222 protein-coding genes, 1 pseudogene and 1 riboswitch (1 of these 224 only partly in view) are annotated in these 209,043 nt (G+C 64.1%); of the genes and pseudogenes, 118 read left to right on the forward strand and 105 right to left on the reverse strand.

Features of this window, described 5'->3' with window-relative positions; genetic code table 11:
• Both Q1A71_RS12550 and Q1A71_RS12555 read right to left on the reverse strand, forming a co-directional pair.
• Window positions 1–88, reverse strand: the 5' end (the start) of a protein-coding gene (locus Q1A71_RS12550) for a TIGR01459 family HAD-type hydrolase (RefSeq protein ID WP_299676355.1). 785 nt of this gene lie to the left of the window's left edge; 88 of the gene's 873 nt are visible here — the first part of the coding sequence; it begins with the start codon at window positions 86–88; its stop codon lies beyond the left edge, outside the window.
• Between the two features lie 73 nt (window positions 89–161).
• Window positions 162–1,082 (reverse strand): manganese-dependent inorganic pyrophosphatase, encoded by a 921-nt coding sequence (locus Q1A71_RS12555; protein ID WP_299676358.1) that lies wholly within the window; start codon window positions 1,080–1,082, stop codon window positions 162–164.
• A gap of 137 nt (window positions 1,083–1,219) precedes the next feature.
• Here Q1A71_RS12555 and Q1A71_RS12560 point away from each other — a divergent pair, with 137 nt between their 5' ends.
• The 3 genes from Q1A71_RS12560 (at window position 1,220) to groL (ending at window position 4,110) form a co-directional block, all read left to right on the forward strand.
• Window positions 1,220–1,900, forward strand: a complete 681-nt coding sequence (locus Q1A71_RS12560; protein WP_299676361.1) for a DUF2161 family putative PD-(D/E)XK-type phosphodiesterase — start codon at window positions 1,220–1,222, stop codon at window positions 1,898–1,900.
• 200 nt (window positions 1,901–2,100) lie between these two features.
• A complete protein-coding gene (groES, locus tag Q1A71_RS12565) occupies window positions 2,101–2,412 on the forward strand; it encodes a co-chaperone GroES (RefSeq protein WP_299676364.1) in 312 nt (103 codons plus the stop codon).
• 54 nt (window positions 2,413–2,466) lie between these two features.
• Window positions 2,467–4,110 carry a chaperonin GroEL gene (gene groL / locus Q1A71_RS12570; protein ID WP_299676367.1) on the forward strand — a complete coding sequence of 548 codons (1,644 nt, stop codon included), beginning with the start codon at window positions 2,467–2,469 and terminating at the stop codon, window positions 4,108–4,110.
• 82 nt (window positions 4,111–4,192) lie between these two features.
• On the opposite strand, the gene Q1A71_RS12575 is transcribed toward groL, so the two are convergent.
• Both Q1A71_RS12575 and Q1A71_RS12580 read right to left on the reverse strand, forming a co-directional pair.
• Window positions 4,193–4,663 carry a response regulator gene (locus Q1A71_RS12575; protein ID WP_299676393.1) on the reverse strand — a complete coding sequence of 157 codons (471 nt, stop codon included), beginning with the start codon at window positions 4,661–4,663 and terminating at the stop codon, window positions 4,193–4,195.
• Window positions 4,660–6,636 (reverse strand): ATP-binding protein, encoded by a 1,977-nt coding sequence (locus tag Q1A71_RS12580; protein WP_299676396.1) that lies wholly within the window; start codon window positions 6,634–6,636, stop codon window positions 4,660–4,662. Before Q1A71_RS12580 ends, Q1A71_RS12575 begins: the two co-directional genes overlap by 4 nt.
• A 209-nt stretch (window positions 6,637–6,845) precedes the next feature.
• On the opposite strand from Q1A71_RS12580, the gene Q1A71_RS12585 reads away from it, so the two are divergent.
• Entirely contained in the window at window positions 6,846–7,580 is a 735-nt protein-coding gene (locus tag Q1A71_RS12585) for an ATP-binding protein (protein WP_299676399.1), read from the forward strand.
• A gap of 304 nt (window positions 7,581–7,884) precedes the next feature.
• A complete protein-coding gene (locus Q1A71_RS12590) occupies window positions 7,885–8,733 on the forward strand; it encodes a DMT family transporter (RefSeq protein WP_299676402.1) in 849 nt (282 codons plus the stop codon).
• On the opposite strand, the gene Q1A71_RS12595 is transcribed toward Q1A71_RS12590, so the two are convergent.
• Window positions 8,699–9,154, reverse strand: a complete 456-nt coding sequence (locus Q1A71_RS12595; RefSeq protein WP_299676405.1) for an NUDIX domain-containing protein — start codon at window positions 9,152–9,154, stop codon at window positions 8,699–8,701. The two genes, Q1A71_RS12590 and Q1A71_RS12595, sit on opposite strands and share 35 nt — an antisense overlap.
• A gap of 73 nt (window positions 9,155–9,227) precedes the next feature.
• Between Q1A71_RS12595 and Q1A71_RS12600 the strand changes: the two genes are divergently transcribed.
• Window positions 9,228–10,019, forward strand: a complete 792-nt coding sequence (locus tag Q1A71_RS12600) for an alpha/beta fold hydrolase (protein ID WP_299676407.1) — start codon at window positions 9,228–9,230, stop codon at window positions 10,017–10,019.
• On the forward strand, window positions 10,006–11,151 hold the full coding sequence (locus Q1A71_RS12605) for an alpha-D-ribose 1-methylphosphonate 5-triphosphate diphosphatase (RefSeq protein ID WP_299676410.1): 1,146 nt from the start codon (window positions 10,006–10,008) through the stop codon (window positions 11,149–11,151). The genes Q1A71_RS12600 and Q1A71_RS12605 overlap by 14 nt, the downstream gene beginning before the upstream one ends.
• Here the strand turns inward: Q1A71_RS12605 and Q1A71_RS12610 are convergent.
• The 3 genes from Q1A71_RS12610 to Q1A71_RS12620 all read right to left on the reverse strand — a co-directional run bounded on the left by Q1A71_RS12610 (window position 11,148) and on the right by Q1A71_RS12620 (window position 13,014).
• Window positions 11,148–12,227 (reverse strand): 5-(carboxyamino)imidazole ribonucleotide synthase, encoded by a 1,080-nt coding sequence (locus Q1A71_RS12610; RefSeq protein ID WP_299676413.1) that lies wholly within the window; start codon window positions 12,225–12,227, stop codon window positions 11,148–11,150. The genes Q1A71_RS12605 and Q1A71_RS12610 overlap by 4 nt on opposite strands.
• Window positions 12,220–12,708, reverse strand: coding sequence for a 5-(carboxyamino)imidazole ribonucleotide mutase (gene purE, locus Q1A71_RS12615; protein ID WP_299676416.1), 489 nt, complete (start codon window positions 12,706–12,708; stop codon window positions 12,220–12,222). The genes Q1A71_RS12610 and purE overlap by 8 nt, the downstream gene beginning before the upstream one ends.
• Window positions 12,709–12,789: 81 nt before the next feature.
• Window positions 12,790–13,014 (reverse strand): DUF465 domain-containing protein, encoded by a 225-nt coding sequence (locus tag Q1A71_RS12620; protein ID WP_299676419.1) that lies wholly within the window; start codon window positions 13,012–13,014, stop codon window positions 12,790–12,792.
• Between the two features lie 159 nt (window positions 13,015–13,173).
• On the opposite strand from Q1A71_RS12620, the gene Q1A71_RS12625 reads away from it, so the two are divergent.
• From Q1A71_RS12625 to Q1A71_RS12635, 3 genes are all read left to right on the forward strand, one after another.
• Entirely contained in the window at window positions 13,174–13,587 is a 414-nt protein-coding gene (locus tag Q1A71_RS12625; protein WP_299676422.1) for an Hsp20 family protein, read from the forward strand.
• Window positions 13,588–13,591: 4 nt separating this feature from the next.
• A complete protein-coding gene (locus Q1A71_RS12630; RefSeq protein ID WP_299676425.1) occupies window positions 13,592–13,816 on the forward strand; it encodes a DUF1150 family protein in 225 nt (74 codons plus the stop codon).
• Window positions 13,817–13,891: 75 nt separating this feature from the next.
• Window positions 13,892–14,773, forward strand: coding sequence for a PhzF family phenazine biosynthesis protein (locus tag Q1A71_RS12635; RefSeq protein WP_299676428.1), 882 nt, complete (start codon window positions 13,892–13,894; stop codon window positions 14,771–14,773).
• 57 nt (window positions 14,774–14,830) lie between these two features.
• Here Q1A71_RS12635 and Q1A71_RS12640 read toward each other — a convergent pair whose 3' ends face one another.
• The 3 genes from Q1A71_RS12640 to trxB form a co-directional block, all read right to left on the reverse strand.
• Window positions 14,831–16,549 (reverse strand): bifunctional sulfate adenylyltransferase/adenylylsulfate kinase, encoded by a 1,719-nt coding sequence (locus Q1A71_RS12640; RefSeq protein ID WP_299676431.1) that lies wholly within the window; start codon window positions 16,547–16,549, stop codon window positions 14,831–14,833.
• A gap of 156 nt (window positions 16,550–16,705) precedes the next feature.
• Window positions 16,706–18,025, reverse strand: a complete 1,320-nt coding sequence (locus Q1A71_RS12645) for a cytochrome P450 (RefSeq protein ID WP_299676434.1) — start codon at window positions 18,023–18,025, stop codon at window positions 16,706–16,708.
• A 168-nt stretch (window positions 18,026–18,193) separates the two neighbouring features.
• Entirely contained in the window at window positions 18,194–19,195 is a 1,002-nt protein-coding gene (gene trxB, locus Q1A71_RS12650; protein ID WP_299676437.1) for a thioredoxin-disulfide reductase, read from the reverse strand.
• 198 nt (window positions 19,196–19,393) lie between these two features.
• Between trxB and Q1A71_RS12655 the strand changes: the two genes are divergently transcribed.
• On the forward strand, window positions 19,394–19,894 hold the full coding sequence (locus Q1A71_RS12655) for an Lrp/AsnC family transcriptional regulator (RefSeq protein WP_299676440.1): 501 nt from the start codon (window positions 19,394–19,396) through the stop codon (window positions 19,892–19,894).
• Window positions 19,895–20,030: 136 nt separating this feature from the next.
• On the opposite strand, the gene pgeF is transcribed toward Q1A71_RS12655, so the two are convergent.
• The 3 genes from pgeF to lgt are packed head-to-tail and all read right to left on the reverse strand — an operon-like array spanning window position 20,031 to window position 22,722.
• The gene (gene pgeF, locus Q1A71_RS12660; RefSeq protein ID WP_299676443.1) at window positions 20,031–20,786 is read right to left on the reverse strand and encodes a peptidoglycan editing factor PgeF; all 756 of its coding nucleotides are present in this window, start codon (window positions 20,784–20,786) and stop codon (window positions 20,031–20,033) included.
• Complete coding sequence (locus tag Q1A71_RS12665; RefSeq protein ID WP_299676446.1) at window positions 20,783–21,841, reverse strand: SAM-dependent methyltransferase; 1,059 nt, start codon at window positions 21,839–21,841, stop codon at window positions 20,783–20,785. The genes pgeF and Q1A71_RS12665 overlap by 4 nt, the downstream gene beginning before the upstream one ends.
• Window positions 21,838–22,722 carry a prolipoprotein diacylglyceryl transferase gene (gene lgt / locus Q1A71_RS12670; protein ID WP_299676448.1) on the reverse strand — a complete coding sequence of 295 codons (885 nt, stop codon included), beginning with the start codon at window positions 22,720–22,722 and terminating at the stop codon, window positions 21,838–21,840. Before lgt ends, Q1A71_RS12665 begins: the two co-directional genes overlap by 4 nt.
• 94 nt (window positions 22,723–22,816) lie before the next feature.
• Here lgt and Q1A71_RS12675 point away from each other — a divergent pair, with 94 nt between their 5' ends.
• The 5 genes from Q1A71_RS12675 to Q1A71_RS12695 all read left to right on the forward strand — a co-directional run bounded on the left by Q1A71_RS12675 (window position 22,817) and on the right by Q1A71_RS12695 (window position 25,993).
• Complete coding sequence (locus Q1A71_RS12675) at window positions 22,817–23,059, forward strand: accessory factor UbiK family protein (RefSeq protein ID WP_299676451.1); 243 nt, start codon at window positions 22,817–22,819, stop codon at window positions 23,057–23,059.
• Window positions 23,060–23,354: 295 nt separating this feature from the next.
• Window positions 23,355–23,855, forward strand: coding sequence for a YbjN domain-containing protein (locus Q1A71_RS12680; RefSeq protein ID WP_299676454.1), 501 nt, complete (start codon window positions 23,355–23,357; stop codon window positions 23,853–23,855).
• A 41-nt stretch (window positions 23,856–23,896) separates the two neighbouring features.
• Window positions 23,897–24,712 (forward strand): pyrroline-5-carboxylate reductase, encoded by an 816-nt coding sequence (gene proC, locus Q1A71_RS12685; protein WP_299676457.1) that lies wholly within the window; start codon window positions 23,897–23,899, stop codon window positions 24,710–24,712.
• Window positions 24,705–25,043, forward strand: a complete 339-nt coding sequence (locus Q1A71_RS12690; protein ID WP_299676460.1) for a tRNA-binding protein — start codon at window positions 24,705–24,707, stop codon at window positions 25,041–25,043. Before proC ends, Q1A71_RS12690 begins: the two co-directional genes overlap by 8 nt.
• The gene (locus Q1A71_RS12695; protein WP_299676463.1) at window positions 25,040–25,993 is read left to right on the forward strand and encodes a D-glycerate dehydrogenase; all 954 of its coding nucleotides are present in this window, start codon (window positions 25,040–25,042) and stop codon (window positions 25,991–25,993) included. The genes Q1A71_RS12690 and Q1A71_RS12695 overlap by 4 nt, the downstream gene beginning before the upstream one ends.
• Before the next feature lie 4 nt (window positions 25,994–25,997).
• Here Q1A71_RS12695 and Q1A71_RS12700 read toward each other — a convergent pair whose 3' ends face one another.
• Window positions 25,998–26,579: a thymidine kinase gene (locus Q1A71_RS12700; RefSeq protein ID WP_299676466.1), complete on the reverse strand. Its 582-nt coding sequence runs from the start codon at window positions 26,577–26,579 to the stop codon at window positions 25,998–26,000.
• Between the two features lie 283 nt (window positions 26,580–26,862).
• Between Q1A71_RS12700 and Q1A71_RS12705 the strand changes: the two genes are divergently transcribed.
• Complete coding sequence (locus Q1A71_RS12705; protein ID WP_299676469.1) at window positions 26,863–27,327, forward strand: hypothetical protein; 465 nt, start codon at window positions 26,863–26,865, stop codon at window positions 27,325–27,327.
• A gap of 2 nt (window positions 27,328–27,329) precedes the next feature.
• Here Q1A71_RS12705 and Q1A71_RS12710 read toward each other — a convergent pair whose 3' ends face one another.
• Both Q1A71_RS12710 and Q1A71_RS12715 read right to left on the reverse strand, forming a co-directional pair.
• Window positions 27,330–28,454 carry a beta-ketoacyl-ACP synthase III gene (locus Q1A71_RS12710; RefSeq protein WP_299676472.1) on the reverse strand — a complete coding sequence of 375 codons (1,125 nt, stop codon included), beginning with the start codon at window positions 28,452–28,454 and terminating at the stop codon, window positions 27,330–27,332.
• Window positions 28,455–28,608: 154 nt separating this feature from the next.
• The gene (locus Q1A71_RS12715) at window positions 28,609–28,896 is read right to left on the reverse strand and encodes a hypothetical protein (RefSeq protein ID WP_299676475.1); all 288 of its coding nucleotides are present in this window, start codon (window positions 28,894–28,896) and stop codon (window positions 28,609–28,611) included.
• Window positions 28,897–29,054: 158 nt separating this feature from the next.
• On the opposite strand from Q1A71_RS12715, the gene Q1A71_RS12720 reads away from it, so the two are divergent.
• Both Q1A71_RS12720 and Q1A71_RS12725 read left to right on the forward strand, forming a co-directional pair.
• Entirely contained in the window at window positions 29,055–29,807 is a 753-nt protein-coding gene (locus Q1A71_RS12720) for a hypothetical protein (RefSeq protein ID WP_299676478.1), read from the forward strand.
• Entirely contained in the window at window positions 29,804–30,412 is a 609-nt protein-coding gene (locus tag Q1A71_RS12725) for a hypothetical protein (RefSeq protein ID WP_299676480.1), read from the forward strand. The genes Q1A71_RS12720 and Q1A71_RS12725 overlap by 4 nt, the downstream gene beginning before the upstream one ends.
• 7 nt (window positions 30,413–30,419) lie before the next feature.
• On the opposite strand, the gene Q1A71_RS12730 is transcribed toward Q1A71_RS12725, so the two are convergent.
• A complete protein-coding gene (locus tag Q1A71_RS12730; RefSeq protein WP_299676483.1) occupies window positions 30,420–31,148 on the reverse strand; it encodes a Crp/Fnr family transcriptional regulator in 729 nt (242 codons plus the stop codon).
• Window positions 31,149–31,227: 79 nt separating this feature from the next.
• Here Q1A71_RS12730 and Q1A71_RS12735 point away from each other — a divergent pair, with 79 nt between their 5' ends.
• Window positions 31,228–31,605: a hypothetical protein gene (locus tag Q1A71_RS12735; RefSeq protein ID WP_299676486.1), complete on the forward strand. Its 378-nt coding sequence runs from the start codon at window positions 31,228–31,230 to the stop codon at window positions 31,603–31,605.
• A gap of 137 nt (window positions 31,606–31,742) precedes the next feature.
• Entirely contained in the window at window positions 31,743–32,267 is a 525-nt protein-coding gene (locus Q1A71_RS12740) for an outer membrane beta-barrel protein (RefSeq protein WP_299676489.1), read from the forward strand.
• Window positions 32,268–32,436: 169 nt separating this feature from the next.
• Here Q1A71_RS12740 and carB read toward each other — a convergent pair whose 3' ends face one another.
• Both carB and Q1A71_RS12750 read right to left on the reverse strand, forming a co-directional pair.
• Window positions 32,437–35,769, reverse strand: a complete 3,333-nt coding sequence (gene carB, locus Q1A71_RS12745) for a carbamoyl-phosphate synthase large subunit (protein WP_299676492.1) — start codon at window positions 35,767–35,769, stop codon at window positions 32,437–32,439.
• Between the two features lie 95 nt (window positions 35,770–35,864).
• On the reverse strand, window positions 35,865–36,623 hold the full coding sequence (locus Q1A71_RS12750) for an alpha/beta fold hydrolase (RefSeq protein WP_299676495.1): 759 nt from the start codon (window positions 36,621–36,623) through the stop codon (window positions 35,865–35,867).
• Between the two features lie 79 nt (window positions 36,624–36,702).
• Here Q1A71_RS12750 and Q1A71_RS12755 point away from each other — a divergent pair, with 79 nt between their 5' ends.
• On the forward strand, window positions 36,703–37,068 hold the full coding sequence (locus Q1A71_RS12755) for a hypothetical protein (protein ID WP_299676498.1): 366 nt from the start codon (window positions 36,703–36,705) through the stop codon (window positions 37,066–37,068).
• A 337-nt stretch (window positions 37,069–37,405) separates the two neighbouring features.
• Here the strand turns inward: Q1A71_RS12755 and glyA are convergent, their stop codons facing one another.
• Window positions 37,406–38,701, reverse strand: coding sequence for a serine hydroxymethyltransferase (glyA, locus tag Q1A71_RS12760; RefSeq protein WP_299676501.1), 1,296 nt, complete (start codon window positions 38,699–38,701; stop codon window positions 37,406–37,408).
• A gap of 222 nt (window positions 38,702–38,923) precedes the next feature.
• Here glyA and Q1A71_RS12765 point away from each other — a divergent pair, with 222 nt between their 5' ends.
• Both Q1A71_RS12765 and Q1A71_RS12770 read left to right on the forward strand, forming a co-directional pair.
• Window positions 38,924–39,685, forward strand: coding sequence for an NAD kinase (locus tag Q1A71_RS12765; protein WP_299676505.1), 762 nt, complete (start codon window positions 38,924–38,926; stop codon window positions 39,683–39,685).
• The gene (locus tag Q1A71_RS12770) at window positions 39,685–40,908 is read left to right on the forward strand and encodes a Coenzyme F420 hydrogenase/dehydrogenase, beta subunit C-terminal domain (protein WP_299677031.1); all 1,224 of its coding nucleotides are present in this window, start codon (window positions 39,685–39,687) and stop codon (window positions 40,906–40,908) included. Before Q1A71_RS12765 ends, Q1A71_RS12770 begins: the two co-directional genes overlap by 1 nt.
• On the opposite strand, the gene Q1A71_RS12775 is transcribed toward Q1A71_RS12770, so the two are convergent.
• From Q1A71_RS12775 to Q1A71_RS12785, 3 genes are read right to left on the reverse strand one after another with little or no spacing between them, the layout of a single operon-like run.
• The gene (locus tag Q1A71_RS12775; protein WP_299676508.1) at window positions 40,905–41,465 is read right to left on the reverse strand and encodes an SCO family protein; all 561 of its coding nucleotides are present in this window, start codon (window positions 41,463–41,465) and stop codon (window positions 40,905–40,907) included. The two genes, Q1A71_RS12770 and Q1A71_RS12775, sit on opposite strands and share 4 nt — an antisense overlap.
• Complete coding sequence (locus tag Q1A71_RS12780) at window positions 41,465–42,025, reverse strand: hypothetical protein (protein ID WP_299676511.1); 561 nt, start codon at window positions 42,023–42,025, stop codon at window positions 41,465–41,467. The genes Q1A71_RS12775 and Q1A71_RS12780 overlap by 1 nt, the downstream gene beginning before the upstream one ends.
• Window positions 42,025–42,468, reverse strand: coding sequence for a hypothetical protein (locus tag Q1A71_RS12785; RefSeq protein WP_299676514.1), 444 nt, complete (start codon window positions 42,466–42,468; stop codon window positions 42,025–42,027). The genes Q1A71_RS12780 and Q1A71_RS12785 overlap by 1 nt, the downstream gene beginning before the upstream one ends.
• A 184-nt stretch (window positions 42,469–42,652) precedes the next feature.
• On the opposite strand from Q1A71_RS12785, the gene Q1A71_RS12790 reads away from it, so the two are divergent.
• Window positions 42,653–42,862: a CsbD family protein gene (locus Q1A71_RS12790; protein ID WP_299676517.1), complete on the forward strand. Its 210-nt coding sequence runs from the start codon at window positions 42,653–42,655 to the stop codon at window positions 42,860–42,862.
• A gap of 711 nt (window positions 42,863–43,573) precedes the next feature.
• Here the strand turns inward: Q1A71_RS12790 and Q1A71_RS12795 are convergent.
• The 5 genes from Q1A71_RS12795 to Q1A71_RS12815 all read right to left on the reverse strand — a co-directional run bounded on the left by Q1A71_RS12795 (window position 43,574) and on the right by Q1A71_RS12815 (window position 48,966).
• Entirely contained in the window at window positions 43,574–45,466 is a 1,893-nt protein-coding gene (locus tag Q1A71_RS12795; protein WP_299676519.1) for a propionyl-CoA synthetase, read from the reverse strand.
• A gap of 76 nt (window positions 45,467–45,542) precedes the next feature.
• Complete coding sequence (locus Q1A71_RS12800) at window positions 45,543–45,860, reverse strand: hypothetical protein (RefSeq protein ID WP_299676522.1); 318 nt, start codon at window positions 45,858–45,860, stop codon at window positions 45,543–45,545.
• A 135-nt stretch (window positions 45,861–45,995) separates the two neighbouring features.
• Window positions 45,996–46,265 carry a hypothetical protein gene (locus tag Q1A71_RS12805; RefSeq protein WP_299676525.1) on the reverse strand — a complete coding sequence of 90 codons (270 nt, stop codon included), beginning with the start codon at window positions 46,263–46,265 and terminating at the stop codon, window positions 45,996–45,998.
• Window positions 46,266–46,289: 24 nt separating this feature from the next.
• The gene (locus Q1A71_RS12810) at window positions 46,290–46,625 is read right to left on the reverse strand and encodes a hypothetical protein (RefSeq protein ID WP_299676528.1); all 336 of its coding nucleotides are present in this window, start codon (window positions 46,623–46,625) and stop codon (window positions 46,290–46,292) included.
• A 64-nt stretch (window positions 46,626–46,689) separates the two neighbouring features.
• The gene (locus Q1A71_RS12815; protein WP_299676531.1) at window positions 46,690–48,966 is read right to left on the reverse strand and encodes an NADP-dependent malic enzyme; all 2,277 of its coding nucleotides are present in this window, start codon (window positions 48,964–48,966) and stop codon (window positions 46,690–46,692) included.
• A gap of 140 nt (window positions 48,967–49,106) precedes the next feature.
• Between Q1A71_RS12815 and Q1A71_RS12820 the strand changes: the two genes are divergently transcribed.
• Window positions 49,107–50,198, forward strand: coding sequence for a cupin domain-containing protein (locus tag Q1A71_RS12820; RefSeq protein ID WP_299676534.1), 1,092 nt, complete (start codon window positions 49,107–49,109; stop codon window positions 50,196–50,198).
• Here the strand turns inward: Q1A71_RS12820 and Q1A71_RS12825 are convergent.
• Window positions 50,195–50,407, reverse strand: a complete 213-nt coding sequence (locus tag Q1A71_RS12825; RefSeq protein ID WP_299676537.1) for a DUF3072 domain-containing protein — start codon at window positions 50,405–50,407, stop codon at window positions 50,195–50,197. The two genes, Q1A71_RS12820 and Q1A71_RS12825, sit on opposite strands and share 4 nt — an antisense overlap.
• A gap of 80 nt (window positions 50,408–50,487) precedes the next feature.
• Here Q1A71_RS12825 and Q1A71_RS12830 point away from each other — a divergent pair, with 80 nt between their 5' ends.
• From Q1A71_RS12830 to Q1A71_RS12850, 5 genes are all read left to right on the forward strand, one after another.
• Window positions 50,488–50,883, forward strand: a complete 396-nt coding sequence (locus Q1A71_RS12830; RefSeq protein ID WP_299676539.1) for a cytidine deaminase — start codon at window positions 50,488–50,490, stop codon at window positions 50,881–50,883.
• A 5-nt stretch (window positions 50,884–50,888) separates the two neighbouring features.
• Complete coding sequence (locus Q1A71_RS12835; RefSeq protein WP_299676541.1) at window positions 50,889–52,193, forward strand: thymidine phosphorylase; 1,305 nt, start codon at window positions 50,889–50,891, stop codon at window positions 52,191–52,193.
• Complete coding sequence (locus tag Q1A71_RS12840) at window positions 52,193–53,389, forward strand: phosphopentomutase (RefSeq protein WP_299676544.1); 1,197 nt, start codon at window positions 52,193–52,195, stop codon at window positions 53,387–53,389. Before Q1A71_RS12835 ends, Q1A71_RS12840 begins: the two co-directional genes overlap by 1 nt.
• Before the next feature lie 60 nt (window positions 53,390–53,449).
• Complete coding sequence (upp, locus tag Q1A71_RS12845) at window positions 53,450–54,082, forward strand: uracil phosphoribosyltransferase (protein WP_299676547.1); 633 nt, start codon at window positions 53,450–53,452, stop codon at window positions 54,080–54,082.
• Between the two features lie 78 nt (window positions 54,083–54,160).
• Window positions 54,161–54,787, forward strand: a complete 627-nt coding sequence (locus Q1A71_RS12850) for a hypothetical protein (protein WP_299676550.1) — start codon at window positions 54,161–54,163, stop codon at window positions 54,785–54,787.
• Between the two features lie 77 nt (window positions 54,788–54,864).
• Here Q1A71_RS12850 and Q1A71_RS12855 read toward each other — a convergent pair whose 3' ends face one another.
• Window positions 54,865–55,878, reverse strand: coding sequence for a hypothetical protein (locus tag Q1A71_RS12855; protein ID WP_299676552.1), 1,014 nt, complete (start codon window positions 55,876–55,878; stop codon window positions 54,865–54,867).
• Window positions 55,879–55,980: 102 nt separating this feature from the next.
• Window positions 55,981–57,612 (reverse strand): AMP-binding protein, encoded by a 1,632-nt coding sequence (locus Q1A71_RS12860; protein WP_299676555.1) that lies wholly within the window; start codon window positions 57,610–57,612, stop codon window positions 55,981–55,983.
• Between the two features lie 128 nt (window positions 57,613–57,740).
• On the opposite strand from Q1A71_RS12860, the gene Q1A71_RS12865 reads away from it, so the two are divergent.
• Together Q1A71_RS12865 and Q1A71_RS12870 are read left to right on the forward strand one after the other, a co-directional pair.
• Window positions 57,741–58,418, forward strand: coding sequence for a sulfotransferase family 2 domain-containing protein (locus tag Q1A71_RS12865; protein ID WP_299676558.1), 678 nt, complete (start codon window positions 57,741–57,743; stop codon window positions 58,416–58,418).
• Window positions 58,419–58,561: 143 nt separating this feature from the next.
• Complete coding sequence (locus Q1A71_RS12870) at window positions 58,562–59,269, forward strand: Hint domain-containing protein (RefSeq protein WP_299676561.1); 708 nt, start codon at window positions 58,562–58,564, stop codon at window positions 59,267–59,269.
• 57 nt (window positions 59,270–59,326) lie between these two features.
• Here the strand turns inward: Q1A71_RS12870 and Q1A71_RS12875 are convergent, their stop codons facing one another.
• The 9 genes from Q1A71_RS12875 to Q1A71_RS12915 all read right to left on the reverse strand — a co-directional run bounded on the left by Q1A71_RS12875 (window position 59,327) and on the right by Q1A71_RS12915 (window position 68,904).
• The gene (locus Q1A71_RS12875; protein ID WP_299676564.1) at window positions 59,327–61,528 is read right to left on the reverse strand and encodes a 3-hydroxyacyl-CoA dehydrogenase NAD-binding domain-containing protein; all 2,202 of its coding nucleotides are present in this window, start codon (window positions 61,526–61,528) and stop codon (window positions 59,327–59,329) included.
• Window positions 61,525–62,475, reverse strand: a complete 951-nt coding sequence (locus Q1A71_RS12880; protein WP_299676567.1) for a hypothetical protein — start codon at window positions 62,473–62,475, stop codon at window positions 61,525–61,527. The genes Q1A71_RS12875 and Q1A71_RS12880 overlap by 4 nt, the downstream gene beginning before the upstream one ends.
• 4 nt (window positions 62,476–62,479) lie before the next feature.
• Window positions 62,480–63,691, reverse strand: a complete 1,212-nt coding sequence (locus Q1A71_RS12885) for an acetyl-CoA C-acetyltransferase (RefSeq protein ID WP_299676571.1) — start codon at window positions 63,689–63,691, stop codon at window positions 62,480–62,482.
• Window positions 63,692–63,730: 39 nt separating this feature from the next.
• Complete coding sequence (locus Q1A71_RS12890) at window positions 63,731–64,369, reverse strand: glutathione S-transferase family protein (protein ID WP_299676574.1); 639 nt, start codon at window positions 64,367–64,369, stop codon at window positions 63,731–63,733.
• 277 nt (window positions 64,370–64,646) lie between these two features.
• A complete protein-coding gene (locus Q1A71_RS12895; RefSeq protein WP_299676577.1) occupies window positions 64,647–65,804 on the reverse strand; it encodes an acyl-CoA dehydrogenase family protein in 1,158 nt (385 codons plus the stop codon).
• Between the two features lie 21 nt (window positions 65,805–65,825).
• Window positions 65,826–66,038 (reverse strand): hypothetical protein, encoded by a 213-nt coding sequence (locus tag Q1A71_RS12900; RefSeq protein ID WP_299676580.1) that lies wholly within the window; start codon window positions 66,036–66,038, stop codon window positions 65,826–65,828.
• Between the two features lie 54 nt (window positions 66,039–66,092).
• Window positions 66,093–67,874 carry an acyl-CoA dehydrogenase C-terminal domain-containing protein gene (locus tag Q1A71_RS12905; protein WP_299676583.1) on the reverse strand — a complete coding sequence of 594 codons (1,782 nt, stop codon included), beginning with the start codon at window positions 67,872–67,874 and terminating at the stop codon, window positions 66,093–66,095.
• Window positions 67,875–67,912: 38 nt separating this feature from the next.
• Window positions 67,913–68,314, reverse strand: a complete 402-nt coding sequence (locus Q1A71_RS12910; RefSeq protein ID WP_299676586.1) for a MerR family DNA-binding transcriptional regulator — start codon at window positions 68,312–68,314, stop codon at window positions 67,913–67,915.
• Window positions 68,315–68,529: 215 nt separating this feature from the next.
• A complete protein-coding gene (locus tag Q1A71_RS12915; protein WP_299676588.1) occupies window positions 68,530–68,904 on the reverse strand; it encodes a MerR family DNA-binding transcriptional regulator in 375 nt (124 codons plus the stop codon).
• Window positions 68,905–69,037: 133 nt separating this feature from the next.
• Between Q1A71_RS12915 and Q1A71_RS12920 the strand changes: the two genes are divergently transcribed.
• From Q1A71_RS12920 to Q1A71_RS12930, 3 genes are read left to right on the forward strand one after another with little or no spacing between them, the layout of a single operon-like run.
• The gene (locus tag Q1A71_RS12920) at window positions 69,038–69,460 is read left to right on the forward strand and encodes a PaaI family thioesterase (protein WP_299676591.1); all 423 of its coding nucleotides are present in this window, start codon (window positions 69,038–69,040) and stop codon (window positions 69,458–69,460) included.
• A complete protein-coding gene (locus Q1A71_RS12925) occupies window positions 69,457–69,972 on the forward strand; it encodes a PaaI family thioesterase (protein ID WP_299676593.1) in 516 nt (171 codons plus the stop codon). The genes Q1A71_RS12920 and Q1A71_RS12925 overlap by 4 nt, the downstream gene beginning before the upstream one ends.
• Window positions 69,965–71,299 carry an MATE family efflux transporter gene (locus Q1A71_RS12930; protein WP_299676595.1) on the forward strand — a complete coding sequence of 445 codons (1,335 nt, stop codon included), beginning with the start codon at window positions 69,965–69,967 and terminating at the stop codon, window positions 71,297–71,299. Before Q1A71_RS12925 ends, Q1A71_RS12930 begins: the two co-directional genes overlap by 8 nt.
• Here the strand turns inward: Q1A71_RS12930 and Q1A71_RS12935 are convergent.
• Entirely contained in the window at window positions 71,296–72,336 is a 1,041-nt protein-coding gene (locus Q1A71_RS12935; RefSeq protein ID WP_299677034.1) for a quinone-dependent dihydroorotate dehydrogenase, read from the reverse strand. The genes Q1A71_RS12930 and Q1A71_RS12935 overlap by 4 nt on opposite strands.
• Window positions 72,336–72,686: a DUF952 domain-containing protein gene (locus tag Q1A71_RS12940; RefSeq protein ID WP_299676598.1), complete on the reverse strand. Its 351-nt coding sequence runs from the start codon at window positions 72,684–72,686 to the stop codon at window positions 72,336–72,338. The genes Q1A71_RS12935 and Q1A71_RS12940 overlap by 1 nt, the downstream gene beginning before the upstream one ends.
• 198 nt (window positions 72,687–72,884) lie before the next feature.
• On the opposite strand from Q1A71_RS12940, the gene Q1A71_RS12945 reads away from it, so the two are divergent.
• Window positions 72,885–74,447 (forward strand): bifunctional metallophosphatase/5'-nucleotidase, encoded by a 1,563-nt coding sequence (locus tag Q1A71_RS12945; protein WP_299676601.1) that lies wholly within the window; start codon window positions 72,885–72,887, stop codon window positions 74,445–74,447.
• Window positions 74,448–74,789: 342 nt separating this feature from the next.
• Here the strand turns inward: Q1A71_RS12945 and Q1A71_RS12950 are convergent, their stop codons facing one another.
• Window positions 74,790–75,680 (reverse strand): LysR substrate-binding domain-containing protein, encoded by an 891-nt coding sequence (locus Q1A71_RS12950; protein WP_299676603.1) that lies wholly within the window; start codon window positions 75,678–75,680, stop codon window positions 74,790–74,792.
• A gap of 102 nt (window positions 75,681–75,782) precedes the next feature.
• Here Q1A71_RS12950 and Q1A71_RS12955 point away from each other — a divergent pair, with 102 nt between their 5' ends.
• The gene (locus tag Q1A71_RS12955; RefSeq protein WP_299676605.1) at window positions 75,783–77,006 is read left to right on the forward strand and encodes an acyl-CoA dehydrogenase; all 1,224 of its coding nucleotides are present in this window, start codon (window positions 75,783–75,785) and stop codon (window positions 77,004–77,006) included.
• 99 nt (window positions 77,007–77,105) lie between these two features.
• Complete coding sequence (locus Q1A71_RS12960) at window positions 77,106–79,280, forward strand: alpha-ketoacid dehydrogenase subunit alpha/beta (protein WP_299676607.1); 2,175 nt, start codon at window positions 77,106–77,108, stop codon at window positions 79,278–79,280.
• Here the strand turns inward: Q1A71_RS12960 and Q1A71_RS12965 are convergent.
• On the reverse strand, window positions 79,272–80,258 hold the full coding sequence (locus Q1A71_RS12965) for an ester cyclase (protein ID WP_299676610.1): 987 nt from the start codon (window positions 80,256–80,258) through the stop codon (window positions 79,272–79,274). The two genes, Q1A71_RS12960 and Q1A71_RS12965, sit on opposite strands and share 9 nt — an antisense overlap.
• Window positions 80,259–80,384: 126 nt before the next feature.
• Between Q1A71_RS12965 and Q1A71_RS12970 the strand changes: the two genes are divergently transcribed.
• The 14 genes from Q1A71_RS12970 to Q1A71_RS13035 all read left to right on the forward strand — a co-directional run bounded on the left by Q1A71_RS12970 (window position 80,385) and on the right by Q1A71_RS13035 (window position 94,991).
• Window positions 80,385–81,464: an ABC transporter ATP-binding protein gene (locus Q1A71_RS12970; RefSeq protein WP_299676613.1), complete on the forward strand. Its 1,080-nt coding sequence runs from the start codon at window positions 80,385–80,387 to the stop codon at window positions 81,462–81,464.
• 84 nt (window positions 81,465–81,548) lie between these two features.
• Window positions 81,549–82,766: an extracellular solute-binding protein gene (locus tag Q1A71_RS12975; RefSeq protein WP_299676616.1), complete on the forward strand. Its 1,218-nt coding sequence runs from the start codon at window positions 81,549–81,551 to the stop codon at window positions 82,764–82,766.
• A 125-nt stretch (window positions 82,767–82,891) separates the two neighbouring features.
• Window positions 82,892–83,917 (forward strand): sugar ABC transporter permease, encoded by a 1,026-nt coding sequence (locus Q1A71_RS12980; protein ID WP_299676619.1) that lies wholly within the window; start codon window positions 82,892–82,894, stop codon window positions 83,915–83,917.
• Window positions 83,917–85,074 carry a carbohydrate ABC transporter permease gene (locus Q1A71_RS12985; RefSeq protein ID WP_299676622.1) on the forward strand — a complete coding sequence of 386 codons (1,158 nt, stop codon included), beginning with the start codon at window positions 83,917–83,919 and terminating at the stop codon, window positions 85,072–85,074. Before Q1A71_RS12980 ends, Q1A71_RS12985 begins: the two co-directional genes overlap by 1 nt.
• 125 nt (window positions 85,075–85,199) lie before the next feature.
• The gene (locus tag Q1A71_RS12990) at window positions 85,200–85,730 is read left to right on the forward strand and encodes an ester cyclase (protein ID WP_299676625.1); all 531 of its coding nucleotides are present in this window, start codon (window positions 85,200–85,202) and stop codon (window positions 85,728–85,730) included.
• A gap of 12 nt (window positions 85,731–85,742) precedes the next feature.
• The gene (gene hisD, locus Q1A71_RS12995; RefSeq protein ID WP_299676649.1) at window positions 85,743–87,071 is read left to right on the forward strand and encodes a histidinol dehydrogenase; all 1,329 of its coding nucleotides are present in this window, start codon (window positions 85,743–85,745) and stop codon (window positions 87,069–87,071) included.
• Between the two features lie 87 nt (window positions 87,072–87,158).
• The gene (locus tag Q1A71_RS13000; RefSeq protein ID WP_299676651.1) at window positions 87,159–88,205 is read left to right on the forward strand and encodes an ester cyclase; all 1,047 of its coding nucleotides are present in this window, start codon (window positions 87,159–87,161) and stop codon (window positions 88,203–88,205) included.
• The gene (locus Q1A71_RS13005; RefSeq protein ID WP_299676654.1) at window positions 88,202–88,963 is read left to right on the forward strand and encodes an SDR family oxidoreductase; all 762 of its coding nucleotides are present in this window, start codon (window positions 88,202–88,204) and stop codon (window positions 88,961–88,963) included. Before Q1A71_RS13000 ends, Q1A71_RS13005 begins: the two co-directional genes overlap by 4 nt.
• The gene (locus Q1A71_RS13010; RefSeq protein WP_299676657.1) at window positions 88,963–89,979 is read left to right on the forward strand and encodes a LacI family DNA-binding transcriptional regulator; all 1,017 of its coding nucleotides are present in this window, start codon (window positions 88,963–88,965) and stop codon (window positions 89,977–89,979) included. Before Q1A71_RS13005 ends, Q1A71_RS13010 begins: the two co-directional genes overlap by 1 nt.
• Window positions 89,976–90,950, forward strand: a complete 975-nt coding sequence (locus Q1A71_RS13015) for a nuclear transport factor 2 family protein (protein WP_299676660.1) — start codon at window positions 89,976–89,978, stop codon at window positions 90,948–90,950. Before Q1A71_RS13010 ends, Q1A71_RS13015 begins: the two co-directional genes overlap by 4 nt.
• A gap of 138 nt (window positions 90,951–91,088) precedes the next feature.
• The gene (locus tag Q1A71_RS13020; RefSeq protein ID WP_299676663.1) at window positions 91,089–92,054 is read left to right on the forward strand and encodes a cupin domain-containing protein; all 966 of its coding nucleotides are present in this window, start codon (window positions 91,089–91,091) and stop codon (window positions 92,052–92,054) included.
• Entirely contained in the window at window positions 92,042–93,058 is a 1,017-nt protein-coding gene (locus Q1A71_RS13025; protein WP_299676666.1) for a hypothetical protein, read from the forward strand. Before Q1A71_RS13020 ends, Q1A71_RS13025 begins: the two co-directional genes overlap by 13 nt.
• Before the next feature lie 113 nt (window positions 93,059–93,171).
• Window positions 93,172–94,299: a cobalamin-independent methionine synthase II family protein gene (locus Q1A71_RS13030; protein WP_299676669.1), complete on the forward strand. Its 1,128-nt coding sequence runs from the start codon at window positions 93,172–93,174 to the stop codon at window positions 94,297–94,299.
• Window positions 94,299–94,991 (forward strand): RraA family protein, encoded by a 693-nt coding sequence (locus Q1A71_RS13035; protein WP_299676672.1) that lies wholly within the window; start codon window positions 94,299–94,301, stop codon window positions 94,989–94,991. The genes Q1A71_RS13030 and Q1A71_RS13035 overlap by 1 nt, the downstream gene beginning before the upstream one ends.
• Before the next feature lie 454 nt (window positions 94,992–95,445).
• On the opposite strand, the gene Q1A71_RS13040 is transcribed toward Q1A71_RS13035, so the two are convergent.
• From Q1A71_RS13040 to Q1A71_RS13075, 8 genes are all read right to left on the reverse strand, one after another.
• On the reverse strand, window positions 95,446–96,678 hold the full coding sequence (locus tag Q1A71_RS13040; RefSeq protein ID WP_299676675.1) for a mandelate racemase/muconate lactonizing enzyme family protein: 1,233 nt from the start codon (window positions 96,676–96,678) through the stop codon (window positions 95,446–95,448).
• 43 nt (window positions 96,679–96,721) lie between these two features.
• Window positions 96,722–97,822, reverse strand: a complete 1,101-nt coding sequence (locus Q1A71_RS13045) for a Zn-dependent alcohol dehydrogenase (protein ID WP_299676678.1) — start codon at window positions 97,820–97,822, stop codon at window positions 96,722–96,724.
• A 92-nt stretch (window positions 97,823–97,914) separates the two neighbouring features.
• Entirely contained in the window at window positions 97,915–99,132 is a 1,218-nt protein-coding gene (locus Q1A71_RS13050) for a TCR/Tet family MFS transporter (RefSeq protein WP_299676681.1), read from the reverse strand.
• A gap of 3 nt (window positions 99,133–99,135) precedes the next feature.
• A complete protein-coding gene (locus tag Q1A71_RS13055; protein WP_299676685.1) occupies window positions 99,136–100,455 on the reverse strand; it encodes a lyase family protein in 1,320 nt (439 codons plus the stop codon).
• A 13-nt stretch (window positions 100,456–100,468) separates the two neighbouring features.
• Window positions 100,469–101,257: a 3-oxoadipate enol-lactonase gene (gene pcaD, locus Q1A71_RS13060; RefSeq protein WP_299676688.1), complete on the reverse strand. Its 789-nt coding sequence runs from the start codon at window positions 101,255–101,257 to the stop codon at window positions 100,469–100,471.
• The gene (locus Q1A71_RS13065; protein WP_299676691.1) at window positions 101,254–102,258 is read right to left on the reverse strand and encodes a pyridoxal-phosphate dependent enzyme; all 1,005 of its coding nucleotides are present in this window, start codon (window positions 102,256–102,258) and stop codon (window positions 101,254–101,256) included. The genes pcaD and Q1A71_RS13065 overlap by 4 nt, the downstream gene beginning before the upstream one ends.
• Before the next feature lie 10 nt (window positions 102,259–102,268).
• Window positions 102,269–103,093 (reverse strand): alpha/beta hydrolase, encoded by an 825-nt coding sequence (locus tag Q1A71_RS13070; protein WP_299676694.1) that lies wholly within the window; start codon window positions 103,091–103,093, stop codon window positions 102,269–102,271.
• Window positions 103,090–103,779, reverse strand: coding sequence for a haloacid dehalogenase type II (locus tag Q1A71_RS13075; protein WP_299676697.1), 690 nt, complete (start codon window positions 103,777–103,779; stop codon window positions 103,090–103,092). The genes Q1A71_RS13070 and Q1A71_RS13075 overlap by 4 nt, the downstream gene beginning before the upstream one ends.
• Window positions 103,780–103,962: 183 nt before the next feature.
• Between Q1A71_RS13075 and Q1A71_RS13080 the strand changes: the two genes are divergently transcribed.
• A complete protein-coding gene (locus Q1A71_RS13080) occupies window positions 103,963–104,403 on the forward strand; it encodes a peptidylprolyl isomerase (RefSeq protein WP_299676701.1) in 441 nt (146 codons plus the stop codon).
• Between the two features lie 3 nt (window positions 104,404–104,406).
• Here Q1A71_RS13080 and Q1A71_RS13085 read toward each other — a convergent pair whose 3' ends face one another.
• The 4 genes from Q1A71_RS13085 to fabA are packed head-to-tail and all read right to left on the reverse strand — an operon-like array spanning window position 104,407 to window position 107,376.
• Window positions 104,407–104,739, reverse strand: a complete 333-nt coding sequence (locus tag Q1A71_RS13085; RefSeq protein ID WP_299676704.1) for a hypothetical protein — start codon at window positions 104,737–104,739, stop codon at window positions 104,407–104,409.
• Window positions 104,740–104,797: 58 nt separating this feature from the next.
• Window positions 104,798–105,589 (reverse strand): enoyl-ACP reductase, encoded by a 792-nt coding sequence (locus Q1A71_RS13090; RefSeq protein ID WP_299676707.1) that lies wholly within the window; start codon window positions 105,587–105,589, stop codon window positions 104,798–104,800.
• A gap of 9 nt (window positions 105,590–105,598) precedes the next feature.
• Window positions 105,599–106,828: a beta-ketoacyl-ACP synthase I gene (fabB, locus tag Q1A71_RS13095; protein ID WP_299676710.1), complete on the reverse strand. Its 1,230-nt coding sequence runs from the start codon at window positions 106,826–106,828 to the stop codon at window positions 105,599–105,601.
• A gap of 38 nt (window positions 106,829–106,866) precedes the next feature.
• Window positions 106,867–107,376, reverse strand: a complete 510-nt coding sequence (fabA, locus tag Q1A71_RS13100; RefSeq protein ID WP_299676713.1) for a bifunctional 3-hydroxydecanoyl-ACP dehydratase/trans-2-decenoyl-ACP isomerase — start codon at window positions 107,374–107,376, stop codon at window positions 106,867–106,869.
• A gap of 207 nt (window positions 107,377–107,583) precedes the next feature.
• Between fabA and irr the strand changes: the two genes are divergently transcribed.
• A complete protein-coding gene (gene irr, locus Q1A71_RS13105; protein ID WP_299676716.1) occupies window positions 107,584–108,003 on the forward strand; it encodes a Fur family transcriptional regulator Irr in 420 nt (139 codons plus the stop codon).
• Between the two features lie 26 nt (window positions 108,004–108,029).
• Window positions 108,030–108,821, forward strand: a complete 792-nt coding sequence (locus tag Q1A71_RS13110) for a phytanoyl-CoA dioxygenase family protein (RefSeq protein WP_299676719.1) — start codon at window positions 108,030–108,032, stop codon at window positions 108,819–108,821.
• Between the two features lie 146 nt (window positions 108,822–108,967).
• On the opposite strand, the gene Q1A71_RS13115 is transcribed toward Q1A71_RS13110, so the two are convergent.
• The gene (locus Q1A71_RS13115; protein ID WP_299676722.1) at window positions 108,968–109,837 is read right to left on the reverse strand and encodes a hypothetical protein; all 870 of its coding nucleotides are present in this window, start codon (window positions 109,835–109,837) and stop codon (window positions 108,968–108,970) included.
• 112 nt (window positions 109,838–109,949) lie between these two features.
• Here Q1A71_RS13115 and miaB point away from each other — a divergent pair, with 112 nt between their 5' ends.
• The 8 genes from miaB to metK all read left to right on the forward strand — a co-directional run bounded on the left by miaB (window position 109,950) and on the right by metK (window position 117,764).
• Complete coding sequence (miaB, locus tag Q1A71_RS13120) at window positions 109,950–111,281, forward strand: tRNA (N6-isopentenyl adenosine(37)-C2)-methylthiotransferase MiaB (RefSeq protein WP_299676725.1); 1,332 nt, start codon at window positions 109,950–109,952, stop codon at window positions 111,279–111,281.
• A gap of 183 nt (window positions 111,282–111,464) precedes the next feature.
• The gene (locus tag Q1A71_RS13125) at window positions 111,465–112,034 is read left to right on the forward strand and encodes an OmpA family protein (RefSeq protein ID WP_299677037.1); all 570 of its coding nucleotides are present in this window, start codon (window positions 111,465–111,467) and stop codon (window positions 112,032–112,034) included.
• Between the two features lie 13 nt (window positions 112,035–112,047).
• Window positions 112,048–112,356 carry a hypothetical protein gene (locus Q1A71_RS13130; protein ID WP_299676728.1) on the forward strand — a complete coding sequence of 103 codons (309 nt, stop codon included), beginning with the start codon at window positions 112,048–112,050 and terminating at the stop codon, window positions 112,354–112,356.
• Between the two features lie 185 nt (window positions 112,357–112,541).
• Window positions 112,542–113,525, forward strand: coding sequence for a PhoH family protein (locus Q1A71_RS13135; protein WP_299677040.1), 984 nt, complete (start codon window positions 112,542–112,544; stop codon window positions 113,523–113,525).
• Complete coding sequence (ybeY, locus tag Q1A71_RS13140) at window positions 113,525–114,022, forward strand: rRNA maturation RNase YbeY (RefSeq protein ID WP_299676731.1); 498 nt, start codon at window positions 113,525–113,527, stop codon at window positions 114,020–114,022. The genes Q1A71_RS13135 and ybeY overlap by 1 nt, the downstream gene beginning before the upstream one ends.
• A gap of 36 nt (window positions 114,023–114,058) precedes the next feature.
• Window positions 114,059–114,958, forward strand: coding sequence for a hemolysin family protein (locus Q1A71_RS13145; protein WP_299676735.1), 900 nt, complete (start codon window positions 114,059–114,061; stop codon window positions 114,956–114,958).
• Window positions 114,955–116,490, forward strand: coding sequence for an apolipoprotein N-acyltransferase (lnt, locus tag Q1A71_RS13150; protein WP_299676737.1), 1,536 nt, complete (start codon window positions 114,955–114,957; stop codon window positions 116,488–116,490). Before Q1A71_RS13145 ends, lnt begins: the two co-directional genes overlap by 4 nt.
• A gap of 38 nt (window positions 116,491–116,528) precedes the next feature.
• Window positions 116,529–116,578, forward strand: a riboswitch (SAM-SAH riboswitch).
• Between the two features lie 4 nt (window positions 116,579–116,582).
• Window positions 116,583–117,764 carry a methionine adenosyltransferase gene (gene metK, locus Q1A71_RS13155; protein WP_299676739.1) on the forward strand — a complete coding sequence of 394 codons (1,182 nt, stop codon included), beginning with the start codon at window positions 116,583–116,585 and terminating at the stop codon, window positions 117,762–117,764.
• 32 nt (window positions 117,765–117,796) lie between these two features.
• On the opposite strand, the gene Q1A71_RS13160 is transcribed toward metK, so the two are convergent.
• Window positions 117,797–118,684: a response regulator gene (locus Q1A71_RS13160; protein ID WP_299676742.1), complete on the reverse strand. Its 888-nt coding sequence runs from the start codon at window positions 118,682–118,684 to the stop codon at window positions 117,797–117,799.
• 120 nt (window positions 118,685–118,804) lie between these two features.
• Here Q1A71_RS13160 and Q1A71_RS13165 point away from each other — a divergent pair, with 120 nt between their 5' ends.
• From Q1A71_RS13165 to rpsA, 7 genes are all read left to right on the forward strand, one after another.
• Window positions 118,805–119,497 (forward strand): tRNA (guanine(46)-N(7))-methyltransferase TrmB, encoded by a 693-nt coding sequence (locus Q1A71_RS13165; protein WP_299676745.1) that lies wholly within the window; start codon window positions 118,805–118,807, stop codon window positions 119,495–119,497.
• A gap of 82 nt (window positions 119,498–119,579) precedes the next feature.
• Window positions 119,580–120,932 carry a 3-phosphoshikimate 1-carboxyvinyltransferase gene (gene aroA / locus Q1A71_RS13170; RefSeq protein ID WP_299676748.1) on the forward strand — a complete coding sequence of 451 codons (1,353 nt, stop codon included), beginning with the start codon at window positions 119,580–119,582 and terminating at the stop codon, window positions 120,930–120,932.
• Window positions 120,929–121,543, forward strand: a complete 615-nt coding sequence (locus Q1A71_RS13175) for a (d)CMP kinase (protein WP_299676751.1) — start codon at window positions 120,929–120,931, stop codon at window positions 121,541–121,543. Before aroA ends, Q1A71_RS13175 begins: the two co-directional genes overlap by 4 nt.
• An 89-nt stretch (window positions 121,544–121,632) precedes the next feature.
• A complete protein-coding gene (locus Q1A71_RS13180; protein WP_299676754.1) occupies window positions 121,633–122,178 on the forward strand; it encodes a hypothetical protein in 546 nt (181 codons plus the stop codon).
• 324 nt (window positions 122,179–122,502) lie between these two features.
• Entirely contained in the window at window positions 122,503–123,201 is a 699-nt protein-coding gene (locus tag Q1A71_RS13185) for a VPLPA-CTERM sorting domain-containing protein (protein WP_299676756.1), read from the forward strand.
• The gene (locus Q1A71_RS13190; protein ID WP_299676758.1) at window positions 123,198–123,920 is read left to right on the forward strand and encodes a VPLPA-CTERM sorting domain-containing protein; all 723 of its coding nucleotides are present in this window, start codon (window positions 123,198–123,200) and stop codon (window positions 123,918–123,920) included. Before Q1A71_RS13185 ends, Q1A71_RS13190 begins: the two co-directional genes overlap by 4 nt.
• 198 nt (window positions 123,921–124,118) lie before the next feature.
• On the forward strand, window positions 124,119–125,873 hold the full coding sequence (gene rpsA / locus Q1A71_RS13195; RefSeq protein ID WP_299677043.1) for a 30S ribosomal protein S1: 1,755 nt from the start codon (window positions 124,119–124,121) through the stop codon (window positions 125,871–125,873).
• A 73-nt stretch (window positions 125,874–125,946) separates the two neighbouring features.
• On the opposite strand, the gene Q1A71_RS13200 is transcribed toward rpsA, so the two are convergent.
• Window positions 125,947–127,590 carry an NAD(P)-binding domain-containing protein gene (locus Q1A71_RS13200; RefSeq protein WP_299676760.1) on the reverse strand — a complete coding sequence of 548 codons (1,644 nt, stop codon included), beginning with the start codon at window positions 127,588–127,590 and terminating at the stop codon, window positions 125,947–125,949.
• Between the two features lie 458 nt (window positions 127,591–128,048).
• Here Q1A71_RS13200 and ihfB point away from each other — a divergent pair, with 458 nt between their 5' ends.
• The 6 genes from ihfB to Q1A71_RS13230 are packed head-to-tail and all read left to right on the forward strand — an operon-like array spanning window position 128,049 to window position 131,956.
• Window positions 128,049–128,333 carry an integration host factor subunit beta gene (ihfB, locus tag Q1A71_RS13205; protein ID WP_219506738.1) on the forward strand — a complete coding sequence of 95 codons (285 nt, stop codon included), beginning with the start codon at window positions 128,049–128,051 and terminating at the stop codon, window positions 128,331–128,333.
• Window positions 128,333–128,683, forward strand: a complete 351-nt coding sequence (locus Q1A71_RS13210; RefSeq protein WP_299676766.1) for a LapA family protein — start codon at window positions 128,333–128,335, stop codon at window positions 128,681–128,683. The genes ihfB and Q1A71_RS13210 overlap by 1 nt, the downstream gene beginning before the upstream one ends.
• Window positions 128,684–128,729: 46 nt before the next feature.
• Window positions 128,730–129,374, forward strand: coding sequence for a phosphoribosylanthranilate isomerase (locus Q1A71_RS13215; protein WP_299676768.1), 645 nt, complete (start codon window positions 128,730–128,732; stop codon window positions 129,372–129,374).
• Window positions 129,371–129,820, forward strand: a complete 450-nt coding sequence (locus Q1A71_RS13220; protein ID WP_299676770.1) for a GNAT family N-acetyltransferase — start codon at window positions 129,371–129,373, stop codon at window positions 129,818–129,820. Before Q1A71_RS13215 ends, Q1A71_RS13220 begins: the two co-directional genes overlap by 4 nt.
• 14 nt (window positions 129,821–129,834) lie before the next feature.
• On the forward strand, window positions 129,835–131,067 hold the full coding sequence (trpB, locus tag Q1A71_RS13225; protein WP_299676773.1) for a tryptophan synthase subunit beta: 1,233 nt from the start codon (window positions 129,835–129,837) through the stop codon (window positions 131,065–131,067).
• Window positions 131,068–131,122: 55 nt separating this feature from the next.
• Window positions 131,123–131,956, forward strand: a complete 834-nt coding sequence (locus tag Q1A71_RS13230; protein WP_299676776.1) for a hypothetical protein — start codon at window positions 131,123–131,125, stop codon at window positions 131,954–131,956.
• Here the strand turns inward: Q1A71_RS13230 and Q1A71_RS13235 are convergent.
• The 4 genes from Q1A71_RS13235 to Q1A71_RS13250 all read right to left on the reverse strand — a co-directional run bounded on the left by Q1A71_RS13235 (window position 131,953) and on the right by Q1A71_RS13250 (window position 134,895).
• Window positions 131,953–132,336, reverse strand: coding sequence for a DUF2237 domain-containing protein (locus Q1A71_RS13235; protein ID WP_299676779.1), 384 nt, complete (start codon window positions 132,334–132,336; stop codon window positions 131,953–131,955). The genes Q1A71_RS13230 and Q1A71_RS13235 overlap by 4 nt on opposite strands.
• A 67-nt stretch (window positions 132,337–132,403) precedes the next feature.
• A complete protein-coding gene (locus Q1A71_RS13240) occupies window positions 132,404–133,444 on the reverse strand; it encodes a DUF2332 domain-containing protein (RefSeq protein ID WP_299676782.1) in 1,041 nt (346 codons plus the stop codon).
• Window positions 133,441–134,118: an aminoacyl-tRNA hydrolase gene (pth, locus tag Q1A71_RS13245; protein ID WP_299676785.1), complete on the reverse strand. Its 678-nt coding sequence runs from the start codon at window positions 134,116–134,118 to the stop codon at window positions 133,441–133,443. Before pth ends, Q1A71_RS13240 begins: the two co-directional genes overlap by 4 nt.
• A gap of 105 nt (window positions 134,119–134,223) precedes the next feature.
• Entirely contained in the window at window positions 134,224–134,895 is a 672-nt protein-coding gene (locus tag Q1A71_RS13250) for a 50S ribosomal protein L25/general stress protein Ctc (RefSeq protein WP_299676788.1), read from the reverse strand.
• 149 nt (window positions 134,896–135,044) lie between these two features.
• On the opposite strand from Q1A71_RS13250, the gene Q1A71_RS13255 reads away from it, so the two are divergent.
• Window positions 135,045–136,208: an MFS transporter gene (locus Q1A71_RS13255; RefSeq protein WP_299676791.1), complete on the forward strand. Its 1,164-nt coding sequence runs from the start codon at window positions 135,045–135,047 to the stop codon at window positions 136,206–136,208.
• A 191-nt stretch (window positions 136,209–136,399) separates the two neighbouring features.
• On the opposite strand, the gene Q1A71_RS13260 is transcribed toward Q1A71_RS13255, so the two are convergent.
• Window positions 136,400–137,566, reverse strand: coding sequence for an alpha-hydroxy acid oxidase (locus tag Q1A71_RS13260; RefSeq protein ID WP_299676793.1), 1,167 nt, complete (start codon window positions 137,564–137,566; stop codon window positions 136,400–136,402).
• A gap of 132 nt (window positions 137,567–137,698) precedes the next feature.
• Between Q1A71_RS13260 and Q1A71_RS13265 the strand changes: the two genes are divergently transcribed.
• Both Q1A71_RS13265 and Q1A71_RS13270 read left to right on the forward strand, forming a co-directional pair.
• The gene (locus tag Q1A71_RS13265) at window positions 137,699–138,805 is read left to right on the forward strand and encodes a twin-arginine translocation pathway signal protein (RefSeq protein WP_299676796.1); all 1,107 of its coding nucleotides are present in this window, start codon (window positions 137,699–137,701) and stop codon (window positions 138,803–138,805) included.
• A complete protein-coding gene (locus tag Q1A71_RS13270; protein WP_299676799.1) occupies window positions 138,798–139,256 on the forward strand; it encodes a MarR family transcriptional regulator in 459 nt (152 codons plus the stop codon). Before Q1A71_RS13265 ends, Q1A71_RS13270 begins: the two co-directional genes overlap by 8 nt.
• Before the next feature lie 94 nt (window positions 139,257–139,350).
• Here the strand turns inward: Q1A71_RS13270 and trpA are convergent, their stop codons facing one another.
• Window positions 139,351–140,142 carry a tryptophan synthase subunit alpha gene (gene trpA, locus Q1A71_RS13275; protein WP_299676802.1) on the reverse strand — a complete coding sequence of 264 codons (792 nt, stop codon included), beginning with the start codon at window positions 140,140–140,142 and terminating at the stop codon, window positions 139,351–139,353.
• A gap of 141 nt (window positions 140,143–140,283) precedes the next feature.
• Between trpA and Q1A71_RS13280 the strand changes: the two genes are divergently transcribed.
• Window positions 140,284–140,487 carry a hypothetical protein gene (locus Q1A71_RS13280; RefSeq protein ID WP_299676805.1) on the forward strand — a complete coding sequence of 68 codons (204 nt, stop codon included), beginning with the start codon at window positions 140,284–140,286 and terminating at the stop codon, window positions 140,485–140,487.
• A 47-nt stretch (window positions 140,488–140,534) separates the two neighbouring features.
• Window positions 140,535–141,632, forward strand: a complete 1,098-nt coding sequence (gene ychF, locus Q1A71_RS13285) for a redox-regulated ATPase YchF (protein ID WP_299676808.1) — start codon at window positions 140,535–140,537, stop codon at window positions 141,630–141,632.
• Window positions 141,633–141,690: 58 nt separating this feature from the next.
• Here the strand turns inward: ychF and Q1A71_RS13290 are convergent, their stop codons facing one another.
• Both Q1A71_RS13290 and Q1A71_RS13295 read right to left on the reverse strand, forming a co-directional pair.
• On the reverse strand, window positions 141,691–142,098 hold the full coding sequence (locus Q1A71_RS13290; RefSeq protein ID WP_299676811.1) for a hypothetical protein: 408 nt from the start codon (window positions 142,096–142,098) through the stop codon (window positions 141,691–141,693).
• 3 nt (window positions 142,099–142,101) lie between these two features.
• Window positions 142,102–143,304, reverse strand: a complete 1,203-nt coding sequence (locus Q1A71_RS13295) for a pyridoxal phosphate-dependent aminotransferase (protein ID WP_299676814.1) — start codon at window positions 143,302–143,304, stop codon at window positions 142,102–142,104.
• Window positions 143,305–143,392: 88 nt separating this feature from the next.
• Here Q1A71_RS13295 and Q1A71_RS13300 point away from each other — a divergent pair, with 88 nt between their 5' ends.
• The 3 genes from Q1A71_RS13300 to Q1A71_RS13310 all read left to right on the forward strand — a co-directional run bounded on the left by Q1A71_RS13300 (window position 143,393) and on the right by Q1A71_RS13310 (window position 144,657).
• Complete coding sequence (locus Q1A71_RS13300) at window positions 143,393–143,800, forward strand: helix-turn-helix domain-containing protein (protein WP_299676818.1); 408 nt, start codon at window positions 143,393–143,395, stop codon at window positions 143,798–143,800.
• Entirely contained in the window at window positions 143,784–144,050 is a 267-nt protein-coding gene (locus Q1A71_RS13305) for a succinate dehydrogenase assembly factor 2 (protein WP_299676821.1), read from the forward strand. The genes Q1A71_RS13300 and Q1A71_RS13305 overlap by 17 nt, the downstream gene beginning before the upstream one ends.
• A 94-nt stretch (window positions 144,051–144,144) precedes the next feature.
• Window positions 144,145–144,657 (forward strand): winged helix DNA-binding protein, encoded by a 513-nt coding sequence (locus Q1A71_RS13310; RefSeq protein ID WP_299676824.1) that lies wholly within the window; start codon window positions 144,145–144,147, stop codon window positions 144,655–144,657.
• Here Q1A71_RS13310 and Q1A71_RS13315 read toward each other — a convergent pair.
• From Q1A71_RS13315 to Q1A71_RS13325, 3 genes are read right to left on the reverse strand one after another with little or no spacing between them, the layout of a single operon-like run.
• Window positions 144,651–145,373 carry a DUF1194 domain-containing protein gene (locus Q1A71_RS13315; RefSeq protein WP_299676827.1) on the reverse strand — a complete coding sequence of 241 codons (723 nt, stop codon included), beginning with the start codon at window positions 145,371–145,373 and terminating at the stop codon, window positions 144,651–144,653. The genes Q1A71_RS13310 and Q1A71_RS13315 overlap by 7 nt on opposite strands.
• A complete protein-coding gene (locus Q1A71_RS13320; RefSeq protein ID WP_299677045.1) occupies window positions 145,370–146,050 on the reverse strand; it encodes a DUF1194 domain-containing protein in 681 nt (226 codons plus the stop codon). The genes Q1A71_RS13315 and Q1A71_RS13320 overlap by 4 nt, the downstream gene beginning before the upstream one ends.
• A 26-nt stretch (window positions 146,051–146,076) precedes the next feature.
• Window positions 146,077–146,505 carry a VOC family protein gene (locus Q1A71_RS13325; RefSeq protein ID WP_299676830.1) on the reverse strand — a complete coding sequence of 143 codons (429 nt, stop codon included), beginning with the start codon at window positions 146,503–146,505 and terminating at the stop codon, window positions 146,077–146,079.
• Window positions 146,506–146,687: 182 nt separating this feature from the next.
• On the opposite strand from Q1A71_RS13325, the gene thyX reads away from it, so the two are divergent.
• From thyX to Q1A71_RS13350, 5 genes are all read left to right on the forward strand, one after another.
• The gene (gene thyX / locus Q1A71_RS13330) at window positions 146,688–147,602 is read left to right on the forward strand and encodes an FAD-dependent thymidylate synthase (protein WP_299676832.1); all 915 of its coding nucleotides are present in this window, start codon (window positions 146,688–146,690) and stop codon (window positions 147,600–147,602) included.
• Window positions 147,603–147,635: 33 nt separating this feature from the next.
• Complete coding sequence (locus tag Q1A71_RS13335; RefSeq protein WP_299676834.1) at window positions 147,636–148,328, forward strand: hypothetical protein; 693 nt, start codon at window positions 147,636–147,638, stop codon at window positions 148,326–148,328.
• 691 nt (window positions 148,329–149,019) lie between these two features.
• Window positions 149,020–149,301, forward strand: coding sequence for a PilZ domain-containing protein (locus Q1A71_RS13340; protein WP_299676836.1), 282 nt, complete (start codon window positions 149,020–149,022; stop codon window positions 149,299–149,301).
• Between the two features lie 68 nt (window positions 149,302–149,369).
• Entirely contained in the window at window positions 149,370–149,696 is a 327-nt protein-coding gene (locus Q1A71_RS13345; RefSeq protein ID WP_299676839.1) for a TraR/DksA C4-type zinc finger protein, read from the forward strand.
• A 224-nt stretch (window positions 149,697–149,920) separates the two neighbouring features.
• On the forward strand, window positions 149,921–151,099 hold the full coding sequence (locus Q1A71_RS13350) for a cytochrome P450 (RefSeq protein WP_299676842.1): 1,179 nt from the start codon (window positions 149,921–149,923) through the stop codon (window positions 151,097–151,099).
• Between the two features lie 306 nt (window positions 151,100–151,405).
• On the opposite strand, the gene Q1A71_RS13355 is transcribed toward Q1A71_RS13350, so the two are convergent.
• Together Q1A71_RS13355 and Q1A71_RS13360 are read right to left on the reverse strand one after the other, a co-directional pair.
• Window positions 151,406–151,645 (reverse strand): hypothetical protein, encoded by a 240-nt coding sequence (locus tag Q1A71_RS13355; protein ID WP_299676844.1) that lies wholly within the window; start codon window positions 151,643–151,645, stop codon window positions 151,406–151,408.
• A gap of 115 nt (window positions 151,646–151,760) precedes the next feature.
• The gene (locus Q1A71_RS13360; protein ID WP_263842769.1) at window positions 151,761–151,967 is read right to left on the reverse strand and encodes a cold-shock protein; all 207 of its coding nucleotides are present in this window, start codon (window positions 151,965–151,967) and stop codon (window positions 151,761–151,763) included.
• 188 nt (window positions 151,968–152,155) lie between these two features.
• Between Q1A71_RS13360 and Q1A71_RS13365 the strand changes: the two genes are divergently transcribed.
• A complete protein-coding gene (locus Q1A71_RS13365; protein ID WP_299676857.1) occupies window positions 152,156–152,473 on the forward strand; it encodes an ArsC/Spx/MgsR family protein in 318 nt (105 codons plus the stop codon).
• Window positions 152,474–152,478: 5 nt separating this feature from the next.
• On the opposite strand, the gene Q1A71_RS13370 is transcribed toward Q1A71_RS13365, so the two are convergent.
• The 5 genes from Q1A71_RS13370 to thrS all read right to left on the reverse strand — a co-directional run bounded on the left by Q1A71_RS13370 (window position 152,479) and on the right by thrS (window position 157,198).
• On the reverse strand, window positions 152,479–153,027 hold the full coding sequence (locus Q1A71_RS13370) for a DoxX family protein (protein WP_299676860.1): 549 nt from the start codon (window positions 153,025–153,027) through the stop codon (window positions 152,479–152,481).
• Window positions 153,028–153,783: a DNA-binding domain-containing protein gene (locus Q1A71_RS13375; protein WP_299676863.1), complete on the reverse strand. Its 756-nt coding sequence runs from the start codon at window positions 153,781–153,783 to the stop codon at window positions 153,028–153,030.
• Window positions 153,780–154,634, reverse strand: coding sequence for a DUF692 domain-containing protein (locus tag Q1A71_RS13380; protein ID WP_299676866.1), 855 nt, complete (start codon window positions 154,632–154,634; stop codon window positions 153,780–153,782). The genes Q1A71_RS13375 and Q1A71_RS13380 overlap by 4 nt, the downstream gene beginning before the upstream one ends.
• A 95-nt stretch (window positions 154,635–154,729) precedes the next feature.
• Window positions 154,730–155,032: a DUF2282 domain-containing protein gene (locus Q1A71_RS13385; RefSeq protein WP_299676869.1), complete on the reverse strand. Its 303-nt coding sequence runs from the start codon at window positions 155,030–155,032 to the stop codon at window positions 154,730–154,732.
• A 207-nt stretch (window positions 155,033–155,239) separates the two neighbouring features.
• Window positions 155,240–157,198: a threonine--tRNA ligase gene (thrS, locus tag Q1A71_RS13390; protein ID WP_299676871.1), complete on the reverse strand. Its 1,959-nt coding sequence runs from the start codon at window positions 157,196–157,198 to the stop codon at window positions 155,240–155,242.
• Window positions 157,199–157,392: 194 nt separating this feature from the next.
• Between thrS and Q1A71_RS13395 the strand changes: the two genes are divergently transcribed.
• Window positions 157,393–157,638, forward strand: coding sequence for a hypothetical protein (locus Q1A71_RS13395; protein ID WP_299676874.1), 246 nt, complete (start codon window positions 157,393–157,395; stop codon window positions 157,636–157,638).
• A gap of 22 nt (window positions 157,639–157,660) precedes the next feature.
• Here the strand turns inward: Q1A71_RS13395 and Q1A71_RS13400 are convergent, their stop codons facing one another.
• The gene (locus Q1A71_RS13400; RefSeq protein WP_299676877.1) at window positions 157,661–158,062 is read right to left on the reverse strand and encodes an MAPEG family protein; all 402 of its coding nucleotides are present in this window, start codon (window positions 158,060–158,062) and stop codon (window positions 157,661–157,663) included.
• 18 nt (window positions 158,063–158,080) lie between these two features.
• Entirely contained in the window at window positions 158,081–158,845 is a 765-nt protein-coding gene (locus tag Q1A71_RS13405) for a helix-turn-helix domain-containing protein (RefSeq protein ID WP_299676878.1), read from the reverse strand.
• Between the two features lie 120 nt (window positions 158,846–158,965).
• On the opposite strand from Q1A71_RS13405, the gene Q1A71_RS13410 reads away from it, so the two are divergent.
• The 4 genes from Q1A71_RS13410 (at window position 158,966) to Q1A71_RS13425 (ending at window position 161,620) form a co-directional block, all read left to right on the forward strand.
• Window positions 158,966–159,727, forward strand: coding sequence for an alpha/beta hydrolase (locus Q1A71_RS13410; protein ID WP_299676880.1), 762 nt, complete (start codon window positions 158,966–158,968; stop codon window positions 159,725–159,727).
• A complete protein-coding gene (locus Q1A71_RS13415) occupies window positions 159,727–160,161 on the forward strand; it encodes a VOC family protein (RefSeq protein WP_299676883.1) in 435 nt (144 codons plus the stop codon). Before Q1A71_RS13410 ends, Q1A71_RS13415 begins: the two co-directional genes overlap by 1 nt.
• A complete protein-coding gene (locus Q1A71_RS13420; RefSeq protein ID WP_299676886.1) occupies window positions 160,161–160,793 on the forward strand; it encodes a hypothetical protein in 633 nt (210 codons plus the stop codon). The genes Q1A71_RS13415 and Q1A71_RS13420 overlap by 1 nt, the downstream gene beginning before the upstream one ends.
• Before the next feature lie 116 nt (window positions 160,794–160,909).
• Complete coding sequence (locus tag Q1A71_RS13425; RefSeq protein WP_299676888.1) at window positions 160,910–161,620, forward strand: alpha/beta fold hydrolase; 711 nt, start codon at window positions 160,910–160,912, stop codon at window positions 161,618–161,620.
• 6 nt (window positions 161,621–161,626) lie between these two features.
• Here Q1A71_RS13425 and phaZ read toward each other — a convergent pair whose 3' ends face one another.
• Window positions 161,627–162,907 carry a polyhydroxyalkanoate depolymerase gene (gene phaZ / locus Q1A71_RS13430; RefSeq protein WP_299676890.1) on the reverse strand — a complete coding sequence of 427 codons (1,281 nt, stop codon included), beginning with the start codon at window positions 162,905–162,907 and terminating at the stop codon, window positions 161,627–161,629.
• Between the two features lie 109 nt (window positions 162,908–163,016).
• Here phaZ and phaC point away from each other — a divergent pair, with 109 nt between their 5' ends.
• From phaC to phaR, 3 genes are all read left to right on the forward strand, one after another.
• Window positions 163,017–164,822, forward strand: a complete 1,806-nt coding sequence (gene phaC, locus Q1A71_RS13435; RefSeq protein WP_299676892.1) for a class I poly(R)-hydroxyalkanoic acid synthase — start codon at window positions 163,017–163,019, stop codon at window positions 164,820–164,822.
• Between the two features lie 140 nt (window positions 164,823–164,962).
• On the forward strand, window positions 164,963–165,409 hold the full coding sequence (locus Q1A71_RS13440) for a phasin family protein (RefSeq protein ID WP_299676895.1): 447 nt from the start codon (window positions 164,963–164,965) through the stop codon (window positions 165,407–165,409).
• 133 nt (window positions 165,410–165,542) lie between these two features.
• On the forward strand, window positions 165,543–166,106 hold the full coding sequence (gene phaR / locus Q1A71_RS13445) for a polyhydroxyalkanoate synthesis repressor PhaR (RefSeq protein WP_299676898.1): 564 nt from the start codon (window positions 165,543–165,545) through the stop codon (window positions 166,104–166,106).
• Window positions 166,107–166,110: 4 nt separating this feature from the next.
• Here phaR and Q1A71_RS13450 read toward each other — a convergent pair whose 3' ends face one another.
• The 14 genes from Q1A71_RS13450 to rlmJ all read right to left on the reverse strand — a co-directional run bounded on the left by Q1A71_RS13450 (window position 166,111) and on the right by rlmJ (window position 178,760).
• Window positions 166,111–167,298 (reverse strand): aminotransferase class I/II-fold pyridoxal phosphate-dependent enzyme, encoded by a 1,188-nt coding sequence (locus tag Q1A71_RS13450; RefSeq protein ID WP_299676901.1) that lies wholly within the window; start codon window positions 167,296–167,298, stop codon window positions 166,111–166,113.
• An 87-nt stretch (window positions 167,299–167,385) separates the two neighbouring features.
• Window positions 167,386–168,690 carry an FAD-binding oxidoreductase gene (locus Q1A71_RS13455; protein ID WP_299676906.1) on the reverse strand — a complete coding sequence of 435 codons (1,305 nt, stop codon included), beginning with the start codon at window positions 168,688–168,690 and terminating at the stop codon, window positions 167,386–167,388.
• A gap of 61 nt (window positions 168,691–168,751) precedes the next feature.
• Window positions 168,752–170,110, reverse strand: a complete 1,359-nt coding sequence (locus tag Q1A71_RS13460; protein ID WP_299676909.1) for a glutamine synthetase family protein — start codon at window positions 170,108–170,110, stop codon at window positions 168,752–168,754.
• Entirely contained in the window at window positions 170,110–170,787 is a 678-nt protein-coding gene (locus tag Q1A71_RS13465) for a type 1 glutamine amidotransferase (RefSeq protein WP_299676911.1), read from the reverse strand. The genes Q1A71_RS13460 and Q1A71_RS13465 overlap by 1 nt, the downstream gene beginning before the upstream one ends.
• A gap of 7 nt (window positions 170,788–170,794) precedes the next feature.
• A complete protein-coding gene (locus Q1A71_RS13470; RefSeq protein ID WP_299676913.1) occupies window positions 170,795–172,129 on the reverse strand; it encodes a glutamine synthetase family protein in 1,335 nt (444 codons plus the stop codon).
• An 81-nt stretch (window positions 172,130–172,210) separates the two neighbouring features.
• The gene (locus Q1A71_RS13475; RefSeq protein ID WP_299676915.1) at window positions 172,211–173,017 is read right to left on the reverse strand and encodes an ABC transporter permease subunit; all 807 of its coding nucleotides are present in this window, start codon (window positions 173,015–173,017) and stop codon (window positions 172,211–172,213) included.
• Complete coding sequence (locus tag Q1A71_RS13480) at window positions 173,014–173,901, reverse strand: ABC transporter permease subunit (protein WP_299677048.1); 888 nt, start codon at window positions 173,899–173,901, stop codon at window positions 173,014–173,016. Before Q1A71_RS13480 ends, Q1A71_RS13475 begins: the two co-directional genes overlap by 4 nt.
• A 55-nt stretch (window positions 173,902–173,956) precedes the next feature.
• Entirely contained in the window at window positions 173,957–174,682 is a 726-nt protein-coding gene (locus Q1A71_RS13485; protein WP_299676917.1) for a transporter substrate-binding domain-containing protein, read from the reverse strand.
• 26 nt (window positions 174,683–174,708) lie between these two features.
• Complete coding sequence (locus Q1A71_RS13490) at window positions 174,709–175,494, reverse strand: ATP-binding cassette domain-containing protein (protein ID WP_299676920.1); 786 nt, start codon at window positions 175,492–175,494, stop codon at window positions 174,709–174,711.
• 119 nt (window positions 175,495–175,613) lie between these two features.
• Window positions 175,614–176,354 carry a PhnD/SsuA/transferrin family substrate-binding protein gene (locus tag Q1A71_RS13495; protein WP_299676923.1) on the reverse strand — a complete coding sequence of 247 codons (741 nt, stop codon included), beginning with the start codon at window positions 176,352–176,354 and terminating at the stop codon, window positions 175,614–175,616.
• Window positions 176,351–176,791, reverse strand: coding sequence for a TerB family tellurite resistance protein (locus tag Q1A71_RS13500; protein WP_299677051.1), 441 nt, complete (start codon window positions 176,789–176,791; stop codon window positions 176,351–176,353). Before Q1A71_RS13500 ends, Q1A71_RS13495 begins: the two co-directional genes overlap by 4 nt.
• A 37-nt stretch (window positions 176,792–176,828) precedes the next feature.
• Window positions 176,829–177,266, reverse strand: coding sequence for a TerB family tellurite resistance protein (locus tag Q1A71_RS13505; protein WP_299676925.1), 438 nt, complete (start codon window positions 177,264–177,266; stop codon window positions 176,829–176,831).
• Between the two features lie 6 nt (window positions 177,267–177,272).
• Window positions 177,273–177,926 carry a hypothetical protein gene (locus Q1A71_RS13510; RefSeq protein ID WP_299676927.1) on the reverse strand — a complete coding sequence of 218 codons (654 nt, stop codon included), beginning with the start codon at window positions 177,924–177,926 and terminating at the stop codon, window positions 177,273–177,275.
• A gap of 33 nt (window positions 177,927–177,959) precedes the next feature.
• Window positions 177,960–178,760, reverse strand: coding sequence for a 23S rRNA (adenine(2030)-N(6))-methyltransferase RlmJ (gene rlmJ, locus Q1A71_RS13515; protein WP_299676929.1), 801 nt, complete (start codon window positions 178,758–178,760; stop codon window positions 177,960–177,962).
• 304 nt (window positions 178,761–179,064) lie between these two features.
• Here rlmJ and Q1A71_RS13520 point away from each other — a divergent pair, with 304 nt between their 5' ends.
• Window positions 179,065–179,877 carry a hypothetical protein gene (locus tag Q1A71_RS13520; protein ID WP_299676932.1) on the forward strand — a complete coding sequence of 271 codons (813 nt, stop codon included), beginning with the start codon at window positions 179,065–179,067 and terminating at the stop codon, window positions 179,875–179,877.
• 14 nt (window positions 179,878–179,891) lie between these two features.
• Here Q1A71_RS13520 and Q1A71_RS13525 read toward each other — a convergent pair whose 3' ends face one another.
• Together Q1A71_RS13525 and secG are read right to left on the reverse strand one after the other, a co-directional pair.
• Entirely contained in the window at window positions 179,892–181,538 is a 1,647-nt protein-coding gene (locus tag Q1A71_RS13525; RefSeq protein WP_299676935.1) for a CTP synthase, read from the reverse strand.
• 168 nt (window positions 181,539–181,706) lie between these two features.
• Window positions 181,707–182,072: a preprotein translocase subunit SecG gene (gene secG / locus Q1A71_RS13530; RefSeq protein WP_299676938.1), complete on the reverse strand. Its 366-nt coding sequence runs from the start codon at window positions 182,070–182,072 to the stop codon at window positions 181,707–181,709.
• Window positions 182,073–182,392: 320 nt separating this feature from the next.
• Here secG and nthA point away from each other — a divergent pair, with 320 nt between their 5' ends.
• The 3 genes from nthA to Q1A71_RS13545 are packed head-to-tail and all read left to right on the forward strand — an operon-like array spanning window position 182,393 to window position 184,025.
• On the forward strand, window positions 182,393–183,022 hold the full coding sequence (gene nthA / locus Q1A71_RS13535) for a nitrile hydratase subunit alpha (RefSeq protein ID WP_299677054.1): 630 nt from the start codon (window positions 182,393–182,395) through the stop codon (window positions 183,020–183,022).
• Window positions 183,019–183,690: a nitrile hydratase subunit beta gene (gene nthB, locus Q1A71_RS13540; RefSeq protein ID WP_299676941.1), complete on the forward strand. Its 672-nt coding sequence runs from the start codon at window positions 183,019–183,021 to the stop codon at window positions 183,688–183,690. The genes nthA and nthB overlap by 4 nt, the downstream gene beginning before the upstream one ends.
• Complete coding sequence (locus Q1A71_RS13545; RefSeq protein ID WP_299676944.1) at window positions 183,687–184,025, forward strand: nitrile hydratase accessory protein; 339 nt, start codon at window positions 183,687–183,689, stop codon at window positions 184,023–184,025. The genes nthB and Q1A71_RS13545 overlap by 4 nt, the downstream gene beginning before the upstream one ends.
• Before the next feature lie 230 nt (window positions 184,026–184,255).
• Here Q1A71_RS13545 and Q1A71_RS13550 read toward each other — a convergent pair whose 3' ends face one another.
• A complete protein-coding gene (locus Q1A71_RS13550) occupies window positions 184,256–184,651 on the reverse strand; it encodes a DUF6524 family protein (protein ID WP_299676946.1) in 396 nt (131 codons plus the stop codon).
• 164 nt (window positions 184,652–184,815) lie between these two features.
• On the opposite strand from Q1A71_RS13550, the gene Q1A71_RS13555 reads away from it, so the two are divergent.
• Entirely contained in the window at window positions 184,816–186,111 is a 1,296-nt protein-coding gene (locus Q1A71_RS13555; protein ID WP_299676949.1) for an adenylosuccinate synthase, read from the forward strand.
• Window positions 186,112–186,119: 8 nt separating this feature from the next.
• Window positions 186,120–186,344: a DUF2842 domain-containing protein gene (locus Q1A71_RS13560; protein ID WP_299676951.1), complete on the forward strand. Its 225-nt coding sequence runs from the start codon at window positions 186,120–186,122 to the stop codon at window positions 186,342–186,344.
• 30 nt (window positions 186,345–186,374) lie between these two features.
• Here the strand turns inward: Q1A71_RS13560 and Q1A71_RS13565 are convergent, their stop codons facing one another.
• Window positions 186,375–189,227 carry a hypothetical protein gene (locus Q1A71_RS13565; protein WP_299676953.1) on the reverse strand — a complete coding sequence of 951 codons (2,853 nt, stop codon included), beginning with the start codon at window positions 189,225–189,227 and terminating at the stop codon, window positions 186,375–186,377.
• A 174-nt stretch (window positions 189,228–189,401) separates the two neighbouring features.
• Between Q1A71_RS13565 and Q1A71_RS13570 the strand changes: the two genes are divergently transcribed.
• Entirely contained in the window at window positions 189,402–190,088 is a 687-nt protein-coding gene (locus Q1A71_RS13570; RefSeq protein ID WP_299676955.1) for a thiamine diphosphokinase, read from the forward strand.
• Here the strand turns inward: Q1A71_RS13570 and Q1A71_RS13575 are convergent.
• The 3 genes from Q1A71_RS13575 to Q1A71_RS13585 form a co-directional block, all read right to left on the reverse strand.
• Window positions 189,994–190,923, reverse strand: coding sequence for a DMT family transporter (locus tag Q1A71_RS13575; RefSeq protein ID WP_299676957.1), 930 nt, complete (start codon window positions 190,921–190,923; stop codon window positions 189,994–189,996). The genes Q1A71_RS13570 and Q1A71_RS13575 overlap by 95 nt on opposite strands.
• Window positions 190,924–190,984: 61 nt before the next feature.
• Window positions 190,985–192,358: an L-serine ammonia-lyase gene (locus tag Q1A71_RS13580; RefSeq protein WP_299676959.1), complete on the reverse strand. Its 1,374-nt coding sequence runs from the start codon at window positions 192,356–192,358 to the stop codon at window positions 190,985–190,987.
• Complete coding sequence (locus Q1A71_RS13585) at window positions 192,359–193,051, reverse strand: glutathione S-transferase family protein (protein ID WP_299676962.1); 693 nt, start codon at window positions 193,049–193,051, stop codon at window positions 192,359–192,361.
• Window positions 193,052–193,381: 330 nt separating this feature from the next.
• On the opposite strand from Q1A71_RS13585, the gene rpiA reads away from it, so the two are divergent.
• The 8 genes from rpiA (at window position 193,382) to Q1A71_RS13625 (ending at window position 201,026) form a co-directional block, all read left to right on the forward strand.
• Window positions 193,382–194,170, forward strand: coding sequence for a ribose-5-phosphate isomerase RpiA (gene rpiA, locus Q1A71_RS13590; RefSeq protein ID WP_299676964.1), 789 nt, complete (start codon window positions 193,382–193,384; stop codon window positions 194,168–194,170).
• Between the two features lie 96 nt (window positions 194,171–194,266).
• On the forward strand, window positions 194,267–195,730 hold the full coding sequence (locus Q1A71_RS13595; protein ID WP_299676967.1) for an FAD-dependent oxidoreductase: 1,464 nt from the start codon (window positions 194,267–194,269) through the stop codon (window positions 195,728–195,730).
• A 76-nt stretch (window positions 195,731–195,806) separates the two neighbouring features.
• On the forward strand, window positions 195,807–196,967 hold the full coding sequence (hflK, locus tag Q1A71_RS13600; RefSeq protein ID WP_299676970.1) for an FtsH protease activity modulator HflK: 1,161 nt from the start codon (window positions 195,807–195,809) through the stop codon (window positions 196,965–196,967).
• Window positions 196,967–197,866, forward strand: coding sequence for a protease modulator HflC (locus Q1A71_RS13605; RefSeq protein WP_299676973.1), 900 nt, complete (start codon window positions 196,967–196,969; stop codon window positions 197,864–197,866). The genes hflK and Q1A71_RS13605 overlap by 1 nt, the downstream gene beginning before the upstream one ends.
• Window positions 197,863–198,066: a DUF2065 domain-containing protein gene (locus tag Q1A71_RS13610; RefSeq protein ID WP_299676975.1), complete on the forward strand. Its 204-nt coding sequence runs from the start codon at window positions 197,863–197,865 to the stop codon at window positions 198,064–198,066. Before Q1A71_RS13605 ends, Q1A71_RS13610 begins: the two co-directional genes overlap by 4 nt.
• 189 nt (window positions 198,067–198,255) lie before the next feature.
• Window positions 198,256–199,734 (forward strand): DegQ family serine endoprotease, encoded by a 1,479-nt coding sequence (locus Q1A71_RS13615; protein ID WP_299676978.1) that lies wholly within the window; start codon window positions 198,256–198,258, stop codon window positions 199,732–199,734.
• A 222-nt stretch (window positions 199,735–199,956) separates the two neighbouring features.
• A complete protein-coding gene (locus Q1A71_RS13620; RefSeq protein ID WP_299677058.1) occupies window positions 199,957–200,280 on the forward strand; it encodes a 2Fe-2S iron-sulfur cluster-binding protein in 324 nt (107 codons plus the stop codon).
• Window positions 200,280–201,026, forward strand: a complete 747-nt coding sequence (locus tag Q1A71_RS13625; RefSeq protein WP_299676981.1) for a VCBS repeat-containing protein — start codon at window positions 200,280–200,282, stop codon at window positions 201,024–201,026. The genes Q1A71_RS13620 and Q1A71_RS13625 overlap by 1 nt, the downstream gene beginning before the upstream one ends.
• Window positions 201,027–201,164: 138 nt before the next feature.
• Here Q1A71_RS13625 and purD read toward each other — a convergent pair whose 3' ends face one another.
• A complete protein-coding gene (gene purD / locus Q1A71_RS13630; RefSeq protein ID WP_299676984.1) occupies window positions 201,165–202,436 on the reverse strand; it encodes a phosphoribosylamine--glycine ligase in 1,272 nt (423 codons plus the stop codon).
• An 81-nt stretch (window positions 202,437–202,517) separates the two neighbouring features.
• On the opposite strand from purD, the gene xseA reads away from it, so the two are divergent.
• Window positions 202,518–204,059, forward strand: a complete 1,542-nt coding sequence (gene xseA, locus Q1A71_RS13635; protein WP_299676987.1) for an exodeoxyribonuclease VII large subunit — start codon at window positions 202,518–202,520, stop codon at window positions 204,057–204,059.
• Window positions 204,060–204,292: 233 nt separating this feature from the next.
• Here the strand turns inward: xseA and Q1A71_RS13640 are convergent, their stop codons facing one another.
• Window positions 204,293–204,706 carry a hypothetical protein gene (locus Q1A71_RS13640; RefSeq protein WP_299676990.1) on the reverse strand — a complete coding sequence of 138 codons (414 nt, stop codon included), beginning with the start codon at window positions 204,704–204,706 and terminating at the stop codon, window positions 204,293–204,295.
• 4 nt (window positions 204,707–204,710) lie between these two features.
• Window positions 204,711–205,799, reverse strand: a complete 1,089-nt coding sequence (locus Q1A71_RS13645) for an alkane 1-monooxygenase (RefSeq protein WP_299676993.1) — start codon at window positions 205,797–205,799, stop codon at window positions 204,711–204,713.
• Between the two features lie 218 nt (window positions 205,800–206,017).
• Here Q1A71_RS13645 and Q1A71_RS13650 point away from each other — a divergent pair, with 218 nt between their 5' ends.
• The 3 genes and pseudogenes from Q1A71_RS13650 to Q1A71_RS13660 form a co-directional block, all read left to right on the forward strand.
• A complete protein-coding gene (locus Q1A71_RS13650) occupies window positions 206,018–207,715 on the forward strand; it encodes an NAD(P)H-dependent oxidoreductase subunit E (protein ID WP_299676996.1) in 1,698 nt (565 codons plus the stop codon).
• A gap of 84 nt (window positions 207,716–207,799) precedes the next feature.
• Window positions 207,800–208,609: a hypothetical protein gene (locus Q1A71_RS13655; protein WP_299676999.1), complete on the forward strand. Its 810-nt coding sequence runs from the start codon at window positions 207,800–207,802 to the stop codon at window positions 208,607–208,609.
• Between the two features lie 41 nt (window positions 208,610–208,650).
• Window positions 208,651–209,043 (forward strand): annotated as a pseudogene (locus tag Q1A71_RS13660) (signal recognition particle-docking protein FtsY); the annotation flags it as partial.

Raw genomic sequence — 209,043 nt, forward strand, 5'->3', positions numbered from 1 at the left:
CCCCGTTGTGCACGCAGCCCCAGAGATCGACGAAGAGCGCGTCATATTGCGCGGCGATCTCGGACAGATGGGTGATGATACGGGTCATGAGGGCTCCTTCAGAGACGGTCAGGGCCCACCGGCCCGCGGCGCCCGCTACGCACCGCAGCAGGCGTGGGCGCTCAGACCTTGAGGTTCGGGATGATCTGCTTCTTGCGGCTCATGATACCCGGCAGCACCACGGTGTCGCCGGAGACCGAGGCGTCAAAGCTCTTTTCAGCGACGGATTTCACCAGATCATTCGGGACCAGCAGCGTGGCCTCTTCCTCGAGTATATCCACGACGAAAAGCAGGACCTGATCTGCGCCATCGTCTTCGGCAACACCGGGCATGGCCGCCATCAGCGCGTCCTTGCGGTCGAGCACCTGCCCGGGTGATGTGGTCTCCAGCACGGACACGCGAAACTGCTTGCCGCCGACCTCATATTCCTTGCTGTCCATGCGCAGAAGTTCAGCTTCGGAGAAGGCCGAGACGTCGGATTTCGCGGCGAACATCTCAGCCGCATAGGCGGAGATATCCACGCCCAGATCCTTGGCCAGATCATGCGCGATGGCCGTGTCTTCCTGCGTGGTGGTGGGGCTGCGGAACTCCAGCGTGTCGCTGAGGATACATGACAGCATCGCTCCTTTCACATCCGTGGGCGCCTGCGCCATGTCCTTGCCGATCATCTTCCACATGATGGTGGCGGTGCAGGCCAGCGGCTCGATCCGAATGTCGATGGGGCCTTTGGTCTCCAGCCCGCCGACCAGCTTGTGATGGTCGATGATGCCCTGAATGTCGGCGTCATTGATGCCCGCAGGCAGTTCCGCCGGGTTGTTCGTATCCACGATCACCACGGGTGTATCAGCGGCCACGTCCGAAATGATCTCCGGCTTGTCGAGCGACCAGCGGTCCAGCACGAACAGCGCCTCGGTGTTGGGCTCGCCCAGCAACACGGGCTTGGCTTCGACGCCCTTGATCCGGTTGAGGTACCAAGACCAGATGATCGGCGATCCGGTGCTGTCGGTGTCGGGGGATTTGTGGCCAAAAACAAGCGTGGTCATGAGGGAATCCTGAAATGTGAAGGGTCATTTTGCGCGCCTTATAGGAGCGGGGGCAGGGGTTGTCACGCCCCCTGCAGAACGCGATTAACGCGGCGCGCATCTTGGCGCGCAGTCGGACAGGGTGTTAGGTTCGGCGCATGTCGACCGCGCGCGAAACAGACCTCTATCCACCGATCAAGGCGTTTCTAGAGGATCAGGGCTATGTCGTGAAGTCGGAGATCGGGGCGGCCGACGTCGTCGCCGTGCGCGGGGCCGAACCGCCTGTGATCGTGGAGCTCAAGGTCGGTTTCTCCCTGGCCCTCTTTCACCAATGTGTGGCGCGCCAGTCCATGACCGAAGACGTCTATCTCGCGGTGGCGCGCCAGCCTGGAAAACGCTTTGCCAAAGCCGTCAAGGACAACCTCAAGCTCGCACGCCGCCTGGGGCTTGGGCTTATGACGGTGCGGCTGTCCGATGATTTGGTACAGGTGCATTGTGATCCAGGCCCCTTCCAGCCCCGGATCACAAAGGCACGGCAGGGCGCGCTGCTGCGCGAGTTTGCGCGGCGCCAGGGCGATCCCAACGACGGAGGGCAGATGCGCAGCGGTCTGGTGACAGCCTATCGGCAGGACGCAATGAAACTGGCGCTCTTCCTCTTTGAAGCCGGAGCCAGCAAGGGCGCCGATGTGGCGCGTGAGACCGGCGTCCAGAAAGCCACTCGCATGATGGCAGACGATCACTACGGGTGGTTCGAACGGGTCGAGACGGGCATCTATGGCCTCACCCCCGCCGGCGCAGCGGCGGTCCAGTCCAGTTCCCGGGTCCTCGGTGCCGAGTAAGCGCTCAAGCGTGCTGCGATGCGGCGGAAAAAAATTGCTCGATGCGCCGGATTTTCGCAAAACCATTGGTTGACAGCGCGCTGTCGCTTGCCTAGCTAAGCGCCGTTGGCACTCAGTATGCGCGAGTGCTAATGATCCGGGCCGCAACAAGGATTGTCCGGATCACTGGGAGAAACTTTGAGCCTCAAGGAGCTGCAAAGATGGCATTCAAACCACTTCATGACCGGGTGCTGGTGCGCCGCGTCGAAAGCGAAGAAAAAACCGCTGGCGGGCTGATCATCCCCGATAGCGCCAAGGAGAAGCCCTCCGAAGGTGAAGTCGTTGCCGTTGGCGCGGGTGCGCGCAAGGACAGCGGCGAGCTGATCGAAATGGCCGTTCAGGCCGGTGACAAGATCCTGTTCGGCAAATGGTCCGGCACAGAGGTCACCATCGACGGCGAAGAGCTGCTGATCATGAAAGAGAGCGACATTCTGGGAATCATCGAAGCGTCGGCGGCTGCAAAAGCGGCCTGAACGCCCCGGATCGTCTGATCTTATCTGAACCACTGAAATTACGGAGAGACAAACATGTCTGCAAAAGACGTAAAGTTTGATACCGATGCCCGCAACCGCATGATGAAGGGTGTGAACATCCTGGCAGATGCGGTCAAGGTCACCCTCGGCCCCAAGGGCCGCAACGTCGTGCTCGACAAATCCTTCGGCGCGCCGCGCATCACCAAGGACGGTGTGTCCGTGGCGAAGGAGATCGAACTGGAAGACAAGTTCGAGAACATGGGCGCGCAAATGGTCAAGGAAGTGGCGCAGCGCACCAATGACGAAGCGGGTGACGGCACCACCACAGCGACGGTACTGGCTCAGGCCATCGTGAAAGAAGGCATGAAGTCGGTCGCCGCAGGCATGAACCCGATGGACCTCAAGCGCGGTATCGATCTGGCCACCGCCAAAGTGGTTGAAGCGATCAAATCCGCCTCGCGCGAAGTGAGTGACAGCGCAGAGGTTGCGCAGGTCGGCACCATCTCCGCCAACGGCGAAGCCGAAATCGGCCAGCAAATCGCGGATGCGATGCAGAAGGTCGGCAACGAGGGTGTGATCACCGTCGAGGAGAACAAGGGCCTCGAAACAGAGACCGACGTCGTCGAAGGCATGCAGTTCGACCGCGGCTACCTCAGCCCCTACTTCGTGACGAACTCCGACAAGATGACTGTCGAGCTGGAAGACGCCATCATTCTGTTGCACGAGAAGAAGCTCTCGTCCCTGCAGCCGATGGTGCCGCTGCTCGAGCAAGTCATTCAGTCACAAAAGCCGCTGCTGATCGTCGCGGAAGACGTGGAAGGCGAAGCGCTGGCCACCCTCGTGGTCAACAAGCTGCGCGGTGGTCTGAAAATTGCAGCTGTTAAGGCGCCGGGCTTCGGTGACCGCCGCAAAGCGATGCTGCAGGACCTCGCGATCCTGACCGGCGGCCAGGTGATCTCCGAAGATCTGGGCATGAAGCTCGAGTCCGTGACCATGGACATGCTGGGCTCGGCCAAGAAAGTGCAGATCACGAAGGACGAGACCACCATCGTTGACGGCGCTGGCGAGAAAGCCGAGATCGAAGCGCGTGTCTCGCAGATCCGCACACAGATCGAAGAGACCACCTCCGACTACGACCGTGAGAAGCTGCAAGAGCGCGTGGCCAAACTGGCCGGCGGTGTTGCCGTGATCCGCGTGGGCGGCATGACCGAGGTCGAAGTGAAAGAGCGCAAAGACCGCGTGGACGATGCGCTGAACGCAACCCGGGCCGCGGTGCAGGAAGGCATCGTCGTCGGCGGTGGCGTGGCGCTGGTTCAGGCGGGCAAGTCGCTCGATGATCTCAAAGGTGCCAACAACGACCAGAACGTCGGCATCGGCATTGTTCGCAAGGCACTGGAGTCCCCGCTGCGTCAGATCGCCGAGAACGCGGGCGTTGACGGTTCGGTTGTGGCTGGCAAGATTCGCGAAAGCGACGATCTGAAGTTCGGCTTCAACGCGCAAACCGAAGAGTACGGGGACATGTTCGCCTTCGGCGTGATCGACCCGGCCAAAGTGGTGCGCACTGCATTGCAGGACGCGGCTTCCATTGCGGGCCTGCTGATCACCACCGAAGCCATGGTGGCTGACAAGCCTGCAAAAGAAGGCGCAGCTGCCGGTGGCGGCATGCCCGACATGGGCGGCATGGGCGGCATGATGTAAGCTCAGCCATTTCGGCAAGACGAGAGGGGCGCACCACCCGGGGCGCCCCTTTTTCTTTTTGGCGTCGGCTTGCGCAGGGGCCTCAGGCCGGGAGCTCCACGATACGGGAGTAGCTCTCCAGCATATCCAGCGCCCGGGCGAAGGTCTCCCTCGGGTTGTCCTTCACCAGATAGCCCGCGACGTTTCGGCTGTAGGCTGATTGGATATCGTCTGGCATGTCGGACGTCGTGAAGACAAAGACCACCAGCCGGTGCAGCCGAGGATCGGCGCGGACCGCTTCGAGAAATTCCAGCCCGTTCATGCGCGGCATGTTCAGATCCAGCGTGACGATGAAGGGCGGCAGCCGCCCCTCCGCGGCCTCCGCTGCGTCGTTGAGGATCTCAAGTGCGTCTTGACCGTCTTTTGCGACGCGCACCCGGTTCACGATCTTAAGCTTTTTCAGCGCGCGTTTCATCGCCATGATGCTGATATCGTCATCGTCGACCAGCAGGAAGGTCGCTTCTTTGGTGCTGTTCTGTTCCATCTGGCTCACTGTTTTGTTTCGAAGGATCATGCGGCATCCGCGTGAGGGTGGGTCAGAGCGCCAAGGCTTTGCTCCGTCGGAAAATCAAAGCTGAAGGTGGCGCCCCGCCCAAGATCGGGGTTTGAGTCCAACATCAGATCACATCTGTAGCGGTCCAGGATCTTGCGAATGATCGCCAACCCAAGACCGCTGCCTTCCACCTCATCGCGCGGCTTCAGCGTCTGGAAAAGCTCGTAGATTCGATCTTGGTACGGCACCGGAATGCCAGGGCCGTCGTCGGTCACTTGAATTGCGAGCCGGTCGTTCTCCAACGACGCCGATATCGTGATATGGCCGCGCGCGCGATCATGGTGTTTGATGGCGTTGGAGATCAGGTTGATCAGAATTTGCCGCAACGGCGTTCTGTAGGTGCGCACGGTCAATACTGGCCCCGTAAATTTCACGGCAAAACCGGGCGGCGGCGCCAGCAATTGCGTGACTTGCTCAACCAACTGCTCCAGATCGACGTCCACGAGGCCCTGCTGCTCCTGGCCGGCGCGGGCATAGTCCAGAAGATCAATCAACAGCCGATCAAGCCTTTGGGTTCGATTCTGCATCATTGAAAGATAAGAGCGGCTCTCCTCGCTGAGAACGTTCTCTTCGTCCTCCAGGGTCCATTCGGTCAAGTCCTGCACGGCTCTGAGCGGAGCGCGCAGGTCATGCGCGGCGACATAGGCGAAGCGTTCCAGATCGATATTCGAGCGTCTCAGCTCTTCTGCGTTCTGCTTGAAGACATGCAGCGCGCGGGCGATGTCGCCCAGTTCGTCTGGCCCATCGATGTTGATGGGATGATCGATATTGCCGTCCGCAATGGCTGAAACTGTCTCGTTGAGCCGGCCCATGCGGCGGTTGATCTGCTGTTCAAGAATGATCGTGTTTCCAATCAGAGTGATGCTCGCGGCGAGAAACAGGCAAATTATCAGGCTGATCGACAGGGACCGGGTCGCCGCATCCAGCCCCAACGACCGTTCCGCGACCGCCTCTCTCGCGTTCGACATCAGATCGTCGATGCCGAGAGAGAGCGCAGTAACTATGGCTCGCTGCGTTTGCTGCTCGGCAAGATGCTCGTTCCGCAGCGCAATTTGGGCGTCGGCCATGGCGATCAGGCCGCGGTCTCCGAAGGTCAGGTCGTTCAGTTGTGAAAACAGATCCGTCAATTCGGTGCTTTGCAAACCGGGGTCGAGGGTTGAAAGCGTACCGGCAGCGCGGTTGAACGCCGCGTCCAGGCCGCGGCGGGTCTCGGTGAATTCTTGTGAAGATCCCACGCTTTCCGCAATCCGGACGAGGCCCGCGATTGTGTCAACATCGCCGGCGAGCCTGTCCGGAACACGTGATGCCGCAAAAAGATCAGAGACCGGCCCATATGTGTGCCCTGATCCTATGCTGTCGCTTGGGTGCGCCTTGAGTATACGACTTTCGATTTGTTGTGCCGTCTCTTCGCGGAAGGACAGCAGCACTCCCCGCAATTCGGTACTGACGCGGTTCAGGTCCCGCTGCAGATCAGCGATCCGCTGCTCGGCCAACGACAGCCTCTGTCGCCGATCAAAACTGTTCTCAACAGACGTCCGCAGCCTATCCACTTCGGTTTTCAACTGCGTCGCTGATATGTCACCACCCTGCATTTGCAAGACCGTCGCGAGCTGCGTCCGGAAGGCGTCAATCCGCGTGATCAGATCGCGCTCTATCTCTGCGGCTGTTCCGGGTCGTTCCGTTTGGTCGCTGCGATCCAGCGCCCGAACGATGTCGTTCAACTCCCGCTCTACCGATTGGGCCTGGATCAGCGTTGGCAAGGCGCCGTTCGTCAACGTCAGATGTGCGGAAGAGATCTCTCGCAGTTGTGTGAACCCGGCAAAGCAGGCCGCCACGGTGACCGCGCCAACCGCCAGCAGAAGCAATCGGAGGCGGGCGACGATGCCTGAGAATAGGCCGCGTTTGGCCGGAACAGAGTGCTTTGGTGTGTCCACGCGCCTCATTTAGGCCGTAAGGATTAAGCCGCCCTTAAACGCAACACTTTGACGGAAAAGTTTCATCGTTCTGCGCGCCTGCGCCGTCCAAACCGTTAGTGCGGGTACGTGGGTGTTGCACATCCGGCTCGCGTGGCCACCAATCTTAACGCTGTCTTCAACCGCTGCCGCTAGAATCGCCCAACTGCATACGAACAGGAGCTCTCGGCATGACGGCAAATCCTCTTGCGATCAACGACACTGGGTCCGCCGGTGCGCCCTCTGCTGCGCCGGGCTCAAACGATTTTGAGGATTTCATCTATCTGATCAGCCATGACGTCCGGAACTCGGTCCGCGCGCTGATCGAACTCCCCCAATGGATCGAGGAAGACCTGACCGTTGCCGGGGTTCGGTTGGAGGGATCAGTTGCGGAGAGCATCGATCTGATGAACCGTCACACCGGACGGCTCGATCGCATGTTGGTGGACCTTTTGACCTTTTCCCGCGTCGGGCGCATGCAATCCGTTGTCGATGTGGACGTGCATCAGGCCCTGAAAGACGTGCTGGACGAGATCGGTCTGCCCGCGGGTTTCACTGTCGAACACGAGTTGCCCTGTGACCGGGTTACCCTGGGGGAGCGGGATATTCTGACGTTGCTCACAGCGCTGATTTCGAATGCGATCAAACATCATGATCGCAGTTTTGGAAAGATCATGGTGCGCTGCGCGCGCGAGGCCGATGATATTGTTCTGTCGGTCACGGACAATGGGCCCGGCATTCGCTCAGAGTTCCACGAGCGGATCTTCGGTGCAATGACCACGCTCCGCCCCCGGGACGAAGTAGAGGGCAGCGGCATGGGCCTCGCGATCACACGCAAGATCGCGCAGCTATACGGGGGCAACGTCATGCTTCGTGCCAAAGACGGGGAGCGGGGAAGCACCTTTGAGGTCCGCTGGCCAGCGTAAGAGGCCACTGATTTGCAGCATGAAAGCCAGTGAGGCGGCAAACGCGCGAGGGCTCGAGGCGTCTGTGGTTTAGTGAGGGTGCCCTCAGTTCCCTGCCTGGTGGTGAGGCGCATGGCCGTCGTCAACACTCGAAAACGCCGCGACGGCTCTGACAAACGCAGCCGTGCCCGTATGCAGGTGGGTTGGCCGAGGGGCTGAGGCTGCTGGTCACACACTGTCGAAACTGGCTTAAGGGCCGGAACCGAAGAAAAATTGCCGTTCAACCGCTCTTGGCTGGCCCGACCAGACAAGCTATTGCGCCGCAATGCGCCTCTTTCTGCTGACCAGCTTCACGATGATCGCCTTTGCGGCGAATTCCCTTCTGACCCGGCTGGCAGTGGACGGCGCGTTCATCGACCCCAACAGCTTTGCCATCATCCGGGTCCTGGCCGGCGCGGTGACACTTGGCATCATCATGAGCGCGCGGCGCAGCCAAATGCGTCTCTTTCATCGCAGCCGCGCCATCGGAGCCATCAGCCTTGCCATCTACATGGCCGGGTTTTCGCTGGCTTACCTGACACTGGACGCAGGCCTTGGGGCGCTCATTCTCTTCGGTGTCGTCCAAATGTCGATGTTCGGCCACGCGACGATCACCGGCGCGCGCCCCACTTTGCGACAGATCTTTGGCGCGAGCCTCGCTTTTGTCGGTCTGATGCTCGCGCTTTGGCCTGGGCCGGGCGGTCAGGCCGACCTGCCGGGCGCGGCCTTCATGACCATCGCAGGTCTGGGCTGGGCTGCCTACACAATCTCGGGCCGGGCAGAAGTCGACCCGCTCGCAGCGACCACTGCCAATTTTATCCTGTGCCTACCAATCGTGTCGGTGGTTCTGCTGGCATTCACTGTAAACACAACCCTCACCGGCTGGGCGCTGGCGGTGCTGTGCGGAGGGGTGACCTCGGGGCTGGGCTATGCGTTGTGGTATTCGGTTCTGCCTCGTCTGCCGCAGAACCTCGCACCGATTGTCCAGCTCAGCGTGCCGATCATCGCGCTGGTTGCGGGCGCCGTCCTTCTGGGCGAAACACTGAGCCTGATCGTTGTCCTTGCTGCAGCGCTTGTGGTTTGTGGAATCGCACTTGCGATTACTTCACGATCTCTTCAAACGCGTCGTAGATAGCCGGTGTCTCTGCCGAGAAGGCGACGCGGGCGAGGCTGTCCGGCTTTACCCACAGGTGTGGGATATCCGTCTCACCGGCCCAGACATGCTGTGTGACGATCCGTTCAGGGTCCTGCCAGGTCTCTGAAATCTCCGCCGAGCCGACGATGCTGCAGCGAAAGAAAAGGTCGACCTGGTGAAACCCTGTGCGTGGGTCGTGAAACTCGTTGACCAGACAAGGCGCGCCGACGGTGATCGTCAGCCCTGTTTCCTCATGCACTTCGCGGACAAGATTGTCGGGCAGAGAGGTGCCCGGCATAATGCCTCCACCCGGGGCGCATAGCAACCGGCTTTGGCCATTGGCCCAGGCGTTGACGAGCAGCAGCCGCCCATCGTGCACGATAACGGCCCGTGTGGCCAGACGAACAGCATGCTTGCCCATAAATCCGATGTTTTCCACAATGCGCGTGACGTTAGCCTTTTGTCATCGGGACAATGCCACTATCTCCGTGGATATGACCAGAGCTCTCAGACTATTGCTGGCCACCTTTGCGCTGGCCATCGCCGCGACAGCAGCGGATGCACGCTGTGCCGTGCTTCTGCATGGTCTTGCGCGCACCGAGTTCTCGTTTGCGCTCATGGAGGCCGCTCTGAACGCCGAGGATTATACCGTTGTACGGCCTGGCTATCCCTCTACCGAGGCGCCGGTGGGCGAACTGGCGGCCCAGGTCGTGCCCCGGGCAATCGCCGGGTGTGGGCCGCGCGGACGCGTGGACTTCGTGACCCATTCGATGGGCGGTATCCTGTTGCGGCAATGGGTGGCCGACAACGCGCCGGACCGGATCGGTCGCGTGGTCATGCTCGCGCCACCCAATCAGGGCAGTGAGGTCGTGGATGCCCTCGATGATATCGACGCATTCGACTGGATCAGCGGGCCGGCGGGCGCGCAACTCGGCACAGGTGACGAAGATCTGCCACGCAGCCTGCCGCCGGTGTCGTTTGATCTTGGTGTCATCGCCGGTGATCAGTCCCTGAACCCATATTTCTCGTCTCTGATCCCGGGACGGGACGATGGCAAGGTCTCGGTCGCCTCGACGCGTGTGTCGGGTATGAACGATCATATCGTTCTGCCGGTGACCCATACGTTCATGATGAACAATCCACGGGTTATTGCGCAAACCGTGGCCTTCCTGAATACAGGGCGCTTCGACCGTTCTCTCACATGGTTTGATGCGGTCTTGTCCCAGCTTGGATGCCCGAATGGAAATTGCGTCCCGCGGGTGGGGGAAATGATTGGTCGACCTTAGGTTTCAGGGCGCGCAGGTGCTCGGGCCAGATGGGCTTGCCGAGTGTGATCTCGCGATCAGCGGCGGGCGGATTGTGGACCATCTCGCGTGCAAGACCGTTGCGCTGCCGGGGTATCTGCTGCTGCCCGGCATCGTGGATCTGCATGGCGATGCGTTTGAGCGGCATCTGGCCCCGCGCCGTGGCGCGATGAAGCAGATGGCCGAGGGGCTGGTGGCGGCCGAAGCAGAGCTGGCCGCCAACGGCATTACGACGGCGGTTCTGGCGCAATTCGTCAGCTGGGAGGGGGGGCTGCGCGGGCTGGAGTTCGCAGATCAGGTCTTTCAGGCAATCCGCGACACGGCCCCCGGACTGGTCACTGATCTGCGCGCACAACTCCGGTTTGAGACCCATCAACTCGACCTCTACGACAGCTTGCCGGACCGGATCGCGGCCTGGGGCGTCGACTATGTGGTCTTCAACGACCATCTGCCGCATGCGCGCCTTGCTGAGGGCCGCAAACCTCCGCGTATGGTCGGACAAGCCCTGAAGGCAGGTCGCAGTCCGGAGGATCACTTTGCTCTGATGCAGCGCTTACACGCCGGGCGAGATCAGGTGCCCGACGCGCTCGACGCGCTCTGCTCCCGGCTGGCCGCGCGCGGTGTCCGCATGGGCAGCCACGACGATGCAACCGAAGCGCAGCGCAGTCGCTGGCACGCCCGCGGTGTGGCCATCGCCGAGTTCCCGGAAACGCAGGATGCGGCACAGGCGGCGCGGTCCGCCGGCGACAAGATCGTGCTGGGGGCGCCCAACGTGGTGCGGGGTGGGTCGCACAACGGCAATGTCTCGGCGCTGGATCTGATTGCGATGGGTCTCTGCGACGCGCTGGCCTCGGACTACCACTACCCTAGCCCGCGGCGCGCCGCGTTGATGCTCGCCAGAGGCGGGGTGGCGGATTTTGCCGAAAGCTGGCGTCTGATCTCGGAAGGCCCGGCAGCGGTGCTGGGTTTGACAGATCGGGGCCAGATCAAACCGGGGTACCGCGCCGATCTCGTCATCCTCGACGAGCGGACGCACCGCGTGGCGGCGACACTGGTTGCGGGGCGGTTCAGCTATCTGAGCGGAGACATCGCCGACAGGTTCTTCGCCACCTAGCTGGCAGAGGATCTGCGGATCCGATTGACGTGTCCCATCTTGCGCCCCGGTTTGACCTCTGTCTTTCCGTAGAGATGCAGCGCAGTGTCCGTCTCGCGTGCAAGGGTGTCCGCGCGCTCCACATCGGTCCCGATCAGGTTCTCCATCGTGACATCAGCATAGCGTGTGCCATCTCCCAGCGGCCAGCCGGCTACCGCGCGGATGTGCTGTTCGAACTGATCGACGGCGCAGCCGTTCTGGGTCCAATGTCCGGAGTTGTGTACCCGCGGGGCGATCTCATTTACCACCAAGCCGGCATCTGTGACAAAGAGCTCGACGCCGAGAACGCCGATGTAGTCGAGCGCATTCAGCACTTTTGCTGCAATCAAAACCGCATCCGTCCGCTGCGCCGCTGAGAGACGCGCAGGCACCGTCGTGCTGTGCAGAATACCGTTCTTGTGCAGGTTTTCGCCCGGATCGAAACAGGCGACATCACCCTTTGCGCTGCGCGCGGCGATGACCGAGATCTCTCGTGTGAATCCGACAAACCCTTCAAGAATGGCCGGTTGATCGGACATCGCAGCCCACGCCTGATCAACGTCGTCCAACGATGTCAGCCGCGCCTGCCCCTTGCCATCATAGCCAAAGCGTCGGGTCTTCAAGATGGCAGGGAGGCCAATGTGATCAACAGCGGCCTTCAACGCAGCGGGGTCTGCCACGTCTGCGAAAGGGGCAACGGTGAGCCCGAGGTCTTCCAGATAGGTTTTTTCGGTCAGCCGGTCTTGGCTGACACGCAGAGCCTCCCGGCCGGGCCGTATCGGCACACGCGTTTCGATGACGTCGAGCGCGGCGGTCGGGATGTTCTCGAACTCATAGGTGACCACGTCGACGCTTTTCGCAAACGCGGTGAGCGCAGCGTCATCGTGATAGCCCGCTCTCGTCACCTTGTGTGCCACCTGACCCGCGGGCGGCTCCGCACCCGGCTCGAAGATATGTGTTTTCAGGCCCAACCGGGCCGCAGCAACAGACAGCATGCGCCCCAGCTGGCCACCGCCGAGAATTCCGATGGTCGCGCCCATCGGCAAAGGGTCAGTCATCGCTGGGCTCCTCGGGGATGGAGGCGGAGAGCGCCGCGCGCCATCTGTCCAGACGCGCGGCAAGATCGGCGTCATACAAGGCAAGAATGCCCGCGGCCATCAGGCCGGCATTGGCAGCGCCCGCGGCCCCGATTGCCATGGTTGCGACCGGATAGCCCTTCGGCATCTGCACGATGGAATACAACGAGTCGACGCCGGAGAGCGCCTTGGTCTGCACAGGGACGCCGATCACCGGGACGCGCGTTTTCGATGCCATCATGCCGGGGAGGTGGGCTGCGCCGCCGGCCCCTGCAATGATAACCTGCAGCCCCCGTTCGACAGCCGTTCGGCCGTAGTCCCAAAGCCGGTCAGGCGTGCGATGCGCCGAGACGATCCGCGTCTCATAGGCGACGCCCAACTCGTCCAACAGCCTGGCCGCTTCTGACAGCGTGGGCCAGTCCGACTGGCTGCCCATGATGATCCCGACAATGGGTGTGGTCATATCAGAGGCTCCCCTGGACCCGACGTGTGGAAGCGGCACTATAGTGAAACGCGGCTTGTGGGCAATGCGCTGGCGACGGGCTCAGGCAATAATGTCGGGGGTGAGGCGATCTTCGATCTGTGCGATCAAATCCTTGAGGCGCAGCTTGCGTTTTTTCAATCGCTGCAGCGTGAGCTGATCGCCCATGCCTTTCTCGGCCAGTGCCTGAATGGCTTCATCGAGGTCTCGGTGTTCGCGCTTGAACACCTCAAGCTCAACACGCAAAACTTCGTCGGTTTTCATCGACAGATCGGTCGGGGCGTTCATGTCTCAACGATTCCGTTCATCACTTGCCATCTATAATAAGCATTCACCAACCTGTGGCAAAGCCCTTGCACCCCGGGCCGTTGCTACCCATATTTCTAGGGCAGGCCGCCGCAACGGGACCTGCGATAGACTGTCGCTTGACTGATGAGGACGTGTCGCATGACGAAAATGACTCTGGCTTCCTACCCCCATATGCTGGGGTTTGAGCAGCTTGAACGCTTGCTGGAGCGGACCGCAAAATCCGGCAACGAAGGCTACCCGCCCTTCAACATCGAACAGACCTCGGATTATTCCTACCGCATTACCCTGGCCGTGGCCGGTTTTGCCGAAGACGATCTGTCGATCACCGTGGAAGACCGACAATTGGTGATCCGCGGGCGCCAGACCGAGGACACCGACGGCCGCGTCTTCCTTCACCGCGGCATCGCCGCGCGTCAGTTTCAGCGGAGCTTCGTGCTCGCGGACGGGGTGGATGTCGGCGAAGCGATTATGGAAAACGGCCTGCTGCATGTAGATCTGAGCCGCGCCAAACCGCAGACAGTCGTCCAGACGATCAACATCAAGAAGGGGTGAGCAGATGCACGAACAGTTCGAAATGACACCCGCCGACAGACGGATTGTCTATGTCAAAGCCGTGGATGTGACGGAACTGCCACAGGAAGTGCAGGCACAGGCTGGTGATCTTGATCAGCTATATGCTGTGCATGACAGCGATGGTCAGCAACTGGCTCTTGTCGCGGACCGAAATCTGGCTTTCCGGCTGGCCCGGCAAAATGATTACGCACCCGTCGCGGTGCATTGATTGCATTCGCCTGATATGAAGCATTGACCCAAGGCCGCAGATCGCTGCGGCCTTTTGTGCTGCCAGAGGTTGAACATGACGTTCGAATTCGATTGGGTCGATGCCTTTTCTGAAACGCCTTTCGGCGGCAATGGTTGCGCCGTCGTTCATGGCGGCGCGGTCGTACCGTATGACGTCTGCAGGGCCTACGTGCGCGAGACGTCCCTTGTGGAATGCACCTTCACCGGTCCTTCTGATGTGGCTGATGTTCGGGTTCGGTATTTTCTGGCGAGTCGGGAGATCCCCTTCGCGGGTCATCCGACCGTTGCGACGGTTGTGGCGATGCGGGCGCGCGGGTTGATTTCGGATGGCCGTCTCACGCTTGAGACGGCCGCTGGGATCGTTCCGGTCGAGGTCGCGGGCACGCAGGTAAAAATGACCCAGATCGCACCGGAGTTTGGAGCCGAAGTCCCGGCTGGCCTCATTGCTCGGGTCGGTGGCCTGGCCGACTCGGACATTATCGCGCCGCCGCAGGTGGTCTCTACCGGGTTGCCGTTCGTGATTACCGTTCTGAAGGACCGCGCGGCGCTAGACCGCGTGCAACTCGATCTGCAGGCGCTTGCAGATCTGGGCACGCACCTTGGCCAGCCCGACATCGGCATGCTGGAGCCGTTCTGGGTCACCCGACCGGGTGCTACCGCTGCCGGGGATACCTTTGGCAGGCTCCTTCTTGCCCCGCCCAGCCCGCCGGAGGATGCCTTCACCGGATCGGCCACCGGCGCGATGGCATCCTATCTCTGGCGCCACGGGCTGATTGATCGGCCGGACTTTGTTGCGGAGCAGGGCCATGGTATGGGACGGCCGGGTCAGGCTCAGGTCCATGTGCTGGGCCCTCGAGAGGCGATCACCGGTGTCGAAGTCTCTGGACACGGGGCCGTTGTGATGTCCGGGACCGTGCATTTGCCCGATCGCCTTTGACATAAAGGGGGCCACCGCTCTATGTGAGCGGCGGCCTTAAATTGGCGGGCTTTCGGTTCACGTGCGACCGGTGATCAGCCCCATACTCTCAAGCTTCAGCAGAACCTGATGTGCGCAGTTGTCGACATCGACATTCTCGGTCTCGACACTCAACTCGGGGTTCTGAGGCACGTCGTAGGGGTCCGAAATCCCGGTGAACTCCTTAATTTTACCCTCCCGCGCAAGCTTATAGAGCCCCTTGCGGTCGCGCCGCTCGCATTCCTCGATGGAGGTTGCCACGTGGACTTCGACAAAGGCGCCGAAGGCTTCGACGTCCTCGCGCACGGCGCGGCGCGTGGTGGCATATGGCGCGATGGGCGCGCAGATGGCGATGCCGCCGTTCTTGGTGATCTCACTGGCGACATAGCCGATGCGGCGGATGTTCAGGTCGCGGTGCTCTTTCGAAAAGCCCAGCTCGGAGCTGAGGTTCTTCCGCACGATGTCGCCATCCAGCAGCGTGACCGGACGGCCGCCCATCTCCATCAGCTTGACCATCAGCGCGTTGGCGATAGTGGATTTGCCTGAGCCGGAGAAGCCAGTGAAGAAGACGGTAAAGCCCTGCTGGCTGCGCGGCGGGCGCGTGCGGCGCAGCTCGGCCACAACCTCGGGGAAGGAGAACCACTCGGGGATCTCCAAGCCCTCGGCCAGACGGCGCCGCAACTCTGTGCCCGAGATGTTCAGGATGGTGACCTTATCCTTATCCTTGATCTCATCCGCAGGCTCGTATTGCGCGCGCTCCTGGACCCAAACCATATGTTTGAAGTCCACCATCTCGATACCCATTTCCTCCTGATGCTCGCGGAAGAGGTCCTGCGCATCGTAAGGGCCATAGAAGTCCTCACCGGCGGAGTTCTTGCCAGGGCCCGCGTGGTCGCGGCCCACGATGAAGTGCGTGCAGCCATGGTTCTTCCGGATCAACCCGTGCCAGACCGCTTCGCGCGGGCCGGCCATACGCATCGCCAGGTTCAGCAGCGACATGGAGGTGGTGGCGGCGGGGTATTTGTCCAGCACCGCCTCATAGCAGCGCACGCGAGTGAAGTGATCGACATCGCCCGGCTTGGTCATACCCACAACCGGATGGATGAGCAGGTTGGCCTGCGCTTCACGTGCCGCGCGGAAAGTCAGCTCCTGGTGGGCGCGGTGCAGCGGGTTTCGGGTCTGGAAGGCAACGACGCGCCGCCAGCCCACCTTGCGAAAGAAGGCGCGCAGCTCATTTGGAGTATCGCGGCGCGCGCGGAAGTCATAATGCACCGGTTGTTGGATGCCGGTTACCGGGCCACCGAGATAGATCGCACCGGCCTGATTGTGCAGGTAGTTCACGGCCGGGTGTGCATCGTCATCCGCACCAAAGACTTTTTCAGCCTCCCGTGCTTTATCGGGCGCCCAGCGGTCGGTCACCGTCATGGTGGCGAGGATCACGCCCTCCTGGTCGCGCAGCGCGATGTCCTGGCCGATCTCCAGCTTGTCGGCAAACTCTTCGCCCACATCGAGGGTGATGGGCATGGGCCAAAGAGAGCCATCGGCCAGGCGCATGCTCTCGACAACACCGTTGTAGTCGGTCTCAGACAGGAACCCTTTCAGCGGACTAAAGCCGCCATTCATCAGCAATTCCAGATCGCAGATCTGGCGCGGGGTCAGATCCCAACTGATCAGATTGCCTGCTTCGGCTTTCAGCTTCTGGGCCGAATCGTAGGACACGTAGAGTTCGGGAATCGGAGAGAGGTTGGCAGTGGTCATCAATTTACTCGCTTACAAAATTGCTTCGGCATTCCCCCCAAATGCCTTCCGCTGGGCCTTTAACGCGTAAAGCAAGGCTCTTTCAAGCACAGAGTGTGACCAGCCTGCGCAATTCCTGTGTCGATAAGCTGAATGGCTGCCGAAGGTCGGCAGTACTCAGAGCCGATGGAGTGTAATCGGCAAGCCGCCTTTCGGTTTCGGGATGGGCATCCGCTGCCACTCGGGCGCGGGACCTGCGAGCTCAACGCGATATGACCGCAGCAGCGTGGCGATGAAAAGCTTCACCTGGAGTGTGGAGAAATGCATGCCGATACATTTGTGCGCGCCGCCGCCGAAGGGCGTCCAGGCGAACTTGTGGCTCTTGTCTTCCGTCCGTCCCGGGGCGTAGCGGTCCGGATCGAAGGTGGTAGGGTTGCTGAAGTGCTTGGGCGACAGCATCGTGACACCGGGGTTCAGAGCCAGCGATGTCCCGGCGGGGATGTCATAGCCCTTCCAGGTGAAATCACGCGTCGCTTGGCGTGGTATGAAGGGCACCGGCGGTACAAGGCGCAGAGCTTCGCGGAAAACGTTGTTGGTCTGCGTCATCGTCGCCAGCGCCTCCCCGTCGAGCGGGCCATCGCCCAGGCCGGCAACCTCGTTGATCAGCCGATCCTGCCAGTCGGGGTGGGACGCGAGCGCTTCGATCATGACCGATAGCGCCGTTGCGGTCGTGTCATGCGCGGCCATGATCAGCAGGTTGAATTGGTCGAGAATCTGATCTTCGTCCCAGCCACGGCCCTCTTCATCACGGGCGAGACACATCTGAGAGAAGAAATCATCCCCACCTGTCGCCCGCCGTTCCGGGATCATCTGACGAAAGGTCTCGCGCAGAAAGTCGCGCCCACGTACGCCCCGCCACATCGGCGTTCCGGGAATCGGCCAGCGGATCACGGCTAGAGAGGCGCGAATCTCATCCTGGATCGCGCGGTTGACCTGTTTCGCCAGCGCGCCGTCCAGCGGCAACCCCATGAAGACCGCGCCGCCAAGGCGCAGGGTCAGATCCTTGATCGCTTTATAGAAGTCAAAGGGCGCGTCCGCGGGCCAGCTGTCGAGCAGCTCACCCATCGCATCCGTCATGCGCAGGCGGTAATCGCGAATGGCTGAAGCGCGAAAGGCCGCCTGCATGATCCGACGGTTGGCGCGATGATGATCAAAATCCTGCAGCAGCAACCCGCCGGGATAGATGCGTTTCAGCGCATCCCAACCGCCTTCGGAGGAAAACAGGTTCTCGCGGTCCAGCAGCACGCGCTCCATCGCCTCGGCGCCGCACAGGTTCACGCGCCAAACCCCAAGCATGTTTGTCTTATAGACCGATCCATACCGCGCGATGTAGTCCTGTTGGGTTCCGTAGCTGTCGCGCACGATCTGCAGGGTGTGACCGATCACCGGGAGAGCAGGCGGACCGGGGATATGCGCGAGCGCGGCTTTGGTGGGCATGAGGGACCTCGTGGACAGGAAAAGCAACGCGCCGGTGCGGCGCAAAGCGACTTATCCTGACCTGAGGTTTGAGGTGCCTTAACCCACCGTGCGCACGCAACACCCGGTGGTATTAGGGGGGTGTCGACGGCCAACGGGCGTTCGTTTTCAGCGGATTGCTGCGGGCAACTACTCCGCGGCGCTATTTGCGACCTCGGCGCCATAGCCCAGAGGCAAGGAAATCTCAGCCCCTTCGTTCTCGGCGAGGAACCGCTCCGCTTCCAGCGCGGCCATGCAGCCCATCCCGGCAGAGGTCACCGCCTGCCGGTACTTATGGTCGGTCAGATCGCCCGCTGCGAAAACGCCGAGGATCGAAGTCTCGGTGCTGTCGGGCTTGGTCACCACGTAACCGCCCATATGGGTCTCCAGCACATCCTTGACCAACTCGTTGGCCGGTGCATGGCCGATGGCCACAAAGACACCCTTGGCCCGGATTTCCGTGATCTCACCCGTCTTGCTGTGCCGCACGCGGACCGCCTCGACACCAAGCGGGTTGTCCGTGCCCACGACCTCGTCCAGCTCGTGGAACCACAGCGGCTCGATCTTGGGGTTTTTCATCAGGCGGTCGATGAGGATTTTCTCGGCGCGCAGTTCGTCGCGCCGGTGTATCAGCGTGACCTTCGAGGCGAAGTTGGTCAAAAAAAGCGCTTCTTCAACAGCGGTATTGCCACCGCCGATCACCACGATCTCCTGACCACGATAGAAGAAGCCATCGCAGGTTGCACAGGCCGAGACGCCGAAGCCCTTGAACTTCTCTTCCGACGGCAGGCCGAGCCATTTCGCGCGGGCACCCGTCGCAAGGATCACCGCATCCGCGATGTAGGTGGTGCCGCTGTCGCCCTTCGCCGTAAAAGGGCGCTGCGAGAGGTCCAGATCGGTGATGATGTCACCAATGATTTCGGTGCCCATCGCCTTTGCGTGGGCCTCCATGCGGACCATGAGATCCGGGCCCTGCACCTCTGTATCGCCCGGCCAGTTCTCTACCTCGGTGGTGGTGGTCAGCTGGCCACCGGGCTCGATCCCCTGCACCAGAATAGGGTTCAACATCGCCCGGCTGGCATAAACACCTGCGGTATAGCCCGCGGGACCGGAGCCGATGATCAGCACGCGTGTTTGTCTTGTCTCGGCCATAGGAATCCCCAATCCGTTTCGAAGCGGCTGTTGAGATATATAGCCTTGCTGAGGGCACCGAAACCCCTGTCGTTGCGGCGCTGCGTGCAGGTCTGGGTTGCATTTTGGCAGAGTACTGGAAAGAATCTTGCGCCAAGGTGAAATATTATTGCGCATACTTCGCCTGATGTTATAACAACCGCAAAATTCGGGGGCGAAATGGCTGCAACGCGACTTGATCCAATTGATCGAAAAATTCTGGCAGAGCTTCAGGCTGACGGGCGCATGACCAATGTGGAGTTGGCCAAGCGCGTGGGGATCTCGGCACCTCCGTGCCTGCGGCGCGTTCGCACACTTGAGGAAGCGGGCTACATCAAGGGGTACCACGCTGACGTCGATGCACGTGAGTTGGGATTCGAAGTTCAGGTTTTCGCCATGGTAGGACTTGCCAGCCAGGCCGAAGCCGATCTGACCGCCTTCGAGAACCGCTGCCGGGCATGGCCGCTCGTGCGGGAGTGTCACATGCTGAACGGAGAGGTGGATTTCATCCTGAAATGCGCAGCACCCGATCTGTCCAGCTTCCAGCGCTTTCTGACAGGTGAGTTGCTGACGACCCCGAATGTGGCCAGCGTCAAGACCTCACTGGTCATCCGCGGTGCCAAGGACGAGCCGGGCGTGCCTTTCGACGTGCTTGAAGAACGCCTGAGCACCTCCGCATAGTTTGCTTCGCCTGGTGCTTGCCTCCCGAAATGCCACTTGTCATGGAGTTATCCGATATCAACCGGATCAGCGGTCCGGCTGACATCGTGTCAAACCTGCAATCGCCGCGCCTGCGATCGCCCCGATAAAGGGGCTTTCATAGGGTGATGGCGGCGAGAAGACGGCCATAGTCCGCCTCTTTGGCGTGCGTCGATCGCCGATACGAGTAAAAGCGATCAGGATCGGAGTAGGTGCAGTGCCGCGTCCATTCCGCGTGATCTACACCAGCTGTGCGTAGGCGGTGAAGCCCGAACCCCGGCAGGTTGAACAGCATCCTGTCGCCAGGTCCCGCGGCAAAAAAGCGGGCATTGTCGGGGTCATCCGCGAGGAACATCTCGAAGAAGTCCGGTCCCACCTCATAGGCACGTTGCGAGATCGAGGGCCCGATGGCTACGGTTACCGCCTCTCGCCGCGCGCCGAGTGTGCACATGGCGTCAAGGGTTGCCTCCAGAACACCGTCGAGCGCACCACGCCACCCGGCATGTGCCGCACCGATCACGCCTGCCTCATGATCCGCGAAGAGCACGGGCTGGCAGTCAGCAGTCAGAACCGAGAGGGCAACCCCCGGCTGATCCGTAACAAGCGCATCCGCTTTGGGTTTGTCGGGCAGCGGCCCAGCGACCGTGACAGCCTTGGCGGAATGGACTTGATGAACCCCGACCAGGTGATCGGGGGGTACTCCCATCGCCTGCGCGGCGCGCGCCCGGTTGATCGCGACGATTTCAGATTGATCCGAACTCCCGTGGCCACAGTTCAGCCCGGCAAAAACACCTGAGGAGGCTCCTCCACGGCGCGTGAAAAAGCCGTGGCGGACAGGGGAGAGGATATCCGATGTCAGTATTTCAAGCGTCATGTATCCAACCCCGGCGGTGGGGTGCCACCTTCCGGAAACAGACCCATCACTTTGAACAGGTTTCCCATTTCGTCCGGGTGCGTCAAGCGCCGATGCGCGGCGATATGGCTTTCCAGCGCTGATCCGCGAAGACCTGCTGCAAGGCTTTGCGCGCGCTGCGTGATGCCCAGCCGTTCGAGGAAGATGCCCTGCGGTGTCAACCGGCTGGTTTGGCAGGGCGTGGCCATCGCCAGCGCCTCGAAATCCACATGTGCCGTGAGATCCGCCTCTCCCAGTGTCGCCAGCGGATCGACCGGTTCGTGGTTCCGAACGGCCTGGAATGTATCACCGAGACTGCGCCAATCGCCGTAGTCGATGATCAGACCCGCACCGCCGAAGTCGGATATGCGGCGTCCAATTTCCTGCATGATCGGCACCGCCGACGGGGCAAACTCGATTACGTCGCCTGGGCGGGTTTCAGAATGACGAGCCACCAGAACCGGTTGCGGTAACTCCGGCCCGAGACCACGTGTAAGGGCGCCGGCAACAACGCCAATCTGCGTCTCCCGCCAATGCCGCTCGGTGCGGGTGAACTGCCGGATGGGGAGCGCATCGAAAAATTCATTTGCGATCAGGAAGAGCGGTTGGTCCGGCAACGATTCCACGCTGGCGCAATGTGTCACGCTGTCCGGTGACAGCAATCTGCGCTGCTTGTCTTGCAGGCCCTTCGACGCCTCGACAAGTATGATTCGGGCACCGTCTTGAAATTGAGGCACGTGGCGGGTCGCCCTCAGGACGTCGGCCATCAACGTGCCACGGCCCGGCCCGAGTTCGGCGAGGGTGAAGGGGTGCGGCGACCCCTGATCCATCCAGGCCTGTGCCAGGCATAATCCCAACACCTCGCCGAACATCTGACTGATCTCCGGAGCGGTGGTAAAGTCGCCGTCTTCACCGAAAGGTGCCGCAGTGGTGTAGTAGCCGTAATCGGGATGCAAAAGGCACTCGGCCATATAGTCGGCCAGGGACAGCGGCCCGGTCTGTGCGATCCGCGTCATAAGCAGGGCGCGCAGGCTCATCCGGATCGGCGGGCGCGCGCCATCAGCCAAAGGCCCAGCAGGATCATCGGCAAGGACAGGATCTGTCCCATGGTCAGGCCCCACGCACCGACCTGCCAGGCCAGCCCAAGAGGGTTGCGGTCGCTGATAAACTGCGCATCTGGCTGACGCACGAACTCCACAAGAAACCGCGCAGCGCCGTAGCCTGCAAAGAACATGCCGGCAATGCGGCCCGGTGTCTTCAGTGCGCCCAAGCGCCAGACCATCCAGATCAGAACCGCGCCCAAAAGCAGACCTTCGAGCCCTGCCTCATAGAGTTGAGAGGGGTGTCGACCGCAAATGCCCACGACGCCGGGGCAATCCTGTGCCGCGTCCGTCGGAAAGGCCACCGCCCACGGCACGTCGGTCGGTCGTCCCCAAAGCTCTGCATTGATGAAATTGGCAAGCCGACCCAGCAACAACCCGGGCGGCACGCCAAGCGCCATGATGTCCGCTGCGCTCAATCGCGGGATGTCGTGCCGCCACGTATAGATCAGCCCCGCGAAGACGACACCAAGCAAACCGCCGTGAAACGCCATTCCGCCTTGCCATACCGCCAGAATCTCGCCGGGGTTCTGCAAATAATACACAGGCTGATAGAAGGCGACATAGCCGAGACGCCCACCCAAGATGACGCCGATGATAACCCATGTGAGCAAATCCTCGATCTGCGTTTTGGTCATCACAGCTGTGCTGTTGGGCCAAAGCCGCGGCGTCTGAACCGCCAGCACGACCAACCGCCAGCCCAGCAGAATGCCGACGATATAGGCCAGAGCGTACCAGCGCAGAGCGAACTCAAAACCGAACAGCGAGATCGCGAAGATCTCCGGTGAGATGTCGGGGAAAGGCAGGAGCGCTCGCATGACGCATCCTTTCCTGCGCGTAGCACGGGAAGTCAACCTTGCAGGGTGCAGTGTTTCGCACCATATAACAGGTGTGAACAGCCGGAGGCGACCAATGCAAACGCGTAACAAGATTTTCGATGACATTTCGCAGCTGATGACCAATGCGATGGGGGTCGCTCAGGGCGCGCGCGATGAGGCGGAGACGGCGATGAAGGGCATGATGGATCGCTGGTTGGCCGACCGCGATTTCGTCACGCGGGAAGAGTTCGACGCCGTGCGGGCGATGGCGCAAAAAGCACGCGAAGAGAACGAAGCTTTGAAGGCTCGCCTGGACGCGCTCGAGACCAAGGGCTGACATTCGAACCAGTTACCTCGTGACGGGTGTGCAACGGCGGTTGCGCGCCCGTTTTTCGTTAAGATTCGGTTAATCGCAATCCCCAAAGGTTACCATTGGTAGTATTTTGCGGCGTATTCCGTCTGATCCACAACTTATTGCGGTTACCCACAAGAATAGGGGTTGCCACATGGGACTTCACGCCCCACCATATCTTGTATAAGTACGGGGGCTCGCCCCGGCTTGTAGAGCAGGCACCTAGCTTTGGGGGCCACCTTGGGCCCAAACCGCTAGTGCGATAACAAGAGGTGGTACCATGGCCCTGTCCGAGCAGTTTCTTGAAGACGACATTCACCCCATCGACATCGTGGAGCATCTGGCAAATCATCACGAGTGGGATTTTGACCGTATTTCAGACGAACAGATCGCGATGGCCGTGGAAGGCCAGTGGCGAACCTACTCGCTGACGCTGGCGTGGTCGGCCTTCGACGAAACGCTGCGCATGATCTGTACCTTCGATATGGAGCCACCGGAAGACAAGCACGCAGAGCTCTACGAGCTGCTCAACCATGTAAACGACCAATGCTGGGCGGGGGCATTTACCTATTGGGATGAGCAGAAGCTCATGGTGTACCGCTACGGCCTGGTCTTGGCCGGCGGTCATGTGGCCAGTGCCGATCAGATCGATACGATGATCGGGGCGGCGGTAATGAGTGCAGAACGGTACTATCCGGCCATGCAACTGTTGGTCTGGGGCAATCAGTCCCCAACCGAAGCGCTGCAGGTCGCCATTGCAGAGGCATACGGTCGGGCGTAAACCTTCCCCCCGGAACAGCAGACGTTTCGGGGGAAGGTTTTATGCAGGACAGTCGGATCGCCCGGTTGGGGTTGGTACTGCTCGGCTGCGGCAAGATGGGATCTGCCATGCTGGCCGGTTGGCTGGCGCGGGGCCTGCCGGTGTCCTCGGTTTGGGTTGTCGACCCCAACCCGTCGGAGTGGCTGCAGTCCAGCGGTATTCATCTCAATGAGGTCTTGCCCCCGAAACCGGCGGTCGTGCTGATTGCGGTCAAGCCGCAGATGATGTCCGACGCGCTCCCAATCTTGGCCGCCATGGGCAATGGCGAGACCGTTTTTGTCAGCGTCGCCGCCGGGATCACGCTCTCACGGCTGGAAGCCATCCTCGGAGACCGGACGCCGATTGTGCGCGCGATGCCGAACACACCCGCTGCGATCTCTCAAGGGATCACGGCAATTGTGGGCAACGCCCAGACCGGAGACGCCGCATTGCACGAGGCCGAAGATCTGTTGGCCGCTGTGGGCGCTGTGGTTCGGCTTGACGAGGAGGGCCAGATGGATGCGGTCACTGGTGTCAGCGGGTCCGGACCGGCCTATGTTTTCCACATGATCGAAACTCTCGCCGCCGCTGGTGTGGCGCAGGGCCTACCCGCCGAACTTGCGTTGACCCTCGCCAAAGCCACCGTGGCCGGAGCGGGCGCGCTGGCGCAACAGGCCGATGAAGACCCCGGTCAACTGCGCATCAATGTGACGTCACCGAACGGCACAACCCAGGCCGCGCTGGAGGTGCTGATGGACCCGGAGTCCGGCTTTCCTGCGCTTCTGAACCGCGCCGTGACCGCCGCGACACAGAGATCGAGAGACCTGGACAATGGATGACATCAGCTTTGACGAGTTCCTCAAAGTGGACATCCGCTGCGGTACCGTCCTCAGAGCCGAGCCGTTCCCCGAGGCACGCAAACCAGCGATCAAGATGTGGATTGATTTCGGCGCGGAGATTGGCGAACGCAAGACCTCTGCCCAGATCACCGCGCATTACGAGCCAGAGGCGCTTGTCGGCAAACAGGTTCTCGCCGTGGTGAATTTCCCGCCGCGGCAGATCGGGCCATTCATGTCCGAAGTTCTGGTCCTTGGCTTGCCGGATGAACATGGGGAGATTGTTCTGATCGGCCCCGATCACGACGTACCGCGGGGAGGGCGGATGCATTGACCAAAATTTTTATGACACGGCCTCTGCCCGACACGGTCCAGGCCGCCGCGCGGGAGATGTTCGATCTGACGGTGCGTCCGATGACGTCGCCGCTGACCGTCGAGGAGATGCGCACCGCGCTCAGTGACTATGACGGCGTTATCCCCACCCTTGGAGATCTCTTCTCGGAGGAGATCTTCCTCGCGGAAGACACGTGGCGGTGCCGGATTCTCGCGAATTTTGGGGTTGGCTACAACCACATCGACGTTGCGGCGGCGCAGCGTGCCGGGATGGTTGTGACAAACACCCCAGGGGCGGTCACCGATGCTACAGCGGATGTCGCCTTGACCCTGATACTGATGAGCGCGCGACGTGCAGGCGAGGGCGAGCGGCTGGTGCGGGCCGGGCAATGGGATGGATGGCACCCGACACAGTTGCTGGGCATGCACCTGGGCGGCAAAACAGTCGGGATAGTCGGTATGGGGCGGATCGGGCAGGCCATTGCGCGGCGCTGCCACTTGGGGTTTGGCATGCAGGTCGCCTATCACAGCCGATCCGCCAAGTCTCTCGACTTCCCGGCGGAGCAGAAGACCGGTTTGCTGGAGCTTGCCGCCGCCGTGGATGTCTTGGTGGTTGCCGTGCCCGGAGGAGACGAAACCCATCATTTGATCAACGCGGAGGTGTTGGATGCGATGCCCGCGCATGCCCATCTCATCAATATCGCGCGCGGTAATGTGGTTGAAGAGGCGGCACTTGTCCGTGCCCTCAGTTCCGGTCAGATCGGCGGGGCCGGGCTGGATGTCTATGAATTCGAACCTGCGGTGCCGGACAGCCTGTGCGCGATGGAGAACGTCGTGCTTTTGCCGCATATCGGCACGGCTGCGCTGGAGGTGCGTGAGGACATGGGGCTGATGTCGGTGCGGAACCTGCAGGCGTTCTTTGCCGGAGAGGCACCGCCGAATCTCGTCTGATGTCCTAGCGGTCGCCGACGGCGTCGCGCCAGTGACGACGGCAGAGTGAGACATAGGTCTCGTTGCCGCCGATCTGTACCTGCGCCCCATCCAGAAGGATTTGGCCCTCCTCGTCCTGACGGACGACCATCGTCGCCTTCCTGCCGCAGTGACAGATCGTGCGGACTTCACGCATCTCGTCGGCCAACGCCAGCAGTGTGGCCGAGCCGGGGAAGAGCTTGCCGCGGAAGTCGACCCGTAATCCGAAACACATGATAGGGACGGCAAGGTCGTCGACGGCGCGCGCCAACTGCCACACCTGCGCTTCCGTCAAAAACTGTGCTTCATCGACAAAGATGCACGCCACCGGTCCCTGTTCGAGGCGCGCGGCGATTTTGGCGAAGAGGTCATCGTCGGTTGCGAAGGTCTCTGCCGGTTCGCCGATCCCGATGCGCGATGCGATCCGGCCATCACCGGCCCGGTTGTCCAGCTTGGCGGTCAACAAATACGGTACCATACCGCGTTCGCGGTAGTTGTGCGCGGCCTGTAGGAGGACGGTAGATTTGCCCGCGTTCATCGTGGAATAGTGGAAATAGAGCTTCGCCATGCGCGTGTCATAGGGGGCGCGCAACTGTGCTGCAAGTGAGATGGCGCTGCAGAAAAAAGCCTGTGCGCGACTGTTGACGGGGTCAACCTGCCGGTCCCATCCCGGCAGAGCGCAACAAGGCTCTTACCCAAAACCGGCTTTGGGGCGACCGGCCACTCACTAGACTCCCGAACACTGGGAGTGCTTTTTATAAATGACATTTCCCTGACATCCGATTAATGGGGATCATTGGGTATGTCGGTGTTTCAGGGCGGCGCAAAGCCTTGTTTTGAGAAGGATGACTATGACGGCGATCGGCAGGTATCTGAAAAAGCACACAGAGGCGCTGGTGAAAGACGTCGGGATCGAACAGGCCTGTGAGCTGACCGGCAAGTCGAAAGCCACGCTGGGCCGCTACTATTCCGATCATGACGAGCATGCCGACCGTTTCATGCCGATCGAAGCTGTCGCTTTGCTGGAGCAGGCTGCCGAGTACCCTCATGTCACTGGCGCGCTTGCCGAGCTCTCGGGGACGTCGCTGCAATATGATGAGCGTCGCCCCAACGCTGAGCGCCCAGGGGGTGTCAACGCCGATGTTATCGCGTTAAGTCAACGGTTTGCGATGTTGATGGCCGAGTATCAGCAGTCCATGGAAGACGGGAAGATCACGGTGAATGAGGCCAAGCGGCTGCTGAAGGAAACCGGGCTTTTGCAACAGGTGTTGATCGACATGAAGCTGCATCTTGAGAATGATCACGGGGCTGTCTGAGGTCAGCCTTTGCGTTCGACGAGTACGGATCCGACGGAGTAGCCCGCGCCGAAGGAGCAGATCAGGGCTTTATCTCCGGGTTCCAAGTCACTGGAATACTTTGAAAAAGCGATGATGGAGCCGGCTGAGGACGTATTGGCATAGTCTTGCAGGATGTTGGGCTGCTCGGAGGGATCGGGCGTGCGCCCGAGCACTTTCTTCCCGATGAAGTCATTCATCGTCTTGTTGGCCTGGTGTAGCCAAAGACGTTTGAGATCAGCGGCTTGCACACCATCATCGGCCATGTGCCGGGCAATGTGCTCCGAGACCATGGGCAGCACTTCCTTGAAGACCTTGCGACCGTTCTGCATGAACTGCATGTCCCGCCTGTCGGCCATTCCGGCGGGTCTGGAGCGGCGCAGGAAACCATTGTTGTTGCGGATGTTGTTGGAAAACTCGGTTGCGCAACGGGTTGAAATCACTTCGAAATATGGGCCTGTCGCGGTATCCGCACACGCGATCAGCGTGGCGGTGGCGACGTCTCCGAAAATGAAGTGACAGTCCCGGTCGCGCCACTCCAGATGGGCGGAGCAAATCTCGGGGTTGACCACCAGCGCGCTGCCGATGCTGCCGGAGCGGACCATGTCGGCGGCGGCCTGGATTCCGAAGGTCGCCGAGGAGCAGGCGACATTCATATCAAAGGCGAAGCCATTGATTCCAAGCAGTTTCTGGATCTCGATCGCAACGGCAGGATAGGCGCGCTCCATGTTGGAGGCGGCGCAGATCACCAGATCAACGTCCGATGCAGTTTTGCCTGCTTTATCAAGAGCTTGTAGCGCGGCTTTCACACCGATTTCGGCCATCAGGGAGGGGGCGTCGTCATCGCGCTGAGGCAACAGAGGGTGCATGACTTTCGGATCCAGAACGCCTTTTTTATCAATAACGTAGCGTTGTTCGATCCCGGAGGCCTTCACGATGAACTCTTCGGAGGAGTATTCCTTGGCGGGCAGCGCGCCTGATGCAATTTCTTCTGCGTTTTCAGCGTTGTAGAGATCGACGTAGGCATTGAAAGCGGCGACAAGCTCGGCATTTGTGATGATCTCCGAGGGCGTGAACACACCGGAGCCGGTGATCGCGGGGGTCTTCATTTAGGTCTCTCCAAAGGGTCAAACACCTTGTCCGAATTCCCCCGCGAAGGTCAAGCCGAGCGACGCCACGTCCCCTGTCGGTGGCCTGTCTGTATCGCGTCGGTATAACGTCGGTATCACGTCGGTGCGCGGCGCGCGCGCGCGCAGGACCTCGTTAACGGATGGGCACGGAATACAGCACATAGCCGTCGCGCCGGGCCACCTCCCGAGCGCCGGTGTCGATCACGAAAACGCCCAAGTTTTCCGCGTCTTCCGGGCAGGCCACGAGGTCGGCGGCGTCATCGAGGAACTGGTTGGTAAAGTCGTCCTCGCCCACGCGGCGGCAGATGTCGCCCTTGAAGCGGTAACCGTCCCCGAAGATCGGCAAGGAGCCGGTCACCGGCTCGGGGGCGGGCGCACAGGCGATCAGGGCAAGGACAGGGAGAAAAGCAAAACGGCGCATGGGGAACTCCTTTGAGTTGAACAAATTGATGATACTATGACCATGAGTTTAGCATTTTCAGATGTGTAAAAGTCGATACATAATTTGAGACAGGATTTGAGAGAGAAAGAGAGAAGGGCCGCCGCCATGTTTCGGCTTCGGAGCACAGAGCGCGGGCGGTGCGGGACGGGAATGAGGGCGAGAGCGTGACGGAGCGCGGCGCGCGCAGCCCATTTGCAGCGGCCTGGCATCGGCTGCGCGCAAGCCTGTCCGGCGCTCTCAGGGCGCTGACCGCGGGCAATATCCCCTGGATCGGAAATGTCGCTGGCCTGATCGCCATTCTGACCGCGCTGGGCGGAGCGGTGTTCTATGCCGTGTCCCTGCTGTCGGCCCCCGATGTCGCACAGCCCGACTTGCCCGTGCCGGATGCGCCGAGGGCCTGGGCGGAAGCAGCCGACCTGCTGCTTACCACCCCGGCGGTGCCCGACGAGACCGACCCCCGCCCGGCGCCTATCGACCCGTCGCAGCGCGCCGCGCCGGTGGAGCCGACCGCAGGGCAACCGGAGCTGCCCGCCGACCGGTCGCCCGCGGAGCCGGCCGCTGCCGTCGCACCGCACAGCCGCGCGGAAGCACCCGACGCCGCGACCCCGCCAGCGGTGACGCCGGTGACGCTGACGCAGGGCATTCCCCGTCCGTTTCCGCGCCTGCCTTACACCGTGCCCTCCTGCAGCGGCGGTCCGCGGGTGCAGATCGACCGCTCGGATCTCGACAGCGCATCGCGCGGGGCGCTGAAGGTCTTCGGCACCGTTGCCGAACCCCTGCCCGTGAAAGTCGCCGAGAACTGCTGGATCCGCTCCATCAGCTACACCAACATCAACCGCCACAATTCCGGTGGCACCATCATTTTCAGCCGTGAGGAAACCAACCCGTGAAATCCATGTTCGGCAGCGCGCTCTGCAGCTTTGTTCTTTTGACGTCAAACGCCCTGGCCTGTGACGACCGGGTCGGCGACCGGGTGTCGACCACCTCGGAGGAGTTCACGGCCTCGGCGGAGGTCTTTTATGGCGACGCGATCATGCCGCTGCGGGTGGCCGCCTATGAGACGCTGCTGCGCACCAACGAACCGATTTTCGGGGCGATGGTGGAGGAGGGCAAATCCTCGGATGTGAAGGCGCTCTTCAACACGGCGGTGTTCTGCGAGATGTTCCGGGCCAACGGCTTTTTTGCACGCGTGACCGGCCTCTCGGCGCAGGCGGACACGCTGAGCGACGCGCAGAAGGAGCAGCTGCTGGGCCGGGCTTTTCAGCTGCCGGTCATCGAGCGGCACTATGACGAGGCCTGCATCAGCACCTATTCAAACCGCGAGCCGGGCTGCAATCCGCGGTACTTCATCTCGGCCTCCAACGGGGTGGTCCGGTTTGCCAATGACCGCGAGTCGGGTGAGTTTCGCTGGGTCGAGGGGGAGTATGTGGGGACGCTGAACCTCTGGATCGGCTCGAAATATGTAAAGGTTCCGGCCAGTCTAGAGCTGCAATAGCACCGCCTCAGATCAGCGGACGTTGCCTGACCGGCTCCAGTTCCATATTGGCGACCGTGGCAAGTTCGGCCAGGTCGTGGATTTTCAGCTGTCCGTCGGCCCAGGCCATCAGCTGCCGTTCGCGCAGCCGGGCCAGCGTCTTGTTCGTGTGCACCAGCGACAGACCGAGCGCGTCGGCCACATCCTGTTGCTTGTAGGGGAAGGGCATGGTGCCGTTGCGCACCAGCCCCAGGGTTTCGGCCCGCTGAAAGATGCGGACGAAGGCCCAGGCGATGGCGGAGCGCGCGTCGCGCTGGCCGACGGTTGTCAGCGTGTCGCCCAGAAAATGCTCCTCGGTGGCGGCCAGCCATGTGACGTCGAAGGCGCGCGCGGAGGAGCTTTTGAAGAAGTCGAAGAAGTCGCTGCGGTCGAAGACGCAGAGGATCATATGCGTGGTGGCTTCCACCGAATGGCCCATTTCGCCGAGCATGCCGGCCTGCAGGCCGATGAAGTCGCCGGGGAAGATGAAATTGATCACCTGGCGGCTGCCGTCGGGCAGGGTCTTGTAGCGCAGCCCCATGCCGCGCAGGGCGGTGTAGAGCTGGGGCGCGTTGGAGCCCTCCATCAGGATCGGGGTGCCGGGGTCCACGGAGAGCTCGCCCGACTTGAAGCGCCGGGTCTTGTCGAGTTCGTCTTGTGTCATCTCGTCGAAAAGGGGCTGGCTGCGGAGGGGGCAAGCCTTGCAGTCGGTGGTCATTTATATCTCCTTGCTATGTCATAGTTTAATGCAAAGCATCGTGTGAAGTTCCATTATTGCGGGCAAAACGAGGCTCCCCATGCATGATCACACCGTTTCCATCGCCATTGTCGTTGGCGACCCGCTTGTGTCGCAGGATATCGCGGGCATCTTCGCTTTCTGGCAGAGCGGCTCCATCAGCCGGATCTTTGACAGCATCACCCAGGCGCGGGCGGTGCCGCCGGATGATTTCGACCCGATGATCGTGTTCGTGGCGGCCCGGGACGGGATGCTGGAGCTCGACGGGCAGGATTTCGTCTGGCTGGAGCGGCGGCGTGTGATCACGCTCGACCTGCAGGACACCCGGCGGTTTCCGCATTGGCAGCATCTGGCGCGGCCGTTTACCCAGGCGCAGGTGATCGAGGCCGCGCACCGCCTGATCGAGGGCGACGGGCCGGAGCGGGTGGAGGCGGAGTAGGCGGCAGCGTGTTCGGCCGGTGATCGTGGCAAATATGCGACGGGTTGGCTCAAAGCGGGCAGCGGCGGCTGCGGTTTGCGTTGACACAAATCCGGTCGATTTGCAATAAGATCGCCAGGCAACTCATTGGGGTGATTATGAAAGAGCTACAGTTATTGGGCGCGGCCGCACTTGTCGCGGCGCTGCCTCTCGCCGCACAGGCGGAAGGGTTCTATCTCGGCGTTCAGGCCGCGACCTTTGATGTCAGCACCGGCGCGGTGGACGGGGATGGCAATGGCATTGGCGTTCTGGCGGGGTACCGGTTTCAACTGACGAACGACTATTACGCGGAAGCGGAGATCGGGTATTCGGCGCTGGATGGCGATACCGAGACCGGTCTGAGCGAGTATGACAGCCAGACCTTCATCGACTTCGGTGTGGGGCGGTATCTGAACGAGACCACGTCGATTTCCGCGCACCTCGGCTATATCGAGATCGATTTTGACAACAGCGGCACGGACCTGACCAGCGATGGCGCGGTGATCGGTGTGCAAATTGGCTACGACCTCACACCGGTCGATACCATTGCGATCCGGGCCAGCTATTCGGACACCAACGATAGCACGTTCGACGAAGACAGCGACGGTCGCATCCTGTCGGTCCGCTACGTTCGGCGGTTCTGATCGGGCGCAGGCGGCGTCATTACGACTGACACGGGCAGGCCTGCGGGTCTGCCCTTTTTGCTGGCCGGTGCGGGATCGGTCCCGCGGAGAGGTCTCTGGGTGAGGCTCCGCCCGTTCGGTGCTCAGACTGTCCACCGGACGGTTTGCCGGGCCGGGCCCGGACCGCACCTCACCCCTGCAGCGCCTTGACGCCGACGTCCCCGTCGGCCTGCGCGCGGATTGCGAGGGCGGCGGCGTAGCTGCCCGCAGCGGTGGTGAAATAGGGGATCTTGTCGTAGAGCGCGATGGCGCGGATGGACTTGCTGTCCTCGACCGCCTGGGCGCCCTCGGTGGTGTTCATGACCAGATGGATCGCCTCGTCCTTCATCATGTCGGTCACGTCGGGGCGGCCCTCATAGACCTTGTTGACCGTGCCGCAGGGCAGGTCGTGCGCGTTGAGCCAGGCCGCCGTGCCGCGGGTGGCGACCAGCGAAAAGCCCTGATCCAGAAGGATCCGCGCGGTGTCGAGCATCTCGTCCGTTTTGTCCATGTCCTTGATCGAGATGAAGGCGCAGCCCTTTGCGGGCAGCTTCATGCCCGCCCCCATCTGGGCCTTCAGGAAGGCGCGGGGGAAGTCCCGGTCCCAGCCCATGACCTCGCCGGTTGAGCGCATTTCAGGGCCGAGGATCGTGTCGACGCCGGGGAAGCGCGCAAACGGCAGCACCGCCTCCTTGACCGAGAACCAGGGCATGTTGGGGTCGGCCAGCGTCATCGGATCGCCCAGCGGCAGCGTGGCGTCATAGGCGGCGTCGGCGTCATAGGGCGGGCGTTGCGGGAAATTCGACAGCGGCTCACCGGCCATGATGCGGGCGGCGATGGAGGCGATGGCGCTATCCGTTGCCTTGGCGACGAAGGGCACGGTGCGAGAGGCACGGGGGTTCACCTCGATCAGATAGATTTCGCCGTTCTGCACCGCGAATTGCACGTTCATCAGGCCGACGACGTTGAGCGCTTTGGCGAGCGCGTGGGTCTGGGTTTCGATCTCGGCGATGATCTCGCGCGGGAGCGAATAGGGCGGCAGGGAGCAGGCGCTGTCGCCGGAGTGCACGCCCGCCTCTTCGATGTGCTGCATGATGCCGGCCACATGCACGTCGGTGCCGTCGCAGAGCGCGTCCACGTCCAGCTCCACAGCACCGGAGAGGTAGCTGTCGAGCAACACGGGGCTGTCGCCGGAGACGACCACGGCGTCGGAGATGTAACGCTCGAGGCTCGCCTGGTCGCGCACGATCTCCATGGCGCGGCCCCCCAGCACATAGGACGGGCGGATGACCAGCGGGAAGACGATATCCTGCGCAATCTCAAGGGCTTCGGTGTCGGAATGGGCGATGCCGTTTTTCGGTTGTTTCAGCCCAAGGGATTGCACGAGCTGCTGGAAGCGCTCGCGGTCTTCGGCCAGATCGATGGCGTCGGGCGTGGTGCCGAGGATCGGGATGCCTTCGTTGGCCAGCGCCTGCGCGATCTTCAGGGGCGTCTGGCCGCCGAACTGCACGATCACGCCGTGCAGCGTGCCGTTCTCCTGCTCGACGCGGAGGATTTCCATGACGTGTTCGAAGGTGAGCGGCTCGAAATAGAGGCGATCCGACGTGTCATAGTCCGTGCTGACCGTCTCGGGGTTGCAGTTGACCATGATGGTCTCGAACCCTGCGTCGGTGAGCGCGTAGCAGGCGTGACAGCAGCAATAGTCGAACTCGATCCCTTGCCCGATGCGGTTGGGGCCGCCTCCGAGGATCACGACCTTCTTGCGGCTCGACGGGCGGGCCTCGCATTCCACCTCGTCGAAGACCGGGGTCTCGTAAGTGGAATACATGTAGGGCGTCTGCGCTTCGAACTCGGCGGCGCAGGTGTCGATGCGTTTGAAGACGGCGGTGACGCCTTCCGCGTGGCGCAGGCTGCGCACCTCGGCTTCGGTCTGGCCGGTCAACTCAGCAAGGCGGGCGTCGGTAAAGCCCATCATCTTGAGGCGTCGCAGGGCGGCGGCCTCGCGCGGCAGGCCGTTCATATGCACCTCGGCTTCGGCCTGCACAATCTCGCGGATACGGGCGAGGAACCACGGGTCGAACATGGTGGCGGCATGGATGTCCGCGTCGCTCATGCCGTGGCGCATGGCCTGGGCGATGGTGCGCAGCCGGTCGGGCGTCTGCTGGCTGATCGCCTTGACGATGGCGGCGGTGTCGGGTGCGCCGGGGATGTCGATCTCGTTGAACCCGGTCAGGCCCTCTTCCATCGAGGCGAGGGCTTTTTGCATGCTCTCGTGGATGGTGCGGCCAATGGACATAGCCTCGCCCACGGATTTCATCGCGGTGGTGAGGTCCGGGGTGGAGCCGGGGAATTTCTCGAAGGCGAATTTCGGGATCTTGGTGACCACATAGTCGATGGTCGGCTCGAAGCTCGCGGGCGTGACCTTGGTGATGTCATTGTCGAGCTCATCGAGGGTGAAGCCCACGGCGAGCTTGGCGGCGACCTTGGCGATGGGAAAGCCCGTGGCCTTGGAGGCGAGCGCCGAGGAGCGCGACACACGCGGGTTCATCTCGATCACCACCATGCGGCCGTCGGCGGGGTTCACCGCCCATTGCACGTTGGAGCCGCCCGTCTCCACCCCGATCTCGCGCAGCACCGCGATGGAGTGGTTGCGCATGATCTGGTATTCCTTGTCCGTGAGCGTCAGCGCCGGGGCGACGGTGATGCTGTCGCCAGTGTGCACGCCCATCGGGTCAACGTTTTCGATCGAGCAGACGATGATGGCGTTGTCGGCGACATCCCGCACCACCTCCATCTCGAACTCCTTCCAGCCGAGCAGGGATTCGTCCACGAGGATCTGGCCCACGGGCGAGGCGTCGAGCCCCGAGCGGCAGATCGCCTCATAGTCATCACGGTTGTAGGCCACGCCGCCGCCGGTGCCGCCCATGGTGAAGGCGGGGCGGATAATGGCGGGCAGGCCGACCTCTTCCAGAGCTTCAAGTGCTGCTTTAACTCCGGCGGCCAAGTCTTTCTTTCCATTGGTATCTGTGGGGGCCGTCACGATGGTGGCTTTGGGGTTTTCGATGCCCAACCGGTCCATGGCCTCGCGGAAGAGCTTGCGGTCTTCGGCCATCTCGATGGCGTCGCGCTTGGCGCCGATCATCTCGACGTTGTACTTCTCCAGCACCCCCATCTCTTCCAAGCTGAGCGAGGTGTTGAGGCCGGTCTGCCCGCCCATTGTGGGCAGCAGCGCGTCGGGGCGCTCCTTCTCGATGATCTTGGCGACCATCTCGGGGGTGATGGGCTCAATATAGGTGGCGTCAGCGAGGCCCGGGTCGGTCATGATCGTGGCGGGATTGGAGTTCACGAGGATGACGCGATAGCCTTCCTCCTTCAGCGCCTTGCAGGCCTGCGCGCCGGAGTAGTCGAACTCGCAGGCCTGGCCGATCACGATGGGGCCGGCACCGATGATCATGATCGATTTGATATCGGTTCTCTTCGGCATGACACGACCCCCGGGGCAGACGGGCACGGCAGGTGCCCAAATTGTCCTGCGTTATAGGCAAGCGCGGACCGGGCGCAAGGGCCGATTGGCGGATTTTACTGTGCGGTGAGAAAGGTGCGGACCGTGGCCTCGAATTCGCGCGGCTTGTCGGCGTGCAGCCAGTGCCCCGCGCCGGGCAGCTTGGCGAACCGCGCCCTGGGGAAGAGCGATTTGATCCGCGGACGGTGATCGGCGGTGACATAATCGGAGTCCGCGCCGGAGAGGAACAGCGCGGGGCCGTCGAACTGGCCGTCAAGCTCTGGAAAGCCGAGGATCCTGTCCATTTCGGCGGCAAGCGTGTCGAGGTTCAGCCGCCAGCGCTTTTCGGCAACGTCCAGAGACTGCGTGAAGAAGCTTTGCAGCGCGGGCTCGACACCTTGTGCGCCGAGCTGGGCTTCGGCGTCCGAGCGGCGGGTCACGGTGGTCAGGTCAACGGCGCGCATCGCGTGGATGAACTGTATCTGGCTGTGGCTGTAGGCGACGGGCGCGATGTCGGCGACGATGAGGCGCCCGACCAGTTCCGGGTGGCGGTGGGCCAGCACCATCGCGGCCTTGCCGCCCATGGAGTGGCCGACCACATGCGCGGGCGCGCCGAGGTGGCGAATGAGCGCGGCCAGATCGGCGGCCATGTCGGCATAGCTGTGGCTGTCGTCCCACGGGCTTTGGCCGTGATTGCGCAGATCAGGGGTGATCACCCGCAAATCGTCGCTGAGCCGTTTTGCAATGACCCCCCAATTGCGCCCGGAGCCATAGAGCCCGTGTACGATCAAGGTGATCGGGGCATCCGCCGGCCCGAATTCGGAATACGTCAGCATGACGCAGGAGCTACCGGATTTGACCCGGCCGCGCCAGTGCTATTGCGCTTGGCAGGCGCGCGGGGATAGGGTCCGGGCGATGAGGGAGATCGAGACACAACTGCCCGCCTTGCGCGAGGCGCTTGAGACGCATCTGGGCGTCAAGGGACGGTCACTTGCGCAACAGATCAAGCGCGCCGGACGCCGTTTGCCGCGCAGGCTGCGGGTGCAGGCAGGGATGTTGGCCCAGGCGGAGGCGGCGGCGGGCAATCCACGGCTGCTGCGCCAGTTGGACGAGGCCCGGCTGACCCGGGCGCTGGACGCGCTGAGCGCCTATCTCGCCGGCATCGACCGCGCGGAGGCCCGGCGCACGCGGATGATTTCCATTGCGGCGGTGATCGCGTTCAACCTGATCCTGCTGTTCACCGCGGTGGTGGTTCTGTTGCGGCTGCGTGGGGTGATCTGATCGGGTCGATCTGAGCCGGTGTGCCGTCGGGGGGCGGTGCCGTCCCGGCCTCGGCGAGCTTGGCCGACGCCAGCGCGGCGATGACAACCAGAATCATCAGAACGGTTGGGGGAGCCTGAAAGGGCAAACGCATGAATACCTCTCCTGTCGGTCGCGAACATGTCTTCTACGTGGCAGGAGAACGTTTCCGTCGCGGCTTTATTCCACGGCAGGCGCGCGGCGACCGGCAGAGGTGGCCTGAAGCCCACCTGACCTGTTAGGACAGATCGGTCGCCCAACAGCCAGACCCTTGGGCAGGCAGGTGGGGTGGGCCTTGGGCCACCCCTCGTTCAAGCCGTCAGAGCGTGGGGTAGATCGGGAAGCGCCCGCAAAGCTCTGCGACCTCCGCCTTCACCTTGGCCTCGACCGCGCTGTTGCCGTCTTCGCCGTTGGCTGCGAGCCCGTCGACCACCTCGATGATCCAATCGGCGATCTGGCGGAACTCCGGCTCGCCGAAGCCGCGCGTGGTCGCCGCGGGCGAGCCCAGGCGGATTCCGCTCGTCACCGTGGGCTTCTCTGGATCAAACGGCACGCCGTTCTTGTTGCAGGTGATGTGCGCCCGGCCCAGGGCCTTCTCTGTCGCGTTGCCCTTCACACCCTTGGGGCGCAGATCCACCAGCAGCACATGGGTGTCGGTGCCATGGGTCACCGTGTCGAGCCCGCCTTTTATCAGCTGGTCGGACAGTGCCTGTGCGTTGCTGATGACCTGCTGGATATAGCTCTTGAATTCGGGCCGCAGCGCCTCGCCGAAGGCCACCGCCTTGGCCGCAATCACATGCATGAGCGGACCACCCTGGATGCCGGGGAAGATGGCCGAGTTGAACTTTTTCGCCAGCGCTTCGTCGTTCGTCAGGATCATCCCGCCGCGCGGGCCGCGCAGGGTTTTGTGCGTCGTCGTGGTCGCCACATGCGCATGCGGGAACGGCGAGGGGTGCTCGCCCCCCGCCACGAGGCCTGCGAAATGCGCCATATCCACATGCAGGTAGGCGCCCACGGAATCAGCAATCTCGCGCATCTTGGCAAAGTCGATCTGACGCGGAATGGCCGAGCCGCCGGCGATGATCATCTTCGGTTGATGCTCCTGGGCCAGTGCCGCGACCTGGTCGTAGTCCAGCATGTTGTCCTCGCGCCGCACACCGTATTGCACCGCGTTGAACCACTTGCCCGACTGGTTCGGCTTGGCGCCATGGGTCAGGTGCCCGCCGGCGTCGAGGCTCATGCCGAGGATCGTGTCGCCCGGCTGCAGCAGCGCCTGGAAGACCCCCTGGTTGGCCTGGGACCCGGAGTTCGGCTGCACATTTGCAAAGTCACATGCAAAGAGTTTGCACGCCCGTTCGATCGCCAGCTCCTCGGCGATGTCCACGAACTGGCAGCCGCCATAATAGCGCCGCCCCGGATAGCCTTCGGCGTATTTGTTGGTCATCACCGAGCCCTGCGCCTGCATCACCGCGGCGGAGACGATGTTCTCGGAGGCAATCAGCTCGATCTCATCCCGCTGGCGGCCCAGTTCCTGTGTGACGGCGCGATGGATCTCCGGATCGCTCTCGGCCAGGCTCTGGGTGAAAAATCCGGGCGTGCGGTGCGGGGCGTTCATGGGGCGGTCTCCCTCTCGAGTGAGCAAATGATGCGGTGTCCTATCGGAAACCGGAGCGGCGGAAAAGCCGGGAAAGCGACCTGGTGGCCGATCTCTGCGGCAGACATACGGGCTTGGGCGGGGTCGCGCAATCGGGCAGGGCGCGCCATTTCGGCGCGATACTGGTCAGCGCGTGGGATATGTGCTTGTTTCGGATCGACAAGTGCCGGATCGGAACCCTCGATGCCTGAAAAGATCGCCTTCACCGCCGCCCATGCCGAGGTTGCGCAGACCGCCCGGGCGGCGCTGATCACCCGCTATGGCAATGCGACGCCCGAGGAGGCGGATGTGATCGTGGCCCTTGGGGGAGATGGGTTCATGCTGCAGACGCTGCATGCCGCCCAGCACCTGAGCGCGCCGGTCTACGGGATGAACCGCGGCACCATCGGGTTTCTGATGAACACCTATGCGGAGACGGATCTGCCGGCGCGCCTCGAAGCGGCGGAGGAGGCGGAGTTGAACCCGCTCAGCATGGTGGCCACGGGCGCGGATGGCACGGTGACGCAGGCGCTGGCGATCAATGAGGTGTCGCTGCTGCGCGCCGGACCGCAGGCGGCGAAGCTGAAAATCACCGTGGACGGGCGGCTGCGCCTGGCCGAGCTTGTGTGTGACGGCGCGCTGGTGAGCACGCCTGCGGGCTCGACCGCCTATAACTATTCCGCGCATGGTCCGATCCTGCCCATCGGCTCGGAGGTGCTGGCGCTGACGGCGATGAGCGCCTTCAGGCCCCGGCGCTGGCGCGGTGCGCTGTTGCCCAAGACGGCGGTCGTGGAGATCGAGGTTCTGGAGCCGGAAAAGCGCCCGGTGATGGCCGAAGCGGATGCCAATTCGGTCATGGACGTTCTGCGGGTGAAGATCCAGTCGGACGGGTCCGTGGTGCACCGGATCCTCTTTGATCCGGGCCACGGGCTGGAGGAGCGTCTGATCAACGAGCAGTTCACGTGATCCTCAGCCCCGATCTGCGGGCGCCGGCGCCCCGGGGGCTGTGCACGGATTGCGGCGTGTCGCGGATGGAGAATGCCAAGGCCTGCGGGCACGCCTGCCAGTTCATCGCGCCGGACTATCCCGCGCTGGAGACCCGCGTGCATGGGCGGGCGCGCGGCGACGGGGACGAGCGGTTCTTTGGCCCGTTTCAGGCGATGTATCGCGCCGAGATGGTGGCGCCTCGGGCGGGCGCGCAATGGACGGGCATCACCACATCGCTGGGCGCGCGGCTTCTGGACCAGGGGGCGGTGCAGGCTGTGCTGACGATGATTCCCGACGCCGATGACCGCTGGCGCCCGCAGCCCGCACTGATCACGCAGGCCGAGGAGATGGCGCAGGCACGCGGCATGCGGATGGGCTATGCGCCGCTTCTGGCCCTGCTGGAGGAGGCGCAGGCGCAGGGGTTCACCCGGCTTGCGGTGATCGGCATTCCCTGCCAGATCTACGCGCTGCGCTGTCTTGAGGCGGAGTTGGGCCTTGAGCGGCTCTATGTGATCGGAACGCCCTGTTCGGACAATACATCGACCGAGAATTTCCATCATTTTCTCAATCTCTTGGATGAAGATCCTCATGCGATAGATTATCTTGAGTTCCGGGCGGATTATAAGGTGGAGCTGCGCTTTTCCGACGGGCGGCAGCGGCTCATCCCCTTTCTCAGCCTGCCGATTTCAGACCTGCCGCAGGACTTCTTCCCGCTGACCTGCCGCACCTGCGTGGATTACACCAACGTGCTGGCGGATATCACCGTCGGCTATATGGGGGGTGAAGGGCAGCAGTGGGTGCTGGTGCGCAATGCCCGGGGGGCGGAGATGCTGGAGGCGCTGGGCGAGGATATCCGCCTGAGCGCGTCGGGCAGCGCGGGCAAACGGGCGGGGGCTGTGAAGGGCTTTGTCGCCAATACCGAGCGGGCGGCGGGCGGGCTGCCTCTGCGGCGGATGCCGAATTGGCTGCGGCCCATCGTGAGCTGGATGCAGCCGCGGTTTGGCCCGCGCGGGTTGGAGTTCGCCCGGGCGCGGGTCGAGATGAAGGCGGCGGAGACGATCCTGCACCTGCGCCGGGCGATGCCCGCCAAAATGAAGAATATGGTGCCCCGTCACGTCTGGGACATCGCCGCGCCTTATGGGCTGCGCCCGGACGCGGGTGAGACGCCGCCGCCCGGCCCGCGAGACGCCGACACCCCCTAGCCGCGGGGCGCCAGATAGCCGCGGACGATGTCGGCGCTGCGCTCGGCATCGAGGATCGGCGGCAGCAGTGTCAGCATGTCCCCCGCGCCGTCGAGCAGGTGCACGAAGCTGCCGTGGGCGTAGACCCAGCCGTATTCCGGATCCTGGAAGAGCGGCTCCACCTCTATTGCAAATGCGTCGTAAGCAGTTTGCAAAGTCGCGCGATCACCCGTTAAGCCGATGAAATCCGGATGGATTTCTGCGAGGGGCGCGCCCATGGTCTCGACGGTGTCCTGATCGGGTGCCACGGTGATCATCACCGGGGTCACCGCGATTCCATCCTCTGCCAAGGCATCCACCACGTCCGCCATCAGGGGCAGGGCGGCGGAGCAGATGTTGAGGCAGTTGGCATAGCCGAAGAACAGAAGCTGGGCGTGGCCCTCCGGGTCCGCCTCGGTGCGGGTCTCGCCGAATTGGTTGGTCAGCGCATAAGCCCCGCCGAGATCGAAGGGCAGAGGCGGCTCCGCCGCCGCGCTGCTTGCCGCCAGAAGCGAGACGGCCAGCGCCCGCCGCAGCATCAGAAGTTTTCCTCCGCATAGGTCGCGTCGGCCTCGAGCCCGAGGCCGAGATAGCCTTCGGAGGCGATCACCTCCTTGATGCGCGGATCGCGGCGGAACCACGGCCCCTTGCCCGCCGCTTCGGGGTGCGCCTCGGCCCATTTCTTGGTCCAGGTGTTGGCCTTGATCCAGTCGGCCTCACCTGCCTTGATCCGCTGCACCAGGTAGATGTTGCGGGCGTTCAGATCCTCGTCCTCGATCATCAGGCCGTCCACCTCGATGACCTGGCCACAGAAGGGCGCAAGCTCGGCCACAGCACCCGTAAAGGCGGGTTGGGAATTCTTCATTGGCAGCACCATGACGTCGTCCGCGGTGCGGATCAGCCCCAGCTGCCGGGCCCCGTCGCCGCAGTTGTCGGGGCAGTCGCCGCTGAGCTCGCAAAGCACATCGACGACCTTGGCCTCAAAGCGGGCGGGCACCTCGGCGTAGAGGTTCCAGGACCGCGCCTCGGAGCCTTCGGAGAAATCCTGCGCCGCCAGAGGGCTTGCGATCAGGGCGAGGAGACATGTCAGTTTGCGCATCATTCAGGCTCCGGAAAAGAGAAGGGCGGCACGGTGCCGTAGTCTTCATGGGTGGGGTTCACGATGTCCATGTCGCTGATCACCTCGCTGACGACGATGTAGTTCAGCCCGTCGCGTTCGTAGAACATGCCATCGGCGGTCACCGTATGCGCAGCAAGGCTCAGCTGTGTGTCGCCGCTGGCCGAGGTGGCGTCCTGCGCGATCTTCAACACCATGTAGACGGTGCCGTCTTCGGCCAGCAGACCCACCGGGATGCCCCCGGCCGAGCACCAGAGCGCGCAGGTGTGATGTGCCGAACCCACGACGGCATCCGGGCCGCCCATGACGCCGGAGTAGTAACACCAGGTGTCGATAATCTCTCCGGTGACCTGAATGCGGGTGCCTTCGGCGGCGGTGGCGGGGAGTGCGAGGCTGCTCAGAAGCAGCGGTAGGGCGTATCGCATCGATCATCTCCTTGCTGACGCTGGGGAAAGCCTACGGGGGGCGTGCGCGGCAGGCAATGCGCGAAAACCGGCTTGTCGATCACTTTTTCAATGGAACCATTCACCGCGACGTCGCGTTGGTGGCACAAGAGCATATGATGCGGATGTGCTTGGTTCAACGTGATCAACCGTAAAGGAGAGACCAATGAACTGGGACATTATCAAAGGCAACTGGAAACAGATGAAAGGTCAGGTCCAGTCCAAGTGGGGCGAGCTGACCGACGATGAGATCGATCAGGCCGAAGGCGACCGCGAGCGCCTCGCCGGGCTCATCCAGGAGCGCTATGGCGTGGCCAAGGATGAAGCCGAGCGTCAGATCGACGCCTTCATCGCAGAGAATAAGTCAGCCGCGTAATTACCTCGTCGCGACTGATTTCCTAAAGGGCGGTCCCGATCGGGGCCGTCCTTTTATGTGTGCGGGTCATGGGGGCTCAAGAGCGGTGTGCGGCGTGGGCAAGGGCGGGGATACGGGACAGCCGTGGTGTCTCTAAGACACACGGGCTGCCGCCCGGCGACACCGCGCGCGCCAGATGTGACATCGGTGCCGTTCGGGACAGCTGTGGTCGGGTCGGGAATAGAGTCTGTCGCCTGCCTTGAGCGGCCCCGAGGGCCCGGGACTATCCCCGAACTCACAGAGGTAAGGCTATCGTTCATAGGTGTGGGTCACGTGCGGAGTGGCCATGGACCGTACCATGAGGGCAGCAACTATGCGCCCCGGTTCTGCTGCGGCACGTCGGAAAGCGGAGAGATGAGTACTCCGGACTGACCCGCCCCCCCAAGGTTCTGCGATTTTACCCTGGTTCTGCCGCTGCGGGGCGGTGATCTCGATGCGGTTTTGGCAGATGGCACGGTGGAGTTTCTGGCGGCCATGGGCTGGCAAGGGAGCGCGTTTTGGCGACCCATGCGCGTGCTGTGCGGCTGTCGTTCTGCTGCCCGTGGGTGGATTGCTGCTGACAGGGCTCATTGGCCTCGCGGTGCGGCGCAACGAGCAGGCGGGGCATTGTCTCGGGGGCTTTCAAGCCCTGACGGTCGGATGGGCCGCAGGGCCCACGCGGCGTAGGAGGCCCTAGGCCTTTGCGTAGCCGACGGTTTGCAGGGCCGCCGTGATCTCGTCGAGAATGGCCGGGTCGTCGATGGTGGCGGGCATCTTGAAGTCGTGCCCATCGGCGATCTTGACCACCGTGGCGCGCAGGATCTTGCCCGATCGCGTTTTGGGCAGGCGGTCGACCACCACGGCCGTCTTGAAGGCCGCGACCGGGCCGATCTGTTCGCGCACCAGCTTGACGCATTCGCGGGTGATCTCGTCATGGGGGCGGTTGACGCCCTTGGTCAGACAGAGCAGGCCGAGGGGCGATTGCCCTTTGAGCGTGTCCGACACCCCGACCACCGCGCATTCAGCCACATCGGGGTGGCCGGCGAGCACCTCCTCCATGGCGCCGGTCGAGAGCCGGTGGCCCGCCACGTTGATCACGTCGTCGGTGCGCGCCATGATGTAGAGATAGCCATCCTCGTCCATCATGCCGGCATCGCCGGTTTCGTAGTAGCCGGGGAAGGTGGTGAGGTAGCTTTTCTGGAACCGCTCCGTGGCGTTCCAGAGCGTGGGCAGGGTGCCGGGGGGCAGCGGCAGCTTGATGGCGATGGCGCCCAGTTCGCCCGGTTTTTGCGGATGGCCCGCTTCGTCGAGGATCTGCACGTCATAGCCGGGCATCGCGACGGTGGGCGAGCCGATCTTCACCGGCAGTGCTTCGAGCCCTGCGGGGTTGCCGGCGATGGTGTAGCCGGTTTCCGTCTGCCACCAGTGGTCGTAGACGGGGATCTGCAGCAGGTCCTGCGCCCATTCAATCGTATCCGGGTCCGCCCGTTCGCCCGCGAGGTAGAGCGCGCGCAGGCCGGAGAGGTCGTATTTGGCCTTGTAGGCACCCTTGGGGTCTTCGCGCTTGACCGCGCGGATGGCCGTGGGCGCGGTGAAGAAGCTGCGCACGTTGTGCTCGGAGATCACGCGCCAGAAGGTGCCCGCGTCGGGGGTGCCCACGGGCTTGCCTTCGAAGACCACGGTGGTGTTGCCGTGGATGAGGGGCCCGTAGCAGATATAGCTGTGGCCCACGACCCAGCCCACATCCGAGGCGGCCCAGAACACATCGCCCGGGTCGCATTGGTAGATGTTCTTCATGGTCCAGTTCAGCGCAACCAGATGCCCGCCGGTGGGCCGGACAACGCCCTTGGGCGCGCCGGTGGTCCCGGAGGTGTAGAGGATGTAGGCCGGATGATTGCCTTCGACGGGCACACAATCTGCCGGGGTCACATCTTTCTGGACCTCATGCCAGTCGAGGTCGCGCCCGGGGATCAGCTCTGCCCGTTCCTGCTCTCTTTGCAGAATTATGCAAACATCAGGCGTGTGGTTTGCAAACTCGATGGCGCCATCCAGCAGCGGTTTGTAGTGGATGACGCGCCCCGGCTCGAGCCCGCAGGAGGCAGCAAGGATGGCCTTGGGCGCGCAGTCGTCGATGCGCACGGCCAGTTCGTTGGCCGCAAACCCACCGAAGACCACCGAGTGGATGGCGCCGATGCGCGCGCAGGCCAGCATCGCCTCCAGCGCTTCGGGCACCATCGGCATGTAGATGATCACGCGATCCCCTTTTGTGACCCCCTGGGCCACAAGCGCACCGGCGAGCGCGGCCACGCGGGTCTGCAGCTCGGCGTAGGTCAGCGTCGACTTGGTGCCGGTGATCGGGCTGTCGTGGATGATGGCGGGCTGATCGCCCCGGCCCTGTTCCACATGGCGGTCCACGGCGTTGTAGCAGCCGTTGGTCAGCCCGTCGGCGAACCATTCATACATGTTGTCGCCACGCTCGAACAGCGCCTTGCTGGGGGGCTTTGTCCAGTGGATGGCCTCCGCCGCCTGCATCCAGAACCCTTCGGGATCAGCCATGCTGGCCTCATAGGTGGCGCGGTAGGTCATGGACAAAAACTCCCCCTCATTGGTCCTCGGCGCCATGGTTAAGCGCAAGCGACAGGGGCGCGCAAGACTGTGAGGGCTAACGGCGGCCGATAATCTCGCGGATCGGGCTGGCAGCGACGCCGCCATTGGTGCTGATCGAGTCGGCGTTGAGGACGCGCTGCACCACATCTTCGCAGTCGCCCGCCTCAAGCGGATTGCAGCCCCAGCGGCGGTTGTAGACGCGCACCTCACCGGTCAGCACCGTGCTGCCGCGCTGCTGAAATTCGCGGATGATGGTTTCATAGTCGCGCCCATGCACCGTCACGGTCCCCGATGTGGCAGAGGCAAAAGCCGTGGTGGCGTTGAGGGCGACGGCGGTCGCGAGGATCAGGGCGGGACGCCAAGACTGTGTCATGCAAGCTCTCCTTTATCTGAGCGTTCGGGCGGCAGGGCCCGGTGTGTGTACGCTCCATTTAGGGAGGGGCGCGCAGGCTTGCGGCCAATGTGTCAGGCTCTCCGGCGCATGTGATGGCCCGTGACCGGTGGGTCGCTATTCGCGGTCGAAAGGGAAGTAGTCGCGCCCGAAGCGGACGGCGGCGGCGCAATCTCCGGGGCTGGCGAGCTTGCAGGGATAATAGGAGTTGTACACCCGGGCGCTGGTGGTCTGGTAGGTGCCGTTCGGCCCTTCGATGGTCCGGGTCCGCAGGGTATAGGGCTCGTCATCGACAATGATGGTGCTGAGGCGCGTGTCGATGACGCGGGTGCCGCAGGCCGCGAGCGTCGCAAGGACCAGCACGAGCAAAGAGATGCGCAAAATCACCGGGAACGCCTCCTGTCGGTCGGTTCAGTCATTGTCGCGGACGCCGCTTTCCCGCCCGCGGCGCACGGCGGCGGCGCAATCGCCCGGGCTGTCGATCTTGCAGAGGGCATAGCCGCCGCGCACGCGCACGCTGGTGGTTTCGAACTGCCCGCCGGGCCCGTCGATGGTGCGGGTGCGCAGCTCATACTCGCGGCCATCGACCGTGACGGTGCTCAGCCGGTCAGCGCTTGCGGTGGCGCAGGCCCCGAGGGCCAGCAGGGCAAGGGCTGCGAGAGAGCGAGGTGCTGTGAACACGTGGACGGGGCCCTTTCCTTCAGAGACCACGGCGCGGCGGAACTGCGCGCCACTCTTTCCAGACATGTGTTCTTCGCGCCTGAAATCAACCGCGGGTCGGTGGTTTCGCCGCGCTCCCCCGATGCCGGGATCAGCCGTAGTGATCCACCGGCGTGCCGGCGATGGCGGACATGTTCAGGAGCCCCCGCGCGGTGATCGAGGGCGAAACGATATGGGCGCGGTTGCCCATGCCCATCAGGATCGGGCCAACTTCGAGCCCGCCGCCCTTCATTTTCAGGATGTTGCGCACGCCCGAGGCGGCGTCCGCATGGGCGAAGACCAGCACGTTGGCCGCCCCCTCGGGCATGCGGTTGCCGGGCAGGATGCGCGCGCGCAGCTCCGGATCGAGGGCGGTGTCGATGTTCATCTCGCCTTCGTAGCAGAAGTCGTGGCCCTGCGCGTCGAGCATGCGGATCGCCGCGCGCAGGCGCCCGCCGGTGCCGTCGCCGCGGTTGCCGAACTGCGACTGCGAGCAGAAGGCGATGCGCGGCTCGATCCCGAAGCGGCGCACGTGGCGGGCCGCCCCGATGGCGATCTCGGCGATCTGCTCGGGGTCGGGGTGCAGGTGTACCTGCGTGTCGGCCACGAAGAGCGGCCCGTCTTCGAGGATCATCATCGAGAGCGCGCCGACGGGATGCGGCTCGCCGCGTCCCAGGATCTGGTTCACGTAGTTCAGATGCCAGCTGAATTCGCCGAAGGTGCCGCAGATCAGGCTGTCGGCCTCGCCCCGGTGCACCATCACGGCACCAATGGCGGTGGTGTTGGTGCGCATGATCGCGCGGGCGATGTCGGGTGTGCCGCCGCGCCGGGCCATCAGCTCGTGGTAGGTTTCCCAGTAGTCGCGATAGCGGGCGTCGTTTTCAGGGTTCACCAGGTCGAAGTCCGTCTCGAGCGCGATGGTGAGGCCCGCTCGGGCGATGCGGGTTTCGATGACCTCGGGGCGGCCAATGAGGATCGGACGTTCGGTGGTTTCCTCGAGCATGGCCTGGGCGCAGCGCAGCACGCGCTCGTCCTCGCCTTCGGCAAATACGATGCGGCGGGGGGCCTGCCGCGCGGCCTGGAACACCGGGCGCATGAGCAGGGCGGATTTGAAGACCGAGCCGTCGAGCTTCTGGCGATAGGCGTCGAGGTCCTCGATGGGCCGGGTGGCCACGCCGGTTTCCATCGCCGCCTGTGCCACGGCGGAGGAGACAACACTGACCAATCGGGGGTCGAAGGGTTTCGGGATCAGGTAGTCGGGCCCGAAGGTGAGCTGTTCACCCTGGTAGGCGGCGGCGGCTTCGGCGGAGGTGGTGGCGCGGGCAAGCTCGGCGATGCCGTCGATACAGGCGAGCTGCATCTCGTCGTTGATCACCGTGGCACCCACGTCCAGCGCACCCCGGAAGATGAAGGGGAAGCAGAGCACGTTGTTGACCTGATTGGGAAAATCGCTGCGGCCCGTGGCGATGATCGCCTCGGGGGCGACCTCGCGGGCCAGCTCGGGCAGGATTTCCGGCGTCGGGTTGGCCAGTGCAAAGATGATCGGGCGTTTGGTCATTTTCTTAACCAGCTCGGGGCTGAGCACGCCGGGGCCGGAGAGGCCGAGGAAGAGATCCGCGTCGGGGATCACGTCCTCGAGCGTGCGCAGGTCGGAGGGTTGCGCGAACTCGGCCTTGGAGGGGTTCATGTCGATCTCGCGGCCTTCATAGACCAGCCCGTGGATGTCGCAGAGCCAGACGTTTTCGCGTCTCACGCCCAGCTTCAGCAGCATGTTGAGGCAGGCAATACCGGCGGCACCTCCGCCGGTGGAGACGATCTTGATGTCTTCGAAGGTTTTGCCCGCGACATGCAGGGCGTTTTTCGCAGCGGCCCCCACGACGATGGCGGTGCCGTGCTGATCGTCGTGGAAGACGGGGATGTTCATCCGTTCGCGGCAGATGCGCTCGACGGTGAAACAGTCGGGTGCCTTGATGTCTTCGAGGTTGATCGCGCCAAAGGTGGGCCCGAGGGCGCAGACGATATCGGCGAGCTTCTCGGGGTCGGTCTCGTCCACTTCGATGTCGAAGCAGTCGATGCCTGCGAATTTCTTGAAGAGCACCGCCTTGCCTTCCATCACCGGCTTGGAGGCCAGCGCGCCGATGTTGCCGAGGCCCAGGACCGCCGAGCCGTTGGACACGACCGCGACGAGATTGCCGCGGGCGGTGTAGCGGGCGGCGGCGGCGGGGTCCTCCTTGATCTCCAGGCAGGCTTCGGCCACGCCGGGGGAGTAGGCGCGGGCCAGATCACGCCCGTTGGCGAGCGGCTTGGTGGCGCGAATCTCGAGTTTTCCGGGTTTGGGAAATTCATGATAGTCGAGTGCGGCCTGCCGCAGGTTTGTGGTGTCACTCATGGTCTGGCTGCCTCCTGCCCCGGGATCGTTTAGTGTTAAACCACTTGTCCGCAGGGGCCAAGGTGCTGATTTTTTGCGCGGGCCGCGTCTTGTCAATTGCTCCGGCGGGCCGCAGGATGCGGCGCGACCAGGGAGGGGACATGGGCGAGATCAGGGCCGAGGTGCTGTTGCCGACGCAGGAGCTGCGCGACGATATTCCGTTTTTCACCAAGGTGTTGGGGATGCGGATGGATATGATCTATCCGGCGGACGACCCCTCTGTCGCGGTGTTTTCGGGGCACGGCCTGCGGGTCCGGGTCGAAAAGGACGCCGATACGCCGCCGGGGATGCTGCGGCTGCTGACAGATACGCCGGAGGAGGTGGCCGGGGGGCAGCGCGATCTGGTGGCGCCCAATGGCACGCGGGTGGAGGTGCGCCCGTTGCACGAGCCGCTGGTGATGCCCGAGACGGTGCACAGCTTTGTGGTGCGGCGGCTGGCGGATCAGGCGCCGTGGATCATCGGGCGCGCGGGTATGCACTATCGCGATCTGATCCCGGACCGGCTGGGCGGGTCGATCATCGCCAGCCATATCCGCATCCCCGATGGCGGGCCGGTGCCGGATATGGTGCATTACCACACCGTGGGGTTTCAGCTCATCTTCTGTTATCGCGGCTGGGTCGATCTGGTCTATGAGGACCAGGGGGAGCCCTTTCGGTTACATGCGGGGAACTGCGTGATACAGCCGCCGGAGATCCGCCACCGGGTGCTCTATGCCTCGGACAATATCGAGGTGATCGAGATCGGGGTGCCGGCGGAGCACGTGACGACGATTGATCACGAGATGGACCTGCCGAATGGGCCGGCCAATCCGGACCGGGTATTTCAGGGGCAGAGATTTGTGCATCACACAGCGGACGGTGCCGCCTGGGCGCCGTTCCGGGTGCCGGGGTTCCAGAGCCGGGATACCACGATTGCCGAGCACACCGGAGATGTGGCGGGCGTGCATGTGGTGCGGTCCAATGGGGCCGGGAGCCCCTGGACGCGGCACAACAGCGACATCCTCTTCACCTTCGTGATGGAAGGCGGGATGGTGCTGGAAGGTGAGGGCCGGGAGCCTTTTGCGCTGCAGGCGGGTGATGCCTTCGTGATCCCGCCGGGACTGCCGGTGCGCTATGCCGAGGCGACCGAGGATCTGGAGCTGCTGGAGGTCTCGCTGCCCGGCGCGTTCCGGACAGAGACCGTCGCGCGTTAATCCAGATCGTGCAGCTCACGCAGCGCGGCGATGCGCTTTTGCGCCTGCGCTTCTGTCAGGCTGGCATCGAAAGTTTCGGATGTCGTGTCACAAAGCGCACGCAGGCGGGCGGCGGTTTCTTCGGTCATCTCGCCCGATCCGCTGTCGGGGGTGTCGAGGTCGATGGCCTGCGGGCCGGCGATGATGTCACCGTCTGTCTTGGGGTCCATGATGTCTCTCCATGTCGATTGCTGTGGGCAAAACGCGCCGCGGAGATTAAAAGTTCCTGAGCGGGTTTCGTGAGGGGACGATGTCAGATCAATTGAGACAGGCGGCGGCAGCGGTGCGCGACAACGCGCATGCGCCCTATTCGCAGTTCAAGGTGGGCGCCGCCATTCGGGGCGCCTCCGGGGCGGTCTATGTGGGCTGCAACGTGGAGAATGTGGCCTATCCCGAGGGTACTTGCGCCGAAGCGGGGGCCATCTCGGCGATGGTGGCCGCGGGCGAGACTGAGCTCACCGAAGCCTATGTGATCGCAGGATCGCCGATGCCGGTGACGCCCTGCGGGGGCTGTCGCCAGAAGCTGGCGGAATTTGCTGCGGGCGAGGTGCCGGTGACCATGGCAACCACCGGGGGGGTGGAGCAGGTCACCACCGTGGCCGAGCTTTTGCCCGGCGTGTTCAACGCAGCGCATATGGAGCGCTGACGGGTATGGCGGCGCGCGCAATTCTCGCCCGTTTGCGGCATGCAGAGCCGTTGGACGCCGCGCAGCTGCAGTGGCTGGCGACCGGTTTGGCCGATGGCACGGTGAGCGATGCGCAGGCCGGCGCCTTCGCCATGGGGGTCTGTGCGCGGGGGTTGGGCGAGCAGGGGCGCGTGGCGCTGACGCAGGCGATGCGCGACAGCGGGCGGGTTCTGTCCTGGGATCTCGACGGGCCGGTGCTGGACAAGCACTCCACCGGCGGCGTGGGGGACTGCGTGTCGCTGGTGTTGGCCCCGGCGCTGGCCGCCTGCGGGGCTTATGTGCCGATGATTTCGGGTCGCGGGCTGGGGCACACCGGGGGCACGCTCGACAAGCTGGAGGCGATCCCGGGGCTGGTCACGCAGCTGGAGGAGCCGCGGCTTCGCGACGTCGTGGCGCAGGCGGGCTGTGCCATCGTCGGGGCGACGGCGGATATCGCCCCCGCCGACAAGCGGCTTTACGCGGTGCGCGATGTCACCGCGACGGTGGACAGCCTCGATCTGATCACCGCCTCGATCCTGTCGAAGAAGCTGGCCGCGGGGCTCGACGGGCTGGTGCTGGACGTCAAGACCGGCAGCGGGGCGTTCATGAAGGATATCGCCGCCGCGCGGGCCCTGGCGCAGGCGCTGGTGGAGACGGCCAATGCCGCGGGCTGCACCACCACGGCGGTGATCAGCGACATGAACCAGCCGCTGGCGCCCAGCCTGGGCAATGCGCTGGAAGTGGCGGAGGCCATGCGGGTGCTGTGTGGGGAGCTGCGGGGGCCCCTTGTCGAGATCAGCGCGGCGCTGGGCGGTGTGCTGCTCGCCAACGGCGGGCTGGCGGCGGATGTGCAGGCGGGCGCGAAGGCCATAGAGGAAGCGATCGCGCAGGGGCGCGCAGCCGAGCGGTTCGGGCGCATGATCGCGGCGATGGGCGGACCTGTGCGGTTCGTCGAGAACTGGGCGCGTTTTCTGCCCGAAGCGCCGGTGATCCGCGAGGTCAAGGCGCCGCAGGCCGGATACGTCAGCGCCATCGACGGCGAGGCCCTGGGGCTGGCGGTGGTAGCCCTGGGCGGCGGGCGCGTGGTGGAAAGCGATGCGGTCGATCCCGCCGTGGGGCTGGGGCAGGTGGTGCGTCTGGGCGCGAAGGTGACCGCCGGTCAGCCGCTGGCGCTGGTGCATGCGGCGCGGTCCGATGCCGCCGACCGGGCGGCGGAGGCCGTGCGGGCGGCGATCACCCTGGCGCCCGAGGCGGCTGCCGCGCCCGATCTGATCCGGGAGCATGTGGGCTGATGGCGCGGGCTTTTCTTGTGGTCATGGATTCGGTGGGGATCGGCGGGGCGCCGGATGCCGCGCTCTATCGCAACGGCGAGGTGCCCGATGAAGGCGCCAATACGGTGGCGCATATCGCGCGGGCCTGCGCGCAGGGCTTGGCGCAGGAGGACCGGGTGGGCCCGCTGCGGCTGCCGACGCTCGATTCGCTGGGGCTCGGCCGGGCGGTGCAGCTGGCCAGCGGAGAGATCGCGCTGGGTCTGGGGCGAGAGCCGTCGGGCGCCTGGGGCGTGGCCACCGAGGTCTCTCGCGGGAAGGACACGCCGTCGGGGCATTGGGAGCTTGCAGGCGTGCCGGTGCCCTGGGACTGGCATTACTTCCCCGACGCCGAGCCCGCCTTTCCACCCGAGCTGAGCCAGGCGGTTGCGGATCTGGCCGGGACAGAGGGCATACTGGGCGATTGCCATGCCTCCGGCACGATGATCATCGAAGCGCTCGGCGCGGAGCACATCCGGACCGGCAAGCCGATCTGCTACACGTCGGCGGATTCGGTGTTTCAGATCGCCGCGCATGAGACCACCTTCGGTCTCGACAAGCTGCTGGCGCTCTGCGAGACGATTGCGCCGCGGCTGCATGAGATGAAGGTGGGCCGGGTGATTGCGCGCCCCTTCGTCGGGCGGCCAGAGACCGGGTTCCAGCGCACCGCGAACCGCCGCGACTATGCCATTGCGCCGCCGCGCCCGGTGCTGACCAACTGGGTGCAGGATGCCGGGCGCATGGTCTATGGCGTCGGCAAGATCGGGGATATCTTCTCGATGCAGGGGATCGACCGGGTGCGCAAGGGGTCGGACGCGGTGCTGATGCGGCATCTGGCGAACCTCATCGACACCGCAGCGGAGGGCAGCCTGATCTTTGCGAACTTCGTCGAGTTCGACAGTCTTTACGGCCACAGGCGCGATGTGTCCGGCTATGCGCGCGCGCTGGAGTGGTTCGATGAGGAGATCGGCAAGCTCATCCCGCGGCTGCGCCCGGACGACATTCTGGTGCTGACGGCGGATCATGGCAACGATCCCACCTGGGTGGGCACCGATCACACGCGCGAGCGGGTGCCGGTGCTGATCGCCGGGCTGGGGCCGCGGGTGCTCGGGCACATCGGGTTCCGGGATGTGGCCACCATCGTCGCGCGGCATCTGGATGTGCCTGTCCCCGCCGCCTGACCGCCTTGCAGCCGGGCGGTCTCCGGGGCACAACGGGGGCGGTTTAGAAAGAGGTGCCTCATGTCCGATCACGTGACCGTCGTCGATCATCCGCTGGTCCAGCACAAGCTCACCATCATGCGCGACAAGGAGACCTCCACCGCGGTCTTCCGCCAGCTCTTGCGCGAGATCAGCCAGCTGCTGGCCTATGAGGTGACACGCGGCCTGCCGATGACCACCAAGACCATCGAGACGCCGATGCGCGCGATGCAGGCGCCGACGCTTGATGGCAAGAAGCTGGCGCTGATCTCGATCCTGCGCGCGGGCAACGGGCTGCTGGACGGGGTGCTGGAGCTAGTGCCCTCGGCACGCGTCGGGTTTGTCGGTCTCTACCGCGACGAGGAAACGCTGCAGCCGGTGCAATACTATTTCAAGGTGCCCGAGGGGCTGGACGACCGGCTGGTGATCGCTGTCGATCCAATGCTGGCCACGGGCAATTCCTCGGTGGCGGCGATTGATCTGCTCAAGCAGGCCGGGGCCACGAACATCCGCTTTCTCTGCCTGCTGGCCGCGCCCGAGGGCATCGCGCGCATGCAGGAGGCGCACCCGGATGTGCCCATCGTGACTGCGTCTGTCGATGAGAAGCTGAACGAGATCGGCTACATCGTTCCGGGCCTTGGCGATGCGGGTGACCGGATGTTCGGCACCAAGTAAAGTCTTCGGGAGGCTGCTTTTTCTTGCGTCGAGGACGGTCTTAGGGCATCGTCCGCCGCACCTCTTGCGGAGAAAATGATGCAGATCACACGACTTATCGCGATGCTCGCCGCATCGGCCACCCTGAGCCTCGGCGGTCAGCCGGGTGCGGCTCAGAGCCGTATCGCGCCGCAGGAATTGCCACCGGCGGGTTTCACCGGGCGCCAGTATGTGGACAGCGCCGGATGCGCCTTCATCCGCGCCGGCGTGCCGGGTGCGGTGCAATGGGTGCCGCGGGTGACCCGGGATCGCCGACAGCTCTGCGGGTTCCAGCCCACATTTGCCGCTGGCGCCGGGTCGGCACCGGCACCGGAGGCAGCAGAGGTTCTGGTGTTGCAGCCCGCCCCGCGGGTGTTGCGCCCGGGCGTGCCGGATCGCAGCCAGCCGTCGCGCGGGTCGGACCGCCGGGCGGAGCCCGCTCTGGTCGGCACCGTGGTGACCCCGTCCAATGCCGCCTCCAAGGGGGTGTCGCAGACAACGCGGGTGATGCCCCGGCATGTCTATGAGGCGCGCCGGAACACGTTGAGCGTCACCGTGCCCAAAGGCTATCGCAGCGTCTGGCAGGATGACCGGCTGAACCCGCGCCGGGCGGAGCAGACGCTTGGCGGGCACAGCCGCATGCACAAGATCTGGACCAAGACCGCTCCAAGCCGCCTGGTGGAGTAGGGCGGGTCAACCGCCTGTGCTGTGCTGCGTTCAACCGGGCAGCGGCCTGGCAGGCCTCCGGTGCGGGGTCCGCGGGGTCACGGCCCGCAGATCCCCTGCAGGCGCAGCCAGTCCGCATCGCTGAGCAGTGCTCTGGAAGGTTTGCCGCGCATCGGGTCCGCCTCGATCAGCGCCAGAACCGTCTCACCGGTGATATCGCGCGCGTAGGCGTAGGGCGTGCTGCGCAGGTCGGCTGCCGCGAAGACGGGGAGCAGCGTTTCGGGCGCCGGCGGCACCACCTCGCGGGTCAGCAAATGCTCGGCGTAGCTGTCGAGCCTCTCCGGGTCCAGCTGCCCGGTTGTGAGCAGTTGGAAACTCGCCCAGGTGCCGCTGATCTCCAGCAGGTCGCGCAGCGGATCCCGGGTGCGTGCGCGGCTCTGTTCGACCAGGGCAAAGCCTGCGGCCACGTCCGGCTCTTCGAAATCCTCCACCAGCGCGCGGTTGAGCAGGATGCGCGCGCCCGGCAGGTGCAGGCTGGTCTGGGTGCCGCCGGGCAGGATGCTGATCTGATCCGCGCCCAGCCGCGCCCGCAGGGTGCTGAGCGCGCGCAGGCCGGCGGCCTCGCTGCAGGCGGGGCCTGTCATCCGCTCGATCCGGCGCAGCAGCGCCTCCCCGATCTCGGCGCGTTTGACGGCGGGCACCACGGTGAGGGTGTGCTCGGTCAGCGCCGAGGGCACCCAGAAGACACCGGCTGCGACCACCGTCCCGACGGACAGCGCCATGCCGAGCCAGCGCAGGCGGCCCGGACGCGGGCGGCTGCGCTCCACCGCGCGGCGCAGCGTCTCGATGGCCTCGATCATCTGCGTCTCGCCCTCGGCCAGCTCCAGCGTCTCGCCGGGGTCGCCCTCGGGGAAATAGAGCGCCGGGTGCATGCCCGGATTGGCCCGCTGCAAGGCGGCGAGCGACCAATGGGTCAGCGGCCGGTCGCGGGTGTCGGAGATGATCAGCGTGGCATCGCCGATGGAGACGACAACCTCGCGCCGCTGCTCCTCGGGCGTGGGGCGCCAAAGGCCGCTGGCTTCGAGCCGGGCGTATTTCTTCAGGGCCGTCATGACGGGTATGGGCTGCTCGTTCTGGCTTTGCCGCAACCTATCATTCGCGCGTCCCCGCGGGCAACCGGCAGGTGCGGTGGGCTTTCAGGCCACCGCCCCGGCTCAGGCCATCTCGCGCGCCCGTTTGCGCAGCTCGAACTTCTGGATCTTGCCGGTCGAGGTCTTGGGCAGCTCCTCGAAGACCACGTGCTTCGGTGTCTTGAAGCCCGCGAGCGTCTGCCGCGCAAAGGCGATGAGGGCCGCCGCATCCGCCGCGGCGCCGGGCTTCAACTCGACAAAGGCGCAGGGCACCTCGCCCCATTTCTCATCCGGTTTCGCCACCACGGCGGCCAGCATCACATCGTCATGACCCATCAGCACGCCCTCCACTTCCACGGAAGAAATGTTCTCGCCGCCGGAGATGATGATGTCCTTGGCCCGATCCGCGATCTGCATGTAGCCGTCGGGGTGCTGCACCGCGATGTCGCCGGAGTGAAAGTAGCCGCCCGCAAAGGCCTCTGCCGTGGCCTCGGGGTTCTTGTAGTAACCCTTCATGACCGCATTGCCGCGGATCATGATCTCGCCCTGTTCCGCGCCGTCCTTCGGAACCTGCGCCATCCGGTCGTCCAGTACGGTGATGTCCTCCATCATCGGGAAGGCCACGCCCTGGCGTGCTTTGATCGCCGCACGCTCCGGGCCCTCCAGCGCGTCCCAGTCCGACCCGCGCCACAGGCATTCAGTCACATGCCCATAGGTTTCGGTCAGCCCGTAGACCTGTGTGACGTTGAAGCCCAGCTTCTCGATCTTGGCGAGGGTGGCGGGGGCAGGCGGGGCGCCCGCAGTGAAGACCTGCACCTCGTGGGTGAAACTGCGCCTCTCGTCCTCCGGTGCGTTCACCAGCATGTTGAGCACGATGGGCGCGCCACCCAGATGGGTCACGCCCTCATCCGCAATCGCACCGAAGATCGCGGGCGCCGTGATGTCGCGGCAGCAGACGATCGTGCCGCCGACCAGCGGCATCATCCAGGTGTGGTTCCAGCCGTTGCAGTGAAACAGCGGCACGATGGTGAGGTACACCGGGTGCAGCACCATGCGCCAGCTCACCACCGTGCCCATGGTCATCAGATACGCGCCCCGGTGGTGATAGACCACGCCTTTGGGCCGCCCCGTGGTGCCGGAGGTGTAGTTAAGCGCGAGGCTCTCCCATTCATCCTGCGGCAGGATCCAGTCGAACGCCGGGTTGGCCCCTGCGAGCATCTTCTCATAGGTCTCGTGCCGACCGGAGGCGGGGTGGCCCGCCGCCTCGTCCGGCGCTTCGATGAGCGTGGGCGCAGGCCCGGCCATCTGCGCGCAGGCGGCCTCGGCCAGCTCCAGGAACTGGCTGTCGACCAGCACCAGTTTGGCCTCGCCGTGCTCGAAGATGTAGGCCACCGTGTCCACGTCGAGCCGGGTGTTGATCGTGTTCAGCACCGCCCCGCAGGCGGGGACGCCAAAGCTCGCTTCGACCTGTGCGGGCACATTGGGCAGCAGCGTGGCCACCACATCACCCGGGCGCACACCACGCGCCGCCAGCGCCGAAGCGAGCCGGGTGCAACGCGCGTGATACTGCGCATAGGTGACCCGATGCGCACCGTGGATCACCGCCGCATGGTCGGCAAAGACATGGGCCGCGCGCTGCAGATGCGACAGCGGGGTCAGCGGCACGTAGTTGGCGGCGCATTTGTCCAGCCCGGTTTCATCACTCATCCAGCCCATCTTGTCCTCCCCATTCGCGATTGGCAGTTTAGGCGCAACACCGCTATGACGATATTGTTTTTGCGGCATTTGGAAAGTCAATTGTCTTACATTTGCAGATCGGCTGTCGGACAGGGCGGGCCGGGGCGGTGATCATCTCGCGCGGGCGGTCCTACATCTTCGTGCATATCCCCAAGACCGGGGGCACCGCGCTGGCCGCGGCGCTGGAGGCGCGGGCGATGAAGGATGACATCCTGATCGGCGACACCCCCAAGGCGCAACGCCGCAAGGGGCGGCTGAAAGACCTGCATTCGCGCGGGCGGCTCTGGAAGCATTCCACCCTGGCCGACATCGACGGGGTGGCGCGCCCAGATGACATCGCGCAGATGTTCACCTTCACGCTGGTGCGCAACCCGTGGGACCGGGTGGTGAGCTATTATCACTGGCTGCGAACCCAGAGCTTCGATCACCCGGCGGTGGGCCTGGCACAGTCGCACAGCTTTGCCGCCTTCCTGGCCGCGCCGCTGATCCAGAGCAGCCTGCGCCAGTCGCCCGCGCGCAGCTACATGCAGGATGTCACCGGGGTCGAGCGCTGCGATCTCTACATCCGGCTGGAGCGCTTCGAGCAGGACGCGGCGCCGCTGGTCGCGCATCTGGGCTTTGCGCTCTCTCTGCCGCATGTGAATGCCTCCGACCGGCCCGCGGACTATCGGGCGGTCTACACCGAGGAGACCCGCGCGCTGGTGGCACAGCTCTGCGCCGAGGACATCGCCCGATTTGGATATGAGTTTGAGGCGCCCGCGCAATTCCCGTCAGGGCCGAGCTGACCTGCGCCGCCACAATCTATGCGGCTATATTCCCGATTTTTCTGGCTTTTCTTACGTTTCTGCAGCGCATCGCCGTAGCGCTGACGCGCCCTTTTGTGGAACAGCTATAGGCAAGAGCCGGTGCGCCCGATCGCCGGGGGCGGATGACATCCGAAGGCGATGCGGGGCGTGAGCAACAGGGGACAGCGGCCATGTACGGGTGGAATGTGAACGTGTCGGTCGAGCGTGCGCCGGCGCCGGAGCAGGGCTTCTCTCACGGTGTCATCGCGGGCAGCCGCGTGGCCAGCGTGTCGGGCTGGCGCCGGGTGGAAGAGCTTGCGGTGGGCGATGCGCTATTGACCTTCGACAATGGCCCGCAGCGGATTCAGCGTCTGAGGCGGGCGCAGCTCTGGGGTGATCCTGCGGCGGTGCCGCGCCCGTCCTGGCCCACGGTCATGCCCGCCGGCGCGCTTGGTCATGCGGAGGAGATCGTGCTGTTGCCGGGGCAGGGGGTGCTGTTGCAGACGGAGGCGGCCACAGACCCGATGGGCGATCCCTTTGCGGTGGTGCCTGCCCTGGCCCTGGCGGGTTTCTGTCGCAGTGATCGGGCGCGCCCGGACCGACCTGTCGAGGTCGTCACACTGCAGTTTGCCGGCGACGAGGTGATCTTCACCGAGGCCGGGCTGATGCTCCATTGCCCGCGCTGCCCGGCACCGCCTGCGGACTTTGGTATCGCCGAGCCGCCACTCTACAGGGTGGCGACGCCAGACGAGGCGTTGGAGATCCTGGCCCGGACCGACAGCGTGGGCGCGGCGCTGGTGCGCCGGGCTGCGGATGTGCCGGACGCCGAGGCGGCTGCGGACGTCGCCTGACGCCCCGGGGTGGGGGCGAAGAGGGCCGATCCCGGCCGCCCCTCAACCATCAGCGTGTCAGGCCGCGGCTTTGGCCTGGCCGAAGCGGCCATAGAAGCTCTGGCCTTTGGCCGCCATGTCCCGCAACAGATCTGGGCATTTGAACCGGTCGCCAAACGCCTCGGTGAGCTGGTCGCAGCGGTCGGCGGCATAAGGCGCGCCGATCATGTCGAGCCAGCTGAGCGGGCCACCGGACCAGGGCGCAAAGCCCCAGCCGAGGATCGCACCCACGTCGCCCTCGCGGATGTCCATGAGCACGCCTTCCTCCAGGGCGCGCACAGCTTCGAGCGACTGCGCGAAGAGCAGGCGGTGCTGCACATCTGTGAGCGCGGGCTGCTCCTGTGCCGTGGGGTACTGTGCGCTCAGCCCATCCCAGAGCCCCTGGCGTTTGCCCTTTTCATCATAGCTGTAGAACCCGGCGTTGGACTTGCGGCCCAGACGCCCGAGGTCTTCCATCCAGAAGATCACCTCATCGACGGCGCCGTCCGGGTAGGCATCGCCCATGGCGGATTTGGTCGCCCGCGCGATCTTGGCGCCCAGGTCGATGGAGGTTTCATCGACCAGCTGCAGCGGCCCCAGCGGCATGCCGACGAGGCGCGCGGCGTTCTCGATCAGCGCAGGCTCGACCCCTTCGGCGACCATGCGGATGCCTTCGTTGATGTAAGGGATGATGCAGCGGTTGGCGTAGAAGAAGCGCGCGTCGTTGACCACAATCGGTGTCTTGCGGATCTGGCGCACGTAGTCGAGCGCCTTGGCCACGGCGCGGTCGCCCGTCTCCTTGCCCTTGATGATCTCGACCAGCAGCATCTTTTCCACCGGCGAAAAGAAGTGGATGCCGATGAACTGATCGGCGCGGCGGGACGCCTTGGCCAGCTCGGTGATCGGCAGGGTGGAGGTGTTGGAGGCAAAGATGCAGTCCTCGCCGATCACCGCTTCGACCCGGTCGGTGATGTCGGCCTTGATCTTCGGGTCTTCGAAGACTGCCTCGATGATCAGATCGCAGCCCTTGAGCGCGCCCAGATCGGTGGTGGCGGTGATGAGGCTGAGCAACTGGTCCTTCTTCTCGGGCGTGGTTTTCTTGCGCTGGATGCCCTTGTCCGCGAAACTGGCGGTGTAGGCCTTGCCCTTGTCGGCGGCCTCCTGTGTCTGGTCGATCAAGACGACCTCGATGCCCGCCTGGGCCGAGACCAGTGCGATTCCCGCGCCCATCATGCCCGCGCCCAGCACGCCAAGCTTCTTGACCTTCTGGTCGGGCACGTCCTGCGGGCGCACAGCACCCTTCTCCAGCGCCTCCTTGTTGATGAAGAGCGAGCGGATCATCGCCTCGGAGGAGGGATTCATCAGCACGGAGGTGAACCAGCGCGCCTCGATCTTCAGCGCGGTATCAAAGGGCACGAGCGCGCCTTCATAGACTGCGGAGAGCAGCGCCTTGGCCGCCGGATAGACCCCTTGGGTCTTGCCGTTGACCATCGCCGAGGCCCCCACGAAGGTCATGAAGCCCGCGGGGTGATAGGGCGCGCCGCCGGGCATCTTATAGCCCTTGGCGTCCCAGGGCTTCACCAGATCGGCGTCCTTGGCGCTGAGCACCCAGTCGCGGGCCGCGGCCATCGGATCGTCGCTGACCTCGTCGATGAGACCTGCGCCCTTGGCCTTGACCGGGTCCACCAGCTTGCCTTCCAAGAGGAACGGCGAGGCGGCCATCGCGCCCATCTTCCGCACCAGTCGCGTTGTGCCGCCGGCACCCGGAAAGATGCCCACCATGATCTCGGGTAGGCCGATCTTGGCCTTGGGATTGTTGGCGGCAAAGATGCGGTGGCAGCTGAGCGGCAGCTCCAGCCCGATGCCAAGCGCGGTACCGGGCAGCACGCAGGCGACCGGCTTGCCGCCCTTCTGCGTCTTGGGGTCCATCCCCGCCAGCTCGATCTTGCGCAGCAGGCGGTGCATGTCCATCACGCCGTCAAAGAGCCCTTTGGCGGGGTTGTCGCCCGCATCCACCTTCATCTTGGCGATTAGGTTGAGATCCATGCCTCCGGCGAAGGAGCCCTCCTTGCCAGAGGTCAGGATAATGCCCTTCACACCATCGTCGGCGAGCGCTTCATCCATCAGTGTGTCGATCTGCGCGAGCCCTTCGTAGGACATCACGTTCATGGATTTGCCGGGCACATCCCAGGTGATCGTGGCGATTCCGTCGCTGTCGGTTTTCAGTGTAAACTCGGTCATGTCCGGGTCCTTTCTTGGATCGTTCGGAGGGTCACCAGAGCCTTGCCGGGCCTGGGGACGTTGTAGGGAAACCTGTTGTTGGACAGGGAATTGGTGACGGATTTCAGGTACCAGGTGGTGCCTTGGCGTTTCAGCACCATGCGCGATTTGATCGGGCCAAAGACGCTGACCTCTCCGGCGTATAGGTCGGTGGCATGATAGCCGCAGATGAGATCGCTTGAGATGAACTCGGCCCGTTCCGCCTGCCGTTCCAGCCGGTCCGCGTTCCTGTCGCGCATCTCCCGGCGCAGCATGTCGAAGAACGGGCGCACCTCATCCGGTGTCGAAATGATCGTGTCCAGCGATTCCGTGTGCGAGCTGTAGGGGAACAGCAGACAGCTGCAGTAGGCGTCGAAATCATCCTCGGTATTGGCCTCGGAGAGCTCGTCTATGAAGCTCTGGTAGATGGTCAGCGGGTCGACCGATTGCTTGCGCGCATCGGTTTCGGGGGATGCCAGGGCCTCGGGCCGGGCCCCGTCGCGGTGGACCCGGGGGATGTGGATGGGCCAGTGCGGGTTGTCGAGCATGCTCTCCACCTCCAGCACCTTCCACAGCCCGTCCTCCCGCAGCAGCACCATGCGGTTGGCATAGCTCTCCACCACCGGCACAGCGTTGTTCAGCGTATGGGTCACGTGATGCCCGGCCATGTAGTTCTCGCTCAGGAACTCTGCGTCGGTGGCCAGGCGGACCAGATGCGTGGCCCCGCGCCCCACCAGGGCGTCTCGGAACGCTGTGAGGCCGATGATCAGGTCCTCGACGGTCTCCACCACGATCTCGGAGCTTTGCGTGCGTTGCAGATGCGGCAGCTTGATCCGCGCCTGCGCCACCTCCCAGTCGCCCTCCATCAGGGCGCGGGACAGAATATCCAGCGTCTCCTGATAGACGGTGAGGGCGGTGACGCCGACCACCGGGTTACACCCGCTCGATGATGGTGGCCGCCCCCATACCGGAGGCGATGCAGAGCGTGGCAAGGCCCACTTCCTTGTCCGCGCGCTCCATCTCGTCGAGCAGGGTGCCGATGATCATGGCACCGGTGGCACCCAGGGGGTGCCCCATGGCGATGGAGCCGCCGTTCACGTTGACCTTGCCATGATCCACATCGAAGGCCTGCATGAAACGCAGCACGACGGAGGCGAAGGCTTCGTTGACCTCGAAGAGGTCGATGTCTTTGATATCCATTCCATTATCGGCGAGAATCTTCTCGGTCACGGGCACGGGGCCGGTCAGCATGATGGTCGGATCGGTGCCGATCTTGGCGGTCGCCTTGATGCGGGCGCGGGGTTTGAGCCCGTGCTTCTCGCCAAACTCCTTCGAGCCGATGAGCAGCGCGGCTGCGCCGTCCACGATGCCCGAAGAGTTCCCCGCGTGGTGGATGTGGTTGATCTTCTCCAGATGCGGGTACTTCATCAGCGCGACCTTGTCGAAGCCCGGCATCACCTCGCCCATCGCCTGAAACGCGGGGTTCAGACCGCCCAAGCTCTGCATGTCGGTCTGGGGCCGCATGTATTCGTCATGATCGAGGATCGGCAGGCCGTTCTGATCCTTGATCTCGATGACGGATTTGGCAAAGCGCTTCTCATCCCAGGCGGCCTTGGCGCGGCGCTGGGATTCCACGGCCAGCTGGTCTGCGTCGTCCCGCGTGAAGCCGTATTCGGTGGCGATGATGTCGGCGCTGATGCCCTGCGGCACGAAGTACTGCTCCATCGCGATCGACGGATCGACGGCAATCGCCGCCCCGTCCGAGCCCATGGCCACGCGCCCCATCATCTCGACACCACCGGCGATATAGCCCTCACCCGCGCCGCCTTTGACCTGGTTCGCGGCGAGGTTCACAGCTTCCATACCGCTTGCGCAGAACCGGTTGATCGCCAGACCCGGGATGCGCTCGTCCAGGTCGGAAGCCAGCACGGCGGACCGCGCGAGGCAGCCGCCCTGCTCCATCACCTGGGTGACATTGCCCCAGATCACGTCTTCCACCGCGTGACCTTCGAGGTTGTTGCGCGCCTTCACGGCATTCAGCGTCTGAGCGGAAAGGCGCAGGGCGGTCACCTCGTGCAGGCTGCCGTCCTTGCGGCCCTTGCCGCGCGGGGTGCGCAGGGCGTCATAGATATAGGCGTCGGTCATGTATGTCTCCTTCTCGCGCGTGCTGCGCGGTTCATCGGGTCAGGCGCGGTCAGCAGGGCTGCCGGGCATGAGATCGTAGGGGGCTTTCCAGCCCGAGGTCTTGGACAGGCGCGTGAGCCAGGCATCGATATGCGGCCAGTCGGCACGGTCAAAGCCAAAGGGTTCGGGGTAGTAGAGATATCCGCAGCAGCTGATATCGGCGTTGCTCACCCCATCGCCCACAACCCAGTCGCGTGCGGCCAGATGATCGTCCAGCACGCCGTAGGCGGCCTTGAGGCGTCCCTGGTTGAAGGCGATCACCTCTGCGGGGCGTTTGTCCTCCGGCAGAAAGTTCATCAGGAACCGGGTCATGCCGGCCATGGAACTGAGCTTGTGGTTGTCCCAGAGCACCCAACGCAGGACCTCGCGCCGCTCGGTTGCGTCCCTGCCGCCGAGCGTGCCGGATTTCTCAGCGACATAGTCCTGAATGACCCCCGACTGCGTCAACCGCAGATCGCCGTCGACCATGACCGGAGCCTCGCCCATGGCGTTCACCGTCTCGCGGTATTCGGATGTGCGGGTCTCACCGTTGAAGAAATCCACCTTCACCGGCGCCCAATCAAGGCCGGAAAGCTCCAGCGCGAGCGCTGCCTTGTAGCAATTGCCACTTTCGCCGAAGCAATACAGTCGGATGGTCATATGTGATCGTCTTTCAGTGCTGGGGGAGAGATCGGGATTTGAGTATTTTTGGAAGAATGAAGCGCAGGTTCGCATCGCTTTGAACGATTTGTTAACTCTGATCGGGTCAGCGTGACGATGCGGTACAGGCTGGAGAGCCGATGGCCGTGAAGGATGAAGGCGCTTCGGTCGGGATGGCCAACGCCCAAAGGCCGAAGCGTCTTTACGCCTTCATTCTTCGCCAAATACTCCCGCCGGAGGCGTCCCGCCGTGTCAGGCCAAACCGCTGTCTGCCCTGTCATAACGCCCTCCCGATCAGCTCTTTCATGATCTCGTTGGTGCCGCCGTAGATCCGCTGGACCCGCGCGTCAGCCCACATTTCCGCCACCGCATATTCCTGCATGAAGCCGTATCCGCCGTGCAGTTGCACACAGTCGTCAAGCACCGCGCATTGCGTATCCGTGAGCCAGTATTTGGCCATCGCCGCCTTTTCCACGGTCAGCGCGCCGCGCAAATGCGCGTCGACGCATTGATCGAGAAAGGCGCGCGCAACCGTCGTGCGTGTCTTGCACTCCGCCAGCTTGAAGCGGGTGTTCTGGAACTGCGTGAGCGGCCCGCCAAAGGCTTCGCGCTCCTTGCAGTAGGCGATGGTGCGCTCCACGGCACCTTCCATCGCACCCACGGCGCCACAGGCGATGATCAGCCGCTCCTGCGGCAGCTGCTGCATCATCTGGTAGAAGCCCTGGCCCTCTTCGCCGCCCAGGATGTTCTCGGGCGGGATCGCGAGGTCATCAAAGAAGAGCTCCGAGGTGTCATTCGCGTGCAGCCCGACCTTCTCCAGATTGCGCCCGCGGCTGAAGCCTTGCGCGCCATCGGTCTCCAGCATCACCAGCGAGATGCCCTTCGAGCCTTCGCCGGGGTCCGTCTTCGCCGCCACGATGATCAGGTTCGCGTGCTGGCCGTTGGTGATGAAGGTCTTCTGTCCCGAAAGGCGATAGACGTTCCCGTCCTTCAGCGCGCGGGTTCTGATCGCCTGCACGTCCGACCCGGTCGAGGGCTCCGTCATCGCCAGAGCACCCACCAACTCGCCCGAGATCATCTTGGGCAGCCAGCGTGTTTTCTGATCCTCGGTGCCATAGGCCAGCACGTAATGCGCCACGATCCCGGAGTGGATGCCATGCCCCCAGCTGGCCAGATTGGCCCGCGCCGTCTCGATCAGGATCGCGGCCTCATGGCCGAAATCGCCACCCGGCCCGCCATAGGCCTCCGGTATGGACGGGCAGAGCAGGCCCAACTCACCGGCTTGGCCCCAGGTCTCACGGTCCATCTGCCCCTGCTTGCGCCAGCGCTCGAACTGCGGCGCCCACTCGGTGGTGATGAACTGCGCCGTCATCTCCGCAATCATGCGGTGCTCGTCGGTCATCCAACCGGACATGTCACCTTTTGCATCTGTCATGCCGCGCCCTCCCCAAAGCGCTTACCTCTTGCGGGCATCCAGCTCCGCGTTGAAGAGACCCAACCGGTGGCCGAAGGTCTCTTCATCGATCACACTATCGAAATTCTCGAAGAGAAAAGACAGCGCCTCGCCCTCGTCCAGCCCCGCGTCAGCGGAAAACTGTTTCAGCCTGCGATACGCATCCTCGGTCATGGCGACCGGGACGCGTCGGGTCAGGCGAAACCGTTTCGGCATGCGGATCCTCTCCGTTGGCAGGTGGGGTGGGCTTTCAGGCCACCCCTCCCAAGATCAGAAGTTTGCGGCATCCAGCGCCATGACGGTATCCGCGCCGGTCTCGATCCGGCTCAGATGCAGCGCCGTCGCTGGCAGTTGCCGCGCCATGTAATAGCGCCCGGTGTGCAGCTTGCTCTCATAGAAATCGACATCCGAGGCGCCATTTGCAAGCGCGTCCCTGGCCGCCTTGCCCATCTTCGCCCACATCAGGCCGAGGCAGACATGCCCGAACATATGCATGAAGTCATAAGAGCCCGAGAGCGCGTTGTTGGGGTTCTTCGTCCCGTTCTGCATGAAGTACATCCCCGCGGCCTGCAAATCCTTGCTCGCCGTCTTCAGCGGCTCCAGGAACTGCGCGTCAAACGCCGCATCCTGGCCCGCGTTCTCCTTGATGAAGCTCTTCACCAGCTCGAAAAAGGCCATCACATGCTTGCCGCCGTCCTGAGCAAGTTTGCGGCCCACCAGATCCAGCGCCTGCACGCCGTTGGCGCCTTCGTAGATCATGGCAATTCGGGCGTCGCGCGCGAACTGCGACATGCCCCATTCCTCGATATAGCCGTGCCCGCCATAGACCTGCTGCGCCTTCACGGTCATGTCATAGCCCTGATCCGTCAGGAAACCCTTGATCACCGGGGTCAGCAGCGAGACCAGCCCATCCGCGTCTGCGTCCCCTCCGCGATGCGCGGCGTCGATCATCGTCGCCCCCCAGAGGATGAAGGCGCGCGCGCCTTCGGCAAAGCTCTTCTGATCCATCAGGCTGCGGCGGATATCGGGGTGTACGATCAGCGGGTCGGCGGGGCCTTCGGGGTTTTTCACGCCCGTCACATCGCGGCCTTGCAGACGGTCCTTGGCGTAATCCAGCGCGTTCTGATATGCGGCCTCGGCCTGGCTCACGCCCTGCATGCCCACACCCAGACGCGCCTCGTTCATCATGGTGAACATCGCGCGCATGCCCTTATGCTCCTCGCCGAGCAGGTAGCCTGTTGCGCCGTCGTAGTTCATCACGCAGGTGGAGTTGCCGTGGATGCCCATTTTCTCTTCGATCTTGCCGACGGCCACGCCATTGCGCGCGCCCAGGGTGCCATCGTCGTTGACGCATATTTTTGGAACAATGAAGAGCGACACGCCCTTAATTCCCTCAGGTGCGCCGGTGATCTTGGCCAAAACAAGATGAATGATGTTCTCGGACATGTCGTGCTCACCGGCGGAGATGAAGATCTTCTGCCCGGTGATCTTGTAGCTGCCATCGCCCTGCGGCTCGGCCTTGGTGCGCATGAGGCCCAGATCGGTGCCGCAATGCGGCTCGGTGAGGTTCATGGTGCCGGTCCAGTCGCAGGCGACCATCTTGGGCAAATAGGTCTGCTTCTGCGCCTCCGTCCCATGCGCAAGGATCGCCGAGGCCGCGCCATGGGTCAGGCCCTGGTACATGGTGAAGGCCATGTTCGCGCCCGAGAACATCTCGCCCACGGCGGTGCCGATCACGTAAGGCATGTTCTGTCCGCCGTATTCCTCGGGCATGTCGAGCCCGGGCCAGCCGCCTTCCTTGATCTGCTCGAACGCCTCCTTGAAGCCGGTCGGCGTGCGCACCACCCCGTTCTCGAGGGTGCAGCCTTCGGTGTCGCCCACCACGTTGAGGGGGGCCAGAACGTCGGAGCTCAGCTTGCCCGCCTCTTCGAGGATGGCCGAGGTGAAGTCAGCCTCCAGCTCGTCATAGCCGGGAATGCTCTGCTCGGTCACCTTCAGCACATCGTGCAGAACGAATTGCATGTCTTTGGTCGGGGCGGTGTAGCGGGGCATCGTGTCTCTCTCTCCCTGAACGCGTGATGGCGTGTGTCTTATTCAGCGGCGCTGCGGGGCGCGCGCAGGGAGGTCAGCATCTCTTCCCCCCACTTCAACTGTTCGGTCAGCTCGGCGATGGCCTCGTTCAGCGCGTCACGCTGGCTGACCAGATCGGCCAGCCGCTCGCGGGCCACCTCATAGGTGCGCTCCAGCTGGGTCTGCTGCTGGTCGCCCATGTCGTAGAGATCCAGCAACTGGCGGATTTCCTCCAGGCTGAAGCCGAATTTCTTGCCGCGCAGGATCAGCTTGAGCCGAGCCCGGTCGCGGCGGGTAAAGAGACGTTTCTGCCCTTCGCGGATCGGGAACAGAAGCTCCTTCGATTCGTAGAACCGCAGGGTGCGGGGTGTCACCTCGAAGGCATCGCACATCTCGCGGATGGTCATGATTTCATCGGTCATCGTGTCAACTCTTCTCACATCGGAACGCGGCACAAATATGAACTGGGGGTCCAGCTACAACACGAGGTAACGTTTACGTAACCCGAACGTCACGTCACTTTGGCACCTGTCATTGCGGAAGCCCAGAGGCACGTGGCGTCACATTGCTGACGCGTGGGGCGTCGCGCGCCCGATGTGCGAGAATCCGCCCGTACGAGCGGTTTGGATGCCAGGTTTCAGCTCTTGCCGATCTCTCCGGCCACAGAATCGCGCAGGTCCTGCAGCTCCTGCATGGCCTCGTCGAGCTGGCGGCGCTGCTCGGCCAGCTCCTTCAGCTGCCCATCGGCCAGCTCCACCCAGGCCTCCATCTGTGCCGACGTGCCCTCGTTCTCATAGATCAGCAGCCATTGCCGGATGTCTTCCAGCTGAAAGCCGAACTTGCGTCCCCGCAGGATCAGTTTCATGCGGGCGCGTTCTCGCGGACCGTAAAAGCGCGCGCGCCCCTCCCGGTCCGGCTGGAGCAATTCGATGTATTCGTAATACCGGAGTGTCCGCGGCGTTACGTCGAATTCGGTGCACATTTCTTTGAACGTCAGGCGCTGGTCTGCCATGCGAAGTCTCTCCCTGTGCCCCAAGCTAGGCCGCACCTATCCCGAGTGCAACCACGGGGTCTTGCCCTCGATCGCCGGATGCGTTGATAAAGGGGCAATCAGATCCGGGCCCCGCCCGAGGGAGCAGTCACCCATGGCGACGAAAACCGATATCGCCCGACAATTCATCGAAGCCATTCCCCACAGCAAAGCGCTCGGCATGCGCCTGGCCGAGATGGGCGACGGGGCGGCGGTGATCGAGATGCCCTATGACGAAAAGCTGGTGGGCGACCCCGAGACGGGGGTGATTCACGGCGGCGCCGTCTCGGCCCTGATGGACACCTGCTGCGGCGCTGCGGTGATGAGCCATCCGGCGAACCCTGGCGGCACGGCGACCATTGATCTGCGCATCGATTACATGCGCGCCGCGACCCCGGGCCAGTCGATCACGGCGACGGCGACCTGCTATCACGTGACCCGCACGGTGGCCTTCGTGCGCGCCACGGCCACCGATGACGACACCGAGAACCCGGTGGCCGCCGCAACCGGTGCTTTCACGGTGGAGGGCACGCGATGAGAGCGCCCCGCCGCAAACCCGAACCGGTACAGGTGGTCAAGCAGCGCCGCGACGCGACCCTCCGCGCGCTGGTCGAAGGGGTTCCTTACATCCAGTACCTCGGCATGCAGTTCGAGCGCAAAGGCGATGAGCTGACGGGTGTGCTGCCCTTCGATCAGAAGCTCATCGGCAACCCGATGCTGCCCGCGATCCATGGCGGGGTGACGGCGGCCTTTCTGGAGGTCACCGCGATCATCACGCTCAGCTGGACCTACCTCTGGGAAGACGTGGAATCGGGCGCCATCGACACCGCGGCCCTGGAAGCGGGCGGGTTGCCGCGCCTGCCCAAGACCATCGACATCTCCACCGATTACCTGCGCTCCGGCCTGCCGCGCGATGCCTATGCGCGGGCGCGGATCAACCGCTCGGGCCGCCGCTATGCCTCGGTGCATGTGGAAGCCTGGCAGGACAACCGCAACCGTCTCTTTGCCCAGGCCACCGGACATTTCCTGATGCCGCAACGCCGTGACTGACACCGCCGCGGGCGCGCAGGCAGCTGTCAGCCACCGCCGCGTCCTGAAAATCGCCCTGCCCATCGTGCTGTCGAATGCGACGGTGCCGATCCTGGGCGCGGTCGATGTCGGTGTCGTGGGCCAGATGGGCGAGGCAGCACCCATCGGCGCGGTGGCGCTTGGCGCGATCATCCTCTCGACGGTCTACTGGATCTTCGGCTTTCTGCGCATGGGCACCGTGGGCCTCGTGGGCCAGGCGGCCGGGGCGGGCGACGAGGCCGAGGTGTCCGCCTGGCTGACCCGCGCGCTGATCGTCGCGGGCGTGGGGGGGCTGGCCCTGATCGTGCTGCAGCCGCTGATCTTCTGGGGCGCGCTTGCGCTCGCGGATGCCAGCGACGAGGTCACGACGCTCGCCTGGTCGTACCTGACGATCCGGATCTGGACGGCGCCTGCGGCCATTGCTGTCTACGCGCTCACCGGCTGGCTCGTGGCGATGGAGCGCACGGCTGGGGTCTTCTGGGTGCAGCTGGTGATGAACGGGGTGAACATCCTGCTCGATCTGCTCTTCGTGCTGGTGTTCGAGTGGGGCGTGCCGGGCGTGGCCGTCGCCACCGTCATCGCCGAGCTGACCGGCGCGGCCCTGGGGCTCTGGTTCTGCCGGTCTGCCTTCGGGCGGCCCGACTGGCGCGACTGGCCGCGCATCTTCGACCGGGCCAAGCTCATCCGCATGGCGCTGCTGAACAGCGATATCCTGCTGCGCTCGGCCATGCTGATGATCATCTTTTCCTCCTTCGTCTTCATCGGGGCGCGCTTCGGCGATGTGATCCTCGCCGCCAATGAGGTGCTGATCCAGTTCATGTACATCACGGCCTATGCGATGGACGGGTTCGCCTTCGCCGCCGAGACGCTGATCGCCCGCGCCTATGGCCGAGGCGACCGGGGCTATGTGCGGCGCGCGGCGCTGGTGACCTCGTTCTGGGGGCTGATCATCTGCATCGCCACCGCCGCCGCTTTTGCGCTGGCCGGTGGCTGGATCATCGACCTGATGGCGAAGAACACCGAGGTGCAGCAGACCGCGCGTGTCTTCCTGCCCTATATGGTTGCGGCCCCTCTGCTGGGCTGTGCGGCCTGGATGTTCGACGGCATCTTCATCGGGGCGACCCGCAGCAAGGACATGCGCAACATGATGGCGCTGAGCTTTGCGATCTATTGGGCCGCCATCGCGGTGCTCTTGCCGACCCTTGGCAACCATGGTCTGTGGCTGGCGCTCTTGGTGTCCTTCGTGGCCCGCGGGGTCACGCTGGGTCTGCGCTACCCCGCCCTGGAAGCGGCGGCGGAGAAGGCCTAGAGCCAGTCCGCGCGGCCCGTGCCCACGGCTTCGCGAACGTTCGCAAACCCGTCGCGCGCGAGCAGAGCGTCGAGGCCTGCGGCAATCTCCTGCACCAGCGACAGCCCGCCGTAGACCAGTGCGGTGTAGAGCTGGACGGCGGATGCGCCTGCGCGGATCTTCGCATAGGCCTGCTCGGCGGAGCCGACGCCGCCCACACCGATCAACGGGATGTCCGTCTGCGCCGAGAGCTGCGCCAGCGCGCGCGTCGACCGTCCGAACAGTGGCTGGCCGGAGAGCCCGCCCGTCTCCTGCGCGTTGGCGCTTTGCAACCCGTCGCGCGCTAGGGTGGTGTTGGTGGCGATGATCGCATCGACACCCGCGTCGCGCGCGACCACGGCGATGTCTGCGATGTCGGCGTCGGTCAGATCCGGCGCGATTTTCAGAAAGACGGGGGTGTCGCCGCGCACCTGCATGACCCCGTCGAGCAGGGCGGCCAGTGCGGCGGGGCCTTGCAGGTCGCGCAGCTTTTCGGTGTTGGGGGAGGAGACATTGACCGTTGCGAAGTCCACGTCTTCGCAAAGATGCGCCATGACGGTCCCAAAGTCTGCGGCCCGGTCCGGGCTGGTCTTGTTGGCGCCGAGGTTCAGGCCGACGGGGATCGGCGCCTGCGCCGTCTTGAGCCGCCTGCCGATCACGTCCATCCCGTCGTTGTTGAAGCCAAAGCGGTTGATCGCGGCGGCGTCTTCATGCAGCCGGAAGAGTCGGGGTCTGGGGTTGCCCGGCTGGGCGAGTGGCGTGGCAGCGCCCACCTCCAGAAAGCCGAAGCCTGCGCGCGCCAGGGGCGCGATGGCCTCGGCGTTCTTGTCAAATCCAGCGGCCAGACCAACCGGGTTGGGCAGGCCCAGGCCCGCAAGCGTGGTGTGAAGCCGGTCCGAGGTCATGGGGCCCGGCGCAGGTGTGAGCCCGCGGCGCAGAGCTTTCAGCGCAAGACCATGCGCGGTTTCCGGATCCATCCGGCGCAGGGCCGCGAGCCCCAGCCGCTCCAGCGGTCTGATCACGCGCGGGCCTCGTCGAGCCCGGCGGGGAACTGATGCACGCCGTCTTTCAGCGGTAGGGGTTGTGCCCAGACAACGTCTTCCATCCGGAGCACGCGGTAGAGATGCGGGAAGAGCTGCTCTCCCCGCGAGACCTCCCATCTCAGATCATCGCCGAGAGTATCGGTGTCGACGGCGAGCAGCATCAGGCCGTCTTCGCCTGCGAAATGCTTCGCGGCGGTCTCGGCGGCCTGCGGAGCGGTGGAGAAATGCACGTAGCCGTCGGCCAAGTCGATAGGCGCGCCTGTGGTCTCGCCTTTGGCGCGCAGGTCGGCCCATTCGTCGGCTCGGAAAATCTTGAAGATCAGCATGAGGGGCACATGCCCGCTGTGGTGCGGGGCGTCAAGCGGGGGTGGCCTGAAAGCCCACCCCACCTGCCTGGCCCGTTGTCGCGCGTTTGGGCGCTGTCCCGCGTTGACGCATCGGCAGGCCCGGTCCCGCGCACAGAGGCTTTGACACGCCTTTGGTGCGGCGTCACCATGCCTGCATAAATCTCAAAAAGGGGAGACATGATGAACCGATTCCTCACTGCCACAGCCGTCCTTGCCCTCAGCGCCGGCATGGCCTCGGCGGATTATACGCTGCACATTCTGCACACCAACGACATGCACAGCCGCATCGAATCGATCAACAAATACGATTCGACCTGCGACGCCGAAGGCGAGGCCGAGGGCGCCTGTTTTGGCGGCGTCGCGCGGGTGAAGACCGCCGTCGACCAGAAGCGCGCCGAGCTTGAGGGCCAGAACGTGCTGGTGCTCGATGCCGGTGACCCGTTCCAGGGCTCGCTGTTCTATTCCACCTACAAGGGCGCGGCGGAGGCCGAATTCATGCAGGCCATCGGCTATGATGCCATGGCCGTGGGCAACCACGAGTTCGACGACGGGCCGCAGGGCCTCGCGGACTTCATCGAGACAGTGAGCTTCCCGGTGGTCTCGGGCAACCTCGATCTCTCGGGCGAGGCGTTGCTCGACGGCAAGGTCGAGAACCACGTGGTGCTTGAGGTCGGAGGCCGGAAAATCGGCATCGTCTCCGCCCTGGCCACCGATACGGTGGAGACCTCCAGCCCCGGTGAGGGTGTCGTGTTCCAAGACGAGATCGAAGCGCTGAAGGCGGATGTGGCTGCCCTTGAGGCCGAGGGCGTCGACATCGTCATCGCCCTCAACCACGTGGGCCTGCGCAAGGACCTTGACATCGCGGCCAATGTGCCGGCGATCGACGTGGTGATCGGCGGGCACAGCCACACGCTGATGAGCAACGATGACGAGGGCACCCCCGCCTATCCCGAGATGGTCGAGGGCACACCGGTGGCGCAGGCCTATGCCTATACCAAATACCTCGGCCATCTGACCTTGACCTTTGATGACGCTGGCACTGTGACCGCCGCCTCCGGGGATCCGATGCTGCTCGATGCCTCGGTCACGCCGGATGAGGGCTTTATCGCGCGTATCGCGGAAATGGGCGCGCCCATCGAAGCGTTGAAACAGAAGGTCGTGGCCGAGACCGCCTCCGAGATCATCGGCGCGCGCGAGACGTGCCGCGCGCAGGAATGCGCCATGGGCAACCTCATTGCCGATGCCATGCTCGACCGGGTCAAGGACCAGGGCGTCGAGATCGCGATCCAGAATGGCGGCGGCATCCGGGCCAGCATCGATGCGGGTGAGGTCACCATGGGCGAGGTGCTCACCGTGCTGCCGTTCCAGAACACGCTTTCGACCTTCCAGGTCAGCGGCGCCAGCATCGTCGCGGCGCTGGAAAACGGCGTGAGCCAGATCGAGGACGGTGCGGGGCGCTTTCCGCAGGTGGCGGGCATGAGCTATGCCTTCGACGCCAGCCAGCCCGCAGGCAGCCGGGTCAGCGATGTGATGGTGGGTGGTGCACCGATTGACCCTGAGAAGGTGTACTCGGTGGTGTCCAACGACTACGTCCGCAACGGCGGCGACGGCTATGCGATGTTCAAGGACGCGCAGAACGCCTATGACTTCGGTCCTGACCTCGCGGATGTCACGGCGGACTTCCTGGCCGCCAACGGTCCTTACACGCCCTATACCGACGGGCGCATCACCGCCAAGTAAGCCACCATATGAAAACGGGCGCGCGGGATGGGCTTGCGCGCCTTTTTGTTCCGGCCCGCCCCGACGGGCCTTGCCCCGCATCCGGACGCTGTGGCCCGCACCCGGGCAAGGATCGGTTCGAAGGATACCAGGACAACTCGTTACACCACATCTGCGCAAAACCCGCGCAGCCCCTCGAACCGACCCCATCCAACCGGTGGATGCTTTTAATTTAAATTTGAATTAGGGCCGAAACGGGACGCCTGCGTGTCGCCCAAGCGGCAATGCTCCCGTGGACAGACTGTTTCTCCATGCGCGACAATCCCCAGCGCCAAATCCGGCTGGAGGCGCGGATGCCGCCCCTCAGGAGCTCAGGCTTTGCGCTTCAAGCCAGCCCCGGAAGGAGGTGAGCGCGGGCGGCTCGGTGCGGTCTTCCGGCCAGACCAGGAAATAGCTGCCGATGCTTTGCGAGGTCTGCTCCGAGGCGAGCACAAGCTGCCCGTCCGCGAGGTAGGGCTCGGCAAAAAACGTGGGCAGCAGCGCGATGCCGAGCCCGTGGATCGCCGCCTGCGCCATGGTGGCGAACTGGTCGAACATCATACCGGGCGGCGGCTCCACATCATGCCCCAGCGCCCGCAGCCACCGCGCCCATCCGCGCGGGCGGGTGTCCAGATGCAGCAGATCATATCGCAGGATCTCCGCCGCCTCACCGAGCGGCGCGGGGATCAGCGCGGGCGCACAGACCGGCACCACGGTTTCCGGCAGCAGCGGCAGGTACCGCACGCCGGGCCAGTCTTCGCGCCCGAAATGGATCGCCGCATCAAACGCGCTGTTGCGAAAGTCGAACGGCGCCAGCCGGGTGGAGAGGTTCACGGTGACCTCGGGGTGCCGCCGCGCGAAATCGCGCAGACGCGGCGCCAGCCAGTGCATGCCAAACGCAGGCAGGATCGCGAGATTGAGCGGTCCACCCTCGCTGACCGTCCGCGCCGCGACCCCGGCCTGCGCCAGACGCTGCAGCGTGCCGCGCACCTCGCGCACATACTCTTGCCCCTTGGCGGTCAGGACCAGCCCGCGCCCCTCACGGGCCAGCAGAGCGACACCCAGCTGCGCCTCCAGTGCCTTCAACTGGCGGCTCACGGCGCTTTGGGTCAGCGACAGTTCGGCAGCCGCCTGCGTCGCACTCCCCAGCCGCGCCACCGCCTCGAAGGCCAGCAGTGCGGTGATGGAGGGCAGATAGCGGCGCGGCAGCGACATATGAGTTTTTCTCATGTTTGGCAGGACAAAGCATCGTTAGTCTTTTGCCCGTGCATTTGCAATAATGACGCCCAACAGCACGCAAGATCAGGAGGACTGAGAATGAATGTCGAAAGCCCGATTCTGAAAGCCAAGGACGCGCCCGACCTGGGCGCCTTTGACTGGTCCGATCCCTTCCGTCTCAATGACCAGCTCGCCGAAGACGAGCGCATGATCCGTGACAGCGCCAACTCCTATGCGCAGGAAAAGCTACAGCCGCGCATCATCGAGGCCTTTGAGAAGGAAACCACCGAGCCCGAGATTTTCCGCGAGATGGGCGAGATGGGCCTGCTTGGCGTGACCTGCCCGGAGGACTACGGCGGGCTGGGAGGCTCCTACGTCTCCTACGGCCTCGTCGCACGCGAAATCGAGCGGGTCGACAGCGGCTATCGCTCGATGATGTCGGTGCAGTCGAGCCTGGTGATCTACCCGATCTATGCCTATGGCTCAGAGGCGCAGCGGCAGAAATACCTACCGAAGCTCTGCGCGGGCGAATGGATCGGCTGTTTCGGCTTGACCGAGCCCGACGCGGGCTCTGACCCTGCGGGCATGAAAACGCGGGCCGAGAAAACGGCGACCGGCTACAAGCTCACCGGCTCGAAGATGTGGATTTCCAACGCGCCCATCGCCGATGTCTTCGTGGTCTGGGCGAAGTCCGAGGCGCATGACGGCAAGATCCGTGGGTTTGTCCTCGAGAAAGGCATGCACGGCCTCTCGGCGCCGAAGGTCGGCAATAAGCTGTCCTTGCGCGCGTCGATCACCGGCGAAATTGTCATGGATGGTGTCGAGGTCGGCGAAGACGCGCTGCTGCCGAATGTGCAGGGGCTCAAGGGCCCCTTCGGCTGTCTGAACCGCGCGCGCTATGGCATCAGCTGGGGGACAATGGGGGCGGCCGAGTTCTGCTGGCACGCCGCCCGGCAATACGGGCTCGACCGCAAGCAATTCGGCAAGCCCCTGGCCGCGACACAGCTCTTCCAGAAGAAGCTCGCCGACATGCAGACGGAAATTGCCCTTGGCCTGCAGGCCTCGCTGCAGGTGGGCCGGCTGATGGATGCCGCCGAGGCCGCGCCCGAGATGATCTCCATCGTTAAGCGCAATAACTGCGGCAAGGCGCTGGAGATCGCCCGCCACGCCCGCGACATGCACGGCGGGAATGGGATTTCCGGCGAATTCCAGGTGATCCGCCACATGATGAACCTTGAGACGGTGAACACCTATGAGGGGACCCATGATGTGCATGCTTTGATCCTGGGGCGCGCACAGACGGGCCTGCAGGCGTTTTTCTGAGCGGGCCAGGGGGCTCTCTGCCCCCGCCCTGCGGGCTCCCTCGAGCATGTTTGACGAACAATGAAGCGGGCGGGCGGCTTGCGGAAACAGTGAGGCAGGATGGACCGCGTCCAAATCGTGCATGACAATTTCCTGCGGCGACTGGCGACAGGGGATTTTCCACCCGGCAAACCACCGGCGGGGCCGCTCGAACCCGCCGAGGCGCTCAAGCTCTATCGTGCGCAGGTGACGAGCCGCGCGCTCGATATCCAGAGCCGCGCGATGCAGAAGGCGGGGCAGGGGTTCTACACCATCGGCTCCTCGGGGCATGAGGGGATGGCGGCGGTGGCCCATGCGCTGCGGGTGGATGACATCGCCTTCCTGCATTACCGCGATGCCGCCTTCCAGCTGGCCCGTGCCGATCAGGCGGGCAAGTCCGGCATGATGCGCGACATGCTTCTGAGCTTCGCCTGTTCCTCCGACGACCCGACCAGTGGCGGGCGGCACAAGGTGCTGGGCAGCAAGCCGCTGATGATCCCGCCGCAAACCTCGACCATCGCGAGCCATCTGCCGAAAGCGCTGGGGGCGGCCTACAGCCTCGGTCTCGCCCGCCGCCGTGCGCCGGAGCATCGCGCCTTGCCGGAGGACGGCATCGCGATGGTCAGCTTCGGCGACGCCTCGGTCAATCATTCCACCGCGCAGGGCACGATCAACGCCGCCGGTTGGACCTCCGTGCAAGGTGCGCCGCTGCCGCTGCTGATGGTCTGCGAGGACAATGGCATCGGCATTTCGACCAAGACGCCCGAAGGCTGGATCACCGCGTCGCTGCAGCACCGCCCCGGGCTGCGCTATTTCGCAGCGAACGGGCTCGACCTCTTCGAGAGTTTCGCGGTCGCTTCGGAGGCCGCCGACTATGTGCGCCGCCAGCGCAAACCCGCGATCCTGCACCTCTCCATGGTCCGTCTCTACGGTCACGCGGGCGCGGATGTTGCCACAAGCTACCTGCCGCGCGCGCAGGTCGAGGCGGAGGAAGCGAATGACCCGCTGTTGCACGCCGCCCGGCTTCTGGTGGAGGCCGGTGCCGCCAGTGCTGCGGAGTTGGTGCAAATCTATGAAGAGACGTTGAAGGAGGTCGCGGAGGAAGCCGCGCGAGTCGCCACGCGCCCACATCTGCAAACCGTGCAAGATGTGATGTCCAGCCTGATCCCGCCCGTGCGGGATTGCGCCGCCACGAACGGCCCCGACCCGCAGACCCGCGCCGCCACCTTCGGCAGTGACGTGGCCCAGATGGACAGCCCGCAGCCCATGTCGCGGATCATCAACTGGGCGCTGCACGACCTCATGCTTACGCATCCCGAGACGCTCATCATGGGCGAGGATGTGGGGCGCAAAGGCGGTGTCTATGGTGTCACGCAGAAATTGCAGGCGCGCTTTGGGCCCGACCGGGTGATCGACACGCTGCTCGATGAGCAATCCATCCTCGGTCTCGCCATCGGCACGGCGCACAACGGCTTTCTCCCGATGCCGGAAATCCAGTTCCTCGCCTATCTGCACAACGCCGAGGACCAGTTGCGCGGCGAGGCGGCAACGCTGCCCTTCTTCAGCCGCGGTCAGTGGACGAACCCGATGGTCCTGCGCATCGCGGGGCTGGGTTATCAGAAGGGGTTCGGCGGGCATTTTCACAACGACAACTCGCTCGCCGTGCTGCGTGACATCCCCGGCCTCGTGATCGCCTGCCCCTCGACCGGGGCCGAGGCCGCGTGCATGCTGCGCGAATGCCACCGGCTGGCGCGGGAGGAGCAGCGGGTTTGTGTCTTTGTCGAACCCATCGCCCTCTACCCCATGCGCGACCTGCACGCGCCCGGCGATGGTGCCTGGATGACGCGCTACCCCGCACCTGACCAGCGCGCAGCGCTTGGTGAGATCGGGGTCCACGGGGAGGGCACCGATGTGGCCATCGTGACCTATGGCAACGGCCACTACTTCTCGCGTCAGGCGCAGCAGCGTCTGACGCAGGACGGGATCAAGGCCCGGGTGATCGACCTGCGCTGGCTGGCCCCGCTTCCGGAGGCAGCGCTGCTGGAGGCCATCGCCCCCTGCACCCATGTGCTCATCGTCGACGAATGCCGCCGCACCGGCGGGCAGGCCGAGGCGCTTATGACCTTGCTGGCCGAAAACGGCCGCAGCGCCACACGCTATACGGCCGAGGACAGCTTCATCGCCACCGGCCCCGCCTATGCCGCCACGCTGCCCTCACGCGATGGCATCATCGCCGCCGTCAAGGCGCTACTCTAGCGCATTCGACCGCGCGGTCAGATCCACGCCCATCTGCCTCATCAGATCCATATAGTCGAGCAACACCCAGTTCTCGGCGATCTTGCCGCCCGCACAGCGGTAGAAATCCATCACCCGCAGCGTCAGGTCGCGCCCCGTCGGCGCCACGCCCAGATAGGGCCCCCGATGCGTCATCGTCATCGACGGCCAGCCCGAGACCGCCGCAAAATTCCCATCTCCGATCCGGCAATAGTGATTGCCCCCCTTGCGGTCCGGGAAGGCGGCCAGAAACGGCGCGCGGTGGTCCTTCACGAACCCTTCCCAGCGGTAATTCGACCCGATCCCGCAGGGCCCGTACCACATCATGTCCTCGGCCCAATAGCCGTCCGCACCGGTCTGCCCTTTCGACCCACCCGTCGCCGGGTCATAGACATGCAGATCGCCCAGCATCGCCTCCACCAGATCCAGGCTCGCGCCACCATCACCCGTCTGTGGCAGCACCCCGTCATGGGTTGCCGGTCCGGGAAACAGCCCCTCCAGCCCCAGCTGCCCACCAAACGGGTCACGCCCCGCCTGGCGCATCAGATCCGGAAGATCGAGGATGATTCGCGCCTGGGTTATGCGCCGATCCTCGACCCGGTAGAACTCTCCGGCGCGCAAAAACGCCAGCCGACCCGAGGGCTTTATGCCGAAAAACGCGGCATCGAAGGTGCCAACATAATGCGTCACCGCTGCAATCCACTGACCGCCCTCGGCTCGCCGGTTCATCCCGGTGATGAATATTTCGTCTCGCCGATAGACATGCCGCAGTGCTGCGCGCAACGGCGCATAGAACCCCTCTGCAATCGCGTCGATTCCGTCCAGACGGCCCAAAGGATGTGACATTTCAAAGGCACAGTCCGGGTGCAGAACCTGCGCGCAACGCCGCCGCATCGTGGCGTCATCGCCCCTCAAGAGCGTGTTTAACAAATCGTGAATTTTTTGCTGAAGATCGGGCATGGGCTGGCATCCTGAGAGCGCAATTTCGGGTTTGCACACGTGTGCAAAAAATCCTTGCCAAGCGCCGCGTGTAATGTCTAGCGTGAATGCAACCTGCAAAATGCAGGGCGCGACAGCGGGGGACATATGGCCGAGATTCAACTTCGGAACGTCAACAAGCGGTGGGGCAGCTTTGTCGGTGTCGATAATTTCGACCTCACCATTGCCGATCAGGAATTCCTCGTGCTGCTAGGCCCCTCGGGCTGCGGCAAGACCACGACCATGCGCATGATCGCGGGGCTGGAAGACGCTACCGATGGCGAGATTGTCATTGACGGGCGCGTGGTCAACGACCTCGACCCGAAAGACCGCGACGTGGCCATGGTGTTCCAGTCCTACGGGCTCTACCCGAACATGAACGTCTATGAGAACATCCGCTTTCCGCTGAAAGTGCGTAAAGTGCCTGATGCCGAACATGACGAGCGGGTGCGCCGCGCCTCCGCCATGGTCGAGCTTGACGACTTCCTGCACCGCAAACCCGCCGAGCTCTCCGGCGGCCAGCGCCAACGGGTGGCGCTCGCCCGCGCGATTGTGCGCGAACCCAACGTCTTCCTGATGGACGAACCGCTCTCGAACCTCGATGCCAAGCTGCGGGTCTCGACCCGTGCGCAGATCAAGAACCTCAGCCACGAGCTGAAAGTGACCACCGTCTATGTGACCCACGACCAGATCGAAGCGATGACCCTGGCAGATCGCGTGGTCGTCATGAAGCAGGGCAAGGTCCAGCAGGTGGGCACGCCCACCGACATCTACGACCACCCCGCCAATACCTTCGTGGCGAGCTTCATCGGCAGCCCGGCCATGAACCTGATGGATGGCACGCTGCAGGGTGGCACCTTCACCGGCGACAATGTCTCAATCTCCGGCCTGACCGGCCCGGATGGTCCGGTCACGCTCGGGTTCCGCGCCGAGGATGCGACGCTCGCCGAAGGTGCCAGCGGCCAGATAACGGCGCCGATCTATACGATCGAGCTCCTGGGCGATGCCACCATGCTGACGGTTCGGGCGGGAGGGCAGCTGGTCTCCGTCAAGGCGCACAAGGAGTACCGCGCCGAGATCGGCGACACCGTGTCCTTCGCCGTGCCTGTCGGCATTTGCCATCTTTTCAACACGGACACCGGCATGCGGCTTGATATCGGATCGCAACAGCACGCCGAGAGCGCCTGAGCCTACACGCCCCGGATCCGGGGCCAACCGACGGGTGCAGCCTTGCAAGATGCACCCTGCAAAACTGCAAAAGGGAGTTTGCAAATGTTTCTGAGAAAAATCGCACTGGCGGGCGTCGTCTCGCTCATGGGGAGCGCGGCACTGGCCTGTTCCTATGAGAACGAGGTGCCGATCAAATCGCTGAGCGCTGGTTTTGAAGCCTGGAAGGCCGTGACCGATGCCATGGCCGAATGCGGCAATTTCCAGGCCGAGCTGGACCAGGAGTTCCGCACCAAGCAGCCCGCGGCCTTCGAGGCCAACCCGTCGCTCTATCAGATCGGTGGCGTGTCGAACGGCACCATCACGCCGTTGCTCAACGCGGGCACGATCCGTCCGTTGGATGATCTGGTCGAGAAATACGGCCAGAACCTCAAGCCCAACCAGCTGATCCGGATCAACGGCCAGATCATGGCCGTGGCGATGATGGTGAACACCCAGCACCTGATGTACCGCTCCGACGTGCTGGCGGATCTGGGCATCGAAACGCCGACCACCTGGGATGAGGTCTATGCGGCCGCCGCGCAGATCAAGGAGGCCGGGGTGATGGATTACCCGCTTGGGGCCACCATGAAGTCCGGTTGGAACCTCGCGCAGGAATTCGTGAATATGTATCCCGCGCACGGCGGTAAATTCTTCAATGATGACAATACCGCAGCGATCAATTCTGAGGCGGGTCTGGCCGCATTGGAAACGATGAAGGCGGCCCTGGACTTCACCGACCCGGAAGTTCTGGTGAGCGATTCAACCTACGTGCAGCAGCAGTTCCAGCAGGGCAAGATCGCCATGGCCAACCTCTGGGCCAGCCGGGCAGGCGCCATGAATGATCCCGCCGAAAGCGAGGTGGTCGGCAAGGTGGCGATGGCCGCAGCACCCAAGGCGACAGCCGATGGTGCGCCCGCCACAACGCTCTGGTGGGACGGTATCGTCATCGCTCAGAACATCTCCGACGAGGAGGCCGATGCGGCCTTCCGTCTGGCCATGGAAGGTCTGGACGCCGAGACCGTGCAGGGCGCCAACGATGCGGCGATCTGGCTGGTCGACGGCTATGAGCCGACCGAGATCGCCGCAGGGGCCATCGCCACGGCGACCGCCAATCCGGCGCCGCCAGCCTATCCGTCGACGACCCAGATGGGTTTGCTACACACCGCGTTGGGCAATGAGCTGCCCGCGTTCCTGACCGGTGAGCGCGATGCGGCGGCAACCTTGGTCGCAATCGAGGAGGCTTATACGACCTCCGCCAAGGAAGCAGGCGTCCTCAAGTAACGTCGGGGCTGGCCGGAACCGCCCGGCCAGCCCTCCGCGCCTGGGGCTGTGTCAAACGCATGACGCTGCGTTTTGCAAAGTCCCGGCGATGAATTTGCAAACAGCCCTGCCGCAAGGAGAGCCCCATGAAATTCAAGACATTTGCCGCCTTCGTCGGGCCGTCCGTCTTTATGATGCTCCTCTTCATCGCGGCCCCACTGGTCAGCGTCTTCATCCAGAGTTTTCAGGTCACCCAGCCGATCCTCGAACAGGTCGAGGTCGAGACCTGCACACCCGGGTTCCTGACCCAGACCTGCACCACCGAAATCAAGACCGTCCCGGTGCTGGACGACAATGGCAAGACGCTCACCGAAACCCGCTGGGTGGGCCTGCAAAGCTATCAGAATGTCCTGCAGATGGACAAGTTCTGGGAGGCGGTCGGCAACGGCAGCTGGAACCAGATCATGCAGATCGACTTCTGGAAGGCCCTGCGCTTCACGCTCTCCTTCACGCTGCTGACCTTGCCGCTGGTGATCGGCGTCGGCCTCGCCATCGCGCTTGCGGTCAACAACGCCACGCGCTCCATCCGTGGCCCCATCATCTTCATCTCGCTCCTGCCGTTCATCATCACACCCGTGATCGGCTCGCTCTCGATCTACTGGCTCTTCGTGGGCGACGGTATCCTGACCGCGATGCTCGAACGCTGGACGGGCACCAACATTTCCATGTTCGCGCAGGCCTGGACCATCGAGCTGCTGATGTATTTCTACCGCGTCTGGCACGTGGCGCCCTTCGCCTTCGTGATCTTCTACGCCGGCCTGCAGACCGTGAACATGGACACGCTGGAATCGGCCGTGATCGACGGCGCCAGCCGCTGGGAGCGCCTGCGCCACGTGATCATCCCGCACCTGATGCCGCTCATCATCTTCATCGCGCTCATCCACCTGATGGATTGCTACCGCGTCTTCGAAGAGATCGTTGGTTTCCGCAGCCAGGCGCATGTGATCTCGCTGCAGTGGCTCACCTATGATTTCATGACCCCGGATGATGCGGGCAACCGTGCGATCTCCCGCGCCTCGGCCTCGGCCATGCTGACCATGATCGGGATCGTGTTCCTGCTGATCCTGCCGCTGCGCCGCACCTGGCGCGACCACAAAGGGAGCGCGCACTGATGTCTACCTCCAAGGCCATGCAGCAGTCCTTTGCGCTGCGCTTCTCCTCCGGCGCCTTCCTCGCCTTCTGGTGCCTGCTCGCCGCCTTCCCGATCTTCTGGATAGCGGTGATGAGCTTCAAATCGCCCGTCGACGCCTTCGCCGACAGCCCCTGGGACGTGATCTTCGGCCCGGCGACCCGCGCGAACGGAGACGGACTCTCTGTCATCGACATCGTCGTCGGCCTCATCGTGCTCTTCTTCGCGATCCGCTGGGCCTTCACCAAACTGCCCGATCTGGTGCGCCAATACTGCCCGCCCGGGCTGATCGTGCTGGGCTGGATCGTGGGGGCCTTGGTCTATGCGATCGTCTTCGTGCTGATCTTCTTCGGTCTCTTGCCCCTGATCCTTGGGGCGCTCAACGGCCTCTTTGGCCCGCTGGGCGCGCCGGTTCTGGGCCTGACGACCGAGCACTACGTTGCGGTCTGGGCCGAGAACGAATTCTACCGCAACTTCCTCAACTCCATGCTGGTCACCGCAGGTGTGGTGACGGTCTCGCTGACGGTGGGCACCCTGGCGGGCTACGGGCTCGCCCGCTCCGGCTCAGATCTGGCGTTCTGGCTGCTGATCCTGGCGCTGGTCTTCCGCGCCTTGCCGCACTCCGTGCTGGTCGCGGGCTACCTGCCGGTCTTCATCAACTCCTCCGAAATCCTGCGCCCCATCCTCGGCGAGGGCGCGCCCACACTCTACGGCCAGCCCTGGGCGGTGATCGCGGTGCTCGTCGCGATCAACCAGCCCTTCACCATCTGGATGCTGCGCAGCTTCTTCCAGAACATCCCGGCCGAGCTCGACGAGGCCGCCCGGGTTGATGGCTGCAGCCACTTCCAGGCCTTCCGCCGCGTGATCATGCCGGTGATGTGGCCGGGTGTGATCACCACGGGGCTCTTCAGTTTCCTCTTGGGCTACAACGACTTCCTCGTAACGTCGCTGCTGCTCGACGCGCAGAACCAGACGATGGTCCCGGCCATCGCGGGCTACTTCAACCGCGAAACCACCACCACCGATCAGGTCGAAGCCGTCGCCGCTGCCGTCTCCATCACGGCCCCGCTCTTCCTGCTGGTCATGGTTTTCCAGCGCCAGATCGTCTCGGGCTTGACCGCGGGGGCCGTGAAGGGCTGATGAGCAAGCGGTCGAGATCAGGGTTGGTGCAACGTCATCCGGCGCTCAACCGGCTGCCACGGGATTTCATCAGCGGAGGCGCTTCCTGAGCATACGCTTTTCCACCTTGATGACAGGAGCACCCTATGAAGGGATCCAGACCAGAGCAGGCCGTGCTGAGCAGAGACACGGATATGAGCAAGACAGACCAAACCCGCGCGGTGATCGAAGGCATGGTCGATGGGCTGAACGACCACCGCATCGACGATATCGGGGCGTTCTTCGCGGAAAACTTCCGCTGGATGGGCAACCAGGGCTGCGGCACCAAGACCGGCCTGAAAGAATTTCAGGACAACTGGCAGCGCCCGTTTCAGGCGTCGTTTTCCGACAAGATCTGCGTCGACAAGGCGCGGCTTTACATGGGCGAATGGGCCGCGGCATTCGGGCGGCAGGAGGCCACGCATTCCGGGACCTTCATGGGTGTGGAACCGACCGGCAAGCGCGTGAACATCCGGTATATGGATTTCTGGAAAGTGGAGGACGGCAGGATCACCGGCAATTGGGTGATGGTCGATTTTCCGCATGTATTGGCGCAGCTGGGCGTGGATGTGTTCGGGGGCGAGGGCTGGGAGGCCTTTGACCGGGGAGCGAAGACCCCGCCGCGCCCGGATCAGTGAGGAGAGAGTGAGATGGCAATCGACTATCTGAAACGCGGCAAATCCGACGCGGAGCGCGCGGAGGATGATGCCAAGACGCGGGCCGCGGTTGAGGCGACGCTCGCCGACATCGAGGCGCGTGGCGATGCGGCCGTGCGGGAGCTCAGCGAAAAGTTCGACAACTACTCACCGGCCTCCTTCCGGCTCAGCGAGGAGGAGATCGACGACCTCATCGCCCAGCTTTCTCCGCGCGAACTCGAAGATATCAAATTCGCGCAGGAGCAGGTGCAGAACTTCGCGCAGGCGCAACGGGATTCGATGCTGGATATCGAGGTGGAGACGATGCCCGGCGTGATCCTTGGGCACAAGAACATTCCCGTCCAGTCCGTTGGGTGCTACGTGCCCGGCGGTAAGTTCCCCATGGTGGCCTCGGCGCATATGTCCGTGGCCACGGCGAGCGTCGCAAAGGTGCCGCGCATCATCGCCTGCACCCCGCCGTTTCAGGGCAAGCCGAATGCCGGCGTGATCGCCGCGATGCACTTGGGCGGCGCGCATGAGATCTATGTGATGGGTGGTATTCAGGCCGTGGGTGCGATGGCACTGGGGACGGAGACCATTGATCCGGTGCATATGATCGTGGGTCCGGGCAATGCCTTTGTGGCGGAGGCCAAACGGCAGCTTTTCGGGCGCGTGGGGATTGATCTTTTCGCCGGTCCCACCGAGACGATGGTGATCGCCGACGAGACGGTCGATGCGGAAATGTGCGCGACGGACCTTCTGGGCCAGGCCGAGCACGGGTACAACTCGCCCGCAGTACTGTTGACGAACTCGCGCAAGCTCGCGGAGGAAACGGTCTCCGAGATCGACCGCATCCTGCAAATCCTGCCGACGGCAGAGACCGCGCGCGTGAGTTGGGAGGAGTATGGCGAGGTCATTCTCTGCGACAGCTACGACGAGATGCTGCAGGTCGCCGATGATGTAGCCAGCGAGCATGTGCAGGTGATGACCGACCGCGACGACTGGTTCCTCGAGCATATGACCTGCTACGGCGCGCTGTTCCTTGGGCCCCGCACGAACGTGGCGAATGGCGACAAGGTGATCGGCACCAACCATACGCTGCCGACGAAGAAGGCGGGGCGCTATACGGGCGGGCTCTGGGTCGGCAAGTTCCTGAAAACCCACAGCTATCAGAAGGTGACCACGGATGCGGCGGCGGCGGAAATCGGCGCCTACGGCTCGCGTCTCTGCATGTTGGAGGGATTCGTGGGCCACGCCGAGCAATGCAACCTGCGGGTCCGTCGCTACGGTGGCATCAACGTGCCTTACGGTGAAGGCGCGCCGGCAACAGAGGCTGCGGAATGAGCGGAGAGGCGGGGGCGCCGGGCGGGGCGCAAGCGCCCCGCCCGGCGCCCCCGCCGCCAGCCCTACACGGTTCAACCAGAAGACGCCATGGATTTACACTCTGAACACAAAGACCTCATCGCCCCGCTGCGCGCGGCGATGTATGATCTTGATATCGCACGGGTTCGCGCGGTCTTGCACGACATCTGTACGCCGGATGTCACCTTTCGCCTCGCCTTTCCCTTCGAGACCACCACCGGCGTCGATGCTTATCTAGATGCGGCTTACGTACCGCTTGTCCAGGCTATCCCCGATCTGGAGCGCCGCGATCATATCGTGATGGCGGGGCCCACGCCGGATGGCGCAGATTGGGTCGGTTGCGGCGGTTTCTACACCGGAACCTTCCGCGCCCCCTGGCTCGACATCCCGCCGACCGGGCATCTGCTTCATATGCGGTTTCACGAGTTCTACCGCGTCGAGAACGGCAAGATCGTCGAGATGCAGGCGCTCTGGGACCTGCCGGAGGTCATGATGCAGTCAGGCGCCTGGCCGATGACCCCATCCCTGGGGCGGGAGTGGCACATTCCGGGCCCTGCCACCTGCGACGGTCTTGTGCCGGGCCCTCATGACGCTGCGCAGGGTGCGGCCACCTGCCAGCATATCATCGACATGCTGGCGCATCTCAAGCGCCACCCGGCGCAGGGCGGCCCCGAGGTCATGGAGATGCCCAGGTTCTGGCATCCGCGCATGACGTGGTACGGCCCCTCCGGCATCGGCACCGGGCGCGGCATCGAGGGCTTCCGCAAGTGGCACCAGATCCCCTTCCTCAACGGCATGCCCGACCGCGGGCAGTACCTCGACGAGGTGGAGTATCACTTCTTCGGCGACCGCAACTATGCCGCCGTCACGGGCTGGCCCGACATGGTGCAATCGATCACCGATGGCGGCTGGCTTGGCATCGCGCCCACGGGACAGAAGATCGAGATGCGCAGCCTTGACTTCTGGCGCGTGGAAAACGGCCTGATCCGCGAAAACTGGGTGATGGTGGATCTTTTGCACATGTACGATCAGATCGGCGTCGATGTCTTCGCGCGCATGCGCGAGTTCAACAAAGCGCGGCAGGGCTTCGACCCCGAGACAGGTGTCGCCCTATGAGTGATCTGCCCCGCACGCCGTCCTTCGATCTGACGGGCAAACGCGCGCTCGTCACCGGCGCCTCCTCGGGCATTGGTCTGGGCTGTGCCGTGGCGCTGGCCGAGGCGGGTGCCCATGTGGTCTGTGCCGCCAGGCGGGCCGAGGTGCTGCAGGAGGCGGTCGATGCGATGGCAGCGCAGGGCTGGTCGGTGGAGGCGCTGCCGCTGGATCAGAGCGATGTGACAGCGCTGGCCGGGGCCTTCGAGCACCCCTTCGACATCGTGGTCAACTCCGCCGGTCTCGCGCGCCATGCTCCCGCCACCGAAACCACCCCCGAAGACTATGATGCAGTGATGGATCTCAACCTGCGCGGCGCCTACTTCCTTTCGGCTCATGCGGCCAAGACGTTGATAGAACACGGAAAATCCGGCTCCATCATCCATATCTCCAGCCAGATGGGCCATGTGGGCGGGGTCGACCGCGCTGTCTACTGCGCCTCGAAACACGGGCTCGAAGGGATGGTCAAGGCCATGGCCATCGAATGGGGCAAGGCAAACGTCCGCATCAACACCATCTGCCCCACCTTCATCCGTACGCCGCTGACGACGCAAACCTTCGACACCCCCGACCGTCTCGCCTGGATCATGGAAAAGATCAAGCTGCCCCGCGTCGGCGAGGTGGAGGACATCATGGGCGCCGTGCTGTTCCTCGCCTCCGACGCCTCGGCCATGGTCACCGGCACCTCTATGCTGATCGACGGCGGATGGACGGCAGGCTGATGTCCAAGGTGACCTCTCTCGATGTGGCCGAAAAGGCCGGGGTCAGCCGCTCGGCGGTCAGCCGGGTGTTCACGCCCGGCGCCTCCGTCAGCAAGGGCACGGCGGAGAAGGTGCGCCGCGCCGCCGCCGCGCTTGGCTATCGCCCGAATGTGCTCGCGCGCTCGCTGATCACCGGGCGCAGCCGCATCATCGGCCTCGTCGTCGCCTATCTGGAAAACCAGTTCTACCCCGAAGCCATCGAGCGTCTGTCGAAGGCGCTGCAGGCCGAAGGCTACCACGTGCTGGTCTTCATGGCCTCGAACGACCACGCGGCCACGCAGACGGTCATCGACGAACTGCTCGACTACCAGGTGGACGCGATCATCGCCGCCTCCGTGGGCCTCTCGAATGATCTCACGCAACGCTGCGAGGGCCTGGGCATCCCGATCGTGCTCTTCAACCGGCACCAGTATGACGACCGGCTGACCTCCATCGCCTCGGACAATGAGGCGGGCGGGCGCAAGCTGGCCGAGTTCCTGATCGCAGGCGGGCACGAGCGCATCGCCCATATCGCCGGATGGGAAGGTGCATCGACCCAGATCGACCGCGAACGCGGCTTCCGCGCTGGTCTGGAGGCGGCGGGCATGGCGCTCTATGCAAGGGGCCTTGGCAATTTCGACTTCGAGACCGCGCAAGCCGCCGCGCGTGAGATGTTTGGCACGGACAACCAACCCGATGCCGTCTTTGTCGCCAACGACCACATGGCCTTTGCCGTGATGGACGTGCTGCGCTACGAGCTCGGGCTGCAGGTGCCGCAGGATGTCTCGGTTGTGGGCTATGACGATGTGACCTTGTCGCATTGGCCGAGCTATGATCTGACCACCGTGCGCCAGCCTGCGGGGCGCATGGTCGCCGCTACGGTCGACGCCCTCCTGGCGCGGCTCAGCAACGCCGACACCGCCCCGCGCCGCATCACGCTCGACGGCCCGCTCATCATCCGCGGCTCCGCCCGCACACCCGAAGGACCCACCCCATGAAAGGCTTCGATCCGAAGTTTCGCGATTTCCCCGATTACATCATCGGGATCACCAAGGAGATCTGGGAGGACCGCGGCATCGCGACCCTGCACCAGTATTACTCCGATGACATCGTCGTGCGCTCGCCCGCCTCGGTTGTGCTGGGCAACGCCAATGTGATCGGGGCGACGATGGCGACGCTCGCCGAGTTTCCCGACCGTACGCTCTTTGGTGAGGATGTGATCTGGTCCGGCACGCCGGAGGAGGGGATGCTTTCCTCGCACAGGCTGCTCAGCACCGCCACCCACGCGCATGATGGCGTCTATGGCACCGCGACGGGCAAGAAGCTGACCTACCGGATCCTCGCCGACTGTCACGCGATCAACAACCAGATCAACGACGAATGGCTGATCCGCGATCAGGGCGCCATCGTGCGCCAATTGGGTGTGGAGCCGAAAGCCTATGCCGCTGATCTGATCGCTGCGGAAGGTGGCCCCGAGGCCTGCGTGCCGCCGCTCACGCCTGCTACGGATCAGCCCGGACCGTATAAGGGCCGCGGCAATGACAATGAATGGGGTGCGAAATACGCGGACATCCTCAGCCGCATCATGGGCGCGGATATGGCGGCGATCCCGGCAGAATACGACCGGGCCTGTCACGTCGAGTACCCCGGCGGGATGACCGGTCACAGCCACGGCGACGTGGACCAGTTCTGGATGGGCCTGCGCGCGTCCTTCCCCGATGCCACCTTCCAGATCGACCACCAGATTGGCCGCGACGATCCGCTAATGCCGCCCCGCGCCGCGCTGCGCTGGTCGCTGCATGGGCGACACTCCGGCTGGGGCCGCTTTGGCGCGCCGACGGGGGCGGAGGTCTATTTACTCGGCATTAGCCACGCGGAATTCGGCCCTTGGGGTCTGCGCCGCGAATATGTCATCTTTGACGAAACCACGATCTGGAAACAGATTCTGCTGCAGACCGGAGAGCTCTGATGCCCCTTGCACTGGGCGAACCTCTACGACGGTACCACATCTGGCGGGCGTCCCTGCGCGCGCGCCGTCTGAACCTGCGTCCGCCGGGGCAGGGGTGATCACGCACCTCATGCCCCACGTCAGACAAGGACCAGACCTATGACCCCCCAAGAGATGGAAACCCGCATCGTCCGCTACGGCGACCTGATGCCCTGCAAAACCGCCTTTATCGACGCCCACACGCCGGGATCGGACCAGAAGGAAAACTTCACGATCATCGGCGGCGGCGTCTCGGAAAGCCCCGACCAGCACGTGCATATCTCGATCCCGCACGGCTTCAACATCGGTGCTGCGGGCCAGCCTCCCAAATGCCGCAACTCCCTGCACAGCCACCGCACGGCGGAGGTCTTCTTCGTGCTCAAGGGCCGCTGGCGCTTCTTCTGGGGCCGCTGGGGCGACGCGGGCGAGGTGGTGCTGGAGGAGGGCGACATCTTCAACATCCCCACCGGTATCTTTCGCGGGTTTGAGAACATCGGCCATGACTACGGGATGATCATGGCGATCCTCGGCGGGGACGACGCGGGCGGCGGCGTGATCTGGGCGCCGCAGGTGATCGAGGACGCGGCGGATCACGGGCTGGTGCTCTCCGAGAAGGGCAAGCTCTATGACACCAAGAAAGGTGAGGCCCTGCCCGAGGGCGTGAAGCCCATGCCGCTGCTCACCGAGGAGGAGTTGCGCGCCTTCCCAGAGCCCACCACGGCAGAGGTCATCCCCGGCTATGTGGCGCGCTACTGGGATATGGTGGCGCTGGCCGACCGCACGCCCGCCAAGGTGATCGGCGCGGACGCGATGCTGCGTGACAAACCGGGCTTCGAGGTGGCGCTGCTCACCCGCGGCTCGGCCACCGATGCGATGCACAGCCATGACAAACCCTCGGTCCTGATGCCCGTCACCGGCCACTGGCGCGTCACCTGGGACGGCGGCAGCACCACGCTCGCACCGGGGGACACCATGTCCGTGCCCGAACAGCTGATGCACAGCGCCGTGCCCTCGATGACCGGCGCGGCCGCGCTCTATCACATCGTCGGCACCGACGATCCCGCGGGCCCCACGTGGGTCGCCTGATCGCAGCCCTCCTGATCTGGCTGCTGCCGCTCTCGGCAGCGGCCCAACAGGTCTGGACCCCCGGCAGTTACGACAACGGCGATTTCTTCTTCGGCACCGCCACACTCCCCGACTTCTCCGTCGCCCTTTCCTGTGGCGAGCGCTCCCCCATGCGCCCCGACTGGCGCGGCCCGCAGGATATGCACGCCACTGTGACTGCGCCCGGCGTGATCCAGATGCGCTTCTCCAAACAGGTGCTGGGCCCCCCGCGCGATGAGCTCGGCACCGAGACCCGCGATGTGAAAATCCTGGCCGGCGGTGTGACCTATCAGCTGCCGCCTGTCGGCTTCAACTATTTCGACGATGCCTGGACCGTGCCCCTGTCTGCCGCCGATCCATTCTTCGCGGCCCTCGGGCAAGCCAACGGGTTCCAGGTCGACAGCCTGCTGGGTCGGGTGAACATCCCGACCACCGGGCTGCACAGCGCCTGGATCCAGCTGATCGCCTTCTGCGAAAGCAAATTCCGTGACATCGGTTTGGGCTGGGCGCCAAGCCCGCCGGGGGCTGCGGGGCAAGCCCCGCAGCCCCCGGCGGGCTCCCTGGCTGCACCGCCTGCGCCACAACCTGCAAACGACGCGATGGTGGAGGTCGCCTACACCCATGTCGCCCAGGTCTGTGGGCGCCAGCCCGTCACGCTCGGCCCTGGCCACCTGCTCATCGGCAACATCGACGGCGACGGGCGCAACGACGTGGTGATCTGGTGGGACGCCATCGACTGCGGCCCGCCTCTTTCCCGCCCGGTCTGCGGCGCCTCACAATGCCTCGTCGAGACTTTCCTAACCGCCGCCTGGACCGGCACGCCCGAGCCGTTCTACGCCGCCTCGGCTGCAATCGTCCGCGGCTCCAACGGGCTCGACCTGCTGCAGACCACCGGGCGCCTTGCGGTCTGCAACGATCCCGCCGCCCCGCCTGACTGCACCTTTTACCACGGCTGGTTCAATGGCAGCTTCCAGCGGCTGAACTGACGCATGTCGCATCCGTTCAAAATCATCACACACCGAAGACCGCGGCCGGGCGCAGCGACAGGCCGCAGCCTCTCCGGTCCGTCAAAACCCGGCAGGCTGAAGAAGGACCCCTCATGCCCATTCTGACCACTCACGCAGGCTCCCTGCCGCGCACCCAGACGGTCGTCGATTTCATCTTCGCCCGCGAGCATGGCACGCCGTACGACGCCGCCGAGTTCGATGCCGCGATGACCGAAGCGGTCTCCGCCACCGTTGCCAAACAGGTCGCCGCGGGTGTCGGCGTCGTCTCCGACGGCGAGACCTCCAAGATCTCCTACGCCACCTACGTCAAGGACCGCTACACCGGCTTCTCCGGCGACAGCCCGCGCAACGCGCCCGCCGATCTCAAGAAATTCCCGACCTTCCTCAAGCGCCTCGCCGATGATGGCGGCACCCCGAAATACGCGCGGCCCATGTGCACCGGCGAGGTCAAATCCAAAGGGCAGGGCGAGCTGCAAAAGGACATCGCCAATCTCAAAGCCGCCATGGCCGAGCACGGCGCCACCCGCGGCTTCATGAACGCGGCCTCTCCGGGCGTGATCTCGCTCTTTCTGCAGAACGACTTCTACCCGACCCGCGACGCCTATCTCGCCGCTCTTGCGGACGCCATGCGCGAGGAGTACCGCACCATCGTCGACGCGGGCCTCGATCTGCAGCTTGACTGCCCCGATCTCGCGCTGTCCCGCCACATGCTCTTCAATGACCTCTCGGACGAGGAGTTCCTCAAGATCGCGGGCGCCCATGTGGAGGCGCTGAACCATGCGCTGGACGGTATCCCGCAGGAGAAGGTGCGCGTGCATATCTGCTGGGGCAATTACGAAGGCCCGCATGTCTGCGACATTGGAATGGAGAAGGTCTTCGACACGCTGATGTCGGTCAAGGCCAGCTACTTGCTCTTTGAAACATCGAACCCCCGCCACGCGCATGAATGGGTGGTCTTCCGTGACCGCAAGGCCGACATCCCCGACGACAAGATCCTGGTTCCGGGCGTGGTCGATACGACGACGAATTTTGTCGAACACCCGGAACTCGTGGCCCAACGGCTTGACAGATTCATACAAATTGTCGGTCAGGATCGCGTTGTTGCCGGCTCGGATTGTGGTTTTGGAACATTTGCCGGCTTTGGGGCGATTGACCCCGATATCGCCTATGCCAAGCTCGAAGCGCTGCGCGACGGCGCGCATCTGGCGGAGGCCCGGTGATGGATGAGGCACTCCTGACCCTGCTGCGGCAAGTCGATACCCCGACCGTCTGCAACGCCATCGAGGTGGCGCAGGGCAAACGCGGCTTCAACGCCTTCACCCGTGGCACGATGCTCTGTTCCGCGCCCGGTGAGGCGATGGTCGGCTATGCGCGCACCGCCCGCATCCGCGCCGTCAGCCCGCCGGAGGAGCCGCCAGAGGTCATCAAGACGCGCCGCATGGCCTATTACAAATACATGGCCGAGGGACCGCGCCCCGGTGTCGCCGTGGTGCAGGATATGGACGGAGCCGATGCCATCGGCGCCTATTGGGGTGAGGTGAATACCAACATCCACAAGTCCTTTGGCCTGTCGGGCGCGCTGACCAACGGTGTGATGCGCGACCTCGGCGACCTGCCGGAAGGCTTCCCGGTCGTCGCGGGCTCCATCGGCCCGAGCCACGGCTTTGTGCATGTGCTCGATTTCGATGAGACCGTGGAGATCTTCGGCATGCGCGTGGCCCCCGGCGCGCTGGTCCACGCAGACCGCCACGGCGCGGTGGTGATCCCCGAAGACGCCGTGCCCCGGCTGAGCGAAGCCATCGCCACGCTGATGCGGTCCGAGAAGATCGTCTTCGATGCGGTGAAGGGCAAGAGGCTCGACTTCGAGGAGTTCGAGGCGGTCTGGGCCGCCTTCGAGGCGGCGCGAACTTAGGTCATCTTGCTCTTTCGTGCTCGGGGCCCAAGCCCCTGGGGCATCACCCGACCTGGAGGGCGTTCACACCGAATGGGCTGCACCGTCCATGGCCAACGGGCTTACGCATGCTCAGTTTGCAAAGCTGGCAAAATCGCCCTCCATGGGGCGGGCGATGCCCGGCCTGTCAGCAGGGCGGGACGGCTGAACTGTAAACACCGTCTTGTCCAGCGTCCGGCCCGGTCCAGTTGAAGAGCGGAGACCGCCATAAGAGCGCTGGTCTAGGCAAGCGTTAAGAAAGCCGGCCCTTTCGGCGATATCAGCCCCAAAACCGACACCCGCACCGACCAAATACCGACGTGATACCGACGCAATACCGACGTGGGGTTTCCCAATAAAACAAGGGCGCTTCGCCCCTCGGTGCCTCCCCGGCATTTTGCCGTTGCGCGTACGCTGCGGTCAGGGTTTGGCAAGCTCAGTCCTTCGGCGCCGGTGCGCCCCCCTCAAAGGCGTTGCCCTGAACGTAGTCGCAGGGGGGCTCCTGCATCTCCAGATGCAACCCATCGCCGGTGTAGGGGTGGGCGCGGGCGAGCTCTTCATCCACCTCGATGCCAAGGCCGGGTGTTTCGGGCGGTGTGATGAACCCCTCTTCGACGCGGAGGCTTGAGCGGATCAGCGCGTCGTGGAACGGGGTTTCGATGGTCTCCGCCATCAGCAGGTTCGGGATGCAGGCCGCCAGTTGGATATTGGCGGCCCACTCGATGGGGCCTGCGTAGAGATGCGGCGCCATCTGCGCATTGTAAGCCTCTGCCATCGCTGCAATTTTCCGGCATTCCCAGATCCCGCCGGCGCGGCCCAGAGCGGGTTGCAGGATGGTCGCGGCCCCACTCCGCAGCACCGGCGCGAACTCCGCCCGCGTGGTCAGCCGCTCGCCGGTCGCCACAGGGATACGCACGGCGCGCGCGACCTTGGCCATCTCCTCGACCGCATCGGGGGGGATGGGCTCTTCGAACCAGAGCGGGTCGTAGGGTTCCAACGCGCGGCCCAGCCGGATCGCACCTGCCGTGCTGAATTGCCCGTGTGTGCCAAAGAGCAGATCGGCGCGGTTGCTCACCGCTTCGCGGATCGCCTTACAGAAGGCCACGGATTGCGCGATGTCGCGCATTCCAGGCATGTGGCCGCCGCGCATGGTGTAAGGGCCCGCGGGGTCAAACTTGACCGCCGTATAACCTCTTGAAATACAATCACTTGCGGCTTCAGCGGCCATGACTGGCGCAGTCCAGAAAGCGGTCATGTCGTGATGCGGGAGCGGGTAGAGATAGGTGTAGGCGCGGATGCGGTCGTTCATCTTGCCGCCGAGCAGCGCCCAGACCGGTCGGCCCCGCGCTTTGCCCAGGATATCCCAGCAGGCGATCTCCAACCCCGAGAACGCGCCCATCACCGTGAGGTCCGGGCGCTGGGTGAACCCTGAGGAATAGGCGCGACGAAACATCTTTTCGATGTTCTCCGGGCTTTCACCTTCCATGTGGCGCTGAAACACATCCGCGATCACGGCGCGCATGGCGTCCGGCCCGACGGAGGCGGCATAGCATTCACCCCAACCGGTGATTCCGTCATCGGTGGTGAGCTTCACGAGGATCCAATAGCGCCCGCCCCAGCCGGGTGCGGGCGGGGCGGTGATGATGATGTCCAGGTCCTTGAGTTTCATGGCATTTCTCCGCGAGGCGGTGGCCTAAAGCCCACCGTACCTGTCAGTTGCTCGGCGTCTCGAAGACAATCACATTGCGCCGCGCGGAGCCGGATTTGGTATCCGCGATGGCCTCGTTGATCTGATCCAGCCGCCAGCGGCCCGAGATCAGCTCGTCCAGTTTCAGCCGCCCCTGTGCATAGAGATCGACCATCCAGGGGATGTCGCGCTGGATCACCACATCGCCCATCTTGGAGCCCACCATGCCCTGGCCGACAGCGGCGAAGATCACCGGCTCATAGGTGGAGGTGGCACCGGAATGCGGCATGCCGACCATGACGACCTTGCCGCCGTAGCCGAGATAGCGCGGCGCCTGGTCATAGGCGGGGATGGCGCCAACGGTCACGATGACCGCATCGGCGCCACGCCCGCCGAGCGCTTTGAAGCTGGCTTTCCATGGTGCGGGGTCGGTCGCCAGAACGCCATGGGTCGCGCCGAATTCCTTTGCTATTTCAAGCTTTTCGGCACTCATGTCCACCGCCACGATGCGGCGGGCGCCGGCGATCCGCGCACCCTGAATGGCGTTCAGGCCAACACCACCAGCGCCGATCACGACCACATCCTGCCCGGCACGTAGCCCCGCTGCATTGACCGCCGCGCCAACGCCCGTGATCACGCCACACGCGATGAGGCTGGCGGCGTCCTTCGGGATGGTCGCGTCAATCCGCACCACCTGGCTTTGGGCCACCACCACCTTCTCGGCGAAGGCGCCGCAGGCCATTGCCTGATGCAGCTTGGTGCCCTGCGTGGTCGTAATGGGGCCGCTGTCGCCGTCATATGGCGTCTGGCACAGGGTGGGCTGGCCACCCGCGCAGTTGCCGCAGGTGCCACAGGCCCGGATCAGCGTCACGATCACGCTGTCGCCGACAGCCAGCCCCGCCACACCGGGCCCGACGGCACTCACCACGCCTGCGGCTTCATGCCCGTAAACTGCGGGCAGCGACCCGCCCCAGGCGCCTTCGGCATAGGAGATGTCAGAGTGACAGATGGCGACCGCGCTCAAGGTGACTTCGATCTCGCCCATCTCCGGTGCGCGCAGACGGATGTCTTCGATCCGGAGCGGAGCGCCGAACGCGTGGCATACGGCGGCTTTGATGGTCTGCATGGGGCGGTGTCTTTCTGATCGGCGACGTTCCGGGCAGGGTGCCTGCATTGGCTGATGATGCGCAAGGCACAAACCGACATGAAATGTCGCCGTTAGCGGATGTCGCTTGCCGTTGATCGGCGCGCGGGGGCCCGGAGAAAGACGGCCAGCCCGATGAGGATCAGCCCGGCCGACAGCAGGAAGGGCGCCCCGGGGAAATAGGCCGGAGCGTCGGCATCCGTGAAGGCTGCGAAGGTGCCTGTCATCATCAGCGGCGAGATGATCATGGCCAGCGCCATGATCGACGTGAGCGCGCCCTGAAGCTCGCCCTGCGCATCACGACCGACAGCCTTCGACATGATGCCTTGCAGCGCCGGAGTGATCACGGCGGCCAGGGCAGCGAGCGGTGTCAGGATCAGCGCAATGGTGCCGCTGGTGACCAAGGCGAGCGCAAGAAACGCCGCCGTATCAAAGAGATGGCCGTATATGACCGTGCCGCGCTCTCCCAGAAGGCGCAGCACTGGGCGGATCAACCCGCCCTGCACCACGGCCATCATGATGCCGAACAGCGCCAGGCTCAGGCCAATGGTCGCGGGTTCCCAACCAAAGCGTTCCTTGACGAAATAGGACCAGATGGCGGGGTAGACCATGAAAGCAACCTGGTAGAGGAAGAAGACAACCAGCAGCGGTCCGATGCCCGGCAGACGCCCCAGCTGACGGAAGCTGCCCCAGGGGTTCGCGCGGGCCCATTGGAAGGGGCGGCGGATCTCATCGGTGATGGTTTCCTTCAGGACAATATAGCCAAAAAGGGCATTCAGTGCGGCGAGCCCTGCCGCGGCATAGAACGGCGCACGGGTGCCGAACGCGCCCAGCAAACCGCCCAGCAGCGGACCCAGCACGAAGCCCAGGCCGAACGCGGCGCCCACGAGGCCGAAATTGGCGGCGCGATCTTCGGGCTTCGAGATATCGGCCATATAGGCATTGGCGGTCGACTGAGTTGCGGCGGTCATCCCGCCCACGATCCGACCGATGAGCAGCAACACGATACTGCCTGCGACGGCCATCACGAGATAGTCCAGTGCCATCACGACCAATGAGATGAGCAGGACGGGCCGTCTGCCGAAGCGATCCGAGAGCCCGCCGATCACCGGCCCGCACAGGAACTGCATCACGGCGAAGGCGGTCGACAGCACCCCTCCCCAGAGCGCGGCAGTGCTGAGATCCGCGCCGCGCACCTCCTGGATCAGATCCGGCATGACCGGGATGATCAGCCCGATCCCCATGGAATCGAGCATGACCGTGATCAGGATGAAGAGGACGGCGGGGCGCACCGTTCAGAGCGCCCGCACCCGGGCGGCAAAGGCGCGCGCCTCCTCCGGGGCCTGGCCAAGCTGGGCGCGCGGGTCGAAGAGATCGGACGGCAACTCGGGGTGCTGCGACAGAGCAATCTCGGCAAGCGATGTGCCCGTTTCCGCCGCTTGCCGACACAGCGCCTTCGCCGTCCTCTGCGCCTCCGCCCGCGGCATCTGCGCCGCGAGGGCGAAGCTCAGCGCTTCCGCGTGCGCAAGGCCCTGACCGAGGGTGTCCGCCATGCGGGCGGGTACGGGCTGCAGACCCTCCAGCACTGCGCAGGCTTTCTGCAAAGAGGCCGCGGTCGTGAGCGCTATCTGCGGCATCACCATCCATTCAGTGAACCAGGCCGCCCCGTCGCGCTGGTGCTGGTGTACTGCCGCTGCTTGCAGCCCGCTCATCAGTCCACCCATCTGGTGGGACAGGGCCACCAGCACCGATGGCCCCACCGGGTTCTGCTTGTTGGGCATGGTGGAGGAGGCTCCGGAGGCGCCCAGCGTGACCTCGGCGACCTCCGTTGCGGCCAGCGCGATCAGGCTCTGGCCCATGGCTGCGAGCGCCGCAGTGACCTCTGCCATCCAGGACGAGATGCGCAGCACTGGTCCGCGATCGGTGTGCCAACTGCGGCCCGGATCCCGCAATCCGAGCCCCTCGGCCAACGCCGCGCGGAGGGCGGGAGCCTGATCGCCCAGGGCCGCGCTGGTGCCAGCCGCACCGGAAAGCGACACCCACAGGCTGCGACCGCGCAGATCGTCAAGTGCCGCGAGGGCATCAAGAAGCGGCGCGCCCCAGCTCGCGAGCACGGCGCCCCAGGTTGTTGGCGTCGCCTGCTGAGCATAGGTGCGCCCGGCCATGGGGACGTCGGCATGGGTGCCCGCCTGCTCGGCGAGAGCCGCAAGCACCGCCCTCAGATCGCTCTCCGCCAGCGCCAGACACTGCCGCAGTCGCAGCATCAGGCCCGTGTCGATGATGTCCTGCGAGGTCGCGCCCCAATGCATGTATTGCGCATGTTCGGGTGCGTTCATCTCGGCGCGAAACGCGGCAAGCAAGCCGGGCACGCTGACGCCGTTCTCGCCGGTGGAGGAGGCCAGCGCGCCCGGGTCGATCTGGATCTCCAGCGTCGCGCGATGGATGGCCGCCGCACTGATCTCGGGGATGATCCCGAGCGCACCTTGAGCCTTGGCAAGCGCACCTTCCACCAGCAGCATCGCACGCAGCGCGGCACTGTCCGAGAACAGACGCCCGGCCTCGCCCGTCGGGAAGAGCTGCGCGTGAAGCGGGCTGTCGAAGACGCTGGCGGCCACGGATCAGGGCGCCCTAGACATGGCCGGTGTCGCGCAGAAATCGCGTCAGCAGCGCGGCATACTCCTGCGGCTGCTCGACGCAAGGCAGGTGACCCGCCTTGCGGATCACGTGGCACTGGCTGCCGGGGATCAGATCGGTCGTCTCGCGCACCAGATCGGGCGGCGTGGAGCCATCCTCGGCCCCCGCAATGCCCAGCGTGGGCAGGCGCAAACTGGCGGTAGTGGTGTAAAAGTCGGTGCCCGAAATCGCAGCGGAGCACCCCATGTAGCCCTGATCCTCCTGGCGCGTCAGCATATTGCGCCAGAGCTCGAGGTCGGGCGTCGCGCGGAAGTCGTCCGAGAACCAGCGCTCCATCACCGCATCGGCCAGCGCCTCGATGCCGCCTTGCCGCACCGTCTCGATGCGCTCGCTCCACATCTCGGGCGTGCCGATCTTGGCGGCGGTGTTCGAAAGCACCATCGCGCGGATCAAGTCCAGCCGTTTGACGGCAAGCCCCTGGGCGATCATCCCGCCGATGGACAGGCCAACAAAGACGCAGCCCTGCACGTCAAGGTGATCCAGCAGCGCTTCGGTGTCGGTGATCAGCGCACCCATCGTGTAGGGGGTGGGCGGGCAGGTCGACAGCCCGTGCCCGCGCTTGTCAAACTGGATCAGGCGCAGGCCTTCGGGCAGGAGCGGCAGGATCGGATCCCACAGCCGCATATCTGTGCCGAGCGAGTTGGCGAAAACGACCGGCGGGCCGTCCTCTGGCCCGTCCACCCGGTAGTGCAGCCGCAGATCGCCGAGATCGAGCATCTTCATGCGGCATTTCCTTGTGTGCGGGGCGCTGTGGCGGGCAGGGCGAGGGCCTTGGCAAAGACATCCGCGTCGATATTCCCTCCCGAAATCGTGACGATCACATCGTCGCCCTCAATCTGGGCGCCGTGAAAAACGGCGGCGGCCAGCGCCACAGCGCCGCCCGGTTCGGCCACCAGCTTCAACCGGTTGAAGGCCAGGGCGACGGCCCGCAGCGCCTCTTCTTCGCTGACGGCAAAGCCAGGCCCGGCCAGTCGTTTGAGGATCGGGAAGGTCAGCACGCCCGGCTCCGGTGTCACGATCGCATCGCAGAGGCTGCCCGAAAGCCGCGTGTTGCGTTGGACCGTTCCCGCCTGCAGGGAGCGTGCCACATCATCGAAGTCCTCCGGTTCGGCCGTGCGCACGCGCAGACCAGGTGCCTCCGCCTCCAACGCCAGCGCGATGCCGGAGGAGAACCCACCACCGCCGCAGCACACAATCACATCCGCCTGCGTGACACCGACCGCTGCGGCCTGAGCGGCAATCTCCAGACCGGTGGTGCCTTGCCCGGCGATCACCTGCGGCTCGTCATAGGGCTTGATCAGCGTGAGCCCCCGTGCCGCGACCATCTCTGCGCCGATGGCGTCCCGGTCCTCACCGGCCGCGCGGTCATAGAGTACGACCTCTGCGCCCAAAGCCCGCGTGTTGTCGATTTTCACTGCGGGCGCGTCGCGGGGCATGATGATCACCGCTGCAGCGCCATGCGCCCGCGCGGCCAGTGCCACGCCCTGCGCATGGTTGCCGCTGGAAAAGGCGATGACGCCGCGGCCGCGCTCGGCCTGTGACAGCGCCGAGACCGCCGACCAGGCGCCGCGGAACTTGAAGCTGCCGGTGTGCTGCAGGCATTCTGCCTTGATCCACACCCGGCGCCCGGCGATCTCGTCGAGAAACGGTGAGGAGAGCAGCGGCGTCCGACGCGCATGGCCATCCAGTCGTGCTGCAGCGGCTCTGATCATCTCGATGTTCATAGGCGCCGTCTCACTTCAGGATCTCGATCCAGGTCTGCAGCGCGGCCACCGCCTCGGGCTCGTCGAGAAACGGAATGTGGCCCCGCCCGTGGACTGTGACGGCGATCATATCAGGCCGACGCCGCTGCATCTCCGCCAGCGTATCGCGGCTCAGCAGGTTCGATGCTTCGCCGCGGATGCAGGCCAGCGGGAGGTCTTCCAGCGCGTCGAAATAGGGCCAAAGGTCCGGGGCGGCCTGGGCGCCCACCGCCTCGACCGCATCGCGCAGCCGCGGGTCATAGGTGATCTGCAGACCCTTCGTAGTCTGCTCGAAGTGCTTCTCGGCTTCCTCCATCCAACGCGAAAAGGGGACATCCGTGAAGCCTGTATAGGTTGTCTCCATCGCGCGGGCGGCATCGACCAGCGTCTTGGCGGCGGGCGCGCGCCCCAGATATCCGGAGATGAACGCAAGCCCCTCGGGTTCTATCACCGGACCGATGTCATTCAACGCGACGCCCAGAAGGCGCGCCTTGGCGCCCATCGCAAGACCCATGGCGTTCAGCCCGCCACGCGACGTGCCAATGACGGCGACCTGGTCCAATTCAAGATGGTCCAGCAACTCGATCACATCCCGGCATTCCACCGGCAGTGCATAGTTCTTCCAGTCGGTGTCCCAGTCGGACTTTCCGCGCCCGCGGTAGTCCATCTTGATCAGCCGAACGCCGTTCAGATGTGGTGTGACATAGTCGAAGTCGCGCGTGGTCCGCGTCAGCCCGGCGAGGCACAGCACGGGCAGCCCGCCTCCCTCGTCCGTATAGTAGAGCGACAGCTTGTCGGAGGTGCGAAAAAAGCTCATGTCACGTCCGCCAGACCGGGTATGCCCGTCAGATCCGGCAGCACATTTGCGGGTTGGCCGGGCAGGCGGTCCACTGGATCAGCGCCGCGGTTCACCCAAACGGTGGCAAACCCGTAGCGGGCCGCGCATGCCGCGTCCCAACCGTTGGACGAGACGAAGAGGATCTCGTCGGTGTTACAACCGAACCGTTTGGCCACCAGATCGTAGACCCGCGCGTCGGGCTTGAAGACGCCGACGCTTTCGACTGACAGCGTGTCATCCAGCAGCGCTTCGATACCGGCGGAGCTGACCGCGCCCTCCAGCATGTCGGGGGAGCCGTTGGACAGGATTGCCGTGCTCAGACCACCCTCCTTGAGCGCGCGCAGCATCTCGGGCACCTCCGGATAGCTCTGCAGCTGCCAATAGAGCGCCAGCAGCCGCTCGCGCAGCGCCGGGTCGCCATCAAGCCCGGTCTTCTCCAGCGCCCAATCGAGGCCGTCCTGCGTGACCTGCCAGAAATCGCAGTGATCATCCGTGACTGCGCGCAGCCAGGTGTATTGCAACTGTTTCAGGCGCCAATGCTCCGCCAGGGCCGACCAGGTGCCCTGCAATTGCCTGAAATCGGGCTCGGTCGCAGCCTGCCGCGCCGCCGCGGCCACATCGAACAGCGTGCCATACGCGTCAAAGACACAGGTCGTGATCGGCATGGCGCACCTCTTTGCAGCAGTTCGGTGCCACAGTGTCACGCCACCGGCGAGGCGAAAAGGGCCAATCGCGCGGTTTTTCAGCTTTACTCAAATGGCTGCGCCGGGCAGGGTGCGGCAGTCCTTGGAGAACCTGCGCAGATACGCGGCCTCCCACACGCTTTTCCAAACAAGATCGGAGCTTTCATGACCGAGGTGAAATCGGGCGATACAGTCGGCATCCATTATACCGGCACGCTGCTGAACGGGACAAAATTCGACAGCTCCGAGGGGCGGGACCCGCTGCAGTTTGTGGTCGGCTCCGGTCAGGTGATCCCCGGTCTGGATGCGGCCTTGCCGGGCATGGCGCTTGGCGAGAAGAAGACGGTGAAGGTGCCCTGCGCCGACGCCTATGGGCCGATCAATCCGCAGATGCGGCAGGCGGTGCCGCGCGAAGGCATCCCCGACGACGTGCCCCTCGACATCGGCACGCTGCTGAACGTCGAGACACCCGAAGGTCAGGCGATGCAGGTGATGATCGTGGCCACGGATGAGGCGACGGTAACCATTGATGCCAATCACCCGCTCGCGGGGCAGGACCTTACGTTCGATATCGAGGTGATGTCGATTTCAGAGGCCCAGAGCTGACGCTCAGATGCCGTCGTCGGGTCGATTGATCGGTGTGCGGGATACGGGCAGCCCGGCGATCTTTGCATTGATCTCCGCAGCCTTCTGCAGAGCTGCATCCTGAAGCTCACGCGCTCTGTCGGTGGGGAACTCGCCCTCCATTGCCGCCGTCACAAAGGGCTGCAACTCGTCGAGACCGCCCTGCAGTTTGGGGTGCAATACCGGGTCGGACCACATCGCTGCAGCGAATGTAGCACCTGTCACCGGCATGAGCAGCCAGGCAAACAGGCGCGCCCGGGCGGCCCGGCGGATGTAGCGGGCCTGACGCAGCGTGCGGGAATCGGCATGTGTAAACATGCCACCGGTTTACCGAGGGATTATGGCATCAGTTGGGCGTGGGGCCCGCCGCGTGATCTCAGAGATTCTCGACCTGCGGCATGCCCAGCACGTGATATCCCCCATCGACGCGGATGATCTCGCCGGTGGTGCAGGCGCCCGCGTCGGAGGCCAGATAGACCGCCGTGCCGCCCACGGCTTCCAAGGTCGCGTTTGACCGGAGAGGGGCGTTCTGGTCGGTGAACTTGTAGGTGCGCCGTGCGCCCCCGATGGCTGCACCCGCGAGCGTCTTCATCGGCCCCGGCGAGATGGCGTTCACGCGGATACCTTCCGGCCCGAGATCATTCGCCAGATAGCGCGTGGCACTTTCCAGCGCTGCCTTGGCCACTCCCATCACGTTGTAGTTCGGCACAACCGTGTTGCTGCCCTGGTACGTCAGCGTCAACACCGTGCCGCCGTTCTCCACCATCAGCGGATGCGCGCGGCGGGTCACTTCAACGAGCGAGTAGGCACTGATGTCCATCGTGCGTTTGAAATTCTCGCGCGTGGTGTTGAGGAACCGCCCTGTCAACTCGGTCTTGTCCGAGAAGGCGATGGCGTGCACGAGAAAATCAATCGTCGGCCAGCGCGCGCCCAGCTGCTCGAACGCCGCATCGAGCGAGGCGTCATCGGTCACATCTACGTCGACCATGAAGTCCGATCCGACGGACTCCGCCAGCGGTTTCAAACGGGTGCCAAACGCCTCGCCTTGGTAGGTGAACGCCAGCTCCGCGCCTGCCTCTGCCATCGCCTTTGCGATGCCCCAGGCGATGGAGCGTTCGTTGGCCACGCCCATGATGAGCCCGCGCTTTCCATTCAATAAACCAGACATGAGCGCCCCTTACCCGAGATACTTTGACAGGATCATCGACCCGTTGGTGCCGCCAAAACCGAAGGAATTGGTCATGACGGAATCGAGCCCCGCGTTCTCGACCAGCTCCGTCGCGATTTCCGACGCCTGAAAGGCCGGGTCCAGCGTCTCGACGTTGATCGACGGCGCGATGAAGTCATCCTTCAGCATCAGCAGGCAATAGATCGCCTCTTGTGCGCCCGCCGCCCCCTGGCTGTGGCCGGTCATCGACTTTGTGGAGCTGACGGGCGGTTGGGTTTTGCCCTCGAACGCCCGGCGCACCGCCTCCATCTCTGGCTGATCCCCTGCGGGGGTCGAGGTGCCATGGGCATTGATGTAGCTCACGCTGCGGCCCTCGGGCAGGGTGTCGAGCGCCAGTGCCATCGCCCGCTCGCCGCCCTCGCCGGACGGGGCCACCATATCGTGCCCGTCCGAGGTCGCGGCATAGCCGGTGACTTCCGCATAGATCGTGGCGCCTCGGGCCAGCGCATGCTCCAGCTCTTCCAGAACCACGATGCCGCCCCCACCCGAGATCACGAAGCCATCCCGGTTCTCATCGAACGCGCGCGAGGCCTTGTCGGGTGTGTCGTTATACTTCGAGGACATGGCACCCATGGCGTCAAATAGACACGACAGCGTCCAGTCCAGCTCCTCCCCGCCGCCCGCGAACATCACATCCTGCTTGCCCAGCATGATCTGCTCGGCGGCATTGCCGATGCAGTGCAGCGATGTGGAGCAGGCCGAGGTGATCGAATAATTGATGCCTTTGATCTTGAAGGCGGTCGACAGGTTCGCGCTAACCGTGGACGACATGCACTTGGGCACGGCAAAGGGCCCGATCCGCTTGGTGGCCCCCGTGTTCTTCACCACCTCATGCGCCGTCAGCATTGCACTTGTCGACGGGCCGCCGGAGCCAGCCACCAGCCCGGTGCGCGGATTCGAGATGATATCTTCGCCCAGGCCCGCATCCGCGATGGCCTGCTCCATGGCGATATAGGCATAGGCCGCCCCCGGCCCCATGAAGCGCAGCGTGCGCTTGTCGATATGCTCTGTCACGTCGAGCTTGAGCGTGCCCGCCACCTGGCTGCGAAACCCGTGCTCGGCCATCTCCGGGCTTGCGACGATCCCGCTGGTGCCGGATTTCAGCGAGGCCAGAACCTCTTCGGCGTTGTTCCCGATGGACGAGACGATGCCCAACCCTGTCACGACGACGCGGCGCATGGCGCTCTCCTTCATAGTCTCAAATCGCCTGCCCGGTGTCAGCTTTCCGACAGCGCGACCTTCATATCAGTGACCTGATAGATGGTTTCCCCATCCGCTTCCACCCGGCCATTGGCGACACCCATTGTCAAGCGCCGGGTCTGAACGGCTTTTGTGAAATCTACGTAATAGGTCAGCATCTTGCGGTCGGGCCGCACCATGCCGGTGAGCTTCACTTCGCCCACACCCAGGGCATAGCCGCGCCCCTGCCAACCGCGCCAGCCGAGGTTGAACCCGGTGAGCTGCCAAAGCCCGTCAAGTCCCAGACAGCCGGGCATGATCGGATTGCCGGGGAAGTGACAATCGAAGAACCACAAATCAGGCGTGATATCGAACTCCGCGATCACATGGCCCTTGCCATGTTCGCCGCCATCTTCAGAGATGTCGGTGATCCGGTCCATCATCAGCATGGGCGGCTCGGGCAGCTGCGCATTCCCGACCCCGAAGAGCTCGCCGCGCGCGCATTTCAGCAGGTCATCCTTGTCAAAACTGGTGGGGTATTGGCCCATTCTGGCGCATCTCCTGCTCGGCATTCTTTTACGTCCAATCCCTCTAGCATCGCGTTTGCGGCCTTCGCAAGGGCGTCTGCGGTCGCCATGCGGGCCTGCGCGGCGCGGCTGCATGCGGCAATTGCGACGGATCAAATCGCTTGAATCCAATTGAAAACCCCCCCTCATGCGCCTTATATGACTAAGGAGAGGTAACAAGAGCGTGCCATGACCCCTGCGCAACAAACCATAGGTTCAAGCTGGCTGGCGAAAGCGGGCCTGCGCCCCACGCGCCAGCGTGTCGCCCTCGCGACCCTGCTCATCGGGGATGGCAAGCATCGGCATGTCACCGCGGAGAGCCTGTTCGACGCGGCCAAGAAACAAGGTGAAGCGGTCTCGCTGGCCACCGTCTACAACACGCTGCGCGCCTTCTGCGACGTCGGCCTGATGCAGGAAGTGACGGTCGACGGCTCCAAGAGCTACTTCGACACCAATACGCATGACCACCCTCATTTCTTCTGGGAAGATGAAGACAAGCTCACCGATGCGCCCTCGGATGAGTTGGTCATCGCACAGCTGCCCGAAGCTCCGGAAGGCGCGGAAATCGCATCGGTCGATGTGGTGATCCGCCTGCGCCGCAAGCCCTAGGCGCCGCGGCCACTGCTCACAGCCAAATGCCGCATCCGCTGATCTCTCAAGACGACATCGCGACCTATGCGCGGGACGGCGTCGCGGTCATTCGTGGTCTTTTTGCCCCCCATATCGAGCGGCTCAAGGCCGGGGTCGCCCGCAACATGACGGAGCCGGGGCCCTATGCGGCGGAAAACCTGCACACACACGAGGCGGGGCGCTTCTTCGATGACTATTGCAACTGGCAGCGGATTTCCGAATTCGAGAGCGTGATCCGTGACGGTACCATTGCCGAGGCCGCAGCGGATCTGATGCAGAGCAAGACCGTCCAACTCTTCCACGATCATGTGCTCGTGAAGGAGCCTGGCACGTCAAAGCCGACCCCCTGGCATCAGGACAGTCCCTATTACTTCGTCGATGGGCACCAGATGATCAGCTTCTGGGTGCCGCTGGACGCGGTCTCGGAGGCGACCCTGCGTTGCGTGGCGGGCTCGCACCTTTGGCCGAAGCCGGTGCTGCCGACGCGGTGGCTGGCCGAGACAAGCTTCTACCCGAACAGCGACGACTACATCCCCGTGCCCGACCCGGACGCCGAGCGTATGGACATCCGCGAGTTTCCGATGGAACCGGGCGACGCGGTTGCCTTCCACTACAGGGTGCTGCACGGCGCGCGCGGCAATACCTCGGACGCGCGACGCCGGGCCTTCTCCCTGCGGCTTCTGGGCGATGACGCACGATATGTGCAACGCCCGGGCCCTACCTCGCCTCCCTTTCCCGGCCATGGCATGACACCCGGAGACCGCCTGCGCACCGATTGGTTCCCCATTCTCCGCTGAGATTTCGTCAGGCATCTGAACCGTGATTGCGTGGATGCCAAAGACATCCGGGCAACCGTCGATCATCTGTCAGGCGGGGTAAAGACGACGTACCCAGATCGCGGAGCAGGCAGGTCAGGTGGGCTTTCAGGCCACCTTTGCCAGCGTCAAAACCACTGCCCCGGTTCCATCAGTCCCAGATCCAGCAGCTGCCGTGAATGCCATTCGAATGGCGCTGAATTGTGCCACTTGAAGGTGTCGATCGCATAGGTGCTGCCCGGGTTCGACTTCAGCGCCTTGGCCGTCCGGAACGAGCAAATCGCGGCTGTGATGTTGTGATGCCACGGACAGGCGAAGGTGTTGTATTCCTCATCTGAAAACGTGTGATCGCTGCGCAACGTCAGGCCGGGCTTGGCACGGAACAAGGCGATCCGGTCGATCTTGCGCCGCTCATGCGGCACATGCTCCTCGAACCGCCAGCGCAGTCCGCCGTAGAAATCCAGCTGTCGGCCCTTCTGCGCGGCGTTCGCTGCCGGAGCCGTCCGCGCCAGAGCGTAGTAGCCTGACCGGTCCAGATGCGCCCGGTCGAGCGAGACCGCATCGGGGTAGGCGCTCAGATCATCGGCGTAGAGGTCGACGACATAGGTGAGCATCGCGTCGCGGCGTTCCTCGCTGTGAAATGCCAGCATCTCGCCCACAGTGCGGGTCTCGCAAAAGGGAAAGAACAGGTACTCCGCATTGTAGCAATAGTACATCCAGGTGCCCGCGCCCGCTGCCGCAACCGCCGTCACCGCAGCCTCCACCGCCCCGTCCGCCGTCGTGTCATAGGTGATCCGATGCACGCTTTCCTGCAGATCGTCGGGCAGAGTGAATGCAGCGGGCAGGAAGGCAAGCACCTGTGCGAAGCCCATCTGCTGGTGATGGCGCAGCGTCGTGGCTACCTCCACATCGTCTTCCACGAATATCATTGCAACCGGCCCCCGCCGCAGGACCTCGGGCGCGGTTGTCAGAAAAGCGGTGAGTGTGTCGTACTGCATCGGAGCTCCGATTGGCGGCATGCCGCAGAATCAGTTAAATCCGAGTTCATTGCAAGCCGCAGCCCCCGCTGGTAAGCAGCGCGCCAACACACTCCTGATCCGGATGAGATCGATGACCGCGCCCAAGAAGCTCTTCGTGAAGACCTACGGCTGCCAGATGAATGTCTACGACAGCGAGCGTATGGCCGAAGTTCTGGGCGAGCAGGCGTATGAGCAGACCGATGTGCCCGAAGAGGCGGACATGATTCTGCTCAACACCTGCCACATCCGCGAGAAGGCCGCGGAAAAGGTCTATTCCGAGCTGGGGCGCCTGAAGTCGCTGAAAGCGGCCAATCCCGATCTGAAAATCGGGGTTGCAGGCTGTGTCGCGCAGGCCGAAGGCGAAGAGATCATGCGCCGACAGCCCGCGGTCGATCTGGTGGTGGGGCCCCAATCCTATCACCGCCTGCCGCAGATGGAGGCGCGGGTTCGCGCGGGCAAGACCGCGCTCGACACGGACTTCCCCGAAGAAGACAAATTCGACAAGCTGAAGTCCCGCCCGAAAGCGCGGCGCGCACCCGCGGCCTTTCTCACCGTGCAGGAGGGCTGCGACAAGTTCTGCGCCTTCTGTGTGGTGCCGTACACCCGCGGCGCTGAAACCAGCCGCCCCGTCACCCGTGTGCTCGACGAGGCGCGCGATCTGGTGGACCGGGGGGTGCGCGAGATCACGCTGCTGGGCCAGAACGTGAACGCGTATCACGGGGCAGGGCCCGATGGTGTAGAACAGAGCCTCGCGCAGCTGATCTGGGCGCTCAACGATATCGACGGGCTCGAACGCATCCGCTTCACCACCTCGCACCCAAACGACATGACCGACGACCTGATCGACGCACATGGCACCTGCGAGAAGCTGATGCCGTATCTGCATCTGCCGGTGCAGTCCGGCTCCGACAAGATCCTCAAGCGTATGAACCGCAGCCATACCGCCGAGAGTTACTTGCGGGTGATCGAGAAGATCCGCGCCGCGCGCCCGGATATCCTGATGTCCGGGGATTTCATCGTGGGCTTCCCCGAAGAGACAGAGGAGGATTTCCAGGCCACGCTCGATCTGATCGAGGCGGTGGGCTATGGCTATGCCTATTCCTTCAAATACTCCACACGGCCCGGCACACCCGCGGCGGAGCGCCCGCAGGTCGACCCGGAGGTGGCCGATGCGCGCCTGCAGCGGCTGCAGACCCTGATCACGCGCCAGCAACAGCAGATTCAGGAGGCGATGGTCGGGCGCAGCGCGCGGGTGCTTGTGGAGAAGCCGGGGCGCGAGCCGGGCCAGATGGTCGGCAAATCCGAGTATCTGCACGCGGTCCATATCGACAATTCCGATGCGGACATCGGCGATATCGTCCCGGTCAGAATCACCGCGGCCAAGCGCAATTCCCTCGCGGCGGTGCGAGCGGATCAGGGTTAACTGTGTATGACACCACCAAAATAGGGCTTTTTCGGACACAGTGATGCCGAGAACTGGACAATATCGCCCTGTTCTTGCTTCAAGATCGGTCAGAATTTAGAAAAACTGAGTTGAGTTTTTGATCTCCGCCGGAAAGACGTGTGGAGCGTGTGTGGGCGACCAGTGAAGGAAGAGACCGTGACAGTGAGTTTTTCAAAGACCGGTGGAGGCCTCGCAGCCGCTGTTCTGGGCGCGGCTTTTGCGCTGCAGGCCGGTGCCGTGGCGGCGCAGAGCGACTCGCAGCAGGGTCTCGACCGCGGCCAGTATGTGCCCAGCATCTGGGTCGATCCGGACGGGTGTGAGCACTGGGTGATGGACGACGGTGCGGAAGGGTTCATGACCCCGCACGTGACCCGCCAGGGGATCCCGGTCTGCCGCGAGGCCACGGTCTGCGCTCTGGTGCGCTCCGATCAGTTCTTCGCCACCGACAGCGCCAGCATCAGCGCCGAAGGGCGCGCCAGCCTGCGCGACTTCTTCCAGAGCACCGATGCGCTGGCGTTTATCATCACCGGGCACACCGACAGCGATGCCTCCGACGCCTACAACCAGCGTCTGTCTCTGGCGCGGGCGAACACCGTGGCGGACATCGCGCGCGCGGAAGGGGCTGCGGTCTCCGAAGTGCGAGGGCTGGGCGAGCGCAACCCGATTGCGAGCAATGCGACCGCCGAAGGCAAGGCGCGCAACCGCCGTGTCGAAATCACCTGTATCAAGTAGCGAGGATCGATTTATGACCCGTCTCACACTCGTCGGGCTGACCTGCGGCGCCCTGGTACTCACGGCCTGCGGTGAGCTGAGCTCCGAGAAGGGCGTCGATCGCGGGCCCGACTCCAAGGATCTGCTGGATTTGCAGGCCGGTATCTGGGTCGATCCGAACGGCTGCGACCACTGGATCATCGACGATGGGATCGAGGGCTACCTCTCCGCGCGTCTCGACCGCAACACCGGCAAGCCGGTCTGCTCCGGCATCGCGCCGCCCACCCAGACCGTGGGCAACTTCAAAGGCGGCGGAACCCAGATCATCGGCGACCCGTTCTAGACGCACGGCTCTCGGCTCCAGCGCGCGGTGTGAGCGGCACGATCCCGCCCACGCAGTTTTTGTTTCAAAGTTGTGAAAACCACGCGGTTGCGCTTGCACCTGCGCCATGGAATTGGCACCGTCACTCAAACCCTCATCTCAAGGAACAGCGATTGGCCGCCAGCGACCAAAGTCCGACAGACACCATGACCGCCGCACCCGGTGGCACTGTCGAGTTCCCCGACAATCGGTTGTTGATCGATCTCTGCGGCGCCTATGACGCCAATCTTGCGCAGATCGAAAAGGCATTGGGCGTGCAGATCGTGCGCCGCGGCAATCAGTTGGCTGTCGTTGGCGAACCGGACGCGCAGACCGATGCGATGCGCGTTCTGCACGCGCTCTATGCCCGCATTGAAAGCGGGCGCGCGGTGGAACCCGGCGATGTCGACCGCGAGCTGCGCATGGGCCCCTTCGAGGAGGCCACCGGCGTGCAGGACGGCGACCAGATGGAAATGCCCATCGGCGACCGAATCGAAATCCAGACCCGCAAGAAACGGGTCGAGCCGCGCACCGATGCTCAGAAGGCCTATGTGCAATCCCTTTTCGAGAATGAGCTGGCCTTCGGCATCGGCCCGGCGGGGACCGGCAAGACCTATCTCGCCGTCGCCGTTGGCGTGTCGATGTTCATCTCCGGCCATGTGGACAAGATCATCCTGTCCCGCCCCGCGGTCGAGGCGGGCGAGCGGCTGGGCTTTCTGCCCGGTGACATGAAGGACAAGGTCGATCCTTACATGCAGCCGCTCTATGACGCGCTGGGAGATTTCCTGCCGGGCAAGCAACTGGCCAAGCTGATCGAAGAGAAACAGATCGAAATCGCGCCGCTCGCCTTCATGCGCGGGCGCACGCTGAGCAATGCCTTCGTGGTGCTGGACGAGGCGCAGAACGCTACTTCGATGCAGATGAAGATGTTCCTCACGCGTCTGGGCGAAGGCTCGCGCATGGTGATCACCGGCGACCGCACCCAGATCGACCTGCCGCGCGGCGTGTCTTCGGGCCTCGCGGACGCGGAGCGGCTGCTGAAGACCATCCCCAAGATCAGCTTCAACTACTTCACTTCGAAGGATGTGGTGCGCCACCCGCTGGTGGCCGCGATCATCGAGGCTTACGAAGCGGACACGCCGCCCGCCTGATGCTGGACCTTCTGATTGAAGCGGCCGACTGGAGTCGCATCCCGCTCGAACAGCTGGCCGAGAAGGCGACGCGCGCAACGCTTGAGCACCTCGGCCGTCCCGTCGAACAGTCGAGCATCTCACTCATGGCCTGCGACGATGACCGCATCGGGATCCTGAACGCCACGTTCCGCGAGAAGCCGACCCCGACCAATGTGCTCAGCTGGCCCTCCGATGAGCTGGGCGCGGGCGAAGACGGCAAGACCCCGCGCGACCCGATCCCGGATTTTGACGGCACCTATGAGCTTGGCGACATCGCCATTGCCTATGAAACCTGCGCCCGCGAGGCTGCGGAATTGGGCAAATCGCTTGAGGATCACGTGACACATCTGATCGTTCACGGAATCTTGCATCTTTTGGGCTATGATCATGTCCGCGACCGCGATGCCGCGCTCATGCAGGCGCTCGAGGTTGAAATACTTGGCAAACTGGGTCTTGATGACCCATATAGGATTTGATCGGCCGCGCGCCGAGCCACGCTTGAACAGGACCCAATGGGCGACAACGACGGACAATCTGACGCGGCGCAACGCGCGCATGTCGGACAAGACACCCCCCCAGAACCGGAGGCTTCGAAGCAAGGCGGCTTTTTCAGCCGTGTGATCGAAGCGCTCAGTCCCGCCGATGGTGAGACGGACCCACCTGTCATCGAGGCGGCGCCGGCCCGGCCCCAAACCCATGGCATGATGAACCTGCGCCGCATGCGCGTGGAGGATGTCTCCATGCCGAAGGCGGATATCACCGCGATTCCAGCCACCGCCAGCCTCGAAGAAGTGGTCAGCATATTCAAGGACAGCGGCCTGACCCGTCTGCCTGTCTATGACGGCACCTTGGATACGCCCATCGGGCTTCTGCACCTCAAAGACCTCGCGCTAACCCACGGGTTCAACGGTGACAGCCACGCCTTTGACATGCGCGCGATGCTGCGCCCGCTGCTGTTCGTGCCGCCGTCGATGACCATCGGCGTGCTGCTCACCAAGATGCAGGCCGAGCGCCGGCACATGGCGCTGGTGATCGACGAATATGGCGGTGTCGACGGGTTGGTCACCATCGAGGACCTGATCGAACAGGTGATTGGTGAGATCGAGGACGAACATGATGTCGACGAGGACAAGTTCTGGACGGAAGAGAAACCCGGATGCTACCTCGCCCTCGCCAAGACACCGCTTGAAGATTTCGAGGCCGAGATCGGACAGTCGCTCACCGATCATGACGAGGTCGATGAGGAGGAGATCGACACGCTCGGCGGTCTGGTCTTTATGCTCTCGGGCCGTGTGCCCGCGCGGGGCGAGGTTGTGGTGCACCCGGACGGTCCCGAGTTCGAAGTTCTCGATGCCGACCCACGCCGGATCAAGCGCCTGCGGGTGCGCACGCCAGCGTCCGGGCCGGGATGACCCGGGCCGTCCCCCGGCCCCGCAAGCCGTGGGGGTGGTATGCAGGATTGCCCCGGGCGGGCCGTGTTGCCATCGCCGCCGGTGCGGGGGCCTTGGGCGCGCTTGGGCAGGCGCCCGTCGACCAGCCAATTCTCCTGCTGCTTGGGCTGTCGCTGGTCTTTCTGATGTTCCGCCGCCAGAAACGGACACGCGACGCGGCGCTCGTCGGGTGGTCTTTCGGGGTCGGATATTTTGGCGTGGCGCTGATCTGGATCCTGCAGCCGTTTCAGATCGATCCGGAGCGGCACGCCTGGATGGCACCTTTTGCGCTGCTGCTGTTGAGCATGGGGCTTGCGCTCTTCTGGGGCGCGGCCTTCTGGGTCGCACGGCGCCTCTCGCCGAGGACCTGGCCGCTCATGCTGAGCTGGACCGCCGCCGAACTGCTCCGGGCCTACGTCTTCACCGGCTTCCCCTGGGCCAGCCCGTCCCAAGCGCTGGTCAATGGCGCGGCGGGGCAGGCCTTGGCCTGGGTCGGGCCATACGGGCTCGTGCTCTGGCTGATGTCGCTGGCCTGGATCCTGTCGTTTCCGGCAATCTATCGGCGCAGGCATCTGATGCGCCTCGCGCAGGCAGCGGTGCTTGTCGGGGCCGCGCTGTCGTTCTACCTGCCACCCTCGGCGCCCACCGCACCGCTCTCACCGCATGTGGTGCGGCTGGTGCAGCCCAACGCTGAGCAACATCTCAAATGGCAGCCTGATTTTGCACGCATGTTCTTCGAGCGGCAGCTGGAGTTCACCGCTGCGCCGCCGCAAGCGGGCACGAGCACCCCGGATCTGACCATCTGGCCCGAAACAGCGATCGCTTGGGCCTATGAAGACGCGGGGCCGGCGCTCGACATGATCACCGCGGCGGCCGATGGCGCGCCGGTCGCGCTGGGATTGTTGCGCCGCACGGATGCCGCGCTCTTCAACAGTATGGTTGTGCTGGGTCGTCCGGGGGCGGAGCCGCAAATCTACGACAAGCACCACCTCGTGCCTTTCGGCGAATACATCCCGTTCTCCAGTCTCGCGGACCGTCTTGGCCTCATCGGCCTGGCTCAGGTCTCGCCCGTCGGCTTTGGCGCGGGTCCGGGGCCGCGGACGCTCGACTTCGGCGCTCTGGGGCGCGGGTTGCCGTTGATCTGTTATGAGGCCGTCTTTCCCCATGAAGTGAACGCCGCACCGGAGCGTGCGGATTTCATTGTCCAGATCACCAACGACGCGTGGTTCGGCCGCGATATCGGGCCGCAACAGCATCTCGCACAAGCACGCATGCGCGCCATCGAGCAGGGTCTGCCGCTGATGCGGGCTGCGAACACCGGCATCTCCGCGATGATCGACCCCCACGGACGCATCCTGCACAGCCTGCCGATGGGCGAAGCGGGGTTCGTGGATGCAACGCTGCCCCTGCCGCGCGCGCCGACGCTGTACAGCCGGTCAGGGGATCTGCCGCTTGTCCTGCTGCTCTGCGTCGGGCTGGTCGTGGCGCGTCTTCACCGTACGGTCCTCAAATAGCGATTGACGCTCTGCAACCGGCCACGTATGCAGCGCCGACAGTGTCACAACGGCTTCCTGGCGTGACGCGACGAGATCCAATGGAGCGTTTCATGTCACGAAAGAACTACGTTTTCACCTCCGAGTCCGTGTCGGAGGGGCATCCCGATAAAGTGTGCGATCGCATCTCCGATGCCGTGCTCGATGCCTTCCTGGAGGCCGAGCCCGAAGCGCGCGTCGCCGCAGAGACCTTCGCTACCACCAACCGCGTGGTGATCGGTGGCGAGGTCGGGCTGTCGGACCGGGATGCGCTCAAGGATCACATGGGCCGGATCGAGGAGATCGCCCGCGCCTGCATCAAGGATATTGGCTATGAGCAGGACAAGTTTCACCACGCCACATGTGAAGTGACGAACCTGTTGCACCGGCAATCGGCCCATATCGCTCAAGGCGTGGATGCCCGTGACAACAAGGACGAAGGGGCAGGCGACCAGGGCATCATGTTCGGCTTCGCAACCGATGAGACGCCCGAGCTCATGCCCGCACCGATCCACTACGCCCATGCCGTGCTGCGGCGGCTGGCCGAGGTGCGCAAGGACGGCACAGAGCCCACCCTGCGCCCGGACGCTAAAAGCCAGCTCTCGGTGCGCTACGAAGACGGTAAGCCGGTCGGTGTGACCTCCATCGTGCTGTCGACGCAGCATGCAGATGAACGCCAGACCTCCGAGGATATTCGGGCTATCGTGGAGCCCTACATCCGCGAGGTGTTGCCCGATGGCTGGATCACCGCAGAGACCGAGTGGTGGGTCAACCCCACCGGCACCTTCGTCATCGGCGGGCCAGATGGCGACGCCGGGCTGACCGGACGCAAGATCATCGTGGACACCTACGGTGGCGCCGCGCCGCACGGCGGTGGCGCGTTCTCAGGCAAGGATCCAACGAAAGTTGACCGCTCCGCCGCCTATGCCGCGCGCTATCTGGCGAAGAACGTGGTGGCCTCCGGCATGGCCCGCAAGTGCACGATCCAGCTCAGCTATGCCATCGGGGTCAGCAAGCCGCTGTCGATCTACTGCGACACCTTCGGCACCGGAGAGGTGGATGACGCAGCCATCGAGACCGCAATCGGCCGCGCCATGGATCTCACACCGCGCGGCATCCGCCAGCATCTGCAACTGAACCGTCCCATCTATGCCCGCACCGCCGCCTATGGGCACTTCGGACGCGCACCCGATGCCGATGGCGGCTTCAGCTGGGAAAAGACCGACCTGGTCGCGGCCCTGAAAGCCGGGGTCTGACAGCAACTGGCGCCGAGGCACCAGCGCCCGGCTCAGGTCGACTTGCCAAAGAGGCTGGGGCGGGGTTTCTTGGCCCCAGCGCTCGGGCGGGCCACCGCTCCGGACGTGAGGCGGCGCGGCCCGGCCACGTCGCCGCCGCCGGTTTCGGTCGTCGGCGCTGCCATGTCATTCACGATGACCGGAGCTTTGGAAGACCGGGCCACCGGCGTGCTGAACATGGTCTCGGGCGAGATATCGGTGCCTTCATATTGTTCGAGGTCGTCGAGAAACTCCCAGAGCCGCATGCAGGAATTCTCGATCCGGCCAAACCGCTCCTTGGCCTGCTCGGCGCTGAGATTGCGCGCCTCGCGCAGGTCCCGCAACTGCCGCATCAACCGGCTCAGCACCGGCTTGATCTCATTGGCGCATTCGGTGGAGAACCGCTCCAGCACCGCCTCGATCTGCTGGCGTTTGACGTCCTGCGTCTCCATGCCGATGGAGAGCGAAGACTTCTGCAACGCGTTGATCGTCGCGCGCTTGAACGAGGCAGGCGACAGATCGTCCTTGGTGATATAGTCGCTGCATCCGCGTTTGAGCGCCTCAATGGCGATCTCGCTCTGGCCGTCACCGGCAATCATGATGATGGCCGCCTGCCGGTTTTTCTCATCCAGACGGATCGCATCCAGCGCCATCAGCCCGTTGCCGTCGGGCAGGTTGTAGTCGATCAGGATCAGGTCGAACTTGTCGCGCTGCAGCATCGTGCCCATGGTCTCGAGCCGGTCTGCCTCGACGACGAGGGTTTCGATCTCCAACCCGGCTATGAGCCGCTTGATCCGCGTGCGGTCAAAGCGCTGGTCATCCACCACGAGAACGCTGATCAGCTTGGGCAGGGGTGTGGCCTCTGGCCGGATGCGGGCGTGTATCTTTCCAATCTCGGCCATGGTGATCTCTCCTCTTGAGCCAACGTGTGTCTAGCGCCTCGGCCTTAATTCTTGATGAAACGCAGCAGTTTGCGGTGCGCGGCGTTGCATGCCCGCTGTGTCCAGGCTAAAGCGCGCCGCATGAAACGCCCGCGCAGAAATTTTTACGGCCGCCTCAAGGGCAAGGCGCTGAAGGCGTCGCAGAAGGGGTACCTTGACGAGGACCTCGAGGCGCTCTCGCCCGGCGCCGTGTCGTGGGAGGCCAACCCGGATCGAACCCCGCTCGATCTGACAGCCCTCTTCGACGGCAAACCCGTCTGGCTCGAGATCGGGTTCGGCGGGGGTGAGCATCTGGTGCATCAGGCGGCGCGAAACCCAGACGTGGGTCTCATAGGGGCAGAGCCTTACATCAACGGTGTGGCGATGCTTCTGGGCAAGATCCGCCAGGCCGGGGTGACGAACCTCGCGGTGCATCCGGGCGATGTGCGCGACCTCTTCGATGTGCTGCCCGACGCTTCGATTGACCGTGCCTTTCTGCTCTACCCCGACCCCTGGCCCAAGACGCGCCACCACCGGCGCCGCTTTGTCACGCCCGAGCATCTGGAGCCCTTGTCGCGTGTGCTGAAGCCAGCCGCTGTCTTTCGCGTGGCCACCGATATCGAAGACTACGTGCGCCAGACGCTGGAACAGGTGCCGCGCCACGGGTTCGACTGGCTGGCCGAGCGCCCCGCAGACTGGCAGCAGCCGTGGGACGACTGGCTCTCGACGCGTTACGAGCAGAAGGCGCTGCGCGAGGGCCGCAGGCCGCATTATCTGACGTTCCGCAAGCGCTAACACCCCGTGCCGCTTGGGGCTGGACCCCGCCCGGCGCAGCCGCTAAGCCTGCGCCGACTTTGCACTGACCCCGAGAGCTTCCATGTCCAGCCACGGCACGCCCCTCCCGATGACCTCCCGCCCCTGCGGGCCCCTGACCGGCGCGGCGCGGGTGCCCGGCGACAAGTCGATCTCGCACCGCTCCCTGATCCTCGGCGCGCTCTGCGTCGGCGAGACCCAGATCACCGGGCTGCTCGAAGGGCAGGACGTGCTCGATACCGCCAAGGCCATGCGCGCGTTCGGGGCCGAGGTGACCGATCATGGCGGCGGCAACTGGTCGGTCCATGGCGTGGGTGTCGGTGGTTTTGCCGAGCCTGATCAGGTGATCGACTGCGGCAACTCCGGCACCGGTGTGCGGCTGATCATGGGCGCCATGGCGACCTCGCCGATCACCGCGACCTTCACGGGAGACGCCTCGCTGAACGGGCGCCCCATGGCGCGGGTCACCGACCCGCTGGCGCTCTTCGGCACGCAGGCGGTGGGCCGCGCGGGAGGGCGGCTTCCGATGACATTGGTGGGTGCGGCTGATCCCATCCCGGTCGACTACACCGTACCGGTTCCGTCAGCGCAGGTGAAATCCGCCGTGTTGCTGGCCGGGCTGAACGCACCGGGCAAGACCGTGGTGATCGAAGCGGAAGCCACGCGTGACCACACCGAACGCATGCTCGCAGGTTTCGGCGCCGAGATCACCGTCGAGGAGACCGACGCAGGCCGGGTCATCACCCTGACCGGCCAGCCGGAACTGACCCCGCAAAAGATCGACGTCCCGCGCGATCCGTCCTCCGCGGCTTTCCCGGTCTGCGCTGCGCTGATCGTGCCGGGCTCGGACGTGCTGGTGTCGGGCATCGGCCTTAACCCCACGCGCGCCGGGCTTTATACGACGCTGCGCGAGATGGGCGCGGACCTCACCTATGAGAACGAGCGCACCGAAGGCGGCGAGCCGGTTGCCGACCTGCGCGCGCGCTTCTCGCCCGATCTGAGGGGCATCGAGGTGCCACCGGAGCGTGCCGCCAGCATGATCGACGAATACCCGGTGCTTTCCGTTGTCGCGAGCTTCGCCGAAGGCCAGACCGTGATGCGTGGCGTGAAGGAGCTCCGCGTCAAGGAAAGCGACCGCATCGACGCCATGGCCGTCGGCCTGCGCGCCAACGGCGTGACCGTTGATGAGGGCCCGGACTGGTGGAAAGTCACGGGCCTCGGCCATGGCAACGTGCCGGGCGGGGCGACTTGTGCCAGCCACCTCGACCACCGCATCGCCATGTCCTTCCTGATCCTCGGAATGGCCGCGCAAAAGCCGGTGAGCGTGGACGACGGGGGGCCCATCGCCACATCTTTCCCGATTTTCGAGCTGCTGATGGGAGATCTCGGCGCACATCTGGTGCGCGCCAACGCATGAGCGCGCCCTTCACCATCGCCATCGACGGCCCCGCCGCCGCGGGCAAGGGCACCATCTCGCGGGCCGTGGCGGCACATTACGGATTTGAACATCTCGACACCGGGCTGCTCTACCGCGCGGTTGGCGCCAAACTCTTGCTGGGCATGGACCCCATCGCCGCCGCACAGACGTTGAGCGCAGATGATCTAGAGACTGATGGCCTGCGCAGCCCCGAAGTCGCCCAGGCTGCGAGCAAGGTGGCAGCCATCGCCGCGGTCCGCGCCGCCCTGCTCGACTTCCAGCGCAGCTTTGCCCGCCGGGCCGGGGGCGCTGTGCTCGACGGGCGCGACATCGGCACGGTCATTTGCCCCGAAGCGGAGGCCAAGCTCTTTGTCACCGCCAGCCCCGAGGTGCGCGCCGACCGCCGCTTTGCCGAACTCAGCGCGCAGGGCACGGCGATCAGCCGGGCGCAGGTGCTCGCCGATGTCAAGGAGCGCGATGCCCGCGACCGCAGCCGCGCCGAAGCGCCGCTGCTGCCCGCCAAGAACGCGGTGGAAATCGACACCTCCGAGATGAGCATCGAGGCCGCAATCGCCACTGCCATCGCCGCCATCGAGGCCCGCCGGCGCTGAATGTTGCAACACGCTCACCAAAGGGTGCTTGGCGTTTGAAGTCGTCCAGGGGTAGCCTGCTCCCGGAGTTTCGACGAAAGGGCATTCGCATGGCACGATTTTTTCTGGCGCTGATATTGATCCTGTTTGGCACCCTGAGCGCCGCACAGGAGAGCGAGACCCCAACGCCGGAGAGCCCCACCGAAGCGCCGATGACCCTCGAACGGCTCGCCAGCATCATCCTCGTCATCGACGAAGAGGCGCAGCGGCGCGGGGCCACGATCCAGTTCACCGTCCAGGACATCCCCGTGATGGTCGTGGCGGACCCCCGCGCCGACCGGATGCGCGCCATGGTGCCCATCCGCTCCGCCGACAGCCTCGATGCGGGAGAACTGATGCGGCTGATGCAGGCCAATTTCGATTCCGCTCTGGATGCGCGCTATGCGGTGGCCCAGGGCCGTCTGTGGGGCGTCTTCATCCACCCGCTCTCACCTCTGGAGCAGGACCAGTTCCTCTCCGGCATCGCGCAAACGGTGAATGTGGCGCGCACCTACGGGCAGACCTACTCGGGTGGCGCACAGGTCTTCGGCGGGGGGGATTCCAACGGAATCTACCAGGACCTGCTGGACGAGCTGCGCAAGGGCCAGGCGCTCTGAACGGCAAGCCATAAAAAACTGAATCAATCCGGCTTATACCACGCGATCTGCCTTTTATTGGTAAGGCGCGGTTAACCTTTGCATTGTGAGCGGGCGGCGCAGGGACCTTTGCGCTGTCGCTCACAGATCAGGACTTTTTAGGACCGCATCCCCAACCGGCCCTGAAACTGGACGACCCAACACACCCCGCGTGCGCCTTTTTCCTGTTTTTCGGCGGCACGACTGGGCGTTAGCCAGGCCATTAGCCTGCAGTGGATACTCTGGTGGTGAGGACGCGACAGGCCCCTGCGCTGTGCATCTTTATTGATCAGCACGGGTACCGAAATGAAACATATCATCACCTCCGCCATTGTCTCCGCAGCGCTTTTGACCAGCGCCGCACCGCTGGCTGCCAAGTCCATCATGTTCAGCGGCGAGCTTGAACTTTACAACTATGGCGGTCTCGACCAACCCTTCGGCGCTCTGCCGAACTCCATCAACGTCTCCATCGAACTCGACGAAGATCAGCCGCCCACTGCGGTGGAGGACGGCGGTGTCGCTCAACTGGCCATTTTCCAGACAGCCGTGCAGTCCTTCAGCTACGATGTCTTCGGCGCATTGGGCGGTCTGCTCGGCAGTTGGTCCGCCGACGATGTGCAGATCCAGATGCTCGACTACATCCTCGGCGACGGCATCCAGTTCTTCTCCACGAATATCAGTGGACCGGAGCCGCTGAACCGCATGCAATTGCTCTTCGAAGGGGCGCCCGGCGTGTGGTCGAACCTGATGCTCGATGAGGTGACCGAAGACGTGTTGCGCAACATGACCACCGCGTGGATGGACATCAACGTCATCATCGGCGAGGGAGCCTTCGGCGCGCGCTTTGCCGTCGACACCGACAGCATCACTGTCTCCGACCCGAGCGATCCCGCACCGTCGCCGGTGCCGCTGCCGGCGGGCCTGCCGCTCGTACTGGCCGGGCTCGGTGCCTTTGGGCTGGTCCGGCGCGGGCGGCGGTCTGGCGCTCGGGACGCCGGGGCATGATCAATCGTCTGGCGCGCGGCACTGTCACGGCAGCCCTGCTGTTGGCGCTGGCAACGCCTCTGACCGCCAAAACCATCAGCTTCAGTGCCGCCTTGGAGTCCGCAAACTACGACGGCCAGCCAAACCCGTTTCCCGAACATCCGGTTCGGCTGGATATCGTGCTCGAGCTTGACGAGACGGTGGACCCGATACTGCAGCAAAACCACCCCGAAGGAGGGTCGTCGACGAGCCACGGAAATGCGATCAACGCCCTGACCTACGAGGCCTTTGGAGTGGGTGGCGGCTCGCTGGGTCTTTGGTCCGTCGGCGCGCTCTACTTCGGGATTTCCGATCGGCCAGCAGAGAACACGGATCGAATCGCCATCTATTCCACCGATATCGGTGGACCTGCCCCGCTTGACACCTTTCTGTTGGTCTTTCGGGGGGGCAACAGCGTCTTCTCTGGGAGCGATCTCGGGGTTCTGACGCCAGCCACCTTCGGGGCCATGGCGCTGGGGAATGTGCAGCTTTTGTCCGATGTTACGAACGGGGGAATGAACCTCTTCTATCAGATCGATTTCAACAGCATCGACATCGCTGATGATCTGCCCATCGGGCCCGGTCAACCCGCCGCTGTCCCGCTGCCGGCCGGGATGTCCCTGATGTTGGTGGGGCTGAGCGCCTTGGGTGTGGTCCGGAGCGCGCGTCGCGGCCGGCCCGCCCCGACGGGCCGGACATGATGGCGGGCTTTGAAAAATGGCAGGCGGCGCTTCTGGCGCCGCCGCACGGTCTTCTGCGCTTGCGCCCATGGGTCAACTTGGGTATAGACGCGGCGTTGAAGCAGCGGTGACGGCTGTATGACACAAGGCGAGCGGGGTCGGTTCTCTACCGGCCCTTCGTTTTTTGTCTGGTTGCACCACACATGACCAACCCGCCGCATCAAAGGTGCGCATCATCAAAGACCGGCGGAGACAACCGCGCGGCCAGAAACAGAAACGTTAGGAAACCAACGCCACATGGCAAACACGATGGAAGAGTTTGAAGCACTCCTGAACGAAAGCTTCGAAATGGACACGCCCCAGGAAGGGTCCGTTGTCAAAGGCAAGGTGATCGCGATTGAAGCGGGCCAGGCCATTATCGACGTCGGCTACAAGATGGAAGGCCGGGTCGAGCTCAAAGAATTCGCAGATCCGGGCGAAGCGCCCAAGATCGACGTGGGCGACGAGGTGGAAGTCTTCCTGCGCCAGGTCGAAAGCTCCCGTGGCGAAGCGGTTATCTCCCGGGAGATGGCGCGCCGCGAAGAAGCCTGGGACCGTCTGGAAAAAGCCTATGCCGATGAAGAGCGCGTCGAAGGTGCGATTTTCGGCCGTGTCAAAGGTGGCTTCACCGTCGATCTCGGCGGTGCCGTGGCCTTCCTGCCCGGCTCGCAGGTCGACGTGCGCCCCGTGCGTGACGCGGGCCCTCTGATGGGTCTGAAACAGCCGTTCCAGATCCTGAAGATGGACCGTCGCCGCGGCAACATCGTTGTGTCGCGCCGTGCGATCCTCGAAGAGAGCCGTGCCGAACAGCGCGCCGAAGTGATCGGCAACCTCTCCGAAGGGCAGACCGTCGACGGTGTGGTCAAGAACATCACCGAATACGGTGCGTTTGTGGATCTGGGCGGTGTCGATGGTCTCTTGCACGTCACCGATATGGCGTGGCGCCGGGTCAACCACCCGTCCGAGATCCTCTCCATCGGTGAGACGATCAAGGTGCAGGTCATCAAGATCAACAAGGAAACCCACCGCATTAGCCTCGGCATGAAGCAGCTGCAGGAAGATCCCTGGGATCTGGTGGGCGCCAAGTACCCGCTCGATTCGGTGCACACGGGCCGCGTGACCAACATCACCGACTACGGTGCGTTTGTTGAGCTGGAAGCCGGTGTCGAGGGTCTCGTCCACGTCTCCGAGATGTCCTGGACCAAGAAGAACGTGCACCCCGGCAAGATCGTGTCGACCTCTCAGGAAGTGGAGGTCATGGTGCTGGAGATCGACAGCGCCAAGCGCCGCGTGTCTCTGGGTCTGAAACAGACCATGCGCAACCCCTGGGAAGTCTTTGCCGAGACGCACCCGGAGGGAACAGAGGTTGAAGGCGAGGTCAAGAACATCACCGAATTCGGTCTGTTCGTCGGTCTCGACGGCGACATCGACGGCATGGTCCACCTCTCCGATCTCAGCTGGGACCAGCGCGGCGAGGAAGCCATTCAGGAGTACCGCAAGGGCGACGTGGTTCAGGCGGTCGTCTCCGAAGTGGATGTGGAGAAAGAGCGCATCTCGCTCTCGATCAAGGCCGTCGGTGGCGACAAGTTCGCAGAAGCAGTGGGCGGCGTGAAGCGCGGCTCGATCGTGACCGTGACCGTGACAGCCATCGAAGACGGTGGTGTCGAGGTGGAATACGAAGGCATGAAGTCCTTCATCCGCCGCTCCGACCTGTCACGCGACCGCGCCGAACAGCGCCCCGAGCGCTTCTCGGTGGGCGACAAGGTCGACGTGCGCGTCACCAATGTGGACAACAAGTCCCGCCGCCTGGGCGTCTCGATCAAGGCGCGTGAGATCGCGGAAGAGAAAGAGGCCGTGGAACAGTATGGCTCCTCCGACTCCGGTGCATCGCTGGGCGACATCCTAGGTGCCGCGCTCAACAAGGGCGACGACTAAGGCTCAGGCCTGATATGGAATAGGGAAGGCCCCGCGGAGCGATCCGCGGGGCCTCTTCTATTGGGCAGTCCGGTTACTCCGCGGCTGTTTGCGTCGCGGTGCCGGTCCCGATCCCCTGTTCCCTGAGAAACGCACTGATCTGCCGCCGCGCCACCTCGGAGGGCGCCAGCGTCTCACCCGCATCCTGGAAGCTCATGCGCAGCACGGTCGCGATGTCCTGACCGCGCTCCTCACGCGGGCGCCAATCGGCATCCAGATGGTCGGCCAGATGCACCTCGCCCACCTGCACCCCATCGCGGATATGCCGGATCACCGGATGGATGAAGGCATCGGGCGTGTCGCCGAACACATTGTGCTGCCGCTTCACATGCATCGAATCGCCGCCGAAATCGCCGTATTCGAGCGTGATCCTCAGATGGTCGCGCCCCACGGCATCCGTCTCCTGTACCCAGGCCACCGGCACATCGTGCAGGCTGCGCCCCGGCTGCGCGCCCGCCAGCTCGATTACATCGCAGAGGAACCCGGGCTGCAGGAACACGCCCGAACAGGTGCTGATCCGGTCGATGATCGCCGTGGTCAGCGCGTCGGCCTCCAGTGGCGTCTGCGTGCTGGGGTAGGGCGTGGCCTGCACCCGGCCCGCAACGAACTCGGCCAGGCATTTCACGTTGTGGCGAAACCCATGCACGAAGCCCGACATCGTCTTGCGATAGTCGCGCGACTGCATGATCGTGCCGGCAAAGAACAGCCCTTCGGTGCTCTCGCTCTCCCACTCCGCCGTCATCGCCGGGAACTTGTCGAAGTGCCGCAGGGTGGGGCGGATGTCTTCGGCAAAGATATCCGCATCAAACCGGAACCCGGTGCAGGCAATCACCCGGTCATAGGTCAGCACGATCTCATGCCCGTCCGCCGCGCGCATCTCTGCGGTGACGGTATAGACGCCATTCTCATGCTCGATCTTCGTGGCCTTCGCATCGATCACCGCGTTCTGTGATTTCAGCTGATAGGTGTCGAGGAAGTTGTTGTTCACCGCGCGCAGGTGCCCCACGAAATGGGTCTGCCAGGCAAAGCGCACCGGGTTCGGGCTCATCACATGGATCGAGGCGGCATGTTCCACCAGCGAATCCGCCGTCTCGAAGGCCGAGTTGCCCTTGCCGAGGATCAGCACGCGCTGGTTCTCGAAGGGCTCGGGCGCGGGGTCGAAATCAAAATAGTTGTCGACCAGATCAAACCCCTCGATGCCCGGATCCCACGGCTGCGACACGCCGGTGGCCACGATCACGTTGCGCGCGTGATGCACCGTGCCATCGGCACAGCGCAGCGCGAAGACGTCCTCGGTCTTGGAAACCTCCACCACGTCACTGTTGCACTGAATGTGCTCTTTCATCTGGGCTGCGAAGGTCTCCGCATAGGCCACGAAATCATCCGCCGCCGGGAAGTACTTGCGGCTCCAGTCCTTGAAGAGCAGCCCTTCGTCGTTCAGCAGCGAATTCCAGTCATGCCGCAGCCGCGTCTCGGCGTTGGACAGTCCGGTATGCACCTTGTTGATCGAGATGAACTGCCGATGGCGCGGAAAGGTGCGGAAAAAACTGCACACCTCCGGGCCGCGCTCGAGAATGACGAAGTCGAGCCCCTTCTTCTGAAAATAGTATCCGGCCTGAAGCCCGGCCGGACCGGACCCGATCACGCACACATCGCGTGTCACATCTTGCAGCGTCATGAATGGCATTCCCCTGAGTTGGCACTATTGTCTTGAGGCCCGTTGGTCTTATTGGAATTGATGGGCTCCCCTCGGGTCAGATAACCAGATTTGGGCATTTCACGCAACGCGCGAGCGGCCCCCAAAGCGCTCGCCGTATCGTTTAGTTGGCCGATGCCCAGACGGCGCGCAGCGGCCCGCCCGCGATGGCCGCGGCGCGCGTCTATATGAGGATCTCCGGAGGCCACCGCAGAGGGCTCCGAATCAGCGCCCGTCGCTGCGTTGCGGCATTACCGCGACGGTCCGCAGCAATCACGGGCCGCGCAGGTCCGACGGAAAAAATGTGCCGAAATACAGCGTCTTCCACGGTAAAAAAGCCGATTGCCGCCCACGGGCTCACTTTCCGAAAGGCGGGTTTGTTTCTATAGTTGCGCAAACAGGTGCCTCCAAGGGACCGACACACAACAAGGGATGCTGCCATGATCCGTTCCGAGCTGATCCAGAAGATCGCAGACGAAAACCCCCATCTCTATCAGCGCGACGTCGAGCGGATTGTGAACACCATTTTCGAGGAAGTGACCGGGGCTATGGCACGCGGCGACCGGGTCGAACTTCGCGGCTTCGGCGCCTTCTCCGTCAAGAAGCGTGATGCCCGCGTGGGCCGCAACCCGCGCACCGGCGAAACCGTGCATGTGGAAGAAAAACACGTGCCCTTCTTCAAGACGGGCAAGCTGCTGCGTGACCGGCTGAACGGGAAATCCTGATGCGCTACATCCGCTACGCCTGCATCGCCGTCTTCGGGATCGCGCTGATTGCGGTCGCCATTGCGAACCGCGGCCTGGTGTCGCTGCAGCTGATCCCCTCGGAGGTCGCGGGCTGGTTCTCCGTGAACCCGCAGATTGAGTTGCCGCTCTTCATCGTGATCTTCGGCGGCATCGTCGTGGGCCTCTTGGTGGGCTTCGTCTGGGAATGGGTGCGCGAGCACGGCCAACGCGCCGAAGCCGCCCGCCAGGCGCGCGAGATGCGCCGGCTCGAGCGTGAGATTGCCCGCCTCAAGGACGAGAAAAATGCAGGCAAGGATGAGGTTCTGGCCCTGCTCGACGAGGCGAGCTAAGCACCTGCCGCTTGTGTCTTCGGACCGCCCGTGATCAAACCCGGCCATGGCTGACAAGATTTCCGTCAAGATTTGCGGGCTGCGCACCGCTGATGAGGTCACCGCCGTGGCCAAGGCCGGTGCGACCTATTGCGGCTTCACCTTTTTCGAGAAGTCCCCACGCTGCGTCACACTGGATGACGCGCGCGACCTCGCGCTTGGCGCGCCTGTCGGTTTGGCGAAGGTCGCCCTGACCGTGAACGCTGACGATGCCTTCCTCGACGCGCTGACATCGCAGGTGCCGCTGGACATGCTGCAACTGCATGGCAGCGAGCCGCCCGCGCGCGTCGCTCAGATCAAGGCGCGCTACGGGCTGCCGGTGATGAAGGCGGTGGGCGTGGCCGATGCCTCCGACTTGCCAAAGCTCGAGAGCTACTTCCCCGTGGCCGACCAGATCCTCGTGGATGCGAAACCGCCCAACGGCGGTGCGCTTCCGGGCGGCAATGGCCTCACCTTCGACTGGCGCCTGATCGCGGGCCGCCGCTGGCCGGTGCCGTGGATGCTCGCCGGTGGGCTCACCCCGGATAACGTTGCAGAGGCGATCGCCATCACCGGCACGAAACAGGTGGATGTGGCCTCCGGCGTCGAAAGCGCGCCGGGGGTGAAAGACCTCGACCTCGTACGCGGTTTCGTCACCGCCGCACAGGCATGACCGTCACCTTCCGCCCCGCCACCCGCGACGAGGTGGCCGATGTGCTGGCTCTTCTCCAGGACGACAAGCTCGGTGCCACCCGTGAAGGGCTCGATCTGGCCGACTACCAAACCGCCTTCGACAGCATGACCGATGAGGCGGCCAACCACCTCATCGTGGGTGTGCGCGAGGGCCGGGTGATCGCCACCTACCAGATCACCTTCATCTCGGGGCTCTCTCTGCGCGCCGCGCGCCGTGCCCAGATCGAAAGCGTGCGCGTGGCGTCCGATCTGCGCGGGCAGGGGATCGGTCAGCAGATGATCGCGGACGCCATCGCCCGCGCCAAAACCGCCGGGTGTAGCCTGATCCAGCTCACCATGAACAAAAGTCGCACCGACACCGCCCGGTTCTACGAGAGCCTCGGCTTTACCCCTTCGCACATCGGGTATAAACGCAACCTGATCTGACAGGAGTGCGCGGGATGGCAAACGATCTTTTCAATTCCTTCATGACCGGCCCGGATGAAAACGGCCGGTTTGGCGACTTTGGCGGGCGGTTTGTCTCCGAAACCCTCATGCCGCTGATCCTCGAGCTGGAAGCGCAATACGAGAAGGCCAAGACCGACGACAGCTTCTGGGCCGAGATGAACCACCTCTGGACCCATTATGTGGGCCGCCCCAGCCCGCTCTATCTCGCCGAGCGCCTGACCGACCATCTGGGCGGTGCCAAAGTCTATATGAAGCGCGACGAGCTGAACCATACCGGCGCGCATAAGATCAACAACGTGCTCGGCCAGATCATCCTCGCCCGCCGTATGGGCAAGACCCGGATCATTGCCGAGACCGGCGCAGGCCAGCATGGGGTCGCCACGGCCACTGTCTGCGCCAAGTTCGGGCTGAAATGCGTGGTCTACATGGGCGCGCATGACGTCGAACGCCAGGCCCCCAACGTCTTCCGCATGCGCCTTCTGGGCGCCGAAGTGGTGCCCGTGACCTCCGGGCGCGGTACGCTGAAAGACGCGATGAACGACGCGCTCCGCGACTGGGTCACGAATGTGCGCGACACCTTCTACTGTATCGGCACGGTCGCAGGCCCGCACCCGTACCCGGCGATGGTGCGTGATTTCCAGAGCATCATCGGCAAGGAAGTGCGCGAACAGATGGTGGCCGCCGAAGGCCGGTTCCCTGACACCGTGATTGCCGCGATTGGCGGTGGCTCCAATGCCATGGGCCTCTTCTACCCGTTCCTCGACGACAAGGAGGTCGCCATCATCGGTGTCGAGGCGGGCGGCAAGGGCGTGAACGAGAAGATGGAACACTGCGCCTCGCTGACCGGCGGGCGCCCGGGTGTGCTGCATGGCAACCGCACATACCTGCTCCAAGACGACGACGGCCAGATCCTCGAAGGCTTCTCGATCTCCGCAGGCCTCGACTATCCCGGCATCGGGCCGGAACACGCCTGGCTGCACGACATTGGCCGTGCCGAATATGTGGCGATCACCGACACAGAAGCGCTGGAAGCCTTCCAGCTGTGCTGCGAGCTTGAAGGCATCATCCCCGCACTGGAACCCTCCCACGCGCTGGCCCATGTGATGAAGATCGCGCCCAAGCTGCCGAAGGACCACATACTTTGCATGAACATGTGCGGCCGCGGCGACAAGGACATCTTCACCGTCGCCAGGGCCCTCGGCTTCGAGATGGGCGAATTCGCCTGACCCACGCTTGATTTCACCCCCGACCTTGTTAGCCTTCGCAGCGGGAGGGTTGGGGATGAAACGGTTTCTTGCGGCGGTTCTGCTGCTCATCAGCTCTGCGGTATCGACGGCGGCCCAAAGCCCCGACGAGCTCATCCGCTGGGTGTATACCTCGCTCGCCTCCGCCAACCCGTGGGCGCAGCAAGGGCTCCAGTACCTGTCGGCCCCTGCGCAACGGACGCATTACTTCACCCGTCGCATGGTTGCCTTCTACGAGGCAAACGAAAGCTACGGGGATGATCTGGCGCGGGCCTGCGTCGATTTCGGCTTTGCCGTGCCGGGCAATGATTACGACGCCGCCGAGATCTCCCGCACCCTGCAGGTCAGCGCCCGGACAACGCCCGAGCGCATCACCGTCGAGGCCCGCTTCTCGAGCTTCGGAAGCCCGGCGCAGGTCACCTATGAGTTCGCCCAGGAAGACGGCTTCTGGAAGATCGACGACATCGCGGGCGAGGGGTTTCGTGTCTCGCAGATCCCCTGCAGCCCGAAGACCGCATCGGCAGCAGCCGCCTCGGCCGACGCCTTCTGTTACCGGCGGGGGGACGACACGCTCCGCCTCGATCTGACGCCGGGCGCGCCGCCGCAATTGCAGGTCTCAAGCTGGCAGGCCAATGGTCACAGCTGCTCGGGGCGCATGTCCGGGCAGGAGGTGGCGGGCGGTTGGGACTTCCCACGCGCGGATGGCTGTCGGCTGCAGCTACGGGTGACGCCCGAAGGTGGGCTGCAACTGGCCGATCCGGACTGGCTCTGCAAGCCCGGCATGTGCGGCCAGCGCGCGGTTCTCGACGGGCTGAACTTTCCCCGCAGCAGCCAGATCGACTGTGCCTCCTGGGTGGCCGAGGATTACTAGGCGCCTGATGCGTTCAGCGCATGCGCCTCAAGGACCTCCAGCGGCACGATGTCGAGCGCGCGCTTGTGGGTCGCGGCCAGATGCACTTGCGGCGCGCAGCCTTCGTCATGCGCCTGCAGGAAGCGCCCCGCACAGAGGCACCAGCGGTCGCCTGCCTTGAGACCCTGAAACCCGAACTCCGGCCGCGGTGTGCTGAGGTCGTTGCCCACGTATTTCGAATAGGCGAGGAACTCCGCCGTCATCACCGCGCAGACGGTGTGGCTGCCCTGATCGGCGGCGCAGGTGTTGCATTGGCCATCGCGGAAAAAGCCCGTGACCGGATCGGTCCCGCAGACCGCAAGGGCCTCGCCCAGAACGTTGACGCTCTTGTCTTCCTCCACGTCCGCCTCCGCTATCTCATCTCATTCTAAAACATAGGACGACCGGCGCTCAGGGCCAGATCACGGCCTAGCTTGGCCCCTGCCAGCGGATCCAGCGCCCGTGAAAATCGGCACGCCCCAGTGTCAACGTCACATCACCCGGCCAGAGCCGCAAGGTCAGCGCCGCGCCGACACCGCCGGTCCGGTCGCCGTCGCTCTCCATGGCCAGCCACGCCAGCGGGCGCTCATCGGTCGCCCGCGCCCCCGCCGTCTCGATCAAGTCGGTGCCTCGTGCCTGAACCTCCTGAGGGAAGTACTGCCAGGCCACCGAGTGCTGGACGAGATGCAGATGCCCCTCCGGCGCGCCGGCCAGACGGTCCGCCAGCCACTCCACTGCATCGCCGCGATGGATCGGCGCGTTCATGACCGCCGCCGCCGCCCGGGTCAGCTCCATACGCTCCGGCTGGTCGGGCCAGAGATAGGCGGTCAGGCGCAGCAGATCCTGCGGCTGGCCCGGATCGAGCGGGTTGAGATCGGCGCCCGCGCGCGCGGCCACTCTCGGCAGGCGGCGCGGCGGCATCGGCCCCTCCCATGCCGGCGTCAGCATCAGCACCGGGTCGTCCGCGGCGATGGACCCGCCGGGCAGGGCCAGCGCATAGCGGTCCCACATCAGGTTCAGTCCGCCGCTGGCCCCAAGCTCGGACAGGATAACCGGCAGGTCGACGTGTTCGGCCGCCACCGCCGCTCCGGCCATCAGCGCGGCGGAGCGTCGCACCTCGTTGGTCTGCGGCGGGCTTTCGATCCAGTCGAGCAGAAAGGCTTCATGATCGGCAAACGCCGCTTGCACCCCCGCGAGAAGATCGGGATCGCTTGTCTTCTGAGGCGGATAGAGCGTCTCAAGCTCCGGGGCCCGACCGCTCAGCACCAGGGCATGCAGCCCGCCCGCCACGCGCAGGGGCAGCGAATGGCCCGCGGGGCCCACATCGCCCTCGAACTGCGCAAGCCGCTTGGCCAGAGCGCTCTCCTCCGACCAGTGGTCGGCCAATACCCCCAGCAGCTGCCCCATGAACGGAGAGCCCATGGCGACACAGCTGATCGATTGGTGGCGGAACGCCTCCGCCAAGGTCATCGGAATTTCTCCATCAGCCGTTGCAAGGGCGACCGGGTGTCAGGCTCCGGCTCCGGGGCTGGCGCTGCAGGTGTCTGCGGCGCCTTCTGTCCGGTGCCCGAGCGTGGCGGATTGACCCGCAAGGCCACCGCATTCAGGAACTTCGCCGCATCTCCCCCCGCGAGATGGGGTGCCGCGTCGCTGACCCCGCGCAAGACATCGTCGAGCCACGCCTCCTCCGCCTTCGGGAAATCGCGCAACACATAGCCCGGCACCGCGTCCTTGTGCCCGGGGTGGCCGACGCCCAGCCGCACCCGCGCATACTCCGGTCCGATATGCGCATGCAGCGAGCGCAGCCCGTTGTGGCCCGCATGGCCACCTCCCACCTTATGCTTCACCTTGCCGGGGGCGAGGTCGATCTCGTCATGCAGCACCACCACATCCGCCGGCTCCAGCTTGTAGAAGCGCATGGCCGCCTGCACCGACTGGCCGGAGTTGTTCATGAAGGTCTCGGGCTTCAGAAGCACCGCGCGATCAGAGCCGAAGCGCCCCTCGCTCAGGCTGCCCTGATGCTTGCCCTTCCAGGGCCCGAATCCGTGATCCGCTGCGATCCGGTCCAGCGCCATGAACCCGATGTTATGCCGGTTCTTCGCATATTTCGCGCCGGGATTGCCCAACCCCACGATCAGTTTCATGGCCCCGCTCCTTGATATTGCACCGCAGCATATCAAAGCTCGGTCTCAAACGAAATACGGGGCCGCGATGGGCCCCGTATCCAGCGGTCCGTGACCTCTGTGGTCTCAGCTTTCCTCGCCGTCGGGCGGGCCCATCTCGGTGGTCGGGACCTCGTCGACGTCGACGTCATCGGCGGACTCGTCCTCGTCATCGCTCTGCGAGGCAAGACCCGACGGTGCCGAGATCTGTGCAATCACGAAGTCACGGTCGATTGTCGGCTTCGCGCCCTGCGGCAGGGTGACCGACGAAATCGTCAGGTTGTCGCCGATCTCCATCTCGGAGATGTCGATGGTGATGTGATCGGGGATATCGCCTGCGGTCACGATCAGCTCGACCTCGGGACGGATCAGCGTCAGAACGCCGCCCTTCTTCAGGCCGGGCGAGACGTCCTCGCCTTCCACCTCCACGGCGATGAAGAGGTTGATCTTGGTGGTCCGCTTCAGCCGCATGAAGTCGATATGTGTCGGCAGGTCCTTGACCACATGGCGCTGCACATCACGGCAGATCACGCGCACGTCCTCGTGCCCGTCCACCTTCATGTTGAAGAGGGTCGACTTGAACCGCCCTTCCTTCAGCTTCTTGAACAGCACATTGAACGGAATGTTGATCGGCAGCGGGTCGGTGTCACCGCCAAATACGATCCCAGGAACCATGCCGTCGCGGCGTGCCTGACGAGCGGCGCCCTTGCCTGTCCCCATCCGTTCCTGAGCCACAAGATCCGGAATTTCTCCAGCCATCTTAAGTCTCCAATATGTTTAGGGCGAGGTTCCTCCAAGGCTGTAACCTCGCGTGAAGCCGCGCGTATAGACCGGTTTGGCGGACATGAAAAGAGGTTTTTCGCGGACGCGCTCTTGCACGTCCGAGCGGCCCGTGTCACCGCTGCCACATGTCGCTTCTCGCCGATCTCTGGCTCTCTCGCAAATCGCTGGCAGGCTTCGTCATCGTGGGCGCGGCCTGGTCCAGCTATTTTGCCCAGATGCCGGTGATCAAGGCGGCCATCGGGGCCTCCGACGGGGTCTATGGCGCGGTCATGCTGTTGGCCTCGCTGGGGGCGCTCGCAGCCATGTGGCTGGCTCCGCTGGCGCACCGGCTGGCGGGCCGCTGGGCCTTGCCGCTCGGCGCCATGCTGATGTGCCTGGGCATGTTGGGCGCGGGGCTCTCGGCGGAGATCGTTGCCTTCGGCGTGGCCATGACGCTGGCCTCGGTGGGAGCCGGGGTCACCGATGTGCTGGCCAATGTGCGCGTCTCGGATATCGAGGCGCGCAGCGGGCGGCACCTGATGAACCTCAACCACGCGATGTTTTCCTTCACCTACGCGGGCTGCGCGCTGTCCACGGGGATCATGCGCGAGGCGGGCTGGTCGCCCGCGCAGGTCTTCACCGTACTCGTCGGCCTTGCTGTCGTCTCGGGCTGGATCATGCTGGAGGCCCGCACGCGCGACTTGCCGGAGGAGGACACCAGTCCGGACGCGCCGCTGCCGCATCTGCTGGTCTGGGGCGTGGGGGCGCTTGTCTTGGTCGCCTTCCTGACGGAGGCCGCGTCAGAGGGCTGGTCGGCCCTGCATCTGGAGCGCACGCTGGGCGGCGGCCCGGCCGAAGGCGCGCTGGGGCCTGCGCTTCTCGGTCTGTCGATGGGCATCGGGCGGCTTTCAGGGCATTTCCTGTCCGACCGGTTGCCCACCTTGCCCTTCATCACCGTGGCGTCGGTCGTCGCGGCGGGCGGGTTGCTCCTCGTGGGGGCAGCACCGACGCTGATGATGGCCTATGTCGGTTTTGCGCTCACCGGCCTGGGCATTTCGGTGGTGGCCCCGCTGGCACTGGCGCTCATCGGGCGAATTGTCCCGCCGAAAGCCCGCCTCGCCGCGATCAGCCGCGCCTCTGCCCTCGGGTATGCGGCGTTCTTCATCAGCCCGCCGCTGATGGGCTTCACCTCCGAGCTTTTCGGCCTGCGCGCGGGCTTCTGGGTGGTGGCCGCGCTGCTCATGATCTGTATCGCCGTGCTGGTCCCGGTTTTGGCTGCCCGCATCACGGCGCGTCCCCAAACGTTTTAGAGCCCGACATCTCAAAACCATGCCGCCCAGCTGATAGGCCGGGCATCGCCTGGCTTCCCCCCGGAGGGCGATTTGAGGCGTTTCAAGACGTCTGACGTCTATCGGCTTGGTCACGGTCCACGCCACAGGCGCGTTTCAAACGCCCTCCAGGTCGGGCGATGCCCTCATCGCAGATTCGGCCGCCGGACTGCTCACGCCTGCCACCGCCCCTCAAAGTCTTCCGGAATGAGCAGGTTATGCCGTCCCAGATCGCCCACCTTGGTCTCGCCACAGAGCGCCATGGTCGTGTCCAGCTCCTTGTGGATCACCTCCAGCGCCTGCGTGACCCCCTGCTGGCCCATCGCGCCCAGCCCATAGATGAAGGCGCGCCCGATATAGGTGCCCTTGGCTCCCAACGCCAAGGCCTTCAGCATGTCCTGGCCGGAGCGGATGCCGCCGTCCATATGCACCTCGACCTGGTCTCCCACCGCATCCAGAATGGAAGGCAGCACCCGGATCGAACTCAGCGCCCCATCCAGTTGCCTGCCGCCGTGGTTGCTGACGATGATCGCATCGGCGCCGACCTTCAGCGCCATCTTCGCATCCTCTGCATCGAGGATCCCCTTCAGGATCACCTTGCCACCCCAATGCTCCTTGATCTTGGCGATCTTGTCCCAGTCGAGCGAGGGGTCGAACTGTTCCGCCGTCCAAGTGCTCAAAGATGACGTGTCCGAAATCCCCTGCACATGCCCGACGATATTGCCGAACTCGCGGCGCTTGGCCGTCAGCATCTCGATGCCCCAGGCCCATTTCGTCATCAGGTTGGCGATGCTCTTCGGCGTCAGCTTGGGCGGAGCGGAGAGCCCGTTCTTGATGTCCTTGTGCCGCTGCCCGAGGATCTGCAGGTCCAGCGTGATCACCAGCGCCGAACATTTCGCATCCTTCGCCCGCTGGATCAGCCGGTTCACATAGTCCGTGTCGCGCATCGTGTAGAGTTGGAACCAGAACGGCTTCGACGTGAACCCCGCCACATCCTCGATCGAGTTGATCGACATGGTCGAGAGCGTGAAGGGCACCCCGAATTTCTCTGCCGCCCGCGCCGCCTTCATCTCGCCGTCGGCGTGCTGCATACCGGTGAGGCCCACAGGGGCGAGCGCCACGGGCATGGCCACTTCTTCGCCGATCATCTCGCTTTCGGTGCTGCGCCCTGTCATGTCGACCGCCACACGCTGGCGCAAGCGGATCTTCTCGAAATCGGAGGTGTTCTCGCGGAAGGTCTGCTCGGTCCAGCTGCCCGATTCCGCGTAGTCAAAGAACATCCGGGGCACGCGGCGTTCGTGCAGGCGCTTGAGGTCCTGAATATTGGTGATGGTCGGCATGTGATCCCCCGTATTGGTCAAGTTTAATTACCAATTCGCCTCAGCAAAATCAATCCGCGAATGGCATCTTGATCGGTACGATATCGTACTATATAGAAAGTACGAAATTGCACGATATTGATGGAGACCGCCATGACACTGCCCCGCCGCAAAGCCCTCACCCTGATCGGAGGCGGCACCGTGCTGGCCGCGACGGCCTCGGCCGCTGGCTTCCTGACCACCCGCACCCCGCACAGTGCGCTCGCCCCCTGGGAGGCGGCGGGCGGGTATGACGATCCGCGCCTCAACGCGCTCAGCTTTGCGCTGCTCGCCCCCAACCCGCACAATCTGCAGCCCTGGCAGGTGGGTTTGGACGGCCCCGACACGGTGCTGATCTACCGCGACCCTGCGCGGCGCCTGCCGGAAACCGACCCCCACGACCGGCAGATCACCATCGGCCTCGGCTGCTTCATCGAACAGCTGGTTCTGGCAACGGGGGCAGGGGGCCACGCCGTCGATCTCACACTCTATCCCGACGGTGAGGCTGGCCCCGTCGCACGCGCGGTCTTCACCGAAGGCGGCACGCCCGACCCGCTCAGCGCCCAGATCCTGAACCGCCGCTCCTGCAAGGAGCCCTTCGAGCCCACGCCGCTCACCGCCGCCCACGCCAATGAGCTCGAGCTTTTCGCCGACATCCACACCGCCGCGCCCGTGGTCGAGGCGCTCAAAACCCTCACCTGGGCTGCCTGGGAGGTGGAGGCGATGACGCCACGCACGATGATGGAATCAGTGGACCTGATGCGCTTCGGCAAGGCCGAGATCGAGGCCAACCCCGACGGCATCGACCTCGGCGGCCCGATGCTGGAAACCCTCATGCTCGCGGGCCTGCTCTCCCGCGCCGCGCAATCCGACCCCGAGAGCCAGAGCTTCCAGCAAGGCGTCGAGATCTACCGCGAGATGCTGCACGCCACCCCGGCCTATGCAGCACTCGTGAGCCCCACCAATATGCGCAAAGACCAGATCGAGGCGGGCCGCCGCTGGCTGCGGCTGAACCTCAAATGCACAGCCCTCGGCGTAGCCTTGCACCCGGTCAGCCAGTGCCTGCAGGAATACCCCGAGATGGCGCCGCATTACGCCACCGCCCACAAACGCCTCGCCCGCCCGGGCCAGACCGTTCAAATGCTCGGGCGTTTGGGCTACGGTCCAGAGGTGCCGCGCACGCCGCGCTGGCCGCTGGAGACCAAACTGCTGAATGCCTGACACCACCGCTGCCACCTATTTCGAGGTCTTCAACGAGATCGCAATCATCGAACAGCTCAGCCGCACGCTCCTGGAGGCGCGCCTGCCCGCGGGGCTGATCGCGCCGCATTTCACCGTGCTCAACCACCTGATCCGGGTCGGCGACGGGCGCGCGCTGATCGACATGGCGCGGGCCTTCCAGGTGCCCAAGACCTCGATGACCCACACGGTGAAGGTGCTGGTGACCCATGGCCTTGTCGAGGTGCGCCCCAACCCCGAAGACGGGCGCTCCAAGCTGGTCTGGCTTACCGAGGCGGGCCGGGCGGTGCGCCATCAGGCCATCGCCGATCTGGCACCCGACTTCGCGCGCCTGGCCGAGGGCTTCGACACCGCGCGCCTGCTCGAAGCGCTGCCAGTGTTGCGCGACTTGCGCGTCTATCTCGATGAAGACCGCAATGCGCAGGGGGGCTGACACCGGGCAAAGGTGGCCTGAAGCCCACCTCACCTGTCTGGGCCATCCGGATTGATCTTGCGGGTGGGTAGGCGCCTCCCGGACCGGAGTGGTCCTAGGCGCTATGCGCCCCGTCCGAGAGCGTCTTCACAAAGGCCAGTACATCCGCCACCGGCTCGCCCGCGCCGATTTTGCTCACGATGGCGGAGCCGACCACGACGCCATCCGCCACGTCTGCAATGGCGCGGGATTTTGCGGGGGTATTCACCCCGAAGCCAACCACCAGCGGCAGATCGGTCGCCGATTTGATGCGCGCAACCTCGGGGCCCACGTCACCCGCCTGCGCCTCGGCCGCCCCGGTGATCCCCGTGATCGAGACGTAATAGACGAAGCCCGAGGTGTTCTGCAGCACCCGGGGCAGGCGCTTGTCATCTGTCGTCGGCGTGGCCAGCCGGATGAAGTTCAGCCCCGCCGCCTGCGCCGGGATACAGAGTTCGCTGTCCTCTTCGGGGGGCAGGTCGACGACGATCAGCCCGTCGATGCCCGCTTCTTTGGCCTCCACCAGGAAGCGCTCCACGCCCCGGCTGTAAATGGGGTTGTAATAGCCCATCAGCACAATCGGCGTGGTCTGGTCGTCCTTGCGGAAGGTGCGGGCCAGGTCCAGCGTGCGCGCCAGCGTCATGCCGCTCTCCAGCGCGCGCTGCCCGGCCAGCTGGATCGTCGGGCCATCGGCCATCGGGTCGGTGAAGGGCAGGCCAAGCTCGATCACATCGACGCCTGCGCCGGGCAGCCCGCGCACCACCTCCAGCGAGGTGTCGAAATCAGGGTCGCCCGCCATCACATAAGCCACGAAGGCTTTCTTCCCGGCCTGCGCCAGCTCTGCAAATTTCGCGTCAATGCGGCTCATTCCCGGCCCCTTTTCGTCGTTCGGACCCGCAATGCCGAAAAGAGCGGCGGAAATCAATGCTCCAAAAGCCGCGCCAACAAGGGGGAAAGAAATTTTTGGCTTCCCTCTGAACCCCGGTGCGTGCCACCCTATATGCAGCTTATGAACTATCTTCTCGCCATTCTCCTGCCGCCGCTGTCGATCCTGCTGACAGGCCGCCCGATCATCGCCATCCTGGTGTTTCTCATCTGGATCCCGGCCCTGATCTTCTCGGGCGGGCTGACGCACCCGATGTTCATCCTGCTCGCGTGGTTCCTGATCTTCCACGCGCGCGAAGACCGCCGCCAGCGCGGGGACTTGTCTTGACCCCGGAGAGGCCCTAGGACAGCGCCAATTCAGGAAAGGACGCTGACATGGGTTTCAAGATGGGCATCGTGGGTCTGCCGAATGTGGGCAAATCCACCCTTTTCAACGCGCTGACCCGGACCGCGGCCGCACAGGCGGCGAACTTCCCATTCTGCACCATCGAGCCCAATGTGGGTGAGGTCGCCGTGCCGGACGCGCGGCTCGACACGCTCGCAGGCATTGCGCAGTCCAAGCAGATCATCCCCACCCGCATGACCTTCGTGGACATCGCGGGGCTGGTGAAGGGCGCGTCGAAGGGCGAGGGCCTGGGCAACCAGTTCCTCGCCAATATCCGTGAGGTGGATGCCATCGCCCATGTGCTGCGTTGTTTCGAGGACGGCGATGTGACCCATGTGGAGGGGCGCGTGGACCCGGTCGCGGATGCCGAGACCATCGAGACCGAGTTGATGCTCGCCGACATCGAAAGCATCGAGAAGCGGCTGCAGAATATCGTGCGCAAGGTGCGCGGCGGCGACAAGGAGGCGGTCCAGCAAGAACGGCTGATGAAAGCGGCTCTGGCGGCGCTGGAAGAGGGCAAACCGGCCCGTGTGGTCGAGGTCGATGACGAGGATGCCAAGGCCTGGACCATGCTGCAGCTTCTGACCACGAAGCCCGTGCTCTACGTCTGCAACGTGGGCGAGGCCGAGGCGGCGGAGGGCAATGACCACTCCGCAAAGGTGGCCGAGATGGCCGCGGCGCAGGGCAACGCGCACGTGATCATCTCCGCACAGATCGAGGAGGAGATCAGCCAGCTCGAAGATGATGAAGCGGCGATGTTCCTGGAGGAAATGGGTCTCGCCGAGGCCGGGCTCGACCGGCTCATTCGCGCAGGCTATGACCTGCTGCATCTGGAGACCTATTTCACCGTCGGCCCCAAGGAGGCGCGGGCCTGGACGATCCGCACGGGAACCTCTGCGCCCAAGGCCGCGGGCGTGATCCATGGGGATTTCGAGAAGGGTTTCATCCGCGCCGAGACCATCGCCTACAATGATTTCGTCAGCTTGGGCGGGGAGCAGGCGGCGAAAGAAGCCGGCAAGATGCGCGCCGAAGGCAAGTCCTACGTCGTCAAGGACGGCGACGTGCTGCACTTCCTCTTCAACACCTGAGCGGGCGAACGGGGAGGGCCGGCCCAAGGCCCAGCCCACCGGCGTCCTCACCAGAGGATCAATCGCCCGCTTTTGTCAGCCGGTCGGCCTTCTTGCGCACCAACACCGAGCGCAGGTCGTGCATTGCCAGCAGCAGCGTGTCGGTGATCTCTTCCAGCTGCTCCGGCGTGGCCTTTGACTGTGCCCATTGGGCGGTCAGGTTCATGTGGTCGACCGCGCGGTGGATGTCGTCCATGTCGCGCGCGGCCAGCAGCGCGCGCCGCTCTGCCATCCACTCCTCGATGACCTTCATATCCGCCTCCGACAGCACGCGGTCGCCTTGCGGCTTGATCTCGCCGTTGCGGATGTTCAGCACCGCGATCTGGTCCATCTCGATCCGGCGCTGGCGGTTCTCGGTGTCCACGCGAAAGACCGCCGCGCCGTTTTCACGGACACGAAAATAGTACTCGGGCAGTACGGCGGTCATCGGTTAGGTCAATCCGGCACAGAAGGTCTGGATCCGGGTGCAGGCCTCTGTCAGGGCCTCATCCGAGGTCGCATAGCTGACCCGGAAGTTCGGCGACAGCCCGAAGGCCGCACCGAAGACCACCGCCACCCCGGTCTCTTCGAGCAGCGCCGTGGCAAAGGTCTCGTCATCCTCGATCTTCGTGCCGCCTGCGGAGGTCTTGCCGATGCAGCCCGCAATCGACGGGTAGACATAGAAGGCCCCATCCGGCACCGGACAGCGGATGCCTTCCGCGGCATTCAGCATCTCAACCACCAAGTCGCGGCGGCGCGCAAACATCTCGTTGTTGGGCGCAATGAACGCCTGCGTGCCGGTCAGCGCCTCGACCGCCGCCCACTGGCTGATCGAGCAAGGGTTGGAGGTCGATTGCGACTGCACCTTGCGCATCGCCTTGATCAGCTCTTCCGGTCCTGCGGCATAGCCGATGCGCCAGCCGGTCATCGCGTAGGCCTTGCTCACACCATTCACGGTGAGCGTCCGATCATAAAGCCCGGGCTCCACCTGTGCGGGCGTGCAGAACTTGAAATCATCATAGACCAGATGCTCGTACATATCGTCGGTCATCACCCAGACATGGGGGTGCCGCATCAGCACATCGGTCAGTTCTTTCAGCTCGTCCCAGGTATAGCCCGCACCGGTCGGGTTCGACGGCGAGTTGAAGATCAGCCACTTGGTCTTGTCGGTGATCGCCGCCTCCAGCTGATCCGCCGTCAGCTTGAACCCGGTCTGGAGCGAGGCCTCGGCGATCACGGGCGTGCCCCCGGCCAGCAACACCATATCCGGATAGCTCACCCAGTAGGGCGCCGGAATAACCACCTCATCGCCCTCGTTCAGCGTCGCCATCAGGGCGTTGTAAAGGATTTGTTTACCACCTGTGCCCACACTGACCTGAGATGGCTCATAGCTCAGATCGTTGTCACGCTTCAGTTTATCGCAGATCGCGCGCTTCAGCTCTGGAATTCCGTCCACCGCGGTGTATTTGGTCTTCCCACCGGCGATGGCGGCCACGGCGGCGTCTTTGATGTTCTGAGGCGTGTCGAAATCCGGCTCGCCTGCGCCCAACCCGATCACGTCGCGCCCCGCCGCCTTCAGCTCGGCGGCCTTCGTGGTCACGGCGATTGTGGGGGACGGTTTGACGCGGGCAAGTGTCGTAGACAGGAATTCCATTTCGGCCTCGGTTTGATACAACGTGGGCCGAGTAGTAGGGGGCCGCGTGTCCCCGTTCAAGCGCGATCATCGCAAAGGAGATCACAGCATGCACGATACGACAGACTGGTACGGCCCCGACACCGCAACTTTCGGAGATCGCGTTGCCGCAGCCCGTGAGACCGCCGAGATGACGCAGTCCCAGCTGGCCCGCCGCCTCGGCGTGCGCGTGTCAACCCTGCGCGCCTGGGAAAACGATCTCAGCGAACCGCGTGCCAACCGTCTGTCAATGATGGCGGGGCTGCTGAACGTCTCGATGATGTGGCTCATCAACGGACAGGGCGAAGGGCTCGATGCGCCGATGGAAGAGGCCGCGCTGCCGCCCTCGGCCCATGACATCCTCAACGAAATGCGCGACCTGCGCATCGACATGATGGCGCGGGCGGAACAGATGGCCCGGCTTGAGAAGAAACTGCGCATGGCACTGAAAGAAGACCTGCATGAGCGAGCCGCGTGAGACCTGCATCAAGCGGCTGAAGATGCGCTCCATGCGGCGCGGGATCAAGGAAATGGACGTGATCCTGCAGCCCTTTGCCGAGGCCAATCTCGACGCGATGGAGGCCTCGGAGCTGGCGCTCTATGACGCCTTGCTGAGCGAGAACGATCACGACCTCTATCAATGGGTCAGCGCCCAGGTCGCGCCGCCTGAGCGCTATGCCGGGCTGATCGCCAGGATTATCGGCGGGCTGCCGCGCGTCGGGGCCTGATCGGGCACCGCACGGCGGGTTTGCCTGTTTTTAACGAATTATTGGCGTTTCTTGGGCAAATTCCGACCAAATTGGAACGAGTCGGAGCGCGCAGATGAGCATTCAAGATCAAATCCCGTCGGAGACGCCGTCCATGAGCCGCACACAGGGGTTCATGGTCAGCTACCTTGAGGCGTTGTCACTGGTGGAGCGGCTGCACCGCCTTTTGCTCGATGTCATCAAGGATGAATTCGAGCGGGTCGGGGTGCTGGAGATCAATGCCGTGCAGGCGTTGCTGCTCTTCAACATCGGCGACAATGAGGTAACGGCGGGCGAATTGAAAAGCCGCGGCTATTATCAGGGCAGCAACGTCAGCTACAATCTCAAAAAGCTCGTGGATGCAGGCTACATGCACCACCAGCGCTGCGAGATCGACCGCCGCTCGGTGCGGGTCAAGCTCACGGACAAGGGTCAGAAGATCCGCCATGTGGTGTCCGACCTGTTCTCGCGCCACGCGGATGGTCTGGAAAACAAGGGTGTGCTGGGCCCGGACGGGATCGACGATATCACCCGTTCCCTCAAGCGGATGGAGCGCTACTGGTCCGACCAGATCCGCTATATCTACTGAAGTTCGCTGATCGCCAGCCCGTCGAGCTCCCGTTTGAGCTTGGCGGTCATGGCGGCGGCATAGTCCTCGAAACCAAGGGCCGTTTGCACAAAGGCATCCGGCCCTGTGATCACTTCGGTCCGGAAGTAGGACGACAGCTCTCCGATCTCCACGTGACGCTGGTCTCCGATGGCGGGGGCATCGGCACCGATGACCAGGGCATTGATGGTGATGCCACGCGCGCCAATGGCGTCTTTCACATCGCGGGGACGGGGCCCGAGGTTTGATCGACCATCCCCCGAGATATCCAGCGTGCGTGTCCAGCAGCCCTTTTGCTCATCGAGATAGCGCGCCCCGGTCTCCATCGCGATCCCCAGCGCCGTGCCCGGCGTGGCATCGCGCCGCTCCGTTTCGGCCAGCGCCATACTGATGTCCGCCAGCCGCTCCGGGCCGTCGATCCTGGTCCAGGGCACCAGCACCGCCTGATCCGCCGGGCCGCTCCACTCATAGACCAGCAGAGCCACGGGCGCGCTTGGCGTCGAGAGCAGCAGCCGCGTCACCTCCGGGGCGTTCAAGGCCGTGATCAGCCCGTCGATCTGCAACCGGTATTCCCGCAGATCGACCGACCCGGAGACATCGAGCCCCAACGCCAATGCCTGACGGCAGCCCGCCACGGCCTCGCCGGCGCCCCCGCACAGCAGCGCGCCCAGAAGGCATAGGGCGCGCAGCGGTGTCATCCCTTCGGCTCGGTGTCAGCCGGCGCGGGCAGGGCGCCGATCACCGGCAGCGCAAGCTCGCGTTCCAGCTTGCGGCGCATGGCGCGCTCGTAATCCTCGAACCCCTGCGCCACCTCCAGAAAGGCGCCCGGCCCGTGCAGCACCTGCGCCTGATAAAATGCGATGAGCCCCGTCTCCGCCTCGTAATCCGCCCCGTTCACCACCAGCCCGTTGACCGTGACCCCGTCAAACGGAAACTCCTCATAGGCCAGCATCGGGCCGAAGCCTTCGTTGTTCTGCCCATCCCCGGCCATGTCCAACGTCTGATAGAGACAGCCCGGCGCCCGTTGCAGCAGCCGCGATCCGTATCCGAGCGCATAGCCCATCGCCGTGGGAAAGTCGTTGTGGCTGCGAATGCTGCGCGCCAGCCTCTCGGCGACCAACAGCAAGCGCTCCCGGCTGTCGATCAGCGTCCAATCCAGCAACAGCTCCTGATTGTACCGCCCCGACCACTCATAAACCGCCAGCGCCACCGGATCGTCTCCGGCAAAGAAGGCCGCCTCCACCTCCGGCGCCGTCAGCGCCGCGACCAGCCCGCCCCGCTGCAACGCATCCTCTGCCGCATCGACCGAGCTCGACACATCAAGCGCCAGCACCAGCGCCAGACGGCACTCCGCCAGCGCCGGACCCGCCAGCATCGCGCCCGCGCAAAGGGCCGCGCGGATCACCAGTGCCCTGTGTTGTCCATGCTCGCCCAGGGCTCCGCCGGGGCCAGGCTGTCGCCCTCCTGCAGCAGCTCGATCGAGATGTTGTCGGGCGAGCGCACGAAGGCCATATGCCCATCCCGCGGCGGCCGGTTGATCGTCACGCCATTGTCCATCAGATGCTGGCACACCTCGTAGATGTTGCCCACGCGATACGCCAGATGCCCGAAATGCCGGCTGTCGCTCGGCAGCCCCTCATCCCCGTCCCAGTTGTACGTCAGCTCCACCGGACATTCCTCCTGCCCCGGAGGCGCCATGAAGACCAGCGTGAAGCGCCCGCCCTCGCTGTCCATCCGCCGCGTCTCCTTCAGCCCCAACAGCTCATAAAACGCAATCGACTTTTCCAGATCCTTCACCCGGACCATCGTGTGCAGATACGTCAGGCTCATGCCGCCCCTCCATCATTCCATTGATTTGACGCAACACTAGCACGCCCGCCCCGGGATGCCAGTCACATCGCGCTGATCTCTCCGCGCGAAACCCATCTCCAAAATACACCATATAGCTGTTCCGCGACGCCCCGTGCCCAGATATAGTCATACGCGACTCATGCCCTCGAAAGGATGCCCCCATGCCGCTCACCGCCGAGCACCAAGCCGAAATCGACGCCCAACGCCAAGAGACCGCACCCACCCTGCGCGCCACCGCCCCCGGCATGGAACAGCACCTCTACACCGCCCAGCCCGTGCTGGACCACGGCTTTGTCCGCGTCATCGACTACATGGGCGACGACGCCGCCATCTGCCAGGCCGCCCGCGTCTCCTACGGCCGCGGTACCAAATCCGTGCAGAACGACGAGGGGCTCATCCGCTACCTCATGCGCCACTGGCACTCCACGCCCTTCGAGATGTGCGAGATCAAGCTGCACGTGAAACTGCCCGTCTTCGTCGCCCGCCAGTGGATCCGCCACCGCACCGCCAATGTGAACGAATACTCCGCCCGCTACTCGATCCTCGACCGCGAGTTCTATATCCCCGCGCCCGATGATCTCGCCGCCCAATCGGTCGTCAACAACCAAGGCCGGGGCGACGCGCTCACCGGCGAAGAGGCCCAACGCGTCCTCCTCTACCTGCAACAGGACGCCATGCGCTGCTATGACCACTACGAGGAGATGATCTCACAGGACGGCCAACAGGGTCTCGCGCGCGAACTTGCCCGCATGAACCTGCCCGCCAATGTCTACACTCAATGGTACTGGAAGGTGGACCTGCACAACCTCTTCCACTTCCTGCGCCTGCGCGCTGACGCCCACGCGCAATACGAAATCCGCGTCTACGCCGAGGCCATCTGCGCCATGGTCAAAGACTGGGTCCCCGCCGCCTACGGTGCCTTCGAGGACTACCGCCTGGGCGGAGCGACCCTCTCAGGCCGCGCGCTCGAGTGCATCAAGAAGATGCTCGCCGGAGAGGAAGTGACGCAGGAGACCTCCGGCATGAGCAAGGGCGAGTGGCGGGAGTTTCAGGGGGTTTTGAACGACCCGGCGTAAGCCGGGATGAAACGCTCCGGGGGAGCGTTTCAAATGAAAAACGGGCGCGCCGGGAGCCGTGGCTCATTTGGAGACATGATGAAACTTAACGGGTATGAAGTCTTTTCGCGACAAACGACAGCGTCTTGGCGAATACTGGTCACATTGTCTTCAACGCTGATCGCGATCAAGTACTTTGACTACAATACTGAAGCTTGGCCAGTCCTGAATAGAGACGTAAAAACGGATGATTTTTCAACAATATCTTCTTTAGTAGTTCTGTTCTTACTCGTCTCGTATCTTGTGAATTGGTATGGTGACTACGTTGGCTTCACCAAGTGGTTTAAGATCAATTCAGTAGCGAAAAATTCGCTGGACGACATTGGAAAGGCGAAAAACCACGAAGCGCCAATCGAAGGTGTCTTGAGACGATTGGACGCGCTATCGCGAAGCAATGAGGTCGCGGCTGACAGAGTTCTGGATATTGAAGCAATATCGCTTGAAGACCTTAAGGCAGTCCAAGGTGATAGAAACGTGGCCAAAGATCTTGAGACGCTTAGATCGACGGTCGCAAGCAACAGCCAAACGCTAGGGCTTCTCGCCTCAAGTTGTTCTGACTTAGAAGGTTTGCTCTCGGACTTAGAAGTAAACTTTTCTGCGATTTCGCTGTTATCAAAGCTCCTGCTCTACGGCTGGTACTTGCTTGTTCCTGTCGTTTTTGCATTGTCCGCCTTATTGATAAGTTAGTGAGAGCTTTCACTATGCCCAATCTGCGATTGGACAGCGCCCGAACCGCCCACACGGGGCGGGCGCTTCGCTTGTTTCCCGCCCCTCGGTTCGGGCGCCGCGTCGCACAAACCACTTCACCACTTTCAAAGCGCCTCTCTCCCGGGGCTCCGCCCGTTGTCGCCTCAATTGATCCCCCGGATCAATTGCCGGGCTGCGCCCGGACCGGCGCCAACCCCACCACGGGGCGGGCGCTTCGCTTGTATCCCGCCCCTCGGTTCGGGCGCGGCACTCCGCACACACTGCATCGCCTATTTCAAAAGCGCCAGTCCCGGGGCTCCGCCCGTTGCCACCTCACTTGACCCCCCGGATCAATTGCCGGGCTTTGCCCGGACCGGTGGCAACCCCACCATGGGACGAGCGCTGCGCCTATTTCCGCCCCTCGGTTCGGGTATGGCCCTTTGTGCTCAGGGTATCGCCTCCGCCCAAGACGTATGGCTTGAAACATCGCGTCCGTGGACCGGGCGTCAGCGCTACAGGCCGCTTTTTGACCAGTCAAAGGCAGGCCGGGCTGGCGCCCCGCCTACGCTTTTCTATCTGTGCCTTCGGCACGGCCAGTGGGACCCGCAGCGCCCCCAAGGCAACCTTAGCGGAATGTTAAGCGTCCTTTGCTAGCAACCGATTGATTTTCCGACGTTCTGGACCCTGACACATGCAGCACTGGCGCAAAAATCGCGCGCCGACACGGTATTCGGCCAATCTTCTGGTGGGGGGCGCCTCTCACCGGATCACGGTCGTGAACGTGCACGAAGATGGGGCCGGCATCGAAGGGGGGCCGCCGCTGGCCGTGGGGGCCGCTGTCACCCTGCAAGTGATGCATCACCGGGTCGCCTCGAAAATCGCCTGGGCCCGGGGCGGGGCGGCCGGTCTTAGGTTCCAGACGCCCATCGCCGCGCAACTGCTCAGCACCCTACGCCGTCTCGTGCGCCGCTGATCCCGGTTCATCGAATTCGCTGCCGGAAAAGGTCTTGTCGCGGCGACCGGCTGGTCTAGCCTGACCACATGACCGATCCGCGCATCGCTCTTCTCAACCGACTTGCGGCCCTCGACGTCGAGGATGCCGCCGGGCGCGATGGCCAGAAGACCGTCACGCTCGACCAACAGGCTGTCGGGCGGCTCTCGCGCATGGATGCGCTCCAGAACCAGGCCATGGCGCAGGCGCAGGGCCGGCGGCGCCAGGCGGAGCGTCAGCGCATCCGCGCAGCCCTCCAGCGGCTCGACGAAGGAGACTACGGCCATTGCACCGACTGCGGCGAGGAGATCGCCTCCGCGCGCCTCACCTCTGACCCCGCCACCCCGCGCTGTCTCGACTGCACGCGCGGCGGATGATGCGTTAACCCATTGCACACGAACGGGCGGTTTCACCCCCAAAATCCGTCTGAAACCGATCCGCGCACCGACGCAATACCGACGTAATACCGACGCGATACCGACGTTGGATATCTCTTGTTTTCATGGCCCAACCCTCCCCTTTCGGGAATAGCCTCCGAAGGTGTTGCGCGCGCGATCCGTCAACACATTGACAAGGTGGCCCCACGGGCCAGACTGCGCCCATGCTCAACCTCGCGGCCCCGCCGACCGATTTCGTCGAAAATCCGTTTCCGTATTACGACGCCCTGCTGCGCGACGCGCCCGTTTGCGCCCAGCCCGACGGCTCGTACCTGCTCTCCCGGCACGCCGATCTGAGTATGATCTACCGTGACGTAAGTCTCTATAAATCAGACAAAAAAGCGGTTTTCGCGCCGAAGTTCGGTGCAGGCTCGCCGCTGTTCGAACATCATACGACCTCGCTGGTGTTCAACGACCCGCCGCTGCACACCCGCGTCCGGGGTATCATGACCTCCGCCCTGACCCCAAAGGCGCTGAAACGCATGGAGCCCGGGCTTGTTGCGACGGTCGACGCGCTTCTTCTGGATATGTCGCAATCCCTTGATCTGATTGAAGATTTTGCCGCGTCCATTCCGATTCAGGTGATCGGCAACCTGCTCGATATCCCGATGGACGAGCGCGGGCCACTGCGCGACTGGTCGCTCGCCATCCTCGGGGCATTGGAGCCTGCGCTGACCAATGCGCAGCTCGCCCGCGGGCATCAGGCGGTCACAGAATTTAGAGTGTATTTACAGGACCTTATCGCCCGCCGCCGCGCCGCGCCGGGAGATGTGGAGACCGATGTGCTGACCCGGCTGATCCAGGGCGATGACAGTGGCCAACTTTCCGAAATCGAGCTGATCCAGAACTGCATCTTCATTCTGAACGCGGGCCATGAAACCACGACCAACCTCATCGGCAACGGCCTCGCGCTCTTGCACGACCATCCGCACGAACGCGAGAAATTGCTGTCCGATCCGTCTCTTATCGACCGTGCTGTGGAAGAGATCCTGCGCTCTCGTTCTCCCAACCAGTTTGGAAATCGCGAAACGACCGCAGACGTCGAAATTGGTGGCCAGCCCATTCCCGCCGGCACCAATCTGCACCTCTGCATCGGCGCGGCGAACCGCGATCCCGAGATGTTCGAGCAGCCGCAAGCCTTTGATATCAAGCGGCATCCCAACCGTCACCTTGCCTTTGCGGGCGGTCCCCATGTCTGCGTCGGCCTCACCCTTGCCCGCATGGAAGGTCGCATCGCGATCGCACGGTTTCTGCAGCACGCTCCGACGTATCAGATCACCCAGAGGATCCCGGGAGGCCGCATTCGGTTTCGCGGATATTCAAAGTTGCAGGCCCGCCTGTAGACCAGTCAGGCCCGCCACCACATGCCAGTCCACCTAAGGCGGCCAAACCATCGCAGGCGCCTGATGTAAGCCGGGATCTGTTGCTGGCGTCCCTGCAGACGATGCAGTCTCGCAGAATTGGACCAGGCAAGCGCCAGACTGCCTGACGGAGCATGTACGCGTCGAGACGACGGGGCGAGCAGGGGCGCACCGTCCAAGCATGCGCTGACCGACGCGCGGGGAACTAAGCCATGGTTATCGATTGCCCCGTCCGATGCGTCTTAAGTCGCCAGCGCCCTCAATCGACTTCAGTGCTCGTGATCGCGCTTAGTCGATCACAGTGCGCAGGCCGGCAACAATATCGGGGTGGTCCGCTTCCCACGTCTTGAAAGCAAGATAGCCGCTTTGGGCTGCGGTATGATCCCGAGCGCGCGGAGCCTCAAAGTAGACTTTCACGCTCTCGTAATGTGCCATACAGCGCATCACCTCCGCATGGCTGAGCGCACGGTCGCGAGCCGCCGCATCGCACGCGTAATAAAGCGTCAAAATCGACAAGAACTCAGCCATACGACCTCACTTTCACACCAAAGGTACATCGGCTGAGCGAATAAGGCGTAAACGCTGCGTTTTATGCGGCCAACCTGCTGGTCGCCCGCTTGGTCTCACTGCTTGATCGTTGCGATTAGAGCAGTTTCAGGTCGCTGGCCATCTGACGCCCATCGCGTCCTTCGGCCAATTCAAAGCTCACTTTCTGATCATCGGCCAACCCGGTCAATCCAGATCGTTCGACCGCCGAGATGTGCACGAACACATCCGATCCGCCCCCTTCCGGAGCGATAAAGCCATAGCCTTTTGTGGTGTTGAACCACTTCACGGTGCCATTTGGCATTCCTTCCGTGCCTCCTTTTGTCTTACCGGACCGCCCGAGCGCGTTCGAGGCGGCTTCTGCGTGCAGGAGCAGGGCCAAAAACCCTTTCTTCTGCCCTTTAAGAGATTGCCCTTCCTCTGTAAAAATCAAGCGAAACGGGAAGAAACCTGCTGATTTCAGCCCGAAATTTTCAGATTTGTGAGTAAATGATGCGACTATACGGATTGAAGAACTGCGACACCTGCCGCAAGGCGTTGAAGGCACTGCCTGAGGCGGATTTCGTAGATGTGCGCGCCGATGGCGTGCCCGATGACGTGCTGAAAGAGGCTCTGGAGCGGTTCGGCACAGCGCTAGTGAACACGCGATCAACGACGTGGCGTGGGCTTGACGCGGCAGACCGCGACAAACCGCCGCTGGCCCAGCTCAAGGCGCACCCCAGCCTGATGAAACGGCCCCTGATCGTCGAGGGGACCGAGATGTATCTTGGTTGGACGAAGGCCACGCAGGAGGCGCTTGGCGTCCCCTGACCTGCTCAGTCAGCCGATGTGCGTCGGCGCAGTGCTGCGTCGAGTGAGAGCGGCCCCGCGCCCTTGATCACAAGCACCAGCAGCACGAACACCCAGAACGCGCGCTGATCGAGGATCGCGCTGTCGGGAAAGCGGTCGAACCAGGCGCCGAAGGTCTCCGTGTGCTCCAGCCCGCCATGACCGAACAGGTCGGTCAGCGACTGCACCACCACGAACCCGATCATCCCCAGGGCCGACAGGCGGGTGAGCAGTCCGAGAACGATCAGCGCAGGCAGGATGAATTCCGCCCAGGTGCCCCCGACCACGACGGCCCAGTGGAAGGCTGTCAGCTGCGTGACATCATAGGTGACGGCCTCCATCGCCTTGGGGAAAATCTGAGCGTAGGCGCCGACCGACGGGCTGAAGAGGCCGGCCACCCCCTCGCCCAGCTTGGTGAGCCCTGACACCCAGAAATACATCAGCAGCGTGGCTGCAAAGACGAAGCGCGCCAGCGTGGCAAGCAGCCAGTCCGCCTGTGAGAGGCGGTCCGTGAGCGAAGCGTAGAGAGAGAGCATTTAGTGGTCCTTTGTCTTGTCGTCCGTCAAGGCGCGGGTTTGCAAAGCAAGCGTAAGCGCTTGCGCGAGGTCGAAATCTGCGAAATCCGCAACTGCGGCATCATGTGCCGTACCGAACGTCTGACCTGACGCCAGGCCCTCCAGCCAGGTCGCGGCGCCGCTTGGCAGAAGATGCGGAGCAGGGTCGAACTCCGGCCGTGTGATTAGCACGTCTTGCGCCACGGCACGGGACTTCGGCGCGTCCGCCTCGAAATTGACGCGCCAGATGTCGTGGAGCGGCCAGCGCGAGCGGAGGATGCGCGTCGAAGGGGCCAGTGCGAAGGTCTTTTCGAGAAGGACCTTGGGCGCGCATTGCAGCTCTTCGGCTGCAAGCGCCGGGGCGTCCGCGGCATGATAGGAGGCGCGCAAGGCCAGATCGAGACGGGCGCAGTCCGGCAGATATCCAATGTGTGCAAGCGGTTTGAATTGCTCGAGAAAATCGGGCAGTGCGTCCCCGTAATGCATCATCAGCGGAGCGCTTGGAGGATGCTCCCGAACGTAGACGGCGGCGAGCTTGGCGAAGGTCTGGCCCCCCAGAAGCTTGTAAACAAGCGGAAAAGCGACCTGCAGCGCCTCGGTCAGGGAAACGACAACATTGTTGCGGTAGACCGAAAAGCGGCGCCCGGCGGGGGCATCGGCACCGTCGCGCAGGCCCTCCGGCACTGCCTCGGACGGGTCCAGCAGGGCGCTGCGAAATGTGGTCTGGGAGACAGTCATTGGACCGGGGACAGGGCCCGTGCTGCGCGTTCCGCTTCGCTGCGCAACGTGGGCCAGTCGGGCACATCGGTGTCCCATTCCACCAGCACCGGGCGCGCACCGGATTTCGCAAGCGTGATGTCGAGCAGCGCCCAGACCGGATCGACAACCGGTTTGCCGTGGCTGTCGATCAGCAAAGGCGCACCGTGATCGTCGGTTTCTTCATCATGGCCGCCGACATGGATCTCACCCACCGCATGCAGCGGGAAGGCCTCGATATAGGCCCGCGCGGAAAGGCCCAGATTGGTGGCGGAGATAAACACGTTGTTGACGTCGAGCAGCAGCCCACAACCCGTCCGTTTCACCAGTTCGGTCAAGAATTCGGTCTCGGACCAGGTGCTTTCGGCGAAAGCGAGATAGCTCGAAGGGTTTTCCAGCAGCATCTGACAGCCGAGCGTCGATTGCACCTGATTGATGTGCTCGGCGACGCGGGTCAGCGTGGCGTTGGTGTAGGGCAGGGGCAGCAGATCGTTGAGAAACTCCGCGCCGTGGGTCGACCAGGCGAGGTGTTCGGAAAAGCTTGCGGGCTGCGCCCAACCGACCAATTTCTTCAGACGGGCGAGATGCTCCGCGTCCAGCGCGCCTTCGCCGCCGATGCTCAGGCCAACGCCGTGCACCGAGACGGCAAACTGTTCGGACAGCGCGCGCAGCTGCGCCAGTGGCCGCCCGCCGTCGCCCATGTAGTTCTCGGCATGCACCTCGATCCACTTGACCGGGCCGGGATCGGCGCGCAGTTCCGCAAAATGCTGCGGCTTATAGCCAACACCGGGTGCTGCGGGCAGGTGATCGTAACGGGGAGAATTGTCCAGCATCTTGGCCCTCCGACAAAAGTGCGGTCTCGGGTGTCGTCAGATGAAAGGTGTCCGGCGACCCATCGCCGCCGGACGTAAGCTTCGAATACCGTGCCTTATGCCGGCAGGTCGCGGTCCAGCTCTTCCAGCGAGCCTTGGCGCGGCGTGCCGTCCGCCATATCGGGCAGGTCGATGTCGGCGCATGTGCCCGCGTCGACCAGCGTCCAGGCGTTGCCCTGGTAGTCGACGGTGGATGTGCCGGCGCAGGTTGTGCCGGGGCCGGCTGCACAGTCGTTCGCGCCCGCCAGCGATACGCCATAGCACTTCTCTTTGGCGGCGGCTTCGACGGTGGTGATCTGTGCTGTCATCGCCGCAGCGACGGCACCGGCAATTGCAACTGTTTTCATTGTGTTCGACATGGTTGTTAATCCCTTATTGAGAGCCATCCTGGCCAATGATGCCACAATACCTACGCTCTCAGACCTTGATAATCTACTCACGAGCCTGTGTCTCACGGAGCCGTCAGCAGATGTTGGCTCTCGGCGTGGGAATCTCTGCTAAGATTACGGAATGTTACAAAAATCGCGCCTCGCGGGGGTGTTTTCCCGCCGCGAGACGCGCAATTGTTACAGCAGATCGGGTGGCGTTGCGTCGCGGCCCAGGGTCTCCGTTACATCGGCCAGCGCTTCGACCTTGGTCTGTTTCTCTCCAAGGCGCCGCACGGTCACGGTGCGGTCTTCGACCTCGCGGGCACCAACCGCGAGGATGATCGGCACCTTGGCGACGGAGTGCTCGCGGACCTTGTAGTTGATCTTTTCATTGCGCACGTCGGCTTCGGCGCGGACACAGGCTGCTTGCAGCGCGGCCACGACGTCTTCCACATAGTCGTTGGCGTCGGAGATGATCGAGGCCACCACCACCTGCCTTGGCGCCAGCCAGAACGGCAGTTTGCCTGCAGAATTCTCGATCAGGATGCCGATGAACCGTTCGAACGAGCCCAGACAGGCGCGATGCAGCATATAGGGCCGGTGCTTGGCCCCGTCTTCGCCGATATAGGTCGCGCCCAGACGCTCGGGCAGGTTCGGATCCACCTGGAAGGTGCCGCACTGCCAGACCCGGCCGATGGCGTCAGTCAGGTAGAAATCGAGCTTCGGGCCGTAGAAGGCGCCATCCCCGGGCTCCAGCGTGAACTCGCGCCCGGTGGCCTTGATCGCCGCTTCCAGCGCGCCTTCGACGTGATCCCAGCTCTCGTCGCTGCCCACACGCTTTTCAGGGCGGGTGGCAAATTTGATCTCGAACTTCTCGAACCCCAGATCATCATAGATGTCCGCGAGGAAATTGATGAACTTCGCGCATTCCGCCTCGATCTGATCTTCGGTGCAGAAGATATGCGCATCGTCCTGCGTGAAGCCACGCACACGCATGATGCCGTGAAGCGCGCCGGAGGGCTCATAGCGGGTGCAGGCGCCGAACTCAGCCAGCCGCAAGGGCAAGTCGCGGTAGGATTTGAGACCCTGATTGAACACCTGCACGTGGCAGGGGCAGTTCATCGGCTTCAGCGCGTTCACGGCCTTCTCGGCAGCGTGCTCCTCCTCCACCTCGACGATGAACATATGCTCCTGATACTTCTCCCAGTGGCCCGAGGCCTCCCAGAGCTTGCGATTGACCACTTGCGGTGTGTTGATCTCGCGGTAGCCGCCCGCGCGCTGCTTGCGGCGCATGTAGTCCTGCAGGGTGGTGTAGATGGTCCAGCCGTTGGGGTGCCAGAACACCTGGCCCGGCGCTTCCTCCTGCATGTGGTAGAGGTCCATCTCGCGGCCCAGCTTGCGGTGGTCGCGCTTGGCGGCCTCTTCGAGCATGTTGAGGTGTGCGCGCAGTTTCTCCTTGCCGGTGAAGGCCACGCCATAGATGCGTTGCAGCATCGCGCGGTCACTGTCGCCGCGCCAATAGGCGCCCGCGATGGACATCAGTTTGAACGCATCGCCCGGCACTTGGCCGGTGTGCTGCAGGTGCGGACCACGGCAGAGGTCCTGCCAGTCGCCGTGCCAGTACATGCGCAGCGGCTCATCCCCCGGGATCGCCTCGATCAGCTCGACCTTGTAGGGCTCGCCATTGTCTTCGTAATGCTTGATCGCGCGCGCACGGTCCCAGACCTCGGTACGCACCGGGTCGCGCTTGTTGATGATCTCCTTCATCTTCTTCTCGATCAGGCCGAGATCTTCCGGGGTGAAGGGCTCGGCGCGGTCGAAATCATAGTACCAGCCATTCTCGATCACCGGACCGATTGTGACCTTGGTGTCGGGCCAGATCTCCTGCACCGCGCGCGCCATGATGTGTGCAAGGTCATGGCGCACCAGCTCATTGGCCTGCTCTTCATCCGCCATGGTGTGGATCGCGATGGAGGCATCTTCCTCGATGGGCCACGCCAGATCGTAATGCGCCCCATTCACGGTGGCGGAAATGGCCTTCTTACGCAGCGAGGTGGAGATGCTCGCGGCCACATCGCCAGCGGTCACGCCGGCCTCGAAGCTGCGCGCATTGCCATCTGGAAAAGTGAGAGAGATTGCGGTGTCTTTTGGAGCCATCTGCTGGCACTCCTCGTCGGTTTGGCGCCTACGAGACGCCCGGTTGCGGGTTATGTGCTGCGGCTGATGCGCCGAGTGCGCCGCGAAGTCAAGCGGCACGCTGGAAAAGTATACCGATGAATACGTTGACTGCGACATATCGTGTGTTATTTCCGACGCAATACCAGATAAGCCCGACCGAGGAGGTGAGACCTATGCCGCGTTACAACCGTACCTTCGAGCTGAGCATTCACGATGTCGATCTGATCGAAGAGGCGCTGCGCGCGCGGGGCCGTGAACTTTGCAAAATGCGTCGGGCCTTGGCGGACGACAATCCGGCGGACATGCAGTCCATCTCAGTGATCGAAGCGGATCAGCGCGAGACCGAAGAGCTGCTTGGACGTCTGCACAATCAGAAGGTCTTCTACCGCCCCGGCGCGACCCCCTATGTGAGCGGGTGATCGCCCCGAGGCTTGACGTCTCTTACGCCGTAATCGCGGCATACCCCATCAACAGACAGCACATCCATCCGCCGGTGAAGAGGATCGGTCGGACCGGAAAACGTGCGAGCCCGCTGATCATCCCAACCGCATGCACGATCCGCAGGCCAAGGAAGGCGAGCGCGGTCCAATAGGTCAGCGCGGAATAGGCGCCCATCCTGTCGATCACCAGAACCAGCACGGCGAAGGGCAGCAGCTGTTCCAGCAGGTTCAGATGCGCCCGATGCGCGCGGTGCACCCAATCGGGAAAGCCAGTGAGCGGCGGAGGGCGGGCGAAGTCGTCCACCCCCTCCTGCGGATACATATTCACACCGACGATGTAGGGAATCCACAGCGAGGCCGCGAAGACCGCGAGCCAGATCACCACAATGAGCTCCAATGGCATGGTTGAACTCTCCATCTTCTAGCCCGCCATCGCCTGGTCGTTGAACCGCACGGCCTCGCCGGTCTCCAGCCAGCTTTTCAGCCCGGCGGCGAACCGGGCCCAGCCGTCGTGAATACCCTCGCCGGGCACAACCGGATGGGTCAGCTCGTAGTGTTCGATGACGAGCTTCATGTGCGCGCCTTCCGGCTCCAGCAGAAACACCTGCCGCGAGGCGCCAAGCGTTTCGTCCCAGCCCGGTTCGAACGTGGCCTCGATCCGGGACTTGGGCGTGAGGTCCAGTGTCTTGCACGTCAGCATCGTGCTGCCATCGGCGTTTTCGTAGACGTAAGCGTCGTCTTGCTTGACCACCCGGGCCGCGAGAAAGTGATAGGCGCTCATCTGCTCCGGATCGGTCAGCGCCGCCCACAGTGCGTCGTGGGTACAGCGTATAAAGGTTTGCATCATAAAGTCGGGCTTTGCATCGCGCATCGGCGGGGCTCCTTCCAGTTGAGATTTGAGGTCAAGGGCTGCTCGCGCCGCGGGTTTGACACGGTAGGGGTCGATCCAGCGATCAATGGCATCCTGCAAAGGCAGGGCGTTGAGGTAATGATATTTAAACCGTCCCACTTTCTTGGTGACGATGAGGTTGGCGTCCTCCAGCACGCCGAGGTGCTTCATGACCCCAAACCGCGACATCTCCAGCTGGCTCTGCAGGTCCAGCAGGCTTTGCCCGGGTTTGGCGCGCAGGCTGTCCAGCAGCGCGCGGCGGGTCGGGTCGGCCAGGGCTTTGAAAATCGAATCCATGCATCCACTTATAAGTTACAAAATAGTCACGTGACAATATAGTAACCTAAAAAATCTCAGATGAAGGGATTGCGGGTGCATCCGCTTGGCCACATGATCGGGCTCAAAAGGACCGCCCTGATGACCTCTCCCAGCTTCTTCGATGGCCCGCAGGGTCGACGGCTCGCCTATCATCTGACACCCGGTGCGGGCCCTTGGGTGATATTTCTCGGTGGCCTCAAGTCGGACATGCAAGGGACCAAGGCGCTGCATCTGGAGGCCTGGGCCAAGCACGAAGGTCGGGCCTTTCTGCGATTTGACTACTCGGGTCATGGGGAGTCGTCAGGGGCCTTCGACGAAGGTGCCATCGGCGATTGGGCCGAGGACGCGGCGGCCATCGTGACTGGCCTGACCAGCGGGCCAATTCTTCCGGTCGGCTCTTCGATGGGCGGCTGGCAGGCGCTGCTTCTCGCGCGCAGGATGCCTGAACGGCTGGCGGGTCTGGTCACCATCGCCGCCGCCCCCGACTTCACCGAAGACAGCTATTGGGCGGGGTTCTCCGAAGCGCAGCGAGAGCAGATCATGACGGAGGGCCGCGTCGAGCTGCCGTCCGACTATATGGAACCCTATGTGGTCACGCGCCGGATGATCGAGGACGGGCGCCGCAATCTGGTGCTCCGCAGCCCGTTGGATTTGCCCTGCCCGGTCAGATGTCTGCAGGGCACCGCGGATACCGCCGTCCGCACAGAGGTTGCCTTGCGTCTGCTGGAGCACGCGTCCTGTCCGGATATGCGCCTGACCTTGGTAAAGGATGCGGATCATCGCTTTTCCGACGGCCCCTGTCTCGGCCTGATCGAGGCGGCTCTCGACGATATCTTGGCCCTCGCTGCGGAGGCCGGGTGATGGAGCAACGCGTCAGCCTGATCACGCTCGGCACCCGAGACATGGATGCGCTCTCAACCTTCTATGACGCGCTCGGCTGGACACGCACACCTTCGCCGGATGGCGTCATCGCTTATGACCTGATTGGCCAGACGCTGGGGCTCTATCCGCTCGACAAGCTGGCTGAAGACATCGGCCTCCCGGTGGACGCCCTGGGATGCGGGGCCAGCACATTGGCGCACAACGTAAGCGCGCGAGCCGACGTCACCGAAGTCCTGAGCCGGGCCGAGATCGCCGGTGCACGCATTCTCAAGCCGGCCCAGGAAGTGTTCTGGGGCGGATATCACGGCTATTTCGCGGATCCCGACGGGCACATCTGGGAGATCGCGCATAACCCGTTCTCCCCATTGAGGGAAGATGGCGCGTTCCGCTGGATGGGCTACGGGCAGGCCTGATGCGCAGCCCCAAATCCATGTGGAGCCTCGAGACGCTTGGCCGCGTACGTCTGTCCAAGTACTTCTACATGCGCGATTTTCTCTATTCCGAGATCGGCAACATGCATCAGGTCCGCAACGTGCCACCGGATCCGGACCTGGCGATCGACAACGGTCGACGGCTATGTGTGGAGTTGCTCGACCCGCTGGAAGAGACCTTTGGACGGCTCGCGATCCGCTCCGGTTATCGCTCGCCGGATCTCAACGGCTATGGCAACCGCAACAAGCTGAACTGTGCGGCCAACGACAACCCCATTGAATGCCACATCTGGGACCGGGGCCGTGGCGAGGAGGCGATTGCAGGCACGTCGCTGGCGATCCCGTGGTTCACCGATCAATACGAGAACGGGCGCGACTGGCGCGATCTCGCGTGGTGGATCCACGATCATCTGCCCTATTCTGAAGCGTGGTTTTTCCCGAAGCTGGCCGCGTTCAACCTGGTCTGGCGCCCGACACCGCTCCGGACGATCTCAAGCTACATCGCGCCGAGGGGGATGCTGCTGCGCGCTGGCCAAGAGCCGGACGAATCTCCGGCCGAACGACAGGCCCGCTATGCCGATTTCCCGCCCTTTCGCGGCATCGACTTACCCTGAACCGCTCTGCGCCGGATCGGCCTTGCGGTCGGAGTTCGCAAAGGTAGGGTAACGGCGAGGCGCGGGCAGGCGAGGGCAGGACATGACCAAAGGGTGGGACCAGATCGAGGCGTGGCATGGCTGAACCGCTGGTGTTCCTGCCGGGCCTGATGTGCGACGCGCGGCTCTTCGGCCCGCAGATCGCGGAGCTCTCTGCGGATACCGCTGTCATGGTGGCCCCCATCACCCAAGGGGAGCGGGTCGAGGAAATCGCGTCAGGATTGCTTGACCAGTTGCCCGCGCGGTTCGCCCTTGCAGGGTTGAGCATGGGTGGGATCGTGGCCATGGAAATCCTGCGCCGTGCGCCTGATCGGGTGAGCCGCATCGCGTTGATGGACACCAACCCCTTGGCCGAGACCCCGCAGGTTGCCGCCGCACGCGAGCCCCAGATAGTTGCCGCGCGAACGGGGCGCATGCTGGAGGTGATGCGCGAAGAGATGAAGCCCAATTACCTCGCCCCCGGTCCGCAGCGGCAGGATGTGCTGGATCTGGTCATGGACATGGCAGACGCACTTGGGCCCAAGGTTTTTGTGCGTCAGTCCCGGGCGCTGCAACGCAGGCGGGATCAGCAGAGCACGCTGCGCAAATGCAAGGTGCCCGCTCTGGTCCTCTGCGGCGCGCATGACGCGCTTTGTCCGGTGAAGCGGCACGAATCGATGTCCGAGCTGATCCCCTACGCAACGCTGCGTGTTCTTGAGCATTCGGGGCATTTGCCGACGCTTGAGCAACCCACCGAGACCACACAGGCCCTGCGCGATTGGATGCGGCAACCGCTCGTCCTGCGGTAAGAGGTGTCAGGCGGCAGCGTTTTTGTTCGCCGCCTTGCGGGCCTTCTTGGCGGGTTTGCCGCTGTTGGCATCGATGAAATCGAGCACCAGGGGGCGGATGTTGCGCCGCCAGCTCTTGCCCGCAAAGATCCCGTAGTGGCCTGCGCCTTCTTCCACGTGACTGGCCTTCTTCTCGTCCGGCAAGCCGGTGCAGAGATCGAGCGCGGCGATACACTGGCCCGGCGCCGAGATATCGTCTTTTGACCCTTCGACGGTCTTCACCGCAACAGTGGTGATCTTGCCCATGTCCACTGGCTTGCCTGCGACTGAGAAGCTGTTGCTGGCAATCTCGCCGTTCTTGAAGATACGTTCCACCGTGCTGAGGTAGAACTCCGCGGTCATATCCATCACGGCAAGATACTCGTCATAGAACTTGTTGTGCTTGTCGTGGTCCGCCGCCTCGCCGCGCGCAACCCGCGAGATTTGGTCGGTAAAGGCTTTAGCATGCGTCTCGGCATTCATCGAAATGAAGGAGGTCAGTTGCAGCAGCCCGGGGTAGACCATCCGGCCAACGCCTGGATACTTGAACCCCACACGCTGGATCATCAACTCTTCGAGCTGCCCCATGGTCATGCGATGCCCGAAATCCGTCACATCCGTGGGCGTTGCGTTCGGGTCGATCGGCCCGCCGATCAACGTCAGGCTGCGCGGTTGTGCGGTCGGGTCTTCCTCGGCCAGATAAGCGGTTGCAGCCAAGGTCAGAGGAGCGGGCTGGCACACGGCGATCACATGGGTGTCGGGGCCCAGCTCCTTCATGAAATCGACAAGGTAAAGGGTATAATCCTCCACATCGAACTTGCCTGCACTGACGGGGATGTCGCGCGCATTATGCCAATCGGTGATGTAGAGATCCGCGTCCGGCAGCAGGCTGATCACGGTCGAGCGCAGAAGCGTGGCATAGTGCCCCGACATCGGTGCCACCAGCAGGACCTTGCGCTCCGGTATCTCGCGACCCGGGACCTCGAAATGCAAAAGATCGCCGAAATCGCGTTGTACCACGATCTCCGTGTGGACCAGATGATCCTGTCCGTTGCTCGTCGGTACGGCGGGGATGTTCCAGTCTGGCTTGACCACCATGCGTTGGAACGTGCGTTCGGTCACCTCACCCCACGCCCGCATCCACGCGACACCGGGGTTTGGAACCATCGCAAAAGCGGGATAAGCTGCCATTGCGTGGGCGGTAGCACCGAGCCATTGGTTGGTGTTGCGCAGGGTTTCCATCAGGTCGTATGTCGCCATATAGCGCATGAGGGGTCTCCTTGTTACAATCCGGTCGCACCGGCACCTGCAGTCGCTTCGCCCCCTGAAAGCCTACGACGTGATGCTGCAGGTGCAAACATACGAGGGAATAGTTAACATGACAACATTTTCTGACAGTGACATTGTCCCGGGGGGTGAAAGCCTCGAGAAAATGACTGAAAATCTCAAGAAAGTTGAGGAGCTGTCAGAACGCTTGCAGCGGGTGTTGACCAACCGGCAGACCCACAACCCCGCGCTCGATGGCCCGAATCAAGAGCTTTTTGGCCGCGCAGCACAGGCCTATTGGGCCGAGGCCGTGAACAACCCGGCCAAGATTTTCGAACAGCAGATGACCTATTGGTCGGACACGATGAAGCAGTTTGTCGAGGCGCAGCACGAGCTGAGCAAGGGCAAGCTGGCCGCACCGGAAGATCCGGGACCGTCTGACCGGCGCTTCTCGAACCCCTTGTGGGAGACACATCCGTTCTTCAACTATGTGAAAAAACAGTACCTTATCAATGCGGAGGCGCTGACGACCGCGGTGCAGGAGGTCACACATCTCGATCCGAAGGAAAAGAACCGGCTGCAATACTTCGCGCGGCAGATTGTCGATATGATGTCGCCGACCAACTTCCTCGCCACCAATCCCGACGCACTTGAGAAAGCGCTCGAGACGGAAGGTCAGAGTCTCGTGAAGGGTCTTGAGAATTTGATCAGCGACCTGGAGGCCAACAAGGGCGAGTTGGTTGTCAAACTGGCGGATGAGGGCGCGTTCGAGCTTGGTCGCAACATCGCGACCACGCCGGGCAAGGTCGTCTTCCGCAACCGGATGATGGAGCTGATCCAGTACACGCCGACCACCGAAGAGGTCCACAAGGTCCCGCTGATCATCTTCCCGCCCTGGATCAATAAATATTATATCCTTGATCTGAAAGAGCAGAACAGCCTGGTGAAGTGGCTGGTCGATCAGGGTCATACGGTCTTTATGGTGTCCTGGGTCAACCCGGATCCGACCTACCGGGATGTCGGCATGGAGGATTACATCGAAGACGGATATCTGACCGCGCTCAGCGAGGTGAAGACAATCACCAAGGAGCGTCAGGTCAACGTGATCGGGTATTGCATTGCCGGAACCACGCTGGCTTTGACCTTGTCTCTGCTGAAACAACGCGGTGACACATCGGTGAAATCCGCCACTTTCTTCACCGCGCTGACGGACTTCTCGGACCAAGGGGAGTTCGCGCCTTTCCTGACCGATGATTTTATCGACGGGATTGAGGAAGAAGTGGAGGACAAGGGTGTGCTGCCTTCAGTGATCATGGCACGGACGTTTTCCTTCCTGCGCTCGAACGATCTGATCTATGGCCCCGCGATCAAGAGCTACATGATGGGAGAGACCCCGCCGGCTTTCGATCTGCTCTACTGGAACGGCGATGGTGCCAACCTGCCTGCCAAGATGGCGATGCAGTATCTGCGGGGGCTCTGCCAGCGGGATGAGCTGGCACAGGGCAGTTTTGAGCTGTTGGGTCACAGGCTCACGCTGGATGATGTGGATGTGCCGTTATGCGCCATCGCCTGCGAAACCGACCACATTGCCGCGTGGAAGGACAGCTATCGCGGCGTCCAGCAGATGGGATCGAAGGATAAGACCTTCATCATGACCCAGTCGGGCCACATCGCCGGCATCGTCAACCCGCCCACGCGCAAAAAGTACGGACACTATACCAACCCTGATCTGACGCTCCCGCATGAGGACTGGCAGGCCCAAGCAGATTTCCACGAAGGATCCTGGTGGCCGCGATGGGAAGGCTGGTTGAAGAAGCGGGCGGGCAAGCTGATTCCCGCACGCATTCCGGGAACAAAAACGCATCCGGCGCTCTGCGATGCCCCTGGGACCTATGCTGCCAAGAAGGCAACCCTCTGATTCCAAAATGGCTTTCCGCCGTGTCAAGAAATATGCTGCAGTGCAGAAAAATGACTTGAAATGCTGCGGTGCGGCATGTATATTTTGTGCAGACGCAGAGAAGTGGGGATGATCCCGCAAGCGCAAGAGGAATTGAAGAGATGACCAAGACACCTGACATGACCGCGATGTTCAAAGACGTCATGGGCGCGTTTCCGATCGACACAGCAGCGATGGAAGACGCATTCAAGACAACCGCGTCCCTGAACGAAAAACTGTCCGGCGTGGCCCTGACCGCGGCCGAGAAATCCACCGAGATTTCCAGCAAGTGGACCCAAGACACACTGGCCAAACTGGCTGAGATGTCCAAAGCGAAATCCGAGCCTGTCGACTACGCAAAAGCCATGACAGACTTCGCATCCGCCTACTCGGAAACTGCCGCTGAGCACATGGCTGCTTTCGCCGAAGTCGCGAAGAAAGCGCAGATGGACACCGTCGAGTTGATGATGGCTGCTGGCAAAGACATGAGCGAAGACGCTTCTGCCGCTGTCAAGAAAGCCACCAAAGAAGCAACTGCTGCGGTCAAGAAAGCAGCAACTGCGAAGTAACCAGTTCCTGGTTCGCGCCTGTTTCCTCCCTGAATGGCGCATACGGCAAGGGCGGGCTTTTTCAAGCCCGCCCTTTCTTTTTGTAAAACCCTGTCCTAAGCTGCAATGCAGCGTCGGATGAGGGAGAAGTCTCATGGCTGAAAAAGACAAACCGTTGCTGATCAAGCGTTATGCCAGCCGCCGCCTCTACAACACAGAGACCAGTGACTACGTTACTTTGGAAGATATCGCGACCCTGATCCGGGAAGGGCGCGAGGTTCAAATCGTCGATCTGAAGTCAGGCGACGACCTCACGCGTCAGTACCTTCTGCAGATCATCGCCGAACACGAAAGCCGTGGCGAGAGCGTGCTGCCGGTGGACGTGCTGAACGATCTGGTGCGCAGCTACATGACCCCGGGTGCGAGCATCGTTCCGCAGTTCTTGCAGGCGTCCTTCGAAATGCTGCGTGATGGTCAGAGCCAAATGATGGACAAGATGACCGCCATGAACCCGATGGCGAAGATGCCTGGTTTCGAGTTGATGCAGGCGCAGCAACAGGCCTTCATGAAAGCGATGACAGGCGGGCTGGGCACCACCAGCGGATGGAGCTCTCCGGACAAGGATGACGAAGAGGCGGACGGCGAAAGCGGTGAAGACCTCGATGCGATCAAGAAACAGCTTGCCGATTTGCAAGACAAGCTCTCCAGGCTGAAGTGAGGCGCTAGGCCACCGCGGGATGCGGTGTTGCCGTCACCTGTGCGATCGCACCCAGCAGAACCTCTGACACTGCATCCAACTCGGACATACTCAACCGTACGGGCAACCGCACGTCGCAGGCGCGCATCAGCATGGCGCGGGTCTGCGGCAGCTCGGGCAGGTCTTCTATGAATTGCCAGTTCCAGAACGCGCGGGCATTGTCCGCGCTCTGACCAAAGACCTGAACCTTGACGCCCGCAGTATCCGCCGTGCGCGCGAAGGCTGCGACGGTTGCGTCATCGAGCCCCACCAGATTGAACTGAATGCTGTCCGGCGCGCGCTCTTCGCCGTCCAGCGGTGCGGGGACGTCGATGAAGGGCGATTGGTTCAGCTGTGCTGCCACGTAGTCGTGATTGCGCCGCCCGTCCCGCACCCGCTGGGGCAGGGCATCCAGTTGCGGGCGGATCAGAGCGGCCGAGAGATTGTTCAGCCGCAGATTGTAGAGCGGCAGCTTGTTCTGATGCCGTGAGAAGGTCTCAAGCAGCACCGGGTGTTTCTTCCAGTTATGCTCGTAGGCGCCTGACATGATGATCGCGCGGGCGACGAGATCAGCGTCATCCGTGATCAGTATGCCGCCTTCGCCCGCATTCACCATCTTGTAGGACTGGAAAGAAAAGCAGCCGACCTTGCCGATGGTTCCGATCTTCTGTCCACGCCACAGCGTTCCGAGCGAGTGCGCGGCGTCTTCAATCACGGGTACGCCCTCGGCGCCGCACAGCCCCAAGATCGCGTCCATGTCCGACGTATGGCCTCGCATGTGACTGATGATCACCGCATCCGCCTGCGGTAGCTTGGCAGCAAAATCGTCGAGGTCGATGCGGTAGGTTTCGTCCACCTCGCAAAGCAGCGGCACGCAATCGGCGTGCACAACCGATGATGGCACGGCCGCGAATGTGAACCCGGGGATCAGCACCCGAGCCCCGCGCGGCAGATCCAGCGCCTTGAGCGACAAGAACAGCGCGGCCGAGCAGGACGACACGGCCAACGCATATTTGCTGCCCATCAACTGTGCGAATTCCGCTTCCAGAAGTGCGACCGGCGCGTCGGATGCAGCCGTGTAGCGGAAGAGATCGCCGCTCTGCAGCAACCGGTCGATCTCGGCACGGGCGGCGTCCGGAATTGGCTCGGCTGCGTGCATGTCGGGAAGCGTCATATTTGGATTTCCTTAATATGATTTTCCAAAATAGTAAATCAACGCAGCAGGACCGCCAAGTGAATAGTTTGTGACGTCCATGGAGCCTCAGATCCCCAACCGGTCGCGCAATGCGTACCAGCTCATGGCAAGCACCAGCAGCGGCGTGCGCAAAGCACCGCCGCCGGGAAAGGCGGGTGTCGGAATAGCCGACATCGTGTCAAAGCCATCGGTCTCCCCCGCGATGGCATCTGCCATCAGCTTGCCGGCGTGGGTGGCCGTCCCGACGCCATGGCCGGAATAGCCGGATGCGGACAGCACATTCGGCGCAACCCGCGCGAGGTAAGGAAATCGCTTCAGCGTGATCCCGAGGGTGCCGCCCCACGCATAGTCGATCTTGACGCCCTTGAGGTGCGGAAAGATCTGTTCCATCGGTTTGCGCACGGTCGCGGCAATGTCTCGTGGAAACTTGTACCCGTAACTCTCCCCGCCCCCGAACAGGAGGCGCCCGTCATGGCTCAGGCGGAAATAATTCACAACGAACCGGCTGTCCGCGACGGCGATGTCTTTGGTCAACAGCCGCTTTGTCTCGTCGCCCAAGGGCTCTGTTGCAACGATGAAGTTGTTGATCGGCATCACCCGCGCCGACACCGATGGGGCCAGCGACGACAGATAGCCGTTGCACGCCAGGACCACATGATCTGCGATCACGCGGCCGGCATCCGTGCGAACCGTCGCGGGAGACCCCGCGTCCAGGCGATGCACGCAGGAGCGCTCGTGGATCTGCACTCCGGCCTCCTGCGCTGCGCGTGCCAGACCCAAGGCAAAGGCGAGGGGGTGCAAATGTGCTGCACCCATATCCAGCAGCCCACCTTTGTAGGACGGCGATGGGCAGAGCGCATGACAGGCCTCCGCATCCAGCGGCGCCACATCCATATATCCGTAGCGCTCGGTCAAAAGGGCGGCGTAGTCCTGCAGATCGGCTACATCCGCTGCCTGTGAGGCCGTGTAGGCGATCCCCGGTTTCAAGTGGCAGTCGATCCGGTGTTCCTCGACAAGCGCTTTCACCAGCCCCTTCGCGTCTTCCGCCAGATCCCACAAGGCCCGCGCGCGGCTTTCACCCACCATCCGCTCAAGCTTGTCCTGATCGACCCGCTGCCCGCTGCCCAACTGGCCGCCATTGCGCCCCGATGCGCCAAAGCCAACCCGATGCGCGTCCAGGACCACGACCCGACGTCCAGCTTTGGCCAGGTGCAATGCGGCGGAGAGACCGGTATAGCCCGCGCCAATGACGCAGACATCTGCTCTGAGCTCGCCGCGGAGCGCATCGAATGGCGGCAGGGGAGGGGTGGTTGCGGCGTACCAGCTTGCCGGATACGCACCCACCTCGTCATTCGCGTAGAGCAAGTTCACCGCAGTATCCCTTCACCGCTCCAAGAGACACCCCGCGAAGCCCGCGCCACGGCCCGCCCGCTCACACGTTCAGCAGCAGGTGCTCGCGCTCCCAAGGCGAGATGACCTGAAGGAACTCTTCATACTCCGCCCGCTTCACGATCGAGTAGACCCGCGCAAACTCGGCCCCCAAAACCTCGTGCAATTCGGTGGCCTCTTCGAAGAGATCCAGCGCCGAGCCCAACACACGGGGAATGTCGCCGTCGCCGTCATAGGCATCGCCTTTGAACTCGGCGGCGGGCGGTGTCTTCTGCACCAACCCGAGATACCCGCAGGCCAGGCTCGCCGCGATCCCGAGATAGGGGTTGACGTCCATCCCCGTCAGGCGGTTTTCCACCCGGCGCGCCTCGGGCGTGGACAAGGGGATCCGGATCCCCGTGGTCCGGTTGTCCCGACCCCAGTGCAGATTGATCGGCGCCGCCTGATCCTTCACATAACGGCGGTAGCTGTTCACGTAGGGTGCGATCACCGCCATGGCTGGGGGCAGGTGTGTCTGCAGCCCCGCAATGAAATGCCCAAACGCGTCCGTCTCCTCCGCATCAGGACCCGAGAAGATATTGGCGCGCGTCTCGGTATCGAGGATCGAGTGGTGAATGTGCATGGCACTCCCCGGCTCATCCGCGATGGGCTTGGCCATGAAGGTCGCAAAACAGTCATGCCGCAGGGCCGCTTCCCGGATCAGCCGCTTGAAGTAGAACACCTCATCCGCGAGTTTGACCGGATCGCCATGGCGCAGGTTGATCTCAAGCTGCCCCGCGCCGCCTTCCTGAGTGATCCCGTCGATCTCGAAACCCTGGGCTTCCGCAAAATCATAGATGTCGTCGATCACCGGGCCGAACTCATCCACCGCCGTCATAGAATAGGCCTGCCGTGCCGCAGCGGGCCGACCCGAGCGCCCCATCATCGGCTCGATGTCATGGGCGGGGTCGATATTTCGGGCCACGAGGAAGAACTCCATCTCCGGGGCGACAACGGGCTCCCATCCCTTGTCGCGGTAGAGCTGGCACACGCGCTTCAGAACGTTGCGCGGGCTGAAGGGCACCGGAACATCGGCGCGATCATAGGCGTCGTGGATCACTTGCAGCGTCCAGTCGCCCGTCCAGGGGGCGGCAGTGGCCGTCGTCATGTCGGGCTTGAGAATCATGTCCTTTTCGATGAACCCGTCGTCTCCAGCGGCCTCGCCCCAGTCGCCGGTGATGGTCTGGTAGAAGATACTGTCCGGCAGGTGGAAGTAGGCCTGTCGCGCGAACTTGGAGGCCGGGACCGCCTTGCCGCGCGCAATCCCCGGCAAATCGGAGATGATGCACTCGACCTCATCCAACCGGCGCCCGTCGAGATAAAGTTGCGCCGCCGCGGGCAAATCGTCTGTCCAATCCGGCATCAGGCCCTCTCTTTCTTAAAAAATGCGGCCATCATCTCGGCGATCTCCATCCGGTCAGTTGGCAGTTTCAGCCGGTCGGCAGCCTGCTCCAGCAAGGCGTCTGGTACCACGCCTTTGCCCCGGGTCCGGATCAGCCCGTCGATGAAGTCAGATGCATACTCGGGGTGTGGCTGGATGGTCCAGATCAGATCACCGTAAAGCAGCCCCGCGTTCTCGCAAAACGCATTCCGCGCGAAGATCTCTGCGTTCGGCGGTCTTTCCACGACCTGATCCTGGTGCCAGGCGTTTATCGCCATACGCTTGTTACCGACCTCATATTCCGTTCGACCCACGGCCCAGCCGCCACTGAATTTCTCCACGCGCCCTCCCATGGCCTGCGCGATGATCTGATGGCCAAAACAGACACCGATCACCGGGCGCCCCGCGGCATATGCGGCGCGGATGAAGGCCTCGAGCGGGGGGATCCAGTCATGCGGCTCATAGGCGCCGTGTTTGGAACCGGTGATCAGCCATCCATCTGCCGCCTTGACGCTGCCGGGGATGTCGCCATCGCAGACACTCCAGCCCTGAAACTCAAATCCATGACCCGCGAGCAATCGCGCAAAATATTGATCATAAAGTCCACCGTCCATCATGTTGTCCGGCGGGTGCCCTGTGATCAGAATGCCGATCTTCATAAGTGCCTCACACCGTATCGAGATAGATTGCCACCTGCTCAGCGGGCGAGAGCTCCTGCATGTCGCGCAGCTCCTGCCGTTTGGTCAGCACCAGGTTGCGGACAAGATCGGGGGCGAAGATCCGCGCGATCTGGGAGCTGTTCTCAAACGTATCTATGGCGGTGGGCCAGTCGCCCGGGATCTGCGGCAGATCGAGATCGTAGGCGTTGCCCGTGATCGGTGCGGGCGGTTCAGCCGCATCCTCGATCCCGGCAATGGCGGCGCCCAGAACGGCCGCCAACATGAGATACGGGTTGACGTCGCCACCGGCGACCCGGTGCTCGATGCGCCGGGCCGCCGGCGCCCCCGAGGGGATGCGGATGGCCGAGGTGCGGTTCTCATAGGCCCAGCTGATCCCGGTCGGCGCATGTGCGCCTGGTACCATCCGGTCGAAGCTGTTGGCATGCGGCGCAAAGATCAACGCGGAGCCTGGCATGGCATCAAGACACCCAGCCACCGCATGCCGCAGGATATCCGTCCCGTCCGCTCCGCCGTTGTCGAAGACGTTGTTACCCTCCGCATCGAGCACGGAGAAGTGCACGTGCAGCCCGGAACCTGAGTAATCCTCGTAGGGCTTCGCCATGAAACTTGCGGCAAACCCATGTTTGCGGGCGATCCCTTTCACCAGCATCTTGAACAGCCAGGCGTCATCGGCGGCGCGCAAGGCATCGTCGCAATGCATGAGGTTGATCTCGAATTGTCCGAGGCCCGCTTCGGAAATGGCGGTGTCTGCGGGGATGTCCATCTCCTCGCAGGCATCGTAGAGATCGGTGAAAAAACTGTCGAATTGGTCGAGCGCCCGCAGCGACAGGATCTCTCCCGCGACGCGCCGCTTGCCGGACCGGGGAGAGGGCGGGACCTGGAGGGTCCGCCCCGAGTCGTCGATCAGGAAAAACTCCAGCTCCATCGCACAGACCGGTGTCAGCCCACGCGCTGCAAAGCGGTCGAGCACAGCGTTGAGGGCATGGCGCGGATCGCCGTCATACGGTCGGCCGTCCTCATGAAACATCCAGATCGGAAGCAGCGCAGTCGGCGCGTCAAGCCAGGGCATTGGCATGAACCCCCGCTCGGTCGGCTTCAGAACCCCGTCCCGGTCCCCATGTTCGAACACCAGCGGGCTGTCGTCGATGTCTTCGCCCCAGATATCGAGGTTAAGCACAGACATCGGAAAGCGGGTGCCCCCCTCGATCGCCTTGTCGGCGTATCGGGCCGGAATGCGCTTGCCCCGTGGCTGGCCATTGAGGTCTGATGCGGCCACCCGGATGGTGCGGACCTGTGGATTTTTGCGAAGCCAGTTCTTCATGGGTCACCGGTGCCGCGGAACGGTGACGCGGTGAATCACAGGTTTCCGGGGCGGTTCATAATTTGATCAAATTCAGGGATACTACCGGACCAAGTTGAGGCGCAACCTGATTTTGCGCCGCATGTTCTGCGGCAGATGGCGGTTCAACCGGGCATTCACCAGTCCGAAAAGCGAAATGATCACCAGCGTCAGCAGGATGAAGTAAAACGCCAAGATAGGGTAGGGCACGAAGGGGTTGAACGTCTTGTCCGCGAAGTAGCTCGCGTAATAGAGCGCGTCGCCGCGTTGCTGCCAGGCGGGAAAGCCCGAGAAGAACACAAGTGCCGTCGCCTGAAACAGAAAGATCGCCTCATTGGTATAGGCGGGCCAGGCCAGCCGCAGCATGGTCGGCCAGACAACCCGCCGGAACCGGGCCCACCCGGAGAGACCGTAGGCATCGGCAGCTTCGGTGTCCCCCTTCGGGATGGACTGCAGCGCGCCATAGAAGATCTCGCCCGAATAGGCCGCCGTGTTGAAGAAGAGCACGATCAGAGCCCCCAGCCAGGCCGCGGTGAACGGATCGAAGATCGGCGAAACGGATTTGAGGTTCAGAAACAGGAAATAGGCAAAGAAGAACTGGATGAACAGCGGCGAGCCTCGGAAGAGGAAGATAAACCACTCCGCCGGTTTGCGCAGGATTGTGCGGGACGATGCCTTGCCCAATGCCAGCGCCGTGGCCAGGAAGAAGCCTAGCATCAGGGCAAAGAGGCCAAAGTAGATGTTCCAGATCATACCGGAGCCGATCAACGTGAACTGCTGGCATAGTGTGAAGTCGTCCCGCGGAAGCAAGCGCTCTCCGATCCCGATGGCGCGCAACCCATAGTCCTGGATGGTCTGCCAACAACTCATGCGGTTGCCGCTTTCCGCTGCGCTTCGCCCCCGGCGGTGGCCTGGCCTTTGGTCAGACGCGCCATGATGCGCCCCAGAACGATCTCGGACACGCGGGTAAAGAGCAGGTAGAAGACCAGCAGAGCGAGGAAGTACCACATGCGCCAGTCGCCGTGCGGGTAATCCGTAAAGCGCGGGGTCTTGGTGCCGCCGAGCTCGCGCGCCCAATAGACGATGTCTTCGACGCCGAGCAGAAACAGCAGCGGCGTGGCCTTGATCAGAACCATCCAGAGATTGCTGAGCCCGGGCAGCGCGTAGACCCACATCTGTGGCACAAGCACGCGCCAGAAAGTCTGGCGCTGGGTCATCCCGTAGGCCTCCGCGGTCTCGAGCTGGGCCCGCGGAACCGCGCGCATCGCACCAAACAGCACATTGGCCGCAAATGCGCCGTAAACGATGGCGAAGGTGAGCACCGCGAGCGCAAAGCCGTAGGTCTCATGCAGCCATTGCGGCGCACTGCCCAGGGGCACCTTGGCCGCCTGACAGACCACAAAGTCATTGCCTTGCCGGATCGGTTCCGACCAGTCAGGACAGAGCGCCTTGTGGCGCAGATACTCAATGCCCTGATCCAGCGCGATCACGAAGAATAAGAAGAAGGCGATTTCGGGTACGCCGCGCACGATGGCGATGTAGCCTTGAGCGAACCAGCGCAGCGGGGCGATCCGCGAGCGTGCGGCGGAGGCCCCGACAAATCCGAAGAGCAAGGCGATCGGGGCCGTGACCGCAAGCAGGATCAGGACGGTAAACACCGAATAATAGATGGACATGTGCTTCCCCGTCGTGAGGTAGCAGGCCATCCATTGCCAGTCGGGTAGGGTGCTCGGATCTGTACAAAAACTAAAGATAATCGCCCCGCATCGTCAGTGGGGGCAGCAAATGGCTGCCCCCGCCCCGGTCAGATCAGAACTGACCGGAGATTTCCCATTTGGTCAAAAGCGCGTTCAGCGAACCATCCTCTTTCATGGTGGCGATCGCCGCATTGAGTTTCTCTTTCAGCTCGGTGTCGCTTTCGCGCAGGCCGAGCCCGATGCCACCGCCGATCAGCTCTTCCTGGTCGAGCATCATCAGGTCAGGGTCCGCATCGGCAATGGGGGTCAGAAAGGCCTTGTCCGCCAGAACCGCATCCGCTTCGCCGTTCTTCACGGCTGCGATGGTCTCTTCGGGTGTGGCGAATTCCACCAGCGTGGCGCTGCTCTCCGCAATGAAGGCGGCCTGGATGGTGTTGGTCTGAGCGGCCAGAACCCCGTTTTCCAGATCGGCATCTTCCGAGGCCGCGACATAGGCCGAGGGATCGGGCAGCGTGTAATTCTGCGTGAAATCAATCACCTCGTCCCGCTCGTCGGTGATCGACATACCCGCGATGATCACATCGTAGTTGCCGGAGACGAGGTTCGGGATGATGCTGTCCCATTCGTTGGTGACCCATTCGCAGGTCAGCTCAGCGCGCGCGCAAAGCTCATCGCCCAACTCGCGTTCAAAGCCGGCAACCTCGCCCGCATCGTTCAGAAAGTTGTACGGAGGGTAGGCGCCTTCCGTCCCGAGCCGGATGGTTTTTCCATGGCCGTCCGCAAGGACCATACCGGCCGACAGTGCCAGAGCCGCTGTCGAAAGAATAAGCTGTTTCATGAGAGTACTCCCTTGTTTTTGTTTGGTTACGCTGCGTGAGTTGCGGAAAGAAACCCGCGCAATCGTTCGGATTTGGGCGCGCCGAAGAGCGTCTCGGGCGGCCCTTGTTCTTCGATCAGCCCCTGATGCAGGAACACGACGTGATCCGAAACATCGGCGGCCAGTTTCATGTCATGGGTCACGATGATCATGGTACGGCCTTCGGCGGCCAGATCCTTGATCACCCTGACCACTTCCTGCTCAAGCTCGGGATCGAGCGCGGAGGTCGGTTCGTCAAAGAGCAGCGCTTCGGGCTCCATGCAGAGGCCGCGCGCGATGGCGGCGCGTTGTTGCTGCCCACCGGAGAGCTGTGCGGGATAGACATCGCATTTGTCGCCGATCCCAACCTTGTCGAGATAGGCGCGTGCCGCATTTTCCACCTCGGCGCGGTCGCGTCTCAGGACGGTCAGCGGGGCTTCCATGACGTTCTGCAGGATCGACATATGGGCCCAGAGATTGAACTGCTGAAACACCATGGACAGGTTGGTCCGGATCCGCAGCACCTGTGCCGGGTCCGACGGTCGGCGGTTGTGCCCCTCGCCCTTCCAGCTCACCGGCTCGCCCTTGAACCTGATCTCGCCCTGCTGGCTGTCTTCCAGCAGGTTGCAGCACCGCAGCAGCGTCGACTTGCCCGAGCCCGATGACCCGATGAGCGAGATGACATGACCCTTCGGTGCTGAGATGCTGACACCCTTGAGCACTTCGAGCGTGCCATAGGCTTTGTGCAGGCCGTTGATTTCAATAACCGGTTGCTCAGCAGTCAAGGTGACCATCCCACGCAAGTTTCAGGCCGATATAAGGGGTTAATTTTTGGTATTTTGCAACGCGGAAAGCGGCAAACGCGTGCTTCCGCCGGGTCAGATGTGCAGATTTTCGGAGCAGCGGGCGGATTTCAGGCACGCGGCAACGGCTCGGCAAGATAGGCGGCGGGGGGGATCGGGATCAGGTCTTTCAGCAGGAGCTGCGCCCGATCCGCCGCGCTGAGGTCCTGGAGTGCGGCCTTGACGGCGGCAAAGAGTGGGGCCGCTTCGCGCGCTTTGGCGGTGATCAAGGGCAGCCCGGGTGTGGGACGGGTGGAGAGCAGAATTCTGAGCTCGGACGTCAGCGCCGTGTCACGGGCGAGCAGAGCCCAGGTGACCGCGTCAATCGCTGCGATATCCGCGCGCCCCGCTGCCACGGCCTGCACCGATCCCGCGTGGCTGCCTGTGTCGAGGGTCCAACCCGAAAAGCTGAAATCATATTCGTTTTCAGAGAGATGCCCCTCAATCGCTGCCCAGCCGGATTGAGAGCGCACATCGTTGCGGGCAAGCCGTGCGCGCCTGAAGGCCGCCAGGTCTGGCCGCGGGTCATCTCTTCGCACGACAACATGCGACCTGTAGTAGCCCGGCGGACACCCGTCGACGTCATAATCGGGCGTGCCCACCAGTGTCACACGGTCATGCAACTGGCTGCGGTAGGGCAGACCGCAGGTCTGGGACAGCACAAGGTCGGGCGAGGCCCACATCTGGTGCGGATCCGTCTGCCGATCCAGCGTCGGAGGGCCGGCGCCATAGGCTTGCCGAATCAGGGCCCACAGCCGGTCGTTCGCGGCGCGTGTGCCCTCCGTGTCGTACATCGGCAGGCTGGCGATCATGCGCTGCCGTCGACGGCCTGCCGGGCAAGGGCGGAATCGCGGTCGCTCACGCCCAGGAAGTTGCTCACCATCCGGACCAGCGCGTCTTCTTCCTGCGCCCGCGCGCCGTCTGCCAGAACGACCTCCCACAGCGCCCGGATCACCGCACAGCGCTCCTCATAGGGCACGGCGTCCTTGATGGCACGGGTGAAGCGCACGGTGTCGGGGGCCTCTGCCTCCAGCGCTTCCGCCTCAGTGCGCAGGGCGGATGTCGCACCGGGACCGAGATTGTAGCGCCGCGCCGTGATCTGGTCGATCCGCGCCTTCTCCCTCTCGCTGTAGTCATTGTCGGATCGTGCGATCCGCACCAGCAACGCGGTCAGGGCCAGACGGGCGTCCTCATCGGGGAGCGCCTCGTCGTTCGGTTGGGTCAACCGCTTTATGAAATCTGCAAACATGGTCGCGATATAGTCGGGTTTTGGGCGGGTGCCAATGTCACTCCTGTCGCAACGCGGCATCGCGGGCGGCGGCGATGTCGTCATCGCTCAGCCCGAGCGCCGTCTCGATGGCGAGAAGCTGCAGCTCTTCGGCGGCGTCCCTGGTGCCATCTGCCAGCGCCACCGACCACATCGCATCGGCGAGCGCCTTGCGGTCATCATAGGCCACCTCGTCGCGCAGGATCTGTGCGAATTCGGGTGTCCCGGGCGCGTGCCGTTCCAGCGCCTCGCAGGTGGCGCGCAGCTTGGCCGCCTCCAGCGGCTTCAGACCGAATGTCGCCGCCAGGATGCGGTCGATCTGCCCCACTTCGGAGGCCTGATAATTCTGATCGGCGAGCGCGACCCGCACCAGCAGAGCGCCGAGCGCAAGCTGTGCATTGGGCTGCGGCAGAGGCGTCGGGTCTGGCTTTCGGCGCGGAAAAAGGCGTTCAAACATAGGGTATTAGCTGAGATCAGGGGGTTTTCCAAAGCGGATGTTGTCGAGCGCGAGGCCTTGCGGATCGGTGTTGGTGATCAGCACGCCGGCGATGTCAGCCTCGCCTGTCGCACGCAGGAACCCGAAGGCGTGCTCGCCTGCGGGGGGCAGCTCCAGCGCCATGATTTCCTGACCCGTGCGCTGGTAGAATACGGCAATCGCGGCCCCGTCCTCGCCGCCGCGCAACTCAAAGGACAGCGCGGACTGATCGGTGTCGAAGAGGAAGGCAATCGCACCCTCTCCCTGGGCGTGGCGTTTGGGGTATCCGGCGACGCCATAGCCGTTCAGGATCTTGTTGCCCTTGAGATAGACCACCGACAGGTTTTGCCCCTCGGCGCCCGGCAGCACGGTCAGGGGCGGCAGGACCGTCCCAGTGACGGCGTCATGATCGCCGTTGGCCGACAGCATCTGTCCGGCGAACCGCTCGCCAAAGCGGGCGCCATCGGTGACCAGCACGTCGGGGATCGGGTGCCCGGGGCCGTGGCCGGAGCGGATCTCTTCGAAGGTGATGACGAGCGGCAGATCAAGCCCGTCGGGATCGACCAGACAGATCGGCGTGTCGCACGCGGCCCGCGCCGCGTGACCTGCAATGACCAGACTGAGGATCAGGAGCAGACGCATGACCCGCACCTTGGCATGCAAACCGATGTCTGCCTAGGGCTTGGAGGATCCGCTGCGGTTTAGGGTCTTGAACTTTTCCGTGAGTTGCACGGCCTCCTCGGCGATGCCGAAGGGGGGGCGGATCACGAAGAGGCCGGAGCCGACCATAGTGTGCCCGGCGCGCGCCGGGGGGAAACGGACCTCATGCCGCATCGCGTCGGGATGCGTTTTTTGAAGCTGTGTCAGCATCTTAGCGTGAATTTCTGTGGTCAGGATCGGATACCACAGGCAGATGATCCCCACATTCCAGGCGCGGGTGAGGCGCGCGATGTGGCGCGGAATATCCATGTAGTCGGATTTGATCTCGTAGCTGGGGTCGATCAGCAGCAGCCCGCGCCGCGGTGTGGGCGGGGTGAGCGCATGGGCCAGGGCAAAGCCGTCCTGCTGGGCGCAGCGCGCCGCCCTGGGCGGCAGGCTGGCCAACAGGGCGGCGTATTCCCGGGGGTGCAGCTCGGCGAGGTGCAGGCTGTCGCAGGGCCGCAGCAGGGCATGGGCGATCAGCGGGGAGCCGGGGTAGCAGCGGGGGCCGTGGCGGTCCCGCACGGTCTGCAGCGCCCGGCTGAGGGGGTGGTCCGGGTCGAACCAGCCTGCGACCTTCTCGATGCCCTGCGCGGCCTCGCCGGTCCGGTTCGCCTCGGCGCCGGACAGATCGTAGAGGCCGCGGCCCGCGTGGGTCTCGATGTAGCTCAGCGGTTTGTCCTTGCGGGTGAGATAGGAGAGCATCCACGCCAGCAGCGCGTGTTTGTGCACGTCGGCGAGATTGCCCGCGTGGTAGATGTGCTGGTAGCTGAGCATGGGATTTCGTTTAGCTGAATGCGGCGCGCGCGCAACGGTTAACGGCGCCGATTGTGCCAAACCGCGCGACTCACCCGTTAACGCAGGCTCACATGGCAAAACCCATGTCGGTATCACGTCGGTATCACGTCGGTATTTTGTCGGTGCGCGCGTCGGTGCGGGCGGGGTTAACAGGGCGCGCGCCCCGAAATCCTGCCAAAGCGTGACCGCGGCGCGCGGCGCCCGGATCGCGCAAGACCGTTGATCGGCGGGCGCCCTCGCTCTACAGCTTATGCGGGTATCCCCAACTGCCGAGTCGCCACATATGTCCCGCATCGCCCCCCAGCGCCGACCCGCAGCGCCCGCCAGAGCCCCCGCGCCCGCCTCCTCCCAAAGCCAGTCGCGCGCAGAGACGGCGGCGACGCACTGGCAGGAGACGGCGGACCGCAGCCCGGCGGTCAGCCGGTTGCAGCTGCTGCAACGCAAGGCCGACGCAGGGCAGGCTGTGCCATCCGGGTCGGGCCCGCCGATCCAGCGCAAGGTGGTGATCAACGGCAAGGTCTATGGCAGCCGCCGGGAACTGGCGATGAGCCAGGATGATGCCGCCTTCGGCGCGTTCCAGGACGTCACCGACGATGACAAGGTCGACAAGCTCTCGTCGGACACGCTCTATGAAGTCAGTGGCACTGCGCTGGTCGAGGCCGAAGGCGAGGCGGCGGCGGAGGCGCCGGAGTTGCGCGAATCGCCGGAGGACCGGCGCGCGCGCGAAGAGGAAGCCGCCCGCCAGCAGACCGAGTTGGAGAAGGAGGAGTGGGGCGCGCGGCTCGACGATCTGAAGGTGCAGATTGCGGCAGGCGACTATCGCACTCATGGCCGATCCTTCGCGCATCTGGCCGAAAGTGCCGGGGGCGACGGGCTGACCCGGTTCGACTCCCGGGGGGCGGTCTATGCGTACCTCAAGACCAAGGCCGATGACTTCACCTGCCAGGGCGCGCAGGAGTTTGACCGCCGTCCGGCGGGGATCTTCCGGGCGACCATCGAGTCCGAGCATATGGGCGACACCAGCCGGCGCGGCGGGATCATCCTGCTGCTCTTGTCCACCGGGCGCGTGGTGCTGCACCATTTCGGCAATATCTGACCGGCCTGCCCCGATCAGACCAGGCGCGAGATGTCCTTGGCCGCGCGGATGAAATCGGCAAAAAGCGGATGCGGATCGAAAGGTTTAGACTTCAGTTCGGGGTGGAACTGCACGCCGATGAACCAGGGGTGATCCGGCCATTCCACGATTTCGGGCAGCTTGCCGTCCGGTGACATGCCGGAAAAGCACAGGCCCGCGCCCTCCAGCTTGTCGCGATACTTGATGTCGACCTCGTAGCGGTGGCGGTGGCGTTCGTCGATTGTCGTGGTGCCGTAGACTTCGGCCACTTTCGAACCGGCGGTGAGCACCGCATCATAGGCGCCAAGGCGCATGGTGCCGCCCTTGTCATCGCCCACCTTGCGCGAGACCTTGGCGTTGCCCTGCACCCATTCCTTGAGGTGGTAGACCACCGGCTCGAAGCGCTTCTTGCCCGCCTCGTGGTCGAATTCCTCGGAGCCGGCGGTCTTGATGTCGGCCACGTTGCGCGCGGCTTCGATCACCGCCATCTGCATGCCGAGGCAGATGCCCAGATAGGGGACTTTCCGCGTGCGGGCGAACTCGGCGGCCTTGATCTTGCCTTCGGTGCCACGCTCGCCGAAGCCGCCGGGCACGAGGATCGCGTGGAAGCCTTCCAGATGCGGGGCCACGTCGTCGGCCTGATCGAAGACCTCGGCATCGACCCACTCGACGCGCACCTTGACGCGATTGGCCATGCCGCCGTGGGTGAGCGCCTCGGCGATGGATTTATAGGCGTCCTCCAGCTGGGTGTATTTGCCGACGATGGCGACCTTGACCTCGCCTTCGGGGTTGTGCACCCGGTCCGAGACATCCTGCCAGACGCTGAGATCGGGCCGCGGGGCGGGGGAGATGTCGAAGGCGTCGAGCACCGCCTGGTCGAGCCCCTGTTCGTGATAGGCGAGCGGCGCATCGTAGATCGTTTTCAGATCATAGGCCGCGACCACCGCCTCCTTGCGCACGTTGCAGAAGAGCGCGATCTTCTCGCGTTCCTTTTCGGGGATCGGATGTTCGGAGCGGCAGACAAGGATGTCGGGCGCGATGCCGATGGACTGAAGCTCCTTGACGGAGTGCTGGGTGGGCTTGGTTTTCAACTCGCCCGAGGCCGCCAGATAGGGCAGCAGCGTCAGATGCATGAAGATGCACTGGCCGCGCGGCTTGTCGTGGCTGTACTGGCGGATCGCCTCGAAAAACGGCAGGCCTTCGATGTCGCCGACGGTGCCGCCGATCTCGCAGAGCATGAAGTCGACCTCGTCGCCGCCGATGTCGAGGAAGGCCTTGATCTCATTGGTGACGTGGGGGACGACCTGGATGGTCTTGCCGAGGTAGTCGCCGCGCCGCTCCTTCTCCAGCACGTTGGAATAGATGCGGCCCGAGGAGACGGAATCGGTCATCCGGGCGGGCACGCCGGTGAAGCGTTCGTAATGGCCCAGGTCGAGGTCGGTCTCGGCGCCGTCATCGGTCACGAAGACCTCGCCATGCTCGAAGGGCGACATGGTGCCGGGATCGACGTTGAGGTAGGGATCCAGCTTGCGCAGCCGCACCGAGAAGCCGCGGGCCTGCAACAGCGCGCCGAGAGCGGCGGACGAGAGCCCCTTGCCAAGGGAGGAGACCACGCCGCCGGTGATGAAGATATAACGTGCCATGGTCCGATATGCTCCCGTGCATTTGGCCGTCAAAAGCCGACCTGATCGGCTGTGAACGTCACAGCTCCACGGGACTTAAGCCTATCAGGATTCGGATGGGGAGCGCAAGACGTGACGCAACATCATGTTGCGAAACATCGCGCATCCGCAAGGGGTTGTAGTCAGAGATTAATCCAGCGTGGGCACCAGCGGCGCGTTGTCATCCGGCCCGGGCGGCAGCAACAGGTCGCCTTCCGGCACCTCCGGCGTGCTGCTGTCATTGAGCGCCGGTGGGGTCACGCCGAGGCGATCCACCACCGACGAGCCGGTGGCGTTTTCCGCCGCGAAGATCGTCAGGGTGATGGACGTGCAGATGAACGCAATCGCCAGCAGCCAGGTCACCTTGCCGAGCGCCGTTGCGGCCGCGCGTCCGGTCATGGCGCCGCCTCCGCCGCCGCCCATCCCCAGGCCACCGCCTTCCGACCGCTGCATCAGTACGACGGCGATCAGGCTCAGCGCCAGGATAAGATGAATGATCAGGACGACGTTTTCCATGAGGGTCCACTGTGGTTCGTGCGCGTTCAGGGGTATCTAGGCAAGTTTGCGGTGGCTCGCAAGGGAGGATTGTCGCGTCGCGGCGGCATATCCACGCGGCAAGACCGCCGCCTGAGGGTTCCGTCGGGCGACGGTCTGTTGAAGCTGTTCTCTCATGCGCCCGATTAAGAGGGTTATCCTGGAATTGAGGCGCTGCAGACTCACTTCGTGCTGTCACGGTACCACGTTTTGCCGGAAAAATCGCGCGCAAATGCGGGCCTGTGGATAACTCCGGCGGCATGGCGCTGGACATCCCGCCAAACGCGCAGCAGAGTTCGGCCATGCCTCATGATCATTCCGACCACCCGCACAGCCTTCTGCCGCCGGATCCTGCCTTGCGCATCAAGGCGCTCGAGACGCTGCTGACCCGCAAGGGGTTGGTGGATCCGGCCGCGCTCGACGCGATCATCGACACCTATGAGACCAAGATCGGGCCGCAGAACGGGGCGCATGTGGTGGCCCGGGCCTGGAGCGATCCGGCGTTCAAGGCGGCGCTGCTGGAGGATGCGACGGCGGTGGTGCGCGCGCTTGGCTATTATGGGCGGCAGGGCGAGCATATGGTGGTGGTTGAGAACACCGAAGACGTGCACAACATGGTCGTCTGTACGCTCTGCAGCTGCTATCCGTGGCCGCTGCTTGGCATTCCGCCGGGGTGGTACAAGTCGGACGCCTATCGCGCGCGGGCCGTGCGCGCGCCCCGGGCGGTGCTGGCGGAGTTCGGGGTCACGCTGCCCCGGGAGACGGCGGTGCGGGTCTGGGATTCGACCGCGGAGGTCCGTTATCTGGTGCTTCCGCAGCGACCCGACGGCACCGAGGGCCTGGACGAGACGGCGCTCAAGGGGCTGGTCACGCGCGACAGCATGATCGGGACCGCCCTGGCGCGGCGCCCGGACGGGGCCGCGGCGCCATGACCCGCATGCACGATATGGGCGGGCGCTACGGCGACGGGCCGGTGATCCCCGAGCCGGAGGGCGTCCTCTTCGATGCCGAGTGGCACAAGCGGGCGCTGGCGGTGACGTTGGCTGCGGGCGCGCATGGGGCGTGGAACATCGATGTGTCGCGCCATGCGCGGGAGCGGCTGTCGCCCGCCGACTACGGGCGGTTTTCCTATTACGAGAAGTGGATGGCCGCGCTGGCCGATCTGCTGGTGGAGGCCGATCTGGTCAGCCGCACGGAACTTGCGGAGGGCGCGCAGGCGGATGCAGCCCCAGTGCCCACGACCCTGACGGCCGACCGGGTCGCGGCGGTGCTGGCGGCGGGCGGGCCGGCCACACGGCCCAGCGATGTGCCGCAGCTGTTTCACGCGTGCGATGCGGTCCGAACCCGAAAGATCGCCGCCAATGTGCTGGTGGACGGGGGGCACACCCGCTTGCCCGCCTATGCCGCGGGCGTGACCGGTCGCATCCTGCGCTGTCACGGCACGCATCTCCTGCCCGACAGCTCCGCCCATCGTCTCGGCGATGCGGCAGAGCCGCTCTATGCGGTGGCGGTCCGTGCCGTGGAGCTGTGGAGCCACCCCGAACATCCGGAGGATGAGGTGGTGCTGGATCTGTGGCAGAGCTATCTGGAGCCCGCATGAGCGGCGCGCCGGAGCCGGTCTTTTCAGAGCCCTGGCATGCGCAGGTGTTCGCGCTGACGGTGCATCTGAATGACGCAGGGCACTTTAGCTGGCCGGAGTGGGCGCAGCGCTTCGGCGCCACCCTGAAACGTCACGGGCTTGCCAAGGATCTCGACGGGGGAGACGATTATTTCAGCGCCTGGCTGGAGACGCTCGAAGCGCTGCTGTCGGAGCGTGATCTCGCGCGGGCAGATCAGGTGGCGGAACTGAGGGCGGCCTGGAAGGCGGCCTATCTCGCAACACCCCACGGCGCGCCGGTCCACCTGGCCGAGGAGCGCGGCGGGGGGCAGGGCTGACCGGACCTTCGGGATCGTCCCGCCCGGCGCAAAGCGCCGGGCAGCGCCCGACCCCCCTCGACGGGGGCGAGGGCGCTCCCCTCCCAATCCGGAGCCTCGATCGACCGTTCAGACCATCGCCCGGCGCGCCTCACGCCACCCGACCCGCCGTGATCCGGGGCTCTGTGCTGCATACCTGCCGCTCGTGCGCCGAGAGTGACAAACACCCGTCCCCGAAAGCAGCCGCGCCCTCACTCGTCGATGTCGTCCACATCCGACTGACCGGAGAGCGCCCGGCGCACGTGGCTCCAGCTCAGCCCGATCCCGAGCACCAGCGACAGCGCGACCAGCCCGAGCCAGACGTTCAGGCTGGAATTGTCCAGACGCAGAATCCCGAGGTCGTGGAACACCCAGATCAGGGCCCCTACCAGCGCCAGCACCAGCATCATGCCGCCCGGCCCGATAGAGCGCAGCGTGGCACGCAGGTAGATGATGTAGCCGATGGCGAGCAGCAGCCCCAGCAGCACGGCGATCGACAGGTTCATCCCGCCATAGTCCTGAACCCATTTGATGTAGTTGTACTTCGTGGGGTTGAACGTCAGCGCCAGCAGCGCAAACGCACAGAACCACCGTGTCAGAAACCCCATTCCGTCTGCTCTCCTGCCGTGCCGTTGCGCAGACCTAAGCCCGCAATGGCGCAAAAGTCTATGCGCAATGCGCAGGGTCTGACGCGCCGGCTTTTTCGCTTTCGCCGTCACCGCTGCGCCGCTATACGGGCGCGGGTTCGAGGAACAGCACAAGGGGATCAGCCATGGCCAACGTAGTCGTCGTCGGCGCGCAATGGGGCGATGAGGGAAAGGGCAAGATCGTGGACTGGCTCTCCGAGCGGGCCGATGTGATTGCCCGGTTCCAGGGCGGCCACAACGCCGGTCACACGCTGGTCATCGACGGAAAGGTCTATAAACTCAACGCTCTGCCGTCGGGTGTGGTGCGGGGCGGCAAGCTGTCCGTGATTGGCAACGGCGTGGTGCTCGACCCCTGGCATCTGCTGGAGGAGATCGAGACCATCCGCGGCCAGGGGGTCGACATCACACCGCAGACCCTGATGATCGCCGAGAACACGCCGCTGATCCTGCCCATTCACGGGGAGCTGGACCGGGCCCGGGAAGAGGCAGCCTCCAAAGGCACCAAGATCGGCACGACCGGGCGCGGCATCGGCCCGGCCTATGAGGACAAGGTGGGGCGGCGCTCGGTCCGCGTGGCCGATCTGGCCGATCCCGCGACGCTGGAGGCGCGGGTGGACCGGGCGCTGCAGCACCACGACCCGCTGCGCAAGGGCCTGGGCATCGCGCCGGTTGACCGCGATGGGCTGATCGCCCGCCTGTCTGAGGTGGCTCCCCACATCCTGCGCTATGCCGCGCCGGTCTGGAACGTGCTGGGGGAGAAGCGCAAGGCGGGGCACCGCATTCTCTTCGAAGGCGCGCAGGGCGCGTTGCTCGACATCGATTTCGGCACCTACCCCTTTGTGACCTCGTCGAATGTGATTGCCGGCCAGGCGGCGACGGGGGTCGGTATCGGGCCCGGGGCGATCAACTACGTGCTGGGCATCGTCAAGGCCTATACGACGCGGGTGGGCGAGGGGCCGTTCCCGACCGAGCTCGACGATGCCGATGGCCAGCGTCTGGGCGAGCGCGGGCGGGAATTCGGCACCGTGACCGGGCGCAAGCGGCGCTGTGGCTGGTTCGATGCGGTGCTGGTCCGTCAGACCTGCGCAACGAGCGGCGTGAACGGGATTGCCCTGACCAAGCTCGATGTTCTCGACGGGTTTGAAACGCTGAAGATCTGCGTGGGCTACGATCTGGACGGCACGCGCATGGACTACCTGCCCACTGCGGCCGATCACCAGGCGCGCTGCACGCCGATTTACGAAGAAATGCCGGGCTGGTCCGACTCCACCGAAGGTGCGCGCAGCTGGGCGGATCTGCCCGCCAACGCCATCAAATACGTGCGGCGGGTCGAGGAGTTGATCAACTGTCCGGTCGCACTACTCTCTACCTCGCCCGAGCGCGAGGACACGATCCTTGTGACGGATCCGTTTTCCGACTGAGAGACCTGATGCCCGTCAGTTACAAAACACGCCGCCGATTGTCGCTGCTGATCCTGCTGGTCGGCCTGCCGATCTACATCGTCGTGGCGGTCTCGGTGATCAACTGGCTGGAGCGCCCCTCCTTGCTGGTGGAGCTGCTGGTCTATGTGGTGTTGGGGATCGTCTGGGCGCTGCCGTTCAAGTTCATCTTCAAGGGCGTTGGCCAGGCTGATCCGGACGGGCCCGAACGCTAGAGGCCCGCGGGCCCGGAGATCGGGCCGCGCCTAGCTGGCGGCGCGTTCGGCGGGTTGGAAGCCGATCGCGTCGGAGGCGGCAAACCGTCCGCCCTCGATCTTCTTGATCTTTCCGGCGCGCAGCAGCTGTCCGAAGCACCGCAGCCCGTCTTCGCGGCTGAATGCGCCGCAGTCGGCCTGGCGCACGCGGGTCATCAGCTGCGGGCGGGAGAAATGCGCGTGCTCCTCGACGAAGGAAAGATAGGCTGCTGCCGCCTCCATCACCTCGGGCAGGGTGGTGGCGCCCACCTCTTCGCTGTAGTCGGCAAAGCCGGTATCCTGCATGAAGTCGGCATCGTCCTCCAGGGTGGCCGCGACGCGGCGGGGTGTGACCGGGTCGCTTGGCGGCGGGGCGTCGGTGTCGATCCGCTGCTCGGCGACCAGTTTCAGCGGCCTTGGCTGCGTCTCCGTCGGGCGTTCGGTGCGCGCGCCCGAGGCTGAGGGGCGCCGGGGTTTGACGACCTCGGCGAGATCGCTGCGGTAGGCCTTGGTGGTGTCTTCCTCGGGCGGGTCTGTCTGCATGGTCTTGTCGGCAAAACGCGCGGCCACGGCGGCCCGCAGATGGGCGAAGGCGCTGCGCCGGGTGGCGCCCTCGGGCTCCTTCATCTGCTGGTCTGCCTCGGCCATCAGCCGCGAGACGTCTTCGGCGCTGTGGGTTTCAACGGCGCGGGGACCCTGCTCCTCGGAGGGGGCCGCGCCGGTCTCGTCGTCGGCGCCGGTGGCGACGGCCTCCAGTTCGCGCTGGAGCGCCTCTTCCTCAGCGGCGGAGAGCACGGGGCGGGTGTTGAACTCCTCCAGATCACCGGCTTCGAGTGCGGCCTCGAGGTCTGCGCGGTCGACCTTCAGGACGCGCCCTTTGACGGGTGCGATCTCAGAGGACAGCTCCTCCGGCACTTCGTCGGGCTCGGCGTCCTGTGCCGTCGGGGGGGTGTCGGTCGCCTCGGGTTCGGGGTCGTCGACGATCTGGTCAAAGAGGTTTTCGTCGATATCATCAGCCTCATCAGCCTCATCAGCCTCATCAGCCTCATCAGCCTCATCAGCCTCATCAGCCTCATCAGCCTCATCAGCGGCACGCGGCTTGTCGGTGGCCTGAGGCTCATCCGTCTCCTCGGGTGCAGGGGGGTCGTCAGGCGCGAGGGTTTCGACGAGCGCGTCAAAGGATGTCTCGATCGCCGTCTCGGGGGAGGCGTCCTCCTCGGCAGTCCGCTCATCCAGCCGGCTGAGCAGGGCGGCAATGTCATCCTCGCCGTCAGCGTCGGGGTCCTGTACCGTTGCAACGGTGTCCGTGTCGCCCGGCTCCTCATCGGCCAGGGCGTCGTCGATGTCCTGTGACCAGGCGGTCAGATCAGCGCTGTCGAGGGGCGCGGTCTCCTGGTCTGCGTCGCGCTCCATCTCCGCTGTGGCGTCGGGGACGTCGATGGCGGGCGGCGTCTCTTCGGAGACATCGTCCTCCTCATAGATCTCGTCGTCATGGCGCGAGACGACATCGCGGATGCGCTGCAGTTTTGCGGCGAGGCTCTCCGAAGACGCGCCGCGCGGTTTCTCGTCCTGCGGCACGGGGGCGGCTGTGTCGAAGGCGGAGAAGGGCGCGGGCGCGTCGAGGTCGACGTCCATTTCGGGCTCGAAGGTGTCCGATGGCGGGCTGTCGGCGAAGAAGGCCTGAGCATCCTGCGCTGCCACATCCAAAACGTCCGACGCGCGGATCTGTTGCGGGGCCGGGGGGTCTTCGTCCGAAGTGTCGGACGGTGCGATGGCCTCATCTTCGAGGTGGTCCTCCGCCTCCGGGGCGTTGTCATCCCCCGGTTCTGCGACGGTGTGCTGGTCTTCCGGCGGCGCGGGGGCCTCGCTTGGCGGGATGGCCTCTGCGATGGGCGTGTGTGTGTCTTCTGCGGCCTCGGCGTGCGCTGCGTCCGGTTGGTCCTCCGCTGCGTCCTCCTCGACGGCGCCGTCATGCTCAGCCTCTGCGACGGCGTGTGGGTCTTCCGGCGGCGCGGCGGCGTCGCTCGGCGGGACGGCCTCTGCGACGGGCGCGTGCGCGTCTTCTGCGGCCTCAGCGAGCGCCGCGTCCAGCTGATCCTCCCATGCGTCCTCCTCGGGGGCGTTGTCACCCTCCGCATCCGCGACGGCATGCTGGTCTTCCAGCGGAGGGGCTGCGTCGTTTTGCGCCGTGGTCTCCGCGACGGGGGCGCCCTCTTGCTCTGTGGCCTCGGGACGCGGCGTGTCCGACTCGTCCGGCGGTGCATCGGCGATGTCGTCCTCGGTGGCGGGGGCGTCCGGGTGCTCTGCCTGTGGCTCCACATGCGCCTCGGCGACAGGTGCGGTGCTCTCATCGACGGCTGCTGCATCCGGTGCGGGCGCCTGCTCTGGTGTTGCGGCAGGAGGGCTCTCCGCTTCGTCTGCCGGTGCCTCGGCGACCGCATCGGCCTGTGCCTCCGGGTGGTCCCGAGGTGTATCTTCAGCGGTGATCGGGGCCTGCGCCTCGGTTGCGCTCTCGGGCTGCGCGGCGTCATCGGAGGGCCCATCCGGATCGCCGGTGGCCGCCTGCGCGGGGGGGTCCTCGGCTGTCGCGGCCGGGGGCCGGGGGAGGGGATCGTCATGCGCCTTGAGCAGAATCTGCCCGTCACGCTCCTGGGCTTCGACGCGGCGGGCGACTTCCCGTTCGGCGATCCGGGCCAGCATATCGGCATCGGGCTGCGGCGGTTCCGCGCCGAAATAGCGGTCATCCGCCGCAAGATCACGAAAGTACTCCGCAATGACCTTCATTGTCCCAAAGGAATCGTCAAAGCCTTCCAGGGTGCAGGAAAACGTTCCATAAGAGACTGTCAAAATCTTGTTGTTCGTCATCATCGGATGCTCATCCTCTGCGCGATCTCAATGGGTCGTTTACCATATCGGACCCGTTCAAACCGGCGCGAATCTGTGCTCATTGCGGTATCATTTCGTGGCAACACTATGTTCTGTTTCCAAAAAGGGCATTAAACTTAGGTGAATACTAAAATTGTAGATAAATCAGCTGCCGTGACCTTGGTCGGAGGCGGGGCGCTGCCGGACGGAGATCTGGCGGCTGCACTGGCGCTTGCACCGACCTGTGTCGCGGTGGATGGCGGTGCGGATGCGGTGCTGGCGGCAGGCGTGTCGCCCGCCGCCGTGATCGGAGATATGGACTCCATCTCGGAGGGCGCTCTGGCCCGGATTCCGGCGGATCGGCAGCACCGGATCGCGGAGCAGGACAGCACCGACTTCGACAAGGCCCTGCGCAGCATCGCGGCGCCTCTGATCGTTGCGGTGGGGTTTTGCGGGTTGCGGATTGACCATCAGCTGGCGGCGATGCACACGCTGGTGATGCGCCCGGATGTGACCTGTCTTCTGGTCGGCGCGGAGGACATCATCTTTCTCTGCCCGCGGCAGCTGCGGATCCCGATGGCGCCCGGCACCCGTGTTTCGCTGTTTCCGATGGGGGCGGTCACGGGGCGGTCCGAGGGGCTGACCTGGCCCATTGAGGGGCTGCAGTTTGCACCGGACGGTGTGTCGGGCACGTCCAACCGCGCGACCGGTGATCTGATGCTGGAGATGGATGCGCCGGCGATGCTGTGTCTGTTGCCGCGCAGCTTTATGGCAGCGGTTGCGGAGATTTTGCAGGCGCTACCAGAGCCCGCGCGGTGGCCCGCTCGCGCAGCACCACGTAGAGCCCCGCAAGCATCGTGATCAGGATGCCCACGGCGGCGAGCGAATTGGGCAGATCCCCGAAGATGACGAAGCCGATCACGGTGGCGAAGGGGATCTCCAGGTACTGCATGGGCGCCAGCGTGGCTGACGGCGCATAGCGCAGCGACCAGGTCATGAGCAGGTGGGCGACGGTCCCCAGAAGACCGATGCTCAGCAGCAGGCTCCACTCATAGGAGCTGACGGCGACGAGCTGCAGGTTCCACAGGCCGCTGTTCTGGAAGATCAGCAGGGTTGGCGCCATCACCGCAATGGCCATCACGCCGCTGACCGCCTGCAGGCTGATCGGGTCGGCGTCGCGGGCGATCTGGCGGGTGACGAGCATGAAGAGGGCGAAATTGACGGCCACCGCGATGGGCAGCAATGCGGGCCAGCCGACCTCCTGAAAGCTGGGCTGGACCACGAGCAGCGTGCCGATGAAACCGACGAGGCAGGCCAGCAGCCGGCGGTGGCCGACCTCTTCCTTCAGGGCGTATTTGCCGAGGATGAGCATGATGAAGGGCATCACGAAGGCGATGGCCACCGCATCGGCGAGCGGCAGGTATTTCAGGGCGGTGACCATGGCGCCGATGCCGAGGATGTGCAGCAGCGTGCGCACGAAGGTCAGTGTCAGCAGGCGTCCGCGCATCTGCCAGACGCGCCCGGTGAGCCAGACCAGCGGGATCAGCACAATGGCCTGCACCGCAAAGCGCACCAGCACCAATTGGCCGACGGGCACGGTCTGTCCGAGGATCTTGGCCACGGCATCGCCAACCGGTGCCAGGATGCAAAATCCAAGCATCAGCATGATACCAAGCAGAGGGCGATCAGCGGTCATTGGCGGACCGTAAAGGCGCCCCTCAATCAATGCAAGAATTGCTTACAAGATGACTCAACTTTCAGCAGTTTGGCACATTCACGGCCAGGCCGCCGAGCGAGGTTTCCTTGTATTTCTCCGCCATGTCCTCGCCGGTCTGCCGCATGGTCTCGATGCAGGCGTCAAGCGGGACGAGATGCGTGCCATCGCCGCGCAGGCTGAGCGAGGCGGCGGAGACGGCCTTGATCGCGCCCAGACCGTTGCGTTCGATGCATGGCACCTGCACCAGGCCTTTCACGGGGTCGCAGGTCATGCCCAGGTGGTGCTCCAGCGCGATCTCGGCGGCGTTTTCCACCTGTTCCGGCGTGCCGCCCATCACCGCGCAGAGCCCGGCGGCGGCCATGGCGGCCGCGGAGCCCACTTCGGCCTGGCAGCCGGCTTCGGCGCCGGAGATCGAGGCGTTGTATTTCACCAGCCCTCCGATGGCGGCGGCCGTGAGCAGGAAGTCCTCCACATGGGCCTCCGAGGCGCCGGGCACGTGGTCGAGATAGTAGCGCAGGGTCGCGGGCAGCACGCCCGCGGCCCCGTTGGTGGGGGCGGTGACGACCTGGCCCCCGGCGGCGTTCTCCTCGTTCACGGCCATCGCATAAACGCTCATCCAGTCGTTGATCGTATGCGGCGGGGTGAGGTTCATGCCGCGCTCGGCCATCAGCTTGTCGTGGATGCCCTTGGCGCGGCGCTTGACCATGAGACCGCCGGGCAGGGTGCCTTCGGTGCTGAGTCCGCGGTCGATACAGTCGTTCATCACCTGCCAGAGGCGCTGCGTGCCCGTCTTCAACCCCTCGGCGCCGCCGCGCGAGATTTCGTTGGCGCGTTTCATCGCGGCGATCGAGCGGCCCGAGGCCGCGGCCATCTCCAGCATCTGGGCGGCGGTCTTGAACGGGAACGGAACGGGTGCGCCGTCGTCGGTGTCCTTGCCGGCGGCAAGCTCGGCCTCCGTCATCACGAAGCCGCCGCCGATGGAGTAGTAGGTCTCGCGCAGGATCACGTCGCCCTGGGCGTCCGTGGCCATCAGCATCATGCCATTGGCGTGGCCCTCAAGCGGTGTGTCGAAGTCGAAGATGAGGTCGCTGGCCGGGTCGAAGGCAAGCTCCGGCAGGCCCGCAGGCCGGATGCTCTTGCGCGCCTTGATCTCGTCCAGTGCCGCGTCGGCCTTCTCGCGGTCATAGGTGTCGGGCACGAAGCCCGCAAGCCCGAGAATGGTGGCGCGGTCGGTCGCGTGGCCCACGCCGGTGAAGGCGAGCGAGCCGTGCAGCGAGGCGCGCAGCCCGGCAAAGGCAAAGGGCGAGGCGCGCATCAGGTCGAGAAAGCGGCCCGCGGCCACCATCGGGCCCATCGTGTGCGAGGAGGAGGGGCCGATGCCGACCTTGAACATCTCGAAGACGGAGAGGAACATCTAAAGAGCGCTTCCTTCTGAGGGCGTCGGCGCCTGCGGCGCGGTGAATGGTGTCGGGCCGAGGCCTTCCGCCGCCTGGGCGGCGCGGGTGCTGGCGCGGGTCTCCAACATGAGCGACATGTGGTGCAGCCGGGGGAAAGAGGCAAGGGCAAACCAGCCCGGATCGCTGTCGCGCGGATAGAGCTGCAGCCAGCGCAGCATCGGGCCGAGGTAGAGGTCGAGCACCGAGGGCGCTTCGCCCGGCGTCCAATGGCTGTCGAGGATCTCCAGGCATCGGAGGATGTTGGCGCGGGTCCGATCGCGCAGCCGCGCCTGATCGTCGGCGCCGGGGCCGACGTAGGCCGACGGGTAGAACAGCATCCGCAGCGCGGGGTGCAGCGTGTTGGAGAGGTAGAACAACCATTTCAGGGTCGTGCCGCGCGCGGGACTGTTGGGGGCCGGGGCGAGATGCCCGTGCCGGTCGGCGAGCCAGAGCAGGATGGCGCCGGTTTCGAACAGGGGGCCCTCCGGCGTCTCCAGCGCGGGGATCAGACCCGCGGGGTTGAGCGCCAGATGGGCCGGTGCGCGCTGCGCGGCGGTGCGGCGGTCCACAAGATGCGTGCGGTAGGGCAGCGAGAGCTCCTCGAGGGCCAGGCGCACGACGAGCGAGGCATTGTCGGGCGCGTAATGCAATATGTAACGGGGTGCGGCCATACTGGGCGCATAGCGCGATTCCCCCTTCAGTGGCTTGCGAAAAGCGACGCTTTGCAGCGCGCGGCGGATCTGGCGCGACGGGTGGGTCGTCTGCCGACCGGCTCCGCTGGTCGGCCCGGCTCTTCCGCCGGGCAGCGCCCGACCCCCCTCGATGGGGGAGAGGGCGCTTCTTCTCCTCCGAACACTGCCCTGGGGCCCTGTCGCGGTCGGGTCCGGGATCTGCCGAAGAGGGCGCAGGCCCCGGGCTGACCGACCGTCCGAAATCAGCCCTCGCACTGCCTGCGCGAGTTTCCTATAAGGCGGCAAACGGCTGCCCAAGGAGTCCTGCCCATGCCCTCCGACCTCTCCCCCATCGACAAGGCCAAGTTCGTCGCCGCAAAGCGCGCCGCGCAGATGGTGGAGCGCGGGATGCGCGTGGGGCTCGGCACCGGCTCCACCGCCGTCTGGCTGGTGCGCTGTCTCGGCGAGATGGTCCGCGAGGGCGGCCTCGACTTCAAGGCCGTGCCCACCTCCAGCCAGACCGCGGCCCTGGCCCGCGAAGTCGGCATCGACGTGATCACCCTCGAGGAGGCCAAGTGGCTCGATCTGACGATCGACGGGGCCGACGAATTCGACGGGCAATTCGACCTGATCAAGGGCGGCGGCGGCGCGCATCTGCAGGAGAAGATCGTTGCCACCGCCTCGGACCGCATGGTGGTCATTGCGGACGCAGGCAAGGCGGTCGAAACCCTGGGCGCCTTCCCGCTGCCTGTGGAGGTGATCCCCTTCGGCTGGCAGGCCACGCAGGCGCTGGTGGAGGAAACGCTCACCTCGATGGACGTGCTAGGCCGGGAGACGGTGCTGCGCCTGAAGGGCGATGCCCCGTTCCGCACCGATGAGGGCAACCACATCCTCGATCTGCACCTCAAGCGCATCGGCAATGCGCGGCAGCTGGCGGTGGCGCTCAACCAGATCCCGGGCGTCGTGGAAAACGGCCTCTTCATCGGCATCTGCGATCAGGTCATCGTCGGCTACGGAGACGGCCGGACCGAGGTGCGCGACGTCGACAAGGGTACCATCGAAACCGGACGGCTCGAGTTCGTCGAGAGCGACAACCTCTTCGCCGACCTGTCCGACTGAGGCACCGCCGGCGTGGGGCCCACGGAATGTGGTAAAGCTGCGCCACCTGCTTATATAGAGGTCTCCAAGACCGAAAGACCCTGAAAGGCCACGCCGATGAGCGACTTTGACTATGATCTCTTTGTCATCGGCGGAGGATCGGGCGGCGTGCGGGCGGCGCGTGTGGCCGCAGGCGAGGCCGGCGCCAAGGTGGCGCTTGCCGAAGACGACCGCTATGGCGGGACCTGCGTGATCCGCGGCTGCGTGCCGAAAAAGCTGATGGTCTTTGCCAGCGAATATGCCGGCGTGGTCGAGGATGCGGCCTCCTATGGTTGGGATCTCAAGCAGGGGCCCTTCGACTGGCACTCCTTCCAGTCGCGCCTCAACACCGAGTTGGACCGGCTCGAACAGGTCTATCGCGATCTGCTGAAGGGCTCAGGGGTCGATACGTTCGATGCGCGGGCCACCGTCGCCGGGCCGCATGAGGTCAAGCTGTCGACGGGCGAGACCAAGAGCGCCAAGCACATCCTTGTCGCCACGGGCGGGCACCCGGTGCGGCCGAACCTGCCGAACGCGCATCTGGGGATCGTTTCGGACGACATCTTTCACCTTGAAAGCCTGCCCAAATCGCTGCTGATCGTGGGCGGCGGCTATATCGCCTGCGAGTTCGCCTGCATCATGCACGGGCTGGGCGTCGAGGTGACGCAATATTATCGCGGGGCGCAGATCCTGCGTGGCTTTGACGATGAGGCGCGCGGGCTGGTGGCGGAATCGATGCGCGAGCGTGGGATTGATCTGCGCGTGGGCACCAATATCGTGGAGATGGCGCCCGCCAGTGACGACCACACCGCGAGCTGGACGGGCACCGCTTCGGATGCGGCGATGGGCGCCGATGCCAAGCAGCGCCAGGAGATGCAGCAGGAGGCCGAGGCGGCGCGCGGCCCGATCTGGGTCAAATCGACCAATGGCGGCGAGCGGGTCTTCGATATGGTCCTGTTCGCAACGGGGCGCGACCCGAATACGGCGGACATGGGGCTCGAAGAGGTTGGTGTGAAGCTGGGCCGCCGCGGACAGATCGAAGTGGACAAGTACAGCCAGACCGCCGTACCGTCGATCTATGCCATCGGCGATGTGACCGACCGGGTGAACCTGACGCCCGTCGCGATCCGCGAGGGCATGGCGTTTGTGGAGACGGTGTTCAAGGGCAACCCGACGCCGGTCGATCACGCGTTGATCCCCTCGGCGATTTTCACCCAGCCCGAGATGGGCACGGTGGGGCTCAGCGAGGAAGACGCCCGCGATCAGGAGGCGGTGGAGGTCTATTGCACCTCCTTCCGTCCGATGCAGACCGCCTTTGCGGGGCGGTCCGACCGGGTGCTGATGAAGCTGGTGGTGTCGCAGGCCTCGCGGAAGGTTTTGGGCTGTCACATCGTCGCACCGCATGCGGGCGAGATGATCCAGCTCGCGGGGGTTGCGGTCAAGATGGGTGCGACCAAAGAGGATTTCGACCGCACGGTCGCGGTGCATCCCACGATGTCGGAAGAGATCGTGACGATGCGGACACCCATGCGCACGGCTTGAATTTCGCGCAACCGCGCGTACCTATGGCATGATTTTCAATCGCAGAGATACGCGATTTAGGAGGGAAAGAGACTGAATGGCTGGGAATAATGGCGGCCCCTGGGGGGGCGGCGGTGGAAACTCTGACGATGATGGGCCGCGCCGACCGAACGGCGGCAGAGGCGGCGGCGGTCCCCGGGGACCGGGCGGAGAGGGACCACAGATCCCGGAAATCGACGAGCTGGTCAAGAAGGGCCAGGAGCGTCTGCGTGTCCTGATGGGCGGCAAGGGCGGCGGTGGTGGCACCGGCGGTTCGGGCGGCGGCGGGGGCCCGGCGTTTACCCGGGGGACCGTCGGGCTGGTCGTGGTCGGCGCGGTGGTGGCCTGGGGGCTTGCGAGCTTCTACACGGTGGCGCCGGAAGAACAGTCGGTCGAGCTGTTTCTGGGCGAGTATTACGCGACCGGCAACCCGGGTCTGAACTTTGCGCCCTGGCCGCTGGTCACGGCGGAGGTGCTGCCGGTGACCCGTGAGCAGACCGAGGACATCGGCGCGCGTGTGGACAGCGGGCTGATGCTGACGACCGATGAAAACATCATCGACATCGACTTCCAGGTGGTCTGGAACATCAACGACCCGGCCAAGTTCCTGTTCAACCTCGCGGAAGCGCAGGAGACGATCCGCGCGGTGTCGGAATCGGCGATGCGCGAGGTGATCGCCCGCAACGAGCTGGCACCGATCCTCAACCGCGACCGTCAGGTCATCGCCGATGAGGCGGAGCAGCTCATTCAGGGCACGCTCGACGCCTATGACAGCGGCGTGAACATCGTGCGTCTCAACCTCGACAAGGCCGACCCGCCGCGCGAGGTGATCGACAGCTTCCGCGAAGTGCAGGCCGCCGAGCAGGAACGCGACCGGCTGGAGCGTCAGGCGGATGCCTATGCCAACCGGGTGACCGCGGGTGCGCGCGGTGAGGCCGCCAGTCTGCTGGAGCAGGCCGAAGCCTATCGGGCGCAGCAGGTGAACGAGGCGCAGGGTGAGGCCGCGCGCTTTGTCTCCGTTCTGGAGGAGTATTCCAAAGCGCCGGAGGTGACCCGCAAACGTCTCTATCTGGAGACCATGGAGCGCGTCTTTGGCGATGTGGACAAGATCATTCTGGAGAATGATCTGGGTGGCGGCAACGGCGGGCAGGGCGTTGTGCCCTATCTGCCGCTGAATGAGCTGCGCCGTGGCACGGCTGCTGCAGGAGGGACGAACTGATGCGTGCTGGAAAGTTTTTGCTGCCCATCGTGGTGATTGCCATCGTCGGCCTGCTGAGCTCGGTCTTTATCGTGGATGAACGCGAAAAGGCGCTGGTGCTGCAGTTCGGCCAGATCAAATCGATCAAGGAAGACCCCGGGCTCGCCTTCAAGATCCCATTGATCCAGGATGTGGTCCGCTATGACGACCGGATCCTGTCGCTGGATACCGAAGTCACCGAGGTCACGCCTTCGGATGACCGGCGCCTCGTCGTCGATGCCTTTGCGCGCTATCGGATTTCGGATGTCACGCGGTTCAGGCAGGCTGTGGGTGTCGGTGGCCTGCGCGCCGCTGAAGACCGGTTGGAGGGTATTCTGAACCCGACCATCCGGGCGGTGCTTGGTTCGGACGGGGTGACGTCGAACACCATCCTGTCGGCGGATCGGGCGCAGCTGATGGCGCGGATCACCGAGCAGGCGCGGTTGCGCGCCATGCCGCTGGGCCTCGAGGTTGTCGATGTGCGCTTGAAGCAGACCAACCTGCCGGAGCAGAACCTCGATGCTACTTTCGCGCGGATGCGTGCGGAACGGGAGCGCGAGGCGGCGGACGAGATCGCCCGTGGTGAGGAAGCCGCACAGCGGGTGCGGGCCCTGGCGGACCGGACCGTGGTCGAACTGACCTCGGATGCCTCACGCGAGGCCGAGATCATCCGCGGTCAGGCCGATGCGGAGCGCAACGCGATCTTTGCCGAAGCCTTTGGCGCGGACCCGGAATTCTTCGAATTCTACCGCTCGCTGACGGCCTATGAGCGCGCCCTGCGTGGCACCAACTCCACCATGGTGCTGTCGCCTGATTCGGAGTTCTTCAACTACCTGCGCTCGGATCAGGGTCTGCGGTCGGAAGAAGGTGAGCTGCGGTGAGCACGCTGCTGCTTGCCCTCGGGCTTGTCATGATTGTGGAGGGGCTGGCCTATGCGCTGGCCCCTTCGCTTATCGAGCGGATGCTGGAGGCTTTGCGGGCCTTGCCGGAGAGCGCGGTGCGGCAGCTGGGGCTGCTGATCGTGGTCAGCGGATTTATCCTCGTCTGGTTCGCCGTGCAGCTCGGGGCGGGGCTGGGATAGGCGGCAAAGCGGTGCTTTGTGCCGCCTCTGCGTTCACGCACCGGTCACGGAGTATTGAAACTGTGACACTCTGATACATCTTTGATGTTGCGCGGCGGTCACCCTAAATGCAGGTTAGTGATCATTCACGCAGACAAAGAGCACACCACGACCGGACGGTCGGAGATCGAGATTTTCAGGAGACGACGCATGCAGTCCAAGGCCGTATCCATGTCCAACATCAGCCTCATCCCCCTACAGATGCGCCTGTTGCTCTTGGCGGTTCTGACACTGGCGTTCATGCTGGTTCAACCGCCGAGCGCCTGGGCGCAGCAGCAGAGCCTCGCGCCGCTGGCCGAAAAGATCAGCCCCTCGGTGGTGAATATCACCACCTCGACGGTTGTCGCCGGCCGGACCGGTCCGCAGGGCATTGTCCCCGAGGGATCGCCCTTCGAGGACTTCTTCCGCGAATTCCAGGACCGCAACAACGGCGATGGCAATCGCCCGCGCCGTTCCTCGGCTCTGGGCTCGGGCTTCGTGATCTCGGAGGATGGCTATGTGGTGACGAACAACCATGTGATTGACGGAGCCGACGAGATTCTGGTGGAGTTTTTCAACGGCGACGAGCTGAAGGCGGAGGTGATCGGCACCGACCCCAACACCGATATCGCGCTGCTGAAGGTGGAGGCCGATGGCCCGCTGCCCTTCGTGGCCTTTGCAGACAGCGATCTGGCCCGCGTGGGCGATTGGGTCGTGGCCATGGGCAACCCGCTTGGGCAGGGGTTTTCGGTGAGTGCGGGCATCGTCTCGGCGCGCAACAGGGCGCTGAGCGGCACCTATGACGACTACATCCAGACCGATGCGGCCATCAACCGCGGCAACTCCGGCGGGCCGCTCTTCAACATGGATGGCGAGGTGATCGGCGTGAATACGGCGATCCTGTCGCCCAATGGCGGCTCGATCGGCATCGGCTTTTCGATGGCCTCCAATGTGGTCACACGGGTCGTGGACCAGCTCAAGGAGTTCGGCGAGACCCGCCGCGGCTGGCTTGGTGTGCGGATCCAGGATCTGACCGATGATCTGGCCGAGTCGATGGGTCTGGAGACGACAGCCGGCGCGCTGGTCACCGATGTGCCCGAAGGCCCCGCCCGCGAGGCGGGCATGGAAGCCGGTGACGTGATCATCAGCTTTGCGGGCAAGAATGTCGAGGATACGCGCGGGCTGGTCCGTGAAGTGGGCAACAGCCCGGTGGGCGAGACCGTGCGCGTGACCGTGCTGCGCGAGGGGGCCACGCAGACGCTGCGGGTCACGCTGGGCCGCCGGGAAGAGGCCGAGGGGGCCGTGCCTGCCGTGGCCGCGGGACCTGAAGAGAGCGATGAGCCGACCACCAAGGACGTGCTCGGGCTGAGCCTTGCGACGCTGACCGATGAGCTTCGCGAGCAGCTTGGCGTGGATGACAAGACGCAGGGTCTGGCCGTGACGGCGGTGGATGAGGCCACCGAAGCCTTCGAGAAGGGGCTGCGGGCGGGCGACATCATCACCGAGGCCGGTCAGCAGCGCGTGACCAGCATCTCGGAGCTGGAAGAGCGGATCGAAGCGGCGAAGGAGGCGGGGCGTAAATCCCTGCTGCTGCTGGTGCGCCGTGCGGGCGACCCGCGGTTCGTGGCCCTGTCGCTGTCGGACGGCTAGCCTGGACACATCGACTTTGGAAAAGGAAGAGCGCCTAGCACGGGCGCTCTTTTCTTTTGCGGGGGGGTATGGGCGGCTGTCCGGGCTCCCCGGAGGGGATCCCGGAAGGGGGGTCGGTCTCATGGCCGGTCTGTCGCGCTCTTCGGGCTCGCAAAAGAGGCTGGTGCGTCCTATATCGCCCGGATAGACAGGCTCAAACAGACCAGGAAGGGAATGACGGACGTGGCCAAGATCACCTACATCGAACACGGCGGCAAGGAACATGTGGTGGAGGTCGCCAATGGCCTGACCGTCATGGAAGGTGCGCGGGACAACAATATTCCCGGGATCGAGGCGGATTGCGGCGGGGCCTGCGCCTGTTCGACCTGTCATGTCTATGTGGACCCCGCCTGGACGGACAAGCTGCCGGCGAAGGAGGACATGGAGGAAGATATGCTCGACTTCGCCTATGAGCCCGATCCCGCCCGCTCGCGCCTGACCTGCCAGCTCAAGGTGACCGATGCGCTGGACGGGCTGGTGGTGCAGATGCCGGAGAAACAGATCTGATGGCTGCCGGGGCGCGGCGTCGGGTGGCGCGCCTGTGGCGCCGATGCGCCCGCCGCGCGCTGCTGGCGCTGTGCCTGTGGCACGGGGGCGCTGCGGCGAACGCCGAGATTGCGGAGGCCGCCTATGCCGGGCCGACGGATCGCTATGCCCATGGGGTGCTGGGCGACGCCATCGAGTACACGACGCTGGTTCTGACCGTGGACGCCGGGGAAGAACAGCGGTTCGAGCTGCCGGAGGATCTGGTGTTTGAGGACACGGCGCCGCGGGTCGTGGACCTCGACGGGGACGGCGCGCCGGAGGTCATCGTGGTGGAGAGCAGCCAGAGCGCGGGCGCGCGGCTTGCGATCTACGGCACCGAGGGCCGGATCACCGCAACCCCCTTCATCGGCACGCGGTTTCGCTGGCTGGCGCCTCTTGGCGCGGCGGATCTCGATGGGGACGGGGCCATGGAAGTGGCCTATGTGGACCGACCGCATCTGGCGAAGGCGCTGCGGATCTGGCGGTATGAGGATCGTGCGCTGCGGCCCGTCGCGGTGCTGGACCGGGTGACCAACCACCGCATCGGTGAGACCGATATCGCGGGCGGCATTCGCAGCTGTGGCGGGGTGCCGGAGATGATCCTGGCCCGGGGCAACTGGTCGGAGCTCGTCGCGGTGCGGCTTGGGGCGTCGGGCGTCGAGGTCGAGAGCCTGGGGCCTGACACGAGCCGCGCGGCCTTTGCCCGCGCGATGGCCTGCGAGATCTGAGGCGCGCGCTCGGCGCGTGGGATGTCGCCTGCCCCCGTGACCTTCATTGTGAGGGCCGTGGGAAGGGGCGCGTCACAGTTCCTTCGGTCACGACGCGCGAGACGCAGTGGCGAGGTCTGCATCCCCTGAGCCGGTTCCCTAGCCGGATCCGAGCGCGCGCCAGCCGATGTCGCGGCGATGGAAGCCCTCGGGCCAGTCGATCCTGTCGATCATCCCATAGGCCGCATCGCGGGCGGCCTGCAGGCTGTCGGCGCGGGCGGTCACGGCGAGGACGCGCCCGCCGGTGGCGATGAACTCACCGGCGTGGCGGCCGGTGCCGGCGTGGAAGACCATGTGGCGGCTGTCCTCGGGCACAGCGTCCAGGCCGCGGATGACGGAGCCCTTATCGTAGGCGCCCGGATATCCCTGGCTCGCCAGAACGACGGTGAGGGCGTGGTCCGCGGCCCAGTTGACCTGCGCCTCGGCCAGACGGCCTTCGGCGCAGGCCTGCATGAGGTCCAGCACCTGCGCGCCGAGGCGGAGCATCAGCACCTGGCATTCCGGATCGCCGAAGCGGACGTTGTATTCCACCAGACGCGGCTGGCCCTCCGCGATCATCAGGCCGACGAAGAGCACCCCCTGATAGGGCGTGCCCTGGCGGACCAGTTCGGCCATGGTGGGGCGCACGATCCGGTCGAGCGCGGCACGGGTCACCGCCTCGGTCATGACGGGTGCGGGCGAATAGGCGCCCATGCCGCCGGTGTTCGGCCCCGTGTCGCCCTCGCCGACGCGCTTGTGATCCTGTGCTGTGCCGATGGGCAGCACGGTCTCGCCGTCACAGAGCACGAAGAAGGAGGCTTCCTCGCCCTGCATGAATTCCTCGATGACCACTTCGGCGCCCGCCGCGCCGAAGGCACCGCCGAACATATCGTCAATGGCCGCCAGCGCGTCCGCCTCCGTCTCAGCGATGATCACACCCTTGCCCGCGGCCAGCCCGTCGGCCTTGATCACGATGGGGGCGCCCTGCTCTTGTACATAGGCTTTGGCGGCGGCGGCATCGGTGAAATGCCCGTAGGCGGCGGTGGGGGCGCCTGCCGCATCGCAGATCTGCTTGGTGAAGGCCTTGGAGGCTTCCAGCCGCGCAGCCGCCCCGCTGGGACCGAACACCGGCACGCCCGCGGCGCGGAGCCGGTCGGAGACGCCGGCGGCCAGTGGCGCTTCCGGCCCGACGATCACGAAATCCACCGCCATTTCCTCGGCAAAGGTGACCACGGCGCTGCCGTCTTCGATGTCGAGCGCGGCACAGTCCGCGATCTCGGCGATGCCTGCGTTGCCGGGGGCCACGATCAGGCGATCGCATTTGGGGTTCTGCATCACCGCCCAGGCGAGGCTGTGCTCGCGCCCGCCGCTGCCAAGGATGAGAATGTTCATGGCGCGCGCTCCTGATCTGCTTGGCCTTGGATTGCGCGCGTTCTATGCTGCGCAAACCCGCCTGACAACAGCAGAGGCCCCATGGACCTGATCGACGCGCCAGAGGAGGGGCTCAACAGCCCCGAATTCACCGTGACGGAGATTTCCGGCGCGATCAAACGGGTGATCGAGGGTGAGTTCGGCCATGTGCGGATCAAGGGCGAGGTGGGGCGGGTGTCGCGGCCGCGGTCGGGGCATGTCTACCTCGATCTCAAGGACGACCGCGCGGTGATTTCCGGTGTGATCTGGAAAGGGGTGTCCGCCCGGCTGCAGACGCCGCCCGAGGAGGGGATGGAGGTGGTGGCCACGGGCCGGGTGACCACATTCGGCGGGCAGTCGAAGTATCAGATCGTCATCGACGACATCAAACCGGCGGGCATGGGCGCGTTGATGGCGCTTCTGGAAAAGCGCAAGAAGATGCTGGAGGCGGAGGGGCTGTTTGACCCCGCGCGCAAGCGGCCGCTGCCCTATCTGCCCGAGATCATCGGGGTGGTGACCTCGCCCTCGGGGGCGGTGATCCGCGATATTCTGCACCGCTTGCGGGACCGGTTTCCGCGCAAGGTGCTGATCTGGCCGGTGGCCGTGCAGGGCGAGAAATGCGCGCCCGAGGTGACGCGGGCCATCGACGGGTTCAATGCGTTCACCCCCGGCGGTGCGCTGCCGCGGCCCGATCTGCTGATCGTCGCGCGGGGCGGCGGCTCGGTCGAAGATCTTTGGGGGTTCAACGAGGAATCGGTGGCGCGCGCAGCGGCAGCCTCGGAGATTCCGCTGATCTCGGCGGTGGGGCATGAGACCGATACCACGCTGATCGATTATGTCTCGGACAAGCGTGCGCCAACGCCCACGGCAGCGGCGGAGCTGGCGGTGCCGGTGCGCCACGAGTTGATGGCCTGGCTCGACGGGCAGGACGCGCGCATGCGCCAGGCGCTGAGCCAGGGGCTGGCCCGTCGCGATCAGCGTTTGCGTGACATGGCGCGTGCTCTGCCCCGGGCGGAGAGCCTGTTGGAGGCCCCGCGCCAGCGGTTGGACCTGGTCTCGGCCCGCCTCGGCCCGGCGTTGATCGCCGGGGTGCAGCGGCGCAAGGTGCGGCTGGCCGAACTCAGCGGATCGCTGCGCCCGGCGACCCTGCGCCGCGGGCTCGGGACGGAGGCGCGACGGTTGGCGGAGACGTCGGCGCGTCTGGCACCCGCGTTGCGCCGCGCGATTGCCCGCAACAGGGAGCAACTGACGGCGACGGCGCGGCGGTTTCGTCCTGCCGCCCTGCAGCAGGAGCGCGACCGCAAGGCGCGGGAGCTTGCGCAGATGTCGCAACGGCTGTCGGACGCGGGCCAGCGCAATATCGTGGCCTGGCGCGCGCGGCTGGATGCGGCTGAGCGGTTGCGCTGCACGCTGGGCTATGAGGCGACACTGGAGCGCGGGTTTGCGGTTGTGCGCAGCGCGGGCGCCGTTGTCACCGACAGCGCGACGGCCAAGGCGGCAGGATCGCTGGAGATCCAATTCGCCGACGGGCGGGTGACGGTGGGGGGAAAACCGGCCCCGCGCAAGGCTGCCGGCAAACCGCCCGAGCAAGGCTCGCTCTTCTGACACGAGCGCCCCGGGAGGACTCGTTGACCCGTACGGTTGGAGCGGGCCCCCGGCGGGAACCGCCGGGCAGCGTCCGCCCCCCTTCGATGGGGGGGAAGGGCGCTTTGCCCGCCGTCAAACTCTGCGCGACCGGGTCTGTGGTCTGTCCCGACCCGCGTGCCAAAGCGAGGCGATGCGGCCTTCTGCCCTGACGCGTCTCACCCGATGCTGGACCAACGCAGACCGTGCTGCCATCAGACGCCCACGTCGGGGCCGAGGCAGATCATCTCCTCATTGAGATCTCCTGCTTCATAAAGCTCCGTCGCGCCGGGTGCGTTCTGGAAACGCGCGATCAGGCGCCCCTCTTCCTTGTGAAAGGTCCAGCACTGCGGGTCGGGGTTGTCTTCATAGACAAAGCAGATCTGATCCGCCTGTTCGTACCAGGTGCCCGACTTGCATTCGCCGTCGAGGAAGGACCAGATCACGCGGCGATTGTCGAGATATTCCTCGGCGCCGTAGGCCACGCCATTCTCGCCGTAGAACAGGGTTTTGCCGCGGGTGTAGTCGTCGAATTCCTGAGCGCTCATGGGCGGTTGCGCAAGGGCGGGCAGCGCGATCAGACCCAGGAGGGCAAAGGCGGTGCAAAGGAGTTTGGAAACAGAAACCATGGTTTTACTCTGACAGAACGAAGGGTTGAGAGCCAGTCTGGGGCTCGGATGTCGGCACGATGGTGCCGTGAGACGGCGGGGCGGCGGCATAGGCCCTGGCGCGGGGGTCCATGATGCGGCGCCACAGCGGCGGGATCAGGGCGAGCGCGCCCATCACCGGCACCGAGCGGGGCAGGGTGGGCATGCTGTCGGGATCGAACCGCAGCGTGCAGAAGGGCCGGGCGGGGTGCATGTGGTGGTCGGAATGCAACGGTGCATTCAGCATCAAGGCCGCCGAGACGCTGTGTGGCGCGTTCCAGCTGTGCTGCGGGCCCATGGGCTCCAGGCGGCCCTGCGGATCAACCCGGCGCCGCAACCCGTAGTGCTGCAGATAGTCCGACAGCATCAGTTGCAGATGTGCATGCAGCGCCAGCCCCAGCATCAGGACAAGCCCGCGCCAGCCCCCCAGGGCGAAGGCCACGATCAGAGTGACTGCCCCTGCCGCGAGATAGAGCGCATAGGGATGCCGCCAGAGCGGTCGGGTTTGGTGCCGCCGGGTCTCTGCGCGCCACCCGGCCAGGAACTCACCCACGAAGACCCGACCGAAAAATCGCCAGAACCCCTGTCCAAGCGGTGCCGAATTCGGATCGCGGGCGGTGCCGGCGTGCACGTGGTGCACGAGCAGGTGCGCGGAGACGTGCTGGCCGTTCAGCAGGGAGCAAAAGATCGCGGTGCCGAGGGCGCGCAGCCTGCGATTGCCGCGGTGGATGAGCTCATGCGCGCAGGCGTTGGAGACCTGCCCGAGGTAGAGCCCCAGAGCGACCGCGAGGGCGAGCTTCTGCGGCAGGTCGAGATGGGTTCCCGCGCCGACCGCCCAGAGCCCGGCGGCGAGGAGGATGAAATGCAGGATGCCGATGGTCACCGGCAGCCAGTCGCGCTGGTCCTCTCCGGCGTGCAGGCCCAGGCGGGATGTGTCGAGGAGCAAAGCCAGTGCGGTGATGCCCAGGAGCGCGGCAAAGGGCCAGGCGCCGCCGATCACCGCGCCGAGCAGCAGCAGACCCGCCGGACCAAGGCTTGCAGCGGCAAAAGCGAGAGAAGACGGGCGCAGGGTCATACTAGCGATCTGTTTACCGTGATCGCGCCACGGCTCCAAGCGCTGAGCCGCGTGTCAGTTAATGGCGGAAGTTTCTGATCAGACACAGAGTGTCGTTTCTGGTCGACGCGGCGCTGGCGTTTGGCGGTATCTTGGGCCGGGGCGGGCTGATATGGTCCCCCGAAATTCGACGCATCTTACCACGGCCCGGCCGTGCCCGGGGACGGAGACGACACACAATGGCATTGGACACAGGCAAATCCCGGAGCAAGGGTGTTTGGAAGTCCGGCAAGGGCAAGGGCCGCCGGCATACCAAGGGCCGCCAGCTGCAGGATGATGCCTGGGGTGAGGTGCGCGCGCTGCTCGGCGATGCGCCGCGGCGGGCGGATTTGCTGATCGAGCATCTGCACAAGATCCAGGATGCCTATGGTTATCTCTCGGCTGCGCATCTGCGCGCACTGGCCGAAGAAATGCGGATGTCGATGGCGGAAGTCTATGAGGTTGCGACCTTCTATGCGCATTTCGACGTGGTCAAGGAAGGTGAGACGCCGCCGCCCGCGCTGACCATCCGGGTGTGCGATTCCCTGTCCTGCGAATTGGCGGGGGCGCAGCAGTTGAAAACGGCGCTGGAAGAGGGCCTCGACCCTGCCGAGGTCCGCGTGCTGCGCGCGCCCTGCATGGGCCGCTGTGACACGGCGCCGGTGCTGGAGCTTGGCCACGCCCATATCGACCATGCCACACCCGAGAAGGTTGAGGCCGCGATTGCCGCAGGCAATACCCATGCGCATATCCCCGACTACCAGGATTTTGCCGCCTATGTGGCGGAGGGCGGCTACGCCACGCTGAAAGACCTGCGCGCAAGCGGTGACTGGGAGGCTGTGCAGGACAGTGTGCTTGCCTCCGGTCTGCGGGGTTTGGGTGGCGCGGGCTTCCCGTCGGGCAAGAAATGGGGTTTCGTCCGTGCCAATGAAGGCCCGCGCTATCTCGCCGTGAATGGCGATGAGGGCGAGCCGGGCACCTTCAAGGACCGCTATTACCTCGAACGGGTGCCGCATCTCTTTCTCGAAGGCATGCTGATCGCCGCCTGGGCGGTCGAAGCGGAGACGGCCTTCATCTACATGCGCGATGAATACCCTGCGGTGCTGGAGATCCTGGCGCGAGAGATCGCCGCGCTGGAAGAGGCCGGGATCGTCGAGCCCGGCTATATCGACCTGCGGCGCGGCGCTGGGGCCTACATCTGCGGCGAAGAAAGCGCGATGATCGAGAGCATCGAAGGCAAGCGCGGGATGCCGCGCCACCGCCCTCCCTTTGTCGCGCAGGTCGGCGTCTTCGGGCGCCCAACGCTGGTGCACAACGTGGAAACGCTGCACTGGGTGGCGCGCGTCTGCCGCGAGGGGCCGGAGGTGCTCTCGGGCACCGAGAAGAACGGGCGCAAAGGGCTGCGCAGCTATTCGGTTTCGGGTCGGGTGGCGCAACCGGGTGTCTATCTGCTTCCTGCGGGCTCCACGATCCTGGACATCATCGACGCGGCGGGCGGGATGGCCGAGGGGCACATCTTCAAGGCTTATCAGCCGGGTGGGCCGTCCTCGGGGCTCTTGCCGGCCTCTATCAATGACGTGCCGCTCGACTTCGACACGCTGCAGCCCCTGGGCAGTTTCATCGGCTCGGCGGCTGTGGTTGTGCTGTCGGAGCAGGATTCGGCCAAGGCCGCAGCCCTCAACATGCTGCGGTTCTTCGAGGATGAAAGCTGCGGGCAATGCACGCCCTGCCGTGTGGGCTGTGAAAAGGCGGTGAAGCTGATGCAGGCCGACCGCTGGGATCGGGGGCTTCTGGAGGAACTCAGCACCGCGATGGTCGATGCCTCGATCTGCGGGTTGGGGCAGGCGGCGCCGAACCCCATTCGCCTGACCATGAAGCATTTCCCTGACGAGATCTGACCCTGATATTCCCTGCGCCAGACCTGTTTTCATCATTCGCACGGCCTGATAGAGATCGCGCGGTTTGATGACTCAGAGGTTGCGGTGACGCCGAAGGCAAAGAAGACCGAACTCGCCAGCATGTGGTTCGATGGCCCATTGCGGCTGGTGGACAGGATATGTCTGTCGTCGATGGTGGCCACTGGCATGCCGGTGACGCTGTATACCTATGGAGATGTGCCGAATGTCCCCGCAGGTGTCACGCTCCGCGATGGCGATGAGGTGCTGGACCGGTCCCTGGTTGCGCGGCTTCTGCCCGTCGCAAAGAAGCACCAGGTCTCCTGGCTGCCCACAGTGCAGTTCAGCGATTTCTTTCGTGTCTTCCTGCAGAAGTCCGGCGGCGGTCTTTGGCTGGATACGGATGTCCTGATGTTCAAACCGATCGAGGTTGACCCCGACCACGTCTACTTCGTTCGGGAGGCCAATGGGGGGATCGGCGCCTCTGTTTTTTATCTGCCCCCCGATAGCCCCATTATCGGTGAATACGAGCGGTTGATCACGCAGAATGACCTCACTCCGGACTGGCTGGAGTTCAAGCGCCGCGTTTTGCGGCCGATGGTGTACCATCTGACCCGCACCGCTTTTTCACCGTCGGATCTGGGCATTACGATGTATGGCAACGAGGCGTTCCGCCGGTTGGCGCGCCGCCACAACGTCTTTAACGACGCGCAGCCGCAACATACGTTTTATCACTGGTCGGATGCCCAAAACGAGGATGTTTTCAACGAGGTGCCTTGGGCGTTTTTCTACAGTGATCCCGCGCATCTCGGGCTACATATCCACAAGAAAACCGAGGCTGCGCAGACCCCCGCCCCGGGCAGCCTGTGGCACGATGCGCTGCAAAGATATGCATAGAGCGTTCAAGGGTCGCCGGAAGCACATAGGAATCGGATCAGATGGCGTTTTTTAAGAAGCTCAAAAACCGGTTGTTCAAATCCTCGTCCAAGATCGACGAGGGGCTTGAGGCGATTGTCGAGGATGGCGGCGTGGAAGAGGTGGTCACGCCCGAGCCTCAGGCCGCGCCGCCGCCGCTCGCGGAAGCGCCGCCCCAGCCGGCCGCGCAGATGGTGCAAGAGAGCGCGACACCTCCTGTCGATGAGGTCATGGAGCATCCCGCGGAGGCTGTGGAGGTTGTGCTCGAAACGGTGGAGCCCGAGCAGCGCAGCGAGGTTGACTTACCGCTTGACCCGGAGCCCGGTCCGGAGCTTGTTCAACCCGAACCCGAACCCGAACCCGAACCCGAACCCGAACCCGAACCCGAACCCGAACCCGAACCCGAACCCGAACCC

Source organism: uncultured Roseobacter sp. (assembly GCF_947493125.1).
GTDB lineage: Bacteria > Pseudomonadota > Alphaproteobacteria > Rhodobacterales > Rhodobacteraceae > Roseobacter.

Excerpts from the sequence above, each read along its gene's own strand:
- hisD (WP_299676649.1), top strand. The coding sequence starts at position 85,743 with ATGGCAATCGACTATCTGAAACGCGGCAAATCCGACGCGGAGCGCGCG.
- Q1A71_RS13165 (WP_299676745.1), top strand. The coding sequence starts at position 118,805 with ATGAAACGCCCGCGCAGAAATTTTTACGGCCGCCTCAAGGGCAAGGCG.
- Q1A71_RS13415 (WP_299676883.1), top strand. The coding sequence starts at position 159,727 with ATGGAGCAACGCGTCAGCCTGATCACGCTCGGCACCCGAGACATGGAT.
- Q1A71_RS12875 (WP_299676564.1), bottom strand. The coding sequence starts at position 61,528 with ATGACCGAGTTTACACTGAAAACCGACAGCGACGGAATCGCCACGATC.
- Q1A71_RS12595 (WP_299676405.1), bottom strand. The coding sequence starts at position 9,154 with ATGGGCAAGCATGCTGTTCGTCTGGCCACACGGGCCGTTATCGTGCAC.
- Q1A71_RS12900 (WP_299676580.1), bottom strand. The coding sequence starts at position 66,038 with ATGCCGAAACGGTTTCGCCTGACCCGACGCGTCCCGGTCGCCATGACC.
- Q1A71_RS12980 (WP_299676619.1), top strand. The coding sequence starts at position 82,892 with ATGAAATTCAAGACATTTGCCGCCTTCGTCGGGCCGTCCGTCTTTATG.
- Q1A71_RS12810 (WP_299676528.1), bottom strand. The coding sequence starts at position 46,625 with ATGTCTGGAAAGAGTGGCGCGCAGTTCCGCCGCGCCGTGGTCTCTGAA.
- Q1A71_RS12710 (WP_299676472.1), bottom strand. The coding sequence starts at position 28,454 with ATGAAGACCCCCGCGATCACCGGCTCCGGTGTGTTCACGCCCTCGGAG.
- Q1A71_RS13425 (WP_299676888.1), top strand. The coding sequence starts at position 160,910 with ATGGCTGAACCGCTGGTGTTCCTGCCGGGCCTGATGTGCGACGCGCGG.
- Q1A71_RS13560 (WP_299676951.1), top strand. The coding sequence starts at position 186,120 with ATGCCCGTCAGTTACAAAACACGCCGCCGATTGTCGCTGCTGATCCTG.
- Q1A71_RS13005 (WP_299676654.1), top strand. The coding sequence starts at position 88,202 with ATGAGTGATCTGCCCCGCACGCCGTCCTTCGATCTGACGGGCAAACGC.
- Q1A71_RS12955 (WP_299676605.1), top strand. The coding sequence starts at position 75,783 with ATGAATGTCGAAAGCCCGATTCTGAAAGCCAAGGACGCGCCCGACCTG.
- Q1A71_RS13185 (WP_299676756.1), top strand. The coding sequence starts at position 122,503 with ATGAAACATATCATCACCTCCGCCATTGTCTCCGCAGCGCTTTTGACC.
- Q1A71_RS12965 (WP_299676610.1), bottom strand. The coding sequence starts at position 80,258 with ATGCCCGATCTTCAGCAAAAAATTCACGATTTGTTAAACACGCTCTTG.
- Q1A71_RS13010 (WP_299676657.1), top strand. The coding sequence starts at position 88,963 with ATGTCCAAGGTGACCTCTCTCGATGTGGCCGAAAAGGCCGGGGTCAGC.
- Q1A71_RS12785 (WP_299676514.1), bottom strand. The coding sequence starts at position 42,468 with ATGCGATACGCCCTACCGCTGCTTCTGAGCAGCCTCGCACTCCCCGCC.
- Q1A71_RS13160 (WP_299676742.1), bottom strand. The coding sequence starts at position 118,684 with ATGGCCGAGATTGGAAAGATACACGCCCGCATCCGGCCAGAGGCCACA.
- Q1A71_RS13605 (WP_299676973.1), top strand. The coding sequence starts at position 196,967 with ATGCGTGCTGGAAAGTTTTTGCTGCCCATCGTGGTGATTGCCATCGTC.
- Q1A71_RS12740 (WP_299676489.1), top strand. The coding sequence starts at position 31,743 with ATGAAAGAGCTACAGTTATTGGGCGCGGCCGCACTTGTCGCGGCGCTG.
- Q1A71_RS12850 (WP_299676550.1), top strand. The coding sequence starts at position 54,161 with ATGCAGATCACACGACTTATCGCGATGCTCGCCGCATCGGCCACCCTG.
- Q1A71_RS12895 (WP_299676577.1), bottom strand. The coding sequence starts at position 65,804 with ATGACAGATGCAAAAGGTGACATGTCCGGTTGGATGACCGACGAGCAC.
- Q1A71_RS13315 (WP_299676827.1), bottom strand. The coding sequence starts at position 145,373 with ATGACACCGCTGCGCGCCCTATGCCTTCTGGGCGCGCTGCTGTGCGGG.
- Q1A71_RS13545 (WP_299676944.1), top strand. The coding sequence starts at position 183,687 with ATGAGCGGCGCGCCGGAGCCGGTCTTTTCAGAGCCCTGGCATGCGCAG.
- Q1A71_RS12820 (WP_299676534.1), top strand. The coding sequence starts at position 49,107 with ATGGGCGAGATCAGGGCCGAGGTGCTGTTGCCGACGCAGGAGCTGCGC.
- pgeF (WP_299676443.1), bottom strand. The coding sequence starts at position 20,786 with ATGACGCTTGAAATACTGACATCGGATATCCTCTCCCCTGTCCGCCAC.
- Q1A71_RS13490 (WP_299676920.1), bottom strand. The coding sequence starts at position 175,494 with ATGGTCACCTTGACTGCTGAGCAACCGGTTATTGAAATCAACGGCCTG.
- xseA (WP_299676987.1), top strand. The coding sequence starts at position 202,518 with ATGGACCTGATCGACGCGCCAGAGGAGGGGCTCAACAGCCCCGAATTC.
- Q1A71_RS13525 (WP_299676935.1), bottom strand. The coding sequence starts at position 181,538 with ATGGCACGTTATATCTTCATCACCGGCGGCGTGGTCTCCTCCCTTGGC.
- Q1A71_RS12835 (WP_299676541.1), top strand. The coding sequence starts at position 50,889 with ATGGCGGCGCGCGCAATTCTCGCCCGTTTGCGGCATGCAGAGCCGTTG.
- Q1A71_RS13465 (WP_299676911.1), bottom strand. The coding sequence starts at position 170,787 with ATGAAGATCGGCATTCTGATCACAGGGCACCCGCCGGACAACATGATG.
- Q1A71_RS13045 (WP_299676678.1), bottom strand. The coding sequence starts at position 97,822 with ATGCAGACCATCAAAGCCGCCGTATGCCACGCGTTCGGCGCTCCGCTC.
- Q1A71_RS12690 (WP_299676460.1), top strand. The coding sequence starts at position 24,705 with ATGGATGACATCAGCTTTGACGAGTTCCTCAAAGTGGACATCCGCTGC.
- Q1A71_RS13410 (WP_299676880.1), top strand. The coding sequence starts at position 158,966 with ATGACCTCTCCCAGCTTCTTCGATGGCCCGCAGGGTCGACGGCTCGCC.
- Q1A71_RS12960 (WP_299676607.1), top strand. The coding sequence starts at position 77,106 with ATGGACCGCGTCCAAATCGTGCATGACAATTTCCTGCGGCGACTGGCG.
- Q1A71_RS13510 (WP_299676927.1), bottom strand. The coding sequence starts at position 177,926 with ATGCGTCTGCTCCTGATCCTCAGTCTGGTCATTGCAGGTCACGCGGCG.
- Q1A71_RS13645 (WP_299676993.1), bottom strand. The coding sequence starts at position 205,799 with ATGACCCTGCGCCCGTCTTCTCTCGCTTTTGCCGCTGCAAGCCTTGGT.
- Q1A71_RS13190 (WP_299676758.1), top strand. The coding sequence starts at position 123,198 with ATGATCAATCGTCTGGCGCGCGGCACTGTCACGGCAGCCCTGCTGTTG.
- irr (WP_299676716.1), top strand. The coding sequence starts at position 107,584 with ATGACCCCTGCGCAACAAACCATAGGTTCAAGCTGGCTGGCGAAAGCG.
- rpiA (WP_299676964.1), top strand. The coding sequence starts at position 193,382 with ATGCCCTCCGACCTCTCCCCCATCGACAAGGCCAAGTTCGTCGCCGCA.
- fabB (WP_299676710.1), bottom strand. The coding sequence starts at position 106,828 with ATGCGCCGCGTCGTCGTGACAGGGTTGGGCATCGTCTCGTCCATCGGG.
- Q1A71_RS12700 (WP_299676466.1), bottom strand. The coding sequence starts at position 26,579 with ATGGCGAAGCTCTATTTCCACTATTCCACGATGAACGCGGGCAAATCT.
- Q1A71_RS13265 (WP_299676796.1), top strand. The coding sequence starts at position 137,699 with ATGACACTGCCCCGCCGCAAAGCCCTCACCCTGATCGGAGGCGGCACC.
- Q1A71_RS13260 (WP_299676793.1), bottom strand. The coding sequence starts at position 137,566 with ATGCCGACCATCACCAATATTCAGGACCTCAAGCGCCTGCACGAACGC.
- phaC (WP_299676892.1), top strand. The coding sequence starts at position 163,017 with ATGACAACATTTTCTGACAGTGACATTGTCCCGGGGGGTGAAAGCCTC.
- Q1A71_RS12640 (WP_299676431.1), bottom strand. The coding sequence starts at position 16,549 with ATGACCACTGCCAACCTCTCTCCGATTCCCGAACTCTACGTGTCCTAC.
- Q1A71_RS13220 (WP_299676770.1), top strand. The coding sequence starts at position 129,371 with ATGACCGTCACCTTCCGCCCCGCCACCCGCGACGAGGTGGCCGATGTG.
- Q1A71_RS12620 (WP_299676419.1), bottom strand. The coding sequence starts at position 13,014 with ATGAACGCCCCGACCGATCTGTCGATGAAAACCGACGAAGTTTTGCGT.
- Q1A71_RS12775 (WP_299676508.1), bottom strand. The coding sequence starts at position 41,465 with ATGCTGCGGCGGGCGCTGGCCGTCTCGCTTCTGGCGGCAAGCAGCGCG.
- Q1A71_RS12910 (WP_299676586.1), bottom strand. The coding sequence starts at position 68,314 with ATGACCGATGAAATCATGACCATCCGCGAGATGTGCGATGCCTTCGAG.
- Q1A71_RS12940 (WP_299676598.1), bottom strand. The coding sequence starts at position 72,686 with ATGCTGATCTTCAAGATTTTCCGAGCCGACGAATGGGCCGACCTGCGC.
- Q1A71_RS13470 (WP_299676913.1), bottom strand. The coding sequence starts at position 172,129 with ATGAAGAACTGGCTTCGCAAAAATCCACAGGTCCGCACCATCCGGGTG.
- Q1A71_RS12645 (WP_299676434.1), bottom strand. The coding sequence starts at position 18,025 with ATGCCCACCAAAGCCGCGCTCGCGCATATCCCCGGTCCGCCTGCTCTC.
- Q1A71_RS13325 (WP_299676830.1), bottom strand. The coding sequence starts at position 146,505 with ATGAGCCTGACGTATCTGCACACGATGGTCCGGGTGAAGGATCTGGAA.
- Q1A71_RS12855 (WP_299676552.1), bottom strand. The coding sequence starts at position 55,878 with ATGACGGCCCTGAAGAAATACGCCCGGCTCGAAGCCAGCGGCCTTTGG.
- Q1A71_RS13565 (WP_299676953.1), bottom strand. The coding sequence starts at position 189,227 with ATGACGAACAACAAGATTTTGACAGTCTCTTATGGAACGTTTTCCTGC.
- Q1A71_RS13200 (WP_299676760.1), bottom strand. The coding sequence starts at position 127,590 with ATGACGCTGCAAGATGTGACACGCGATGTGTGCGTGATCGGGTCCGGT.
- Q1A71_RS13340 (WP_299676836.1), top strand. The coding sequence starts at position 149,020 with ATGCAGCACTGGCGCAAAAATCGCGCGCCGACACGGTATTCGGCCAAT.
- Q1A71_RS13585 (WP_299676962.1), bottom strand. The coding sequence starts at position 193,051 with ATGGCCGCACCCCGTTACATATTGCATTACGCGCCCGACAATGCCTCG.
- Q1A71_RS12945 (WP_299676601.1), top strand. The coding sequence starts at position 72,885 with ATGATGAACCGATTCCTCACTGCCACAGCCGTCCTTGCCCTCAGCGCC.
- Q1A71_RS13250 (WP_299676788.1), bottom strand. The coding sequence starts at position 134,895 with ATGGCTGGAGAAATTCCGGATCTTGTGGCTCAGGAACGGATGGGGACA.
- Q1A71_RS12730 (WP_299676483.1), bottom strand. The coding sequence starts at position 31,148 with ATGACCACCGACTGCAAGGCTTGCCCCCTCCGCAGCCAGCCCCTTTTC.
- Q1A71_RS13110 (WP_299676719.1), top strand. The coding sequence starts at position 108,030 with ATGCCGCATCCGCTGATCTCTCAAGACGACATCGCGACCTATGCGCGG.
- Q1A71_RS12755 (WP_299676498.1), top strand. The coding sequence starts at position 36,703 with ATGAGGGAGATCGAGACACAACTGCCCGCCTTGCGCGAGGCGCTTGAG.
- Q1A71_RS13115 (WP_299676722.1), bottom strand. The coding sequence starts at position 109,837 with ATGCAGTACGACACACTCACCGCTTTTCTGACAACCGCGCCCGAGGTC.
- ychF (WP_299676808.1), top strand. The coding sequence starts at position 140,535 with ATGGGTTTCAAGATGGGCATCGTGGGTCTGCCGAATGTGGGCAAATCC.
- Q1A71_RS12800 (WP_299676522.1), bottom strand. The coding sequence starts at position 45,860 with ATGACACAGTCTTGGCGTCCCGCCCTGATCCTCGCGACCGCCGTCGCC.
- lgt (WP_299676448.1), bottom strand. The coding sequence starts at position 22,722 with ATGCGAGCGCTCCTGCCTTTCCCCGACATCTCACCGGAGATCTTCGCG.
- Q1A71_RS13035 (WP_299676672.1), top strand. The coding sequence starts at position 94,299 with ATGGATGAGGCACTCCTGACCCTGCTGCGGCAAGTCGATACCCCGACC.
- trpB (WP_299676773.1), top strand. The coding sequence starts at position 129,835 with ATGGCAAACGATCTTTTCAATTCCTTCATGACCGGCCCGGATGAAAAC.
- Q1A71_RS13375 (WP_299676863.1), bottom strand. The coding sequence starts at position 153,783 with ATGACTGTCTCCCAGACCACATTTCGCAGCGCCCTGCTGGACCCGTCC.
- Q1A71_RS13640 (WP_299676990.1), bottom strand. The coding sequence starts at position 204,706 with ATGGTTTCTGTTTCCAAACTCCTTTGCACCGCCTTTGCCCTCCTGGGT.
- Q1A71_RS13405 (WP_299676878.1), bottom strand. The coding sequence starts at position 158,845 with ATGGATTCGATTTTCAAAGCCCTGGCCGACCCGACCCGCCGCGCGCTG.
- Q1A71_RS13370 (WP_299676860.1), bottom strand. The coding sequence starts at position 153,027 with ATGCTCTCTCTCTACGCTTCGCTCACGGACCGCCTCTCACAGGCGGAC.
- Q1A71_RS13240 (WP_299676782.1), bottom strand. The coding sequence starts at position 133,444 with ATGACCTTGGCGGAGGCGTTCCGCCACCAATCGATCAGCTGTGTCGCC.
- Q1A71_RS12790 (WP_299676517.1), top strand. The coding sequence starts at position 42,653 with ATGAACTGGGACATTATCAAAGGCAACTGGAAACAGATGAAAGGTCAG.
- Q1A71_RS13175 (WP_299676751.1), top strand. The coding sequence starts at position 120,929 with ATGAGCGCGCCCTTCACCATCGCCATCGACGGCCCCGCCGCCGCGGGC.
- Q1A71_RS12715 (WP_299676475.1), bottom strand. The coding sequence starts at position 28,896 with ATGCGCCGTTTTGCTTTTCTCCCTGTCCTTGCCCTGATCGCCTGTGCG.
- thyX (WP_299676832.1), top strand. The coding sequence starts at position 146,688 with ATGCCGCTCACCGCCGAGCACCAAGCCGAAATCGACGCCCAACGCCAA.
- Q1A71_RS13575 (WP_299676957.1), bottom strand. The coding sequence starts at position 190,923 with ATGACCGCTGATCGCCCTCTGCTTGGTATCATGCTGATGCTTGGATTT.
- Q1A71_RS12735 (WP_299676486.1), top strand. The coding sequence starts at position 31,228 with ATGCATGATCACACCGTTTCCATCGCCATTGTCGTTGGCGACCCGCTT.
- Q1A71_RS12585 (WP_299676399.1), top strand. The coding sequence starts at position 6,846 with ATGACGGCAAATCCTCTTGCGATCAACGACACTGGGTCCGCCGGTGCG.
- Q1A71_RS12950 (WP_299676603.1), bottom strand. The coding sequence starts at position 75,680 with ATGTCGCTGCCGCGCCGCTATCTGCCCTCCATCACCGCACTGCTGGCC.
- Q1A71_RS13345 (WP_299676839.1), top strand. The coding sequence starts at position 149,370 with ATGACCGATCCGCGCATCGCTCTTCTCAACCGACTTGCGGCCCTCGAC.
- Q1A71_RS12750 (WP_299676495.1), bottom strand. The coding sequence starts at position 36,623 with ATGCTGACGTATTCCGAATTCGGGCCGGCGGATGCCCCGATCACCTTG.
- Q1A71_RS13475 (WP_299676915.1), bottom strand. The coding sequence starts at position 173,017 with ATGAGTTGTTGGCAGACCATCCAGGACTATGGGTTGCGCGCCATCGGG.
- ihfB (WP_219506738.1), top strand. The coding sequence starts at position 128,049 with ATGATCCGTTCCGAGCTGATCCAGAAGATCGCAGACGAAAACCCCCAT.
- ybeY (WP_299676731.1), top strand. The coding sequence starts at position 113,525 with ATGCTGGACCTTCTGATTGAAGCGGCCGACTGGAGTCGCATCCCGCTC.
- Q1A71_RS12575 (WP_299676393.1), bottom strand. The coding sequence starts at position 4,663 with ATGATCCTTCGAAACAAAACAGTGAGCCAGATGGAACAGAACAGCACC.
- Q1A71_RS13550 (WP_299676946.1), bottom strand. The coding sequence starts at position 184,651 with ATGGGGTTTCTGACACGGTGGTTCTGTGCGTTTGCGCTGCTGGCGCTG.
- Q1A71_RS13215 (WP_299676768.1), top strand. The coding sequence starts at position 128,730 with ATGGCTGACAAGATTTCCGTCAAGATTTGCGGGCTGCGCACCGCTGAT.
- Q1A71_RS13495 (WP_299676923.1), bottom strand. The coding sequence starts at position 176,354 with ATGATCGCCAGCCTGCCGATGTACGACACGGAGGGCACACGCGCCGCG.
- Q1A71_RS12625 (WP_299676422.1), top strand. The coding sequence starts at position 13,174 with ATGACGAAAATGACTCTGGCTTCCTACCCCCATATGCTGGGGTTTGAG.
- Q1A71_RS13080 (WP_299676701.1), top strand. The coding sequence starts at position 103,963 with ATGACCGAGGTGAAATCGGGCGATACAGTCGGCATCCATTATACCGGC.
- Q1A71_RS12840 (WP_299676544.1), top strand. The coding sequence starts at position 52,193 with ATGGCGCGGGCTTTTCTTGTGGTCATGGATTCGGTGGGGATCGGCGGG.
- Q1A71_RS12885 (WP_299676571.1), bottom strand. The coding sequence starts at position 63,691 with ATGACCGACGCCTATATCTATGACGCCCTGCGCACCCCGCGCGGCAAG.
- nthA (WP_299677054.1), top strand. The coding sequence starts at position 182,393 with ATGCCTCATGATCATTCCGACCACCCGCACAGCCTTCTGCCGCCGGAT.
- Q1A71_RS13615 (WP_299676978.1), top strand. The coding sequence starts at position 198,256 with ATGCAGTCCAAGGCCGTATCCATGTCCAACATCAGCCTCATCCCCCTA.
- Q1A71_RS13555 (WP_299676949.1), top strand. The coding sequence starts at position 184,816 with ATGGCCAACGTAGTCGTCGTCGGCGCGCAATGGGGCGATGAGGGAAAG.
- miaB (WP_299676725.1), top strand. The coding sequence starts at position 109,950 with ATGACCGCGCCCAAGAAGCTCTTCGTGAAGACCTACGGCTGCCAGATG.
- Q1A71_RS13090 (WP_299676707.1), bottom strand. The coding sequence starts at position 105,589 with ATGTCTGGTTTATTGAATGGAAAGCGCGGGCTCATCATGGGCGTGGCC.
- Q1A71_RS13320 (WP_299677045.1), bottom strand. The coding sequence starts at position 146,050 with ATGCTGGCGGGTCCGGCGCTGGCGGAGTGCCGTCTGGCGCTGGTGCTG.
- Q1A71_RS12920 (WP_299676591.1), top strand. The coding sequence starts at position 69,038 with ATGGCGACGAAAACCGATATCGCCCGACAATTCATCGAAGCCATTCCC.
- Q1A71_RS13290 (WP_299676811.1), bottom strand. The coding sequence starts at position 142,098 with ATGACCGCCGTACTGCCCGAGTACTATTTTCGTGTCCGTGAAAACGGC.
- Q1A71_RS13400 (WP_299676877.1), bottom strand. The coding sequence starts at position 158,062 with ATGCCATTGGAGCTCATTGTGGTGATCTGGCTCGCGGTCTTCGCGGCC.
- Q1A71_RS13485 (WP_299676917.1), bottom strand. The coding sequence starts at position 174,682 with ATGAAACAGCTTATTCTTTCGACAGCGGCTCTGGCACTGTCGGCCGGT.
- Q1A71_RS13505 (WP_299676925.1), bottom strand. The coding sequence starts at position 177,266 with ATGTTTGAACGCCTTTTTCCGCGCCGAAAGCCAGACCCGACGCCTCTG.
- Q1A71_RS13070 (WP_299676694.1), bottom strand. The coding sequence starts at position 103,093 with ATGAGCTTTTTTCGCACCTCCGACAAGCTGTCGCTCTACTATACGGAC.
- metK (WP_299676739.1), top strand. The coding sequence starts at position 116,583 with ATGTCACGAAAGAACTACGTTTTCACCTCCGAGTCCGTGTCGGAGGGG.
- Q1A71_RS13650 (WP_299676996.1), top strand. The coding sequence starts at position 206,018 with ATGGCATTGGACACAGGCAAATCCCGGAGCAAGGGTGTTTGGAAGTCC.
- pth (WP_299676785.1), bottom strand. The coding sequence starts at position 134,118 with ATGAAACTGATCGTGGGGTTGGGCAATCCCGGCGCGAAATATGCGAAG.
- Q1A71_RS12870 (WP_299676561.1), top strand. The coding sequence starts at position 58,562 with ATGACATCCGAAGGCGATGCGGGGCGTGAGCAACAGGGGACAGCGGCC.
- Q1A71_RS12970 (WP_299676613.1), top strand. The coding sequence starts at position 80,385 with ATGGCCGAGATTCAACTTCGGAACGTCAACAAGCGGTGGGGCAGCTTT.
- upp (WP_299676547.1), top strand. The coding sequence starts at position 53,450 with ATGTCCGATCACGTGACCGTCGTCGATCATCCGCTGGTCCAGCACAAG.
- Q1A71_RS13450 (WP_299676901.1), bottom strand. The coding sequence starts at position 167,298 with ATGACGCTTCCCGACATGCACGCAGCCGAGCCAATTCCGGACGCCGCC.
- Q1A71_RS13075 (WP_299676697.1), bottom strand. The coding sequence starts at position 103,779 with ATGCCGATCACGACCTGTGTCTTTGACGCGTATGGCACGCTGTTCGAT.
- Q1A71_RS12925 (WP_299676593.1), top strand. The coding sequence starts at position 69,457 with ATGAGAGCGCCCCGCCGCAAACCCGAACCGGTACAGGTGGTCAAGCAG.
- trxB (WP_299676437.1), bottom strand. The coding sequence starts at position 19,195 with ATGGCCGAGACAAGACAAACACGCGTGCTGATCATCGGCTCCGGTCCC.
- Q1A71_RS13020 (WP_299676663.1), top strand. The coding sequence starts at position 91,089 with ATGACCCCCCAAGAGATGGAAACCCGCATCGTCCGCTACGGCGACCTG.
- groES (WP_299676364.1), top strand. The coding sequence starts at position 2,101 with ATGGCATTCAAACCACTTCATGACCGGGTGCTGGTGCGCCGCGTCGAA.
- aroA (WP_299676748.1), top strand. The coding sequence starts at position 119,580 with ATGTCCAGCCACGGCACGCCCCTCCCGATGACCTCCCGCCCCTGCGGG.
- lnt (WP_299676737.1), top strand. The coding sequence starts at position 114,955 with ATGACCCGGGCCGTCCCCCGGCCCCGCAAGCCGTGGGGGTGGTATGCA.
- Q1A71_RS13130 (WP_299676728.1), top strand. The coding sequence starts at position 112,048 with ATGACCCGTCTCACACTCGTCGGGCTGACCTGCGGCGCCCTGGTACTC.
- Q1A71_RS12765 (WP_299676505.1), top strand. The coding sequence starts at position 38,924 with ATGCCTGAAAAGATCGCCTTCACCGCCGCCCATGCCGAGGTTGCGCAG.
- groL (WP_299676367.1), top strand. The coding sequence starts at position 2,467 with ATGTCTGCAAAAGACGTAAAGTTTGATACCGATGCCCGCAACCGCATG.
- Q1A71_RS12860 (WP_299676555.1), bottom strand. The coding sequence starts at position 57,612 with ATGGGCTGGATGAGTGATGAAACCGGGCTGGACAAATGCGCCGCCAAC.
- Q1A71_RS13255 (WP_299676791.1), top strand. The coding sequence starts at position 135,045 with ATGTCGCTTCTCGCCGATCTCTGGCTCTCTCGCAAATCGCTGGCAGGC.
- thrS (WP_299676871.1), bottom strand. The coding sequence starts at position 157,198 with ATGGCTCCAAAAGACACCGCAATCTCTCTCACTTTTCCAGATGGCAAT.
- Q1A71_RS12975 (WP_299676616.1), top strand. The coding sequence starts at position 81,549 with ATGTTTCTGAGAAAAATCGCACTGGCGGGCGTCGTCTCGCTCATGGGG.
- Q1A71_RS13280 (WP_299676805.1), top strand. The coding sequence starts at position 140,284 with ATGAACTATCTTCTCGCCATTCTCCTGCCGCCGCTGTCGATCCTGCTG.
- Q1A71_RS12655 (WP_299676440.1), top strand. The coding sequence starts at position 19,394 with ATGGCTGCAACGCGACTTGATCCAATTGATCGAAAAATTCTGGCAGAG.
- Q1A71_RS13300 (WP_299676818.1), top strand. The coding sequence starts at position 143,393 with ATGCACGATACGACAGACTGGTACGGCCCCGACACCGCAACTTTCGGA.
- Q1A71_RS13270 (WP_299676799.1), top strand. The coding sequence starts at position 138,798 with ATGCCTGACACCACCGCTGCCACCTATTTCGAGGTCTTCAACGAGATC.
- Q1A71_RS13135 (WP_299677040.1), top strand. The coding sequence starts at position 112,542 with ATGACCGCCGCACCCGGTGGCACTGTCGAGTTCCCCGACAATCGGTTG.
- Q1A71_RS12815 (WP_299676531.1), bottom strand. The coding sequence starts at position 48,966 with ATGAGTGACACCACAAACCTGCGGCAGGCCGCACTCGACTATCATGAA.
- Q1A71_RS13460 (WP_299676909.1), bottom strand. The coding sequence starts at position 170,110 with ATGCCGGATTGGACAGACGATTTGCCCGCGGCGGCGCAACTTTATCTC.
- Q1A71_RS13015 (WP_299676660.1), top strand. The coding sequence starts at position 89,976 with ATGAAAGGCTTCGATCCGAAGTTTCGCGATTTCCCCGATTACATCATC.
- Q1A71_RS12665 (WP_299676446.1), bottom strand. The coding sequence starts at position 21,841 with ATGAGCCTGCGCGCCCTGCTTATGACGCGGATCGCACAGACCGGGCCG.
- Q1A71_RS12680 (WP_299676454.1), top strand. The coding sequence starts at position 23,355 with ATGGCCCTGTCCGAGCAGTTTCTTGAAGACGACATTCACCCCATCGAC.
- phaZ (WP_299676890.1), bottom strand. The coding sequence starts at position 162,907 with ATGCGCTATATGGCGACATACGACCTGATGGAAACCCTGCGCAACACC.
- Q1A71_RS12610 (WP_299676413.1), bottom strand. The coding sequence starts at position 12,227 with ATGACTGACCCTTTGCCGATGGGCGCGACCATCGGAATTCTCGGCGGT.
- Q1A71_RS13295 (WP_299676814.1), bottom strand. The coding sequence starts at position 143,304 with ATGGAATTCCTGTCTACGACACTTGCCCGCGTCAAACCGTCCCCCACA.
- Q1A71_RS13625 (WP_299676981.1), top strand. The coding sequence starts at position 200,280 with ATGGCTGCCGGGGCGCGGCGTCGGGTGGCGCGCCTGTGGCGCCGATGC.
- Q1A71_RS12915 (WP_299676588.1), bottom strand. The coding sequence starts at position 68,904 with ATGGCAGACCAGCGCCTGACGTTCAAAGAAATGTGCACCGAATTCGAC.
- Q1A71_RS12780 (WP_299676511.1), bottom strand. The coding sequence starts at position 42,025 with ATGCGCAAACTGACATGTCTCCTCGCCCTGATCGCAAGCCCTCTGGCG.
- phaR (WP_299676898.1), top strand. The coding sequence starts at position 165,543 with ATGGCTGAAAAAGACAAACCGTTGCTGATCAAGCGTTATGCCAGCCGC.
- Q1A71_RS12705 (WP_299676469.1), top strand. The coding sequence starts at position 26,863 with ATGACGGCGATCGGCAGGTATCTGAAAAAGCACACAGAGGCGCTGGTG.
- Q1A71_RS13440 (WP_299676895.1), top strand. The coding sequence starts at position 164,963 with ATGACCAAGACACCTGACATGACCGCGATGTTCAAAGACGTCATGGGC.
- Q1A71_RS12905 (WP_299676583.1), bottom strand. The coding sequence starts at position 67,874 with ATGCCCCGCTACACCGCCCCGACCAAAGACATGCAATTCGTTCTGCAC.
- Q1A71_RS13180 (WP_299676754.1), top strand. The coding sequence starts at position 121,633 with ATGGCACGATTTTTTCTGGCGCTGATATTGATCCTGTTTGGCACCCTG.
- pcaD (WP_299676688.1), bottom strand. The coding sequence starts at position 101,257 with ATGAAGATGCTCGATCTCGGCGATCTGCGGCTGCACTACCGGGTGGAC.
- Q1A71_RS13380 (WP_299676866.1), bottom strand. The coding sequence starts at position 154,634 with ATGCTGGACAATTCTCCCCGTTACGATCACCTGCCCGCAGCACCCGGT.
- Q1A71_RS12675 (WP_299676451.1), top strand. The coding sequence starts at position 22,817 with ATGCAAACGCGTAACAAGATTTTCGATGACATTTCGCAGCTGATGACC.
- Q1A71_RS13085 (WP_299676704.1), bottom strand. The coding sequence starts at position 104,739 with ATGTTTACACATGCCGATTCCCGCACGCTGCGTCAGGCCCGCTACATC.
- Q1A71_RS12795 (WP_299676519.1), bottom strand. The coding sequence starts at position 45,466 with ATGACCTACCGCGCCACCTATGAGGCCAGCATGGCTGATCCCGAAGGG.
- Q1A71_RS12630 (WP_299676425.1), top strand. The coding sequence starts at position 13,592 with ATGCACGAACAGTTCGAAATGACACCCGCCGACAGACGGATTGTCTAT.
- Q1A71_RS13365 (WP_299676857.1), top strand. The coding sequence starts at position 152,156 with ATGCGACTATACGGATTGAAGAACTGCGACACCTGCCGCAAGGCGTTG.
- Q1A71_RS13355 (WP_299676844.1), bottom strand. The coding sequence starts at position 151,645 with ATGGCTGAGTTCTTGTCGATTTTGACGCTTTATTACGCGTGCGATGCG.
- proC (WP_299676457.1), top strand. The coding sequence starts at position 23,897 with ATGCAGGACAGTCGGATCGCCCGGTTGGGGTTGGTACTGCTCGGCTGC.
- Q1A71_RS12590 (WP_299676402.1), top strand. The coding sequence starts at position 7,885 with ATGCGCCTCTTTCTGCTGACCAGCTTCACGATGATCGCCTTTGCGGCG.
- Q1A71_RS13500 (WP_299677051.1), bottom strand. The coding sequence starts at position 176,791 with ATGTTTGCAGATTTCATAAAGCGGTTGACCCAACCGAACGACGAGGCG.
- Q1A71_RS12560 (WP_299676361.1), top strand. The coding sequence starts at position 1,220 with ATGTCGACCGCGCGCGAAACAGACCTCTATCCACCGATCAAGGCGTTT.
- Q1A71_RS12635 (WP_299676428.1), top strand. The coding sequence starts at position 13,892 with ATGACGTTCGAATTCGATTGGGTCGATGCCTTTTCTGAAACGCCTTTC.
- Q1A71_RS13145 (WP_299676735.1), top strand. The coding sequence starts at position 114,059 with ATGGGCGACAACGACGGACAATCTGACGCGGCGCAACGCGCGCATGTC.
- Q1A71_RS13360 (WP_263842769.1), bottom strand. The coding sequence starts at position 151,967 with ATGCCAAATGGCACCGTGAAGTGGTTCAACACCACAAAAGGCTATGGC.
- Q1A71_RS13310 (WP_299676824.1), top strand. The coding sequence starts at position 144,145 with ATGAGCATTCAAGATCAAATCCCGTCGGAGACGCCGTCCATGAGCCGC.
- secG (WP_299676938.1), bottom strand. The coding sequence starts at position 182,072 with ATGGAAAACGTCGTCCTGATCATTCATCTTATCCTGGCGCTGAGCCTG.
- Q1A71_RS13395 (WP_299676874.1), top strand. The coding sequence starts at position 157,393 with ATGCCGCGTTACAACCGTACCTTCGAGCTGAGCATTCACGATGTCGAT.
- purE (WP_299676416.1), bottom strand. The coding sequence starts at position 12,708 with ATGACCACACCCATTGTCGGGATCATCATGGGCAGCCAGTCGGACTGG.
- Q1A71_RS13595 (WP_299676967.1), top strand. The coding sequence starts at position 194,267 with ATGAGCGACTTTGACTATGATCTCTTTGTCATCGGCGGAGGATCGGGC.
- Q1A71_RS13040 (WP_299676675.1), bottom strand. The coding sequence starts at position 96,678 with ATGAAACTCAAGGACCTGGACATCATCATCACCGCCCCGCCCGCACCC.
- Q1A71_RS13210 (WP_299676766.1), top strand. The coding sequence starts at position 128,333 with ATGCGCTACATCCGCTACGCCTGCATCGCCGTCTTCGGGATCGCGCTG.
- Q1A71_RS13520 (WP_299676932.1), top strand. The coding sequence starts at position 179,065 with ATGTCCCGCATCGCCCCCCAGCGCCGACCCGCAGCGCCCGCCAGAGCC.
- Q1A71_RS13580 (WP_299676959.1), bottom strand. The coding sequence starts at position 192,358 with ATGTTCCTCTCCGTCTTCGAGATGTTCAAGGTCGGCATCGGCCCCTCC.
- Q1A71_RS12555 (WP_299676358.1), bottom strand. The coding sequence starts at position 1,082 with ATGACCACGCTTGTTTTTGGCCACAAATCCCCCGACACCGACAGCACC.
- rlmJ (WP_299676929.1), bottom strand. The coding sequence starts at position 178,760 with ATGCTCAGCTACCAGCACATCTACCACGCGGGCAATCTCGCCGACGTG.
- Q1A71_RS13305 (WP_299676821.1), top strand. The coding sequence starts at position 143,784 with ATGAGCGAGCCGCGTGAGACCTGCATCAAGCGGCTGAAGATGCGCTCC.
- Q1A71_RS12985 (WP_299676622.1), top strand. The coding sequence starts at position 83,917 with ATGTCTACCTCCAAGGCCATGCAGCAGTCCTTTGCGCTGCGCTTCTCC.
- Q1A71_RS13420 (WP_299676886.1), top strand. The coding sequence starts at position 160,161 with ATGCGCAGCCCCAAATCCATGTGGAGCCTCGAGACGCTTGGCCGCGTA.
- Q1A71_RS13350 (WP_299676842.1), top strand. The coding sequence starts at position 149,921 with ATGCTCAACCTCGCGGCCCCGCCGACCGATTTCGTCGAAAATCCGTTT.
- Q1A71_RS12990 (WP_299676625.1), top strand. The coding sequence starts at position 85,200 with ATGAAGGGATCCAGACCAGAGCAGGCCGTGCTGAGCAGAGACACGGAT.
- Q1A71_RS12830 (WP_299676539.1), top strand. The coding sequence starts at position 50,488 with ATGTCAGATCAATTGAGACAGGCGGCGGCAGCGGTGCGCGACAACGCG.
- Q1A71_RS13230 (WP_299676776.1), top strand. The coding sequence starts at position 131,123 with ATGAAACGGTTTCTTGCGGCGGTTCTGCTGCTCATCAGCTCTGCGGTA.
- nthB (WP_299676941.1), top strand. The coding sequence starts at position 183,019 with ATGACCCGCATGCACGATATGGGCGGGCGCTACGGCGACGGGCCGGTG.
- Q1A71_RS13065 (WP_299676691.1), bottom strand. The coding sequence starts at position 102,258 with ATGAACATCGAGATGATCAGAGCCGCTGCAGCACGACTGGATGGCCAT.
- glyA (WP_299676501.1), bottom strand. The coding sequence starts at position 38,701 with ATGAACGCCCCGCACCGCACGCCCGGATTTTTCACCCAGAGCCTGGCC.
- Q1A71_RS13385 (WP_299676869.1), bottom strand. The coding sequence starts at position 155,032 with ATGTCGAACACAATGAAAACAGTTGCAATTGCCGGTGCCGTCGCTGCG.
- Q1A71_RS13000 (WP_299676651.1), top strand. The coding sequence starts at position 87,159 with ATGGATTTACACTCTGAACACAAAGACCTCATCGCCCCGCTGCGCGCG.
- Q1A71_RS12890 (WP_299676574.1), bottom strand. The coding sequence starts at position 64,369 with ATGACCATCCGACTGTATTGCTTCGGCGAAAGTGGCAATTGCTACAAG.
- fabA (WP_299676713.1), bottom strand. The coding sequence starts at position 107,376 with ATGGGCCAATACCCCACCAGTTTTGACAAGGATGACCTGCTGAAATGC.
- Q1A71_RS13030 (WP_299676669.1), top strand. The coding sequence starts at position 93,172 with ATGCCCATTCTGACCACTCACGCAGGCTCCCTGCCGCGCACCCAGACG.
- Q1A71_RS12825 (WP_299676537.1), bottom strand. The coding sequence starts at position 50,407 with ATGGACCCCAAGACAGACGGTGACATCATCGCCGGCCCGCAGGCCATC.
- Q1A71_RS12600 (WP_299676407.1), top strand. The coding sequence starts at position 9,228 with ATGACCAGAGCTCTCAGACTATTGCTGGCCACCTTTGCGCTGGCCATC.
- purD (WP_299676984.1), bottom strand. The coding sequence starts at position 202,436 with ATGAACATTCTCATCCTTGGCAGCGGCGGGCGCGAGCACAGCCTCGCC.
- hflK (WP_299676970.1), top strand. The coding sequence starts at position 195,807 with ATGGCTGGGAATAATGGCGGCCCCTGGGGGGGCGGCGGTGGAAACTCT.
- trpA (WP_299676802.1), bottom strand. The coding sequence starts at position 140,142 with ATGAGCCGCATTGACGCGAAATTTGCAGAGCTGGCGCAGGCCGGGAAG.
- Q1A71_RS13335 (WP_299676834.1), top strand. The coding sequence starts at position 147,636 with ATGAAAAACGGGCGCGCCGGGAGCCGTGGCTCATTTGGAGACATGATG.
- carB (WP_299676492.1), bottom strand. The coding sequence starts at position 35,769 with ATGCCGAAGAGAACCGATATCAAATCGATCATGATCATCGGTGCCGGC.